Below are 230,686 nucleotides of genomic sequence, written 5' to 3'. Positions count from 1 at the left end.
GCGAAGTCGACCAGGTGACCGCCACGGGCACCACCGTCCAGGGCCACCTCGACCAGGCGTACGGAGTTGGACGAGTTGCGTGAGCCGACGACGATCACCACGTCGCATTCCGGCGCGATCTCCTTGATCACGTGCTGCCGGTTGCTGGTGGCGTAGCAGATGTCGTCGCTGGGTGGCGACTGGAGCATCGGCAGCCGCTTCTTGAGCCGGGCCACGGTTTCCATCGTCTCGTCCACCGACAGCGTGGTCTGCGACAGCCAGACGACCTTGTTCGGGTCCCGCACGGTGATCCGGTCGGCGTCGTCCGGGCCGTCCACCAGCTGGATGTGCTCCGGTGCCTCGCCGGAGGTGCCGATGACCTCCTCGTGCCCCTCGTGGCCGATGAGCAGGATGTCGTAGTCCTCGGCGGCGAACCGCTTCGCCTCGTGGTGCACCTTCGTCACCAGCGGGCAGGTGGCGTCGATCGCCTTGAGGGACCGCTGCTTCGCCTGCTCGTAGACCTCGGGTGCCACGCCGTGCGCGGAGAAGATCACAGTGGCGCCCTCGGGCACCTCCTCGTTCTCCTCCACGAAGATCGCGCCCTGGGCCTCAAGCGTCCGCACCACGTGCTTGTTGTGCACGATCTGCTTGCGGACGTAGATGGGGGCACCGTAGAGCTTGAGCGCCTCCTCGACGGTCTGCACCGCCCGGTCCACGCCCGCGCAGTAGCCGCGGGGCTTGGCCAGGAGCACGCGCTTGCCGGTCCGGGAAGTCGCCTCAACCTCAGTCACCCCCTCATCGTACGTGCCGCCGCCGGACCCGGCAGCGGCCGAGGCGACGCCCACCGCCCGTCGATCATGAAGTTGTCACCCGCGACACGCCGCACCACGAACAACAACCTCATGATCAACGCTGGCGGGGCGGAGGACCGTAGGGTGGTCGGGTGAGTGCGGGTGAGGGTGCTGGTGCGGGTGGGAAGAGCAGCTCGGATGAGCCATGGCCGGTGCGGGTGGTCAGTCAGAAGATCGGCGCCTGGGTGGCCCGACTCGGGTGGGTGTGGGTCGACGGACAGGTGGCGCAGATCAGCCGGCGGCCCGGTGCCAGCACCGTGTTCCTGACGCTGCGTGACCCGTCCGCAGACCTGAGTCTCACCGTCACCACCAACCGTGACGTGCTCGACTCCGGTGCGCCGGAGCTGCGCGAAGGTGCCCGCGTGGTGCTGCACGCCAAGCCCGAGTTCTACGCCGCCCGGGGCACGCTCAGCCTGCGCGCGGACGAGATCCGCCAGGTCGGCCTCGGTGAACTGCTCGCCCGGCTGGAGAAGCTCAAGAAGCTGCTGGCCGCCGAGGGACTGTTCGACCGGGCGCGTAAGCGTCGGCCACCGTTTCTGCCGCAGCGCATCGGGCTCATCACCGGTCGGGCCAGCGCTGCCGAGCGGGACGTGCTGACAAACGCCCGCCGACGCTGGCCGGCGGTGGAGTTCCGGACGGTGAACGTGGCGGTGCAGGGCCCGAGCGCCGTACCCCAGATCGTGGACGCACTGAAGGTGCTGGACGCGGACCCGAGCATCGACGTGATCATCCTGGCCCGGGGCGGGGGTGGCATCGAGGATCTGCTCCCCTTCTCCGACGAGGCGCTGTGCCGGGCCGTCTTCGCGTGCCGTACGCCCGTGGTCAGTGCGATCGGCCACGAGACCGACGCTCCGCTCGTCGATTACGTGGCCGATGTCCGGGCGTCGACCCCCACCGACGCGGCCAAGCGGGTGGTGCCCGACCTGGCCGAGGAGGTACGCCTGATCAAGCAGGCCCGGCACCGGCTGCATCGGGCCGTGCACAACCTCGTCGATCGGGAGTCCCACCGCATCGACGCGCTACGCTCCCGACCGGTGCTGGCCCGGCCACAGGTGATGGTCGAGCAACGCGCCGCCGATCTGGCCGCCCTACGCCAGCGCGCCGGCCGCTGCCTGGACCACCGCCTCGCCGCTGCCGACGACGACCTCCGGCACACCCTGGCCCGGCTACGCGCCCTCTCCCCGGCCGCCACCCTCGACCGCGGCTACGCGATCGTGCAACGCACCGACGGCCATGTCGTACGCGCGGCCACCGACGTGGCTCCCGGCGACCCGCTGCGGGTACGCCTCGCCGACGGCGAACTGTCCGCCACTGTCGACACCTGACCCCCTCCGGGCTCCGGGCTGGTCCTGGAACGAGTGGTCTTGCTGGGCGGGTGACGGCAGCGTGGCCGTGCCGTCCGGCGTGGTGAACGGTGGTGCGGTCATCCGGGGTGTCGGGCGGTTGTGCTGAGATGGGTGCGATGACTGACGAGAAGACCAGCGGGTCGGACGAGCGACTCAGCTACGAGCAGGCCCGCGCCGAACTCGCGTCGGTGGTGGAGCGGCTGGAGGCCGGCGGCACGTCGCTGGAGGAGTCGCTGGCGCTGTGGGAGCGCGGCGAGGCGCTGGCGGTCGTCTGCCAGCGTTGGCTCGACGGTGCCCGCGCCCGCATCGACGCCGCCCGACCCGACCCGGCCACCTGACGCAGCCCGAGCATGCGCTGCCGCCAGCCGCACCGGGTGAGCTGCGCAGCCGCCGGACCACCTGGCCGGCCCCGGTCAACGCGCCCAGCGTGCCCCGCCCACGCGTCGCGGCGGGAGCCAACCGGCTCCCGCCGCGATGCGTACGGTCCATGACGAGCGAGGCGTGCCGGCGTCCGTCGTTCGGCCGCGCGTCGCCGCACCCCGCGTTCAGTCGAACAGGTTGTACAGCTCCGGCGGAGCCTCGACGACCTGGTCAGCCGAGGGCCTGGTCGCCTCGGTCGCGTTGCCGTAGTCGGAGTACGTCACCTTGATCTCCTGCCCAGCGGCCCGGCCGGCCTGGGGCAGTTGGATGACCATCTCGGTGAGCCGCCCCTGAGCGTCGGTCGTCGCGGTGAACGGCACGGAGTTCGCCTCCGCGCCGAGCGCGGTGATCAGGGTCGGGTCGAGCGATCCGGCGTCGGCTGCCTTCGACAGGTCGATGGTGCCGGCGTACGCACCGTCGCCGGTGCGGCGGACGTCGGTGACGGCCTGGGTCAACGCCTCGCTGCCGGCCGGGTCGACCTTGTCGAAGTCGAAGCCGAGGTTGCGGTCACCCTGGATGCGGTTCTGGTCGAGGTGCTGGTACTTGCCGAGGTTGAGTCGGTCCACGCCGGGCACCCGGGTGGCCGCCTGACCCTTGAGGTCCAGCTTGACCCAGCTGTCCGGCTTCGCGTGGATGAGGTCGAGGCTGATCGCCAGGTCGTCGGTCGGCTCACCGAGCCGTACCCGCATCTCGGCGCTCTGGCTCGGCTGGTGCACCTGCCCCTCCGCCACCGAGCCGGCTCCGGACATGCTGAACTTGAAGTTGCCGTTGCTGATCTCCTTGGTCGAGTCCAGCAGCGCCTGCTTCGCGTCGGTGTCGACCTCGGGTGCGGCACCGGTGGCGGTGGCAGTGGCGGACGGTGTGGCGGTCGACCCGGCGTCACCGGTGGTGGCACAGGCGGCGACTCCGGGCGTGAAGAGGGCGACGGCCACGAGGCCGGCGCTCAGTCGTCGAACGGTCATCGGTGTCTCCCAGCAGGGTCATCCGGTGCGTTCTCGCGCCGGAGGCTCCTCTCTTCTGTTCCCTGCCGCCCGCCCGCGCAATCACCCGAACCCGGCCACATCACCCGGACGGGGCGGGTACCGGTTCGCCGGAACGAGTGCGGGGGTGGGCTGAGCCCACCCCCGCAGCTTGCCGTTCGACCTACTTGAACATCTCGTAGGTCTGCTCGCTCGCCTCGATGACCTGGTCCGCCGGCGGCTTCTGCACGGCCGTCGCGGCACCGTAGTCGGCGTAGGTGACCTTGATGTCCTGCGCCTTGGTCTCGCCCGCGGCGGGGAGGGACATGACCAGCTCGCTCAGCCGGCCCTCGGCGTCCAGCTTCGCGGTGAACGGGATCGCCTTGGCCTTGTCGCCCAGTTCCTTGAGCATGTCCTCGTCGGCGGCGACCGAGTCCTTCACGGTGGTCAGGTCGAAGGTGCCGCTGTAGGTGCCCTCGCCGGTCTTCTGCACCTCGGCGAGGCCCTCGAACATGCCGGCGGCGTCGGCCGGGTCGGTGCCCTCCTTGAAGATGTCGAGGTTCTTGGCGTCCTTGGCCTTGGCGGCGTCGAGGTGCTGGTACTTGTCCTTGATCGCCTCCATCCCCGGGATGCCGGCGAAGAGGTCACCCAGGTCGACCTTCACCCAGGTGTCCGGCTGGATCTGGATGAGGTCGAAGTCCATGGTGAAGTCCTCGCCACCCATGGTCATCGTCATCTGAGCGCTGTTGCTGGGCTTGTGGAACGTGCCCTTGCCGGTCATCGAGTCAGCCGCGATGGTGAACGTGAAGTTGCCTTCGGCCAGCCCCTTGGTGGAGGCGACAAGCGCCGCCTTCGGGTCGGCCGGGATGCCCGACTCGGGCGAGGAGGCCGCAGAGGGCGATTCGCCGCTGGAGTTGTTGCAGGCGGCGAGGCCGGGAACGAGCAGCGTGGCGGCGATGAGGCCGACGCTCCACCGTCGAATGTTCACAGATCGTCTCTCTTCAAGCAGGAAAGCCCGACCGACCGGGGCCGGCCAGGCATCGAACCCGGGGAGCGTAGCGGATCGGACCGACAGTCAGGGGGCACCTGCTGCCGGCGGCTCGACTGCGCCGCCGGTTGGTTCGTCGCCGGCGTGGCCGATCCCGCCACCGAGCCGGGACGCTCAGTCCACGGCGGTGGCGAGGGCCCGCAGTTCGTTGTCCCGGGCGTCGCCGACGACGATCACCGTACGCTCCGGCTGGAGCAGCACCAGGGCCTGCTCGTTGCCCCGTGCGGTGTACCGCTGCCAGGTGCCGGACCCGAAATCGGTCTGCCCCTGCGGCCGCCCCTCGTCAGTCAGCTCGGCCGGCAGCAGCCGCTCCGGCGGCACGTTGCTCTGCACCAGTTGCAGGCCACGGCCCTCCGGGGTGACATATCCCACCCGCAGGATCGCCCCGTCCTCGGCCGTCCGGTAGGTCGCGCGTACGGCCCGCCACCCGTCGCCCAGATCGGCCGGTTCGCTCACCGGAAACGCGCCGGCCGTCTTCGCCTGTTCGAAAGCCGGCGCCGGATCGACGGTGTTCGGCTCGTCCCCACCGAGAAAGCCCCGGTAGAAGGCGAGGAGCAGGGCGATCGGGATCAGCAGCACCAGCAGCGAGATAGCCATGTCCCGCGGCGACCGGTCGGACTTCGCGGCGGCTGCGGGTGGTGGCACGGGCTCATCGGCGGGTGCGCGGTCGGCAGGCTGTGCAGGTTCCACCCCGCCATTCTCGCAGCCGCCCGACCGGCGGTATCCGTCCCATCACCGCCCCGACCCGCCCGTGCGTCCGCCATCGTGTGAGGATCAGGAACGAAGCCGGCAGCGCCGGCCCGCCCCGCACCGCCGCGAGGAGGAGCCGTTTTCATGACCACCACCAGGACGCGAATTCCACAGAACCTCGACCGTAACCTCGCCCTCGATCTGGTGAGGGTCACCGAGGCGGCAGCGATGGCCGCCGGCCGGTGGGTCGGCCGGGGTGACAAGGAGGGCGGCGACGGCGCCGCCGTCGACGCCATGCGCAAGTTGATCAACTCGATCCCGATGAAGGGCATCGTGGTGATCGGCGAGGGCGAGAAGGACAACGCCCCGATGCTCTTCAACGGTGAGGAGGTCGGCGACGGCGACGGTCCCGAGGTGGACGTCGCGGTCGACCCGATCGACGGCACCACCCTGATGAGCAAGGGGATGCCGAACGCCCTCGCGGTGCTGGCGGTGGCCGAACGGGGCGCGATGTTCGACCCCAGCGCGGTCTTCTACATGGAGAAGCTCGCCGTCGGCCCGGCGTACGCGGACGTGGTGGACATCGAGGCCGGCACCGTCGAGAACTTGCGCCGCATCGCGAAGACGAAGGGCACAAGCGTCTCCGAGGTCACCGTCTGCGTCCTCGACCGGTCCCGGCACGACGGCCTGGTCGATGAGATCCGCCGCGCCGGTGCCGGCATCCGCTTCATCTCCGACGGCGACATCGCCGGTGCGATCGCCGCCGCCCGCGGCGAGTCGGACGTCGACGTGCTGATGGGCATCGGCGGCACCCCGGAGGGAATCACCGCCGCCTGCGCCCTCAAGTGCATGGGCGGAATGATGCAGGCCAGGCTCTGGCCGCGGGACGACGCCGAGCGTGAGAAGGCGATCGCGGCGGGCCATGACCTGGACCGGGTACTCACCACCGACGACCTGGTCACCGGCGACAACTGCTTCTTCGTGGCCACCGGCATCACCTCCGGTGACCTGCTGCGCGGGGTGCGGTACCGGGCCGGCGGGGCGTACACCCAGTCGATCGTGATGCGGTCCAAGAGCGGCACGATCCGCGTGATCGACTCGTACCACCGGTTGGAGAAGCTGGCGCTCTACTCGGCTGTGGACTTCGACGGCCGGCCGCTGGACGAACAGGCTTGAGTGCCCCGACGGTGACCCGGCCGACGGTGTCGGCGGGTCGCCGGTTCGGCGCGGTGGCGCTGGCGACGGTGGCCGGAGTCGCCGTCGCGACCCAGTCGCGGATCAACGGCGAGTTGGGCGTACGCCTCGGTGACGGGGTCGCCGCCGCCGTCATCTCGTTCGGTTCGGGCCTTCTGCTGTTGTTGGTGCTGGTCCCGGCCACCGGCACCGGGCGGCGCGGGCTGGCGACGCTGCGGGCCGCCCTCACCCGGGGGACGCTTCGCCCCTGGCAGTGTCTCGGCGGCGCCTGCGGCGCGTTCCTGGTGTTCACCCAGGGCGCCACCGTCGGCACCCTGGGCGTCGCGGTGTTCACGGTGGCGATCGTGGCCGGCCAGTCCGCCAGCAGCCTGCTCGTCGACCGGGCGGGGATCGGCCCGAGTGGCCGACGGCCGGTGACCGGTCCCCGGCTGGCGGGTGCGGTGCTGACGGTGGTCGCGGTGCTGCTGGCGGTCAGCGACCGGTTCGGTGAGCCGGCGACCCTCGGTCTGGCCGTGCTGCCGCTGCTGGCCGGGGTGGCGGTGGCCTGGCAGCAGGCGGTGAACGGCTGGGTCCGGGTGGTCACCGAGAGCACGTTGACCGCCACGCTTGTCAACTTCGCCGCCGGTACGGCGGTGCTCCTCGTCGCGTTCGCCGTCAGCCTCACGCTGCGGGGTCTGCCGCCCGGCGGGCTGCCCACCGACCTCTGGCTCTACCTCGGCGGGCCGATCGGCGTCACGTTCATCGCGGTGGCCGCCGCTGTCGTCCGCCTCACCGGCGTGCTGCTTCTCGGCCTGGCCACCGTCGCCGGGCAGGTGGTCGGTGCGGTGCTGCTGGACGTGCTGCTGCCCTCGGCGGCCTCGCATCCCGACGCGACCACGCTGCTCGGTGCCGTCCTGACCCTGGTCGCCGTGGCGGTCGCCGCGCTCGGCGGACGCTTCAGGGCATGGTCATCGGGGACTCGGAGCGGTACGGCCCGTCGAGGTCGGACCGGCGACGACGGAAGATGATCGCGGCCACGATGCCGCCGAGCAGCCCGAACAGGTGCCCCTGCCAGGAGATCCGTTCGTCGGTGGGCAGCACGCCCACCAGCTGGCCGCCGTAGAGGAGCCCGACCAGCAGGAACACGGCGAAGTTCCACCAGCTCCGCTCGAAGATGCCCCGGGTGAGCAGGATGCCGAGGTACCCGAAGATCACGCCGCTGGCACCGACCACGATCGTGTTCGGTGAGCCGGTGAACCACACGCCGAGCCCACTGACCAGGACGATCACCAGGGTGGACCAGAGAAAGCGTCGGGCACCCGCCGCCAGCACGAAGGTGCCGAGGAGGATCAGCGGGATGCTGTTGCTGTAGAGGTGGTCGAAGCCGTGGTGCAGGAACGGTGAGAAGAAGACACCGTCGAGTCCGTCGATGCGCTGCGGGATGATCCCGGCGGCGGAGTCGAACCCGGCGCCGAGCCAGACGTCGAGGCCCTCGATCAGGAAGAGCACCGGCACCACCGCGCACATGGCGACGAACGCCCGGCCGATGGACGCGTAGAAGGCCATGGTGCCGAACCGGTTGGGGTCGCCAGTTCCGGGGAGCAGGGTCACCCGTCAACAGCTATCAGTAAACGCCGGCAGCCGCCACTTTTCCGGGCACGAGACACACAGCGGCGGGGTGCGGTCCGTTGTCCGCGCCCCGCCGCCGGTCGGTCAGCTCAGTAGTAGCCCTTGGCCTGCGAGTGGTTCCACGCCGCGCAGGGCGTGCTGTAGCGGCCCTTGATGTAGCCGAGCCCCCACTTGATCTGGGTGACCGGGTTGGTCTCCCAGTCGGCACCGACCGAGGACATCTTGTTCCCGGGGTACGCCTGCGGGATGCCGTACGCCCCGGAGGACGGGTTACGGGCCTTGTGGTTCCAGCCGCTCTCCTTGTTCCAGAGCCGGTCCAGGCAGGGGAACTGGTCGATCTTGAAGCCCGCGTCGATCATGAGCGCGCAGCCGACCTTCCGGTTACCGCTGTACTCCTCGCAGGACTCGGGGATCGGGCCGTCGTACGGCTTCGCGGCCCGGGCCGCGGCCTCCTTGGCGGCCTTCTCCTCGGCCTTCCTGCGTGCCGCTTCCTCGGCCTTGCGGGCCTTCTCGGCGGCGGCCTTGGCCTGCTTCCGGACCTCGGTGGCCTGCTGCCGAGCGGTGCGGACCTGCCGGGAGACCGCCTCTTCCTGCCGGTATTCGACGTTGACGTCGATATCGCTGACGCTGCCGGCCACCTGCGCGCCAGGGCCTGAGCGCTGGGACTGGCGGTCCTCACTCAGGTAGAAACCGCCGGCTACGCCCACCGAGAGCAGCGCGACGGCTGCGGTGCGGGCGGCGAACCGGCTCCACGGCCGACTCACGAAGTGATCCCTTCGTCGGGGTCAGGGACGCGGCGTGCTGCGACCGCACTGGGTCGTAGCGCGCCACGGGCGCCCGTGGCCGGCGTGCCGGCCACCGTGGACGCACCGCGTCGCCTCCCGGCGTCGTCCGCTCCCCTACTGGAGTGACGAACGATCACCAACGATGCGTCGGGTGCGTGGGCGCCCGTGGGACACCATCGCGCACAGTGAGGCTGATGGGAAACCACGAACCTCAATTGTGACGTGGGTCACGCCACAAATCAACCTCAAACGCCCGAAACAGCCGTCAGGTCGGGACATCCTCCAACAGGTCCGTCACCATCGCGGCGATCGGCGAACGCTCCGAACGGCTGAGCGTCACGTGCGCGAAAAGCTGATGACCCTTCAACGCCTCGATCACCGCCGTGACACCGTCGTGCCGTCCGACCCGCAGATTGTCCCGCTGCGCCACGTCATGGGTGAGTACCACCCGGGAACCCTGGCCGATCCGGGAGAGCACGGTCAGCAGTACGCCGCGCTCCAGCGACTGCGCCTCGTCGACGATGACGAAGGCGTCGTGCAGGCTCCGGCCCCGGATGTGGGTCAGCGGCAGTACCTCCAGCAGACCACGCGAGGTGACCTCCTCCAGCACGTTCTCGTGCACCACCGCGCCGAGGGTGTCGAAGACCGCCTGCGCCCAGGGCGACATCTTCTCCGACTCCGAGCCGGGCAGGTAACCCAGCTCCTGCCCGCCGACGGCGTACAGCGGGCGGAAGACGATCACCTTCTTGTGCCGGCGACGTTCCATCACCGCCTCCAGCCCCGCGCACAACGCCAGGGCGGACTTGCCGGTACCGGCCCGGCCGCCGAGCGACACGATGCCTATCGACTCGTCGAGCAGCAGGTCGAGCGCGACCCGCTGCTCGGCCGAACGCCCGTGCACGCCGAACGCCTCCCGGTCACCACGGACCAGCCGCACGGTCTTGTCCGGCAGCACCCGGCCGAGCGCCGAGCCCCGGGACGAGTGCAGCACCAGGCCGGTGTGGCAGGGCAGACCCGCCGCGGCGTCGACGTCGATGACCTCTCCCGCGTAGAGCCGCGCGATGTCGTCCTCGGCCAGCTCCAGCTCGGCCATCCCGGTCCAGGTCGGGTCGCTGGCCTGGCCGTGCCGGTACTCGTCCGCGCGCAGCCCCACGGAGGCGGCCTTGACCCGCAACGGCATGTCCTTGCTGACCAGCGTCACCTCCCGCCCTTCGGCGGCGAGGTTCAGCGCGACGGAGAGGATCCGGGCGTCATTGGACTCGTTGCGGAAGCCTGGCGGCAGCACCCCGTCGTCGGTGTGGTTCAGCTCCACCCGCAGCGTGCCGCCGACGTCGTTGGCCGGCACCGGCCGGTCCAACCGACCGTGGCGCACCCGCAGCTCGTCAAGCATGCGCAGCGACTGTCGGGCGAACCAGCCCAGCTCCGGGTGATGCCGCTTGCCCTCCAGCTCGGAGATCACCACCAGCGGGAGCACCACCTCGTGCTCGGCGAAGCGGTGGAACGCCGCCGGGTCGCTGAGCAGCACGGAGGTGTCCAGAACGAAGGACTGGCCCGCTGGTCGGGGCTCCCTGGGGTCGGCCGAACCGGCGGCCGCCGTCCGGCGGCTCCGGGTGCTGCGGCGGGTCGTGGTAGTCGCGGCCGGGCCCTGGTCGGCACCGGCGGTCGTACGGCGAGTCGTCACAGGCCTGCTCCGGCGGATGGGCACCCGGCCACCCGCGGTCCGCCTCCTCCGGATGCCCGGCTGACACGGGGTCGGATGCGGGCCCCGTGCGCGAGGTCGCAGGCCGGGCGGGCCGGCTGGCTCGGGACAACCCCGCGCCATGCCTAGACGCTAGCTCCCCGCACCCGTCCCGGCTAGGCCGCTTTCAAAGATCGTGCCCCGCTGCGCCGGACCTGCGCGGCGGCCGGCGGCGTTGACGGTGCCGCGGCGGCGGCCGGCGGCGATCCGGCCCGGGCGGGTGGCGAGGCCGGACGGGGCGAAAACCGGCCGGGATGCATGCCCCCTGCGCGCATCCCGGCCGGTGGGACCACCGCCACCGGTCTGACGTGGCCCCTGCGGCGCCACCCGGAAGGGCGTACGCGCCGCGCCTGTGGACGGGCCTGAGCCCGTCGACCGGTTCAGCCGGTCCGTCGCACGAGGGTGCCGGTCGGGTGCCGCCCGGTGACCGAGGCGGCCGGCTCCGCGAAGGACGACCCGGTGTACGTGGTGCCCGGACGGACCACTGAACCCTGCTCAATCTCGCCCTGTGGCCCGTCGGAGCGCAGGGCGGGAGTTGGCGCGCTCGCGCCACGTGGCTGGAGCGGGTTCACGGTGGCCGAGACCCGGGCAGGAGGTGCCGACGGTGCCGCGACGGCGAGGGCGGAGGCGATGGCCGCCTGGGCATCCCGGCGCCGCCGGTTCCACGCGCCACGGTCCCCGTCGAAGTAGCCCTGCCGGTAGCCGAAGCGGTAACCGATCCGGTAACTGAGCTGCCCGTGCAGCCGCCCCGCGGCGTAGCTCGTCGCCGCGAGCACGAGCACGAGGAAGATCGCCAGGAACGGACTCATCCGGCGGCTCCGGTTCCCCGCGCGGCCGTCATCGTTCCTCCGGTTCGACAGTTGTGGGGTCGGCCACCAGCAGCCTGTCGAGGTCGTCGGTGCCGATCTCCTCCACCAGTTCGACGCTGATCCGGCAGCCGTCCATCACCACCTCGGCCATTGAGGAGCGGCGGATCTCGCCACCGGCGTCGTAGACCCGGACGCTCAGTTCCGGGCAGCCGAGGTGGGTACGCCAGGCGTTCCACTCGGCTCGATCGCCGACGCTCAGTGACAGGTAGCGGCAGCCGCGGGCGAGGTAGAGGCGCCACGGCGCACTCAGCCCGGCGGCGACCCCCTCGGCCACCAGACTGAACGCCTGAGCACGGGTTGCGAGTTCGGTCACCGCGTCCCCCTCGCACCGGGCGCGTGACGCAGGTGAGCACTTGTCGTCTCATGCACGTGACACACCGTAGGTTGTCCCATGAACGTGACAGTATCAGCTTTTCGTTCGTTTGCCTCCGCACCTACGTACATCTATCCTGCCCAGGTGACACCCCTCAGGAAGAGCGCCGGACCCCCCTCCAGCCACACCACAATGACGTCACGCAGGCGTGACAGACGCGTGGCAGGAGCCGCCACCCAGGCTCAACGGTCGTACGGTCACGAGGTGACCGAGACGACAAACGCGCGGAAGATCGCCTTCGCCACCTTCGTCCGGCGCGCCCTTGACGAGGCCCGCGCGACCCGGGCGTGGAGCGGCACCGAGGTCTCCCGGCGCACCGGCGTCTCGCGCCAGACCATCAACCGATGGGTACGCGGCGACTGGGCCAGCGACCCGGAGGCGGAGCGGGTGGTGGCCTTCTGCGAGGGCCTCGGGCTCGACCCGGCCGTGGCCTTCGCGGCACTGGGCTGGGACCGGACGGCCTCCCGCCGAACCTCACCGTCACCGCCACCGATGGACCCCGACGTCGAGGCACTGCTCCGCCGGCTGGTCGACCCCGACGTCTCGGACGCGGAGAAGTTCCACATCCGGGAAACCATTCGTTACCTCGCATATCGCCCGACGCTGCCGCTCGGTGTCCGAAAACGAGGTGACGCAGCCAGCTAGTTCCTCAGATGGCGAAAGAACGGCAGGTCAGGCTGATTCGTTTCGCTACGGGGCGGGATCGGGCGCGCTAGCGTCCGTATTCGTACTGCTTGGGCTCGTCGTCGGCGGGGGGACGGGACAAGGCCGAACCCAGCCCTGCGGGACAGAAAGGGGTCTCTCCATGACCCTGAAATGGTTGGCTGTCGTGGTCGCGACGGTCTCGGTGACGCTGTGCATCACCGGCAACGCGGTGACCCTGACCCTGAACGGCGGGCAGCTTCCGCTGCTCGTCAACCTCTTCGCGCTCGCCACTGCGGGCACCGCGATCGTCCTGGCCGTCGTCGCCGAACTGCACGACCGGCTCAACGATCGGCTCACCGCGCTCACCGAGTTCCTGGTGGAGCGGCTGCGGGAGATCGAGGCACACACCGGCGACCGGAACTCCGGCTTCGTCGAGGGATACCTGCTGAGCCATGGCCAGGAGGCAGCGGTGGTGCCGTTCGGACGCCGGGGACGTGGAGCCGCCGAACGCTGAATCAGACCTGTCGCCCACACCGGATTCACGTCAGGATTGACCGGCCGAACCCGGGGTACGCTGTCGCGCGTGCCGCCGTTGAATCTGGGCAACCAGCAGCCGAAGACCCCGCTGAACGCCGACCAGGCCTGGCGGGCAACCGCCGACCGGGCGGCCGAGACCGTCCTCTTCTTCGACTTCGACGGCACCCTCGCGCCGGTCGCCGACGATCCGACACAGGTACAGCCCGCGCCAAAGGTGCTGGCCGCCATCGAGGCACTCGCCCCGATCGTGCGGCGCATCGCGATCGTCTCGGCCCGACCGGTGGAGTTCCTGCGCGAACACTTCGACGGGCTCACCGGCGTCGACCTGTACGGCCTCTACGGTCTTGAGCACAGCCATTCCGGCGGCGATACGGTCACCGAGCCGGCCGCACTGCCGTGGGTGCCCACAATGGCCGAACTCGCCGAGCTGGCCCGCTCCGAACTGCCACCCGGCACCCTCGTGGAGTACAAGCGGCTGTCGGTCGCCCTGCACTGGCGTACCGCGCCGCAACTCGCCGCCACCGTCGAGCAGTGGGGTCGCGATCAGGCCGAGCGCCTCGGCCTGCGGGTACAGGTCGGACGGATGGTCCTGGAAATCAAGCCGCCGGTCGACCGGGACAAGGGCATGGTCATCGACGAGCTGGTGCAGGGAGTACGCGCGGCCTGGTACTTCGGCGACGACGTCTCCGACATCAAGGCCTTCGCCGCGCTGCGGGCCCGGGCCGCCGCCGACCCGGACTTCCTCGGTGTCTGCGTGGCCGTCGCCAACCCGGAGACCGGCGACGAGGTCGCGGAGGCCGCCGACCTCACCATCGACTCCCCGGCCGACCTGGGCGACTTCCTCACCGAGGCCACCCACCACCTCACCTGAGCGGCTGGCCCGCCCCGGCTTTCACACCCCGTAGCGGCGCTGGCGGGTGGCGTAGGAACGCAGTGCGCGAAGAAAGTCGACGCGCCGGAAATCGGGCCAGTTCAGCTCGCAGAAGTAGAACTCCGAGTGTGCCGACTGCCAGAGCATGAAGCCGGAGAGTCGCTGTTCACCACTGGTCCGGATGATCAGATCCGGATCCGGCAGGCCACGGGTGTACAGGTGCTCGGAGATGTCGTCGACGTCGAGCGACCCGGCCAGGTCCTCCAGCGTGCCGCCGTTCGCCGCGTGCTCCAGCAGCAACGACCGCACCGCGTCGGCGATCTCCCGCCGGCCGCCGTACCCCACCGCGATGTTGACCTGGGCACTGCCGGTGCGTTCCCGGGTCCGTTCCTCGGCGGCCTTGAGCGCCGTGGCGAGGCGCGTCGGCAGCACGTCGAGCGCGCCGACCATCCGCAACCGCCAGGGATTGGCCTCCGCGGCCAGCTCGGTGGTGAGATCCTCGATGATCTGGAGCAGCGGATCCAGCTCCGCCGCCGGACGCGAGAGGTTGTCGGTGGAGAGCAGCCACAGGGTCACGTGCCCCACGCCGGCGGCGTCGCACCAACGCAGCAGTTCCTTGATCCGCTCGGCACCCATCCGATGCCCGTCATTCGGATCGACAAAGCCCATCTCCCGGGCCCATCTGCGGTTGCCGTCACACATCACACCCACGTGGCGGGGCACCGGACGGCCCGCGAGCTTGGCCGTGAGCCGCCGCTCGTAGACGGAGTAGAGAAGTTTCCGCAGAGTCATCACCTAGCAGGGTAGCGAGCCGCCCTACGGATCAGTGTGCCGGTGGCCGATGCCGCACCGACAGGCCGAGGGCGATCAGGCCGAGCGTCCGTCCGTCCAGCAGACCATCGCCCAGTCCCAGCTCGACCACCCTGCCGAAGACCCGTCCGTCCCGGCCGGCCGCCCGCACCGCCGCGTCCACCACCAGGCGACGCCGGGCCAGCCAGGCCGCCGCTGAGCTGTGCCGCAGGTGGGTGCCGAGCCGGCGGCGCAACTCGTCCGCGTACCGCCGCGCGGCGTGCTCGGGGGCACCGATCGCGGCGTGCCCGGCCAGCGCCCCGGACCGCAACGCGTAGAAGATTCCCTCGCCGGTCAGCGGATTTATCAGCGAGAGTGCGTCACCGGCGAGCACCACCCGACCCCGCCCCGCCGCCGGCCGGAAGGTGGACAGCGGCAGGTGATGGGCGCGCAGCGAGCTGACCGCCGCCGGATCCGTGCCCGGCAGCAGCGCGGCCAACCGGTCGAGCAGGTGCGCGCGGCTCAGCGACTCGCCCCGCAGCACCTCCCCGTACCCGACGTTCGCGCGGCCGTCACCGATCGGGAACGACCAGGCGTACGCCGGCCAGCGGGCGGCCGAGGTGACGATGAGCTGGGCGGGCGGTCCGGGCGGCGCAGGCGCGTACCCCCGGATGGCCAGGGCCAGGTGACGGTCGGGATTGTTCGGCTCGCCCAGCGCCCGACGCACGACGGATCCGGCGCCGTCGGCACCCACCACCACCCCGGCGGAGATCTCCCCGTCCAGCACGACCCGGTCGGCGCGCACCTCGACCCGGCGCACCGCCCGCCGGCCCAACGGCACGCCGTCCCGCACCGCCGCCGCCACCAGCCGTGCGTCGAACACCTGCCGCGGCACGGTGTACGCGGGCCGCGGCAACTCCCGCGCCACGGCACCACCGTCCGGCGCCACCAGCCGCAGCGCCGGCACCGGGGCGAATCCGGCCACCGCGTCGCGCACACCCAGTTCGGCGAGCACGTCCAACGCGTGCGCGGCGATACCGTCACCGCAGGCCTTGTCCCGGGGAAACTCGGCCCGGTCCAACAGCAACACCTCGGCACCCGCGCGGCGGGCCGCCAGGGCGGCAGCCACCCCCGCCGGCCCGGCCCCGACCACCACCACGTCGAACTCGTCGCGCACCGCCCCTCCTCCCGCTCCGCCGTCCGCCCGCTGCTCCACCGCTCGACTGCTCCGCCTCGGCTGCCCGGCACTCTCTCTGCTCTGCCGCCTTTGCTCTGCTTCACCCCACGCACTGCGATCGTCCCGGATCCAGCGCGCCCGTTGAAGCAGAGCAAAGGGACCGGCCCCGAAACGTCAACCCGCTCCCGGCCCCCAAGATCCAGACAACTTCCCTGATGTTGCTGTCTCCAGCTCGGCTGAGGCAGCAACATCCCTGAAGTTGTCCGGATCTTGGGGTGGGGCGGGGATGGGGGTCAGGGTGGGGTGGGGGTGGTCCGGGCGGCGCGGCGGATGCCGTAGACGGTGAGTACGGCGGCGACGACAAGCGGCGCGCCGTCGCGTACCAGGCCGTCGACGCCGAGCAGCCACCAGCACAACGGCAGGTCGACGGCGAGCACGGCGACCGTCACCACGATCAGCAGTGTGCCCGCCCAGCCTCGACCACGCATGAGGAACGCCGTGCAGAACAGCACCAGGTAGCTGGTCGCGATACCGGCACCCAGCCAGAGCAGCACGGCAGGCACGGCGAGCAACTGTCCGTCCAGGATCGCGGCGGTGGCGACAAGCGCCGGCACCAGCATCAGCGGGCTGTACGTGAACGCCGCGACCCGGCTGGTCAACAGCCAGGCGCTCGCCTCCGGCCGGCTCGGCGGCGTTTCCCGCCAGGAGATGCCGGAGCGGTCGATCACCAGCCGGGATCGGTGCCGCACCAGGTGCCCGGCCAGCGCCGACGACCGGTACAACAGCCAGACCACTGCCGCGCAGAGCGCGGTGAGCAGGGCGAAGCCGAGCAGGCCGGGCAGTGGCGGCACGCCCTGGCGGGGCACGATCAGCCGACCGACCGCGAAGACCGTGGTGACGGCGAGGATCAGGCCGAACGGGCGGGACACCGTCCGGCCGCGACGCACATGACCGATGAGCAGCAGGAAACCGAACGAGCGCAGCATCGCCCAGCCGGTGCGCACGGCGAGCCCGAAGCCCTGCTCCGGCGCGTACCACCAGTTGAGCACCTCGACCACGACGGTGGCTGCCGCCGTCACGGCCAACAGTGCGGTGAGCACCCGGACGGCGGACGGCCGCCGGACCTCGGTCTCGGCGGCCGTCCTCATGAAATCCGATGATGCCCGGATCTGTCGTCGATCACACCCCCTGCCGAGGCTGCTCCGCGTCGAGTCGGGCCCGCAGGGCGTCCAGCTCGGCCCAGAGGACACCGGGCAGCTTGTCGCCGAACTTCTCGAACCACTCGGTGACCAGCGGCAGCTCGTCGCGCCACTCGTCCGGGTCCACCTTGAGCGCGATGCGGACGTCCTCCGGCGTCATGTCCAGACCCTCGACGTCCAGAGAGTCCAGGGTCGGGACCATGCCGATCGGGGTCTCGACGGCATCCGCCCGGCCCTCGATCCGCTCGATGATCCACTTGAGCACCCGCGAGTTCTCGCCGAAGCCCGGCCAGAGGAACCCGCCCTCCGGGTCCTTACGGAACCAGTTGACGTAGTAGACCTTGGGCAGCTTCGACTCGTCGCCGTCGGCACCCTTGCCCATCTCGATCCAGTGCCGGAAGTAGTCGCCACCGTGGTAACCGATGAACGGCAGCATCGCCATCGGGTCGCGGCGGACCACGCCTACCGCACCGGAGGCGGCGGCCGTGGTCTCCGAGGAGAGCGTGGCACCCATGTAGACGCCGTGCACCCAGTCCCGGGCCTCGGTGACAAGCGGCACGGTGTCGCGACGCCGGCCACCGAACAGGATCGCGTCGATCGGTACGCCGTTCGGGTTGTAGTAGTCCTCCGCCAGGATCGGGCACTGGGTGATCGGGGTGCAGAACCGGCTGTTGGCGTGCGAGGAGAGGCTCTCGCTCTCCGGCGTCCAGTCGTTGCCCTTCCAGTCGATCAGGTGGGCCGGCGGTTCACCCATGCCCTCCCACCAGATGTCACCGTCGTCGGTGAGGGCGACGTTCGTGAAGATGGAGTTGCCCCGCTCCAGCGTCCGCATGGCATTGGCGTTGGTTTTCCAGTCGGTGCCCGGGGCGACGCCGAACAGGCCGTACTCCGGGTTGATCGCGTAGAGCCGTCCGTCCGGGCCGAACCGCATCCAGGCGATGTCGTCACCGATCGTCTCGACCTTCCAACCCGGGATGGTCGGCTCCAGCATGGCCAGGTTGGTCTTGCCGCAGGCCGACGGGAAGGCGCCGGCGATGTGGTAGACCTGCCCCTCCGGCGAGGTGATCTTCAGGATCAGCATGTGTTCGGCGAGCCAGCCCTCGTCGCGCCCCATCACGCTGGCGATACGCAGGGAGTAGCACTTCTTGCCGAGCAGCGAGTTGCCGCCGTACCCGGAGCCGAAGGACCAGATCTCCCGGGTCTCCGGGAAGTGGGAGATGTACTTGGTTTCGTTGCACGGCCAGGCCACGTCCTGCTGACCGGGGGCCAGCGGCGCGCCGATCGAGTGCAGGGCGTGCACGAAGTCGGCGTCGTCGCCCATGGCCTGCAGGACCGAGGCACCCATCCGGGTCATGATCCGCATCGAGGCGACCACGTACGGGCTGTCGGTGATCTCGACGCCGAACATCGGGCTCTCGGCCTCGACCGGGCCCATGCAGAACGGGATGACGTACATCGTCCGCCCGCGCATCGAGCCGCGGTAGAGATCCGTCATGGTCCGCTTCATCTCGGCCGGCGCCATCCAGTTGTTGGTGGGCCCGGCGTCCGCTTCGTCCACGGAACAGATGAAGGTGCGTTCCTCGACCCGGGCGACGTCCGTCGGGTCGGTGCGCGCGTAGAAGGAGTTGGGCTTCTTCTCGGGGTTCAGCCGGACGAGCGTCCCGGCTTCGACCAGCTCGTCGGTGAGGCGACGCCATTCCTGGTCGGACCCGTCCACCCAGACGACCTGCTCAGGGGTGGTCAGTTCAGCGACCTCACGGACCCAGGCGAGGAGTTTCGGGTGGGACGTAGGGGCCTGATCGATACCCCGAACGGTGGCCGGAGCAACCATGACACATCTCCTTGTGGTCGACGCTGACCGGTCTATGGAGTGCACGAGTCTTGGCGCCGCGATGCGCGTCGCCTTCGTGGAAACCTGGGATTGGCCTCAGCGTAAACCGAGGGACCTCTCCAGTCAGTGGGACTGGTTGTGAAGAACTGCACAAGGTGCGGTCACGCTGCGGCATCACGAGCCTTTACCCGCTTTCACGCGCAGTTTCACGCAAATCCTTCGGCGGACCTCCTGCTGGCGACACCCGCCCCGAGTCGGCGACGGCGTTTTTCGACCCGGAGCACCGAAGCGGAAAACAACACCCGATCGCACGGATCCGGTTACGCTCCGTTCGTGCCCGTCCGTGCCACCGCACCGGTGCACCCCGGTGCCCGTTGCTACCCGCTCCCGGGGCCGTCAACCGGTACGCTCGCACGGTGGCCGCCACAATGACCGGGGAGCCAGGCTCCCGGCAGACCCGCCCGGGTCTGGTTCACTCCCTGATCGACCGCTTCGGTCACCTCGTCCGGGAAATGAGCAAGTTCGCGACCGTCGGCGGGGTCGCCTTCCTCATCGACTTCGTCCTGTTCAACTACCTGATCGGCCCGCAGGGCGTCGAGCAGATCACGGCCAAGACGATCGCCACGGTCATCGCCGCGACCTTCGCCTTCCTGGGCAACCGGTTCTGGACCTGGCGCCACCGCAAGCGCTCCCACCCGGCGCGTGAGTACGCGCTGTTCTTCTTCTTCAACGCCGTGGGCCTGGGCATCGCGGTGGCCTGCCTCGCCATCAGCCACTACGGCCTCGGCAGCATCTGGCCGGCCGTCTTCCAGACCCGGCTGGCCGACAACGTCGCCAGCTTCATCGTGGGCACCGGGTTCGGCACGCTGTTCCGATTCTGGTCGTACCGACGGTTCGTCTTCGTCGAAGCGGGAACGCCACCCGTCGCGGAAGCGAACCAGGACCGCCGGGCGTGACCTGCCGCCCACTCGTTCGGTCGGAGCCAGCCGCCCCCGACCCACTGCCCTAAGGTGTTGCGCATGCCTCTCGTCCGTCTGCTGCCTGAGCGCTGGCAGAAGTTCATCCACGAGGCACTCAAATTCGGCCTGGTCGGTGGCATCAACACGGTCATCAATTACGCCGTGTTCAACGCGCTCGCACTCACGGTTTTCGTCGACGGCCAGTTGAAGGCGACAGTCGTCGCCACCATCGTCGCCACGATCACGTCGTATCTGATGAATCGGCACTGGACGTACCGTGATCGTCCAAAATCTGCGATGCAGCGGGAATACGCCCTGTTTTTCCTTTTCAACGGGGCTGGGCTGCTCATTGAACTCGGCGTGCTCGCCGCCGCCAAGTACGGGCTGGGCGTGACCGGCCTGCTGGCGTTGAACGTCGCGAAGACCGGTGGCGTGGTGCTGGCGACCCTGTTCCGCTTCTGGTCGTACCGGACCTTCGTCTTCCAGCCCGCCGCGCCCGCCGAGGCCACGCAGCGTTGGCACGGCCTGCCCCGCGACGAGTGGGACACGATGGCCGGGATGGACCCGGTGGCCGAGCTGGCCGAATCCGTGACGGAGCTGGAAGAGGAGCAACCACCAGCCGCCCGACCCGGCGTGACTCCCCGGCCGCTCCAGCCGAGGTCCGCGTCGTTGTCCGACGAAGCCGAGCTGACGGCGGCGTTGGACGCCGAGCTGGAGGCCGAGTTGGAGGCCCAGTTGCAGCCTGCCCCGGCCCCCCGCCGCCTCCGCCGCCGCTGACCTGTCGCCCCAGCGGTGCCGGAGCGGCCCCGGCGGCTACGCCCCGGCGCTCTTGTCGCGCTCGCTGAGGATCTCGCGTAGTTCACCGTCACCGAGCGAGTGCCGGTCGTGGAACGCCTCCACGAGTTCGTAGAGCTTCGTCTGGACCCGGTCGACCTTGGGCACGTCGTGCAGGACGGACTGCCCACGCTCGCCGGCCGACTCGATGGTGAGAGTCCCGTAGCCGAGCACGCGCCCGACGAACTGCTGGCTCATCGAGTGGTCGTTGACCCGGCTCAACGGGATGTCCCGGCGCTCCCGGGCGAACACGCCGTGCTGGAGCAGGACCCGCTCGTTCGTGAAGAGGTAGTGCGTGGTGCGCCAGGAGACGTACGGCCAGACGGCGAGGATCATCACGGCCAGCAGGGCCAGCCCGCCGATCACCGCCAGCGTCACGGAACCGGTCCCGCCCGAGGGCAGGAACAACACGCCGGCCACCACCGCGGCGATGGCGAGCACCAGCACCGCCACCGGCCGGATCAACGCCTTCCAGTGCGGGTGCAGGTGCAACACGACGTGCTCATCCTCGGTGAGCACGTCTTCGGGGAACGCCACGGAAACCTCCTCGCAGGAACGGACGCGCAGACCGTAACCCCCCACCGCCACCGCCCCACATCCGCCACGCGGCTCGTCCACCCCGGCCCCAGCGCCGGCGCCCGCCCCAGCCCCCGCGATCTTGCACTTACGGTCGCCGCAGTGCCCCTCATACACCTATTTGACCCGAACAAAAGTGCAAGATCGCGGGGCGCGAGTGGGCGGGGCGAGAGTGGGGTGGGGGGAGGGAGAGTCAGCGGAGGTGGCGGATGTCGGCGGCGGCGAGGCTGTGCTCGGCGGTGGGGGTGGTGAGGAGGAGGCGGCCGTCGGGGTCGATGCCGGTGGCGGTGCCGGTGAGGGTGGTGCCGTCGGGGAGCAGGGCGCTGACCTCACGGCCGATGGTGCCGCACGCCGCCAGGTACGCCTCGCGCAGACCGCTTGCCGTCGCGTCCCCACCGGCGTCACGCCACCGGGCGTACCAGTCGGCAACCGAGCGGAGCAAAGCCCGCAACAGCGGATCCCGGTCGGTGGCCGTCGCGCCGGCCAGTTGCAGCGAGGTGGCCGGCAGGCCGGTCGGATGCTCCGGTAGCTCGTCGGCGCGCAGCGTCACGTTCAGCCCGATACCGAGAACGACCGCCGGTGGATCACTCAGCCCGGGCCCGGGCACCCCCTCGGCGAGAATCCCGGCACACTTGGCACCCCCGATGAGCAGGTCGTTCGGCCACTTCAGGGTGGCGTCCAGCTCGGCCAGCAGCGTCACCGCCTCGACCAGCGCCACACCGGCCAGCAACGGCAGCCAGCCGTACCCCGCCGGTGGTGCCGGCGGCCAGCCGCGGGTCGGCGCGGTCTCGCCCGGCCGCAGCAGCACGCTTGTGGCGATGCCGGCGCGCGGCGGCGACTGCCAGACCCGCCCACGCCGTCCCCGGCCGGCGGTCTGCCGTTCGGCCACCACCACCAGGCCCTCCGGTTCCCCGGACCGGGCCGCCTCGGCGACGTCTGCGTTCGTGGACCCGGTCTCCGTCCGCAGCTCCAGCCGGGCCCATGGACCGTACGGCTCGACCAGCGCCCGACGCAGCCGGGCCGCCGACAGCGGCGGACGATCCAGATCGGTGTACGGAGAACCCGGCACGTCACCAGCCTACGGGTAGGCCGGTGAGGCGAAGTGCACAGCGGCACCGACCTGAACCATCGTTATATTCCCAGGGTGACTACCGAGACCGGGACCAACATCCACAGCACCGCGGGCAAGCTGGCGGACCTGGCACGACGGGTCGACGAGGCGGTGCACGCCGGGTCGGCCCGCGCCGTGGAGAAGCAGCACGCACGCGGCAAGAAGACCGCCCGGGAGCGCATCGAGATGCTGCTCGACGAGGGGTCGTTCGTCGAACTGGACGAGTTCGCCCGGCACCGGTCCACAAACTTCGGGCTGGACCGGACCCGCCCCTACGGCGACGGTGTGATCACCGGCTACGGCACCATCGACGGCCGCCAGGTCTGCGTGTTCGCCCAGGACTTCACGGTCTTCGGCGGCTCCCTCGGCGAGGTCTTCGGCGAGAAGATGGTCAAGGTGATGGACCTGGCCATGAAGATCGGCTGTCCGGTCATCGGCATCAACGACTCCGGTGGTGCCCGGATCCAGGAGGGCGTGGCGTCACTCGGTCTGTACGGCGAGATCTTCTTCCGCAACGTCCGCGCCAGCGGCGTCATCCCGCAGATCTCGCTCATCATGGGCCCGTGCGCCGGTGGCGCGGTCTACTCCCCCGCGGTCACCGACTTCACCGTGATGGTCGACCAGACCTCGCACATGTTCATCACCGGACCGGACGTCATCAAGACCGTCACCGGCGAGGACGTCGGCATGGAGGAGCTGGGCGGCGCCCGCACCCACAACAGCCGCAGCGGCAACGCGCACTACCTGGCCACCGACGAGGACGACGCGATCGACTACGTCAAGGCGCTCCTCTCCCACCTGCCCTCGAACAACCTGGACGAGCCGCCGGTCTTCGACGCGCCGGCCGACCTGGAGATCAGCGACGAGGACCGGGAACTGGACACGCTGATCCCCGACTCGGCCAACCAGCCGTACGACATGCACCGGGTGATCGAGCACGTGCTCGACGACGGGGAGTTCCTGGAGGTCCAGCCGCTCTACGCGCAGAACATGGTGGTCGGCTTCGGTCGGGTCGAGGGCCGCCCGGTCGGCGTGGTGGCCAACCAGCCGATGCACTTCGCCGGCACCCTGGACATCGCGGCGAGCGAGAAGGCGGCCCGCTTCGTACGCACCTGCGACGCCTTCAACATCCCGGTACTGACCTTCGTGGACGTGCCCGGCTTCCTGCCCGGCACCGGCCAGGAGTGGGACGGCATCATCCGCCGCGGCGCCAAGCTCATCTACGCGTACGCCGAGGCCACCGTCCCGAAGGTCACCGTCATCACCCGAAAGGCCTACGGCGGGGCGTACGACGTGATGGGCTCCAAGCACCTGGGGGCCGACCTCAACTTCGCCTGGCCGACCGCCCAGATCGCGGTGATGGGCGCGCAGGGCGCGGTGAACATCCTCTACCGACAGGAACTGGCCACCGCCGAGGATCCGGCCGCCGTCCGTGCCGAGCGGATCGCCGAGTACGAGGACACCCTCGCCAACCCGTACGTGGCCGCCGAGCGCGGGTACGTCGACGCGGTGATCCCGCCACGCGAGACCCGTACCCAGATCGTCCGGGCGCTGCGGGTGCTGCGTACCAAGCGGGAGACCCTCCCGCCCAAGAAGCACGGCAACATCCCGCTGTAGTCGCCATGAACGGGCCCCTCCCGCACCCAGGGGCGTCGGGAGGGGCCGGTCAGCAGGCTGGATTGGCCGCCACACACAGTCGCCCGGCGGCGATGGTCGCCAGCCGTCTCAGCTCCGACTCGCTCGTGCCGGACTCGACCCCGACGACCGTGACCAGGTCACCGACCCGCACCACGGCGATGACGTTCGGCGGCATCGGCGCGGCGAGCACCTCACCGTTGGCGTCGCCTCGACGCGTCTCACCGACCGTGTGGCGGATCAGTACCGACTCGTCTCCGGCGAACTGCCTGTCGACCACCGCCCAGCTCTGCATCGCGTGGAAGTCGGCCCACTCCGTCATGTCGTCGTTGATCGAGCCGATCTCGATGCTCTCCCAGGCCAGACAATGTTCGACCCGCCGATCGATGCCGGCGAAGAGGGTCCGCTCCATCTCAGGCGTGATGCGATAGACGTCCTGTATGAGCACGATCGACAGGTCGTCTTTCAGGGCCATCCCGTCCTCGCCCCGCACCTCGTCCGGACGCGTCATGAACTGGGAGCGGGAGTAACGGGACGTATCCCAGTCGGGGGACATTCCCTTCGCCTCTAGGCACCTCGCCAACTCGGGATTGATCACGATCGGCTCGGCCAGGCCCGCGTTGACGGTCGGGGCGTCGACCTCCATCGGCAGATCCTCGGGCTGTAACAGCGCCTCGAACGGAATCTCCGCCCGCGTGATCGCACCGCCCTCCGCCGGCGTCGTCGCCTGCCGAGACGGCAGTGCGACGACTGCCATCAGCGGGATGGACAGCACGGCAACGCCGACGGCGACGGCCGCCGCCCGGAGCCGGCTGCGTCGCCGCGCCACCGCACGCACCTCGGCGGTGTCGAGCCAGCGGGCGGCCCGCAACTCCTGTTGCACCCGTTCCACCAGGCTGATGTCGTCGTCAGGCCGCACCGGTAACCTCCTCCAGATCAGACACGGCCAGTAGTCCGGCCAACGCGGCGCGTCCCCGGGCGAGTCGGGCCTTGACGGTGCCGACCGGCGCGCCGGTCTCCCGGGCTACATCGGCGACGGGCATACCCACCAGGTAGTACAGCGCGATCGCAACCCGTTGTTCCTCGGGAAGCCGGCGCAGGGCGGCAACCACTTCGACGGTGTCGGTGGTGGGCTCCGGCACGTTGTCGACCGCGCCGTGCCGCAGGTAGGCCCGGGCCCGGCTGCGCAGGCTGCGCCAGCGGCTCACCGCGATCCGGGCCGCCACCACGCGTACCCACGCCTCCGGGTCGTCGTAGCCGCCCACGGTGGACCAGCGCTGCCAGGCCCGGATGAACGCCTCCTGCACCGCGTCCTGAGCCTCGGTGAGGTCACCGGTCAGCACGTAGACGTAACCGAGCAGCCGTTGCCGGCTGCCCCGGTAGAACTCGTCGAACCCCTCGACGTCGGCCACCTGCACCTCCCCGTACCTGACAGAGCACACGCACCGGGGGGTGGGGCAGGTTGCCGAACGGGCGACGGAATCAGGTGAGGCCGGCCTCGGCCAGTAGCGGTCCGGCCAGCATCAGGCCGCCGGCCACCAGCACGACGAGGTTGACCAGGCCGAAGAGGACCACCCAGAAGAACGCCGGCAGCGGGGTGATCCCGGCCAACTGGTCGGCGTCGGAGGCCGGCATCCCGCGCCGCGCGCGCAGTCGCTGCAACTCCACCACCGGGCGTACGCCGCCGAGCAGCAGGAACCACACTCCGGTCCAGGCGAAGGCGGCCTGGACCTGCGGGCTGGCGTACCAGGAGACGGCGAGCACCGCACCGCCGGTGATCACCAACGTCAACGCACCGTAGAGGTTGCGGATCATGACCAGCATGGCGAGCAGCAGGATCACCGCGATCCACAGCAGCAGGGTGATCCGGTTGCCGGCGAGCAGCCACGCCCCACCCAGGCCCACCAGGGGCGGGGCCAGGTATCCGGCGAGCAGGGTGAGCACCATGCCCGGGCCGGTGGGGCGGCCGGCGGACAGGGTCAGTCCGGAGGTGTCCGAGTGCAGCCGGATGCCGTGCAGCTTGCGTCCGGTCAGCACGGCGACAAGCGCGTGACCGCCCTCGTGGGCGATGGTGATCGCGTTGCGGGCGATCCGCCAGGGCAGCCGGGTGACCACGACCAGCAGCGCGACCAGGCCGGTGAGCACCACAAGCAGCGGGGGCGGGTCGGGCTGCGCGCCGAGCAGGCGGTTCCAGAACTCGGTCATGCCCTCGATCGACACCATGGCGCGCGAGCCTACCGCCCCGCCCGACATGCACCTAGGGTCGGGCGGCCGTTCCAGCGTCGGTCCCGGGTCAACCGGTCGTATCGAGGGAGAGTGACCAGGTGGCCACGCTGCGTTGATCACCAGGTGGGCCGCCGCCACAACCGGGACATTGAAAGTTTTCTTAATCCCTCTTGCCCTGGCGGACAGTTGCCTTCAAAGATGTCTGTCTATCGACAGTCGTCTCAGGAGGACGCCATGGGTCGGACCAGATCATCGTTGCGTCGGCTGACCGCCGCCGCACTCACCGTACTCGCCACCGCTGCCGCCGGTCTCGTCGCCACCGCGACCCCGGCTGCCGCCGCCACCGTGCCGGGCATCGACGTCTCGCGCTACCAGGGCACCATCAACTGGACGAGCGTCCGCAACTCAGGCATCCAGTTCGCCTTCATCAAGGCCACCGAGGGTACGAGCTACAAGGACCCGAACTTCAACGCCAACTACGTGAACGCGTACAACGCGGGTGTGATCCGCGGCGCGTACCACTTCGCCCGGCCCAACATCTCCTCCGGCGCGGTCCAGGCGAACTTCCTGGCCTCCAACGGCGGCGCCTGGTCGGCGGACAGCCGCACCCTGCCGGCGGCGCTGGACCTGGAGGCGAACCCGTACAGCGGCGGATACTGCTACGGCCTGAGCACCACCGGCATGCGCAACTGGGTGCAGGACTTCCTCAACACCTACCGGTCCCGCACCGGCCGCTACGCGGTCATCTACACCACCACCAGCTTCTGGAACCAGTGCACCGGTTCCTGGAGCGGGCCGTGGAACAACCACCCGCTGTGGGTGGCCCGCTGGTCGTCCTCCGTCGGCGCCCTGCCGGCCGGCGCACCGTTCTGGAGCTTCTGGCAGTACACCGACTCGGGCAGCGTCTCCGGCATCAGCGGCGGCGTCGACCGCAACTACTGGAACGGTGACCGCAGCCGGCTGATCGCGCTGGCCAACAACACCTGACGTACGCCGCGACGGCGGGCCGGCGTCCTTCACTCGGAGACGGACGTCAGCCTGCCGCCGCGCCGTTCACGACCCCTGGCGTCGTCGCGCCGGGCCTCGCCGGCAATCTCAGGCCCGCCGCCGCGCGGCCATCGCGACCGGCACGGTCATGCCACCTCGACGGGACACACTGCCCCGGCGGGTGAGGTGCCAGCCGGCGAACGCGGCACCGGCGAGCGTCACCAGGCTCAGCATCGTCGCCAGCACCGCGACTCCGACGGTGGCGACAAGCAGTACGACGTTGCCCAGCACCACTGCCGTCCAGAGTGCCAGCCGGGGCCGGGCATCCCTTCCTCGGTAACCCATCTCGGGCCTCCCTTCCGTCGTCGGAGATCAGATACCCCGGACGGCGGAGGGCCATGCCTGTCGATCAGTCCTGACGGTCCGGCACGAACTCGCGGAAGATCATCTCGAAGTTCTCCAGCTGCGCGTCCCACTCCCGGTCCGCGACCTCCCAGCGCAGCGCGAAGCCCCGGTTGCTGGCGGTGACGAAGCCCCGGTTACGGGTCCGGATGCGGGTGTTGTCGCGATCTTCCCGCCAGTCCCAGTCCGCGCAGGTACGCCACTTGCAGTCGAAGGACGAGATGTTGATGTACTGGTAGTTGCGGACGACATTCTTCCGGCCGGACTCGATGGCTCGCCACGCGGCGGCCGCGTCGCGCTGCGGCCGGTCGGTGCGGTCGATAAGCAGCTCGCGGACGCCGTTCGGCTCCTTGTACAGCACCCACGTGCCACCGGCGCTACGCCGCCAGCCGTCAGGTACCGGCACCTTGAAACCGACCGGGTCGGTACGCAGCGTCCACCCCTCCGGCAGGCCACCTGCCGTTTCCGAGGGACTGGGCGAGGCCGACGGGCTGGGCGAGGCGGATGGGCTGGTAGCCGGGTCGCTCGGCGGCGGTGCGGCCGGTTCAGAACTGGCCGAAGGCGGCGCGCTGCTGGTGCGGCCCGCGTCCGTCGGTGTCCCGCCGTCCTCGTCGCCGCTGGTGAGCAGCGGCACCGCCACCACCAGGCCGAGCAGCAGCAGCGCGACCAGCGCGCCGACGAGCACCGCGCGTCGGGTCCGTTCCGAGCGGAACTGCCCGGCCTTGAAGACCGAGCCACGTGCCGGTGCCGGGCTCACCGGCGCCGCCGGCATGACCGAGGTCGGCTGCGGCGTACTCCGCGTGCTGTCGCCCGTCGATCGCCCGGCGCTACCGGCGCGTTCGGCTGCACCCGACGTCGACGCGGGCCGGTCGACCCGCGCCGCAGCCGACGTGCCGCTGCCCCCGGTCGCCGCGTCGGGCGCAGCGCTGCTCAGACCCCGATCGGCGACGCCGCCCGATCCGGCCAGGTCCGTCGCGGCCCCGCCGCCGGTCGTGCCGGCCTCCGTCGCGGTCGGCGTGCCGGAGGCGGCCTCGTCCGCAGTGGCGGTGCTCTCCGTGGCGTCGGTGTTCGTCGCGGCCGGGCCTGACAGCGCGGCGTCCCCAGGGGGTGCCTCGCCAGCCGTTGCGCCGGTCTCCGTCGCGTCGGCACCCGGGGCCGAGCCGGTCCGGTCGCCTGCGGCGTCCGAGCCGGCCTTGTCGTTCGAGGACGTGGCCGGCCCGTCACCGGTGCCGTCCCCCGGCGCTGCGGCCGCCGCAGCGGCGGTCGAGGCGGTGCCAGCAGCGGCGGCCGGCGCGGTGTCCCCGTCGCCCGTCGGCAAGTCGGTCCGCGACCGTCCGCTCTCCGGGTCATCCGCCCGACCGGCCTGCGGTGGGTCGGGCGGTGAGACCTTCGCCGTCGGGTCGACATCGGCGCTGCCGCTCGCGTCGGCGACCTTGGCCGTCGGCGCGGCGTCGGCACCGGCGACCTTCGCGGTCGGGTCGACGTCCGAGCCGGGCTGGGCAGCGGTAGCGGGATCCGATGTGGAACCGGCTGCCGCAACACCGCCGGCCAGTGACCCGGAGGTGGGTGGCGTGCGGGGCGCGGGCGGGGTCACAGGCGTCGCTGGCCGCTCGCCGGAGGGGCGAGGTGCCGGCACCAACGGTGGGCGCGGCTCGCGCGGTCCGTTCGGCCCGGGCCGGCGTACGCCGTCGAGCAGTGAGATGCCCCGGGCCCGGCGGCCGCTGGCCCGGCGGAGCATGCGCTCAGCGGACTCGGCGGTGATCCGCTCCTGCGGATCCTTGCGGAGCAGCCCGGCGAGCACCTGCTTGAGCGGTCCGGCGTTGCGGGCCGGCGGCACCGGCTCGGTGGCCAGCGCGGCCAGCGTGCTGATCGCGGAGGGCCGCGCGTAGGGGGACTTGCCCTCCACGGCGGCGTACAGGGTGGCACCGAGCGACCACAGGTCGGCCTCGGGACCGAAGGTGCCGTCGCGGGCGCGCTCCGGCGCGATGTACGCGGGCGAGCCGAGCACCATGCCGGTACGGGTGACGTTCGGGTCACCGGGGATCGTGGCCAGCCCGAAGTCGGTGAGCACGACCCGACCGTCGGTGCCGAGCAACACGTTGCCGGGCTTGACGTCGCGGTGCATGATGCCGGCCTTGTGCGCGGCCTTCAGCGCGTTCAGCACGCCCAGACCGATCTCCACCGCTCGCGCGGGTGACACCGGACCGTCCTCGGCGATGGTGTCCTGCAGCGACCTGGACGCCACGTACTCCATGACGATCCACGGGTCACCGTCGGTGCGGAGCACGTCGAAGATGCGTACCACGTTTATGTTGTTGAGGCGGGCGATGGCGCGTGCCTCACGCAGCGAACGCTCGCGCATCTCACGACGCTCGTCGCTGGTCAGGCCCGGCGGCGGAACCAACTCCTTGATCGCGACATCGCGGTGCAGCACCTCGTCGCGCGCCCTCCAGACCCGACCCATGCCGCCCTGACCGAGCGGCGAGAGGAGCCGGTACCGGTCGGCGACGAGTTGGGGGGACGCTTCTGACATCGCTGAGACGGTACCCGGCAGCGCAGACGGTCACACCGCCGGCACGCCACTGTGCGATGAAGATCAAGGTCACGGCGCGTACCCTGAGGTCATGTCTGTCGAAGAGCCGCTGTTCCGGATCGTGCGCGGCGTACCGACCGTCGAGGAACTGGCCGCGTTGGTGGGCGCGATCGCCGTACGATCCCGCCCGGCGGTCCGGCCCACGCCGGCACCGGCGTCGGTCTGGGCGCGCAGTGGCCGTCCGGTGGGCGCGGCGCTGACGCCCGGTGTCGCCGCGTGGCGCAGCTCCGGCCTCCCCCGCTGACAAATCTGGTACGCCGCATCCCTGCCGGCGCAGCCTGAGTGACGAACCGTCGGGGCTGCCGGAGGCGGCGTCGACCGTCTAACCTCACTCAGGGGAGCGAGCCCGTGACAGATTGGGAGGGCCGATGATCCCTGAGGAGGATCGACAAGCAGCCTGGCTACGCGGTGCCGGGGGCGTCGAGGCCGACATCCGCCAGCTACGAGACTTCGCCGAGCAGCTCCGCGCCGAGGTGGAGAGCAGTTACGCGCCACACCTGCGGTACATCGCCGACGACATGCTCACCGCCGTGCCCAACCCGGCCGACGCGTTCATCGAGCTGGTGCAGTTCATGCGTACCCACTGGGAGACCCAACAGGCGACGACAAACGCGGTCTGGGGCGTCGGTGACACCACCGGCCACCTCGCCGAGGCCGCCAAGCTCGTGGCCGAGCAGTACGCCGACACCGACGCCTTCGCCGCGGCCCGCGTGACCGACGTCCACCAGGCACTCGGACGGCCCGGCACGCCACCACCGCCGGCCGTGTCGTCGCCATCGCTGACCGACCCGACCGGCACCGACAGCACCGACCCGGTGGTGATGCCGTGAGGGAACCGGGCATCGGCCGCAGCGGCGGGCTGACCGACTGGCACCTGATGAACGTCGCCGACATGTGGGCCTGCCTCCAGAGCCACCGGACCGAAAACCACTGGCGTCACGTCGCCGGCTGGCGCAAAGTCGCCGAGCTGTCCGGCCAGCACCTCGGCCGGTTGCGCAGCTACCGCGAACGCCTCGCCCAGGCCTGGCCACCCGAGACGAACGCGGCCTCCCACGCCTACCTCGTCAAACTTGACGAGCTGATCGAGCAGGTGCACCGTACGCACGACGCCGCCGCCACCAACCAGACCGCGCTGTCCGCCGCGACCCAGGCCCTGAGCAGCAGCCGCGCCGAAATAGAAAAAATCTACGACGAGTACGCCGGCAAACTGCAACAGAAACGATCCTGGGAACAAAGCCCCGCCGACCCGAAAGCCGCAGCCGCCAGCCGAGCCATCCAGCCACCGGTGACGGACGCCGACCTGGAACGGCTGAACATTCAAGCCCGCAACATAATGTACGGCCTCAGTACCGAACTCCAACAAGCCCAAACCCTACTCCGCCACCCACCCCCCACCCCTCGGGTGAAGCCCGGAAGTGACCAGCCTGTTGCCGAAAACTCTGTCGCTACTCCGACAATTCCTCCGATCGTGCCGGTACCAGTTCAGTCGATGGCACCGCCGGCAACCAGACACGCAACGAGTCTGACGCAGCCAGCAAGAATGCGAAGCGCACCTAAAATCGGTACGGTGCTGGGTGGAGTTCCTGCTGCAGCCAACCCTCCCTCCGGGCCCCCTCAGGCGATAACACCGCCACCCACTTCAGGCCCCGGGAACGGCCCTCTAGCGTCCGTCCCGCCAGCCGCCCTACCGGCAGCCACCTCCCAGCCAAGCAAAGTCCAAGATGCGCATCCTGCACGCCCTACCGTCGACGGTTCATCCAACGGCTCGCATAAGAGCAGATCGAGTGCAAGCGCGATGCCACCAGGAGGCGTGATCGGAGGCGGTCGACCTCCCACCGCTGGCCAGCCATCCAGTAACCTTGAGCCCCGTCGCACTAATCCAGTTACAGGGATAATTGGCGGCGGCGCCGCCGGAACAGCCCCTGCGGGCGCAGCCGGATCTCGACCTGGCATCGGAAGAGGAATCGGTGCAATTTATGGGACCGCACCCATCGGCGGTTCGCCCTACCAAAATACCCTAAACATCGGTCAGAGTCCGCGAGTATCCCGCCATGAGGAAACACGCCAGTGGGATCCAGATAGGCCTTGGATTACAGCGAAGGGGGTAGAGCCAATTGTGCTACCGCCTGACGAAGACGGGCCGATAGATCCTGGTCCAGCCATCGGCCTGACACGGTGAAAGTCTATGACATCAGCCCGGCTGCTGCACTTCTTGTCATCCCATTCATCATTTCTTCCGCGATTCCATCAGCCTTGACGCTTACGGCAAGTCAGCACAACAGCGAGAACCACGGGCGGCAGTGGCATCTTCAGCACCTCGCCGCTAAAGAGGCACACGAAATCAGTCAAGGTAGGGGTGTCACGGTTGCCGTACTTGACACCGGAGTGCATCCTCATGCCGACCTGCGGAACAACCTTCTTCCCGGCGCAGATTTAGTACGAAGAGGAGGAGATGGCTGGCAGGATAACGATGGACACGGCACAGCTATGGCTGGGCTGATAGCCGCTCGTAGCCGCAATCCCGAGGGGGCAACAGGAATTGCACCTCAAGCAACTATCCTTCCCGTGAAATTTAAGGATAGGAATTCAAGCGGAACAACCGAAGGGCTTGCTCTTTCAATAGATTACGCTATAAGGAGCGGCGCCGACGTCATTAGCATATCGGCCGCAGGAGAGCAAGACATAGCCGAACAAAAAGCGATTCAGGCGGCGATTGATGCCGACATTGTCGTTGTCGCTGCCGCAGGAAACAGGCCCGCCGATCAAATTGTACGCCACCCCGCAGCCTACGCCCCGGTGATAGCGGTAGGCGGCATAGATAGAACAGGTAGTCGGGCCAGCATCTCCGTTACGGGCGATCAAATTGACGTTGTCGCACCGGCTGTTGAGTTATTCAGCACCAACTTTGATGGCGGGTATCGGGTGGGCACGGGGACTTCTGGGGCGGCGGCGATTGTGGCGGGGGCGGCGGCGTTGATTCGGGCGAAGTATCCGTATCTGCCGGCTGACGAGGTGGCTCATCGGTTGACTGCGACTGCGATCGACAAGGGGCCGCCAGGGCGGGACGACCAGTACGGATACGGGGTCATTGATCTGGTGGCGGCGCTGACGGCAGACGTACCGCCTAGGGGTTTCGGGTCGGGGCCGACGGCCGGGCCGGAAGGGACCGGACCGACCACGGCGGCGGCTGACGGGCCGCGTGGCGACGGGGAGCGGGCGGCGACGGTCCGTGGCCTGGTCACGCTGGGGGTGCTGGTGGTGGCTGGCGGCGCGTGGGCGCTGTTCCTCCAGCGTCGACGGCGCTCTGATGATCCGCCGCCTCGGATCAGTCGCTGACGCATCAGCACCGCGACTCGTCCTGGGGTGTGAGGGTGCCGCAGTCGGGGCGGACAGGGCGGGCGGAGCGGACGCCGGGTGGGCGGGGGTGGTGTGCGGCGTGGCGTACGCGGGCAGGCGGTAACGTCGGCGGGGTGCCTGATGCCCTACCGCTTCGCCTCGTGCTCGCCTCGGCGAGCCCCGCCCGCCGCAAGTCTCTCCAGTCTGCCGGCATCGAACCGGACGTGCTGGTCAGTGGGGTCGACGAATCGCTCGTGGTGACCGAACGGGCTGAGGATCTCTGTCTGGAGTTGGCCCGACTCAAAGCGCAGGCCGTGCTGGGTCGGCTGCGTCCGACCGACGAAGAGCGAACCCTCGTGCTCGGCTGCGACTCGGTGCTCGCCTTCGACGGGGAGATTCTCGGCAAGCCCGACAACGAGGCCGACGCTACCCGGCGGTGGGAGCGGATGCGCGGGCGGAGCGGGGTGCTGCACAGCGGCCATTGTCTCGTGGACATCATGGCCGAGCGGCGTGCCGAGGCGGTGGCCTCCACTGTGGTGCATTTTGCCGACATCAGCGATCACGAGATTGCCACCTATGTAGCTACCGGTGAGCCGCTCGCGGTGGCTGGCGCGTTCACCATCGACGGGTTGGGCGGGCCGTTCGTGGAGCGGATCGAAGGGGACCCGGGGACCGTCGTCGGGCTCTCCCTGCCGTTGCTGCGGAGTCTGCTTTCCGAGCTGGATCTGCGGATCACCGATCTGTGGACGAAGGTCGCGCCTGGTAACCAGATAGTCGAACCGCTCGGTTAGGTTCCGAAGCATGACCCTGAAGTCGATTCCGCTCACCGACGACCTGCACCGGTACCTGGTGGCGCACGGCGCCCCGCCCGACGAGATCGTCAGTGATCTGGCGCGGGAGACGTTGGCGTTGCTGCCCGAGCACGCGTCGATGCAGGTCGCGCCGGAACAGGCCGCCTTCCTCACGTTCCTGACCCGGCTGCTCGGCGCCCGGCAGGCCGTGGAGGTGGGTACCTTCACCGGGCTGTCGTCGTTGGCGATCGCCCGGGGCCTGACCGAGGGCGGGCAGTTGACCTGCTTCGACATCTCCGAGGAGTACACGAGCATCGCCCGCCGGTACTGGGCGCGGGCCGGCGTCGACGACCGGATCGACCTGCGCATCGGGCCGGCCGGCGACACGCTGCGCGAACTGCCGCACGACCGCTACCTCGATTTTGCCTTCATCGACGCGGACAAGACCGGCTACCCGGTCTACTGGGCCGAGCTGGTGCCTCGGATGCGGCCCGGTGGGGTGATCGCGGTCGACAACGTGTTGCGTAATGGCCGGGTGGTGGCGCCGCAGAGCGCCGACGACCGGGCGATCGCGGCGTTCAACGAGGATGTGCTGGCCGACGTACGGGTGGACGCCGTGATGCTGCCGATCGCCGACGGACTGACCCTCGCCCACGTGCACTGACACCGGTCACGGGAGCGTCGATCCACTCCGGTTGCGGCATGTCGCGGTATCCAGTCGACGGGAAACCCCAACATGCCGCAACCCGTCCACGAACCAACCCGGCCCACCGGGCCGGCGTCGGGCGCGCGGGGTCAGCGGACGCTGCGGGCGAACTGGCGGGCGGCCCAGTAGACGCCGGCTGCCGCGAGGATCGCGATGATGGTCAGCCCCTGCCAGACCCGGTCGTTGCCGATGTCGCCGTTGAACAGTGCCCGGGTGCCGTCGACCGCCCAGGAGAACGGGTTCCATTTGGCGACGCCCTGCAACCAGCCCGGCGCGAAGGCGAGCGGCAGCAGGATGCCGGAGAGCAGCAGCACCGGTTGGGCCACCGTGTTCATCAGCGGAGCCAGGGCGTCCTCGCTCTTCACCTTCAGCGCGACGCCGTAGGAGACCGCCGAGGTCATCAACGCGATGAGGGCGAGCATCAGGTACGCCAGCAGCAGGTCACCGATGAACACCCGCAGGTCGAACAGGAGCGCGAGCAGCGTGATGATGACGGCCTGGGCCATCAGCGACACCACGTCGCGCAGCGACCGGCCGAGCAGCAGGGCGAGTCGGCTGACCGGGGTGACCCGGGAGCGTTCGATGACCCCGGCCCGTAGTTCCGCGATGAGGCCGAAGCCCTGGAACAGGCCACCGAAGATGGCCAGCAGGACCAGCAGACCAGGCACGAAGATCTTGTACGCCTCGGCCTGGGTGGCTGCGCCCAGCGCGGGCTTGAGCAGCGGGGCGAAGAGCAGCAGGTACATCACCGGCTGGAAGACACCGACGAAGACCCACACGGGGTTGCGCAGCAGCAGGTGCAGCTGCCGTTGGAAGATCAGCCAGGTGTCGCGAGCGAGCTTCATGAGATCTCCGGGTCGGGTCAGGACTCGCGCAGCGAGCGGCCGGTCTTGGTGAGGAAGACGTCGTCGAGGCTCGGGCGGTGCAGCTCGATCGACTTGAGATCGAGCCCTGCCGAGTCGATCCGACGGAGGATCCGCGGAATGGCGGTGGCGCCCTCGTCGACGAAGAGCCGCAGCCCGCCCTCGTCGAGCAGTTCCAGCCGGTTGACGTACTCCTCGCCGTCGAGCAGCTTCTCGGCCTCGCCGGTGGCGGTGGCGTCCAGTCCGACCTGCACCACGTCGCCGGAGATCTCCCGCTTGAGGTCGGCCGGCGTACCCTCGGCGACCACCTCGCCGTGATCCATGATCGCGATGCGGTCGCAGAGCGCGTCGGCCTCGTCGAGGTAGTGCGTGGTGATGAAGACGGTCATGCCGTCGGTGCGCAACCGGCGGATCTCGTCCCACATGTGTGCGCGGCTCTGCGGGTCGAGCCCGGTGGTGGGCTCGTCCAGGAAGACGATTTTCGGCTCGTGGATGATGCCGAGGGCGATCTCGACCCGGCGCCGCTGGCCGCCGGAGTACGTCTTGCACTTACGGTCGGCGAACTCGGTCAGCTGGAACGCCTCCAGCGCCCGGGCGGCCCGCCGCTGCGCCTCGGCCTTGCCGATTCCGTACATCCGGGCCTGGAGCACCAGCTCCTCACGGCCGGTGGATTCGTCCCAGGTGCTTCCGCCCTGGGCGACGTAGCCGATCCGGCGACGCACCTCGCCCGGGTCCTTGAGCAGGTCGGCGCCGGCGATGGTGGCCTGTCCCCCGTCCGGCTCGATGAGCGTCGCCAGCATCCGCAGCGTGGTGGTCTTGCCGGCACCGTTCGGGCCCAGGAACCCGAAGATCTCACCGGCCGGAACGTCCAGGTCGACGCCGCGTACCGCCTCGACGGTCTTCGTCTCCCGACCGGCCCGGCTGCGGAACGACTTCCGCAGCCCTCTGGTCTCGATCATGTCCTGCTCCCCGCTCGTGGCCAGTGTCGGCCATCATCGTCACCGGCACTCGACCACATCGGTACGACACCACGCCGCTCAATTAGCTGGCCCCGACAGTGCGCCATCCCACACTGAGCGATCGTTAGGGCCGTCGGGGTGACCGATAAACTCCCGGTCAGTAACCCGCCGGGAGGAGCCACCAAGGTGCGCAAGGTACTCATCGCCAACCGGGGCGAGATCGCCGTCCGGGTCATCCGCGCCTGCCGGGACGCGGGCCTGGGCAGCGTCGCGGTGTACGCCGACTCCGACCGGGACGCCCTGCACGCCACGCTCGCCGACGAGGCGTACGCCCTCGGCGGTGACACGGCTGCGGATTCCTACCTGCGCATCGACAAGCTGATCGAGATCGCCGGCCGTTCCGGCGCGGACGCGGTGCATCCCGGGTACGGCTTCCTCTCCGAGAACGCAGACTTCGCCCAGGCGGTCATCGACGCCGGCCTGACCTGGGTCGGTCCCACCCCGCAGGCGATCCGCGACCTGGGTGACAAGGTGACCGCCCGGCACATCGCCCAGCGGGCCGGCGCACCCCTGGTCCCCGGCACCGCTGACCCGGTCGGCAGCCCCGACGAGGTGATGGCCTTCGCCGTCGACCACGGCCTGCCGGTGGCGATCAAGGCAGCCTTCGGCGGCGGCGGGCGCGGGCTCAAGGTGGCCCGCACGATGGAGGAGATTCCGCAGCTGTTCGAGTCGGCCACCCGGGAGGCGGTCGCCGCGTTCGGCCGGGGTGAGTGCTTCGTCGAGCGGTACCTGGACCAGCCCCGGCACGTGGAGGCGCAGGTCCTCGCCGACCAGCACGGCAACGTGATCGTGGTGGGCACCCGGGACTGCTCGTTGCAGCGCCGCCATCAGAAGCTCGTCGAGGAGGCGCCGGCGCCGTTCCTCACCGCCGCGCAGCGGGCCCAGATCCACGACAGCGCCAAGGCGATCTGCCGGGAGGCCGGCTATCACGGCGCCGGCACTGTCGAGTACCTGGTGGGCAACGACGGCACCATCTCCTTCCTGGAGGTCAACACCCGCCTCCAGGTGGAGCACCCGGTCACCGAGGAGACCGCGGGCATCGACCTGGTCCGCGAGCAGTTCCGCATCGCCGACGGCGAGAAGCTGCGGTTCACCGAGGACCCGACCCCGCGCGGGCACTCCATCGAGTTCCGGATCAACGGCGAGGACCCGGGCCGCAACTTCCTGCCCGCCCCCGGCACGGTCACCGCGCTGCGGCTGCCCACCGGCCCGGGGGTACGGGTGGACACCGGCATCTCCGCCGGTGACGTGATCGGCGGCAACTTCGACTCCCTGCTGGCCAAGGTCATCATCACCGGGGAGACCCGGACCGAGGCGTTGGAGCGGGCCCGTCGGGCGCTTGACGAGATGGTGGTCGACGGGATGGCCACCGCGCTGCCGTTCCACCGGCTGGTGGTGCGCGATCCGGCGTTCACCGACGAGCCGTTCAGCGTGCACACCAGGTGGATCGAGACGGAGTTCGACAACACGGTGCCGCCGTTCACCGCCGCCGCCGGGGCGCTCGCCGGCCCGGCCGAACGCGAGACCGTCGTGGTCGAGGTGGGCGGCAAGCGGTTGGAGGTCAGCCTTCCCGCAGGTCTCGGCGCCGGTACCGTCGGTGCCGCGCCGGCCGCCCGGAAGCCCACCCGCCGGGGCGGCGGGACCACGGCGGGCGCGGCGGCGAGCGGCGACGCCCTCACCTCGCCCATGCAGGGCACGATCGTGAAGATCGCGGTCGCTGACGGCGACACGGTCGCCGAGGGTGATCTGGTCGTGGTGCTGGAGGCGATGAAGATGGAGCAGCCCCTGCACGCGCACAAGGCCGGTACGGTGAGCGGGCTCTCGGCCGAGGTCGGTGCGGTGATCACCGCTGGCGCGGCGATCTGCACCATCGCCTGAGGTGTGCCGCCGGGCTCAGCGGAGGGTTTCGGCGGCGACGGCGCAGACGGCGGCGGTGAGTGTGGTCAGCACCTGCGAGTCGAGTCGCCAGTGCTGCCAGTAGAGCGGGACGTCCAGCACCCGGCCAGGTGCGATGTCCACGCACCGGCCGGCGGCCACGTCGGCGTCGGCGAGCTGCTCGGCCATCAGCCCCCAGCCGAGCCCGAGCCGGATCGATTCGTTGAAGGCCGGCACCGACGGCACGTAGTGCACCGGCGGGTCGAGGGCGCGCCCGGTGACGGTCCGCAGGAAGCGGTGCTGGATGCGGTCCTTGCGGTCGAAGACCACCACCGGCGCGACGGCGGCCGAGGCCCGGGTCAGTCCGTCGGCGAACCAGCGGTCCGCCAACGCGGGCGCGGCCAGGGCGCGGTAGCGCATCGCGCCGAGCCGGCGTACGCGGCAGCCCTGCACCGCCTCCCGCTGGCCGGTCACCGCGGCGGTGACCGTGCCGGCGCGCAGCAGATCGGCGGTGTGGTCCTGGTCGTCCTGCCGGATGTCGAAGGACAACTCCGGCTGTCCGGGCAGCCGGGCCAGGGCGGCGGGGAACCAGGTGGCGAGCGAGTCGGCGTTGACCACGATGGCGACCCGGGTGCGGCCCCGGTCGCCGCCGAGCGGTCCTCGGGCGTCGGCCAGCGCCTCCTGTTCGAGTAGCGCGAGCTGGCCGGCCAGGCGCAGCAGCGGGCGGCCGGCCTCGGTGGCGTCGCAGGGCCGGTGGCGGCGGACGAGGACCTGCCCGACGGTCTCCTCCAGCGCCTTGATCCGTTGGCTCACCGCCGACGGCGTGACGTGCAGCAGTCGGGCCGCCGCCTCGAAGCTGCCCTCCGCGACGATCGCCGCGAGCGTACGGAGCTGGGTGGAGTCGAGACCGGTCACGTAGCTGAGCTTAACCAGATGAAGAATCTTTAGCTGGACTCACCAGCCGGGGCGCTTCTACGGTCGGGGGCATGCTCACCTCCGTCGTCGCCGGCTTCTCCCTGTCCATCGCCCTCATCGTCGCCATCGGCGCGCAGAACGCCTTCGTGCTGCGGCAGGGCCTGCGCCGGGAACACGTGGTGCCGGTGGTGCTGACCTGCGCGCTCTCCGACGCGCTGCTGATCGGTGTGGGCATCGCCGGGGTGGGTTCGGTGGTGGCCGGGCGCCCGGTCCTGCTCACCGCGATCCGGTGGGGTGGGGCGGCCTTCCTCCTCGGGTACGCGGCACTCGCCGCCCGGCGGGCGTTGCGTCCCGCCGCGCTCACGCCAGCCGACCGGCCACCGGCCCGACTCGGCCCGACGCTGCTGGCCTGCCTCGCCTTCACCTACCTCAACCCGCACGTCTACCTCGACACGGTGCTGCTCCTCGGTGGCATCGCCCAGCAGCATGCGCATCGTTGGCTGTTCGGCATCGGCGCGACGGTGGGCAGCGTGCTCTGGTTCACCGCGCTCGGTGCGGGCGCGTACCGGCTCGCTCCGCTGCTCGCGCGCAGGCGGGTCTGGCAGGTTCTCGACGGCGTGATCGCGGTGGTGATGGTCGCAGTGGCGGTGGCCCTGGTGCTGGGCTGAGTCATGATGGCCGGGTGCGGTTCCTCAATGGCGCGACTCCCGGATACGACCTGACCTACAACGACGTATTCATGGCCCCGGCCCGCTCGGAGGTGGGTTCGCGGCTCGACGTGGATCTCGCCACCGGCGACGGCACCGGTACCACCATCCCGCTGGTGGTGGCGAACATGACAGCGGTCGCCGGCCGACGGATGGCCGAGACGGTGGCCCGGCGCGGTGGCATCGCGGTGATCCCGCAGGACATCCCGATCGACGTGGTGGCGGAGGTGGTCGCCTGGGTCAAGCAGCGGCACCTGGTGCACGACACGGCGATCGCGCTGGGCCCCAACGACACCGTCGGTGACGCCATCCACCTGTTGCCCAAGCGGGCGTACGGTGCGGTGATCGTGGTCGACGACGACGGCCGGCCGATGGGGGTGGTGACCGAGGCCGACACCGTCAGCGTGGACCGTTTCACTCAGCTGCGGCACGTGATGTCGACCGAGTTGCACACCGTGCCCGTCGACGCGGATCCGCGTACCGGCTTCGACCGGCTCTCGGCGGGCCGGCGGCGACTCGCGCCGGTGGTCGACGACGCGGGCCGGCTGGTCGGCGTGCTCACCCGTGCCGGGGCGCTACGGGCGACGCTCTACAAGCCGGCGGTGGACGACCACGGTCGACTGCGGATCGCGGCCGCGGTGGGCATCAACGGCGATGTCGCGGGCAAGGCGAAGGCTCTGCTGGAGGCCGGAGTGGACACCCTGGTCGTGGACACCGCGCACGGCCACCAGGAGCGGATGATCTCCGCCCTGCGGACGGTACGCGGCCTCGACCCGGCCGTGCCGGTGGCGGCCGGCAACGTGGTCACCGCCGACGGGGTGCGCGATCTGGTCGACGCGGGTGCCGACATCATCAAGGTCGGGGTCGGTCCGGGCGCGATGTGCACCACCCGGATGATGACCGGCGTCGGTCGGCCGCAGTTCTCGGCGGTACTGGACTGCGCGGCGGCCGCCCGGGACCTGGGTCGCCACGTCTGGGCCGACGGTGGGGTGCGGCACCCCCGGGACGTGGCGCTGGCGCTGGCCGCCGGTGCGTCGAACGTGATGATCGGCTCCTGGTTCGCCGGCACCTACGAGTCCCCCGGTGACCTCTACACCGACGAGGACGGCCGGCGCTACAAGGAGAGCTTCGGCATGGCCTCGGCGCGGGCGGTGAGCGCGCGTACCGGCGACGACAGCCCCTACGACCGAGCCCGCAAGGCGATCTTCGAGGAGGGCATCTCGTCGGCCCGGATGTACCTGGATCCGGCCCGACCTGGCGTGGAGGACCTGATCGACGAGATCATCTCGGGAGTGCGCAGCGCGTTCACCTACGCCGGTGCCCGCACCCTTGACGAGTTCCACGAGCGGGTGCTTGTCGGGGTGCAGAGCACCGCCGGCTACACCGAGGGAATGCCCCTGCCGACCAGCTGGTGAGGTCGGGCGCGGGCATCGGCTGACGATCAGTCGGTGCCCGCATCCGGGGTCAAGAGGTGCCGGATCACCGACCGGGCGGCGTCACCCGGGTCCTCGCCCAGCCCGGCTGGGAGCGCGCCGGCCAGCCAGAGGGTGGCGAAGCCGTGCACGATCGACCAGGCGGCCAGGACGTCCCCCTGCGGCTCGGCCGGACTGCCGTCCCGGTCGCCGTCTCCGCCGGGCCGGTCGGCAGGGTCCGGGGTGCCGGCGGCTGGCGTGGGGCGGGCGGACCGGTCCGCCAGTCCGGCGCGCAGGACGGCACCGGACCGTTCCCGGGCGGCCCGCACCTCGGGGTCATCGGCCCGGTAGAGATCGGGGTGGAACATCACCTCGAAGTGCGCGCGATGCCGGACGGCGAACTCCACGTACGCCACGCCGAGATCCAGCAGCTCGCCGCCGGCCCCGGCGAGCGCTTCGGCGAGGATGTCGTAACCCTGCACCGCGATCGCGGTGAACAGGCCGGCGCGGTCGCCGAAGTGGTGTGCCGGTGCGGCATGCGAGACGCCGGCCCGGCGGGCCAGCTCGCGCAGGCTCAGCGCCGCCGGACCTGACTCCCCGATCGCCTGCACGGCCGCGTCGAGCAGCGTGCGGCGCAGGTCGCCGTGGTGGTAGCCGCGGGTGTCGCTCATCACCCCAGCCTATCTTGTCGTTGACAAGATGCAGCTCCCAGCGCCAATCTTGACAGCGACAAGACTCGCAGTTGAGGGAGGTATCGATGGCTCCGCTGATCGCCCTGGTCGCCGGCACCGCGTTCGCCCGGCTCGTCGGCCTGGCCGGATTCACCGCGCTCGACGGATGGCATCCGGCGCTGCGGGTCGGGCTGGCGCTCATGTTCGTCATGACCGGGATCGTGCACTTCGTCGGGGGTCGGCGGCGGGACCTGATCGCCATGGTGCCGCCCCGGCTGCCACGGCCGGACCTGCTGGTCACGGTGACCGGGGTGATGGAACTCGCCGGCGCGGTCGGGCTGCTCGTACCGGCCACCGCCCGCTGGGCCGCAGCTGGGCTGGCCCTGCTGCTGCTGGCCATGTTCCCCGCGAACATCTCCGCCGCCCGCCGCCGGCTCACCCTCGCCGGCCGTCCGGTCACTCCACTCGGCGTCCGTACCGTGCTGCAACTCGTCTTTCTCGCCGCCGCCGTCGCGGTCGCGGTCGGACCGTGAGCCTGATCCGCAACCAACACCGCCGTAGTCGTAGCGGTCGCGGTCGCGACGGGACGAGCGCGACCGCGACCCGTCGGCCTCAGCGGGCCGGCAGCAGGTCGCCGGAGCGGGCGGCCACCGCCGCGACGATCAGCCCGATCGCCGCCGCCGCCGACTGCGGCTCCAGCGAGCGTCCGTCACGCAGCCGCAACGCCACCCGACCGTCGGCCGCCTCCCGGGCGCCCACCACCGCGGCGTACGGAATCCGGCGGCGAGCCGCGTCGCGGACCCGGGCAGCGAGCGAGCCGCCGTGGTCGACCTCGACCCGCAGGCCCGCCTCGGTGGCCCGTCGGGCCAGATCGAGCGCGGTCTCCGCCTGGTCGTCACCGACCGGCAGGACGACCAGCTGCACCGGGGCGTACCAGGGCGGGAAGGCGCCCCCGTGCACCTCGATCAGGTACGCGAAGAGGCGTTCCATGCTGCCGGCCAGGCTGCGGTGCACCATCACCGGACGCCGTCGTTCACCGTCCGCGTCGGTGTACGACAGATCGAACCGCTCCGGCTTGTCGAAGTCGAGCTGGACGGTGGAGAGGGTGTACTCGCGCTCAGCCGCGTCCCGCACCTGAATGTCGATCTTCGGGCCGTAGAAGGCAGCCTCACCGGACGCCTCGGTGTACGACACCCCGTCGAGGGCGGCGCGGAGCAGGTCCTCGGCCCGCGCCCACTGCGCGTCGTCGCCGACGTACTTCTCCCCCGGCCCGCGCAGCGACAGCCGTACGCCCGCCGGCCGCACGCCCAGCGCCGCGTGCGCGGCCCGGATCAGCCGCAGGATCTCCGACACCTCCTGGCCGACCTGCTCCAGGGCGCAGAAGTTGTGCGCGTCGTTGAGGGTGATGGCGCGGACCCGGGAAAGTCCGCCGACCACCCCCGAGCGTTCCGCCCGGTACATGCCCCCGATCTCCGAGATCCGCAGCGGCAGCTCCCGGTAGGAGCGCCCCCGGGCCCGGTAGACCAGGGCGTGGTGTGGGCAGAGCGCCGGGCGGAGCAGCAACTCGTCGTCGCCCTCTCCCAGCCGCATCGGCGGGAACATCTCGGCGGCGAAGTAGCCGAGATGCCCGGAGACCTCGAACAGCTCCCGCCGGCCCAACGGTGGGGTGTACACCTGCTGATAGCCGGCCCGGCGCTCCAGGTCAAGCAGGTACTCCTCGACTGCGTGCCGGGCGGCGGCACCGGCCGGCAGCCAGATCGGCAGGCCGGCGCCGGAGAGCGGATCGGTGGCGAACAGGTCCAGGTCCCGGCCCAGCCGGCGGTGGTCGGTCATGTCAGGCTCCTTGACGGTACGCCCCGACGCGACCTTCACCCACGACGCACGAGTGCCCCGGGCGGATCGCCCGGGGCACTTGCGTAGACGAAGACGTCAGTGCGGCGCGCCAGGCTTCCCCGGCGTCGTCGTCAGCACCGCACTGCTCATGCGCGGAGCGTACGCCCGTCCCGCGCACCGCCGCACCTCGTTAAAACCGGGCCGCTGGCACGGGACCTGCCAGCGGCCCGGCGGCGGCCCGGGCGTCAGGAACGGGGGACCCGACGCTCGCCGGGCCGCGCGCCGACAACGGTACGCCGCCGGAGGACATTTCGGCGACCGTGCCCCGCCGTCAACCTTCATCGATATGCTGCGGTGGACCGGGCGGCTCCGGCGTGGCTCCGCCGCACGCCTTGGGTGTCACTGGTCACGGCCGGCCAGGGCCGGTTGCGGGTGACGCCGGACACCGCGTCAGGCTCGGTACGTTCCGTTCGGAAATTTCCGCGAGGTGGCCCGGTGCCTGAACTGCTCACCCAGGTGGCGTCGCCCGACCTGGCGTACCTCGCACTCTTCACCCTGCTGGCGGTGGACGCCTTCGTGCCGGTGGTGCCCACCCAACTGCTGATGCTCACCGGCGGCGCACTCACCGTGTACGGCGGGCTGAACCTGCCGACGACCGTCGCCGTCGGCGCGCTCGGCGTACTCGCCGGGGATCTGGCCTGTTACCTGCTCGGCCGGTACACCTCGGGTCGCCGGCCACCGCAGCCGCCGGGCACGGGTCGCGCCCGGCGGATGGCCGGCCGCCTCACCCGAGGGCTGCGCCGTCCCGGGCCGATGATGATCCTGCTCTGCCGCTTCGTGCCCGGTGGCCGGATGGCGGCCTGCTTCGCCGCCGGCCGCAGCCGGTACCCGGTCCGGCTCTTCCTGCCCTGTGCCGGCATCGCGGCCGCGGGCTGGGCGTCGTACGGCGGGTTGGTGGGGCACCTGGGCGGCGCGGCGTTGACCGGGTCCGCCTGGCGGATGCTGATCGTCGCGGCGGTGGCCGCCGCCGGTTTCGGGCTGACCGGCTGGGCCCTGGCGTCCGTCGCCGCACGGCTGAACCCGCCCCCCGCCGGGCCCACCGTCGACTGATCACGGGTCAGCGGGGCGCCGATCACCCGGGGGAAAAGCCGGATGGCCTGTCGGGGTGGTCCCGGGGTCGAATTTCGGTGCTCGTCCCGGATCCGTCTGGGGTGCCCGCGACGACAGGCTGAGACATGCCTGGAATCCGGAACAGCGGTGCACTGGCCCTCGGTGGGATCCTCCTCGCGGCGGTGCTCACCGTCATCGGTCATGCCGGCGTCAGCGACCTGGACCCGGTCAGTCTGACCGTCAGCGACTACGCCGTCTCCGACTCCGGCGAGGTCATCCACCTGGCGATGCTGCTGCTCGCCGCCGCCTCCGCCGTGCTCATCCCGGCGCTGAGTCGGCTGGACCAGCCGGAGTCGGATCGGCCCGCAGGTACCCCCGCCCCGGTCGGGCGCCGGGGCCCGTACGCCGAGTGGCTGTTGGCGGTCTGGGCGGGCGGGCTGCTGGTGTCGGGCCTGGTGCCGACCAACCCGCCCGGCACCGACATGGGTACGGCGGCCTACGTGCACCGGTACGCCTCGGTGGTCGCCTTCCTGGCGCTGCCGATCGCCGGCTGGTTGCTCGCCGCCCGGCTTCCCGCCGGTGCCCGTACCGGTATCTGGCTGCGCACCCTGACCGTGACCAGCCTGCTGCTGGCCGTCGCGATGGCCTGGTCCGCCTACCCCGGTGACCGCGCCTACTACGGCCTGATCGAACGGGCCCTCATCCTCGCCGAGGTGGCCCTGCTCACCGTCGTCGCCGCCACCCTCGCGGCCACGGCCAACGGCCGTGCGGTGGTGGCACCTCACAAAAGCCGGGAACCGGCCCTTGCCGACGACCACAACCGCATGATCGGCGAAGGGCCCGGGGTCATTCGAGTTCGTGAAGCATCAGCTGGCGGGCGGCTTCGGTGACCGAACCGGAGAGGCTGGGGTAAATGGTGATGGTCTGAGCCAGTTCGTTGACTGTGAGGTTGTTCTCCACCGCCAGCGTGATCGGCATGATCAGTTCGCTGGCCTGGGGTGCGACGACCACTCCGCCGATCACCTGGCCGCTGGCCGGGCGGCAGAACAGCTTGACGAAGCCGTCCGGGATCTCGTCCATCTTCGCCCGGGCGTTGCCGCCCAGCGGCAGCATCACCTGCCGCGCCGGCACCTTGCCGGCGTCCACCTCGTCCTGCGAGACCCCGACCGTGGCCAGCTCCGGGTCGGTGAAGACGTTCGCGGAGACGGTACGCAGCCGCAGCGGCCGGACCGCCTCACCGAGCGCGTGCCACATGGCGATCCGGCCCTGCATCGCGGCGACGCTGGCCAGTGGCAGCACCCCGGTGCAGTCGCCGGCCGCGTAGATGCCTGGCACGTTGGTCCGGGATACCCGGTCCACCGTCACGTAGCCGCCCCGGGCCAGTTCGACGCCGTACTCGGCCAGGCCCAGCTCGGCGGTGTTGGGGATCGAACCGACCGCGATCAGGGCGTGCGACCCGGACACCGTGCGGCCGTCGGAGAGCTCGACCTCGACGCCGTCGCCGGTGCGCCGGACGCTCTCGGCGCGGGAATTGTTCAGGATGCTCATGCCCCGGGTCCGGAAGACCCGCTCGATCGCCTGTGCGGCGTCGGCGTCCTCGTGCGGCATCACCCGGTCGCGGCTGGAGACCAGGGTCACCTCGACACCCATCGCGAGGTACGCGCTGGCGAACTCGGCACCGGTCACGCCGGAACCGACCACGATCAGGTGTTCCGGCAGCTCGGGCAGGTCGTAGACCTGTCGCCAGGTCAGGATGCGTTCGCCGTCGGGCAGCGCGGTGGGCAGCTGGCGGGGCGTGGCGCCGGTGGCGATCAACACGGTCGAGGCGTCGATGGCGTACGCGGCCTCCTCACCGTCCGGCGTGACGATCACCCGGTGGGTGTGGCCGAGCGTGTCCTCGCCGAGCCGGGCCCGCCCGGACACGAAGGTGACCCCGGCCTTGACCAGCTTCGCGTGGATGTCGCCGGACTGCGCCAGGGCGAGCCGCTTGACCCGGTCGTTGACCGCCCGGGCGTCGACGGTGACCGCCTCCAGCCCGTCGGAGTGCACCCCGAAAACCTCGGTGTCCCGATAGCCGGTCACCACCTCCGAGCTGGCGATGAACGTCTTCGACGGCACGCAGTCGGACAGCACGCAGGCACCCCCCGCGCCCTCGGCCTCCACGACTGTGACGTCGGCGTCCAACTGCGCCGCCACAAGTGCCGCCTCGTAGCCCGCCGGCCCCCCGCCGATGATCACGATCCGGCTCACCACGACCGCCCTTCCTCCATGCTCACAGTGACTTTCTTCTCCCCGACGCGTCCGACACGCACCGTCGTATTCTCCCCCACGCGCCAGCCGGGCTATCGTCATCGCCGTGCGTCATTACGCCGCCTACGGCTCGAACCTGGACCCCGCTCGGATGCGTGCCTACTGCCCGCATTCCCCGATGGTGGGCATCGGCTGGCTGGAAGGCTGGCGGCTCACCTTCGCCGGTGAGGACGTCATCGGCTGGGAGGGCGCGGTCAGCACAGTGGTCGAGTCGCCCGGCGACCGGGTGTTCGTGGCGCTCTACGACATCCACCCGTACGACGCGGCCCAGCTGGACGAGATCGAGGGCGTCACCTCCGGCACCTACCGGAAGCTGACCGTCCGCGTCTCGACGCTTGACGGCGACGTGACGGCCTGGGTCTACGTCTTCGACGGCTACGAGGGTGGCCTGCCCACGTCCTGGTACCTCTCGGAGATCGCGAACGCCGCCGAGAAGGCCGGCGCGCCGGACGACTACGTCATCGAGCTGCGGTCCCGACCCACCGGCACCGCTTCGGCGTAGCGCGTCTCCCACCTCTCCAGTCTGCTACCGGTCGTGGTGGCGCCGGGCGCCGACCCCGGGTCCCGGGGAGATCGTCCCAGGATGGGCTGGTTCTCAGCCCTGTGCGTGGGTCCGTGCCACGGTCAGCAGCTCGACCAGCTCCGCGCCGTCGGCCGGACCCAACGCGGTGAAGGCCGGCGCGACGAGCCGGTCAGTCATCGCCTCGGCCCACAACCGCCGCCGCACCAGCGGTCCGACCGGCGGGTACGGCGGCGGCCAGCCGCAGGCCATCGCGCCGGTGGCTCCCTCGGGGCCGGCCAGCACCGCCTCCAGTGGCGTCATCCCGCTGGCGCGTACGGCCACCAGGTGCGCACCGGTGAAGTGTTCGCGCAGCAGGCGTAGGCCGGCGGCGGCCCGGGCACCGGGGGTCGCCGCGTCCGACGGCATGGCCCGCCAGGCGGCGAACAGTGGCATGGCGCTGGCGTCGGCCGCCGCGACGGCGCGTTCCACGAGCACCGCGAGTCGGTCGACGCGGGGCAGGCCACCCAGCACCTCCTCGCCCCATCGGCAACACTCGGCGAGGCTGGCGGCGGCCACCTCGGCCGGCCGGACCGCACGGGCGGCGGCGTCCCAGCCGTCGGCCACGGCGTCGGGGGCGATGAAGCCGAGCGCCGCCGCCACGGTTTCGGCCCGTACGTCACCCAGCGCGCCGGCCCGACCGGTGACGTAGAAGGCCCACCCGGAGATGCCGAGCAGCCGCGCCCGGCGCAGCGTGGTGGGGCACCGGGTGTACGCCTCCCCGAGAGCGAGCACCGCCGGTTTGCTCGCCGTCGCGACCTGCTCCGGCGTCATCCCGCCCCGCCCCGAGGGCCGCCACTGCGGGTTCGCCCCGATGGTCCGTACGTGAAGGATCCGCCCGAAGGTCCGTCCATGGGGGATCAGTCTGCCGGTCAACCGTCGGAGTCGGCATCCCCCTCCTCGGCGTCCAACGCCTCCATTGCGGCCTCGACCTCGCCGGCACGTCGCCGGGCGGTGGTGAGCGCCCGTTCGGCGGCCCGTCGGGCCAGCCGGGAGCGGCTGAGTTCCTGCTCGGCGACGGCCCGGCGGCGTTCCAGTTCGGCCAGTTCCGCCTCGACGGCGTCCAGCGCGGCCGTACCGTCGCGTTCGGCCGTCACCGCTCCGGCCAGGTCCGTCTCGGCCCGTTCCCGGTCGGTACGCGCCCGGTCCAGTTCCTTCTCCAACGCCCTGCGGCGACGGGTCCGTTCGGCGCGGGCGGCCCGCTGCGCCTGTTCGGCCCGCAGCGCGCCCCGGTCCGCTGGACGCTGCCGGACCGGCGCGGCGGGCGGCGGTTCCTCCCCGCCGGTCACCAGGCGCAGCTGCGGCCGGGGCACCTCGCCGAACCCCGCGTAGTGTGCCGGCCGCAACAGCCGCCCGGAACGCACCTGCTCGGCCACCGCGACGTCGGAGAGCGCGGCGTTGAGGGTCGCCTCGACCTCGGCCAGCGGCAACTTCCCGCCGGACGGGGCTCCCTCGACGCCGGCGGCGAGCCGGCGTACCTCGGCGACAAGTGCGCCGACCACCGCCCGCCGCTGCGCGGACAGTTCCCGCAGGCGCGGGCCGCGCAGCTCGCGCTGGGCCTCCCGGAGCGCCTCGGCCAGTTGCGCCAGCTCGGACACCAGCTCCGGTCGCTCCAGCGCGAGCAGGTTGACCAGCCAGGCGGCCACGGTGGGTCGGCGCAGCCTGGCGATCTCCCGGGCGGTACGCGGATCACCGGCCCGGCGGGCCTGCGCGGCGGCGTCGTCCCGGGCGGCGACGAACCGGTCCGGCGGCGTGCGGTACAGCTGCTCGACGAGGTCGGGTGGGGGGTCGGGCATCGGCTCAGCCGTCGATCCGGCTGCCCGGCTCCAGCCGCTGGTACTCGCTGCCGGACAGTGCCGTGTACTGCCGGTCGAGCACCGCGTAGCCGTTGTCGTTGAGCAGGGCGTCGTGCAGCGCGAAGACCCGACGTGGGGCCACCGCCCGGATGAAGTCGACCACCTCGGAGAACTTCGACCAGGGCGCGTGGATCGGGGCGAAGAGGGTGTCGACCTGGACGTCGTCCGGGACGAACAGGGCGTCGCCCAGGTGGTAGACGACGTCGTTGAGCAGGTAGCCGAGGTTGTCGATCACCGGGATGTCGGGATGGATCACCGCGTGCCGGCCACCGTGGGCGCGTACCGGAATTCCGGCGGCGGTGAACGCCTCTCCGGGGGCCACCGGTCGCAGCACGTCGGCTGCATCGCCGAGGGTGCCGGCCAGCGACGCCGGTCCGTGGATGACGAAGGGACGCCGGGCCAACTGCCGGTTCACCGCGGCCACGTCGAGGTGATCCGGGTGCTCGTGGGTGACCAGCACGGCGTCGGCCCCGTCCAACGCCACCGCCGGCTCACTGAACATCCCTGGGTCGATGACCAGCACTCCCCCGTCGTGCTCGACCCGCAGGCACGAGTGGGCGTACTTGGTGAGCCGCATCGTGATGCCTCCCATATCGATTCGTGACGTCCTGAGCGCAGTCTGCCGGAACCTGTGCGGTGGCGTGTGGCGTCCGAGCCATTGCCCGCTCGGGCAGTCGAAAGGGGAACGGGGATGAGGATGGGAATGGGTGGAGCCCGCCGTCACGGGACCACGGCGGTGGCGACACTGGCCGCGCTGCTGATGCTCGCCGGCTGCGGAAGTGGTGGCGGCGGAGACGACTCAGGAGCGGCCGGCACCGCGGCCGACGCCGTCGCGCCGGCCCAGGAGGGTGCCGCCGGTGTGCCCGGCGAGGCCGCCGCGCCCGGCAATGCCCAGGGCGGTGCCGGTGCGGCGACGGACACCCGGGTGGACCAACGGTCCATCATCTACACCGGATCGATCCGGGTGCAGGTGGACGATGTGGACGCCGCCGCACGCGACGCCGCCGCCGCGGCGACCCGGGCCGGTGGGTTCGTCGGCGGGGACCAACGCCGCAGTTCCGACGCCGACGCGGTGGCCGACCTCGAACTACGGGTGCCGGCGGACCGGTTCTACGCGGTCGTGGAGGAACTGGCCGGCCTCGGCGTGCAGGAGCGCCGGGAGATCGGCACGCAGGACGTCACCGAGGAGACCATCGACCTCGACGCCCGGATCGCCAGCCAGCGGGCCCGGGTGGAGAGCGCGCGGCGGCTGCTCGCCCAGGCCGACTCGATAACTGATCTGGTCAACATCGAGAACGAGCTGGCCCGGCGGGAGGCCGACCTCGCCTCACTGGAGGCGAAGAAGCGGCGACTGAGCGACCTCACCGCGCTGTCCACCATCACGGTCACCCTGGTGGGTCCGGGCGTCACGATCCCCGAGGAGGAGAATCAGATCGGCTTCCTGGTGGGGCTCAAGGGCGGCTGGAAGGTCTTCCTGGCCTCGATGACCGTCCTGCTCACCGTGCTCGGTGCGGTCCTGCCGTGGTTGCTCGTCTTCGGCGTACCGGTGGGTGCGCTGTGGTGGCTGGCGCGCCGTCGCCGCCGGAACCGCCCGGCGGTGCCGGCCCTGGTCGCACCGGTCGGCGCGCCGCCACCGCCGGGGGTCAGCGTGCCGCCGCCAGTGCCTGGAGCGCGGTCTGCACCATGAGTCGTACGCCCGCCGGGATTGCTCGTTCGTCCACATCGAACGAGGCCCGGTGCAGGTCGACGTTCGGCCCGGAGCGGCCGACCCCGAGCCGAGCGAGGGCACCGGGGACGTACTCCAGATACCAGGAGAAGTCCTCGCCACCCATGCTCTGCGGGGTCTCCGCGACGCCCTCCGGGCCGAGCGCGGCGGCGGTGGCCGCGTTCAGCACCCCGATGGCCCGCGCGTCGTTGCAGACCGGCGGGCGACCGCGCAGGTACTCCAGGTCGACTGTGGCGCCGGTCGGTGCGATGACGTCCCGGACCACCTGCGAGACGATCTTCGGGGCCAGTTCCCAGGCGTCCCGGTCCATCACCCGCAGGGTGCCGGAGGCGGACGCCTCGGACGGGATGACGTTGTACCGGGTGCCCGCGGAGGCGTGCCCGAAGACCAGCAGCAGGCCGCTGTTGGCCGGTACCCGGCGGCTGACCAGGGCCGGGACCTCGGTGATCAGCCGGCCGAGCGCGTCGACCAGGTCCACGGTCAGGTGCGGGCGGGCGGTGTGGCCGCCCGGGCCGGTGAGCCGGACGGTGACGTTGTCGGCGGCGGCGGTGATCGGGCCGACCCGCAGGCCCACCTGACCGACGGGCAGGTTCGGGTCGCAGTGCAGCGCGAAGATCTGCACCACGTCGTCGAGGCCGCCGGCCTCGATCACCTCCAGCGAACCGCAGGGCAGGATCTCCTCGGCGGGCTGGAAGATCAACCGGACCCGGCCGGGCAGCTCGCCCTGGTCGGCCAGCTGCGCGAGCAGCATGCCGACGCCCAACATGATCGTGGTGTGCACGTCGTGCCCGCAGGCGTGGCAGACCCCGTCGACCGTGGAGCGGTACGGCACGTCCTTGACGTCGGTAAGCGGCAGCGCGTCGATGTCGGCACGCAGCGCGATCACGGGACCGTCCGGGCGGCCGTTGATGTCGCAGATCACTCCGTTGCCCTTGGGCAGCAGTCGCGGCTGCAACCCGGCCAGGGAGAGTTCCCGCGCGACCAGGGCGGCGGTCTCGAACTCCGCGCCGGACAGCTCCGGGTGCGAGTGAATGTGACGGCGCGTGGCGATCAGGCCCGGTACCCGGAGGGCGAGCAGGTGGTCCAACTCGAAGGGCAGGGGCTGGGTACCGGCCGGCGCCTCCGGCCAGGACGGCGCCAGCTGGTGACCGGTCGGCATCGTCAACGCACTCGTCACGTCGAATTCTCTTCGATCACTAGAAATGGATGGATCATCGGGAACAGCAGACAGCGTAGACCCCCGACGGTAACTCTGCGCAACCTCGTTCCGGTGATGATCGGACCGCGCAGCGTCACGTATGCCCTGATGAGAGCGCCCGCAGGTGAGCGGGACAGCAGGTAGATCGCGGTCGAACGCCGTCATCCACCCCTCACCTCCTACAACGCGTAATCGCGCCCAGGATGCCGAGAATCTTCTCGGAACCATCGTCGTCGTTCCGAATTGTCGCATTAGTCGCGCCAATGAACTGACGGTACGACAATTACCCGACCACTCCCGGCAACGGGCGCCAGTGGACGTTCACACGCACGGAGGCCGTCCGACCGCACACCGTGTGCGTCCGCGTGATCACCAGAAGCGGATTACCCGGGGACGGGCCGTTCGACACGCTGCGCGACGGGCAGTGCCCGACCGGCGACAGCTGGTCCGGTTTCAGAACCGGTCAGTGGGCTGGTACCGACCCCAGACCTCGCGGAGCGCCCCGCACACCTCACCGACGGTGGCCCGCTCGCGCAGCGCCGCCTTCATCGGGTGGAGCACGTTCCCGGTGCCCGAGGCGGTCTCCCGCAACTCGGCCAGGGCCCGCTGCACAGCCGCCGAGTCCCGCTCGGCCCGCAGCTTCGCCAGCCGCTCCGCCTGTGCCGCCTCGATCGACGGATCGACCCGCAGCGGCTCGTACGGCTCCTCGGCGTCGATGGCGAACCGGTTGAGCCCGACCACCACCCGCTCACCCGAGTCGATCTCCTGCGCGATCCGGTACGCGGACTGCTCGATCTCCCGCTTCTGAAAGCCGACCTCGATCGCGTCCACCGCCGACCCGTGCTCGAAGACCCGAGCCATCAGCGCGTCCGCCGCCGTCTCGATCTCCGCGGTCATCGCCTCCACCACGTACGAGCCGGCGAACGGATCGACCGTGGCGGTGAGATCCGTCTCGTACGCCAGCACCTGCTGGGTACGCAGCGCCAGCCGGGCCGCCTTCTCGGTGGGCAGCGCGATCGCCTCGTCGAAGCTGTTGGTGTGCAGCGACTGGGTGCCGCCGAGCACCGCGCCGAGCCCCTGCACCGCCACCCGGACCAGGTTCACCTCGGGCTGCTGGGCGGTCAACTGCACACCCGCGGTCTGGGTGTGGAAGCGCAGCATCATCGATTTCGGGTTCTTCGCGCCGAACTCGTCGCGCATCAGGCGGGCCCAGATCCGTCGGGCCGCCCGGAACTTCGCCACCTCCTCCAGCAGGGTGGTGCGGGCGACGAAGAAGAACGACAGCCGAGGGGCGAAGTCGTCCACGGCCAGCCCGGCGGCGATCGCCGCCCGGACGTACTCCACGCCGTTGGCAAGCGTGAACGCGATCTCCTGCACCGGCGAGGCGCCGGCCTCGGCCATGTGGTAGCCGGAGATCGAAATGGTGTTCCACTTCGGCACCTCGGTACGGCAGTAGCCGAAGGTGTCGGCGACCAGCCGCAGCGAGGGCTTCGGCGGGAAGATGTACGTGCCCCGGGCGATGTACTCCTTGAGGATGTCGTTCTGGATGGTGCCGTTGAGCGCGGAACCCGGCACCCCGTTCTCCTCGGCGACGAGCTGGTAGAGCAGCAGCAGCACCGAACCGGGCGCGTTGATGGTCATCGAGGTGGAGACCTTGTCCAGCGGGATGCCGTCGAAGAGCAGCCGCATGTCCTCGATGGAGTCGATGGCCACGCCGACCTTGCCCACCTCGCCGTGCGCGATCGGGTCGTCGGAGTCGTACCCCATCTGCGTGGGCAGGTCGAAGGCGACCGACAGGCCCATCGTGCCGGCCCGCAACAGCTGGTGGTAGCGCGCGTTGGACTCGGTGGCGGTACCGAAGCCGGCGTACTGTCGCATGGTCCACGGACGGGAGGTGTACATGGTGGGATAGACCCCACGGGTGTACGGGAACTCGCCCGGCGCGCCGAGCCGGGAGTCCAGGTCGCCGGGAAGATCGGCAGGCGTGTAGACGCCCTTGATCGGGAAACCGGACTCGCTTGACCGCCGTTCGCTCATCACCGGATGGTAGGACGCGCGGGACGACTGTCGGGTGAGGGATACCGCACACCGGGTCGCCTGCGGCGACAAGAGGTGAGTGCCTGCACACGTACCGTCGAGTACTGGAAACGTCCGCCGCGCCGGCTTTCGCATCGGGCGTCTGAACCAGCAAGATAGGGGGGTTGTGTCCCAGCCCTCTCGACTTCCCCCGGTGGCTTTTCTGTGACTCAGATCCCGACGTGGAGCGGCGGACCAGTCAGCACTCCCACCAACGGACGCGCGACACCCGGCACCGTCATCGGTGACCGGTACTCGCTGCGCTCCGCGGTGGGCAACGGTGGCATGGGTACGGTCTGGCGGGCCACAGACACACTTCTGCGCCGCGACGTGGCGGTCAAGGAGGTCATCCTCCCGCCCGGCCTGGCACCGAGCGACCGCGACGCGATGTACGAACGCACCCTGCGCGAGGCCCGCGCCGCTGCCGCCATCGCCCACCCGGCCGTCGTCCAGGTGTACGACGTGGTCACCGAGGCCGGCCGCCCGTGGATCGTGATGGAGCTGCTGGACGCCCGCAGCCTCGCCGACATGGTGATCGAGGACGGGCCGATCGCCCAGCGCGTGGTTGCCAAGATCGGCATCGCGCTGCTCGGCGCGCTCGAGGTGGCACACGCGATAGGCGTGCTGCACCGCGACGTCAAGCCGGCCAACGTGCTGATCTGCTCGGACGGCCGCTGCGTGCTCACCGACTTCGGCGTGGCCCGGATGCCCACCGACGTGCAGCTCACCACTCCGGGCATGGTGCTGGGCTCACCGCACTTCATCTCCCCCGAGCGGGCCATGGGGCAGGAGTTCGGCCCGCCCAGCGACCTGTTCTCCCTCGGCGTCACGCTGTACACCGCCGTGGAGGGCCGGCCGCCCTTCGACCGGGGCGACCCGATCGAGACCATGCATGCCGTGGTCGAGGACCCGCCCGCCCCACCGCAGCGCAGCGGTCCGTTGACCCGGGTGCTGATGGGTCTGCTGGAGAAGGACCCGGCCCGCCGGCTCGACGTGCACACCGCCCGCGCCATGCTGCGCGAATTGCTGGCCGGCCCGCTGAGCAGCAGCGCCGCCGGGGTCAACTCGATGACCGACCAGTACTCCGTGATGCCGGTGCCGCAGCCCGCACCGATCACCGCGCCGGCAGCCCCGGCGAAACCGGCCCCGTCCGGGCAGATCGGCGGTCGGGCGATGCTCGGTCCCGGTGAGTCGCTCACCGACCGGCTGGCCGCGCTACGCCGGGGCGAGCGCCCCGGCCAGGCCGCGGCGGCCAGCGCCGCCGCGATGGAGGACACCAGCGCCGACGCGCTGGCCCGACCGGGGCAGCGGGGCGCTGCGGCGTCCCCGCCCGCCGGCCGCACCTACGGTGGCGCCGAGGCGACGCAGCGGATCGGAGCGGACACCACCCAGCGTGTCGGACCGGAGGTGTTCGGCTACGGCGCGCCGTCCGACGCGACCCAGCGGGTCGGCGGCTACGGTGCCGCACCCGACGCGACCCAGCAGCTCGGCGGCTACGGCACCCAGCCCGAGGCGACGCAGCGGATCGGCGGCTACGGCGGTGCCCAGTGGCCGGCCGCCCCCAACCAGCCGTACGGCACCCCGGCGGCCGCTCCCGCCGGCGGCGGCAGCCCGGTCGACCGGGCCAAGGCCGCCGGCACCCGGGTGGTCGACACCGTGAAGGGCTGGCCGCGCAAGATGCAGCTGGCGGCGGCCGGCGGCCTCGCGGTGCTCCTGCTGATCGGCATCGTGGCCTTCGCCAGCGGTGGCGACGAGCCACCCGCCACCCCGGTCGCCGAGCCGTCCAACTCGGCCGAGGAAGGCCCCGGCGTCGAGATGCAGGAGCACTCGGCACGCGGGGTGCGGATGCTGGTGCCGAAGGGCTGGAAGCGGGCCGCGCCGGCCGGTGGCGTCTACATCGACTACACCGACCCGGAGGACAGCGGCCGTCGGGTGCGCATCCTCAACGAGGCGTGGAGCGGCACCTCGGCGCGCTGGGCGCAGGTCGCCGAGAACGGCCTGAAGACCCGGTCGAAGTCCTGCGCCAAGCCGTACACCCAGGTCGCCATGGCCGAGAAGGAGCTGGCCGGCAAGCCCTCGGCCGAGTTCGAGTACACCTGCGGTGACGGCGACGCCATGCGGCACGGCATCTGGCACGGAGTCGCGCACGACGGGCGGCTCTACTCGTTCTACCTGACCTCGAACGACGCCCGCTTCGAGGAGAGCAAGCCGATCTACGCGGAGATGCTCAAGTCGTTCCAGCTCACCGCGGCCGGCTGAGCCGGGGCGCACGCCCGGGGAGATCCGCCGCCGTGCTATCAAGAGGCCATGGCGGCGGAGAACACTGACCTCGACACCATCCGCGAGCGGGCCGAACGCTGGCTCGCCGACGACCCCGACCCGGCCGGCCGGGCGGAGCTGCGGGCGGTGCTCGACCGGCTGCCGGCGAGCGCACCGGAGCTGGCCGACAGGTTCGCCGGGCCGCTGACCTTCGGCACCGCCGGCCTACGCGGGCCGCTGCGCGCCGGCCCCAACGGCATGAACCTCGCGGTGGTCACCCAGGCCGCCGCCGGGCTGGTCGCCTGGCTCGCCGCCCAGGGCGGCACCGGTCCGCTGGTGATCGGGTACGACGCCCGCCGTGGTTCCCGCGAGTTCGCCGAGCGCACCGCGCAGGTGGCCACCGGGGCGGGACGCCCGGCGCTGCTGCTGCCCCGCCCGCTGCCCACCCCGGTGCTCGCGTACGCGGTGCGACACCTGTCGGCGGTAGCCGGGGTGATGGTGACCGCCAGCCACAACCCGCCACAGGACAACGGCTACAAGGTGTACCTCGGTGCCGAACTGGGCGGAGAGTCGGGCGCCGGGGCGCAGATCGTGCCGCCGGCCGACGCCGGCATCGAGGCCGCCATCCGCGCGGTCGGGCCGCTGGCGCAGGTGCCGCTCGGCCCCGCCGGTCATGTGCTCGGCGACGAGCTGGTCGCCGCGTACGTGGCGCGGGCGGTCGAGGTCGTCACGCCGGGTGGCCCCCGGGACCTGACCGTGGCGTACACCCCGTTGCACGGTGTCGGGGCGACGGTGCTCACCGCCGCGTTCACCGCCGCCGGGTTCCCGGTGCCCGGCGTGGTACCCGACCAGGCCGAGCCGGACCCGGACTTTCCGACGGTCAGCTTCCCCAACCCGGAGGAGCCGGGCGCGGTGGATCGGCTGATCGCGCTCGCCGAACGCACCGAAGCCGACCTGGCCATCGCCAACGACCCCGACGCCGACCGCTGCGCCGTAGCGGTTCGCGAGAGTTCAGGCTGGCGGATGCTGCGCGGGGACGAGGTGGGTGTGCTGCTCGCCGACCACCTGATGCGACGCGGCGTACGCGGTCGCTACGCCACCACGATCGTCTCGTCGTCGTTGCTGCGGGCGATGTGCGCCGCGCGTGGGCTGCCGTACGGGGAGACGCTCACCGGGTTCAAGTGGATCGTCCGGGCCGGTGACGGTGGCGAGCCGCTGGTGTTCGGTTACGAGGAGGCGCTCGGTTACTGCGTCGCTCCGGACCACGTACGCGACAAGGACGGCATCACCGCCGCGCTGACCGTGGCCGAGCTGGCCGCCGGCCTCAAGGCGCAGGGCCGCACGCTCTCCGACCGGCTGGACGAGCTGGCCGCCGAGTTCGGCGTGCACCACACCGACCAGCTCTCGGTACGCGTGGACGACCTGCGCCTGATCGCCGACGCGATGGCTCGGATCCGCGCGGCCATCCCGACCAGCCTGCTCGGCCAGCCGGTCACCGAGACGCAGGATCTGCTCCCCGACGCCGACGTGGTGATCCTGCGTACCGCAACGGCCCGGGTGGTGATCCGCCCCTCCGGCACCGAACCGAAGCTCAAGGCGTACCTCGAAGTGGTGGAACCCGTCACCGACGGCGACACCTCCGCAGCCCGCACCCGCGCCGCGAGCGCCGTTACGGCCCTACGCACCGAGATCGCGAACGCCCTCGGCATCTAGCAACCCCCTCGTTGATCATGAGGTTAGCGGCGGTTTGGAGATCAACTTCGCCGCCAACCTCATGATCAACGGAGGGAAAGGGGGGTCGGTCAGCGGCGGGGGCCCAGGGCGTGCTCTACGGCGCGGCCCAGGGCGGCCACCACGAGGGCGACCGAGGGGCGGATCACCGAGTCCTCCAGGCTGACCTCGCCGGAGAAGCCGGCGCCGCTGGCGATCTCCTCCAGCCGCTGGCGGGCGGCGTCGGCGTCCTCGCCGGTGACCCCGAGGGCGGACTCCATCCGGAGCACGGCGACCAGGGTCGCCAGTGCGGCGGTCCGCTCGTCCGGGGCGGCACCGGTGAGCACCACGGCGAGCCGCTGCCGGGTCTCCTCCTCCACCGACGGATCCACCACCGGGTACCGGTGCACGTGGATGAAGCCCAGCTCCGTCTCGTCGACGTCCCGGACGACGCCCTGGTCGCAGAGGTCGCCGAGGATCCGGTCGCGCAGGCCGTGCCGCAGCCGCTGGACCCAGGACGACGGGCTGTGCGGCGTGTCCGCCACGATCTTCGCCAGCACCGCGTCGGTGACCGGTTCGCCGGTCGGCGTCGGGTCCACCGCCGTCAGGGCCCCGTCGGCGTACGCGATCCGCCCGGCCAGGGCCAACTCGATGAGAACGGCGGCGGCCATGCCCAGGTCGAGGCTGATCCGCGGCAGGGTCGCCTTACCGGTTTCGTCGTCGTACGCGAGCAGGAGCAGTTCCTCGGCGAGCGGAACACCAGTCATGGCCCGAGACGCTAGCCGCTGGACGCCACCGCCCGCAGCACAAACCGCCGCCGGGTGAGCGGCCGTCGCCCACCGTCCGGCGGCGGTGGCCCGCTGTCCGGCGGTTGTCGGCCGCGTCGGCTGCTGGCCGCCGCTCAGAAGCGCGGCATGCCGCCGAACTGCCGGTCACCGGCGTCGCCGAGGCCCGGCACGATGAACATGCTGTCGTTGAGTCCCTCGTCGATGGCGGCGGTGACCAGGCGCAGCGGCAGCCCGGAACGCTCCAACCGCTGGATGCCGGCCGGCGCGGCGAGCACGCAGAGCACTGTGATGTCGGTGCAGCCGCGCTCGGCCAGCAGCCGGCAGCAGTGCTCCAGGGAGCCGCCGGTGGCCAGCATCGGGTCGAGAACCAGCACGGGCAGCCCGGCGAGGTCCCGGGGCAGGGACTCCATGTAGGCGCGCGGCTCGTACGTCTCCTCGTCACGGGCCAGCCCGACGAAGCCCATCGAGGACTCGGGCAGCAACCCCAGCGCGGCGTCGGCCATGCCGAGACCCGCCCGCAGCACCGGCACCAGCAGCGGTGGGTTGGCCAGCCGGGTGCCCTCGGTGCCGGTCACCGGCGTCTGCACCGGGTACGTCTCCACCGGGAAGGAGCGCGCGGCCTCGTACACCAGCATGGTGGTGAGTTCGTGCAGCGCGGCCCGGAACGAGGAGGAGTCGGTGCGTTCGTCCCGCATGGCGGTCAGCCGGGACTGGGCGAGCGGGTGGTCAATGACGAGTACGTCCACGATCGCTCAACCTACCCGCCCCGGACACCGGCGCGTGGGCCACGGGCGCGACCAGCGACGTCGCTCACCCGGGAGCGCTCCGGCGACCACGGTGAGCAAGATCACGCGGCGTCAACCTGCGTAGACTTCGAGGCATGACGGCGACAGCGACGTCGGCCCGCTCGGACCTCTCCGAGCTGGGACGATCCGAGACCGCTCTGCGGACCTTCCTGCACGGCCTACCGGGCGTGGACCAGGTCGGCGCGGAGCAGCGGGCAGCCCAACTCGGCACCCGATCCATCAAGACCACCGCCAAGGCCCAGGCGATCGACCTCGCCATCCGCATGGTCGACCTGACGACGCTTGAGGGCGCGGACACGCCGGGCAAGGTGCGGGCGCTCGCCGCCAAGGCGCTGCGACCCGATCCGGCCGACCCGTCCTGCCCACACGTCGGCGCGGTCTGCGTCTACCCCGCGATGGTCCCGTACGTGGCCGAGGTGTTGCGCGGCAGCGCTGTTCATCTGGCCAGCGTGGCGACGTCGTTTCCGTCGGGTCAGGCGCCGCTGGAGATCAAGCTCGCCGACACCCGCGCCGCCGTCGAGGCGGGCGCCGACGAGATCGACATGGTCATCAACCGGGGTGCTTTCCTGGCCGGCCGCTACTCCGAGGTGTACGACGAGATCGTCGCCACCAAGCAGGCCTGCGGGGACGCGCACCTCAAGGTGATCCTGGAGACCGGCGAGCTGGCCACCTACGACAACGTGCGCCGCGCCTCCTGGCTGGCGATGCTCGCGGGCGGTGACTTCATCAAGACCTCCACCGGCAAGGTCCCGGTCGCCGCCACGCTGCCGGTGACCCTGGTGATGCTGGAGGCGGTACGCGACTTCCGGGCCGCCACCGGGCGGCAGGTCGGCGTGAAGCCGGCCGGCGGCATCAAGACCACCAAGGACGCGATCAAGTACCTGGTCATGGTCAACGAGACCGTCGGCCCGGACTGGCTGCACCCGGACTGGTTCCGCTTCGGCGCCTCCAGCCTCCTCAACGATCTGCTGATGCAGCGCACCAAGCTGACGACCGGCGTCTACGCCGGCCCCGACTACTTCACCCTGGACTGACCGCGATGTTCGAATACGCACCCGCCCCCGAGTCACGCTCGGTGGTAGACCTCAAGCCCTCGTACGGGCTCTTCATCGACGGAAAGTTCGTCGACCCGACCGACGGGGCCAGCTTCAAGTCGATCAACCCGGCCTCCGAGGAGGTGCTGGCCGAGGTCGCCGAGGGCGGCGCGCAGGACGTGGACCGCGCGGTCCGGGCAGCCCGCAAGGCGTACGAGAAGGTCTGGGGTCCGATGCCGGGCCGGGACCGGGCCAAGTACCTGTTCCGGATCGCCCGGATCATTCAGGAACGCTCCCGCGAACTCGCCGTACTGGAGTCGCTGGACAACGGCAAGCCGATCAGGGAGTCCCGCGACGTCGACCTGCCGTTGGTCGCCGCGCACTTCTTCTACTACGCCGGCTGGGCGGACAAGCTTCCGCACGCGGGCTTCGGCACCAACCCGCAGCCGCTCGGCGTGGCGGCGCAGGTCATCCCGTGGAACTTCCCGCTGCTGATGCTGGCCTGGAAGATCGCCCCGGCACTGGCCGCCGGCAACACCGTGGTGTTGAAGCCGGCCGAGACCACCCCGCTGACCGCGCTGCTCTTCGCCGAGATCTGCCAGCAGGCCGACCTGCCGGCCGGTGTGGTCAACATCGTCACCGGTGCCGGCGAGACCGGCCGGGCGCTTGTCGAGCATGACGGCGTGGACAAGGTGGCCTTCACCGGCTCCACCGACGTCGGCCGGGCCATCGCCCGCGCGGTGGCCGGCAGCCGCAAGAAGCTCACCCTGGAACTCGGCGGCAAGGCCGCAAACATCGTCTTCGACGACGCCCCGGTCGACCAGGCCGTCGAAGGCATCGTCAACGGCATCTTCTTCAACCAGGGGCACGTCTGCTGCGCCGGTTCCCGGCTGCTGATCCAGGAGTCCGTCGCCGAGCAGGTACTCGAGTCGCTCAAGCGGCGGATGGCCCAGCTGCGCCTCGGTGACCCGCTCGACAAGAACACCGACATCGGTGCGATCAACTCCGCCGCGCAGCTGTCCCGCATCCGGGAACTGACCGAGGCCGGTGCCGCCGAGGGTGCGCAGCAGTGGTCGCCACCCTGCGAGCTGCCGGACCGGGGCTTCTGGTTCGCGCCGACCATCTTCACCGGCGTCACCCAGGCGCACCGGATCGCCCGCGAGGAGATCTTCGGCCCGGTGCTGTCCGTGCTCACCTTCCGCACTCCGGCTGAGGCCGTCGAGAAGGCCAACAACACGCCGTACGGATTGTCGGCCGGGATCTGGACCGAGAAGGGCTCCCGGATCCTGTGGATGGCCGACCGGCTGCGTGCCGGCGTGGTCTGGGCCAACACGTTCAACAAGTTCGACCCGACCTCGCCGTTCGGCGGCTACAAGGAGTCGGGTTACGGTCGCGAGGGCGGCCGGCACGGGCTGGAGGCGTACCTCAATGTCTGAGCGGGTCGCGGTACGCAAGACGTACAAGCTCTTCATCGGCGGGAAGTTCCCGCGTAGCGAGTCGGGACGGTCGTATCTCGTGCAGGACTCCAACGTGTCACTGGCCTCGCGCAAGGACGCGCGGGACGCCGTGGTGGCCGCCCGCGCAGCCGTGAAGGGCTGGGCCGGGGCGACCGCGTACAACCGGGGTCAGATCCTCTACCGGGTCGCCGAGATGCTGGAAGGCCGCCGCGAGCAGTTCGTCGCGCTCGGCGTGCCGGCCGACGAGGTGGACGCGGCGACCGACCGCTGGGTCTGGTACGCCGGGTGGTCGGACAAGCTCCCACAGGTGTACGGGGGCGCGAACCCGGTCGCCGGGCCGTACTTCAACCTGTCGGCGCCCGAGCCGACAGGCGTGGTGGCGGTGGTGGCGCCCGAGGCACCGGCGCTGCTCGGACTGGTGAGCGTGATCGCCCCGGCGATCGTCACCGGCAACACGGTGGTGGTGGCCGCCTCGCCGACGGCACCGCTGGCCGCGGTGACCCTGGCCGAGGTGCTGGCCACCTCGGACCTGCCGGGCGGGGTGGTCAACATCCTCACCGGCCGCCTGCCGGAGACCGTGCCCACGCTGGCCGCCCACATGGACGTCAACGCCATCGACCTGACCGGCGTGACCGACCCGGAGCTGGCCGCCGACCTGGAGGTCAAGGCGGCGGAGAACCTCAAGCGGGTGCTCCGCCCGGTGCCGGAAACTCACGACTGGTCGGCGGATCCGGGGCTCGGTCGGATGACAGCCCTGCTGGAGACGAAGACGGTGTGGCACCCCAAGGGGGTGTGAGTCCGGTCTGTGCCCGGGCGGGTTTCCGGGGGAGCCCGCCCGCTCCGGGCGGTCAGGCTTGATCCCTGCGCGGGCGGGCTCCCCCGGAAACCCTGACGTGGGCACGGGGCGTCCGTGGGTCACGGCTTGCGGGGTGCTGCCCAGCGTCGGCTTCCTGGTCGACGGGGTAGCCCCGGTGCAACATCCCCACATCTGCTGAAGCGGCCCGGGCTGAGGCAGCACTATCCCCGAAGTTGCTGGCACGGCCCCGGGGTGAGGGCAGCACTGTTCCCGATGTTGCTGGTGCGGGCCGGGGGTGGGCGGGGGTGGGGGTGGGTCTACTACGGGGGGTAGGATTCAGGGGTGACTCGGCTGGGGGATCTTGAGCGTGCGGTGATGGACGTGCTGTGGGACGCGGTTCCCGCCACGTCGGACGGTGTCACTGTGCGCGAAGTGGCCGACGCTCTGGACGGGCGGGAGTTGGCTTACACCACGGTGATGACCGTGCTGGACCGGCTGGCCGGCAAGGGCATGGTGCAGCGCGAGCGGGAGGGTCGGGCGTGGCGTTACCGTGCTGCGGCCAGCCGTGAGGCGTACATCGCCCAGCTCATGCTCGATGCGCTCGACCTGGGCGGTAGCCGGGACGCGGCGCTTGTCCGGTTCGCCCGCTCGGTGACCGGCACCGAGGCCGACGTGCTGCGCGCCGCGCTCTCGGCGGAGGCCGGGACGGCAGCCGACACACCTGGACAGGCGGCGGACGGCCCGGGTCGCGGGCTGACCGACCGGGTCGAGTCGCCGCAGGCCGACCGGGCGTCGCGCCCTGGCCTGGCCGACGAGGCAGCGGAGCGGTAGGGGCGACGCCGTGGCGCACACCCTGCATTTCGCCGCCTCGATGGTGGCGTGCTGGCTGATCGCCCAGGTGCTGGCCCGATCCACCTGGACGTGGCGCAGCCCTCGGGTGGCGATCCTCTGTTGGCAGGCGATCGGCCTGGGGGTCGGTCTCTCCGCGATGGGCCTACCGATCGCGTTGGGTCTCGCCCCGTACCAGCGGGGCACCGGCAGCGCCCTGCTGGCGCTTGTCGACGACCTTCGGCACGGCACCCTGCCCGCCGGCCTCGGTGCCGTGCACCTGGGGCTGGTCGGCGTCGGTCTCGGCATCGGGGCGGTGCTGTTGACCACGACGGTACGCAGCGTGCACGGTGCGGTACGCGCCCAGCGTCGGCACCGGGACCTGCTCACTTTGGTCGCTCGACGGGATCCGACGGTGCCCGGCGCGCTGGTGCTCGACCACCCGGGTGCGGCCGCGTACTGCCTTCCGGGGGTGAAGCCCCGGGTGGTGGTCAGCGCCGGCACGCTCAGCCTGCTCGACCGGGCCGAGCTGGCGGCGGTGCTGACCCACGAGCGGGCGCACGCGCAGGAGCGGCACGATCTGGTGCTGCTGCCGTTCACCGCGCTCTGCCGAGCGTTGCCCTGGATCCGCTGGGTCCGCGAGGCACACGAGCGGGTTTCCCTGCTTGTCGAGATGCGCGCCGACGACAAGGCCCGCGAGTTGCACGCCGAGGCCCCGCTGGCCGGTGCGTTGCGCCGGTTCGCCGCCGCCGGTAACCGGATCACGCCAGCCGGTGCGCTCGGCATGGGCGATCGGGACCTGGACGTACGGGTGCAGCGGTTGCTGGTCACCGAGCGCCCGCCCCGGCTGCTCGGCGCCACCGCCCTGACCGTGACCGTGACCGTGGCCGCCCTGCCGATCTCGCTCTTCCTCAGCTGACGACCCTGAACTAACCCTGATCATGCCGGTCCGGCTCGCAGCACGACTCTATAGGTAGTGTCACTACGTGTAGGCTCCCTATCTGCATCGACCGCCATCCCGGGAGAGCCGCCATGGACACCCTGCTCCTCGCTCGCCTGCAGTTCGCCACCACCGCCTCGGTCCACTTTCTCTTCGTGGCCGTCACGCTCGGCCTGGTCACACTGCTCGTCGGGATGCAGACCGCGTGGGTGGTCACCGGCAACCACAGGTGGGAGCGGCTGACCCGCTTCTGGGGCCAGCTGTACGTGATCAACTACGTGCTCGGCATCGCGACGGGCATCGTGATGGAGTTCCAGTTCGGGCTGAACTGGAGCGGGCTGTCGCGCTACGTCGGCAACGTCTTCGGCGCCCCACTGGCGATGGAGACCCTTGTCGCCTTCTTCCTGGAGTCGACATTCCTCGGCATGTGGATCTTCGGTTGGCACCGGCTGCGCCGGGGTGCCCATCTCGCACTGCTCTACGGGGTCGCGATCACCGCGTACGCCTCGGCCTTCTGGATCATGGTGGCCAACTCCTGGTTGCAGAACCCGGTCGGCTACGAGGTGCGCGACGGCGTCGCCCACCTGACCGACTTCTCGGCACTGCTGACCAACCCGGCCCTGTGGATGGCGCTCGGGCACGTGGTGTCGGCCGCCCTGCTCACCGGCGGCCTGCTGATGGCGGCGGTGAGCGCCTGGCACCTCAACCGCCGCACCCCCGACCATGCGCTGTTCCGCAGCTCGCTACGGATCGGCCTGGTCACCGCCGCCCTGGCGATCACTCTCGTGCAGGGGTTCGGCTTCGCCCAGTTCGGGCCGGTGGGCGGGGTGCAACCCACCAAGTTCGGCAGCGACAGCCCGCAGGCCGAGGCGCTGATCGCCGACTGGACCAGCCGGTTCGGCCCCGGCGACTACCTGCCGCCGGCGCTGTCCAGCGTCGGCCTCGGCTTCATGATCCTCATCGGCTTCGCCCTCGGCCTGCTGTGGCTGCTCGTCCCGCTGCTCTGGCGGGACTGGATCATCCGCCTCCGGTTCCCGCTCTGGCTGCTGATGCTCGCCCTGCCCCTGCCGTTCGTGGCGGTGATCCTCGGCTGGATCGCCCGCGAGGTCGGCCGCCACCCCTGGGTGGCGTACGGACTGCTGCCGGTGGACCAGGCCGTCTCGCCGATCAGCCCCTGGTTGATGGCGACCTCGCTGGTCGGCTTCACGCTGCTGCTCGGCACGCTCGCCGTCACCAACTGGGTGCTGCTCGCCCGGTACGCCGCCCGGGGCGCCACCGACCCCGCTCTCGGCCGCCCGCCGGCGCAACCGCCGGCCGACGACCCACGCCCCGAACCCGCGTTCGCCTGAGGAGCCGGAGATGGAACTCGCCTGGTACGCCCTGCTCGGCCTCTTCTTCGCCGGCTACCTGGTGCTCGGCGGCTACGACTACGGCGTGGGCCTGTTGCTCGCCCGTGGCGCCGACGACTCGCACCGCCGCGCCGCCCTCAACGCGATCGGGCCGTTCTTCCTCGGCAACGAGGTGTGGCTGGTGGCCGCCGCCGGCATCCTGTTCGGCGCGTTCCCCGTGCTGGAGGGAGAGCTGCTCGCCGGCAGCTATCCGGCGGTGGCCGCCGCGCTCGCCGGGGTGATCCTGGTGACCGCCGGGGTGCAGTTGCGCAGCCGGCCGGCCAGCGGACGGGCCCGCGCCGCGTGGGACCGGGTGATCGTGGTCGGCAGCCTGCTCGCCGCGCTCGGCTGGGGTGTGGTGCTCGCCGGGCTGCTCCAGGGCGTACCGCTGCGGGCCGACGGACACGTGGCCGGAGTGACCCACCTGTTCACCCCGTTCGCCGCCGCCACCGGGCTCGCCGTGCTGGCGCTGATCGTGGCGCACGGTGCAACCTTCCTCACGCTCCGGCTACCTACCGTAGTGGGCGACCGGCTCCGGCCGTTGGCCCGCCGCCTGCTCACCACCGCGATCGTCGCGGTCGGCGCAGCCGCCGTCGTCGGTCTGGTCTCCGACCGGGTACGCGCCGCCGCGCAGCGCCCGGCGATCGGCGTACTGCTGGCGGTTTTGCTGGTGGCGGCCCTGCTGGCGGCGCGGGTGGCGCTGGGGCGGCGACGGCCCGGCGTGGCCTTCGCCGCCACCGGGACAGCGCTCGCGCTGCCGGTGCTGCTGGTCGGAGCGACCCTCTGGCCGTACGTGCTGGTGTCGACCGTGGAACCGAACGCGTCACTGAAAGTTGCCGACGCGGCCGCCAGCGGGCCGACCCTGCGGCTGCTGGGCTGGCTGACGGTACCGCTGCTGCCGGCCCTACTAGGCTTCCAGGCGATGTGCGTGTGGATTTTCCGGGGACGGACCGACGGCAGGGCACCGGTGTACTGGTGAGCCGCCGCCCCTTCGACCCGCGGCTGCTGCGCCGGGTTCCTGCGGCCCGACGCGACCTCACCCTGCTCGCGTTGCTCGGTGTGCTCGCCGCCGGGCTGGTCGTGGCGCAGGCCACCGCCCTGGCCGTGCTGCTGGCCACGGCCTTCACCGGGCGACTGGACCGGGCCGCACTCGTCGGTCTGCTGGCCGCCGTCGCGGCCCGCTCGGGTGTGGTCTGGGCACAGGGCGCGGTGTCCGCGCGGGTGGCCGCCACGGTCAAGGCGGCGCTGCGGGCCGACCTGCTGGGTGCGGTCGCCCGGCACGGGCCCGGCTGGGTCGCCGGCCAGCGGGCCGGGCAGCTGGCCACGCTCGCCGGCCGGGGCCTGGATGCGCTCGACGCCTACTTCACCGGTTACCTGCCGCAACTCGTGCTCAGCATCACCGTGCCGGTCGCGGTACTGGGTCGGGTCGTCTTCGCCGACTGGAGTTCGGCGGTGATCATCGCGCTGACGCTGCCGCTCATCCCGATCTTCGGGGCGCTGCTCGGCTGGCAGGCGCAGGCCGCCACCGAGCGCCAGTGGCGGCGGCTGTCCCTCCTCGGCGGTCACTTCCTGGACATGGTGGCCGGCCTGCCCACGCTGCGCGCGTTCGGCCGGGCCCGGGCGCAGACCGACGCGGTACGGCGGATGGCCGACGGTCACCGGGTGGCCACCATGAAGACGCTGCGGATCGCCTTTCTCTCCGCGTTGGTGCTGGAACTCGTCGCCACCCTGTCGGTGGCGCTGGTCGCCGTCCCGGTCGGCATCCGGCTGCTCGGCGGCGGGTTGGCGCTCCAGACCGCCCTGCTGGTGCTGCTGCTGACCCCGGAGGCGTACCTGCCGCTGCGGGCGGCCGGCAGCCGGTTCCACGCCAGCATGGAGGGTCTGACCGCGCTGGACGAGGCACTCACCCTCTCCGGTTCGGCGCCCCCGGCGCCGGCGGGCCACCCGGGCCCGCGACCGGACGGGCGCGCCGAGATCCGCTTCGAGTCGGTGACCGTCGCGTACGAGCGCACCACAGCGCTGCGGGACGTGTCGCTGACCATCCGGCCCGGCGAGCGCATCGCGATCATCGGGCCGAGCGGCGCGGGCAAGAGCACCCTGCTCAACCTCCTGCTCGGCTTCGTGAGCCCGACCGACGGCCGGGTCACCGTCGGCGGGGTCGACCTGGCCGGCGCCGACCTGGACGCCTGGCGGCGACAGGTGGCGTGGGTGCCGCAGCGGGCCCACCTGTTCGCCGCGTCGCTTGCCGACAACATCCGGCTCGGCACCCCCGACGCGACACCTGCCGCTCTCACCGCCGCGGTTCGCGCCGCCGCACTGGACGAGGTGGTCACCACCCTGCCCGACGGGCTGGACACCCTGCTCGGCGAGCGGGGCCACGGCCTGTCCAGCGGGCAGCGGCAACGGGTGGCGCTGGCCCGGGCGTTCCTGCGGGACGCGCCGGTGGTCCTGCTCGACGAGCCGACCGCGCGCCTCGACGCCGCAGCCGAGGCGGCCGTGCTGTCGGCCACCCGCCAACTGGTCGCCGGTCGTACCGCGCTGCTGGTGGCCCACCGGCCCGCGCTGCTGACCGACGTCGACCGCATCCTGCGGGTCGAGGACGGGCGGGTCACCGAACTGACTCCGGTACCCGCCGGGGAGCGCAGATGAGCGGGCACACCAGCGCGCTGGTGTCTCCTCGCCGCGCCGAGCGAAGCGAGGCGGCCCGATGAGCAGCGGACACCCGCCCGAGCTGATCGTGCTGCGCCTGGCCCGGCCGTACCTGAAGCGCCTGATCGGTGCCGGGCTGCTCGCCGCGGCCACCGAGTTCGCCGGGTTGGCTCTGATGGCGACCGCGACCTGGCTGCTGATGACCGCCGCCGGTCAGCCCCCGCTGGACCGACTCACCGTCGCGATCGTGGCGGTACGGGCGTTGGCGGTGAGCCGGGGCGTCCTGCGCTACACCGAGCGCCTGGCCGGGCACGACGCGGTGCTGCGCCTGGTCACCGATGTTCGGGCCCGGGTCTTCGACACCCTGGCGACCCGGCGCGGCGACCCGCCCCGCAGCGGGGACGCGTTGAGCCGGCTGGTCTCCGACGTGGAGGCGGTTCAGGACCTGCTGCTGCGGGTGGTCGTGCCGGCGGCCGCGGCCGGGCTGGTGAGCGTACTGGCCGTCGGGCTGACCGCGCTCGTCTCGCTGCCGGCCGCGCTCGCGCTCGCCGCCGGGCTGCTGGTGGCCGCCGTGGCCCTGCCGGCGCTGGCGACCGCGCTGACCCGACGCGCCGCTGCGGAGGTGGCGCCGCTGCGCGGCGCGCTCGCCACCGACGCGATCGATCTCACCCACGGCGCCGCCGACCTGGCCGCCTTCGGTGCCACCTCGGACGCGCTGGCGGCAGCCGGTCAGCGGGCCCGCCGACTGGCCCGGCTGGAGCGACGGCTCGCCGCGCTGGGCTTCGCCGTCGACGCGGCCGGGGTGCTGGTGGCCGGCCTCACCGCCGGCGCGGTGGTGTACGTGGCCCTGGGCGCCGGAGTGGACGGCGTACTCGTCGGCGTGCTGGCCGTCGGCACGCTGGCCGCCGTGGAGATCGCCCTCGCGCTTGTCGGCGCCGCCCGCCAATGGACCGGTCTGCGGTCCGGCCTGGCACGGGTCGTCCAGCTCCTGACACCCGACGACGTCGGCTCCGGGACCACCCGGATCTCCGTCAGCGCTCCTTCGGCCGACCCGGCGCCGACGGTCCGGTTCGAGGGGGTGACGGTCAGGTACCGGATCGGTGTTCCCGCCGCGCTCGACGGGTTCGACCTTGAGCTGCCACCCGGACGCCGGGTCGCGGTCGTCGGTCCCAGCGGCGCGGGCAAGAGCACCCTGGCCGCCGTCCTGACCGGCGCGGTGTCCCCCGCCGCCGGCCGGGTCACCCTGGACGGGCGGGACGTGTCGGCGTACCCGCCCCAGCAACTGCCCCACCTGGTCGGCGGGCTGCTCGCCGAGGCGTACGTCTTCCATGCCACCGTCCGGGACAACATGCTGCTCGGCCGTCCGGACGCGGACGAGGACGCGCTGCTCGCCGCCGCCACCGCCGCCGGGTTGTCGGACTGGGTCCAGGCCCAGCCGGACGGCTGGGACACGGTGGTCGGCGAGGAGGGTGGACAGCTCTCCGGCGGTCAACGACAGCGACTCGCGCTGGCCCGGGCCCTGCTCGCCGCGCCCGGCGTACTGGTGCTCGACGAGCCCACGGAGGGTCTCGACCCGGTCGCCGCCGACCAGGTGCTGGCCAGCGCGTTGGCCGCGACTGCCGCCGGGCACTCGGTGCTGCTGATCACCCACCGGCTCAGCGGCCTCGCCGAACTGGACGAGATCGTGGTGCTGGACGCCGGCCGAGTCGTGCAGCGGGGCCCACACACGGCGCTCGTGGCGACGCCCGGCTGGTACCGGGAGCAGTGGGTGTTGCAGCAGGCCGCCGAGCACGGCTACCTCGCGGTGTCGGGCTGATCCCTCCGGGCCGCCTCCGGGATGTCTCCGAGGCCGGGACACCCACCGGCATGGCAGGGTTGGGGACATGCCGGTCAGGGACGACGTGTTGGTCGAGGAGCACCTGCGGCAGCTCGCCGGTCGGCTCCGTGGGCCGCGCCGGCTGCGGGCCGACCTGATGACCGAGGCCCGGCACGGGCTGCTCGACGCCGTCGATGCGTACCGGGACAGCGGCGTGCCGGCGGGCGAGGCGTCCCGGCGGGCGGTCGCCGATTTCGGTACGCCGGATCAACTCGCCCCGGCCTACCAGGCCGAGCTCGCGGTGGCCGCGCTGCGCGGGCTGTCCCTGCGGGTGGTCGCCTTCGCCGCGACCGCCTCGATCGCCGGTGACCTGACCTGGCACGGATCGAGCTGGAGCAGCGGCCCACGACCGCCCTCCGGTTACCTGCTGTTGTCGCAGTCGGTGGAGTGGATCTGGGCAGCGGCGTTCCTGCTCGGCCTGGCCGGGCTCGTGCTGGTCGTGGCCACCGCCCGCTCGGCGCGCCCCGCCCTGACCGCCCTGGCGCGCAGCGTCGGTGTCGCGCTGACCGGGACCGCCCTGCTGGGCGCGGTGGCCGGGGCCGGGCTGTTCACCTGGTCGATCCTGCTGTGGGACGCGGCCCTGACCTGGCCACCGATGATCATCGGGATGCTCGTCGGTGCCGCCGCCCACGTGTGGCTGGGCGACGCCGCCCGCACCTGGCTGCTGGCCACCCGCTGACGTGTCAGCCCGCGGTGGTGGGTGTGGTGCCCGGGTCGAGGAAGCGACCGACCGTCGACCTGAACTCGTGCCATCCCGACCGCTGGTCAGCCAGCGCCCGCCGGCCGCCGTCGGTGAGCTCGTAGGTCCGCCGTTCCCGCCCGTTGACCGTGCTCCAGGTGCTGACCACGTGGCCGGCCCGCTCCAGTCGTCGCAGTGCCGGGTAGACGGTGCCGGTGGGCAGGTCGAGGCGGCCGTCGCTGCGCGCCCGCAGAGCCTCGATGATGGCGTAGCCGTGCAGGGCCCCCCGTTCCAACACGGCCAGGAGCAGGGCGTCGAGGTGTCCGTGCAGCGCCTGGGCGTTCATACGTAGACACGCTACTTGTTATCCGCGTGGTGAGCCACCGGGGTGCGGCCAGCGGTTACCGAGCGCAGCCAACTAGGGTATGTGCCCAGAGTCACTCACCGGCATCAGCGCCGGGGGTGGTAGCCCGACACACGGAGGTCACCGTGGCCCGCCAGTCGCCCCAACGGCCGGACGCCGACGAGCCCGAGCTCGATGACACGACCGGCACCAGCGAGCCGGACGTCGCCGAGCCGGCCGACGCCGCGCCCGACGTCGCCGCGGTGGAGACCGCGAACCGCGCGCTCTGGGACGAGCTGCGGATCGATCCGGTGGAGATCGCCCTACCGGCCGGCACCGGCTTCACCCTGCGGGCGTACCGGTCGGCCAGTGAGCTGACCCCGACCGACGTGGCCGAGCGCGACGCCGACGACCCCTTCCTCGCCCGCCGCCAGGTCGACACGACCGGGGACGACGATGAGGAGGAGGGTGACGTCGTCATCCTCGACGAGGACGTCGCCCGGGAGTTCGCCGAGAGCGAGGACGAGGAGAAGCGGGCGCAGCGCGGCGACGACGACGCCGACGGGAAGGCCGCCGCCGAAGACGGGAAGGAGGCCACCGACGAGGTCGCCGCCAACGAGGCGGGCGACGAGGAGGTGCCGGTCTTCCTGACCCACCGGGGCCGGCTGCTGCTGTTCAAGACGCCCGAGTCCCTTGTCAGTTTCGTCCGTTCCGGCGCACCCAACGATCTGTCTCAGCTGGACAGTTGGGATGAACTGTCCGAACGGGTGGAACCGGCCGACATCGCACCGCTGGACGATGACGTCTACGAACTCGATCTCGTCGTGGAGAACCTCCGCGGCGGGCACGACACCTGGGATCCGACGCTGCTCATCGAGGCCGGCGAGGTCGCCCGCGACCTGGCGTACGCCCTGCGGCTGCCCGCGGTGCTGGACATGCTCTCCACCGGCTCCAGTCTCGACGACCTGGACGAGGCGCTACGGGCATCGGTCGGCGGCGGCATCGGCGGCTTCATGGGACGGCGTAGGCTGAAGAAAATCGGGGCACAAACCGCAAGTCTGGGTTGGCGGACCATTGTCGGGAAGATCTCTGCGGTCGTGGACTGGCGCGACTGACCCGCACCAGGGAGCATCAGTCTCTGGCAGAGAAAGCCCTGTGTCCCGGGAGGAGGACGACGCCGTGGCGCTCGTGCGCGTGTACTGCGGTCTGACCTCGGCGGACCCGGCCGACCGACCGGTCTCGACCGGATCGGCGCTGACGTCCGCTGTGGTCGACGACGCAGGCCGTCTGCTGCATGTCTGCGAGATCGGCGACGACCCGGCGGGCTACGCCCGGCTGGTCACGCTGCTCGTGGAACGCTCAGGCGGGCCGAGCGGTGCGGCGATAGCCGCCGACAGCGACGACCACACGATCACTTCTCTGCTCAGCGCCGCCGGTCGCCCGCTGGCGATCGCCGACGACGACTCGGTCGACGACTTCGCCGAACGGTTCGCCGACGACGACTCACTTGAGGAGATGCAGTCGCCGCCGGCCGTCCGGCGCGCCATCGGTCTCGCCCGTTCGCTGCAGGCCGGGGCCCTGTCGGCGGTGACCCTGCCGGCCCCCCGTGACCTCGCCGGATACAAGCAGGTCCTCGCCGCGCACGCCGCGCTGACAAGCGGCCGGCACTCCGCCGCGGTCGCACTGCGCGAGGTGCTGCGCGAGCTCTACCCGGCCGCGTTGCGCGCCTACCCCGACCCTGCCGAGTCGATTCCACTGGCCGTGCTGGACGCGCTTCCCGAGCCGGGCATGCTTACCGACGCGGCCGGCCGGGGCCGCGACGCGGCGGTCACCGCGGACGCCGTCACCGCCCAACTCGCCGCCGAAGGGGCAGGTGACGCGGAGGCGATCGACGAGGCGGTCACCGCGCTGCGCGTCGCCATCGCCGAGACCCCCCGGCGGGCCACTGTCAACCGGGCCCTCACCTCCGCCGCCGCGGAGACCATCCGGCAGGCGGTCGCCTCGGTGCGGGCCTGTGACGCCGGCTGCGAGGCGCTCGTCGGTGCCCTGCGGGCCCGCACCGCCGGGCCGGTGCAGGGGTCCGGTCGGCGGGCTGCCGCCCGACGTGGCGAACAGGTCGGCGAACTGTCGGCGAGCACCCCCGGCACCGCGACCGCCCTGCGGTCGGTGCGCCCCAGCGGACCCGAGCCGGCCGGTGGTCGCCGCAGCCGGCCGGAGCCGGTGCCGGGCGCGGCTCCACCGCCCTCCCCGCGCCCCCTCGGGCCACCACCGGTGGCGCCCGCACCTGTCGCTCCGCCGCCGGTCGCACCCGCCCCGGTGACCCCGGCCGCCGTTGCCGGCCCACCCGCCTCGCCGTCCCGGGCCGAGTCGCTTCCCTCCCGTGGGGACGGCCCGATCAACCGGCCGATCTCCGCGCCGCCCCCGCCGCCGCCCGGGATCACCCCGATCGCGCCGACGCAGCGCGGGACGATCCCGCCCGCCGATGCGGGCGAGCCGTTCCGGCCGACCCTCACCACCGCGGCGATCAACAACGCGCGGGCCGAGCGTCAACGCACAGTCATCCCGCCCCGACCCAAGACCAAGAGCGAACCACCGGCACCGACCGGTGGCTTCAGCGCCACCGACCTCAGCGTCCCGGTGCCGGCACCCCGCCCCGAGCAGGAGAAGGCCGCTCCACCGGGATCCCGCTCGAACTGGCCGCTGGTCAACAACCCGGAGAACCCGGCGGACACCTCGCCCCGCAATCCCGTCGTCGGCTCGTACGACGACCGGGGTCGGCGCAGCGCCCCCGAAACTCCCACCGACCACAGTGCCGACCGTCGGGTCACCCCGCCGTGGCTCGCCGACGACCTGCCGCCGGAGCCGCCCGTGCTCCGACTGGTCGAGCCGCCACCGCTGGCCGACCGGGCGCTGCGCAACGGAACCCCGCCGCCACCGGAGACGCCGCCGCTACGCCTCGTCGACCGGGGCGGCCCGGAACGCGGCAACCGGGGGACCGAGCGGTTGGACCTCCCACCGGCGCGCCGCGCGGCCGAGCCGCCGATCGAGCACCGGCCGCCGCCGGTCTCCGACGAGGGCGACGGTGACCTGCTGATCTTCGCGCAGGCCCGCTCCGCCTGGTTCGTGGGACACGGCGAGGAGGCCGACCTGGACTGGTCGACCACGGCCGACAGCGGATGGCAGGCCGCCGAGCAGGCGGCCCGTCCCGCAGTGGGTGACGAGACGAACGCCGGGCTGCCCAAGCGCGTACCGCAGGCCAACCTGGTGCCCGGCTCGCCGCTGCGCGAGGAGCGTCCGCTGCGGATCGTGCGGGACGCGGCCAGCCTGGCCGAGAACACCACAGGCTACTTCCGCGGCTGGCGCCGGGGGCAGGAGATCGGTGGGTTCGCGGTCGGTGGGCGCCCCGGGCGGGAGTCCGCCGGCGGCTGGGACTTCACCCGCGACACCGGCGACCGCGACGACGATCGGGAGTACGAGTACCGCTCCGCCGGCTACCGTTCCTGACCTGAGAGACAACGCCGGCAGGGCGGTGGGACACCGCAGTCCCGCCACTCCTGCCGGCGGTCTCGCAACGCCTTTCACCTGCGTGTTTCTGCCCACACCCGGATAATTTGACGCCGAGTCGGCGCGGCCGGGAGCATACCCGCGGAACAGCCGGCGGCAGGTCGCCGGGCGGGAAGGCGACTCATGGCGACACCGGTGACCGGCCCATCCGTGATCAACCGACGCGGCGTACTGGCCGCAGCGGCGGGCGCGCTTCTGCTGAGCGCCTGCGGGCGCGACGGTGGGCGGGAGAATGCCGTCGCCCGCCCCACCCCCGGTCAGGAACTGGTCGTCGGCGCCACGCTGGAGCTGAGCGGCCCCGGCGCGGCGCTGGGAGTGCTCCAGGAGCGGGCGCTGGCGATCAGCGCGGCAGCCCTCAACGAGAAGGGCGTGGCGGTCGGCAACCTCCGCCGGACGGTACGCCTGGAGGTGCTGGACAACCGCAGCGATCCCCGACTGGCCGCCCGGCAGGCGACCGAGCTCGGCCACCGCGACGACGTGCACGCCCTGCTCGGGGCCACCCTGGCGGAGACCTCCATGTCGGTCATCGGGGTGGCGCAGAAGCTCCGGCTGCCGTTCGTGTCGCTGGCGTTCGGCGACTCGATCGCCGTGCCGCTGGCCCAGCGGGCCTTCATCTACAAGGTCACCCCGGACGCCGGAGACGTGGCCCGGCGGCTCGCCCAGCTGATCAGCACCGAAGGTCTGCGCCGGGTGGTGCTGCTGGCGGAGGACGGGCTGCACGGCGACTCGGGCGTGCGGGCCATGCGGGGCGCGCTGCGCACCGCCGAGGTCGGTCTGGCCCGCACCGTACGGCTGCCCGCCGGCAAGGCCGGCCTCTCCCGCGCCGCTGAACAGGCCGTCGCGGCCCGGGCGGACGGTGTGGTGGTCTGGGCCACCGCGCCCAGCTCCGGTGCCGCTGCGCGGGCGCTACGCGCCGCCGGCCATGACGGCGAGCTGTTCTTCGACGCCGGGGCGGTGGCCGAGGAGACCCTGGACGGCGCGAACCTGCCCGCCGTCGAGGGTGCCTTCGCGGTCCACCCGTCCTCGCTGGGCGGCTCCACGATCGCCAACAGCAGCGCCGCCGGGCGCGCCTACCGCGACCTCGTCTCGGCGTACATCCGCGCCCACGGCGCCTACCGTGGCTTCGCCCCGTACGCCTCGGACGCGCTGCTGCTGATCAGCACGGCGGCCCGGTTGGCCGACAGTGTGGACCGGGGGCGGCTGCGGGCGTACCTGCAGAACCAGGTCACCGATGGGCTGGCCGGGATGTACTCGTTCACGCCCATCCGGCACAGCGGCATGGACCGCCACTCCCTCGGGGTGTACCGCGTCGACGGCGGTGCCTGGAACCGGCTCAACTGACGACGGTGGGCGCCCCGGGGGCGCCCACCCACGTCATCTGGTCGCCAACCTACGTCCGGTGACGGCGGTGGCCGTCACCGGACGTAGGTGCCGATCGTCAGGCGGGCGCGACGGCCCGGGAGCGACGCATCGTCAGCACGTACTCGACAAGCGAGATCAGCACGTGCTTCGTCGACTCCCGGTTCCGAGCGTCGCAGGCCACCACCGGCACGTCGCTGGAGATGGCGAGCGCCTCCCGGACGTCCTGCGGGTCGTGGTACTGCATCCCGTCGAAGCAGTTGATGGCCACCAGGTACGGCAGCCGCCGGTGCTCGAAGAAGTCGATCGCCGCGAAGCAGTCGGCCAGCCGGCGGGTGTCCACCAGCACGACCGCGCCGATCGCACCCCGCACCAGCTCATCCCACATGAACCAGAAACGGGTCTGACCCGGCGTACCGAACAGGTACAGGATCAGGTCACGATCGATCGAGATGCGGCCGAAGTCCATGGCCACCGTGGTCGTCGTCTTACCCGGCACCTGCCGGGTGTCGTCGACGCCGACTCCGGCGGAGGTCATGATGGCCTCGGTGGTCAGCGGCGTGATCTCCGAGACCGAGCCGACCAGCGTCGTCTTGCCGACGCCGAATCCACCGGCGATAACAATCTTCGCCGACGTCACGCGCCCGCTCGGGGCCGGCGGCCGGTGCGACATGTCAGAGCCTGCGAAGTCCACTCAGCACCCTCTCCAGCAATTCAGTGCCCACCGCGTCGTCCGAGTCGTCCAGGATGGTCGGCTCGTGGACCGCGACCAGGCCGTCCGTCGCCATGTCGGCGATGAGCACCCGGGCCACGCCGAGCGGAAGCTGCATCCGCGCCGCGATCTCCGCGAGCGACTGCACGCGTCCGTCACACAGCGCGGCGATGTACTGGTGCTCACGGCCTTGGCCACCATTGCCAGTGGCAGCGGCCCGACCGCGCACCGTCGTCTCGACAAGCGCCTCCAGGGCGATGTCGAGGCGGGGACGGGTACGACCGCGGGTAACGGCGTATGGACGGACCAGTGCACCGGTCGGCTCGTCACGATCAGCCATGTTGCCGCTCACCTCCTTCGTACCCGGCACCGGTTCGCACCGGTGCTACCCGTCGTATGCAATGTTGTCGCCCCGCCTGCCCCACCGGCTGGCGCGACGATCAGCCCATCATCCCGACAGCCGTACGCGGCTGCGGGGTCAGGGCGTCGCCCACCCGGTCAACGAGCAGGGCCATTTCGTAACCGACCTGTCCCACGTCGCAACTACGCGCGGCGAGTACCGCGAACGACGAGCCGTCGGAAATCGACATCAGGAACAGGAAGCCATTGTCCATCTCGACCACGGTCTGCAGCACGGCGCCTCCCTCGAAGCAACGGGCTGCGCCCTGGGTCAGGCTGACCAGGCCGGAGGCGATCGCCGCCAGCTGGTCCGCCCGGTCCCGCGGAAGGTCTCGTGACGACGCCAGGAGCAGGCCGTCCGCGGAGACGGCGACCGCGTGCGCGACACCGGGTACCCGATCGGCGAAGTTGGCCAGCAGCCAACCGAGATCCTGCGTACTAGTCATCCTTCTTGCTCCTTCTGCCCGCTCCCGGCCACCGGGCCAGAGCCAGACTGCGAGGATTGCTGCCCGCCCGGAGTTCCCTCCGGGCCGGTCGGGTTGCTGTCCGAGGGGTGACTACGTCCCCGCTGGACACCCCGGTGGTAGGCGGAGAGCAGACCGCGTACCGATTCCGGGTTTCGGCGCTGCACGGAGGTGGTGGGCTTCTCCACCGCCCCCGGTACCAGCTGTGCCATCGGCGTACGCTTCGGCAGCCCGGTCTCGGTGGTGCCAGCCGGCGGTGCCTGGCTGGCGGCGGTGGCCGCCCGCCAACCGTCGTCGGCCGCGGTCCGCCAGATGTTCTCCTGCGGTGCCGGGCGGTGCGAGGGCGCCTTGTCGGCAGCGCCGGGACGGGGCCCGCCGCTCGCTGTCGCGCCGTTCCCGCCGGGCGCGCCCGCCCCCGTCGGAGTCTGTGCCATCGGTGCGTTACCTGTCGTCCCGGTCTGGGTCTGCTGCTGGGCCGGCCGCTTGGCGACGTCGACCGTGGAGAGCTGCTGGGTCGTCGCACCGGCCGTGGCCGGCTGACGGGCACCGGCTGACTCCTCCGGACCCGGGCGACGGGTCCGGAACCACGCCGACTCCAGCTCCCGGAAGATCGGCAGCTCCATCGTCTCATCGGCGTACCGCTGCCGGTTCTGGGCCTGCGGCGGCGTCGGAGCGGTCGGCTGGTTCTGCGCCGGTGCCGGCCGCGGGGCCGGGGTCTGACGCTGCACCCGAGGCAGTTCGGTGGTCATGTCCAGGGCGGCGGCCAGCCGCTCGGGCACGGCCGGGGCGGCCGGTTCCCCGGCCACCGGCGGCCAGGCCGGAGGCGCCGAGGCAGCACCGGCGCTGGGTGCCGCCGAGACGGGCCGCTGCGGCAGCGGACCGCCGGGCGGCGTCGAGACGGGCGACCCGGAGACGGGCGAGGCCGACACGGGGTGACCGGAGACCGGGGCCGCCGAGACCGGCGGGGCGGAGTACGGCGTACCGGACACCGGAGGCGACGACACCGGCGGCACCGGCGGAGCCGACACCGCAGGCGGGGCGTACGGCCCTGCCTCGGGGCTGCTCGGCAGCTGACGCGGGATCGCCGGCGGCTGGCCACTCGGCTCGTCGGTGGACCGGCGCTGCGGCAGCGGGTCGATCGGGTGACCGTTCGAGCTGAGCGGCGCGAAACCGTTGCCGTTGCCGTTGCCACCGGTGGTGCCGCTGGCACCGGTCAGGTCCGACCAGGCGGGCAGGTTGCCTCCGCCGCCCACGGTGGTCGGCGTGCCCGAACCGTTACGGCTGGCCGGGTCGAAGGGCCGACCGCCGAGGGTCACCTGGTTGCCCGAACCGCCCGGGGTGCGCGTGGAGGGCTGGACCGGCGGGTGCGCGCCGTTGCCGAGGGCGGCCAGCGCGCCGAACGCCGGGCTCGGCCCGGACGAGGGGCCGGCTGAGGCCGGTAGCGCGGGTGGCTGCTGCCCACGGCCGGACAGTGCCCGGGGCACCAGCACGGTGGGCGGCAGGGTGACCTCGGCGACGGTGCCCCGGTCGCTGCCGGGTCGCAGCTCGACCTTGACGCCGTGCCGGGAGGCCAGGCGGGCGACCACGACCAGGCCCATCATCCGGGAGACGGCGACGTCCACCTGCGGCGGCGTGGCCAGCCGCTCGTTCAGGTCGGCCAGCTGCTCGCCGCTGATGCCGATGCCCCGGTCCTCCACGTACAGCGAGGCACGGTCGCCGACCCGGCGGGCCTCGACCAGCACCTGCGAGTCCGGCGGCGAGAAGGCAGTCGCGTTGTCGAACAGCTCGGCGACGAGGTGGACGAGGTCGTTCACCGCGTGCGCGGCGACCTCGATGTCCCGGTCGATCACCCCGAACTCGATCCGGGTGTAGTGCTCGACCTCGGACTGGGCGGCCCGCAGCACGTCGATGAGTGCGGCCGGCTCGCGCTGTACACGGGTGGAGTCGGCACCGGCGAGCACCAGCAGGTTCTCGTCGTTGCGGCGCATCCGGGTGGCCAGGTGGTCCAGCTGGAACAGCTCCGCCAGCCGGTCCGGGTCCTCCTCGCCGCGCTCCAGCCGGTCGAGGTGGCCGATCAGCCGGTCGACCAGGATCTGGGACCGACGGGCCAGGTTGACGAACATCGTCGCGACCGACGACCGCAGAGCGGCCTGCTCGGCAGCGGTGCGGACCGCCTCCAGGTGGACCGCGTTGAACGCCTCGGTCACCTGACCGAACTCGTCCTTGCTGCGTACCGGAAGTGGTTCGGCGATCTGGTTGGCCAGCTGCACCGGCGAGAGCTGCCCGGTGACCTGCGGGTCGCGCAGCCGGGCCACCGCCTGGGGCAGCCCGTACTGGGCGATGGAGAGCGCACCCTGGCGCAGCTCACGCAGCGAGCGGGCCATCGAACGGGCCACCAGGAACGCCAGGAAGATGGCCAGCAGCAGCATGGTGAGCAGCAGGCCGGTCTCCAGGAACACCGTGCGCTGCACGTCGGAGCGGAGTTCGCCGGCCTGGTCCGCCACGTCGGAGTCGAACTTCGTCTCGACCGAGCGGATCAGCTTGCCGTTGGCGACCAGCGCGGCGTCCCACTGCTCGGCGTTGAACGAGATGCCGGCGAGGTTCTGGGAGTTGTCGGCGTTGACCTGGCTGATGTAGATCGTCGCCTGCCGACGGTCACCACCGCCGATGGTCTGGGCGTGGAACTCCGCCTCCGCCTCGGTGGCCACCGCGTCGAAGCTCTGCTGCGCCTGTTGCTGACCGGTCTCGCTGGAGATGTAGTCGGTCCGCAGGGTCGAGCTCATGCCGTTCGAGATCAGCGCCCGGTGCACGACCACCCGGCGGACGGAGAGCCACTCCTTCTCCCGGGCCACCGCGGCGGCGGCCCGCATCCGGTCGCTCAGGTCGTTGTCACCGGCAAGCTGGCTGGCCGAGTCCCGGACGGCGAGCAGCTGGTTGATCAGCTCGTCGTAGGACTGGAGCGCGTCGGTGATCCGGAACTTCCCGTTCAGCACCTGACTGCGGGCGCCGGGCAGGTCACCGAGACCCTGATCGATCTGGCCGAGCAGCCCGTTCAGGCTGACGGGCAGGTCGGTGAGGTCCGACCGCTGCCGCGAGTAGGGAGCCTTGTCCTGGTCGACCCGCGCCGCGACCTCGTTGTAGCGGGTGGAGGCGGTCTCCTTCTGCGCCGCGGTGCTGCGCTGCGGGTCCAAGCCCAGCAGCAGCACGGCCGCGGTCCGCTCGTCCTGAAGGCCGTCCACCAGCGCACCCGAATGGCCGATGAGTTCGGCCAGGTCGCCGGCCCGGTTGGCGTCGTTGAGCGCGTCCAGGTGGTCGACCAGACCGCTGGTACCCACGACGACCGTGGCGATGGTCGGCACGATCATGATGAGACCGAGCTTGGACCAGATCGGCATGTCGCGGAGCCGACCTGCCGGCCGGCGTAGACGCGACAGGAGAGAACCTGCCGTCTTCGGCCGTTTGCTCACGTCACCGCCCTCGTGATTGCAGCGTCCGCGTTGCCCCCGGACAACGCCCAGCAGCCGACCCGGCGGGTCGGACCATCCGAGATTCCATCACGCCGCCACGGAAAGAGAAAGCCCAGGTTGGCCCCAGCCGGAGGTGTGATGAGATGTTGATGCAATTTGATCGCGGTCCGTCTGTTCGGAGTTACTCGAAGTAATGAGCCACCAGCACCGAGTCGTTCTCCTGGCCGGCCCTTCCGGCTCCGGAAAGTCGTATATAGCGCAGCAAACCGGGCTGCCAGTGCTCTGTTTGGACGATTTCTACAAGGACGGCGATGACCCAACGTTACCGAGACGGAACGGTCAGATCGATTGGGAGTCGCCCGATTCGTGGGACGCCGAGGCAGCGGTGGAGGTTATTGACCAATTAGTCCGGCACGGCCGGGCGGAGGTGCCGGTGTACGCCATCAATGAGGATCGGCGGGTGGCCACTCGGCGCTTCGAGCTGGCCAGTTCGCCACTTTTCGTGGCCGAAGGGATTTTCGCCGCCGAGATCGTCGGAGAGTGCCGGCGACGCGGGCTCCTCGCCGGGGCGTACGCCCTGCGGCGGCCGCGGAGCGCGACCTTCCTCCGTCGGCTGGCCCGGGATCTGACCGAGCAGCGCAAGGGTCCACGGGTTCTGCTGCTGCGGGGGATGGCACTGCTGCGCGCCGAGCCGGCCGTGCTGCGTCGGCAGACCGGGCTCGGTGCGGAGGCCGCCCGTGGTCGGGACGTGCTGCGCCGGGTGGCCGGTCTGCTCGCCGCCGGCCATCCGCCACGGACCGGCTGACCACCGGCCGCGCGTGGCTCAGGCCAGCAGCTTCGCGTACGCGGGCTTGATCACCTCGTCGATGATCCGCAGCCGCTCGTCGAACGGGATGAAGGCGGACTTCATCGCGTTGATCGTGAACCACTGAAGTTCCCGCCAGCCGTAGCCGAACGCGTCGACCAGCAGGGCCATCTCCCGGGACATCGAGGTGCCGCTCATCAACCGGTTGTCGGTGTTTACGGTCACCCGGAAGCGCAGGTCCCGCAGCAGCCCGATCGGGTGCTCCGCGATGGACGGGGCGGCGCCGGTCTGGACGTTCGACGACGGGCACAGCTCCAGCGGGATCCGCTTGTCCCGCACGTACGCGGCCAGCCGGCCGAGCTGCGGCGGCGAGCCGGGGGTGATGTCGTCGACGATGCGGACCCCGTGGCCGAGACGGTCCGCCCCGCACCACTGGATCGCCTGCCAGATGGAGGGCAGCCCGAACGCCTCACCGGCATGGATGGTGAAGTGGAAGTTCTCCCGCTGGAGGTACTCGAAGGCGTCCAGGTGGCGGGTGGGCGGGAAACCCGCCTCCGCACCGGCGATGTCGAAGCCCACCACACCGTGGTCGCGGTGCCGTACGGCCAGCTCGGCGATCTCCTGCGAACGGGCCGCGTGCCGCATCGCGGTGAGCAGTGTGCCGACCCGGATCGGCGTGCCGCCCTCGGCCGCGAGCGTGCTGCCCTCGGCGAAGCCGGCAAGCACCGCCTCGACCACCTCGTCGAGGGTGAGGTCCTTCTCCAGATGCTGTTCCGGGGCGAACCGCACCTCGGCGTATACCACTCCGTCGGCGGCCAGGTCGAGGGCGCACTCCCGGGCGACCCGACGCAGCGCGGAGGCGGTCTGCATCACGGCGACGGTGTGCGCGAAGGTCTCCAGATAACGCTCCAGGGAACCCGAGTCGGCCGCCGCCACGAACCACCGTCCCAACTCCGCCGGGTCGGTGGTGGGCAGTTCGTGACCGACCTCCGCGGCCAGGTCGACGATCGTCGCGGGGCGCAGGCCGCCGTCCAGGTGATCGTGCAGCAGCGCCTTCGGTGCCCTGACGATGTCCTCGTACCGCAGACTCGTGGTCATGGGTCGACCCTAGTCCCCGCCGCTGCGCCGCCACCGGACCGGTAGGGACAATGGCCAGGTGAACGCAGCAGGACCGGACCCGCGGGTGGTCGACCGACTGCGGTGCCCGGTCTGCGGCGAACGGCTTTCGATCGCCCCGGTCGGCACCAGCCACGCGTTGCGCTGTCCGCGCCGGCACAGCTTCGACATCGCCCGGCAGGGTTATGTCAACCTGCTCACCGGTCGCGCCCCGCACAGCGGCGACACCGCCGAGATGGTCGCCGCGCGGGCGGACTTCCTGGCTGCCGGTCACTACGACGTCATCTCCGCCGCCCTCGCCGCCGCCGCCCAGCCGGCCGACGACGCGGATCCGCTGGTGGTGGATGCGGGCGCGGGCACCGGGCGGCATCTCGCGGCGGTGCTGGCGGCCGTGCCCACGGCCGTCGGTCTCGCGCTGGACATCGCCAAACCCGCGTTACGTCGGGCCGCCCGCGCCCACCCACGGGTCACCGCCGCGCTGGCCGACACCTGGCAGCGCCTACCGCTGGCGGACGCCTCGGCGGCGCTGTTGCTGAACGTCTTCGCGCCCCGCAACGGCGCCGAGTTCCGTCGGGTTCTCGCCCCGGGCGGGCGGCTGCTGGTGGTCACCCCGGCCGCCGACCACCTCACCGAACTGGTCGCCGCACTCGGCCTGCTCCGGGTCGACCCGGCCAAGGCGGACCGGGTGGCGGCCAGTCTGGCCGGACACTTCACCGAGGAGTCGACGACCGTGCACCGGCAGGAGCTGACGCTCTCCGGCGCGGAGGTGAGCACCCTGGTCGGCATGGGTCCGAGCGCCTGGCACACCGACCCGGCCGGGCTGGCCGCCCGGATCGAGGCCCTCGGCGAGCCGGTCCGGGTGACCGTGGCGGTCCGGCTCGGCACCTACCGCCCGGTCTAGGCCCTGCCTAGGTGGAGAGGTCGACCTCTTCCCAGCCGGGGGGCTCGTCGTGGTACGGCCCGCGCAGGATCACCGCCCACTCCAGCGCCCACCGCCGCTGACCGATCGCGTTGGCGTCCACCAGGCCCGGCAGGGTCCGGCCGGCGCGGCTCACCTCCAGGTACGACCAGTCCAGGCAGTAGTGCAGGTCGAGCAGGGCCGCCGCGTCCGCCGGATGCTGCGGCGCGGCCAGGATCCGGGACCGCCACTGCCGGAAGGTCTCCCCATCGGCGATGTGCGGCAGCCGCTCCACCAGCCGGTCGTCGGCCGGCATGGTGGGGTCCAGCTGCTTGGTCAGGCCGAGCACCCAGGCCAACGAGAACAACGCGTCATGGTGCAGCACGAAGGAGCGGTGGTCGCCCTTGGCGCCGGTGACGAACTGGAACTCCGGCGGCGTGACCATCTCCACCAGATGCGAGGCGAGCAGCCAGCTCATCGCGGCCTGGGGCGGCATGCCGAAGCACCGGGCCAGGATCAGGTGCAGCACCGCGATCCGCGCCTCGATCTCCGCCGTCGGCCGCAGCTCGATGTCGTCGCCCGGCTCCCAGACCAGCGGAAACTGCGGCGGTGGCAACGGCAGCCGCAACCGGGACAGTTCGTCCAGGCTCGCCTCACGCACCTCGCGGGGGTCAGGGGCAGGCACGATCACGGCAACATCCTGTCTGATCACGATGTCTCGGCGCCGACGGTCCCCCCTGGCCTGCGAGAATAGCGGCCCTCACGCTCCGACACCATGGCCCGGGGCAGGGTTTCGTCACTCGACGCGTTCGATCACCAGCGGCACCGGGGCCGGTGGTCGGGCGGCGACGGTCACCGCGCGGGCCGCCTCCGCCAGCGCCCCCGGGATCAGCTCCGCCCGCTCGGCCCGCAGCTCGTAGAGGGGATCCCCGACGCGCACCGGGTCGCCCGGACGCTTGTGCAGCAGCACGCCGGCCGGCACGCTGACCCGGTCCTCCTTGCGCGCCCGACCCGCGCCGAGCCGCCACGCGGCCACCCCCATGGCGTACGCGTCGACGGCAGCGACGTGACCGTCCGTGTCGGCGCGGACCACCTCGACCTCGGTCGCCTCGGGCATCGGCGCGTCCGGGTCCCCGCCCTGTGCCCGGATCATCGACCGCCAGACGTCCATGGCGCGTCCGTCCCGAAGCGCGGCGGCGGGGTCGGCGTCGGGCAGTCCGGCCGCGTCGAGCATCTCCCGGGCCAGTGCCAGGGTCAGTTCCACCACGTCGGCCGGCCCGCCACCGGCGAGCACCTCCACCGACTCGGTCACCTCGATGCCGTTGCCGATGGCCCGTCCGAGTGGGGTGGACATGTCGGTGAGCAGGGCGACGGTCTTCACCCCGTGTGCGCCGCCCAGCTCCACCATGGTCCGGGCCAGTTCCCGGGCGTCGTCGACCGATTTCATGAACGCGCCGGAACCCACCTTCACGTCCAGCACCAGCGCGCCGGTTCCCTCGGCGATCTTCTTGCTCATGATCGAGCTGGCGATCAGCGGGATGGCCTCGACGGTGCCGGTGACGTCCCGCAGCGCGTACAGCTTGCGGTCGGCCGGGGCGAGCCCCGTACCGGCGGCACAGATCACCGCGCCGACGTCACGCAGTTGGGCGGTGAACTCCTCGTTGCTCAGCGCCGCCCGCCAGCCCGGGATCGACTCCAGCTTGTCCAGCGTGCCTCCGGTGTGCCCGAGCCCGCGCCCGGACAGCTGGGGGACCGCGGCCCCGCAGGCCGCGACCAGTGGGGTGAGCGGCAGGGTGATCTTGTCGCCGACCCCGCCGGTCGAGTGCTTGTCGACGGTCGGCCGGGTCACCGGGGACAGGTCGAGCCGTTCGCCGCTGGCGATCATCGCAGCCGTCCAGCGGGCGATCTCCGGCCCGGTCATCCCGTTCAGCAGGATCGCCATGGCCAGCGCCGACATCTGCTCGTCGGCCACCACCCCCCGGGTGTACGCGTCCACCACCCAGTCGATCTGCGCGTCGGAGAGCACTCCCCCGTCCCGCTTGACCCGAATGACATCAACCGCCGCAAACCCACTCATCAGAAGATCTTCCCTAGTCGTCTGCAATGCAAGGTCGTACGTCGCGCCCATCCCACCGTGACCGTCGCGCGGCCGGTGACCACGACGGGCCGGGGCCGACCGTGCCCGGCGGAGGGATCAAGCCTGACCGCCCGGAGCCGGGTACGGTCGGCCCCGGCCCCAACCGCAAGCCAGTCCAGACCGCGACCGGCAACAAGATCAACCCCAGCGAACCGGGATCTCCGCCGGAGGCTCCCCCTCACCGGCCCAGAAGATCGTGCCGGACGCGTCGACCACCACCACCCGGGGCGTACGCGCCAACCCCCAGCCGATCGCCTCCGCCGGATCGTCCCAGCTCGGACCCTCCTCCAGCACCCCGGTCTCGGCACCCGCGTCGTCACCGGCCGAGCGCTCCCAGTAGGCCGTCCAGACCTGCTGCCCGGCGGAGAGGTCGGGGTGCACGAAGACGGTCCCCCGCCCGCGCCAGGCGGCCAGCCGGTCGGGTACCACAGGCACCGGTCGCTCCCCGGTGACCGCCTCGATGTCGGCCACGTCGAAGGCGTGCGGCAGCAGCTCGGCCATCCGCAACGGGCCGCCCTTGGCCTCGATGAGGCACTCCGGCCCGCCCTGCTCCCACAGCAACTGCCGGCAGCGCCCGCACGGCATCAACGGCTCACCGGTGGCGTCGACGCAGGACAGTGCCACGATCCGACCACCACCGGTGGCGTGCAGCGAGGAGACCACCCCGCACTCGGCGCAGAGCACCACGCCGTACGCGGCGTTCTCGACGTTGCAGCCGACCACGACCCGGCCGTCGTCGACGAGCGCCGCCGCCCCGACCGGAAACTTCGAGTACGGCACGTACGCGTGCCGCATCACCTCGGTGGCGGCGGTCCGCAGCCGCTCCCAGTCGATCTCCATGGTCCGCTCTCCCTGGATCAGCCCTTGATGTACGGCTTACCGTCGGCGGCCGGTGCCCGCACCCGACCGACCAGCCCGGCCACGGCCAGAATCGTCGCCAGGTAGGGCAGCATGGCCAGGAACTGGCCGGGGATCACACTGTTGATCGCGCCCAGGTAGGTGGCCAGCTGGTCGGCGAAGCCGAAGAAGAGCGCGGCGAGCAGCGCGCCGGTCGGGCTCCACCGGCCGAAGATCAGTGCGGCCAGCGCGATGAAGCCCTTACCGCCGATCATGTTCTTGGTGAACGAGAAGAGCGCAAGCGTGTAGGAGGCCCCGCCGATGCCGGCGACCGCCCCGGCCATGATCACGTTGCGGTAGCGCAGGCCGAGTACCCGCACACCCAGGGTGTCCGCCGCCGTCGGGTGCTCACCTACCGACCGGGTCCGCAGACCCCACCGGGTACGGAACAGCGCGATGTGGATCACGAGCACCAGCAGCAGGGCCAGGTAGAGGAAGATGTTGCCCCGGAACAGCGCCGGCCCGAGCACCGGGATGTCCGACAGCAGCGGAATCTCCCAGTTGCTGAAGCGCGGCGCGCTGTTGTAGCGGGCGGCGTCGGTCTGCATCAGCCGCTCGTACAGGAAGCCGGTGATGCCGACCGCCAGCAGGTTCAGCACGATGCCCATGACCACCTGGTCGACCAGGTAGCGGATGCTGAACACGGCCAGCAGCAGCGAGATGAACGATCCGCCGATGGCGGCGGCGAGGAGTCCCACCCAGACGCTGCCGGAGATGCTGCCGAACAGCGCGCCACTGAAGGCGCCCATCAGCAGTTGCCCCTCGATGGCGACGTTGACCACGCCGGAGCGCTCGCAGAGCACGCCGGCCAGCGAGCCGAAGATCAGTGGCAGGGCGAGCAGGAAGGTGCCCCGCACGATGTTGACAAGCGGCATGAAATTCTGCCCGGTCGGTGCGGCGGAGACCTGCCAGCACAGGAACGACAGCACGAAGGCGACCAGGCCGACGGCGAGCACCGGGATGAACAAGCGTTTCGGCAGGCCGGCGAGCATCGCCGCACCGGCGGCCAGGGTGAACAGGCCGAAGAGGACCGCGCCGACCGTACCGTTGATCTCCAGCGCGGCGCCGGCGGCGTCCTCGCTGAGCGTGAAGCGGGCCTGCTCGCCGGTGGCGAGTGCGCCGAACAACACGGTGGCCAGCAGGCCGAGGGCCACCAGGACCAGGCCGACCTTACGGGTACGGGTCCAGAAGCCCTCGTCGACCGCCGCGACCGCGACGTCGGGAACAGCCGTGGTGGACATGCCTCACCAGCCCTTCGCGAGGCTCGTCTGCAACCGGGCGGCCCGCGCGGCCCGGAGCTGGAAGATCGCCTTCACCAGTGCCGGCGCGGCGATGAAGATGACGATCAGGGCCTGGAGCACGGTGACCAGCTCCAGCGAGATCCCCGAGTACGACTGCATCCGGTTGCCGCCGGCCTGCAACGCGCCGAACAGCAGCGCGGCCAGCGCCACGCCCCAGGGTTTCACCCGACCGAGCAGGGCGACCAGGATGCCGTCGAAGCCGATCTGGGCGACCACCAGCGGGGTCAACGCGGCGGCGGTGGTGCCGAGCACCATCTGCGAGCCACCGAGGCCGGCCAGCGCCCCGGCGAAGACCATGATCAGCACGTACGTCCGGGTGACGCTCATGCCGGCGGTGCGGGCGGCGTCCGGGTTGGCGCCCACCGCCCGCAGCTCGAAGCCGAGCGTGGAGCGGTTGAGCAGCCAGGCGACCGCCCAGGTGGCCAGCACGGCCAGGATGATGCCGGCGTGGGCGCGCAACCCGTCACCGAAGAGTCGCGGCAGTTGGGCGGAGGCCTCCACCGGCCGGCTGATCGCGTCGGTGCGGTTCGGGTCCTGCACCCCGTTCTGCACGATCAGCCAGGTGAGGAAGTAGACCGCGATGTAGTTGAGCATGATCGTGTTGATCACCTCGTGGGCGCCGGTCCGCGCCTTGAGGATGCCCGGGATGAAACCCCAGATCGCCCCGCCGAGCGCGCCGGCCAGGACGGCGACCAGCAGGTGCAGCCCGGGCGGCAGCGGCAGCAGGAAGCCGGCCAGCGCGGCCAGGATGACGCCCATCGTCGCCTGTCCCTGCGCGCCGATGTTGAACAGGCCGCCGCGGAAGGCCAGCGCCACCGACAGACCGGTGAAGACCAGCGGTGCGGTGTAGGTGAGGGTCTCCGAGATCGGGCTCAACGCCGAGTTGAAGCTGTTCGCGGCCGGATCGAAGACCGAACCCTTGAACAGGTTCGCGTACGCCTCGCTGACAAGCGTCCAACTGGCACTTATCGCGTCCGACGGGCGGGCGGTGATGTAGCTGTAGGTGGCCAGCACCTCCGGGTCGGAGATGATCATCAGAATGGCGCCGACGATCATCGCCAGGACCAGCGAGAGCAGGGTCACCGTGAAGGTGTTGGCGGCCCACAGGTTCTCCAGGAAGAGCCGCCCCAGCGTGGGGCGCGGCCCGGACCCGCCGGGTGTGGTGGCCGCCTCGGCGCGTTCGGTGTTGCCGAGCGCGGTCCGGGCGGCCTGGTCCTCACTCGCCGGTTCCTTGTCCGGGGAACCCGGCTGGGCGTTGGGGTCACTCATGCCGGCAACTCCGCTCCGCTCCGTGCCGCCGCAGGGCCGCCGTGCCTGATGGTTCGCTCGCTCATCGGTCCTTCTCGTCTTCGCTGCCTGGCCCCTCGGCCGACACCACGCCGTCGGTGGTGGCCGGGATGTCCCGGTCGGTGGTCGCCGGGGTGCCCGCGCCGGACACGACGTCCGCGTCGGTGGTGGCCGCCACGTCCGGGTCGGTGGTCGCCGTCGGCCCGGTCGCGTCGTCCGGGGAACCGCCCGTCGCGTCCGGGGTGATGCCGGCCATCAGCAGGCCGATCTCCTCGCGGGGCGTGTCCGGGCCGACCACGCCGATGACCCGCCCGCGGTACATCACCGCGATCCGGTCGGCCAGCCCGATCACCTCGTCGAGTTCGCTGGAGACCACGAGTACGGCGGTGCCGATGTCACGCTCGTGGATGACCCGGCTGTGGATGAACTCGATCGAGCCGACGTCCACTCCCCGCGTCGGCTGGGCGGCGATGAACAGCTTCAGCGGCCGGGACAGTTCCCGGGCCACGATCACCTTCTGCTGGTTGCCGCCGGACAGGGTGCCGACCGGCGCATCGGCAGACGAGGTACGTACGTCGAACTGCTCGATCCGTTCCCGCGCCGACCTGGTGATCTCGTCCGGCCGCAGCGACAGGCCGCGGCCGAAGGGCGGCCGGTCGTACATGTCCAGCACCAGGTTCTCCGCGACGGTGAACTCCTTGACCAGACCGTCGACGCTGCGGTCCTCCGGCACGTAGCCGACGCCCGCCCGCAGCACCTTCTTGGTCGACCAGCCGTCGACCCGCTGCCCGTCGAGGGTGACCGTGCCGGCGAGCACCGGACGCAGACCCATGATCGCTTCGATCAGTTCGGTCTGACCGTTGCCCTGCACGCCAGCGACGCCGAGCACCTCACCCGCGCGTACGGTCAGGTCGACGCCGTCCACCGCACGGACCTGACGGTCGTCGTCGACGACCAGGCCGGACAGCTCCAGGACAGGCTCGCCGGGGGTGGCCGGGGCCTTGTCCACGGTGAGCCGGACGGTGCGGCCGACCATCAGCGCCGCCAACTCGTCCCGGCTGGCCTCGGGCGAGGCCGTACCCACCGTCTTACCGCGCCGGATCACCGTGATCCGGTCGGCGATCGCCTTGACCTCGCCGAGCTTGTGGGTGATGAAGACGATCGACTTACCGGCGGCCTTGAGCGACCGCATCACGGTGAGCAGTTCCTCGGTCTCCTGCGGAGTGAGCACAGCGGTCGGCTCGTCCAGGATGAGCAGGTCGACGTCCCGGGTGAGCGCCTTGACGATCTCCACCCGCTGCTGGACGCCGACCGGCAGGTCCTCGATCACCGCGTCCGGGTCGACCCGCAGGTTGTACCGCTGGGACACCTCGGCGACCTCGCGCCGGGCGCGGCGTCGGTCCAGGAACCCGGCGATGCCGCCGCGCACCTGCTCGGCGCCGAGCATGATGTTCTCGGTGACGGTGAAGACGGGTACCAGCATGAAGTGCTGGTGCACCATGCCGATGCCGGCCGCGATCGCGTCGGAGGGGCCGCGCAGCTTCAGCGGCTCGCCGTCGACCAGGATCTCGCCCTCGTCGGGCTGGTAGAGCCCGTACAGCACGTTCATCAGGGTCGACTTGCCCGCGCCGTTCTCGCCGAGCAGGGCGTGGATCTCTCCAGGCTCCACCGTCAGGTCGATGTGATCGTTGGCGACCAGATCACCGAACCGCTTGGTGATGCCGCGCAGTTCGAGTCTCAGCGCAACCTCCTGGAGTGCGAAGCGATGGTGCAGCGTAGCTGCTGGCGAGCGGGCCCGGCGTCGGCCGGACCGGTGGCGCGGACCGGCCGCTGCGGCACGGCGGGTCTCCCCCGCGCCGCAACGGCCGGATCATGTGTGGTTCTGCTCGCCGGCCGCCCTCGGTGATCGTCTCACCGGGGCGGCCGGCGACGGGTCACTTCGGCTGGGCGGCCGACTCGACCTTGACGGTGCCGGCGGCGATGTCCGCCTTCAGCTTGTCGACCTCGGCCTTCAGCTCGGCCGGAACCTTGCTGTCGAAGTCGTGGTACGGGGCGATCGAGACACCCTCGTTGGCCAGCGTGCCGATGAAGCCCGGGTCCGCCTGGAGCTGCTCGCCGCCGGCGGCCTTGAGCACGGCCTCCTTGACCGCACCCGGGATGTTCTTCACCACGGTGGTGATGATCGCCGGGCAGTTCGGGGTGCTCTCGCAGCCGTCGACGTCCACCCAGATGGTGTTGTACTTGCCGCCGGAGGCCTGGGCAGCACCGGTGGTGCCGAGGCCAGCGCCGCCGGCCACCGGCATGATGATGTCCGCACCCTGGGCGACGAGCGCGTCGCTCACCTTCTTGCCCTCGTCCTGCTTGACGAAGTCGTTGGTGAAGGAGCCGTTCTGGGTCTCCTTGTTCCAACCGAGAACCTGGACGTCCTTGTCCTTGGCCTCGTTGTAGTAGGCGACCCCGTCGGCGTAACCGTCCATGAAGATGGTCACCGGCGGGATCTTCAGGCCGCCGTAGGTGCCCACCTTGCCGCTCTCGGTCATGCCGGCGGCGACGTAGCCGGCGAGGAAGCCGGCCTGGGCGGTGTCGAACTGCATCGGGTAGACGTTGGAAACGCCCGGGTCGGCGTCGACGATGCCGAACTGCTGGTCCGGGTTCGCCTCAGCGATCTTCTTGGTCGCGTCACCCATCAGCCCGCCGACCGCCAGGATGAAGTTGCAGTCCTGGTTGACGTACTGGGTGAGGTTCGGCTCGTAGTCCGCCTCGGCCTTGGACGCGACGTACTTGATGTCGATGTTGCTGTTCTCCGCCTTGGCGTCCTCCAGGCCCTTCCAGGCGGAGGCGTTGAACGACTTGTCGTCGATGCCGCCGACGTCGGTGACCATACAGGCGGTGTACTTCTCGCCGCCGGAGCCGGCGTTGTTGTCCTCATCCGGGGCCTCGCCACAGGCGGCGGCGCTCAGTACGAGCCCACCCGCCGCGATCATCGAGGCGATCCGCATCCCACGCACCGAGCGCAAGACGTCTCCTTCCCATTGCACACCGCGGGGTACGCGGTGGCAGCCCTTGAGCCGGCCTGCGCCTTGCCGCCGGCGTCCCACGTTACGGGAGCAGAGCGTACGCCCGCGCCCACCTGCCGACCGACAATCGTGCAGGACTGTTGGAGGCCTGTTACCCCTACGTAATGCTTGGGTGGGCCACATCACTCAGGGTGCCGGCAGGTGGGCGTACGCGTGCCAGAAAAGCCCTTTTTCTCCGTCGGTCAGGGTGACCGCCGGCTACCGCCAGAAGACCGCCACGGCCGCGTTGACCAGGGTCAATCCCACGATGGCGAGGAAGTGCCCCCGGTTGACCTCCGCGCGCTTGCGGGAGAAGAAGACCATGACGAAGATCAGCAGAGCGAGCACCAGCTTTGTCACAAGCTTCGCGGGGGCCGGCTCGTCGCCGTCGCGCAGCGGGGCGCTCAGGCCGATGCCGGTCAGCAGACCGATCACCGACCCCCACAGCATGGCCGCGTTGATCCGGATCTTGCCGCTGAGGTACTGGGTAAGCGCGCCACCCAGCAGCAGCGCGAACCCGATCAGATGGACGTAGAGGAGGATGAGTCGAAGTGCTTCCACCCGACCCATCCTGCCCTATCAACGACGGTTCGTAGTAGAGGCGGTTCCGGTCAGCCCTTGGTGCCACCGGCGGTCAACCCGGAGACCAGGTGCCGCTGAGCGATCATGAACACCACGCCGGCCGGCACGGTCACCAGGACCGCCGCCGCCGTCAGGTACTCCCACTGCGGGTTGAACTGCGGCACGAACTGCTGGAGCCCGTAGGCCAGGGTGAACTTGTTGTCGGTCTGGATGAACGCCGACGCGTACATCACCTCGCCCCAGGCGGTGAGGAAGGTGTAGAAGGCGGTGACCGCGATGGCCGGCCGGGCCAGCGGCAGCACCACCCGCCAGAAGATCGCGAACGGGCCGCAACCGTCGAGCGCCGCCGCCTCGTCCAGCGAGGTGGGGATGGAGTCGAAGTAGCCCTTGAGCATCCAGGCGCAGAACGGCACCGCGATGGTCAGGTACGCGATGATCAGTGCCGGCAACGTGTTGATCAGACCGAACCGCGCCATGATCGTGTAGATCGGTACGATCAGGATGGCCGCCGGGAACATCTGGGTGATCAGGAAGGTCATCATCAACGGCCGACGCCCGGGGAAGTTGAACCGGGAGACCGCGTAACCGGTGGTGGCCGAGAAGAAGATGCCGATGAGCATCGTGAACGCCGCGACGATCACCGAGTTCAGCAGCCACTTCGGGAAGTTCGTGTCGAACAGCACGTAGCTGTAGTTGGCCAGGGTCGGGTCCTTGATCAGCGTCAGGTCGCTGCTCTGCACCGCGTACCCGGGCTTGAACGAGGACAGCAGCACCCAGACGATCGGGCCGAGCGCGATAAGCGAGGCGACGATCAGCGTGCCGTGCAGCAGCAGGGACTTCGCCGGGCTGCGCCGGCTGCGGCCGGGCCGCTTCGCGACCTTCGCCGGGACGACCGGAACGGCCGCCGCCGGCGTCGCGGCCGCGGGGGTGGTCAGTTGGCTCATGTCACCACACCTCGCCTTGCTTGCGCAGCGCCCGCCGGTAGAACATCGAGAACACCAGCAGGATCGACAGGATCAGCACGCCGTACGTGGACGCGAGCGAGTAGTTGCGGATGCCCTCGAACGCCGCCCGGAAGGCACCGGTCACCAGGATCTCGGTCTCGCCCGCCGGCTGGCCCTCGGTCACCAGGAAGATGATCGGGAACATGTTGAACGTCCAGATCGTGCCGAGCAGGATCACCGTCATGCTGACCGGGCGCAGGCCCGGCAGGGTGATGTTGCGGAACCGCTGCCAGGCGGACGCGCCGTCGATCTCGGCGGCCTCGTACAGCTCACCGGGAATCGTCTGCATCCCGCCCAGCAGGGCGACCATCATGAACGGCACGCCGAGCCAGATGTTCGTGATGATCGCGGTGAACAGCGACGTCCACTGGTTGGCGAACCAGTCGACCGGGTCGATGCCGAATGAGGTGAGCAGCGAGTTGGCCAGGCCGAAGCGCTCGTTGAAGATGAACTTCCAGGCGAAGGCGCTGACGAAGGCCGGCACTGCCCAGGGCAGCACCAGCAGCACCCGGTAGAGGCCACGGCCCCACATCGGGCGGTTGAGCATCACGGCCAGGCCGAGGCCCAGGCCGTAGTGGAACACCACGCATCCGAGGGTCCAGATCAGCGTGATGCCGGTCCACTGCCAGAAGTCGCCGACGTTGCCGCTGAGCACGTTCAGGTAGTTGTCGAGGCCGACGAACTCCCACCTGTTGGGGTTCTCGGCACAGACCTCACCACCGGTGATCGACCTGGTGCAGATCTCCGCGGCCTGGTTGGCCTCGGTGAGGTTGGTGAGGGAGAGCCAGATCCCGCGCAACAGCGGGTAGAAGATCAGAACTGCCAGGACGATGACGACGGGCAGGACCATCGCCCAGGCGTACCAGTGCTTCTCCCAGCTGCGGCGCAGCCGGGAGGGACGAGCGGATCGGCCGGACGGCGGCGAGGGCGGCGCCGGATCGGCTGTCACGGTGGTCATCAGCTGCGCTCCATGAGGGGAGGTCCGGCAGGGCCCCGCGACCGGAGACGGTCACGCGACCCTGCCGGGTGCCGAGAGGTCACCGGCCGGAGCCGGCGGTGAGGTCAGTTCTCGTAGGAGGGAACGACCTCGGCCTTGTACTTCTTCGCGACGGTGTCCAGCGCGGCCTTCGGTTCCTTGTTCTGGATCAGGACCTCGGTGGCCATCTGGTCGAGCGGGCCGAAGAACTGACCGGCCTCGGGGATCCACGGGCGGCCCACACCGGCCTCCACGACCGGCTGGAACGCGGCGACGGTGGCGTTGTTCTTGACCGCGTCAAGGCCGTACGCGGAGGTGCGGGTCGGCAGCAGGCCGAGCTTCTCCGACAGGAAGGCCTGCGACTCGGCGGAGCTCATGAACTTGACGAACGCGACGGCGGCGTCGACCTTCTCCTGCGGCATGCCGGACCAGATCACGTAGTTGTGGCCGCCGACCGGGGCGCCGGCCTTGGCCGAGCCACCCGGCACCGGTGCGATGCCCAGGTTCTCCAGACCGCCGAAGTCGGGTGCCGACTTGACGTTGTTGACCTCCCACGGGCCGTTGATGATCATGGCGACCTTCTTCTCCTTGAAGAGGGTCATCATGGTGCCGTAGGAGTCGTTGGCGGACGGCTTGGCGGCCGCACCGCTGTCGATCAGGTCCTTGGCGATCGCCAGTCCGGCCGCGTTCTGCTCCGAGTTGATGACGATCTTCTTGCTCGCGGTGTCGACCAGGTCGCCGCCCTCGCCGTACATGAAGGGCAGCAGGAAGTAACCGGCCGGGTTGATGTAGACACCCTCGGCGTCGGTCTTCTCCTTGATGGTCTGCGCCGCGGTCTTCAGCTCGGCCCAGGTCTTCGGGGGCTCGCTGATGCCGGCCTTGCTGAGCAGGTCCTTGTTGTACATGAGCGCGAGGCTGTCGGTGACCTGGGGCACGCCGTAGGTCTTACCGTCGAACTTGTTGGAGGCGAGCGGAGTCTCCAGGAAGTCGGACTCGTCGGCGAGCAGCTCGGAGCCGTCCAGCGCGTACAGGTGACCCAGCGAGGCGAACTCGGGCACCCAGGCGACCTCGGCCCGCAGGATGTCCGGGGCACCGGTCTTGGCCTGCGCGGCGGTCTTGAACTTGTTCTGCGCCTCACCGAACGGGACCGACTGGTAGTTGATCTTGACGTTCGGGTAGGTCTGGTTGAACTTGGCGATCAGCTCCTGGAACGCCGGGCCCTCGTTCTTCGGGTCCGAGGTGTCCCACCAGGTCAGTTCTGCGGTGAGGGAGGCGGGGTCGACCGCCGGCTGCTGCTCGGCCGCCTTGTCCTCCCCGCCGCACGCGGCGACGGAAAGGGCGAGGGTGGCAGAGGCGAGTACGGCGATCCCCCTGGCTGTGCGGCGCATGTTCGCTCCTAAGTTGCCTGCCGGGTAACGGCGGGACAGTAGCAAGAAGTTTCGTAACTCGAAACCCCTTGCGAACACCCCTGCAACAACCGTGCCCCATCCGCAACTTGAGTGGCCGACAAGTGTCGCTGTCTGGGCATTTCGTCCCCGACTGCGGTGACCGAGCTCCCACTGGAGGTCACTCTTCGCGCCCTTGGCGTGCACTCATCGTTCCCGCACAGCTCTGATTCGGCAAGCTTCATGGGCACGCTCCCGACGCCCGCTGCTCGATCCTGCAAGTTCTTGCTGGCTACTGCGCAAGAACTTCCCGGTGAGCTACAGTGCCGCCATGCGCGCTCGCCTGTCCGACATCGCCCAGCAGGCCGACGTCAGCGAGGCCACGGTGTCGCGGGTGCTCAACGACCGCCCCGGCGTGGCACCCGAGACTCGGCAGGCCGTACTGACCGCCCTCGACGTGCTCGGTTACGAGCGCCCCGCCCGGCTGCGCAAGCGCAGCGCCGGACTGGTCGGCCTGGTGGTCCCCGAGCTGGACAACCCGATCTTCCCGGCGTTCGCCCAGATCATCGAGTCGGCGCTGGCCCCCACCGGCTACACCCCGGTGCTCTGCACCCAGACCCCCGGCGGCGTACGCGAGGACGAGTACGTCGAGATGCTGCTGGACCGGCAGGTCTCCGGGATCGTCTTCGTCTCCGGCCTGCACGCCGACACCGCCGCCGACCACGACCGGTACCGCACCCTGCTCGCCCGCCCGCTGCCGATCGTGATGATCAACGGGTACGCGCCGGGCATTCCGGCGCCCTTCGTCTCCTGCGACGACCGGGAGGCCGCCGAGCTGGCCGTGGCCCACCTGGTGGCCCTGGGTCACCGGCGGATCGGCCTGATCACCGGGCCTGACCGCTTTGTGCCGGTGCAGCGCAAGGTCAGCGGCTACAAGGCGGCGATGGAGCGCCTCGCCGGTGTCGACGAGGACGAGCTGGCCGAGCTGACCGAGCTGTCGCTGTTCGGCGTCGAGGGTGGCGAGGCGGCCGCCGGTCGGTTGATCGAGCGCGGTGCCACCGGCATCGTCTGCGGCTCCGACCTGATGGCGCTCGGCGCCATCCGGGCCGCCCGGCAGCGGGGCATGTCGGTACCGGAGGACCTCTCGGTGGTCGGCTACGACGACTCGCCGCTGATGGCCTTCACCGATCCGCCGCTGACCACGATGCGTCAGCCGGTGGCCGCCATGGCGGTCGCCGCGGTGCGGGCCCTGGTCGACGAGATCAACGGACACGGCGCCCCGCACTCGGAGTACCTGTTCCGGCCGGAGCTGGTGGTGCGTGGGTCCACGGCGGTGGCACGGCAGGACGCCGCGTCCGCTCCGAGCGGTGGCCCGGGCCGGCAGCGGCCGGCACCGCCCGCGCTCGCGGTCCCGGCGTGACGTAGCCCGCACCTGGAGCCTTGGCAACCCTTCTTGCGCAAGAAATGCTTGACTCTTGCAGAGCTGGCGCGGCATTCTTCTCAGACACCCGTGCGTCCCCACCTCGCCAACGCCGGGTTGCCGCCGTCCCGCGCCACAGAACGGGGAACACCCGATGACCGTCAGCACCCCCTCGCCGCTGACCTCCGACGCCGACTGGTGGCGCTCCGCCGTCGTCTACCAGGTCTACGTCCGCAGCTTCGCCGACTCCGACGGCGACGGCATCGGTGACCTCCAGGGCATCCGGGAACGCCTTCCCTACCTGCGCGAACTGGGTGTCGACGCCCTCTGGCTGACCCCCTTCTACACCTCGCCCATGGTCGACGGCGGCTACGACGTCGCCGACTACCGCGACGTGGACCCGATGTTCGGCAACCTCGCCGACTTCGAGGCGATGATCACCGACGCGCACGCGCTCGGCCTGCGGATCATCGTCGACATCGTGCCGAACCACACCTCCGACAAGCACCCCTGGTTCACCGCGGCGCTGGCCGCCGCCCCCGGCTCACCCGAACGGGCGCGCTACCTCTTCGCCGACGGCAAGGGCGACAACGGCGAGCAGCCCCCGAACGACTGGGAGAGCATCTTCGGCGGCCCGGCCTGGACCCGGGTTCCGGACGGCCAGTGGTACCTGCACCTGTTCGACCCCGCCCAACCCGACCTGAACTGGCGGCACCCCGAGGTACGCACCGAGTTCGAGGACATCCTCCGTTTCTGGCTGGACCGTGGCGTCGACGGATTCCGGATCGACGTGGCCCACGGCATGATCAAGGCCGAAGGACTGCCGGACGTCGGTTTCAACTCGATGACCACCGGCCGGCGCCAGTCCGAGCTGCTCGGCAAGGGCCGGCTGCCCTACTTCGACCAGGACGAGGTGCACGACATCTACCGCGCCTGGCGGCCCATCCTGGACAGCTACCCGGGCGGTCGGATGGCCGTGGCCGAGGCCTGGGCCGAGACCCCGCAGCGGCTGGCCCGCTACATCGGCCCGGACGAACTGCACCAGGCGTTCAGCTTCGACTTCCTCGACGCCACCTGGTCGGCCGACTCGTTCCGAAAGGTGATCGACACGGCGCTCGCCGAGTCGACGATCGTCGGCGCCCCGACCACCTGGGTGCTGTCCAACCACGACCGGCAGCGGCACGTCACCCGGTACGGCGATGGCGAGATCGGGCTGCGCCGGGCCCGGGCCGCCGCGCTGCTGATGCTCGCCCTGCCCGGCTGCGCCTACCTCTACCAGGGTGAGGAACTGGGCCTGCCCGAGGTGCTCGACCTGCCCGACGAGCTGCGCCAGGATCCGGCCTTCCTGCGCACCGGCGAGAGCCGGGACGGCTGCCGGGTGCCGATCCCGTGGAGCGGCGAACTGGCGCCGTACGGCTTCGGGCCCGCCGGCAGCGAGCTGAGCTGGCTGCCGGCCCCGACGACCTGGCAGGCCCTCTCGGTGGCCGCACAGACCGGCACGCCCGGTTCCACGCTGGAGCTGTACCGCGCGGCGCTGCGAATCCGCCACACCCACCCGGCGCTGGCCGGCGTCGGCGGCATCACCTGGCTGGAGACCGGCCCCGGAGTGCTCGCCTTCCAGCGTCAGGCCGGTGACACCGTGCTGAGCTGCGTGGTGAACATCAGCGACGCACCTGTGGTGATCGACGGGTACGGCACACCGCTCGTCGCCAGCGCGACGCTCACCGAACGCGACGGCGGGCACCTGCTGCCGGTCGACGCGGCGGTGTGGTTCGAGCGGTCCTGAGCGGGTACGCCCGTCATCGACTCGGCCGTCCGGCGTGCTGCGCGCCGCCGGGCGGCTGGGCACGACCCCTTGTGGTGGGGGGTGCGACGGTGCCGGTGTCCGGGGTGATCCCCCGGGCACCGGCACCGGGTGGTCGTCGGTGTCGACGATCACCCCGCCGGGTACCGGCAGGCCATGGGCCTTCATGTCGCGCAGTACACCCTGGACGTCACCGATCTTGAGCTGATGGCCGGTTTCTGGTCGGCGGCGCTCGGCTACCGGGTCGACAGCGGCGGCGACGGCAGCGCCAAGCTCTACCCGCCGCCGGACAGCCCGCCGGAGTCCCCGACCGTCTGGTTGCAGGGCTCGGGCACCCCCAAACACGGAAAGAACCGGCTACATCTGGACCTGGTCGCCGACGGTGACCCGGCAGCGGAGATCCGCCGACTCATCGGTCTCGGTGCCCGCCACGCCGACGTGGGGCAGCGGGGCGACGAGGGCTTCGTGGTGCTTGTCGACCCGGAGGACAACGAGTTCTGCGTACTGGACCGTTCGCCCCACCGCCGCCCACCGGCGGGCCGGGTCAGCCCTGGGTGAGCTGGGCCGCGATCCGGGCGAACCCGGCGCGCAGTTCGGCCACGTCCGGTGCCGGCAGCGGGCCGGTCGCCCGGTCGTGCTCGGCCGCCTCCAGCTCCTCCTCGTCGATGGTGTCCTCGTAGTCGCCGTAGAGGTCGGCCTGGTCCACCCGCGCCACCTCGTCCTGGGCGGCAAGTTGCGCCGCGGCGATCTCACCGCGGATCTGCTCCACCGACACCGCCGGCACCAGCGGCTCCACCACCGCCATCAGCTGCTCGTCAGCGACAAGCGCCTCGGCCAACGCCAACGCGTGCGCTCGCTCGTACGGGCCGCACACCACCGGCTCCCACTCGTCGGCGTCACTGAGCGGACCGAACGTGATGATCCACGGCAGCTCCAGCATCGGCGAGTCGGCCGGCAGGTCCAACGTCACGAGTGCCCCCACGGGCCCATCATCGTCGGTGTTCAGCCAGGTGGGGGTGAGTTCGGCACAACGCGTGACCGGCGGTGATGGTGCCTCAACCGGCCCCGCCCGGGGTGCCCGGACCGGTGTCCACGTCGACGTCGACAGGTGGGCGCCGCCCAGCCAGATCCACGGTCTGTCCGCGTCGGCTCGTCGCCGCCAGCGCCGCACCGAAGAGCACCAGTTGATTGAGCAGGTACAGATAGACAAGCAGCCCGACGGCGGTGGCCACCACCGTGTACGCCGGGTTGTGTTCGACCCGGCCCACCCAGAACCGGCCGACGGTGTTGAGCAGGGTGATGCCGACCGCGACGATAAGCACCACCGGCCGCAGCCGGGACCGGCTCATCCGCACCCGGGGCACCGCGACCAGCAGCAAGGTGGCCAGTACCGCGTTGACGAGCACGCTGAGCAGCGCGCTGACCGTGGTCAGCGCGAACGAGCCGGTGCTGCGCAGCAGGAACCGCAGCAGCGACTCCAGCGCGTCCACGGCCGCCACCGAGAGGCCGAGCAGCACGAAGACGACCACCAGCACACCCAGATCGACAAGGCGACGCACGACCAGGTTGCCTGGGTGCTGGTTGAGCCCGTGGATCAGCCGCTGCGAGGAACGGATCGCCTCCACCCACCCGATCCCGGTCAACACCAGGATCAGCAGACCGACCAACCCGGCGGTGCCGCTGCTGTCGGCGACCTGGGTCGGATCGAGGAACGGCAGGTTCTCCCCGAGAAACTCCTCCGCCGCCGCGCTCACCTCGTCGTTGTCCTCCAGGATCGCGCCGAAGATCGCGTACGCGACCAGAGCCAGCGCGAAGACCGCGAAGAAGCCGTAGTAGGCGATCGCGGCGGCCAACCGGCCGCCCTGAAGGTCGGTGTAGAGCACCCCGGCCCGCCACAGGTGGCCGAAGGCCGGGGAGCGGCGGCGCGCGGCGGACAGCCGGCGGTCGACGGCCGCCTCGACCCGACCCAGAACGTTCACGTCGTCATCCTCACCGATCCGTCGTCGCCGTGTCAGAGGTACCCGACGTGCCGGCCGGGACGGTCAGCCGCCCAGCCGGAAGTCCCGGCGCGGCTGCCACCGCGCCTGTCCGCTGTGCGAGAAGAGCGTGAAGTGGTCCACCTCGAACATCGCGGAGAAGTCCGCCAGGTCCTCGTACGCCTTGTCCAGCGCCTCCGGCGCGACGTCCTGGGCGACCGTCACGTGCGGATGGTAGGGAAACCGAAGCTCCCGACGTAGCTGCGGGGCGGCATTGATCGCGGCGGCGAGCAGTTCGCACTCGCTGATACCGGCGGCGACCGCGACGAAGACCACCTGGGTCACCGGCCGGAAGGTGCCGGTGCCCCGCAGATGCAGGGTGAACGGCAGGTGCGCGGCGGCGACCCGGGCGAGGTGCCGTTCCACCTCCGGCAACGCGGTCACCGGAATCTCGGTCGGCCCGAGCAGGGTGACGTGGGCCGGCACGGTGTTGGGGTCACCGGCCTCCAGCCGGCGCCGGGTCAGCAGGCTGCCCCACGGCTCCGGAATGTCCACCGCGATGCCGACCTGGACACTGTCGCCGGCCGCCGGCGCTCCGGTCCCCTGATCCACGCTCCGCGCCACCCCTCCGGCCATCGACCCCTGCCCGCACCGCCGCCCTCGATCGGGCGGTCACTCGCCGCGAACCGGCGGGAAGAAGCCCACCCGCTCGTACGCGGTACGCAGCGTCGGCGCCGCCACCGCTCGCGCCTTCTCCGCGCCCGCGGCGAGGAGCTTGTCCAACTGGGCGGGGTCGTCGAGATACGAGCGGGTGCGCTGCTGGATGGGGCTGACGAACTCCCGGACCACCTCGGCGAGGTCCTTCTTCAGGTCGCCGTAGCCCTTACCGTCGTACGCCGCGACCAGGTCGTCGATGCCCCGCCCGCTCAGCGCCGAGAAGATGGTGAGCAGGTTGGAGATCCCGGGTTTGGTCGTCTCGTCGAAAACGATCTCCCGGCCGGTGTCGGTCACCGCCGACCGGATCTTCTTCGCCGAACGCGCCGGGTCCTCGAGCAGATCGACGATGCCCCCCGGCGACGAGGACGACTTCGACATCTTCGCGGTCGGATCCTGGAGATCGGTGATCTTCGCGGTGGCCTTGACGATGTGCGGCGCCGGGACCGTGAAGGTCCGGCCGAACAGCGAGTTGAACCGCTGCGCCAGGTCGCGGGAAAGCTCCAGGTGCTGACGCTGGTCCTCACCGACCGGCACGGCGTTGGCCTGGTAGAGCAGGATGTCGGCGGCCTGCAGGATCGGGTAGGTGAACAGGCCGACGCTGGCCCGCTCGTTGCCCTGCTTCTGCGACTTGTCCTTGAACTGGGTCATCCGGCTGGCCTCACCGAATCCGGTGATGCAGCCGAGCACCCACGCCAACTGGGCGTGCTCGGGCACCTGGGACTGCACGAACAGGGTGCAGCGTTCAGGGTCCAGCCCGACCGCGAGCAGCTGCGCGGCGGCCACCCGGGAACGCTGGTGCAGCACCTTCGGGTCGTGCCCGGCGGTGATGGCGTGCAGGTCGACCACGCAGTAGAACGCGTCGTGCGACTCCTGCAACGCCACCCAGTGCCGCACCGCGCCGAGGTAGTTGCCGAGATGGAACGACTCGGCCGTCGGCTGGATGCCGGAGAAGACGCGGGGACGGGCGGCAACGTCGGACATGCCGGCAATTCTGTCAGTTACGCCCGGGGTACGTCATGACGGGCCGGCGGGTCGCATCCGGTCGGCGGCCGGGGCCACCTCACGTCGCGGCTCGGGCAGCCGCGCGACGGTGACCGCGAGACGGGCCACCCGCCGACCTTCCAGGGTCAACACCCGCAGCAGCCAGCCGCCAGCCGGCGTCACCGCCGATTCGGCGGAGACCGGTATCTCGTCACCCGGTGCCGGCAGCCGGCCCAGCGCGGCCATCACGAACCCACCCACCGTCTCGTACGGTCCCGTCGGCAGGGGAACGCCTGTACGTTCGGCGAAGTCGGCCAGGTTGAGCCGTCCGTCCACCACCGCCGGAAGCCCGGTGTACGCGGGCTCGGGGGCGTCGGCGTACTCGTCATGGATCTCACCGACCAGTTCCTCGATCAGGTCCTCACAGGTGACGATGCCGGCGGTGCCGCCGTACTCGTCGACCACCACCGCCAGGTGGTGCCCCTCCCGGCGCATCTCGGTCAACGCGGCGAGCACCCGTTTACTCGCCGGCAGCCGCTTGACCTCGCGGGCCAACTGCCCGACCGTGGTGCCCGGCGCCCGGTCCGGACCGAGCAGCAGGTCCCGCAGGTGCACGAAGCCGACCACGTCGTCGTGGGTGCCGTCGACCACCGGATAGCGGGTGTGCGGGCCAGCCCGCACCAGCGGTTCCGCCTCGGCGATGGTCAGCGCCGCGGAGAGGAAGACCACCTCGGTGCGGGGCATCATCACCTCGCGCACCAGGCTCGCACCGGCCACCAGCACCTCGTCGATGATCCGCTGCCCCACCGGGTCGAGGACGGTGTTGGCGGCGACCAGGTCCCGCAGCTCCGCCTCGCTGATCCGTTCCCGACCGGCGGCCGGGCCGGCACCGAGCAGGTCGGTGACGAGCCGCAGGGTGCCGTCGGCGGCCCGGACCACGACCCGGGCCACCGCTCGGGCCAACGGCCCTGGCTGACGGCGGTGCCGGTCGTGGCCACGCCGTCGGGGTACGCGCCGACGCGAGGCCCGCATGGAGTGATGGTAGCCAGCCACGCCCCGTAGGGTGACCACCACGAGGCGGCGACCGCGCCGGCCAGGCAGGAGGAAGCGACGTGAAACTGCTCGTCACCGGCGGGGCCGGCTTCATCGGCAGCGTGGTGACCCGGATGCTGCTCGACGCCGGGCACGAGGTGGTCGTACTGGACGACCTGCGCACCGGCCACCGGGCCGCACTCGCCCCCGACGCCACCCACGTCGAGGCCGGCATCCACGACGCGGCCGAGGTGCTCACCCCGCAGGCCGGCTTCGACGGCGTACTGCACTTCGCCGCACTGATCGCCGCCGGCGAGTCGATGGTCGCCCCCGAGCGGTACTGGCACAACAACACCGTCGGCACCCTGGCCCTGATCGACGCGGTTCGTGCCGCCGGCGTACCGCGGTTGGTGTTCTCCTCCACCGCCGCCGTCTACGGCAACCCCACCGAGTTGCCCATCCCGGAGACCGCGGTCAAGGCACCCACGAACACGTACGGAGCGACCAAGCTCGCCGTCGACATGGCGCTCACCTCGGAATCGATAGGTCACGGCCTGGCCGCCGTCTCGCTGCGCTACTTCAACGTCGCCGGTGCCCACCTCGACGGCGAGGTCGCCCTCGGCGAGCGGCACGACCCCGAGACCCACCTCATCCCGATCGCGCTGGAGGTGGCCGCCGACCGGCGCGACAAGCTGCAACTCTTCGGCGACGACTACCCCACCGTCGACGGCACCTGCGTCCGCGACTACATCCACGTCTCCGACCTGGCCCGGGCCCACCTGCTCGCCCTCGACGCGGCCACCGGCGGACAGCACCGCATCTACAACCTCGGCAACGGCAACGGTTTCACCAACCGGCAGGTGGTCGAGGTCGTCCGTGAAGTCACCGGGCACCCGGTGCCGGTCGAGGTGGCCCCCCGCCGCGAGGGCGATCCGGCCGAACTGGTCGCCTCATCCGCCCTGGCCCGCGCCGAACTGGGCTGGGAACCCCGCAAGCCCACCCTGCACGACATGGTCACCGACGCCTGGGCCTTCTACCGCGCGCAGGTCCTGGACCGCCGGTGACCGCCCACTCCGACGGCGTGGCCGACCGCGCCACCACCTGCTTCCAACACGCGTACGGTCAGGCACCCGCCGGCCGCTGGGCGGCTCCCGGCCGGGTCAACCTGATCGGCGAGCACACCGACTACAACGACGGGTTCGTGCTGCCGTTCGCACTCCCGCTGCGTACCGTCGTCGCGGCCAGCCCGCAGCCGACCGCAAGCTGGACGGTCTGCTCCGAGTTGACAGGCGAAACTGTCAGCTTCGGTGCCGACGAGGTGACCCGACCCGGCCGGGTCACCGGCTGGGCGGCGTACGTGGCCGGGGTGGTGTGGGCGCTGCGCGAGGCCGGCCACCAGGTGCCCGGCCTCCGGCTGGCCGTCGCCTCCGACGTGCCGCTCGGCGCCGGGCTCTCCTCCTCCGCCGCGCTGGAGGCCGCGGTGCTCGCCGCCCTGGTCGACCTGGGCGGGCTGGCACTGCCCGCCGAACAGCAGCCCCGGCTGGCCCAGCGCGCCGAGAACCACTACGTCGGCGCACCCACCGGCATCATGGACCAGTCGGCGGTGATCCGCTGCCGCAGCGGACACGCCCTCTTCCTCGACTGCCGCACCGAGCAGGTCGAACACATCCCCTTCGAGCTCGCCCGTGCCGGCCTCGCGATCCTGGTGATCGACAGCCGAGCCCCGCACCGGCACGCCGACGGCGAGTACGCGGCCCGCCGCGCCAGCTGCGAGAAGGCAGCCGCCCTGCTCGACGTAGCCGCCCTGCGTGACGTGCCGGCCGCCGGCCTCGACGAGACGCTTACCCGGCTGCCCGACGACGAGACCCGCCGCCGGGTACGCCACGTGGTCACCGAGAACCAGCGGGTGCTCGACACCGTCGCGCTGCTCCGCGACGGGCAGGTCCGGCAGATCGGGCCGCTGCTCACCGCCTCGCACGCCTCGATGCGGGACGACTTCGCCATCACCGTCCCCGAGGTGGACACCGCTGTCGAGGCCGCGCTGGCCGCCGGGGCACTCGGTGCCCGGATGACAGGTGGTGGCTTCGGCGGCTGCGTGCTGGCCCTGGTCGAGGCGGACCGGTCCGACCGGGTGGGCGCGGCCGTAGCCGCCGCCTACACCGCCCGGTCCTTCACCGCCCCCACCGTCACCCCCGCCACCCCCGCCCCCGGCGCCACCCGCCTGGACTGACCCCGTGCCCGTTGATCAAGAGGTTCTGGTCGGGACCGCGCTGGATCCCGACCAGAACCTCTTGATCAACCAGGGTCTCAGGGGGTTTCGACGATCATGCCGGCGCCGACGGTGCGGTTGGTGGCCTCGTCGATGATGATGAAGCCACCGGTGGTGCGGTTGCGGCGGTACTCGTCGGCCAACAGGGGAATCGTGGTCCGCAGACGGACCCGACCGATCTCGTTGAGCCCCAGCTCGTTCGCCGACTCGTCGCGGTGCAACGAGTTGATGTCGAGACGGTAGTGCAGCCCACGGACGATCGCCCGCGCCGCACGGGTCGTGTGCTTGATGGAGTACTTGCCGCCGACCTGCAACGGGCGGGTCTCGTCCATCCAGCAGACCATCGCTTCGATGTCCTGTGCCACCGCCGGCGCGTTGTTCGGCCGGCAGATCATGTCACCACGCGAGATGTCGATCTCGTTCTCCAGGCGTACCGTCACCGACATCGGCGGGAACGCCTCCGCGACCGGCCCGTCGGCGGTCTCCACCGCGGCGATCCGGCTGGTGAAACCCGAAGGCAGCACCATCACCTCGTCACCCGGCTTGAGCACCCCCGAGGCCACCTGACCGGCGTAGCCCCGATAGTCGGTCACCGTGGTCGACTGAGGTCGGATCACGTACTGCACCGGGAAGCGGACATCGACCAGGTTGCGGTCGCTGGCGATGTGCACCCGCTCCAGGTGGTGCAGCAGCGCCGGACCCTCATACCAGGGCATGTTCTCCGAACGGCTGACGATGTTGTCGCCCCGCAACGCGGAGATCGGCACGACCGTCAGATCCGGCACGTCCAGCTTCGCGGCGAACGCGGTGAACTCGTCGGCGATCCGCTCGAAGACCTCCTGCGAGAAGTCCACCAGATCCATCTTGTTGACGCAGAGCACCAGGTGCGGCACCCGCAACAGCGAGCAGAGGAAGGCATGCCGGCGGGACTGCTCGACCAGGCCCTTACGCGCGTCCACCAGGATCAGCGCCAGGTCGGCGGTGGAGGCCCCGGTGACCATGTTCCGGGTGTACTGGATGTGCCCGGGAGTGTCGGCGATGATGAACTTGCGCCGGGGCGTGGCGAAGTAGCGGTACGCCACATCGATGGTGATGCCCTGCTCCCGCTCCGCCCGCAGCCCGTCGGTGAGCAGCGCCAGGTTTGTGTACTCGTCACCCCGGGCCGCGCTCACCGCCTCGACCGCCGCCAACTGGTCGGTGAACAGCGACTTCGTGTCATAGAGCAGCCGACCGATAAGCGTCGACTTGCCGTCGTCCACGCTCCCGGCCGTGGCGAAGCGCAACAGATCCATCCGTCGGGCCTCCGGCCCGGCGTGGGAGGCGACGGGCGCCGCGTCCGACGCGAGCGTCTCGCTGGTCATCAGAAGTAGCCCTCCCGCTTGCGGTCCTCCATCGCGGCCTCGCTGACCCGGTCGTCACCCCGGGTCGCGCCGCGCTCGGTGATCCGGGTCGCGGCGACCTCCTCGATGACCTTCTCGACCGTGTCCGCGTCGGAACGCACCGCCGCCGTGCAGGAGGCGTCGCCCACCGTGCGGTACCGCACCCGGGCCTTGAACCGATCCTCACCCGCCCGCGCCGGCAGGAACTCGTTCACCGCGTAGAGCATCCCGTCGCGCTCGACCACCTCACGCTCGTGCGCGTAGTAAATCGACGGCAGCTCGATCCGCTCCCGGGCGATGTAGTGCCACACGTCCAGCTCGGTCCAGTTGGACAGCGGGAAGACCCGGATCGACTCGCCCGGATGATGCCGGCCGTTGTAGAGCGACCACAGCTCGGGCCGCTGGTTCTTCGGATCCCACTGGCCGAACTCGTCACGGAAGCTGAACATCCGCTCCTTCGCCCGGGCCTTCTCCTCGTCCCGCCGGGCCCCACCGAAGAGGGCGTTGAAGCGGTGCTTCTCCACCGCCTCCAGCAGCACCGGCGTCTGGATCCGGTTACGCGTGCCGTCAGCGGCCTCCCGGACCAGGCCGCTGGCCAGAGCCTCCGGCACGCTCGCCACCACCAGTTGCAGGCTCAGCTCGGCCACCCGCCGGTCCCGGTAGTCCAGCACCTCGGGGAAGTTGTGCCCGGTGTCGACGTGCATCACCGGAAACGGAATGTGGCCGGGCGCGAAGGCCTTCTGCGCCAACCGGAGCATGACGATCGAGTCCTTGCCACCGGAGAAGAGCAGCACCGGCCGCTCCATCTCGGCGACCACCTCGCGCATCACGAAGATGCTCTCCGCCTCCAGCGCGTCGAGATGGGTGACCTGATACGCAGCACTGGTCATGACACCGGCTCGATTTGCTCGGTCATCCGCTTTCCAGACCTTTCCGGTCGGGGATGTCAGGAAGTAGCGACAGGCTACCCGCAATGCCGCTGCAGCGCCGCAAGTAACCGGCTGGCGAGATCCTTGCGGCACACCAGCAGGTCAGGCAGGCGCGGATCCGCCTCGTTGTATTTCAGCGCAGAACCATCGATCCGGGAAGCGTGCAGTCCGGTGGCCGTCGCCACAGCGACAGGCGCGGCCGAGTCCCACTCGTACTGCCCGCCGGCGTGGATGTACGCATCCACCTCACCGGTGACCACAGCGGCGATCTTCGCGCCGGCCGAACCCATCGGCACCAACTGCGCCCCGACCTCCGCAGCGAGATCGGTCAGAAAGACCGGCGGCCGGCTGCGACTCGCCGCCAACCGCAACCGCCCCGCACCACCCGCCGCCTCCGGCGTCATCGGCGGATACGCCGGCGGAAGATCCGTACCCAGCACCCGATGCTGCGCCGGCAGCCCAACCGCACCGGCGACCAGACCGTGCGAGGCGGTCGCGTTACGAGCCCAGAGCGCCACATGCACCGCCCAGTCCGCGCGCCCCTCCTCGCTGAACTCCCGCGTGCCGTCCAACGGGTCGATGATCCACACCCGGTCGGCGGTCAACCGCGAGACCGCACCGGCGTTCACCTCGGCCGCCCACGCCAGCCGGGAGCCCTCGTCCTCCTCGGAGAGCACCGCGTCACCCGGGCGCCACCTCGCCAACTCGGTGCGGATCAGGTCGTGCGAGACCTTGTCCCCCGCCGACTTCAACGCTCCGGCATCGGCGAAACCCATCTCCGACCGCAGGCCCAGCAACGCCTGCCCGGCTCGATCCGCCAACCACCGCGCGAACGCCCCGTCGATCATCGGTGGACCGCTCATGCTCCCGCTCCCGTCGCCACGATCCGCGTACGCCGAGCGGCCGGTCCCGCCCCGACCGCCGACCCCGCACACTACCGGGCCACCACCGCACCCGACCGCCGCAGGCCGCCCCACAGCGCAGGTGTCGACGGCCTCGGTCGAGCGGATACGCAGCCGCGCTACCCCCCGTGGTAGAGGTTCTGGGTCGGCTCCACGCCCCGGTTGACCACGGATTCCACCACGTCCGCAGCCCGGTCCACCAGAAAGTCCAACTCCTTGCGCTCCACCGTGCCGAAATCCGACAGCACATAGTCCGCCGGATCCTGCCGCCCCGGCGGCCGACCGATCCCGAACCGCACCCGCACGTAATCCTTGGTGCCCAACGACTTCGACATCGACCGCAGACCGTTGTGCCCGCCCTCGCCACCGCCGCACTTCACCCGAACCTGACCGTAAGCGATGTCCAGCTCGTCGTGCACCGCGATCACCCGGCCCGGCGGCACCTTGTAGAACTGCGCCAGGCTGGCCACCGGCCCACCTGACAGATTCATGTAGGTAAGCGGCTTGGCCAGCACCAGCTTCGGCCCGCCCAACCCCAGCCGCCCCTCCGCGACCTCCGCCACCGCCCGCCGGTGCCTACCGAACTTCCCACCCAGCCGGCCCGCCAGCAGCTCCGCGACCATGAACCCGACGTTGTGCCGGTTGCCCGCGTACTCCCGGCCCGGGTTACCCAGGCCGACCACCAGCCACGGCCCGGTCTCGTCCGTCACCGCCCGCCCCTCCCGCTCACAGCGGCGGTCAACCACCGACCGCGCCGCCGATCATCCGATACGCCGACAGGCGCCCCCGGGGAACCGGGGACGCCTGTCGCAAACTGAACCGCGAGGCGATCAGGCCTCGGTACGAGCCTCGGTGCCCGCTTCGCCCTCGGCGGCCGGCTCCTCGGCAGCACCCTCGGTGACCTCGCCGACCTCGGCCTCGGCCTCCTCGGTGGCCTCCTCGACCTCGGGCAGCGTCGCCTCCAGCTGCTCGGCGGTCGGCGCGGCGGTGATCGAGGCGACAAGCATCTCCGGGTCGCCGGCCAGCTCCACACCCGCCGGCAGCGTCACGTCAGCGGCGGTGATCTGGGAACCCGCCTCAACACCCTCGATCGAGGCCTCCAGGTGATCCGGCACCTTCGTCGCGTCGGCGGTCACCGAGAGGGTGTCGTGGTCGTGCACGATCAGGGTGTCGCGCGCCGCCTCACCCGTCAGCTGAATCGGCACGTCCACGGTGACCTTCTCACCGCGACGCACCAGCAGCAGGTCGACGTGCTCGAACGTGTCCCTGATCGGGTCACGCTGAATCGCCTTCGGCAGCGCCAGCGCCTGGGTGCCGTCGCTGACGTCGATGGCGAAGAGCTGGTTGGCGCCACCCTTACGGATCGCCGCCGCGAACTCACGGGCCGGCAACGCGATGTGCTTGGGCTTCTCGCCATGGCCGTACAGCACGGCGGGCACCTTGCCGGCCCGGCGGGTACGACGGGCACCACCCTTGCCGAACTCGGTGCGGGGCTCGGCGCTGATCTTTACCTCGGACACGGGGAAACTCCTGATGCTTCGCTGCGGCAGCTTGTCGTCTGGCGGTGCTGGGCGGGGGGCTCGCAGGGGCTCATGCGTCAGAAGACTGCCCGGAGCACCGCGTCGATCACGGTGCCTCCGTGCGGCGCTTCTCAGCGGCCCGCAGGGCACCCTCGCCGTGGCAACCGCACCAGTCTACCCGAGCGGTTTCCAAGGTTTCCGGCAGTCCCCGTACCCGCCCGCACTCCCCCGCCCGACACCGGCCCGACGGTCAGCCGTGAGCCGTGGTCAGCTCAGCCCGCCGAAGAGCGTGGTCACCGAACCGTCGTCGAAGACCTCGCGGATCGCCCGGGCCAGCAGCGGCGCGATCGACAGCACGGTGAGCTTGTCGAGCTGCTTCTCCGGCGGCAACGGCAGCGTGTTGGTCACCACGACCTCGCTGATCGGGCTGTTCTTCAACCGCTCCGTCGCCGGATCGGACAGCAACGCGTGGGTCGACGCCACGATCACGTCCGCCGCGCCCGACTCCTTCAGGATGTCCGCCGCCCGGCAGATCGTGCCGCCCGTGTCGATCATGTCGTCGACGATCAGGCAGACCCGACCCTCGACCTCACCGACCACCCGGTTCGCCACCACCTGGTTCGGCTTCATCGGGTCCCGGGTCTTGTGGATGAACGCCAGCGGGCAACCACCCAACCGGTCCGTCCACCGCTCGGCCACCCGCACCCGGCCCGAATCCGGCGCCACCACGGTCATCGGCCGGCCCGCGTACTTGCGCTCCACGTACTCGGCCAGGATGTCCATCGCGAAGAGGTGGTCCACCGGACCGTCGAAGAAGCCCTGGATCTGCGCGGTGTGCAGGTCCACGGTGAGGATCCGGTTCGCCCCGGCGGTCTTCAGCAGGTCGGCGACCAGCCGCGCCGAGATCGGCTCCCGGCCACGGTGCTTCTTGTCCTGCCGGGAGTACGGATAGAACGGCAGGACGACCGTGATCCGCTTGGCCGAACCACGCTTCAGCGCGTCAACCATGATCAGGGTCTCCATGACCCACGTGTTCACCCCGTGCGTGACCGACTGCACCACGAAGGCGTCCGAACCGCGTACCGAATCCTTGAACCGTACGAAGATCTCGCCGTTGGCGAACTCGTACGCGTCGGCCGGCGTCGGCGCTACGCCGAGCACCTCACCGATCTCCCTGGCCAGCTCCGGAAAGCCACGTCCGGAAAAGAGCATCAGGCTCTTGCGGTTTTCGGCGACGATGCTGCCCATGGGCCCGTCTGCTCCCGTATTTGGTCGGCGGTACCCGGCCTGCGGTGGTGGTCGGCCGGGGACTATTCGGTTGCAGTATCTCCCGCCCCCGGCGTACCGCCCACCGACTCGGCGGTGCCGTGGATTGCCTCACCTTCACTTGCGGACGACGTCGCGGCCGGAGCACCCTGCGCACCCCGGAGAGCGCGCTCGGCCGCCTCGGCGGAAACCGTGCCCGCACGCTTACGCGCCACCCACCCGTCCACGTTGCGCTGCGGCGCCCGGGTAACCCCCAACGCACCCGGCGGCACGTCGTTGCTTATCGCGCTGCCCGCCGCCACGTACGCCCCGGCACCCACCTCGACCGGCGCGATGAGGCTCGTGTCGCAGCCCACGAAAGCCGCCTCGCCGACCACGGTGCGGTGCTTGTTCACCCCGTCGTAGTTCACGAAGATCGTCGCCGCGCCGATGTTCGCCCTCGCCCCGATCGTCGCGTCACCCACGTACGACAGGTGCGGCACCTTGGCACCGGCACCCACCTCGGAATTCTTCACCTCGACGAACGTGCCGACCTTCGACCGCTCCGCCAGTCGCGCAGCCGGTCGCAGGTACGCGTACGGACCGACGCTGGCGCCCGGACCCACCTCGGCGCCGACCGCGTGGCTGCGCAGCACCGTAGCGCCGGGGCCAACCACCGTGTCGATCAACGTCACGTCCGGCCCCACCACCGCGCCGCTGCCGACCACCGAACCGCCACGCAGCTGGGTGTTCTGATCCACCACCGCGTCGCGGTCCAAGGCGACGGTCACGTCGATCCAGGTGGTCTCGGGGTCGAGCAGGCTGACGCCGGCACGCATCCAACGCTCGTTTACCCGGTCGCGCAGCAGTCGGCGCAACGCCGCCAGCTCCACCCGGTCGTTGCAGCCGAGCGTCTCGGTGTGGTCGGCCGCCAGGTGCACTCCCACCGGTTCACCTGCCGAGACCAGCATCTTGAAGACGTCGGTGAGGTACTCCTCACCCTGGTCGTTGTCGGTGGACAGCTTGCCGAGCACATCCCGCAGCCGCGCCGCGTCGAACGCGTAGATGCCGGCGTTGATCTCCCGGACCGCCAGCTGGGTGGGGGTCGCGTCACGCTGCTCGACGATCTGTTCCAGCCGGCCCGCCCCGTCCCGCACGATGCGTCCGAGGCCGGTCGGATCCGGAACCTCCGCGGCGAGCACCGTCGCTGCGGCACCCTCGCTCTCGTGCGCCGTCACCAGCTCGACGACGGTCTCGGGCCGCAGCAACGGCACATCGCCGTTGAGCACCACCACGGTCCCGGTGACCTCCGGAGAGGCCTCCAGCGCGATCCGCACCGCGTGGCCGGTGCCGAGCTGCTCCGCCTGGTGAACAGCGGTGGCCTCCGGGGCGATCCCGGCGAGGTGGGCGCGAACCTGGTCCGCGCCGTGCCCGACCACCACCAGGGTGCGCGCGGCACCCAGCGGGTCGGCCGCGTTGAGCACGTGACCCACCAGGGTCCGGCCGAGCAGCGGGTGCAGCACCTTCGGCAACGAGGACTTCATCCGCTTGCCCTCACCGGCGGCGAGTACGACGACGGTGCGGGGGTGGGGCTCGGACACGACGTGGCTCCCGTCGGAACGCGGACAGTCTCGCGGCCATGCTAACCGGACAATCCGGCCTGGTCGGCAGGGGTACGAGGATCGGCAGTTGGGGGCGATGGCTGGGGTGCCTGGATTCGAACCAGGAGCTCAAGGCTCCAAAGGCCTGCGGGTTGCCGTTACCCCACACCCCATTGACATGTCAAGCCGACAGGCCGCATCAACCCACGAAAGTGCGTTCAGCCGCGGACCGGAACAGCTCGGCGATCATACCTTCTATTCGCCAGTAGAGCTCGCGGCTACGCGGCACGTTGATCACGAGACAGCCTCGGTACTCGTCGCCGGTGTTCCGACGGACGGTGGTGGGGTTGTGCTTCTTCAGCGTCGCCCGCCGGAACCGTTCGCGCGGCAATCCGAGCTCGGCCGCCCACCACTCGGCCGCCGCGTCCGGATCGGCGGTCTCATGGATGCTCACCCGGTAGGTCGGCACGGCACGGTCGACCCCGCAGACTTCGAGGAAGCGGAGAAAGAGGGAGTGCAGGCCCGGATCACTGTTCACGAACTGAACGTGGTCATCGCGACGCCACGGCTTCGATTTGGTGCCCTCACACCAGTAGACAGCCGCTCCGATCAGGAGCAGATCACGCTCGTCGAGCTGGCCGACCAACTGCGCGGCTACGGCATGCACCTCCCCCTGCGCCTCGTCCCGCGCCCGGCGGTGGGCCGCCCACCGCGCCTCGGCCATCGTCCTGGCGTGTTGACGCCGAGACTCCGGTCCCTCCTCGGGGTCGCGCTCGAGTGGGATGTGCCGGACCCAGAGGTAGGCCGTCGACCGGCTCACCCCGAGCCGTCGCGCGATCTCCGGGACCGGATGACCCGTCGAGCGCAGCGCCACCGCCTCCGCCCGCAGGTCGTCCTTCGCCCTGGGGCGGCGGGTACGTTCCGGTGCGGGTACGCCCCGCAGCAGCTCCTGGACGCGGTGCCGACCGAGGCCCGTACGGGCACGAATCTCCCGGACCGACAGCTGCTCCTCGGTGCGCAGCCGGCGCACTTCGTGGGCGTCGAAACCAGCCATGTGGCGCAGGTTAGGACGAACGTACGACACCTCTGGCATCCATTCGTGTCGCTGTCTGATGTGATCTACCAGGGCCGTAAGTTACGGTGACGTAGGCGTAGATTCGCGATCCGATCGTCCCCTGCGAGGTGCCATGTCCGCCGCCGTTCTCGACCCTCATCCGACCGGCCCCAAGCCCCTCACCCAGGGCACCCAGTCACGCGGCATCCTGATCGCGCTGTGGTCCTTCGTGGTGATCCCGTTCGCGGCGCTGATCGCCGCCGTGCCGGTGGCCTGGGGTGGCTGGCTCAGCTGGGTCGACGTGGGAATCGCGGCCTTCTGGTACGTGGTGTCGGGCCTGGGCATCACTGTCGGCTACCACCGATACTTCACCCACGGCTCGTTCAAGGCGAAGCGGTGGCTGCGCATCGCGATGGCCGCCTCGGGCTCACTCGCCGTGCAGGGCGAGATCATCCAGTGGGTGGCCGACCACCGGCGGCACCACGCCTTCTCCGACCTGGAGGGGGACCCGCACTCACCGTGGCGGTTCGGCACCACGGTGCGGGGTCTGATCAAGGGACTGTTCCACGCCCACATGGGCTGGCTGTTCGGCCGGGAGTTGTCCAACCGGGAGCGCTTCGCGCCGGATCTGGTGGCCGACCGGGACATCCGGCGGATGGACCGGTTCTTCCCGGTGCTGGTGGTCGTCTCGGTGCTCGGGCCGGCGGCGATGGGCTGGCTGTTGACGTGGTCCTGGCAGGGGGCGTTGACCGCGCTGTTCTGGGCCGGCCTGGTCCGCATCTCGCTGCTGCACCACGTCACCTGGTCGATCAACTCGGTGTGCCATGTGTACGGGGAGCGGCCGTTCATGATGCGCCACGGCGACCGGGCGGCGAACTTCTGGCCCCTGGCGCTGGTGTCGTTCGGGGAGAGCTGGCACAACCTGCACCATGCCGACCCGACGAGCGCCCGGCACGGTGTCCTACGGGGGCAGATCGACATCTCGGCCCGGGTGATCTGGCTGTTCGAGAAGGTGGGCGCGGCGTGGGACGTGCGCTGGCCGAAGCCGGAACGGATCGCGGCGAAGCTGGCGAAGCCGACGGCCTCCGGGTAACCGGGCGGCCAACCCGCAAGTTACCTGGCAGTATGTTCGGGTGACCGGGCGGAAAGCAGGCAGCATCCCACGACAGGGCGTCACCGAGCGCCAGCGAGGTGATGAGATGGCCGAGGCTCCCAACGAGGAGGGCGGCAAGCGGCGGCGGGCGGTGCCCGCGTCGGCGAAGCCGACATCCCGGGTCCGCATGTCCGCCGCCCAGCGTCGTGAGCAGTTGATCTCGATCGGTCGGCAGATCTTCGCCGAGCGCGGCTTCGACGCCACCTCCATCGAGGAGGTGGCGTCGCGCGCGAAGGTTTCCAAGCCGGTGATCTACGAACACTTCGGCGGCAAGGAAGGGCTCTACGCGGTCGTGGTGGACCGGGAGGTCCGAGCCCTGCTGGACCGGATCACCACGGCGCTGACCGCAGGTCATCCACGGGAGCTGCTGGAGCAGGCCGCGTTGGCTCTGCTCGGCTACATCGAGGAGGAGACCAGCGGGTTCCGGGTGTTGGTGCGGGAGTCGCCGGTGCTGTCGGCGACCGGCAACTTCAGCAGCGTGATGAACGACGTCGCGCACCAGGTGGAGCACATCCTCGGCGCGGAGTTCTCCAGTCGCGGCTACGACCCGAAGTTGGCCGAGTTGTACGCGCAGGCGCTGGTGGGCATGGTCGCGTTGACCGGTCGCTGGTGGCTGGAGGTGCGTAAGCCGCGGAAGGAGACGGTTGCCGCGCACCTGGTGAACCTTTCCTGGAACGGGTTGTCCCATCTGGAGGCGAAGCCGGGCCTGATCACCGCAGGCGGACGCTGACCGTCCGCCGTACCTGGTCAGCTACGGCGGTGGATCTCGGCGACCGGGTGGTTTCGGCGGCTCCGTTCGGCCTCGGCGTCCTCGTGCGGGCCCACCTTGTCGTAGAGGCCGGTGCCGAGCAGGAGCAGCCCGAAGAGCATCGAGACGACCACCGTCGACATGGAGAAGTTCAGGAAGTTGGCGTCGGTCTGGAGCACCGACATCATCAGGATGCTGGTGACCAGGAAGACGGCTCCGGCGGTGAGGTTCATGTAGTGGCCGAGGTTGCCGCGCCGGGACGCGCCGATGATGAGCACGACTCCGAAGACGATGGAGACCAGCGAGAAGGCCAGGTTGGTGCGGAGGCCGAGGGCCCAGTTGCCGTTCCGGCCGAAGAGCGGGTCGCCCCAGGTGAGGGCGGTGCCCCAGACACCGAAGATCAGGATGTAGAGCCCGACCAGACCGGACAGCGCCCGGTAGAACGGCCGCGCCGGATGGTTGACCGGAAAGTGCGGCATCGACCCCTCCACGCAAAGCGGGACAACAACGACATTGTCCCGCACCCGCGCAGCCCACGTCCCCCGAACGCCAACACAGCAGCAGCAATCCGGCGAAGGCACGCCAGGAATCGGCCGCGAGGCCGCCCGAGGCGCAACCAGGCACCTCAAGATCCCCGCCCTCCGGCCGGGCGCTCCGGACGGATGCGCAACCCCGACAGGTCTTCGCCGGAGCCCGACCCGCGCAGGGATCAAGCCTGACCGCCCGGAGCGGGTCGGGCTCCGGCGAGGACCACAACCGAAACCAAGCCGGGTCGGGCTCCGGCGAGAACCACAACCGGAACCAGAAAAGCAGAACCTCAGAGCACGAGCCGAGCCTTCTGCCACGCCTCGTGCTCGTCGTCGGTGCCGACCTTGCCGTACATGCCGGCCATCAGCAGCACCAGGCTGAGCACCATGTGGACGATCACCGTGGCGACGCTCAGGTTGAAGATGTTGGCCTCGGTCCGGATGAAGGCGAGGCCGGCCAGGCTGACCACCATGAGCAGGTACGCCGACCACTGGTTGACCAGCACGTCGAGGTTGCGCCCGATGGCGGTGCCGGCCAGCACGATCGCGCCGACCACGATGTTGAACAGGGAGAAACCGAGGTTCGTGCCCTGTCCCAGGGCCTGGGTGTCGCCCTGACCGAAGAAGGGCTCACCGGTGCTGGTCAGGAGGCCGATCACACCGAAAGCCACCAGGTACAGACCGATCAGCCCGCCGATCGCCCGGTAGATCGGCCGCGCGGGGTGGTTGACGGGGGTGTGGGCCATGTCTGTGTCTCCAACGCCGTTGGTTGAGGGTCGACGGCGATTCTCCCGCATCCGGCTGTGTGACGCCGCACACGGGGTCCCGGCACGCCACGTCGGGTGGTGTGGCCGGTCGGGGTGGGCGGTCAGCTCGCGGGGATCTCGTCGGCCAGGGTGAGCCAGGCCTGCTCGGCCTCCTCCCGCTCGCCGCGTACCTGGGTGAGCTGGGCGTCCAGCTCGGCCACCCTGGAGTAGTCGGTGGCGTTCGCGGCGAGCTGGTCCAGCAGCGCGGCTTCCTTCTGTTCCAGCTTGCCGACCTGCCGTTCGAGCCGGGACAGCTCCTTGCGGACCTGCCGGGCCTCGGCGGCGCTCATCCCACCGGCGGCCGGGGCGGTGGTCGGTGCCGCGGATGCCGGGGTACGGCCGGGCCCCGGTCGGTCGTTGACCCGGGCGAGGTATTCGTCGACACCGCCGGGCAGGTGCACCAGCCGGCCGTCGCCGAACATCCCGTAGGCCGTGTCGGCCACCCGCTCGATGAGGTAGCGGTCGTGGCTGGCCACCACGATCGTGCCGGGCCAGGAGTCGAGCAGGTCCTCCAACGCGGCAAGGGTGTCGGTGTCGAGGTCGTTTGTGGGCTCGTCGAGCAGCAGCACGTTCGGTTCACTGGCGAGCAGCCGCAGCATCTGGAGTCGACGCCGCTCGCCGCCGGAGAGGTCACCGACCGGGGTCCAGAGACGCCTGTCGTCGAAGCCGAACACCTCGGCGAGCTGGGCGGCGGAGATCTCCCGGTCGCCGAGGCGGACCCGCCGGGCGACCTCCTCGACGGCTTCGAGGACGCGCAGTTCGCTCGGCAGTTCGGCGAGTTCCTGGGAGAGGAAGGCGGGTCGTACGGTGCTGCCGGTGATCAGCCGCCCACTGTCGGGGCGGGTGACGCCGGCCAGCATCCGCAGCAGGGTGGTCTTGCCCGCGCCGTTGGCACCGAGGATGGCGACCCGGTCGCCGGGGCCGACCTGCCAGGTGGCGTCTTCGAGGATGGTCTTGGGGCCGGCGTGCAACCTGACGTGTTCCAGGTCGTACACCTGCTTGCCGAGCCGGGCGGTGGCGAGCCGTTGCAGCGACATGGTGTCGCGCGGCGGCGGCACATCGGCGATCAGCGCGTTCGCGGCGTCGATGCGGAACTTCGGCTTCGAGGTGCGGGCCGGGGGGCCACGGCGCAGCCAGGCGATCTCCTTGCGGAGCAGGTTCTGCCGGCGGGCCTCGGTGGCGGCGGCGATGCGTTCCCGCTCGGCGCGGGCGAGGATCCAGGCCGCGTAGCCGCCCTCGTAGGCCCGCACGGTCTGGTCGGCGACCTCCCAGGTGGTGGTGCAGACGGCGTCGAGGAACCAGCGGTCGTGGGTGACCACGACCACGGCGCCCTTGCGGCCGAGCAGGTGCCGGGCCAGCCAGTCGACGCCGCTGACGTCGAGGTGGTTGGTGGGCTCGTCGAGGATGAGCAGGTCGGCGTCGCGGACCAGCAGGGCGGCCAGGGCCACCCGGCGGCGCTCGCCGCCGGACATCGGCCCGACCGGAGCGTCGAGACCCAGGTGGGGCATGCCGAGCCCGTCGAGGATGGCGCGTACGCCGGCGTCGCCGGCCCATTCGTGCTCCGCGCCCATGCTCTCGGCGAGCCACTCGGTGCCGAGGACGACGTCGCGGACGGTGGCCTCGGGGCTGAGGGTGAGGTTCTGTGGCAGCCAGGCGACTCGCAGGTCGCGGCGGTGGGTGACCCGGCCGTCGTCGGGTTCCTCGGTACGGGTCAGCATTCGTAGCAGCGTGGACTTGCCGGCGCCGTTGAGCCCGACGACGCCGATCCGGTCGGCGTCGTCCAGGCCGAGCGAGACGTCGGTGAGCAGTGGCCCGGCCGCGCCGTAGCCCTTGGACACCCGGTCCAGGTTGACGATGTTGGCCACGTACCCACCTTTCATGATCAAGGCGTCCCGGTGCCGGCTGGCACCTGGGGACGCCTGTCGTTCCAGGGTACGCGGAGCTTCCCTCACGTCGGCGGACCGTCCCGCATCGGCGGCTCGGCGCCACCCCTGGTCGGCCGCCTGTCGACCTGAGCCGTCTGTGCTCTCGCCACCCGGCCCGCCTGGGGAGAACGAGGGGGTTTCCGGCCAGTTCCGACCGGGTGTGGCGCTTGCCGAGGCCGGGCCGTGGGCGTCAGGTGATCCGGGCCCCGTGTACCGGGCCGTGGGCGACGCGGGCCTGCCGGCACACCCCGGCGGCCTCCAGTTCGGCGGCGACGCGTTCGGCGTCGGCGGCGTCGGCGGTGAGGAACACGCAGGTGGGCCCGGAGCCGGAGACGATGCCGGCCAGTGCACCGGCCGCCTCACCGGCCTTCAGAGTGTTCGCCAGCGACGGCCGCATGGCCAGGGCGGCGTCCTGGAGGTCGTTGCCGAGGGTGGGGGCGAGCACCCGGGGGTCGCGCTGCCGCAGCGCGGCGAGCAGGCCGTCGGTGCTGCCCAGGGGCGGCCCGGCAGCGCCGGTCTCGCGGAGCCTGTCGAGTTCCCGGTACGCCTGCGGGGTGGACAGACCGCCGTCGGCGATGGCGACCACCCAGTGCCAGGAGGTGGGTCGGGCCAGCACCGGGCTGACCGCCTCACCTCGGCCGGTGCCCAGCGCGGTACCGCCGTGGATCAGGAAGGGCACATCCGAGCCGAGGTCGGCGGCGATGCTCGCCAACTCGTCACGGGACAGACCGGTGCCCCACAGTGCGTCGCAGGCGACCAGGGCGGCCGCGGCGTCCGCGCTGCCGCCCGCCAGCCCGCCGGCCAGCGGGATCTGCTTGCGCAGGTGCAGCCGGGCGTGCGGCATCACGCCGGCGTACCCGGCGAGGGCGTGCGCCGCCCGGATGATCAGGTTGGAGTCGTCGAGGGCGAGTTCCCCGGTGCCCTCGCCCTCCATGGTGAGGGTGAGTGTGTCGCCGCGCCGCGCGGTCAGCTCGTCGTAGATCGAGATCGCGTGGTAGACGGTGTTCAGCTCGTGGTAGCCGTCCCGGCGCAGCGGACCGACCCCCAGGTGCAGGTTCACCTTGGCGGGCACCCGTACCCGGACCGGACCGCTGGCCCCACGCGGCTCGTCGTCCTCCGGACGCCAGGCCTCGGTCACGGGGTGATGTCCCGGATGGGCAACCGCACGTCGAACGGCTTGGTCACGATCAGCTCCTCGGCGGAGTCGGCGACCAGCTCGTAGCGGCCGTCGACAAGGTCGTACGCGTACACGTGCACGGGATTCTGCTCGATCCGCCAGTAGTGCGGGATCCCGGCGTCGGCGTAGTGGTTGTCGGCGACCACCGGGCTTCTGGACAGCACCACGTCCGGCTCGAAGGTGTTGCGACGGTTGATCACCACCCCGACCGCGGTGGCAGGCGCGACAATGGTGTGGTTGGCCGGGCGTTGCCGGACCGGGTCCGGGCCCCACATGCCGGACCCGTCGGGGCCGATCGGCTGCGCGGTCACGGGTACACCTCCTCGGCGGGCACGGGCTCAGCCTACTGGGCTGCCGGCGTACGGCTCGGAGCCGACGCGGCCACGGCGGCGAACTGCTCGACGGTGAGTGACTCGCCGCGTGCTCCGGGGTCGACGCCGGCCGCGATGAGGGCGGCGGCGGCCCGGTCGGCGCCGCCGGCCCAGCCGGCCAGGGCGGCGCGCAGGGTCTTGCGTCGCTGCGCGAAGGCGGCATCCACCACCGCGAAGACCTGCTCCCGGGGAACGTCGGCGCGGGGCGGCTCGCGGCGGGTGAAGGCGACCAGACCGGAGTCGACGTTGGGCACCGGCCAGAACACGTTCGGCGGAACCTTCCCGGCGGCGCGGGCGCGGGCGTACCAGGCGAGTTTGACCGACGGGATGCCGTACACCTTGGAGCCGGGACCGGCCACGAGCCGGTCGGCGACCTCCTTCTGCACCATGACCAGCCCGTGCCGGAGGCTTGGCAACTCGGCGAGCAGGTGCAGCACCACGGGCACGGCGACGTTGTAGGGCAGGTTCGCCACCAACGCGGTGGGTGCCGGGTCGGTCAGGTCGGCGGCGGTGATCCGCAGGGCGTCGGCGTGGTGCACGCTGAGCCGTTCGGCTGCCGGTCCGGCGTGCCGGGCGGCGGTGCCGGCGAGTGCACCGGCCAGCGTGGAATCGATCTCGACGGCGTGCACGTGGGCGGCGGCGGGCAGCAGGGCGAGGGTGAGCGAGCCCAACCCGGGACCGACCTCCAGCGCCACGTCGTCTCCGGTGAGTCCGGCGGTGGCGACGATCCGGCGAACGGTGTTGGGGTCGTGCACGAAGTTCTGGCCGAGCTTCTTGGTGGGCGCGACGCCGAGCCGGGCGGCGAGGTCCCGGATCTCCGCCGGGCCGAGCAGGTCTGCGGCCATAACCCGACAGCGTACGGGTCAGCCGCCGGCGCCGGCCGCGTGCCAGGGACCGAAGGCCCGGTCACCGGTGGCCGAGATGGCGGCGCAGAGTTCGTCGAGGTCGGCGCCGGTGGTGGCGGCCAGTGCCCGGACGGTAAGCGGGATCAGGTACGAGGCGTTGGGGCGGCCGCGGTGCGGTACGGGGGTGAGGTACGGCGCGTCGGTCTCCACCAGGATCTGGTCGAGCGGGGTCAGCGCGGCCGCCTCGCGTAGCGCCCCGGCACTGGCGAAGGTGACGGTGCCGGCGTAGCTGAGCAGGTAGCCCCGGCGGACGCACTCGGCGGCGAACTCGGCGTCGCCGGAGAAGCAGTGCATCACCACCGTGTCCGGTGCGCCCTCGTCGTCGAGGATGCGCAGCACGTCGGCGTGCGCGTCCCGGTCGTGGATCACGAGCGTCCGGCCGTACCGCTTGGCGATGGCGATGTGGGCCCGGAAGCTCTCCTCCTGCGCGGCGCGGCCCTCGTCGCCGGTGCGGTAGCGGTCCATTCCGGTTTCGCCGACACCGCGGACCCGGTCCTGACCGGCCAGTGCCTCGATCTCGCGCAGGGCCTCGTCGAGGTCGGCCAGTCGGGGTGCCTCGTTGGGGTGCAGGGCGACCGTGGCCACCACCGCCGGGTAGCTGCCGGCCACCTCGGCACCCCAGCGGGACGAGGCGACGTCCACCCCGACCTGCACCAGCCGGTCCACCCCCACCTTCGCGGCGACGTCGATGGCCGCCGCGACCGGATCGGTGGCGTCGCCGCCACCGGGCACCCCGGCCTCGCTGACGGTGATGTCGAGGTGGGTGTGGCTGTCCAGTACCGGTCGGGGCAGCGGCTCGGGTGCGGGTGGGAACTCTCCGGCACGACGGGCGGCGCGCTGGCTACGGGACTCGTTCGGCTCGCTCATCTCCTCGACAGCATCACACACGGGACGAGTCCACCCGGACGCCACCCGGAGTTCACCTCGGCTACGCCCCGCGCACCTACCGTCGCGGGGTGGACGCGCGAAGCGAGCTTTCCCGGGCCGGCGGTACGGTGCCGGAGCGGACCGGTCTGCGGGTGGCGTTCGGTGGCGCGGTCTATCCCGCGGAGGAGATCGCCCGGGGCGCGGCGTACGAGTTGTTCAGCGCCGACGAGGTGTCCGGTTTCGAGTGGGCGCCCCGGTCGAGCTCGGCGCTGCCGTGGCGACGGTTCGTGCATGTCACCGAGGTGACCGCCGTGCACGGGGCGACCGAGCAGGCCGAGGATCCGGAGTCTCCCCTGCTGGTGCCGCTGCACCGGGAGCGGGGCTGGTCGGAGGTGCACCGGCTGGCCCAGCAGCCGGCCGCCGCGGACGACCCGTTGATCACCGCGGTCCGCGCCTCGGCCGGCGTACGGCGTGGCACCCGGATGATGAAGATCCTCTCGGCCCGGCAGCTCGCCGGATACGTGCGGGGCTGGCTGCCGCACGGTTTCTGCTACCGGGAACACGACGTGGCGCACCTGCGCACCCCGGCGACGACAAGCGTGCTGCGTACCGACGGCGGCGATGGCCGGGACGGTGCGGACGTGACGTACGCGCTGCGGTGGCGTGCCGCCGACCCGGGTGACTACGACGTGCCGGCCGGTGCGGCGTACCGCGGTCTGGCGGCGCTGGGTGCCCGGGACCGGTTGGGTCCGGCGGTGCTCGGTACCGGTTTCACGCCGAGCAACCACCACCTGATTCCCGAGTTCGTCACCCGGGACTTCGCCGACCTGCCGATGCCGGCGAACGCCACCCTGCTGGCCTACCCGGCGGAGGGCCTGGAGGTGGTGCTCTACGCCTACCAGGCCGAGCAGCGGGGCTGGCTGCGGATGGTCGGGCCGCAGTGGCGACACCTGCTCGCCGCGGTGCCGGGCCTGTCACCGGATCAGGAGTACGTGCCGACCGGGGAGGCACCGCGTTCCACCCGGCTGGTGGGTACCTACGCGGGCGGGGAGTACGAGGCGGTGGCCGACCTGCCCGGCGACTTCCGGGTACTGGCGCTGACCCGGGCCGCCCGGTACCCGGTCGACGGGGTGAGCCGACGGGTGCGGCTGGCCGCCTGGCGGGGGGTGCCGTGTCTGGTGCTGCGCGAGGAGGCGGGCTGGTTGCGGTTGCGGCTGCGCCGCCCGGATCCGGACGCGGTCGCCGCCACCGGGGCACAGTGTCACGAACGGGGCGTCTACGAGACATGGGCGCCGGGCGGTGAGGTCACCGACGATCAGGTGGTGGACCACCCGTACCTCCTCTGAGCTGGCCCGTCGGGTCGGCGGGGCAGGAATATCGGATGCCCGCCGGGGAAGGCTCGATCTCCCACCTTGACAGGAGGACGAGATGCCCTTCATCACCGTCGGCACGGAGAACTCCGCGCCCATCGACCTGTACTACGAGGACCATGGGTCGGGTCAGCCGATCGTGCTGATCCACGGGTTCCCCTTCAACGGGGCGACATGGGAGAAGGTCTCCGGGCCGCTGCTCGACGCCGGTTACCGGGTGATCACGTATGACCGACGCGGTTACGGCAACTCGGCGCAGCCGACGTTCGGGTACGACTACGACACCTTCGCCGCCGACCTCGACGTGCTGATGACCGAGCTGGATCTGCGCAACACGATCCTGGTCGGCCACTCGATGGGCACCGGCGAGGTGACCCGCTACCTGGGCGCGTACGGCTCGGAGCGGGTGGACCGGGCGGTGCTGCTGGCGCCGCTGGCACCGTACCTGCGGCACGCGCCGGACAACCCGGAGGGCGTCGAGGCGAGCATCTTCGAGGGGTTCAAGCAGGCGATCGTGCAGGACCGGTTCGCCTACCTCACCCAGTTCTGCAACAACTTCTTCAACTACGACGAGAACAAGGGCAAGCTGGTCAGCGAGGAGGCGTACCGGGCGCACTGGAACATCGGGGCGATGGCCTCCGCCAAGGCCACGCACGACAGCGTGGACGCCTGGGGCACCGACTTCCGGGCCGACGTGTCCCGGATCGACGTGCCGGTGCTGATCGTGCAGGGCGACAAGGACAACGTGCTGCCGTACCCGAAGACCGGTCAGCGGTTGCAGCCGATGCTCGCCGACAGCCGGTTGGTCACCCTCAAGGGCGCACCGCACGGCACCCCGTGGACCAACGCCACCGAGGTGAACCAGGCGATCATGGAGTTCATCGGCTCGCCGGCCATGGCCCGCGCCTGAGCCGGCCGCCGTCCGGTGCGGTCCGCACCGGTCCCAGGCGGGCAACACGACGGGCGCGACCCGGTACCGGGTCGCGCCCGTCGTGACGGCGGTCAGCTCTCGAGCCGGGCCAGTTCCTCGTCCACGATCGAGGGGTCGAGCTTGCGGAAGACCGGCTTGGGCGCGGCGAGCGGCCGGCCCACCACGAGCGGTACCGACTCCCATCGCGCGCCCTGGGTGTAGTCACCGGTCAGCACCGGGTACGCGGGGCCGACGTCGAGGTCGGCGACCTCCTCGATCACCGGCATCGGGGCGTGCACCCCGGTGCCGCCGAGCAGCTCGTGGATCTTCTGTGCGGAGTGCGGCAGGAACGGGGTGAGCAGCGTGTTGGCGTCGCTGACCACCTGGAGGGCGACGTGCAGGATGGTGCCCATCCGGGGCTTGTCCGCCGCGTCCTTGAGCTTCCACGGCGCCTGCTCGGAGAGGTACTTGTTCGCCTCGGCGACCACCTTCATCGCCTCGCCGATGGCCTGCTTCTGCCGGTGCCTGGCGATCAGGTCGCCGACCGTGCCGAAGCCGGAGCGCGCCACGGCCAGCAGTGCCTCGTCGGCCTCGGTGAGCCCGGCCGGGTCGATCGCCGGGATCTCGCCGAAGTTCTTCGCCGCCATCGAGACGGACCGGTTGACCAGGTTGCCCCAGCCGGCGACCAGCTCGTCGTTGTTGCGGCGCAGGAACTCGGCCCAGGTGAAGTCGGTGTCGTTGTTCTCCGGCCCGGCCACCGCGATGAAGTAGCGCAACGCGTCGGCGTCGTACCGCTGGAGGAAGTCCCGGACGTAGATGACCACCCGGCGCGAGGAGGAGAACTTGCGTCCCTCCATGGTCAGGAATTCGCTGGAGACCACCTCGGTGGGCAGGTTGAGCCGGCCGAGCTGGCCCGGTTCGCCGCCCCGGCTGCCCTCACCGGAGTAGCCGGCGAGCAGCGCGGGCCAGATCACCGAGTGGAAGACGATGTTGTCCTTGCCCATGAAGTAGTAGGCCTGGGCGTCCTTGCCCGCGCCGTCGGTGGACCACCATTTCCGCCATGCTTCCGGGTCGCCGGTGCGGCGGGCCCACTCGATGGAGGCGGACAGGTAGCCGATGACGGCGTCGAACCAGACGTAGATCCGCTTGTCGGTGCGCTCGCGCCAGCCGTCCAGCGGGATCGGCACGCCCCACTCCAGGTCCCGGGTGATGGCCCGGGGGTGCAGGTCGTCCAGCAGGTTCTTCGAGAAGCGCAGTACGTTCGGGCGCCAGCCCTCCCGGGTGTCCAGCCACTGCCGCAGCACGTCGGCCAGGGCGGGCAGGTCGAGGAAGAAGTGCTCGGTCTCGACGAACTCCGGCGCCTCACCGTTGATCTTCGACCGCGGGTTGATCAGGTCGATCGGGTCGAGCTGGTTGCCGCAGTTGTCGCACTGGTCGCCGCGGGCGCTGTCGTAGCCGCAGATCGGGCAGGTGCCCTCGATGTACCTGTCGGGCAGGGTCCGGCCGGTGGACGGCGAGATCGCCCCCATTGTGGTTTTCGGCACGATGTAGCCGTTGCGGTACATCCCCTCGAACAGCTCCTGCACCACGGCGTAGTGGTTGCCGGTGGTGGTGCGGGTGAACAGGTCGTAGGAGAGACCGAGACCGTGCAGGTCCTCGACGATCACCCGGTTGTACCGGTCGGCCAGTTCCCGCGGTGTCAGCCCCTCGGCGTCGGCCTGCACCTGGATCGGCGTGCCGTGTTCGTCGGTGCCGGAGACCATGAGCACGTCGTGGCCGGCCATCCGCATGTACCGGGCGAAGACGTCGGAGGGAACGCCGAAACCGGAGACGTGGCCGATGTGGCGCGGGCCGTTGGCGTACGGCCAGGCCACCGCCGCGAGAACGTGACTCATGGACAGAAAGCCTAGTGACCCTCGCGCGGTGACCGCGAACCAATAGGCCCCCCGGGTCGGCGTGGAGGTTCGGCCGCCGTCGGCGCGTCGTCCGATTTGTCGCCGACACGCTGCTTGAGCTGCCCGATCAGCCACCTTCCCCGGTGTCCAATGAAACGTGTGACTGGCAGCCGAGCCGCCCGAGACCACTCCGACGGCCCCTCCCCCGACGCCGGGCCGGAATCCACCGCGCCGCCGCGTGCCCAGGTGGTGGCGCCGCAGCCGCGCGCGGTGCCCCCGGCGGCACCCGACGGCGAGGCCGGGCCGGACCGGGCCGATCCCGCCACCGTCGAGTTGCGGCGCGGAGTCGAGGTGGAGCCGACGACCGGCGCGCCCGTGGACACGCTGCCGCGCCGGGTCCCGGTCCGCTCGGCCGGGCGCCGGGGCCGCCGGCAACGGGCCCGCGACGACGGTACGGCCGACGAGGACACCTTCTGGGCACCGATCGAGGAGGTGCACTGGGACGGCACGCCGGTGCGGCAGGAGCTACCCGGCGACGGAACTCCGTGGTGGCGGCGGTTCTGGCCGGTACGCCGGCACCGGGAACGGAGCAGTCACCCCCCGGATCCCCTGGCGGGACTGTCCGCGATGATCGGGTTGAGCCTCGCGGCGGCCTTCTTCGCCTGGGTCAGCGCCGGCCCGCTCTGGCTCGCCGTCGGGCACGCCACCTCCGGCACGGTGACGGTCACCAGGTGCACCGGCGACGGCCTGACCCAGCGGTGCCGGGGCATTTTCACAGCGGTGGACGAGGAGTTCCGGACCCACGGCGTACGGGTCAGCGGGGTGCCCCGGGACCGGGCGGTGCCCGGTTCGGCCCTGCCCGCCCGGGTGACCGGCCCGGACGGTCACGTCGCCTACGCCGACCGTGGGGTGGGCGCCCAGCTGCGCTGGCTGCTCGGGGTGCTCGGGGTGCTCGGCTGTGCGGTCGGCATCGCCCGCTGGACCGGTGCGACCCGGCTGCCCGACCAGACCGAGCGGCGTTGGGCGATCACCGCCTCGCTGGCCGGTCCGCTGCTGACCGCCCTGGGCTTCCTGATCGCCGCCTGGTAGCGCCCAGGTTCACTGGTGCACCAGGGCGTAGACGTCGCGGCGGCGCAAGCCGTGCGCGGTCGCGACGTCCGTGATCGCGTCCCGCCGGCTTCGGCCGGCCGCCTCCCGCTCGGCGACCGCGGCGCGTAGCGCGTCGTCGTCGGGGCGGACTGCGGGTGTGGCCGGAGCGCCGGCCACGACGAGGGTGATCTCGCCGCGCGGGTCGCCGTCGGCGGCCCACCGGGCCAGTTCACCGAGCGGGCGCCGCAGCACCTCCTCGTAGGTCTTGGTCAGCTCGCGGCAGAGAGCGGCGGGGCGGTCGGCGCCGAACGCGTCGGCCAGGTCGGTGAGCGCGGCGGCGATCCGGTGCGGCGCTTCGAAGAGCACAAGCGTCCGTTCCTCGTCGGCAAGTGCCCGCAGCCGGGCGCGACGGGCACCGGGGGCACGGGGCAGGAACCCCTCGAAGCAGAACCGGTCGCAGGGCAGCCCGGACAGGGCGAGAGCGGTGGTGACGGCGCTGGGACCGGGCGCTGCGGTGACCGGCACCCCGGCGTCCAGGGCGGCGCGGACCAACCGGTAGCCGGGGTCGGAGACGCTGGGCATGCCACCGTCGGTGACCAACGCGACCACGTATCCCTCGGTGAGCACGTCGACCAGTTCCGGGGTGCGCCGTTCCTCGTTGCCCTCGAAGTACGAGACGATCCGGCCGGGGATGGTCACGCCGAGATCGCGGGCGAGTCTGTTCAGTCGGCGGGTGTCCTCTGCGGCGACCACGTCGGCGGCGGCGAGCACGTCCCGCAGTCGGGTGGAGGCGTCGGCGGGGTTGCCGAGCGGCGCGCCGAGCAGAATCAGGCGTCCCGTTTCGGACAATTCACCCACAGCTGCGCACTCCTTCATCGATGGTCGTACCGGATATGGGGACGACAGGCACCACCGACCCCCTTCGCAGCCTACGATCGCCGGGTGACGAGTGCGTCGACAGCACAGAGCGCGAGCCCCGACCAGCCCTCGGAGCCGACAGCCACCACAAACACCGCCACCGATCCGGCGGAGGGTGGCGTACCGGCGACGATCCGCCGCCGGCTGGCCACCGTCGAGGCCGGGCTGGACGCCCGTTCGTGGTTGGCCACGGCGGTGGTGGTGGTCATCGCGGCGGTTCTCCGGTTCGCGAACCTCAGCCATCCACCAGGCAAGATCTTCGACGAGGTCTACTACGCCCGGGACGCCTGGGGGCTCATCGACAAGGGCGTGGAGTGGAACTACACGAACGGCGGTCCGTCGTACGTGGTCCACCCGCCGCTGGGCAAGTGGTTGATCGGCCTCGGCGAGTGGGCCTTCGGTTACCGCGACGCCGAGCACGGCATCTCGGTGCCCGGCCACCTGTTCACCACCGCACCGGAGTTCGGTTGGCGCTTCTCGGCGGCACTGCTCGGCACCCTGTCGGTGCTGCTGCTGGTCCGCATCGGCCGCCGGATGTTCCGCTCCACGGTGCTCGGCTGCGCCGCCGGCCTGCTGCTCGCGGTCGACGGGTTCCACCTGGTGCTCTCCCGCACCGCGCTGCTCGACATCTTCCTGCTCTTCTTCGTCCTGGCCGCCTTCGGCGCGCTGGTGCTGGACCGGGACGCGACCCGCCGCCGTTGGGCCCGGGCACTGGAGTCCGGGCTGGATCCGACCGCCCGGGGGCGGGCCGGCCGTCCGCCCGGTGGCTGGCGGAACTGGCCCTGGTGGCGGCTGGCGACCGGGGTGCTGCTCGGCTGCGCCTTCGCGGTGAAGTGGAGCGCGCTGTTCTTCGTACCCGTCTTCGCGCTGCTGATGTTCCTCTGGGACGTCGGCGCCCGACGGTCGGCCGGGGTGCCCCGGCCGTGGCGGGACACGCTGCTCGACGGCGTGCCCTGGATGGTGCTCGCCGGCCTGCTGATGGCGGTCACCTACGTCGCGACGTGGTCCGGTTGGCTGTTCGGCCAGGAGGGCTACTACCGGCTCGCCGAGCGGTACCCGGACGCCGGGCTCAGCGACGCGCCCGTCGTCGGCCCGCTGTGGAACCTGGTGCAGTACCACCAGGCCGCGCTCGGTTTCCACAGCCAGCTCGACGATCCGCACAAGTACCAGTCGTGGCCGTGGCAGTGGTTGCTGCTGGGCCGGCCGGTGGCGTTCCACTGGACCGGCGAGGGCCCCTGCGGTGCGGCGAGCTGCGCCGAGGAGGTACTGCTGCTGGGCACCCCGCTGCTGTGGTGGTCGTTCCTGCCCGCGCTGGTGGCGCTGGTCTGGCTCGGGCTGGCGCGGCGGGACTGGCGGGCCGGCGCGATCCTGCTCGCCGTGGCATCCGGGCTGCTGCCCTGGTTCTGGTTCGCCCTCGACGGCCGGACGATGTTCTCCTTCTACGCCGCACCGGCGCTGCCGTTCCTGGTGCTCGCCGTGATCTACGTGCTGGGTGCCATCGCCTCGCCAGCGGGGCCGAGCGGCACCCGAGCCGTGACCGGCGCCGAGGAGGAGGCGAGCCGGGACCGCCGGCTGGTCGGTGGGGTGATCGCCGGGGCCTACGTGGCGCTTGTCGTCCTCTGCTTCGCGTACTTCTATCCGATCTTCGTGGGCTCGGTGTTGCCGTACGAGGACTGGTCGGCGCGGATGTGGTTGGACGGCCGCTGGATCTGACCCACCACGAAGGGCCCGTACGCCTCGGCGTACGGGCCCTTCGTCGGGAAATAGGACGCGCCCCGATCGCCTGCCACGGGGGAAGCGGGCGATTGGGGCGCGCACCAGCAGCTTAACCACCCGCGACCGGGGGCACAACGGGGCGGCGCGGGTCAGATTTCCGACGAATGCTCAATGCGACAAGAAGTCAGGGCCGTCGTTGTCGCTGCGTGACTCCTCGCGGACGCTGCGCCGTCGAGGAGGCACCGTCCGGCGGACAGCTGAACCGTTCCGTCCAGCCCTTCAGCTTCCGGTGACATCGCCACGCATCGAATTCCCGTCCGGACTGGACGATCGTCCGGCCGGCAACTCAGTGCCGTTTCGGCCGGCGCGGCAACCAGCCGAAGAACCGCTCCTGCAATGACGTCGGACCGGCGACGTGCAGGTCTTCGGCGGCGGCGGCGAGACAGGCGCCCAGGTAGACACTGAGCATCGCCCGATCCACGCCGTACTCGGTGAGCAACTGCTCCCGTTTGGGCTCGCACGGCCACTGGGCCCCACAGGTGCCGCACGTCCATTCGGGGGTCACCGGGGCGTGCTCGCCCGCCCGCCCGGGAGGCGCGATTCCGTCCGCCTCCGCCACCGTGACACCCGAGCGATCCGTAACACCCGTCATCGCGCTCCCTTCCGCCTCCACCGGGGACGGCGGGCGTGCCGCCCACCGCCGGGTCGAACATGCCCGTGCGCACGTACAGCGTCCGCGAACGCTCAGGCGTTACAACGTTGCGGTACGTTGACCAACCATGGCCGCCGCGACCCGCCGTAGGCATTGCATCAACCAGGAGCCCCCATCGTCGCCGGTCACTTGGACCGGCACCACCGGCCGAAAGCACCACCCCGGAGCCGCAGGTGCGTGACCTGCTCCCGCCCACCGTCGCGGTGGCCGTGGCAGGTCCGGACGACTGGTCCGGGTGGCTGCACGCGGCCGAGGTGGCCTGTCTCGGGGAACGCGCGGTGGACAGCCGCCGCCGGGACTTCACCGCCGGCCGGGTGTGCGCCCGGCGCGCCATGGCCGCGCTCGGCCTGCCGCCGGTCGCCGTGCCGGCCGCCGCCGACCGTTCCCCGGTCTGGCCGGCGGGCATGGTCGGCACCATCACCCACACCCGTGGCTACTGCGCCGCAGCCGTCGCCCGCAGCGACGAGATCCGGGCGGTCGGCATGGACGCCGAGCAGCACCGCGAACTGGGTGCGGGGGTACGCCGACTGATCTGCCTGCCCGAGGAGGACGAGCAGATCGTCCGGCTGCCACCGGGCATCTCCTGGCCGGCGGTGATCTTCAGTGCGAAGGAGACCGTCTACAAGGTGTGGCATCCGGTCGTCGGCAGCTGGCTCGACTTCCACGACGCGCTGGTGCACCTCGACCCCGACGCCGGGACGTTCACCGCGCGGATCTCGAACGCCCGGGTCGCCGAGGCGCCAGTCGACGACCCGCCCCCGCTGATCACCGGCCGCTTCGCGGTCGAGGCCGACCTGGTGCGCACCGCCGCCACGCTCACCGCGCGGTAGCGGCCCTCGCCCGTCGGCAGCGCTCGCACCGCAGCAGCGGCGAACGAGCGCAGCACGGACCGCACCGCGCGACCCGGCGACCCGGCGACCCGGCGACCCGGCGACCCGGCGACCCGGCGACCCGGCGACCCGGCGACCCGGCGACCCGGCGACCCGGCGACCGGATGATCTGTCCTGAATGGACTTGTCTACACTCCGCCCGGTGATCAACAAGAGATGGTCGTCAGCCGCCCTGCTCGGGCTGCTGGCGGCGACCACGCTTGCCGGCCCGGTGCCGGCACTCGCCGACGACCGGGCGGAACCTCCCGCCGAGCCACCACGGGTCCAGCTCGTACTGGATGTGAGCGGCTCGATGCGGGCCGCCGACATCGACGGGCGTAGCCGGATCTCGGTGGCCCAGCAGGCGTTCGGCGAGGTGGTGGACGCCCTGCCCGACGAGACCCAGCTGGGCATCCGGGTGCTGGGCGCCACCTACCAGGGCAAGGACAAGCAGCAGGGCTGCCGGGACACCCAGCAGATCGTGCCGGTCGGCCCGGTCGACCGGACGCAGGCGAAGGCGGCGGTGGCGACCCTGCGCCCGACCGGTTTCACCCCGGTCGGACTCGCCCTGCGCGAAGCCGCCAAGGACCTCGGTACCGGCACCACCGCCCGGCGGATCGTGCTGATCACCGACGGTGAGGACACCTGCGCCCCACCGGACCCCTGCCAGGTGGCCCGCGAGTTGGCGGCCAAGGGCACCACGCTCGTGGTGGACACCCTCGGTCTCGCACCGGACGAGAAGGTACGCCGGCAGTTGCTGTGCATCGCCGCCGCCACCGGCGGAACGTACACCGCGGCACAGAGCGCCGAGGAGCTGACCGACCGGCTGAAGCAACTTGTCGACCGGGCCCGCGACACCTACGCCACCACCCCGGCGAAGGTCGACGGAACCAAGGCCTGCCAGGGCGCGCCCCTGCTCTCCCCCGGCGTCTACACCGACCGGGAGACCTTCTCCGAGCATCGCTGGTACCGGGTGCCGGTGCGGCCGGGCCAGGAACTGCGGGCCTCGGTCAGCGTGGCGCTCGACCGCCCGGTCAACCCCGACTACGGCGTACTGCTGCGGGCCACCGCGGCGGACGGCCGGGAACTTGTCCGCGGGGTGGACGCCGGCAGCGGACGTACCGACGTGATCTCCACCGGCCTGCGCTGGTCGGCAGGCGACGACGCCGAGCGTGACGAGGAGGCCGACCCGACGCCGGCGGCCAGCGCGTCCCCGGCCGTCACAAGCGTCTGCCTGGTGGTCAGCAACATGTTCTCGCCCCGAGCGGGCACCGCCGGAGACCCGGGCATGCCCGTCGAGCTGACCGTCGACGTGGTCGCCGCGTCGTCCGCCCCGGACGGGCCGGACCTGGGTCGCGGCTGGGTCCTGCTGCTCCTGCTGACCCTGGCCGGCCTGCTCACCGGGCTCGTCACCGGCCTGCTCACCCGCTGGTGGGTAGCCACCTGGAGGAACTGAGAGATGCTCACCCGCTCAGCAACCGCCGCCGCGTTGATCGCCGCCGGCCTCGCCCTGACCCCCGGCGTGGCGCTCGCCGCGCCCACCCCCACCCCGTCCCCCGGTGCCGTCACCGTCACCAAGGCCGGCACCTCGTACCTGAGTGCCACCCCGGTCGCCGCCGGACAGCCCGTCCGGGTCGCCGCCTCGACTGGTGAGTACCTCTACTGGTCGTTCCCGGCCGCCGCAGGCGAGATCCACGAGATCACCGCGACGGTCACCCTCGCGCCGAACCGCAGCGGCCGATCCACCTGGACCGTGGAGGTCTTCGACGGGCTACGACGCCGGCAGGCGTGCACCGCCGGCGCGCAGACGCCCACCGCTGACGCCTCGGCCCGTACCGTCGGCATCGGCTGCACCATGCGGCGGGTGCGCCCATGGGCCGAGCCGTGGTCCGGCGACCCGCTACCCGGCACCTACTACGTGCGGCTGGCCGTGGTGGACGTGCCCGAGCCCGACCTCGGCCTACCGATCGACGTGGATCTGCTGGTCTCGACCACCGACGACGCCGGCACCTCCGCTGACGACGGCAGGCTGGAGGCGGCGTTGGTGCCACCGACGAATGCCGGCGCCGTCCTGGACGCCGAACCGACTGTCGCACCGGAGGACGACGGGGACGACGGCTGGAACCTGAGCCTTTCCGGCTGGCTGCCCGAGGCCGGTTCCCGCTGGATCTGGACCACCGCCGGCGGGATGCTGGCCGCTGTCGCTGGCGTGGTCGGATTCGCCCTCACCCGGCGCCCCTCCACCAGGTGAGCCCCGCCGGCAGGTCGTGCTGAGGTGCCCACCCGACCTGCCGGCGGCCCTGGCAAGCCGCTACCCGCGGCGGAGCGCCCTGAAGCGGCCGGCGGTGGTATCGGTGCGGCCCGGTGCCCGGGCGGTGGAAGCGCCCGGGCACCGGCCGGCGTCAGAGCCGGGCGAGGATCTTCCTCATGGTGACGATCTCGGCCTGCTGCGTGGTGACGATCCGCTGCGCCAACGCTCTGGCGTCCGGGTTGGCGCCCTGAGCGGCCTCCTCCTCGGCCATCGTGACGGCCCCCTCGTGATGAGCGATCATCATGGTGAGGAACTTCCTGTCGAACTCGGTGCCGGAGGCGGCCGCGAGTTCGGCCATGTCGGCCTCGGACATCATGCCCGGCATCTCGTGGTCCATCTCCGGCATGCCGTGGTCGTCGCCGCCGGCCATCGGCATCGGTGCGCCCCACAGCGTCAGCCAGCCCCGCAGCTGGGCTATCTCGGGCGCCTGGGCGTCCTTGATCTGCGTGGCGAGCTGCTTCACCTCCGGGTCGGACGCACGGGTGGTGGCCAGGTCGGACATCTCGACCGCCTGCTCGTGGTGCGGGATCATCATCTGCGCGAACATCACGTCGGCCGCGTTGCTGGTGGCGGATTCTCCGCTTATCGCGCTGGCGGACGGGCTACCCGGCATGGTGTGGCCAGCGCCGACCGAATGGTCGGAGCCGCAACCGCCGAGACCGATCGCAACGGTGAGGCTGACGCCGGCCAGGATGACCCGGCGTGGACAGGTGCGATTCATGGTTTGACAGGGCCTTTCAGAGTCGGTGAACAGAAGCGAGTCGGCGCGGTCACCCACCGGGGTGCGCGCGGTTCGCTGCTATATCCGCAGTACCGACACGGCGGCCGTGGTCAAGCCGATCATGGAAAAGGCGGGCGGGGCACGGCCGTTCAGGGCCCGGGTGAGCCGCCGATCCCGTGGCAGCACGCTGCGCGTACGCCGGAGGAGACGGACGGCGAGCACGACGGCGAGTGCGAATCCGGCGGCGATCGCCACACAGACCGTCCAGCCCGAGGAATGCCCGTGTCCCGGCTCCTCAGTGGTCTGGGTGGCCTGTGCCACACACCGCTCGTCGTGGCAGTCGTCTATGTGAGCTGACGAGGACGGCGCGGCATGGCCGCCGTGGCCGGCCGGGCCGAGGACCGGATCATGGCCCAGGCTGTGCATCGCGGCCAGCCCGAACAGGGTGCACGCGAGCAGCACGAACCGGAACCATCGCCCGGGGTTGGCCGCTTCGCCTCGCACCCGATCACGGTATCGCGCGACCGGCCCCCCGCACCGCGATCCCGTCCGTCGGCTACCTCGCGGATCTGATCTGGCGGGTGATCGACGCGTCGGTGATCTCGGCGTCCTTCGCCAGCAGCATCGCCTTGCTGAGGATGACCGCGAGCATGCCGTCCCCCTCGAACGGCAGGAACTGCTGTTCGCCGGTCCGGCCGGTGCTGCGGTCCGGCACGATGCAGAGGTACTCGTCGTTCGGGCTCATCAGGATGTTGCCCGACCCCAGGTGAATCCGGTACGTGCGCAGGTCGCCGTCGACCACCAGGAAGCGGCCCTCAAGGTGGGCCCGCTGCCCCACCGCCAGCCGGGGCAGCAGCCGGGCCAGCAACTCCCGCCGGGTTTCGGCGGTCGCGGACAACTCACCGAAGCTGTACGACGACCAGTAGTCCCGGAACCGGCCCTGTGGACCGCCGTCCGACCAGGTCGGGTCGTTGCCGACACTGGCCACCCCGACGAAGAGATCAACGTCCCGCATGATCTCGCTGAACACCAGTGGCGGGATCCGGTCGAGCGGCAGCGGGTCCCCCGGCCGGGCGTCCGTCCACGGCGATGCCGAGTAACCGCCACCGGAGGCGTGCGACCAGTTCTGCGCGGCGGCGATCGGGTAGAACCGCACCTGGTCGGTGACGAGCCGCAGGTACGACCCGCTGTCGGTGGTGTCGGTGTCCCACTCGTCGCCGATCCCCTCCACCCAGTACTCGGCGCGCAGCCCCCACCCGGGCAGCTCCCGGAAGGTCGGCGGATAGGAGTCGTCGACCATCAGGCGGAGCCGGTCCGTCCAGCCCCGGACCGCGGCCAGGGCGTGGAACTGGTGCTGACGCAGGATGTGCCCGGCGAACCGGTTCGAGTACGTGCCGGTGGTCTCCTCGGCGGGCGTGAGCAGGTAGACCTCCCGATGTGCCTGCTTGAACGGCTGGACGATCCGGTGCCGCTCCAACCACTCCCGCCAACCGACCACCTCCGGCACCGACCGGCCTATCGGATGCCAGATGCGCACCTCGGCGTCGTCGCCAGCGGCCACCGGAGTGTCGTCAGCAGTGCGCAGCGCGCCGTCGGCCCAACCGCAGGGCACCCCGTCGACCAGCCAGAGCAGCCGGCGGGCCAGCGCGCCGACCAACGGATGATCCAGGTAGCGCTGCCGCCACGCGGCAAAGGTCCAGGTGCGTTGGGCCAGGAAGAGCCGGTCCAGCCGGGCCACCTGGGCGGTCAGCATGCCGGTGATCTCCTTGGCCAGGCCCTTCAGGTCGGCCAACTCCGCCGCGTGGTCCCGGCGCACCGCTGCCGGCGGGCTCTTCACCTGCCGGCCGGCCTCCGTGTACCAGGTCAAAGCGACGCTTGTGGACACGATCGCAAGCTCGGCCCGGCAGCCGCCGAGGGGCACCTCGTGCCGGCCAACCCCGGTCAGCCCGTAGTCGGGAACGGCCAGTTCCTCGATCTCGTCCCGACTGACGCCGAGGGCGACGGCGCGAGCATCGAGCGCCTTGTCGATCTCCTTGCGGGTGCCCTTGTAGGTGACCCGCGCCGACAACCGGGCGAGCTGCGCCAGCGCTGGCTCGCCGTCGAGCCGACCGAGCACCCCGACCGCCGCGTTGGCCACCTTCGGGCAGGCCGGTCCGACGCCGGGCAGGCGACGCAGCATCGCCTCGACCAGACCGCCGATGCGGCGCACCTGCTCAGGCGTCGGCCCGGTCCGCTCAATCAGCCAGAGCAGGCCACGCAGCAGGTCCGCGTTCACCGGACTCGGCTGCTGGTGCGGAGCGCGGGCGGCGGTGGCCAACCACCTGTCGAAGAGCTGCCCGGCCTCGCTCAGGTCGACCTCGGCGAGCAGCCGGGCCGCCGCGGTCGACCAGCCGGCGCTCGGTCGGGGCATGGTGGCGGTGCTGGCGTGGGCGACCAACTGCCGCCACGCCGGGTCGAGGGTGGGCAGCTCGGTGAGGATCTGCTGGGCCCAGGGGTCGTCCGGGTCGAGGCGCGGGCCGGCCAGCTCGGCGATGAACTGCCGCAGCCGCTGGCTCTCGTCGGACCTGTCGACGAGCACCTCCATGAGATCAGCGGAGATCGGGCCGGTGGCGACCAGACCCCGGGCCACGATCTCCAGCGCGGTAGGTGACAACGCGTACGGCTCCTCGACGGCGAACGCGGCGAGGTCCTGGAGCTGCTCCGGCGCCAGCTCGGTGGGGAGCCGGCGAGCCAGCTGCCCGATCAGGTCGCGCGGCGGCCAGCTGTGGCGCCGGTCCTGCCGCACGAGGGCGGCCATGGCCTGCACGAGACGCGCCACGTCCGGACGGGACAGTGCGCGCAGCGCGGCGCGTACCTCCGGGTTGTCGCGGCAGAGCCGGGCGTGCGTGTGGAGGTGACCGGCCAGGCTGTCCAGGTCGTTCGCGACGACCAGGTCGCGGGCCCGGTCGGCGTACCAGACGGTGTGGGTGGAGGTGGTCATCAGCCACCGACCAGCGGGACGAGCTTGAGGAAGGTGACCTCGGTGTCGCGGCGCAGATCGACCTCGTCGTCCAGCTCCTCGACCTGACGGTCGTCGACAAGCACCACGAAGCCGTTGCTGCCGAACGCCTTCTCGGCGAGAGCCATCTGCCGCTGCGGGTCGACCCGGCGGCGGGGCCGCTCGCCCCGGTCACCGTTGAGGGCCCGCTCGGTCGAGGTGGGCTGCACCAGCGATCGGCGCGGCTCCGGGGTGGCCGCGTTGTGCTCGGCCACCTCCTGATGGATCCGCCGCCGGATCAGCTCGCGCAGCGTCAACCGCTCCTCGAAGATCTGCAAGGCCCACGCGGGGGTCCGAGCACCAGCGGTGCTCTCGTCCACAAAGGTCACCGTCGCCATGTCGGGGAGTTTAGGTACACCCTCCGACAGTCGGCCCTGCGTGAACCGGGGCCGTTGCTCAGTCCAGGGCGAAGGTTGCCGACGCTCGTCCGGAGGTGTCCGGTACGGCCTCCAGGTAGAGCAGGCCGTCGCGGTGGCGGACGTACTGGCCGGGGAAGTTCACCGACTCCAGCGACACCTTTGTCGCGTCGGCGAGCCCGGCCCTGCGTTGGAAGGTGGCGTCCTGCCGGAACAGGTTCGAGCCGTCGTTGCGTTCCACCCAGACCTGGTGGTTGCGGTGCCGCAGGAAGTAGCCGGGATAGTTTGTCGACTCCAGCGAGATCGCCGAGGAGTTCGACAGGCCGGCGACGATCCGGAACTGCGAGTCGGCCAGGTTTGTGACGTTCGGCTCCAGCCGGACCCGGAACTCCCAGTGCCGCAGGTAGCGATCGGGCAGGTCGTGGGCGCGCAGCCGGACCGGCGTCAGGCCGTCCGGCACTGGAACGCCGAAGTTCGGAGTGCCGTCGGCGTTCCAGTAGACCCGCTGGACCCGGGTCCGCCGGTTCGGGTCGCTCAGCGGGTCGTAGCCGTTGCCGAGGTACCGCTCGTAGTTGCGGGAGTGGTAGACGATCACGTCGCTGCCGTCCTCGGCGACGGTGAACGAGTTGTGCCCGGGCCCGTACTGGCCGGTCCGGCTGTCGCTGGCCAGCACCGGCGTGGCGCGTTTGCTCCACGAGGCCGGGTTCAGCAGATCGCTGCCGGCAGCGGCGGTGAGCAGGCCGACGGCGTAACTGGCGTCGGTGGCGCTCGCCGAGTAGGTCATGAAGACCCGGCCGTTGCGGACCAGCACCGCCGGTCCCTCGTTCACCCGGTAACCCCGGGTCTCCCAGGCGTACGTCGGGGTGGCGATCAGGGTCGGCGTGCCCGCGTACGTCCAGGGGTTGACGGCCCGGGCGAGGTAGATGTTCGAGTTGCTGCCGGCGTACTCCGCCCAGGCCAGGTAGCGCTGGCCGTTGTGCACGAAGGTGGTCGCGTCGAGGGAGAAGCTGTTGCGCGCCGGCTGGAGTTGGCCGCGCTCCACCCACGGGCCGTCGAGCGGGTTCGCGGCACTGCTCTCCAGCACGTACGGCCGGATGGCCCAGATGTCGTCGGTGCGGCCGGCGGCGAAGTAGACGTACCACCGGCCGTCGATGAAGTGGATCTCCGGCGCCCAGATGTGCGCGCCCATCTCGCCACTACCGTGCCGGCGCCAGATCACCCGCTCGGTCGCGGTGGCCAGCCCCTGGAGGGTGGTGGCGCGGCGCAGCACGATCCGGTCGTACTCGGGCACGGTGGCGGTCAGGTAGTAGTAGCCGTCGGTGTGCCGATGGATGTGCGGGTCGGCGCGCTGCTCAGCCAGCGGGTTGGTGAAGGTGACGGCGGCGGCCTGCGCCGGGGCGGCGGGCCCCACCAGCGCGCCAGCCGCCGCCATCACCAGGGCGGCGCACGCCGCTGCCCAGCCGCGGTACGTGAGCTGAGGACGTGTCATCGCCTTCGCCCTTCCGCCGACTGCGAGTCGACCGTCCGGGGCGGGCACAGTCCCCGTCCGACCGTGCCCGCCGTGCCCGCCTCATTGATAGCGTTAACATTCACTCGCCGTCAAGAGACCGACATCTATCGGACGCCCGGCCGCAACACATCAACCGCCCAGCGCAGGCACCCCGGATCACCGCACTCCGGTCCGCCGATGGCACCGAATGGTGGGCGGTCAGGCGGTCGCGCCGCCGTCGATGGCGATCGACGCACCGGTGATGTGCCGTCCGCCGTCGCTGACCAGGTGGCTGACGGTGGCGGCCACGTCCGCCGGTGCCGCGTACCGGCCGAGGGCGATGTGGGACCGCTGGGCGTCGGCGCCGGCGCTGTCCGCCGGGTTCATGTCGGTGTCGGTCGAGCCGGGCAGGATCAGGTTGACGGTGATCCCGCGTGGGCCGAGTTCCCGGGCCAGCGCCCGGGTCAGCCCGTTGACCGCGCTCTTGGTCATCGCGTACGCGCTCACGCCGGGAGCCGGCACCCGGCTGGCGAAGCTGCTGCCGATGTTGACGATCCGCCCACCGTCGCCCATGTGCCGTACCGCCGCCTGGGTGGCCAGGTACACCCCGCGCACGTTCACCGCGACAGCTCGGTCGAGGTCGTCGAAGCTGACCGACTCGATCGGCCCGCCCGCGAACACCCCGGCGTTGTTGACCAGGATGTCCAGCCGCCCCAGCTCGGCGACGGCCCGTTCGACCGCACCGACCACCGCGGCCGGATCCGCACTGTCGCCCTGGATGGAAAGACCCCTGCGGCCGTACGCCTCGATGTCGGCCACCACCGCCTTGGCGCTCTCCACCCCGCACCGGTAGGTGAAGGCGACATGGATGCCGTCCTCGGCCAACCGACGTGCGACGGCTGCACCGATACCACGGCTTCCACCCGTGACCAGCGCAACTCTGCCGGCAAGTTGAACCGTCATGTCGCAATCCTGACAGTCGACTCAGGACATCTGCCGTCCGGGTCACCGGCCAGGGCCAGGCAGCCGCCACCCACGACACCGCCTCACCGATCCCGTGACGGCACCGTCGACAGAAGTCAGCCACCGCTGCACCCTGCGCGGAGGCTCCCCCGACCCACTGGACCACCGCTACGCTGTGGCCCTCGGCCGCGCCGGATCTGGCGTGGTGTCCACATCGCATGGACGATCGCGGAGTGACCGCGCCCCGCGCCCACCCCACTGACAGCAGGATCTCGAAGGGTGGCTGCCGTGGGTCAGCAAAGTGTCGGCGAACTCTGGCATCGTCGGAACCATGTGTGGTTACCCGCATGCTGAGAGTCACTTACCGATCGGCTCGGAGATGCCAGGCCTGGACCTCGCCGGGTGTGCTGCGGTCCTCGGGGTGAGCGGGCCGCAGGTGCGACGGTGGGACTCCGCCGGGCAGTTCGCCGCACCCCGCAGCGGGCAGGGCAGACACCGCCGGTGGCGGCGTACCGATCTCTACCAGTGGGCGGCGACGTCGCCGCTGCACCTGGCCGACCGGGTCCCGTTGAGCCACTGGCCGGCCGCGACGGGCCCCCGCCCCTACCTCGGAGCCAGGCTGATCGCTGACAGTGTCGCGCTCTTGTGGGCCGCACCGGTGGGCACCATGGCCGTGGTCTGGCCGATCTCGGGGCGGCGCCCCGCACCGCGGGGTCACCTGTCCCCCCTGCTGCGTGCCTGGGGCGTGGTGGGCGCGGCGACGGTAGCTACCGGCCTCGACGGCGGCGCTCCCGGCGTCGAACCGCTGCCGATGACTCCGGCACAGGATGCGGGCTCCCCGTTGAGCTGGACAGAGCTGTCGGAGCTGATCGGCCAGCCGCTACCGTACTGGCCACTGCCACTGCGTCGGGAGGTCCTGATCACCCGCTGGCGACCCGGCCAGCCCGCGGTGGAAGCGCTGGCCGGAGATCCGGAGCTGGACACCGACGCGCTCCTTCGCATGGCCAGCCTGTACGAGGCGGACCATCCGGCCGCCCGTCTCCTGGTCGAGCTTGCCCGCGCCGTTTTCCGCCACGAGGCCGAGTCCGCTGGCGGGGAGATCGACGCCGTGGCGAGAGCGGTCGGTGCCGGCACCACAGTCGTCGCCGCCCGGCCGATGCCCGTGCCGGCGGTCGACCGGGACGACGTGGACGAGGGCACCCGCCGCGCGGGTTGGTGGGAGATCCTCTGTCGGCAGGACACCCTCGCCGAGCACTGCCTGCTACAGATGCTGAAGTGGGACAACGGCGCGGACTGCCCGTTCGGCCACCGCTTCACGGTCAGAGCCGCGAGCCCGACCGTCGACGAGTGGATCGCACGGCTGGAGCCGACCCCTCGGAGCGCGGCGTTCCGGCTGCTGGGTGAGGTCGACGCCGACGACGAGACCCTGCGTGACCCGGCCACCGACGCACCGGTGGTCCGCCGCCGCGACGGCGACGAGATCGAGCTGCGGGGCGCGGCGCCGCAACGGCTACGGGCGACATCCCCGTTGGCGGAGATCATCCTGGATCATCCGATCTGGGTCCGCACCGCCGACGGCACGCTGTACCCCGCTCCGCAGGGCTCCTACTGGGGGATCGGTTGGGGCTACCCGGGCTTCGGACCGGGTTGCCTCGCTCTGCTGATTGACCGGCTGCTCGATGACATAAACGCCCGAGCCGCCGACAGCGCCAACGGAGCCCCCGTCGGCCTGCAACGCCTCACCCGGATCACCATGCCCCGCGGCACCGTGCTCACCCGTGAGCAGCTGGAGTCCGCTCGGGCGGGCACCTGGCAACCCACCCGTGACGACTTTCCGGCCGCCGACGAGGAGCACGGGGCCGCGCCACCCCGGTTTATGTGACACCTCCGCGCCCGGACCGGGCCGTACCGTCGAGGCATGGCACCTGGTCCACCTGGGACGACCACCCTGCCCCCGTGGGCCCTCCCCGGTTCCCAGCCGGGTCGGGTCCGCCTGACAGGTGAGCTGCCGCTGGGGCTGCACGACGCGCTGGCCGGCGTACGCGACGACACGGCCGCCCGCGAGCGGGTGTTGCTCACCGGCTGGCTCGCGGTGTTGTCGCGGTGTGTCGGCGAACCCGAGGTCAGCACGGCGGTGGTCGGTACCGCCGGTGGCCTCGACCGGATCAGCTGTGTGGTGGCCGACATCACCTGGGTCGGCCTGGCCGACGTCGTGAGCCGGGCACCGCTGGACAGCCGACCGCACAGCGCCGTCGACGCACGGGGAACGCTCGGCGACGACACCGCCGACCTGGTGGTACGGCTCGGGCCCGGCTGCGACGGGCTGGAGCTGGCCTACGACCTCGCGCACGTCTCCCACGATGCCGCCCAGCGGGTGCTCGGCTACCTGCTCCACGCCCTGGGACGGGCCCTGGCCGCGCCGGATACGACAGTGGACCTCGGCGACATGTTGAGCCCCGAGGAGCGACGGCGTCAGCTCGTCGACCTGTGTGGTGCCCGGGTCGACAACGGTCCCGACGGGTTCGTCGCGGCGTTCCAGTCGCGCGCTGCGGCAGTGCCCGACCGGCCGGCGGTCCGCCACCGCGAGCAGGTGTTGACCTACGGCGAACTCGACCGGGCCTCGCGGCGGCTGGCCCACCGCCTGCGCGGGCTCGGCGTCTCCAGCGGCGACACGGTCGCCGTGGTCAGCGACCGGCACCTCGACTGGGTGGTCGCGATGCTGGGCGTCCTCCGAGCGGGCGCGGTGTATCTGCCGGTCCGGCCCGACTTCCCGCCGTCGCGGGTGCACGGCCAGCTCGACCGGGCCGACTGCCGGCTGGCGCTGGCCGACGACCCCGGCAGCTCGCTCATGTCCGCCGTCGCCGGGACCGATGGCTGGTCCGGAACGGTGGTGCCGATCACCGAGCCCGGCGCCGACCCGGTCGCTGTCGACCTGCCACCGCCGGACGGTGAGCGGCCCGCGTACGTGTACTTCACCTCGGGCTCGACCGGGCAGCCCAAGGGCGCCGTCTGCGCCCACGCCGGCATGATCAATCACTTGTGGGCCAAGGTCGACGACCACGGCCTCGGGCCCGACGACGTGGTGACCCAGACCGCCTCGCAGTGCTTCGACATCTCGCTGTGGCAGGTCTGCGCACCCCTACTGGTCGGCGGCACCTGTGTGGTGGTCGACGTCGATCAGCAGCTCGACGTGGCGGCCTTCACCGCACTGCTGGTCCGGCACGAGGTGACCACGATCCAGGTCGTGCCCTCCTACCTGGAGGTGCTGCTCACCCACCTGGAAACCGGCAGCGTCCGGTTGCCCCGGCTACGGTCGGTGTCGGTGACCGGTGAGGCGCTCCGGTCCGACCTGGTTCGTCGCTGGTTCACGGTGCTACCGGGAGTACGGCTGCTCAACGCCTACGGCGCCACGGAGACCTCCGACGACGCCATGCACGAGGTGCTGGAGGGACCTCCGGAGCGGGACCTGCCCGTGGTCAGCGTCGGCCGGGCACTGCGGAACATGCGGGTCTACGTCGTCGACGAGCGGCTGCGTCTGATGCCGGAGGGTGGCCGCGGGGAGATCGTGTTCGCCGGCGTGTGCGTGGGGCAGGGCTACCTCAACGACCCGCAGCGGACCGCCGAGGTGTTCACCACCGACCCGTACCACCCGGGCGAACGCCTGTACCGCTCCGGTGATCTGGGCCGCTGGCTGCCGGAAGGGCGGCTGGAGTTCCTGGGCCGCCGCGATCACCAGGTCAAGATCCGAGGCCTGCGGGTGGAGATCGGCGAGGTCCGGGCGGCGATCGCGGCGGTACCGGGGGTCATCGACGCCGCTGTCGTCGCCGTCGGGGACGGCAACCGGGCCCGGCTGGTGGCCTTCCACGTCGCCACCGACGAGATCGCCTCGGACGACCTCGACAAGCAGCTCGCCGCACGACTGCCGGACTACATGATCCCGGCGCACCACCTCCGGCTCGACGCGCTGCCGCTCAACGACAACAGCAAGGTCGACATGGTGCGGCTGAGGCGGCTGGCGCAGGAGGCGACCTCCGGCGCGGTCGCGTTCGAGCCGCCCGGCACGGCGGCCGAGCGGTGCCTGGCCGTGGTGTGGTCCGAGGTGCTGGGGCTGCCGGCCGAGCGGGTGAGCCGGCACGACGACTTCTTCGAGTCGGGTGGCACGTCGCTGTCGGCGGTCCATCTGCTGACCCGGCTGAAGCACCGGCTGTCGCTGTCCGACCTGCTGGCTGGCCCGACGCTGCGCGAGATCGCCCTACGTGTGGACAGCGCCGACCTCGATCCCGCCGCCGGCTAGCCGCAACCACCTGGTCACCGCTTCGGGGGAACTCTCAGTCGATCGCCACCGGCAGCGCGGCGACCGCCCGGTCGGCTCGTGCGCCGGCCTCCGCCGGCGATCGACCCTGGGCGATCACGTATCCGAGCCGGTCCAGGAACGAACCGAGTCGGACGATCCGCTGGCCGGGCCGCGCGGTGACCACCGCGTCGACCACACCTGGCAGCGCCAGCGCCGATGCCGGGTCGGGCAGCGTCCCGACGACACCGTCAGCCGCCGGAAGGAGGAAACGGACGCTGGCGTACCCGGTCCGCACCGTACCTTGTGGTGGGACACGGCCCGCGCTGCGCGCCACCAGCTCCGCGATCAGATCCTGCCCGGTGGCCACCCGGATCGCCTGCGGGATCATGCCGCCGGCCAACCTGGGGTTGAGCTCCACCACGACCGCCCGGCCGTCGGTCATCCGTAGCTCGACGTGCGCCGCGCCCCAACCCAACCCGAGCGCGGCGAGCGCGGCTCGGGCGCTCTCGCCGAGCAGTGTGGCGGTGCCGGGTGCCACGGCGGCCGGAACGTCGTGCCCGACCTCCAGGAACCCTCGGGACTCGTCGACGTGCTTGGCCACCACCGCCCGTACCTCGCCAGCCAGCAGTTCGACGGAGAACTCCGGGCCGGACAGGTAGCACTCCACCAGCACGGCCGCCGGCAACGGCAGGCCGCGCTCGTCGGTCCTGGTGGCGAGCAACTCGGCGGCGTGCGTCGCCACCATGCGCGGGTCGTCACAGCGGCGTACCCCGATCGAGCCGGACCGGCTGACCGGCTTCACCACCACCGGCAGCCCCAACCGCTGCGCGGCCGCTAGCGCGGCCGGCACCGATGTCACCACCTGGTATCCGGGCGAGGCGACGCCGGCCGCCGCGAACCGCTCGCGCTGGACGCCCTTGCTCCGCGCGGCGGCCAGCCGCTCCGGTTCCTCCCCCGGCACATCGAGGGCGCGGGCCACAGCGGCCGCGGTGGCGATGAAGTACTCGGAGCTGGAGGTCACTCCCGCGACCCGGTGGGCCTGCGCCAGCCCACGGCAGCAGGCCAGCACCGCAGGCGGTGACCCGGTGTCACACCTGTGTACCGGCAGGTCCAGCTCGGCGGCGTACGGATAGCGGGTGGGATCGGCGGTGACCAGGTGCGGAACGAGACCCAGGTCGCGGGCCCGCTCCGCGAAGAGCCGGCCGCTACCGGTCGTGTTGCTCTCCACCAGGATCAGCAGCTCAGCCACGGCAGACCGCCGCGCTGGCCGCGCCGAGCGCGTCGGCCGCCCGAGCCCATCGCCGACGCAGGTCATGAAGGTCCACCCGCAGCCGGTGGCGCAGCACCCAGGCGGCGGCCAGTGCTTCCACCCGGCTGCCCGGACCGCCGCCGAAGCGGGCACGGTCGGCGGCCGTACGCGGATCGATCCGCGCGAACCCGTCGGGTGGCCAGGCCGCGCCGTCGTCGACCGCCCGCAGCACCGCCGCGCCGACCCGGCGATGCGCCTCGCGGAACGGCACCCCCTGGCGGACCAGGTCGTTGGTCACCGCCGTCGCCTCCACGAAGCCGCGAGCGGCAGCCGGCTCCATGGTGGCCGGGCATGGACGAGCCCCCGCGACCACGAGGGCGGCGAGGGCCAGCACATCCCGTGTGGTCCGCAGAGCCGGCGCGACCGGCTTCATCGCTTCGGTGCCGACCTCGATCGAGTTGGTGAAGGGTGCCGACCGGATCGCGCTCATCGCGGTCACCCAGGCGCCGAGCACCCGGGTGGGACGGGCCTTCAGATGCTCCAGGACGAATGCGTTCCGCTTCTGGGGAAGGGCCGAGGAGCCGCCCACCAGCCAGTCGGGAAACTGCACGTAGTGCAGTTCGGACGAGCTCCACAGTTGCAGGTCGGCGGCGAGCCGGGACACTGTGACGGTCAGGTTCGCGGCGACGCCGAGCGCGTCGAGGGAGGCGTCGCGGGAGGCGATCGCGTCCACGGCGTGCAAGGGGCCGGACGCGAAGCCGAGCAACGCCGCCGTGCGCTCGGTGTCGAGGTCGAGGTCGGTGCCGGCCACCGCGTGTGCGCCCAACGGACACCTGCGGATCGCGCGGAGACAGGCCACCATCCGGTCGAGTTCCCGGAGCAACGCGAGCGCGACTCCGGTGAGGTAGTACCCGTAGGTGATCGGCATCGCCGGCTGGTAGTGGGTGTGGATCGCCATCACGTCGTCGAGGTGCCGGCCCGCCGTGGCGAGCAGCGCCGTGACCAGCCTGCCGCCCTCGGCGACCACATCGGATCCGCGGTCACGCAGCCCGAGCAGCGTCGTGGTGGCGTTCAGGTCGTTGCGGGACCTGCCGGTGTGCAGCAGGCCGCCCACGTCGGGACCACAGCGCCGGGTGACGGCCTCCTCGTAGGCGAGGTAGATTCCGCGCGGCCGGGGCAGCGCCAGCACCGCGCCGAAGCCTTCGGCCTCGATGTCCCGCACGGTACGCAACAGTTGCGCCGCCTGCTCGCCGGTGATGATCCCGCGCTCGGCGAGCATCACCAGATGGGCCCGGTCGACCTGGGCGATCAGACGCAGCACCGCCCGGTCGGCGACCGGATCGGACGCCTCGTAGCAGAGCCGCTGCGCCTTGCCGGCGAGGGGACTGGCGATCCGGCCCGTGTCCGACACCGGGTGCGGTCCGTTCATCCGGCGAGAGCCTGTTCGTCACAGACCTCGGCCAGCGTGCGGCGTCCCCACCGCATCCAGGTCCAGTCGGGATCGCCGGACGGCATCGGCACCTCCCGGGGACGGACATCGGCGGGCACCCGACGCCGGGGGTCGGCGTCGAGCCAGGCCTCGTCGTAGACCGTGTCGATGTAGCGGTCCCCCTGGTCGGGCAGCATCACCACGGCGACCCTGCCTGGATGGTGAGCCGCCCACCAACGGGCCACCGCCAGGGCCGCCCCCGAGGTCGGGCCGTGGAACAGCGCGTGCCGGCGGTGCAACTGACGGGTTTCCCGGTAGGCGACTCCCGGTGGGCACCAGTGCACCTCGTCGAAGACCGTGTGGTCGAGGTTGCGCGGCAGCACGCTGTTGCCGAGCCCACGCAGCTCGCGCACCTGGTCGGGCTGGCCGAACAGCACGCTGCCGGGTGTGTCGACACCGATGGCGACCAGGTGGGGAAAGTACGCCCGCAGCGCGGTCGCCGTGCCGCACATCGAGCCGCCCGAGCCCACCGGACCGATCAGGGCGTCGATCCGGCCGAGCTGACCGGCGAGATGGTCGAGGAGCACCGCGTAGGAGGCCGGATTGCGCGGGTTGTCGTACTGCCGCGGCCAGAAGTGGTCGGGGTGACGCTCACGGACCTCAGCCAGCCGGGCCAACCGCATCGTCTGGAATTCCCCACGCGGCGACGGCGTCGCGCACATCTCGATGACGACGCCCAGGTCAGCCAGGCGACGGCAGAGTCGCCGGTCCACCACCGGGTCGGTGACCAGCGTCAACGGGCGGCGGATCAGGGCGGCCTTCACCGCAAGCGCCACGCCGAAGGTGCCACTTGTCGATTCCACGATCATCGTGCCGGGACCGATCTCACCGGAGGCGAGGGCCGTGTCGATGATGTGATGCGCGGGCAACATCTTCATCAGCTTGAACGAAGCGCCCCAGAGGGAGCCGCCGAGCGGCACCACGGCCGGCAGCAGATCCATGGCGACCGCGTCGACGCCCGCTCCGGGAGGAACACGTGTCACGGTGAGCCCGCACCTCCTCGTAATCGCGGCGCGTCGGTCTGTCGTGACGAGCACCATGACACACACCGGATGCCCGGTCTAACGTCTGGCTCAGCCAGCGGCGAGCGGAGGATTTCCGATATGGAGCTGCCACGACATCGGGTCGATCTGCGGGCGATGGTCCGGCTGACCGAGTTGGCCGACTACGTCGTGCCGTTCTGCCTCCGGGTCGCCTGCGACCTGCGTCTGGCGGACCACCTCGCCGCCGGGGCCCGAGGTGTGGAGGAACTCGCCGAGGTCACCGGCACCCGGGCCGGGCCGTTGCTGCGTCTCCTGCGTACGTTGGCGAGCCGCGAGGTGTTCGTCGAGACCACGCCGACGGTCTTCGCGCTCACCGATCTCGCCCAGCCGTTGCGCAGTGACCACCCGCTCTCCCTCGCCGACGCCTACCCGCTGTTGAGCTGCGACGTGGCCGCCTGGGGGCGTCTCGACCACAGCATCCGCACCGGGCAGGCAGCGTTCGATCTCGTGCACGGCACCGATTACTGGCGGTACATGGCGACCCATCCGGAGGAGAGCCGCCGGTTCGACGCCTCCCAGCGGGCCGCGACCCGTCTGGAGTTGCGCAGTGTCCTGGGCGCGTACCCCTGGGCCGACCTGCACTCGATTGTGGACCTGGGCGGCGGCGACGGCGGATTCCTGGCCGGCATTCTGGCCCGGTTTCGCCACCTCCGGGGCACCCTCTTCGACCTGCCGCACGTAGCGTCCGGCGCGGCGAAGGTGTTCGCCGACGCCGGTGTCTCCGACCGGGCCGAGGCGGTGGGCGGCAGCTTCCTCGACCCGGACGGCGGACCGGTGCCTGCCGGGGCCGACGCCTACCTGTGCAAGCGGGTGCTCTACCACTGGGACGACGAGAGCGCCACGGTGCTGTTGCGAAAGGTCCGCGCGGCGATGCGCCCGGACAGCCGGCTACTCGTCATCGAACCGGTGGTCGACCCCGTCGTGGACGGCGAGTCGTACGTGACCGGCCTGCGCTACGACATGCTGCTGCTGGCCATGGCCGGTGGTGGCGCCCGCGAGGTGACCGCGATCGAGAACCTGGTGCGCACCGCTGATCTGCGACTGGTGCGCACCATCGGCACCCTCACCCTTCCGATCCTGGAGATCCGCCCCGCGTGACGGGGCAGATCGGACCTCGGAGGCGCGTACTTCCACAGTCCGGCGCCGGATGGCAGGTGGCCAGATACCGACATGTCGGCGTAATGGCGGTGGCCGATGTTGCTGTCAGGTATCCGCCGTCCGGTTCCTGTCCCGCTGCCCGTTCAGCAGTTACGGTTCGTCCACCCCAGTCTCGGTTAAGTACATCGTCAGTCCAGCCGGCCACCCCGGCTGGTGGTGAGCGGGATGGATAGCAGGTCGATGTCTCAGGTCGAGGACTTGCAGGACACCGGGAACGGTGCCGACGCACCGGGGACGTCCATGGAGTTCCGCATCCTCGGCCCGCTGGAGGTGCTGGCGCCGAACGGAGGCATCGACCTGGGCGCGCCGCGCCAGCGCATCGTGCTGGCAAGCCTGGTCCTCCAGGCCAACCGGGTCGTGTCGGTCGGACACCTCGTCGAGGCGATCTACGGCGACAACGCCCCACCCACATCCCGCGTGCAGATCCAGATCTGCGTGTCCGCGCTACGCCGCCTGCTGGCCGGACACGGTCACCCGGACGCCATCCAGACCTACCCGACCGGCTACCGGCTGCACGTCGGGCCGGGCAACCTCGACCTGCACCAGTACGAAGCCCTGATCGCCGAGGCCCGCCAGGCCCGCGACGCCCGGCGGCTCGCCGACGCCGGACGCGGCTACCGCATCGCGTTGGGGAAATGGCGGGGACCGGCCCTGCGGGACGTCGAGAGCGCGGCCATCCGCGCCATCGCACACGGGCTGGACGAGCGCCGCCTGGCCGCCACCGAGGAGTGCATCGAGGTCGAGCTCGGCCTGGGCCGGCATCGGGAGGTGATCCCCGAGCTGACCGAGTTGACCATGGCGTACCCCCTGCGGGAACGCCTCCGGGGCCTGCTGATGATCGCCCTGCATCGATCGGAGCGGCAGGCCGACGCGCTGGACACCTACCGTGATGCCCGCCGCACCCTCATCGACGAGCTGGGCCTGGAGCCCGGCGACTGGCTACGCCGGCTGGAGCACGGCATTCTGACCGGAGATCCGACGCTGGCGCAACCGTCCACACCGGCTCCCGCGGTGGTGGCGGGACAGCCGGCGGAAGCAGAACCGGCGCCCCGGCTGCTGCCGACCGACATCAGCGACTTCACCGGTCGCGACGATGAGGTGCGGCTCATCGAGGAGCATCTGACCGGCGGCGGGCCGAAGCGCACGGCGGTGCCGGTGGTGGTGCTCACCGGCGGGCCCGGAACGGGCAAGAGCACCCTGGCCGTGCACGTCGCCCACCGGCTTCGCGACCGGTTCCCCGACGGCCAGCTCTTCGTGGACCTGCACGGGCGCCGACCCGAGCGGGTGTCCGCGGCTGAGGCGCTGCAACGGTTCCTGCGCGCCCTCGGGGTGCCACCCGACGCCATACCCGACGGCGTGGACGAACGCGCCGAGGTGTTCCGCGACCGGATCGCCCATCGCCGGCTGCTCATCGTGCTGGACGACGCGGCCGGGGAGTCCCAGGTGCTGTCCCTCCTGCCCGGCGACTGCCGGTCGGCGGTGATCGTCACCAGCCGCTCACCGCTCGCCGCGATCCCCGGAGCGACGAGCGCACCTGTCGGTCCGCTACCGCCCCAGCACGCGATCACACTCCTGCGGCACATCGTGGGACCGGACCGGGTCGACCGGGAGCCGGGATACGTGCTCGACCTGGCCCGGCTCTGCGGCCACCTGCCGCTCGCGCTCCGCGTCGCGGGCGCCCGCCTCGCGTCGCGACCGCACTGGTACGTCGCGGACCTGGTCGACCGCCTCGCCGACGAGCGACGCCGGCTCGATGAACTCGCGCACGCGGGCATCTGCGTCCGCAGCAGCCTGACCTTCGCGTACGAGGCGCTCTGCGCGGACGCCCGCCGGCTACTGCGGCTGCTGGTGCTGGTCAGCCGGTCGTGGGTGTCGCCCTGGGTGGGTGCCGCGCTGCTCGACGTGTCACCGGAGCATGCTCAGGACGTGCTGGACAAGCTGTCCGACGCGCAGCTTCTCGAAACGACGCAGGGGCCCGGCGGGTACGCCCGCTACCGCCTGCACGAACTGGTGCGGGTGTTCGCCCGGGAGCGGCTCGCGGCGGAGGAGAGCCCGGCGGATCGGCATGCCGCGCTGGAACGGTATCTGGACGCCGTGCTGACCTTGCTGGCGGCAGTGGAGCGGTGCAACGGACGGGCCGCACGACGCCCGCGCAGCGCGGCGCCCATCCGCCAGTTCTCCGACCAGACGGCCGATCGGATCGTGACGCCTGTCGAGCAGTGGTACGAGGTGGAGCACCACATGGTCCTCGCGGCCGTACGCCAGGCCGCGCAGGCCGGTCTTGTCGGTACGAGCATCGAGCTGGCCGCCGCTGTGGGCCGCGCGACCGAGGCGCTGCCCTACGCCGACCACGTTCGGCAGGCGCAACGGATCGCCCTCTCCGCCGCCCGCCGCGCTGGTGACCAGTGCGGCGAGGCTGCCGTACTGTACGCCTCTGCCACGCTGTCGATGGCACAGCTGCGAACCGCCGACGCGGTCCGCGAACTGCTTCGGGAGATGGAGCTGTCCGGGGAGGTGGATGACGTCCATGGGCGCGCCGAGGGGTGAGCGCGAGCCGCTGATCGCCGGTCGCGAAGCCCTCGAACCGCCTGAGCCGCCGCCTCCGGGTCGTACGGCCGGCCCGGTGTGACGCGCGATGGCGGTCTCGGCACGCGCGCTCGACGGCGTTCTCGGCCGGCCCGCCGCGGGCCTGCGTATCCGGTTCGAACGCGACGACAACGGTTGGCGCCCGATCGCATGGGACGAGACCGACAACGACGGTTTCGTGCTGGTCTGGCCGGCTTCCGGGCCGAGCGCCGGCGACTACCGGCTGGTGCTCGACTGCGACCACTACTTCGTCGGGCTCGGGCTGATCGCCAGCTATCCGGCAGTGGTGGCGGTCTTCCGGGTGGCCGACGAGGTGGAGAGCCACCACCTGGAAGTCGTCCTGGCCCCGGCGGCCTATTCCGTGTGCATCGCCGCTTACTGATCTGATAGTGATCGATAGCGCGACGATAAGTGACAGATGTCGAACGGTCGCAGGCTCGGCTGAGGGTGCCACCAGGCCAGAGCGAAAGCGAGCCAGACGTGATCACTTCTGTTGACGCATCGAGCCGCCCGACCGACCACCCGACCACCGTCCCCATCTCCGCGCTTGTTCTCGGCGACTCTCCCCGGCTCGCCGGAGAGGACCCCGGACACATCCAGACGCTCGCCGAGGCCGGCACCGACCTGCCGCCGATCCTGGTCCACCGGGAGACCATGCGGGTAGTCGACGGCCTGCACCGAGTACAGGTGGCACGGCTCAACGGGCAGCAGCACATCGCCGTCACCTTCTTCACCGGCGAGGTCCGCGAGGCCTTCGTCCGGGCGGTCGAGGCGAACACCTCGCACGGCCTACCGCTCACGCTCGAGGACCGACGCGAGGCGGCCCGGCGCATCATCGCCCTGTTTCCGGAGTGGTCCGACCGGGCGGTCGCCGAGGTGACCAAGTTGGCGCCGCGCACGGTCGGCACGATCCGCAGTTCGACTGATCCGATTACCCAGTCGAACACGCGGATCGGTCGAGACGGCCGGACCCGGCCGCTGGAGCCGGCCGAGGGTCGGCTGCGTGCCGCCGAGGTGATCGCCCGCCGGCCGGAGGCGTCGTTGCGCGACATCGCCAGTTCCGCCGGGGTCTCGGTGAGCACCGCTCGGGACGTGCGGCTACGACTCAGCTCCGGCGAGAACCCACTGCCGGCGAGTATGCGGCCGGCGACCGACGCCCCGGCGGACGACGCGGCGGACCGGTCGATGCCGCGGCGCACCTCCCGACCACGGACGACAGCGATCACCCACCCCCGACGGACGTCCGTCGTGATGGACGTGCTGCGAAAGGATCCGTCGCTGCGTTACACCGACGCCGGACGCTTCATCCTGCGCTGGCTCGACTCCCACGTGGTGGACACGCCGGACTGGAACCGGATCATCACCCACATTCCGCCACACTGCGGGTACACCATCGCCGAACTCGCGGTCGGCTGCGCCCAGGCATGGCAGCAGCTCGCCGAGGAGTTGCAGGCCGTCATCGACGACACCGTGCCGGCGTCACAGAGCGTGGCCAGTTGACCGACCGGCGAGATCGGCGACCCGCCGCGCCGGATCGTTCGCCCCTTCGCTGACGATTCGCACGTACCCCCGAAGGAAGTCGTCAGCGGTGTCGTCGGTCATCCGGTCGTCGGCCCGGAACAGCACGGCACGTGGCTCGGTGCCGATCGGCACCACCGTCTGCTCCAGCGGGAAACGACTGCCCAGCTGCACCGGAAGTTCCAGCTCGAACGTCACGTCGCGGACGGTCGCGGTACGCGCCAGGTCGGCCATCACGTTGAAGACCACGTCGTCCGGCCGCCCCGGCCCCGCCGGGGCGGCCCCGGCCGGCAGCATCTGAACCGGCAGGTCCTGGTTGACCAGCGCGCCCACGGCGGTGCGATGCGCGACGCGCACCAGGTCCAGGAAGCTCGCCGTGGGGTCCACCGGGGTGCGCAGCAGCACCATGTTGGCGATCAGTCCCACCGTCTGGCGGACCTCCGGCCGGGACCGGTTGGCGAACATCGAGGCCACGGACACGTCGGTCTGCCCGGTGTGCCGGTGCAGGTTGGCATAGAACGCCGCCAGCAGGACCACGAACGGCGTCGTGCCGACCCGTGCCGCCAACTCCCGCACCGCCGGCAGGACGCCGGCCGGAAAGCCCGCCTGCGCGACCGCCGGGCCACCGGGGCGCGCACCCGTCGGTTGGCCGAGCCGTGGCGACTGGCCACCGGCCAACTGGTCACGCCAGTAGGCCCGCTGGCGATCCAGCTCAGCCCCGCGCAGACGGTCGTACTGCCACTGGGCGAAGCGGGCGTAGGACCAACCGTCCCCGGTCGGCCCGCCCGGGTCGTCGTAGCAGGTCGCCAGATCGGCCAGCAGCACGCCTGTCGAGTAGGCGTCGGTCACCAGGTGATGCAGGTTCAGGCAGAGCGTGTGGTGGTCGGCGGCCAGCCGCCACACCGTCGCGCGGGCCGGCCACGTGTCGACGAGTACCGGCCGCGCGAGTTCCTCGACCATCTCCTGCGACAGCAGCCGATCCGGGTCGGCGGCCGTCGAGAGGTCACGCAGCTCGAAGGGCATCGGCCGGGGTGGGTGGATCACCTGCGTCAGCCGGGCGCCCCGGCCACGGAAGGTGGTCCGCAACGAGGCGTGCCGGCGGGCGACCGCGTCGAGCGCGTCCCGCAGCCGGTCGAGGTCGACCGGACCACGGATCCGGCACAGCAGCGGGCAGCTCAGCGCCCCGAAGTCGGCCCGGTAGTGCTGGATCATCCACAGCAGACGCTGGGACACCGATGCCGGTGCCTCCACGTGGCCGGGGCCGGGAGCAGGAATGGGTGCCATCCCACACGCGTACCCTGCCGGCACCGTCTCCGCTAGCGTCGCCAGGGTGTCCAGGCATTCTGTCTCGTCATCCATCGACACACACCTTGACTGGAACTACGACGACCGCGTCGGGTCGACCTTCCGCACCCTGTACGAGCGGGGCGTCCGGGCGCAGTGGAGCGCCGACGACGTCGACTGGAGCGTGCCCGTGCCGTACGGGGCGCCGCTCCCCGATGACTCGGCATTCGCGATGTCGGCGTTCCGGGCCTCGCCGCTGGCCGAGCGGGGCCGGCCGATGTGGGACGCCTTCCGTTGGGAGTTGCAGGTGTGGATGGTCAGCCAGTTCCTGCACGGCGAGCAGGCGGCGATGGTGGTCGCCGGACGGCTCGTCGGTAGCCTTCCCGACCTGGACAGCAAGCTCTGCGCGGCGAGTCAGGCGATCGACGAGGCCCGACACCTCGACGTCTTCTCCCGCTACCTACGGGAGAAGGTGGGCGATTCCTACCCGGTCTCACCGCCGCTGCGTGACCTGCTCGACGACGTGCTCCTTGAGTCGCGTTGGGACATCACGGCACTCGGTATGCAGATCATGGTCGAGGCGGTCGCGATGGCCGCGTTCCGGCTGGCCGAGTCGACGTTCCACGACGACCTCATCAAGGACCTCACCCGCCGGGTCGGCCGCGACGAGGCCCGCCACGTCTCCTTCGGCGTGCTCTCGCTGGAAGGGCTCTACCAGCAGCTCACCACCGCCGAGCGGGCTGAGCGGGAGGGGCTCGTGCTCGACGCGGCCGAACTCATCCGGCGTCGGTTCCTGCTCGTCGACATCTGGGAACGGCTGGACGTCGATCCCCGTGTCGGAGCCGAGTTCGCCGCCACCGACCCGCTGATGATCCGTTACCGGCAGGCGGTCTTCTCCCGGGTGTGCCGAGCGCTGCGGCAGGTCGATCTGCTCACCGACCGGGTCGTCCGTGGTCTGGTCGGGCTCGATCTGCTGCCGACCACGGGGCGCTGACCGGTGAGCACCGAACGGATACCCCTCGACCTGCCCGCCGTCGCGAAGCTCGCCGACCTGGCCGACTACGTGACTCCGCTGGCGCTGCGGGCGGTCGCCGAACTCGGCGTCGCCGATCTCCTGGCCGACGGGCCACTGCCCGTCGACACGCTCGCCGACCGGCTCGGCGTGCATGCGCCGACGCTGCTGCGAACCCTGCGGGCGCTTGCCGCACGAGGCGTCTTCACCGAGGTCGAGCCCGAGACGTTCGGTCTGACCCCGCTGGCCCGCCCGTTGCGCGCCGCGCACCCCCTGTCGCTCCGCGACGCCTATCCGCTGCTGCCGGCCGACCTCCAGGCATGGGCCTACTTCGCGGAGACGTTGCGGACCGGTGAGCCGGGCTTCCCGCTCGCCCACGGGGTCGACTACTGGACCTACCTCGCTGCCGAGCCCGAGCAGAGCGCCAGAGCCGACCGCTGGATGCAGAGCGTGAACCGGTTGCATCTCCGAACCGTCCTGCCGGCCTATCCCTTCGCCCGGTTCGGCAACGTCGTCGACGTCGGCGGCGGCACCGGCGCGTTTCTCGCCGGCCTGCTGGCCCGCAACCCGGGGATGCGCGGCGTCCTGGTCGACCTGCCGCACGTCGTCGACGCCGCCCCTGACGTGTTGGCCGCCGCCGGGGTGGCGGAGCGCTGCCAGGTCGTTGCCGGCAGCTTCTTCGAGGCCCTGCCGGCCGGTGCCGACGGCTACCTGCTCAAGACCGTGCTGCCCGGCTTCGACGACGACGGCGTCGTGTCGATTCTGCGTCGGGTCCGCGAGGCGATGCGCGACGACTCACTGCTGGTGCTGATCGAGGCGGTGCTGCCGCCCGGCGACGCGTTCGACGTCGCCAAGCTCTTCGACGTACACACCCTGGTACTGACCGGCGGGTCCCACCGGACGCCCGAGCACATGGAACGGCTGCTCGCCGACGCCGGACTGCACCTGGCGCGGGTGGTACCGACCGCGACCCTGTCCGTTCTGGAGGTGGCGCCGACCGGCCCGCCGGTCAGGCGGTCGTGAACCGCAACGGCAGTCGCGCGTGACCCCGGAACGGGCTGCCCGGCTCGCGCGCCGCCGCACCAGCCGGTTGCCACGCCGCGCCCCGGCGCACCAGCCAGCCGAACACCGCTGCCGCTTCCTCCCGGGCGAGGTAGGCACCGAGGCACAGGTGGGCACCGCCACCGAAGGCCACGTGCGGGTTCGGGTGACGCGTGATGTCGAGCCGCCCCGGGTCGGCGAAGACCGCCTCGTCGTGGTTGGCGCTGCCGAGCATCAGCACCAGCACCCGACCCGGCCGGATGGTGCGGCCACCGAGTTCGACAGGCTCCCGCACGAGCCGGGCGACCCCCTGGATCGGGCTGTCGTAGCGGAGGAACTCCTCGATGGCGGTCGGGATCAGTGACGGATCCTCGCGTAGCCGCCGCTGCTGCGACTCGTCGGCCGCCAGCGCGGCGAGCCCGGTCGCGATCAGGTGGACCGTCGTCTCGAAGCCGGCGAAGAACGCGAACACCGCGTTGTCGATGACCTCGTCCCTGGTCAACGCGTCACCGTGGTCCTCAGCCGCCAACAGCTGGGACAGCAGGTCACCGCCCGGGTCGGCACGCCGGCCGGCCAACTGGTCGGACACGTACTCCCGAAGCCAGGTGGCGGCGCTGTCGGCCCGCGGGCCGGCCTCCTGCGGGACGATCTGGTTGAAGGCGCGGCCCAGGTCGGTGGCCCGCTGCCGCAATTCCTCGCCCGCCGCGACCGGCAGGTCCAACAGTCGGCAGATCACCCGCACCGGTAGCGGGTACGCCACCTCGGCCACCCCGTCGAACTCGCCCCGCTCCCAGGCCGCGCTGAGCAGCTCGTCGGCGAGCGCGCCGATGTCAGCCCGCAACGCTCGGACCACGGCCGGGGTCAGCGCCTTGCCGACCAGCCGGCGCAGCCGGGTGTGCGCGGGCGGATCGCGGTAGAGCAGGATCCGCCGCAGCAACTGGGTGGCCGGTCCACCGCCGCCGGAGACCCGGTGATAGTCGGCGGGAAACTCGCTGCCCAACCGGGGATCGCGAAGCAGCGTGGTCACGTCGGCGTGGCGGGTCACCCCCCAGACGCCCGGACCGAACCGGCACAGTGGGCCGGCCACCCGCAGTTCGGCGTAGGTGGGATACGGGTCGTCCAGGATCGCCAGGGGCTCGACCCTGCGGGGCAGGCTGCTCGACATCGGCCCAGTCTCGGCGGACCGTCCATGCGGGCCAAGCGTGCTCCCCCGTGCTGGCCGGCGTGTGGTCGATCCGCTCGACGGCACCCACCCCCTTTGATTAGCTAGCGCCCGTTCCGGTCATGCTGGGAGGCGCGGTGCAGAACCCCACCGACGCGAGCGCAATGACCCTCGCGGACGTCCGGCGCGATGTCGCCGACCTGCTCGGCTGTCCGCCGACGCAGCTCCACGACGACAGCGACCTGCTGCATCTGGGTCTCGACTCGATAAGTGTGATGCGGCTGGCGGCAGGCTGGCAGGCCGCCGGGGTGCCGGTCACGTACGGCGACCTCTTCCAGTGGCGCACGGTGCGGCAGTGGTGGGACCTGATGTCGGCGTTGCCCGGGACCGCCGCACCTGCCGCACCGCCGCTTGTCGATCCCGTCGATGCCACGGTTGCGTTCCCGCTCGCCACGATGCAACACGCCTACTGGGTGGGCCGGTCCGACGGCGTGCCGCTGGGTGGCGTCGGCGCCCACTTCTGCAACGAGTTCGACGGCGAAGGCGTCGAACCCGAGCGTCTGGAGCGGGCGGTCCACGCGCTGATCCGCCGCCACCCGATGCTGCGGGCCGCATTCGCGGACGCCCAGCAGCGGGTGCTGCCCGACTCCGACTGGAAGCTGACCGTCCACGACCTGCGCGACCTCTCGCTGGCACAGCGCGACGAGGCGCTGCTGCGGGTGCGCGATCACCTGTCGCACCGTCGGATGCGGGTGGAGATGGGCGAGGTCTTCGACGTGCAGCTCTCGCTGCTGCCCGGCGGCGTCACCCGGGTACACGTGCAGATCGAGATGCTCGTCGCCGACGCCCACAGCTTCCGGGTGCTCCTCGCCGACCTGGCCGCTCTCTACTCGGGTCGCGACGACCAACTCGCCCCGCTCGGCGTGTCGTTTCCCGAGTACCTGGCGTCGACCGGCGCCGAGCAGCCGCCGGCCGACGACGTGGCCTACTGGCGCGGCCGGCAGGAGAGCCTGCCCGGCCCGCCGCAACTGCCGCTGGCGACCCCGCCCACCGCGGTCCACGGACACCGCGTCGGCCGCCGGCACCGGAGCCTGGACCCGGCCGCGGCCACGGCGGTACGGCAGACCGCACACCGGCACGGACTCACGCCGGCGGTCGCGTTCCTCAACGCCTTCGCCGACGTGCTGGCCACGTTCAGTGCGGAGGACCGGTTCGTGCTCGGCCTGCCGCGCTACGACAGACGTCCGGTGCACCCCGACATCGGCGCGGTCGTCGGTGACTTCACGAACCTCGTCCTCCTCGAAGTGGACGTGGCCGGCTGCGTGACATTCGCCGGTCGGGCGGCGGCCCTGCAGGAGCAACTGCGCCGCGATCTGTCCCATGGCGGGGTCAGCGGCGTCGAGGTGCTCAGGCAGTTGGCCCGGCTCCGGGGAACCGAGGCGGTCGGGGCGCCTGTGGTGTTCACCAGCGCCCTCAGTCTCGGGGACCTCTTCCCGCCCGAGGTCCGGCGCTGTTTCGGCACGCCCGGCTGGACGACCTCGCAGACGCCCCAGGTCTGGCTCGACTTCCAGGTCACCGAGCGCGAGGGTGGGCTGTTGCTGAACTGGGACGTGGTCGAGGAGTTGTTCCCGCCCGGGCTCATCGACGCGATGTTCCAGGCCTACAGCCGACTGGTCGATCGGCTCATCACCGAGCAGGACTGGGAACGGACGCTGCCGGTGGCGCTCGATCCGGCGGTCGCCGCCCGCCGGGCGACAGTCAACGCGACCGACACGCCGGTACGGGAGCGGCGGCTGCACGACGACTTCTTCGCGTACGCCGACCGGCATCCCGACCGGGTGGCGCTCTGCGGCACCGGCGGCCGCTGGCACTACGGGGAACTGGCGCGGCGGGCCGATGCCCTGGCCGCGACGCTCATCAGCCGCGGCCTGACCGACGGCGACTGCGTGGCCGTCACCCTCCCGAAGGGCTTCTGGCAGGTGGCAGCCGTGCTCGCCGTGCTCCGGGCCGGCGGGGTGTACGTACCGGTCGGCCCGGACCAGCCGGCCCCGCGTCGGGCCGCCATCCTGGCTCGGGCCGGCGTGCGGCTGGCGATCACCGCCGACACCGACGCCGAGCCGGTCGTCGAAGCGGTCCCGCCGGGCGGGCCGACCGCCGCCCACACCGCGGCACCACGCACCGACCCGGTGGCGTACGTGCTGTTCACCTCCGGGTCGACAGGCGAGCCCAAGGGCGTCGAGGTCGGCCACCGGGCCGCCCTGAACACGATCGACGACCTGACCCGGCGGTTCGCCGTCGGACCGGACGATCGCCTGATCTCCGTGTCCGCCCTCGACTTCGACCTGTCCGTGTTCGACATCTTCGGCGCGCTCGGCACCGGGGCGTCCCTCACCGTCGTCGGGGAGCAGGAGCGGCGCGACGTCGCGGCCTGGTGCCGGCTCGTCACCCACTGGCGGGTCACCGTCTGGCAGTCGGTGCCGTTGCTGCTCGACACGTTCATGTCCGCAGTGGCCGAAACCGGCGCGCCGGTGCCGCTGCGGCTGGCACTCGTCGGCGGGGACTGGGTGGGACCGGAACTGTCGGCGCGGCTGGCCCGGGTCGCGCCGGGGGCACGCCTCATCGCGCTGGGTGGCACCACCGAGACCGCGATCCACTCCACGATTCAGGAGGTCCCGCCCGCACCGCCGGCACACTGGTCGGCGGTGCCCTACGGACGCCCGCTGGCCAACCAACGGCTCCGGGTGGTGGACCGGCGAGGCGACGACCGCCCCGACTGGGTTCCGGGCGAGCTGTGGATCGGCGGCGCATCGGTGGCGCGCGGTTACCGTGGGGATCCCGCCCTGACCGCCGACCGTTTCGTCACAAGCGCCGGTCTGCGCTGGTACCGCACCGGCGACCTGGCCCGCTGGTGGCCGGACGGCACAGTGGAGTTCCTCGGCCGCGCCGACCACCAGATCAAGCTTCGCGGTCACCGCATCGAGCCAGGCGAGATCGAAGCCGTCCTGCGGGCCTGTCCGGCCGTCGACGACGCCGTCGTGGTGGCCGTCGGCGCGGCGGCGCACCGGCGGCTGGCGGCCGCGGTGGTGCCGGCCGCCGACGATCCGGCGGAGGTGGATCCGCAGGCGCTCCACGAGTGGGTCCGCGACCAGCTGCCGGCCGCCATGGCGCCCCAGTCGTTCGTGGTGCTCGCCAGGTTGCCCTCCTCGGCCAACGGCAAGGTCGATCGCCGCCGGATCGCCGACCTGCTCGCGGCCGCCCCGGTGCGCCCGGTCCACCGCGACCCGGTGGGCGCCCGGGAGCAGCTGTTGGCGGAGCTGTGGGCCGAGTTGATCGGGCTCGACGTCGTCGGCCGCGACGACAGCTTCTTCGCCATCGGTGGCGACAGCCTGGTCGCCACCCGGATGCTGGCCCGGCTGGCCGCCGACGGCTTCGGCGGTGCCGAGCTGAGCCGCCTGTACGCCACGCCGGTGCTCGCGGACTTCGCCGCAGGCCTGTCCGAACTGCCGGCGGGCCCGTCCGCGTCGGCGCCGATCGAGTCCGATCCGGCGCACCGCTACGACCCGTTCCCCGCCACCGACGTGCAGCGGGCCTACTGGCTGGGCCGTCGCGAAGACTTCGCGCTCGGCGGCGTCGGCTCGCACTGGTACTGGGAGTTCGACGGCAGCGACGTCGACGTCGGTCGGCTGGAAACAGCCATCAATCGGCTCGTCGAACGGCACGACATGCTGCGCGCGATCTTCGACGACGACGGGCGGCAGCGCGTACTGGCCCGGGTGCCGACCTTCCGGATCGCCGTGACCTACGCCGACGCCGACGCCGTCGCCCGGATGAGGGGCACGCTCGCCGAGCGGGTGCCCGACCCACACCGGTGGCCGCTGCTGGAGGTCCGTGCGGTGTGTTACGGCGGCGACCGGACCGCCATCGGGTTCAGCTTCGACTACATCGTGCTGGACGCGCTGAGCATCGTGCGATTCTTCGCCGAGCTGTCGGCGCTCTATCGCGACCCGGCCGCCGAACTTCCGCCGGTCGACGTGACGTTCCGCGACTACGTCATCCAGGCCGCCCCACCCCCGGCGGTACGTGCGGCCGCCGAGACCTGGTGGTACGAGCGGATGGCCGACCTGCCCCCGGCTCCGGCGCTGCCGCTGGCCCGTGATCCGAACACCGTGCGACGGCCCCGGTTCCGTCGGCGGGAGGCGCGGCTGTCCCCCGGCCAGTGGCAGGGCCTGCGGGACCGGGCCCGGCGGGCGGGGGTCACTCCGGCCGGCGTGCTGCTGGCCGCGTACGCGGACGTACTCGGACGGTGGTCGGGCAGCACCGACCTCACCCTCAACGTCACGATGTTCAACCGCCGGGACGTGCACCCGCACGTCGACCGGGTTCTCGGCGACTTCACGTCGCTGGCCCTCGTACCGGCCCGGCTCGCACCCGGCGAGGCGTGGACGGCGACCGTCCGCCGGGTGCAGCAGGCCATGTGGGAGAGCGTCGAGCACGGCGCGGTGTCAGCCCTGTGGGTGCTGCGTGAGCGCCTACGCCGGGACCGCGACGCCGGACCGACGATGCCTGTCGTGTTCACCAGCGCGCTCGGCGTCGCGGACGAGCTGACCGGTCTGCGGTTCCCGTTCGGGGAGCTGGTGCACGGCCTGTCCCAGACCCCACAGGTCTGGCTCGACAACCAGGTGATGGAGCGTGCCGGTGGACTCGTGGTGACCTGGGACGGCGTCGACGAACTGTTCCCGCCGGGCCTGCTCGACGATGCCTTCGACGCCTACCGACGGCTGCTGGAGTGGCTCGCCGACGCGTCGTGGGAGCAGCCCGCGCCCGACCTCGTACCGGCCGCGCAGCGACGGGTCCGCGACGCGGTGAACGACACCGCCGGCCCGGTGCCGGCGGGCGGTCTGCTCGACGGGTTCCTCAACCAGGCGGCCCGCCGGCCCCACGCGCCGGCCCTGGCCTGGGGCACCGGCGTCGGCGACATGAGCTACGGCGCGCTTGTCGACTCGGCGTTGCGGGCGGCGCGCCGGCTGCACGACGCCGGGGTGACCGCCGGTGACCGGGTGGCGGTCAGCCTGCCCCGTGGACCGGCGCAGGTGGTGGCGGTGCTGGGGGTGCTGGCCGCCGGGGCGAGCTACCTCCCGGTCGGGATCGACCAGCCGGCCGACCGCCGCGACCGGATCCTGCGCGCCGCCGGCGTCCGGCTGGTCGTCGGGTTGCCCGGCACTACCGATGTGGTGCCGGTGGTCACCCTCGACCCGACGGCCGACCCGCTGCCCGCACCGGTGGCTGTCGACCCGGACGCGCTGGCGTACACCATCTTCACCTCGGGCTCCACCGGTACGCCGAAGGGTGTCGACATCACCCACCGGGCCGCGTTGAACACGATCGTCGACGTCAACCGGAGGTTCGCGGTCGGTGCCGACGACCGGGTGCTCGCGGTCTCCGCTCTCGACTTCGACCTGTCGGTCTACGACCTGTTCGGCATCCTGGGCGCGGGCGGCACTGTCGTGCTGGTGGCCGACGAGGACCGGCACGAGCCCCGACGGTGGGCGGCGCTCGTCGCGGCCAGGGGCGTGACCGTCTGGAACTCCGCGCCGGCTCTGCTCGACATGCTGCTGACCGCGGCCGACCCCGATGAGTTGCGGACCCTGCGGCTGGGTCTGGCCTCCGGCGACTGGATCTCCCTGGATCTGCCGGACCGGTTCGTCGCCGCCGCCGCGCCCGCGGCCCGGTTCGTCTCGCTGGGTGGTGCCACCGAGGCCGCGATCTGGTCCAACTTCCACGAGGTCAGCACCGTCGAGGACGGCTGGCGTTCGATTCCGTACGGTCGGCCACTGCGCAACCAGCGATTCCGGGTGGTCGACCCGCGAGGTCTCGACTGCCCCGACTGGGTCGCCGGTGAGCTGCGTATCGGTGGTGCCGGCCTGGCGGTCGGCTACCACGGCGCACCCGACCTCACCGCAGCATCCTTCGTGGATGGTCCGGACGGGCGCTGGTACCGCACCGGCGACCTGGGTCGCTACTGGCCGGACGGCACGCTGGAACTGCTCGGTCGCACCGACCTGCAGGTCAAGATCGGCGGGTACCGGGTCGAGCTGGGCGAGGTCGAGGCGATGACCGTGCGGCAGCCCGCGGTCACCGGCGCGGTGGCGCTCGCCCGGCCGGCCGCACGTGGCCGCCGGCTCGTCCTGGCCGTGCAGGCGGAGCCGGGTCACGACCCACACCCCGAGGAGATCCGTCGGCAGCTCGCCGAGCGGCTGCCCGGGTACATGGTCCCGGAGCTGATCGTGGTGGTGGACCGCTTCCCGGTGACCGCGAACGGCAAGGTCGACCGGGGCCGGGTGGCGCGGCTCTTCGACGAGCAGCCGACCGACGGTGGCGAGCCGCCTGACGGACCGGCGGAGATCCTGTTGGCCGCCGCGTGGACGCGGCTGCTGGACGCGCCGCAGATCGGCCGCCGGCACAACTTCCTCGAACTCGGTGGCGACAGCCTGCTGGCCACCCGGCTGGTCGAGCTGTTGCGCCGCGAGCACGGTGTCGAGCTGGCGCTGCGCGATGTGCTGGCCGCGCCGACGCTTGCGGAGATGGCGGCCGTCCTGGACCAGCAGTTGACGCTTACCGGCGGGCCGGTGGACGAGGGGGTGCTGTGAACACGACGGCGGCGCGGCTGGTGCGATCGTTGGCCGAGCAGGGCGTGCGGCTCTGGGTCGACGGCGGACAGCTACGGTTCCGGGCACCGCAGGGCGTACTCGACGACAGCGCACGCGATGCGGTCCGGGCCGTACGCGAGGAGATCATCGCCTACCTTGAGCAGGGTACGCCCGAGGTGGTGGCCGACCCGGAAGCCCGCCACGAGGCGTTCCCGGTCACCGACGTCCAGTCGGCCTACCTGCTCGGCCGGACCGGTTCGTTCGCGTACGGCGGGGTGGCCTGCCACGGTTACGGCGAGCTGACCTATCCGCGTATCGACGAGGCACGCATGGTCCGGGCCTGGCAGGAGGTCGTCCGGCGGCACGACATGCTCCGCGCCGTCGTCGACCTGGCCGGCACCCAGCGGGTGCTGCCCGATCCGCCACCGCTGCCGGTCGCGATATCCGACCTGCGCGGCAGGCCGGACGAGGAGTACCAGGCCGCCGTACGGCGCACCCGCGCCGAACTCGACCACCGCGTGGCCGACCCGACCCGGTGGCCGCTCGTGGAGGTACGCCTCACCCTGCACGACGAGACCACTGTCGTGCACGCCTCGATCGACTTCCTGGTCGCCGACTTCGTCAGTGTGCAGGTGATCCTCGACGAGGTGCACCGGCTGTACCTGGCACCCGAAGCGGAACTGCCCGCGCTGGAGCTGACGTTCCGCGACTATCTCGCGGCCGAACGCCGCTGGCGGGAAGCGCACCACGAGACGGCCCGCCGCTACTGGCTCGACCGGTTGCCCGACCTGCCCCCGGCGCCAGCGCTGCCCGTGCTCCCGTCGCCACCCGAGCCGCGGTTCCGCCGACGGGCCGCCGTGGTGTCGCCGGAGAGCTGGCGGCGGCTCCGCGACCAGGCCCGTCGCCACGGGGTGAGCCCGTCGACGGCCGTGCTCACCGCGTACCAGGAGGTCATCGCGGCGTGGAGCCGGAGCCCCGCCTTCACGGTCAACGTCACGCTGCTCAACCGGCTGCCGCTGCATCCGCAGGTGCCGGCCCTCGTCGGCGACTTCACCTCGGTCTCGCTGCTGGCCCGGGACGGCGTCGGGGCCACCTTCGCCGACCGCGCCCGCGAGGCGCAGCTACGGCTGTGGCAGGACATCGACCACCGGGCGTTCAGCGGCGTCGAGGTGATGCGTGAGATCACCCGCCGCAGCGGCGCCGGAGCGGCCATGTTCCCGATCGTGTTCACCAGCGCGATCGGGCTGGACACACCCACCCCGCCGGACGCGCCGACCCTCGGCCACGGCATCAGCCAGACCCCGCAGGTCTGGATCGACTGCCAGAACATCGAGCGGGACGGCGGCCTCTCGACCACCTGGGACGCCCGCGAGGGGGTGCTCCCCGACGTCCTGCTCGACGATGCCTTCGCCGCCTACGAGGACCTGCTGGCCCGACTCGCCGACGGTTCGGCCTGGTCGGCTCCGTACCCGGTCGGGCTGCCGGCCGCCCAGGCCCAGCGGCGGGCCACCGTCAACGCCACGACCGGGCCCGTGCCGGCCGGCCTCCTGCACGACGGCGTCGTCGCGCAGGCGACCCGGCAACCCGACCGGCCGGCGGTGATCGACGCCGACCGCACCATGACCTACGGCGAGTTGCTGGTGCACGCCAACGGCGTCGCGAACGCGCTCCTCGATGCCGGGTGCCGCCCGGGCGAACTGGTCGGCATCACCCTCGACCGCGGCTGTCACCAGCTCGTCGCCGTGCTGGGAACGCTGCTGGCCGGCGCGGTGTACGTACCCGTGGATCCCGCCCATCCGCCCCGGCGACGGGCCGAGATCATCGCCCGCTCCGGTATCCGACTCGTCCTCACCGACACCGCGTTCGTCGCCGGTCCGACCGGGACGACCGCGATCGTCGTCGCCACCTGTGCCCCCGCCGCCCGGCCCCCGGACGTTCCGCCCACCCGCCCCGACGAACTCGCCTATGTCATCCACACCTCCGGCTCGACCGGAGTGCCCAAAGGCGTCATGATCAGCCATCGGGCCGCCCTCAACACCGTCGCCGACGTCAACGCCCGCTTCGGAGTCGGGCCGGACGACCGCATCCTCGGCCTCTCCCAGCTCGGTTTCGACCTGTCGGTCTACGACATGTTCGGTCCGCTCAGCCACGGTGGCTGCCTCATCATGCCGGCCACCGACCGGCGCAACGATCCGTCGCACCTGGCCGCGCTGGCCGCCGCCCACGGCGCGACGATCTGGAACTCGGTCCCGGCCCAGATGCAGATGTTCGTCGACTACCTGACCGCGACGCCGACCCCCGGCCTCGACAACCTCCGGCTGGTGCTGCTCTCCGGCGACTGGATCCCGGTGCCACTGCCGGACGCGGTCCGCCGGCACCTGCCGGCGGCCCGCGTGGTGAGCCTCGGCGGCGCCACCGAGGCGGCGATCTGGTCGATCTTCCACCCGGTGGACCAGGTGGACCCGGCCTGGCCGAGCATCCCCTACGGGCGCCCGCTGACCAACCAGTCCTGGCACGTGCTCGACCAGGCCCTGCGGCCCTGCCCCGACCTCGTGGTGGGCGAACTCTTCATCGGCGGCCTCGGCCTGGCCGACGGGTATCTCGCTGACGCCGACCGCACCGCCGAGCGCTTTCCGACCCACCCGGAGACCGGGCAGCGGCTCTATCGCACCGGCGACCTGGGGCGGTACCTGACGAACGGTGACATCGAGTTCCTCGGCCGCGCGGACCACCAGGTCAAGATCCGGGGCTACCGGATCGAACCGGCCGAGGTGGACACCGCTCTGGCCACTCATCCCGCCGTCGGTCGCGCCGTGACGATCGCGGTCGGCGAACCGCCCCTCGGCCGTCGGCTGGTCTCCTTCGTCGAACCCGCCCACCATCCCGAACCCACACCGGCCGAGCGTGCCGGCGCCGCCCGTCCGGTCGCCGACAGCGCCCGCGACGCCGGTACCGAAGCTCTCAGCGGCGTTGACCTCGGGGCGTACCGCCGGTTCACCTCGGCGCTCGACCGGGCGGCGCTGCCCGGCATGGTGCTGGCACTGCGCCGCCTCGGGCTGTTCGGGTCCCGGGACGCGGTGCACACGCCCGATGAGATCGCCGCGGTGACCGGCCCTCGGCGCCGCCTGGTCCGACGCTGGCTACGGGTGCTAACCGCCGAGGGTCACCTCGCGCCCACCGCCGCCGGCCTCCGGCTGGTCCGGCCCGTCGACCAGTCCGACGTGGACAGCGCCTGGCAGGAGGTCGATCGGCTCACCGATCCCGACGACGCCAGCCTGGTCGGCTACTTCCGGGCCAGCCTGGACCGGCTCGCGGACCTGCTCCTCGACCATGCCGGAGCGCGTGACCTGCTCTTCCCGGAAGGCCGGATCGACATCTCCCGCCGGCTCTACGAGGACGCGCCGTTCAACAGGTGGGCCAACGCCGCCGCAGCCGGGGCGGTACGCCGGATCGCGGCGAGCCGACCGGCCGGCACGCCGCTGCGGGTGCTGGAGGTGGGAGCCGGCGCGGGCGGCACCACGGCAGCGGTTCTCGCCGCCCTCGACGGCATCGAGGTCAACTACCTCTGCACCGACCTGTCCCCGTTCTTCCTCGCGCACAGCCGGGAACGGTTCGCCGGGCGTACCGGGATGCGTTGGGCCACCGTCGACCTCAACTCCCCCGCCCGGGACCAGGGACTGTCGCCCAACACCTTCGACCTCGTCGTCGCCGGTGACGTCCTGCACGCGTGCACCGATGTCGACCGCACCCTGCGCAACCTGGCAGAGCTGCTGGCCCCCGGCGGCTGGTTGGTGGCGCTGGAGATGACCCGCGACCACTACCAGATCATGACCTCGCTCGAACTGCTGCTCTCGCCCGACGGGGAGGCCGGGGACTTCACCGACGCCCGCGCCGACACCGGCCACACCTTCCTCGACCCGGAGTCGTGGCTACGCGCCCTGGCTGGAGCCGGCGGCACGAGCCGGGTCAGCCTGCCCGACGGCGACGAGCCCGCCGGCACGCTGGGGATGGGCCTGTTCGCCGCGAGGTTCAAGGACCACCGGGCCGCCGCCACCCCTGACGAACTGACCGCGCACCTGGCCGAGCGACTCCCCGCCTACCTGCTGCCGGCCGCGTTCCAGGTGCTCGACACGCTGCCGCTTACCGACAACGGGAAGGTCGACCGGGTGGCGCTGCGGGAGCTGGCACCGAGACCCGCCGCCCAGGGCCCGGAGACTGATGGCAGCGGGGTGACCGCGGCCACCTCCGGGAGCGACCTGGAGCGCCGGCTCGCCGCAATCTGGGCCGCCGCGCTCGGACTCTCCACGGTGGAGCCGACCGCCAACCTCTTCGCGCTCGGTGGTGACTCTCTCGTCTCGGCCCGGATCGCCAGCCAGGTCCAGGCCGAGATCCCGGAAGCCAGGGAGCTTTACTTCGACGAGCTGCTGCGCGAGTTGCTGGAACACCCGACCGTGCGGGAACTGGCCCGGTGGATCGCCGCCGGCCGGACCACACCGGCCACCCCGGCGGCCGGGTCCGAACCGGTGGCCGACCAGGGTTCCCCGGTGGTGCCGCTGCGGGGGCGGGCGGACGACGGCCCGACGCTGACCGTGGTGCACGACTGCGCCGGCTCCCTGGAGTTGTGGCGGCCCCTCGCCGCATCCGCGGACGGGGCGTACGTCCAGGGGGTGGGCGCGACGACAGTACCCGCCCTCGGCGCGGGCATCGGCCTGGACCGACTCGCCGCCGAGCAGGCCCGAGCGGTCTCCGCCGCCGGCCCGGGCCCGGTGCGGCTGGTCGGCTACGGGTACGCCGCGTTGCTTGCCCTGGAAATCGGCCGAGCACTTGCCGACGGCGGCGTCACCGTCGATCGGGTGATCATCGTCGGCGGTCGACCCGCCCGCGCAGCGGTGGGTCCGGAGGAGATGCGGGCCGCGTTCACCGAGGAGACGGGTCGAGCACCGTCCACCGACGAGTTGTCCGCCTTCACCGCGCTCCACACCGCCCTCGCCGCCCACCGACCCACCCTCTACGCCGGCGACGTCACGCTCGTCCGCGGGGTCGACGACGATGACGCCGACGAGTTCTGGGCGGACCTGTGCCTCGAACCAGCGCAGGTCGTCGAGGTGGCGCTGCCCCGCCGCGACCTTCCAGCCGCACCGGAGACCCTCGCGGCGGCCCTGCCCGACAGCGGGACGCAGGCGTGACCGGCGTCCGGCGGACGACCGCGGACGGCGGTGTCATCGCCGTCGTCGGCGCCTCGGGCGCCGTTGGCCGCGCCGCCACCCGCCACCTGGTCGCCAGCGGCGGTGCACTGCGGTTGGGGGCCCGGCGGTCGGTCGAGGCGGACACCTCGGCCACCGTGGCGCGCGTCGACGTCGAGGACCCGGTCGCCCTGCACGACTTCTGCTCCGGTGCCGCAGTGGTCGCCAACTGCGCCGGACCGTCGGCGGTGGTCGGCGACCGGGTCGCCCGGATCGCGCTCGCGGTCGGGGCGCACTACGTCGACCCGGCCGGCGACGATCGGCTGGCCGCCCTGGTCGCGCCACTGACCGCCGGCACGGACCGGTGCGCCGTGCTCTCGGCCGGCATGATGCCCGGACTCAGCGGCGTCCTGCCGCGCTACCTGATCGGCACCCTGCCGACGCCGGCCCGGTGGCTGAAAGGTCACGTCGGCGGCCGGGACCACTTCAGCCCGGCAGGTGCCGCCGACTACCTGCGGGCCGACGAGTTCGGCACGGTGCACGCGGCCTGGCACGCCGGCCGCCTGGTGCCGTCGGCACCCACCGGCCGCGCGGCCACGGTGCCGTTCTTCCCCGAACCCGTACTGTCCACGCCGTTCCTCAGCACCGAGGCCGCTCGCATCGCCGCGACCGCCGGGCTGACCGAGGTCCGATGGCACTCGGCCTACGCCGACGGCCACCTGGCGGCCCTGCTGCGCGGGGCGGCGTCACCGGACCAACCGACAGGCGAGGCGCTGCGCCGGGCCGCCCGGCTCGACCTGTTCGGCCGTACCCCGTACCAGGTGATCGTGGTCGAGGCCGGCGGGGACGACGGATCGGCACGTGCGGTGGCGCTGTGGGGCCGGGGGGCGAGCGAGCTGACCGGTGCGATGGTCGCCCACTGCGCCACCCGACTGCGCGACGAGGGCGGCCCGCCGGGCACCCACCACGCCGCCGAGCTGCTCGACCCGGTCGCCACCGTGACCGCGATGCGGCACGCCGAAGCGGTCACCCGGATCGTCGAGGTCGACAGTACGGACGGTCTCCACCTGCGGGAGGGAACGCTGTGACAGGTGACAGTCGCACCCCGGTGGTGGTGGCCGGCACCCGGTTCGGTCAGGTCTACCTGGAGGCGTTCCGGGCCACCACCGCGCCGATCCGGCTGGCCGGCGTACTGGCCCGGGGCAGTGAACGGTCCCGCGCGTGCGCGGCGCGGTACGGCGTGCCGCTCTACCGCGACCCGGACGAGCTTCCCGACGACATCCGGATCGCCTGTGTGGTGATCCGGGGCGGGCTGCTGGGCGGCCCCGGCACCGAACTCGCCGGCCGGCTCATGGCGCGCGGGGTGCACGTCCTCCAGGAGCACCCGCTGCACCACGACGAGCTGGCCGACTCTCTTCGAACCGCCCGCCGACACGGCGTCATCTACCGGCTCAACCCGTTCTACCGGCACCTGCCGCCGGTGCGGCGGTTCGTCGGCGCCGCCCGCGATCTGCTCCGGCGTCAGCGCCCCCGCTACGTCGACGCGGCCTGCGGTTTCCAGCTCGCCTACTCGTTGTTCGACATCCTCGGGCTGGCCCTCTCCGGCCTGCGTCCCTGGTCCTTCAACCCACCGGCGGTCCCCGGGGCCGGGCCGTCCGACCTGTCGCCACCGTTCCGCACGCTGGAGGGGGTACTGGCCGGCGTGCCCACGACGATCCGCATCCAGAACGAACTGGACCCGGCCGACCCGGACAACTACGCCCACCTGCTGCACCGCGTCACCATCGGTACCGACGCCGGGAACCTGACGCTCGTCGGCACCCACGGCCCCGTCGTGTGGTCGGCCCGGCCCGTCTTTCCCCGTACGGTGGCCGACCCGGCCGCTCCCGCCCACTTCGACAAGGGCGTCGACGTCCGCGCCGCGCCCAGCGCGGTCGTGCTCGGACCGACCGCGTCGGCGTCCTACGAGGAACTGTTCGCCACCATGTGGCCGGCCGGCGTCGCCACCGCTGTCGACGAGCTGCGGCGCGACATACCCGGTGGTCCGGCGCGGGCCGACGGCCAGTACCAGCTCACCCTGTGCCAACTCTGGCAGGACGTCAGCGCGCTGCTGGGGCCACCGGACCTGATCGCCGGTGGTGAGCTGGATCCGCTGAGCGCGGCCGACATCGAGGCGCTGGCGCGCGCCGGGGAGGCTGCGGCCGGCGATGGATGACCACCCCGACCGCTGGCTGCGGTGCTTCCACACCCGGCCTGCCGCCCGCGTACGCCTGGTCTGCTTTCCGCACGCCAGTGGGAACGCGTTGTTCTACCGCGACTGGGGAGCCCTGCTGCCGGAAGGCGTCGAAACGTGGGCGGTGCAGTACCCGGGCCGGCTGGACCGCCTCTCCGAGCCGTGCGTCACGGACATGGCCGAGCTGGCCGACCGGGTGACCGAGGCACTGCTGCCGTTCACCCGGACCGGAGGCTTGGCCCTGTTCGGGCACAGCATGGGTGCCGCGATCGCCTACGAGGTGACCCGTCGCCTGGAGCACCGGCGCGGCGTCGCCGTCCGACACCTGTTCGTCTCCGCTCATCCGTCTCCCGCCCTGCACCGGATCGGAAGCCTGCACCTCGACTCCGACGACGCGCTCTGGGACGAGTTGCGCCGGCAGGACGCGACAAGCACGGAAACCCTTGCCCATCCCCAGTTACGGGCCCTGATCATGCCGGCGCTACGCAGCGACTACCGGCTGATCGAGACCTGGCAGCCGGCACCCGCTCCCCCGCTGTCCTGCCCGGTCACCGCCCTCGGCGGGTGGGACGACCCCGACGTCGCTCCGGCCGAGCTGACGGACTGGGCGCGATTCACCACCGGCCCGTACCGGCGACTGGTGCGCCCCGGTGGTCACTTCTATCTCGTCGAGGAACTCGACGCCGTCGTCGCGGCGCTCGCACACGGACTCGGCGACAACGGCTGAGCCGGACCCAACCGGCCGTCGAGGAACGCGTCCCACATCACCCGGCGGCGCGGCTTGCCGCTGGTCGTGCGGGCGATGCCACCGGCGGTGGCGGTCACGGCCAGCAGGTCGGCGCCGACGAACCGGCCGGCCAGCGCCTCGGCGGAGAGCCGCCACCAGTCGGGCTGCGGGCGTTCCAGCACGACGACCACCGTCGGCCGGCCGGCGCGGCTGCCGGCCAGCACGGCCACCCGACCCAGCGGGATCCCGCCGTCGGCGGCGATCGCGGTCTCCACGTCGGCCGCGAAGACGAAGCGGCCGTGGACCTTCACCCCGTCGCCGAGCCGGCCGACGACGAACAACTCCCCGTCGTGGAGGAAGCCCGCGTCGCCGGTGTGCACCGGGGCCGACCCGACGCCGGCACCGCCGACCACTATCTCGCCGAGCTGTCCCGGTGCCGCCGGACGCCCGTCACCGTCCCGGACCGAAACGGTGACCCCGGACAGCGGCGTGCCGCACCCCACCACCGCGCCCTCGGTGGGGGTGCTGACCACGCGCCAGGGTTCGCCGGACGCCACCCCGGTGACCGCCAGGGTCGCCTCCGCCAGGCCGTACGCCGGACGCAACGCCGACGGACGCAGGCCGAACGGCCCGAGCAGCTCCGCGAACCGGTGCAGGGTGGCCGGCGGGATCCGCTCCGCGCCCACGATCACCGACCGCCAGGCGCTGAAGTCGAGGCCGGCGAGGCTCTCCGGGCGTACCCGTCGGGTCAGGTAGTCGAGGCCGAAGGCCGGCATCGCGGTCAGCCGGGCGCCGTGCCGCCCGAAGCACTCCAGGTAGCGCATCGGGCGGCGCAGGAACTCGACCGTCGGCATGGACCACAGGTCACCACCCACCGTCACCGGCAGCAGCAGACACCCGATCAGTCCCATGTCGTGGTGCACGGGCAGCCAGGACGCGGTCGGATCAGCGGGCGTCATCCGCAGCCAGCGGGCGATCGCGCCGAGGTTGGCGGTGAGCGCTCCGGTGCCTACCCGTACGCCCCGGGCGGGGCCGGTGGTGCCCGAGGTGAACTGGACCACCGCCACGGCTGGCACCGGCCGGCCGGGCTCGCGATCGGCGTCGGGGGCCGCGGCGAGGAGTTCGTCCAGCGGGGCCGCGTCGACGCCCCGGACGGCCGCCAGCTCGCCCGTCCGGGCGAAGGCCGGTTCGTGCACCACCAGGGTCGGTGTCGACCAGCCGAGCAACCTGTCGGCATGCGCTTCGTAGCGGTCGGCGCGGGCGAAGGCCGCAGGTGGCGGTAGTGGGGCCGGTGTCGCACCGGCGAGCAGCGCCCCGAAGAACATCGCGACGAAGCGCGGACCGCCCGCCAGCCCGAGAGCCACGACGTCGCCGGGACGCACACCGGCGGCGACGAGCGCGCCCGCCGACCGGCGGGTAAGCGCGGCGAGGGAGTCGTAGGACCACTCGTCCCAGCCCTCGGTGCTCGCGAATCGCACCCACCCGCCGCGCCGGGGCCGCCGTGTCCAGGCAAGCAGATCGATGTCCATAGCCCGCTCCACCTCGGTGTACGCCTCCACTGTCGAGCACACTAGGCCGGGTCACCGGGCGCGGGTAGCGTGCGGAGAATGCGGGTTCGGGTGGACACCGACCAGTGCGACAGCACCGGGTTGTGCGCGGCGGTCGCACCGGAGATCTTCGCTCTCGGCGCCGACGACGTTCTGGTCGTACGGTCGCCGACGGTTGACCCACTGCAGGTGCCGGCCGCGGAGGCCGCCGCGCGGGCATGCCCGAAAATGGCGATCGAACTGGTGGAGCGGTGAGGCGGGTCGGCGGCCGTGAACCAGTGATCGTCGCCGCTGCCCGGACTCCGATCGGCCGCCGGGACGGCTGGCTGTCCGGCCTCAAGGCAGTCGAGCTGCTGCGGATCGTGCAGCGAGAGGTCCTCGACCGGGCCGGTGTACCGCCGGACGAGGTTGATCAGATCATCGGCGGCTGCGTGACCCAGATCGGCGAACAGAGCCTCAATGTCACCCGCAACGCCTGGCTCAGCACCGGTCTCAGCCCGGCCGTGGGCTGCACCACAGTGGACGCGTCGTGTGGGTCGGCTCAGCAGGCCAACCACCTGGTCGCGGCACTGATCGCGGCGGGCGCCATCGACGTCGGCATCGCCTGCGGGGTGGAGTCGATGAGCCGGGTGCCGATCGGCGCCAACCTGCGCCTCGGGCCCGGGCACTACAAGACCCGCGACTATCCCTGGGACGACCCACCGCACGCGCAGTTCGGCGGGGCCGAACGTATCGCGCGGCGTCAGCGGCTGACCCGCGCCGACCTCGACGCGTACGGAGTGCGATCCCAGGCCCGGGCCGCCGTAGCGCAGGCTGCCGGGCGATTCGACGCCGAACTGGTGGCCGTCGAGGCGCCGACCGCCGACGGCACCCGTCGCGTCGACCGCGACGAGGGACTGCGGGCGACCACCCGGGCCGGGCTGGCCGCGCTGCGGCCGGTCATCGACGACGGGCTGCACACCGCCGGCACCACCTCCCAGGTCTCCGACGGCGCGGCCGCGATCCTGTGGATGTCGGCGGAGCGGGCCCGTGCGCTCGGCGTCACCCCCCGGGCCCGGCTGGCACAGCAGGTCGTGACCGGTGCCGACCCCTACTTCCTTCTCGACGGGCCGGTGGCGGCCACCACCAGACTGCTCGACCGGGCCGGCATCCGGCCTGACGACATCGACCTGTTCGAGGTGAACGAGGCGTTCGCCGCTGTCGTGCTCAACTGGCTGTCCGCCTTCCCCGTCGACGCGGACCGGGTGAACGTCAACGGCGGTGCCATCGCGCTCGGTCACCCACTCGGTGCCAGCGGCACCCGCCTGCTGGTCACCGCGCTGCACGAACTGGAGCGGCGCGACGCGGCCACCGCCCTGGTGACCATGTGCTGCGGCGGTTCCCTCGGCACCGCGAGCCTGCTCGAACGGGTCTGACCATGGACCACCGGCAGTTTTTCCGCGACGCCCGCGACGACCTCGACGGGCCACTGCACGGCGTCCGGGTGCTCGACGTGACGAAGGTGTGGTCCGGGCCGCTGGCGACCTGCGTACTTGCCGATCTCGGTGCCGACGTCGTGCGGGTCGAGCTGCCCGACGGCCGCGACGGTGAGGTGCCGCCCGCGATTCCGGGCACCGGCCTGTCCTGGTTCCGGCAGAGCGTCAACCGGAACAAGCGCAGCGTCGGCGCCGACCTGCGTACCGACGAGGGCCGGCGCACCCTGCTGTCCCTGGTCCGCGCGGCCGACGTGCTCGTCGAGAACTACCGCCCCGGTGTGCTGGAGCGGTGGGGCGTCGGCTACCCGCAGTGCCGGGCCGTCCGCCCGGAGCTGGTCTACGTCTCGGTGTCCGGCTGGGGCCAGTACGGGCCGGGCGTGGACAGGTCGGCCTACGACCCGGTGGTGCAGGCCGCCGGCGGGTGGATGGCGCTCAACGGACCGCCCGACGGACAGCCGGTACGCGCACCGACGTTCCTCGCCGACGAACTGGCCGGGCTGCACGCCGCCATCGCGGCGCTGGGTGCGCTGGCGCACCGGTCCCGTACCGGCGAGGGGCAGCACGTCGACGTCGCGATGCTCGACTCGTTGCTGTTCAGCAGCAGCGGCCTGCTGTCGCTGGCCGCAGCCGGCGCCCCTCCCCAACGGATGGGTAACCAGACCGATTTCGTGGTGCCCGCGAACGTCTACCACTGCCGCGACGGGGACATCTATCTGGCCGTCTCGCTGGACCGGCACTGGCGGCGGCTGACCGCGCTGATGGGCCGCCCCGAGCTGGCCCGCGATCCGGCCTTCGCCACGAACCGGGACCGGCTCGCCAACCGGAGCCTGGTCGACGCGGTCGTGGCCGGCTGGTGCGCGACGGTGACCGTGGCCGCGGCGGTGGCCGCGCTCGCCGAGGCGGGCCTGGCGGTGTCGGCCGTGCGGGATCTGCGCCAGGTCGCCGACGACCCCCAGGTGCGGGTCCGGCAGATGCTGCAACGGACCCGGCTGCACAACGGCACGGAGGCCGAGCTGACCGGTCCCGCCGCCAAGTTCTCCCGCACTCCCACCCGGATCCGCCGGCCCGCCCCGGCGTCGGGCGCGGACACCGCCGAGGTCCTCCGGGAGTGGGTCGCCGACGCCTGAGTGCGTGTGGTCGCCGGTGCCCGAACGCGTTGCCACCGGCCGATTTCCTGGGCGATGGTGCACCCAGCCCGAGCTGTCGGGCAGCACCTCTACAGTCGGCCCGGTCGGGAGGCGAGATGACTCGGCGCGTCGCGCTGGTAACCGGCGCCTCACGAGGGATCGGCCGGGCCGTCGCGCTCGATCTGGCCCGCCGCGGCTACGCGGTCGCCGGTTGCTACGCCCGGGACACCGACGGAGCGGACCGGACCGCAGCCGACCTGGCGGCGCTCGGCGTACCGGCGATGATGCGGGCCTGCGACGTGGGCGATCCCGGCGCGGTCGATGATCTGCTCGCCGCGGTGGAGGCGGAACTCGGCGGCCTCGACGCGGTCGTCAACAACGCCGGCATCGCCCGCGACGCCCCGCTGGTCCTCTCGTCCTCGGCGGACTGGGACACGACGATCGCGACGAACCTCACGGGTACCCGAAACGTGTGTCGGGGGGCCGCGTTCCGCTTCATGAAGCGACGGTCCGGCGCGATCGTGAACATGTCGTCGGTCGCCGGCGTCACCGGCAACACCGGCCAGACCGCCTACGCCGCCACCAAGGCCGGCGTCATCGGACTCAGTCAGTCGCTGGCCAAGGAGGTCGGCGCCTACGGGGTACGGGTGAACGTGGTCGCTCCCGGCTTCATCGAGACCGACATGACGGCCGGGCTGAGCGGGCGGCTGCGCGACGACGCCCTGCGCCGGGTGCCGCTACGCCGATTCGGTGCCACCGGGGACGTCGCTCCGCTCGTCTCGTTCCTGCTCTCCGACGACGCCAGCTACATCACCGGCCAGGTCTTCCGGGTGGACGGAGGTATCGCGCTGTGACGATCCAGATTCCGACGGCCGCACCACTGGCGGCGTACGACAGGTGGTGGCCGGGTGCCACCACGGAACCGCTGGTCCTGCACGCCCGCAAGGTGGTCGAAGCCACCGAGCCGTCGCTGCGCGGCCATTTTCCCCGCTTCCCGATCTATCCGGGCGTCTTCGTGCTGGAGACGCTCGGCCAGCTGATCCGCGCCGGCCTGCCCGGCGGGACGGCGCGCTTGTGCCGGGTCTCGTCACTTCGGCTGGTCGCCCCGCTGCTGGTGGGCGACGAACTGTCGATCGAGGCGACCGCCCGGCCGAAGGACGGGTCCACCTGGGAGGTGTCGGCGACCGGTACCCGACGCGACGGAAGTGTCTGCGCGACGATGCGGGTCACCTGCACCACCGGTGGCCGTTCGGCACCGGCCGGTGCCGGCGTACTGGAGCACCCCCAGGTCCGCGCCCTGCTGCCCCAGCGTTTCCCGATGCTGCTCGTCGACCGGGTGCTGGAGCTACGGGCGGGTGAGTCCATCACCACGATCAAGGCGATCACCGCGAACGAGCCGTGCTACGCCGACCTGCCGGACGACGCCGGTCCCTCGTGCTTCGCATACCCCGTGTCGCTGCTTGTCGAGTCGCTCGGGCAGAGCGCCGCACTGCTGTGGCAGCACAGCGAGCCACCGGCCGAGAAGCGGGCCCCGCACCGTCACCTGCTGTTCCTGACCGCCCGGGGCTACGAGGTGTCGGGCGAGGCCTACCCCGGCGATGTCGTCCGACATGTCGTGCGGCTGGACCAGGTGGTCGCCGACACCGGCTTCTGTCACGGCGAGAGCTGGGTCGGCGACCGTCGGATCGCCCGGGTGGAAACCCTGATGGCGGCGCAGCGGCCGGACGAGCAGCTGCGCTGAGCAACCCCCTGCACATCCAACGAGCCGAGAGGACCCCCATGAGCAACACGGACGAGGCCGGCGACCCGCGCGAGCGGCTGGAGGAGCTGCGCGGCATCATCGCCGAGGTCCTGGAGATCGAGCCCGAGGAGCTGACCGACGACAGCGACTTCATGGCGGACCACGAGGCCGACTCGCTGCGCGCCATCGAGATCCTCGCCCGGCTGGACAAGCGGTACCACGTGGAGATCCCCCAGTCAGAGCTTCCCGAGCTGACGAATCTCAAGGCCGTCCACGAGAGCCTCAGCCGGCACGCGGGCTGGCGGGACTGACCCGTGCGCGTCGCGGTCACCGGGCTCGGCCCGGTCTCCAGCATCGGGATCGGTCCGGCCCCGTTCGCCGCCGGCCTGCGTGCCGGCCGGTCCGGGATCTCGGAGATCACCAGCTTCGACGCGAGCGGATTCCCGCGCCGTCGGGCCGGCGAGGTCCGCGAATTCGACCCGCACCGGTCACTGCGGCGGCTGAAGCCGGAGCACTGGGGGCGGTCGAGCCAGTTCGCGGCGGCCGCCGCCCGGCTCGCGGCCCAGGACGCCGGGCTCGACGTGGAGCGGCTGCCCGGTGGTCCGGAACGGGCGCACGCGGTGATCGGTACGACGAGCGGTGAGTCGGTGGCGGTCGAGGCGTTCACCGCGGCTCGCGTCGCCGACGGCTTCGCCGGCATCGACCCGGGCCTGGTGGCCCAGCTCCCGGCCGGCCGGCTGGCGCACGGGGTGAGCGAGGAGCTGGGCCTGGCCGGGGAGTCGGTGACGCTCGCGACCGCCTGCTCGGCCAGCAACTACGCCATCGGGTACGGCTTCGATCTGCTGGTCAGCGGCGAGGCGGACGTGGTGTTCGCCGGCGGCGCCGACTCGGTCTGCCGCTGGGCGCACGCCGGATTCTTCCGGCTCGGCGCGCTGGCCGCGCAGGACTGCGCGCCGTTCGACCGCGACCGCGACGGGATCCTCACCGCCGAGGGCGGGGCCGTGCTGGTGCTGGAGACCTTCGACCATGCTCGGGCCCGGGGCGCGCGCATCTACGCCGAGCTGCTCGGGCACGGACTCAACTGCGACGCCAAGCACCCGGTGGCCCCCGAGTGGACGAGCATCGCCCGCTGTATCCGCATCGCCCATGGCAACGCGGGCGTGGCTCCGGCCGACATCGACTACATCTGCGCGCACGGCACCGGCACACCGGCAAACGACGCGGTCGAGGCGCGCGCCATCGTCGAGGTGTTCGGCGAACGCCCGCCGCCGGTCAGCTCGATCAAATCGCTGATCGGGCACACGATGGGTGCCGCGTCGGGTTTCGGGGCGATAGCCAGCGTGCTCGCCATCGACAAGGGTTTCCTGCCACCGACGGTGAACTGGTCCACTCCCGACCCCGACCTCGCCGGAATCGACCCGGTGCCGAACGTGGCCCGGCCGGCGACGGTCCGGGTGGTGCAGAACAACGGTTTCGCCTTCGGTGGCAACAACTCGATAGTCATCTTCGGAGCGGTCCGGTGACCGCGCTGCGGGTACGAGGGCTGGGCGTGCTGCTGCCGTCGGCGGCCACACCAGGTGACACGTCGTTCCCGGACCGGCCGGTGCACGCGGTCGACGGGTTCGACGTGCGGGACCGCCTCGGCCGCAGAGGCACCAGCTTCTTCGACCGGACCACCGCCCTCGCCGTCGCCGCCTGTGCCGACGCCCTGCGCGATGCCGGCGTCGAGGCCGGTCCCCAGCAGCCGCAGGATCGCATCGGGGTGGTGCTCGCGACCACGCTCGGCAGCTTCCGTTCCACGAGCGACTTCACCCGGGAGACCCTGGTGCAGGAGCGGCCCTACCTCGTCAACCCGGTGCTGTTCCCCAACACGGTGATGAACTGCGCCGCCGGGCAGTCCGCGATCCGGCTCGGCCTGCGCGGTGTGAACGCCACGGTGGCGGGCGGACCTGTGGCGTTCCTGCACGCGCTGCGCTACGCCGCCGACGTCCTCGCCCGGGGCTACGCCGATCTGATGGTGGTCGGCGCGGCCGAGGAACTGTCGCCGCACCGGGTGTGGTCACAGGCGTTGACCCGGGGCGGCACCGGCGCGGCCTGCGGCGAGTCGGCCGCCGCGTTCGCGGTGATCCGGGACGACGGCACCGGCCCCAGCGACGGGACCGGCCTACGGATCCTGGCCACCGCGGCCGGGTACGGTCCGGACGGTCGCCGGGCCGAGGCGCTGTCCGGCTGCGTACGCCGGGCACTCGACCGGGCCGGCGTCGCGGCGGCCGAGGTCGATCTGGTCGTCACCGCCGAGACCGCGACCGACGACCACGGGCAGTTCGGGGCCGCCGCGCGCGTGCTCGGTCACCGGCCCGAGCACCGACAGGTCACCGCGCGGTTCGGCGACTGCGACGCCGCGACCTGTGCGACCGGCCTGGCCCAGTTGATGCTGGACCGTCGCGCCCACCCGGAAGAGCCCGGCATCACCGCCCTCCTGGTCGCCGAGGGCGTCGACGGCGCCGCAGCGGCCGCGCTGGTGCGGAGCCCGCAGTGTCGGTGATCGCGGCGACCACCCAGCTGACCTGCTTCGGCGATGGTCCGCGAACCTGGGACGCGCTGACCCGTGGCCGCTGTGGCGCCCGCCCGCTCGACCCGACGACGGCCGCCCGACTGAACGTCGGGGCCGGCTATCCGATCACCGGCGGCAGCGACCCGGGGCGAGCGGCCGGCTGGCTCGTCGCGGTGTTGCGGGCGGCCGCCGCCCAGGCGGGCGTCGACGCTCACCGGGAGCGTGTGGTGGTGGTGGTCGGTACCGGCCTGCGGCAGTTGACGGACGTCGAGCGCTGGGCGCTGACGGCCAGCCCGTGCCCGGTCGACCAGCTCCATTTCGGATCGGCGGTCCGGGCCGCCCTGCCCGGCGTACGGGACGTGGTGACCCTCGCCAACGCGTGCAGCGCGGGCGGGCACGCGCTGGCCATGGCCCAGGACCTGGTCGAGACCGGGGAGGCCGACGTGGCGATCGCTGCCGCTGCGGACACCACCACGCTCTCGATGCAGGCGATGATCGGCCGGGTGGCCGACCGGCCCACCGAGCGGGTGCGCCCCTTCGACCGCGACCGCACCGGCGTACTGCTCGGCGACGGTGCCGCCGCCGTGGTGGTCGCGCCGGCCGAGCGCGCGGGTCCGCGGCTGGCCCGCCTGCTGGCCACCGGGCTGTCCTGCGACGCGGTGCACGAGACCGCGCCCGACATCGGCGGGATGACCCGAGCGATGCGCGACGCGCTGCACCGGGCCGACCGGGAGGCCCGCGACGTCCGGGTCGTGGTGGCGCACGGCACCGGCACCGCGCTCAACGACCCGGCCGAGTGCCGGGCGATCCACGAGGTGATCCTCGCTGACCGGGGTGACCCGTGGGTGACCGCGCTCAAGGGCGCGATCGGGCACACCTCCGGGGCGGCCGCGCTGTGCGGGGTCGACGTCGCCCTGCGCGGCCTGCGCGTCGGTGCCGTACCGCCGGTCGTCGGGCTGGGCGTCCCGCTCGCCGAGGCCGACGGCGTACGGCTGGTCCGGGACCGCCCGGTCGCGGTGCCCGGCTCACTCACCCAGATCAACTCCTTCGGCTTCGGCGGGGTCAACGCCGTCACGCTGCTGGAGCCGGCGTGCTGACCGCGACGCTGACGCTGCGGGCGTGGGGTGCCCACCTGCCGGAGAGCGACCAGGCGGCCTGCCGACCGGACGCCGCCGCTGGTCTGCTGGGCCGCAAGGGCCTGCTCAGCCGGGACGACGCGACCCGGCTGGCGCTGTGCGCGGTGCACCGCACGCTCGGCCTGGACGCCGGTGAACGGCCCCGGGGCGACGCGCTTGCCGAGGTCGCAGTTGTCGCCTGCGGAAATCTCGGCAACGTCGACACCGTCGCCGACCTGGCCCGCATCGCGACCAACGACGGGGTTCGGGCGGTCAGCCCGCTCGCGGCCCCGAACGCGTCGAGCAACGTGATCGCCAGCGTGATCGCGATCTGGTTCCGGTTCGCCGGCCCCAATCTCATGATCTGCTCCGGCGCCACCGCGAGCTACGACGCGCTGGCCGCCGCCGCTCTGCTGTTGCGCGCCGGTCGCGCCCGGCGCGTGGTCGTGGTGGGCGCCGAGGCCGCGACCGGCACGGCGACGGCGCTCTACGGGCGGCGACTCACCAGCGGGGCGGCGTGCGTGATCGTCGAGTCCGGCCCGGGCGGGGTGCAGGTCCGGCTCAACGGCAGGGTTCCCGCGCCGGCCGCTACCGCGCCGTGGGGCGACTGTTACGGCGCGCAGGGGCTCGTCGGTGTCGCCCTCGCGGCCGACCGGGTAATCGAGAGCAGGTTGCCGGTCGAGGTGTCCTGCGGCGACGAGGTCGACGGCTACCGGTCGCTGACCGTGCACCCCGCACCGGCGGGAACCCGATGAGCCCGGCAGCGGAAGGCACCCGCTGGTTGGCCGAAGGCCCGCCGGAGGCACCCCTGGCCGTGCTCGCCCACGGGCTGGAGGATTCCTGGCGGACCTGGTTACCGCTGGCCGCGGTCCTCGGTCAGCGGTGGCGGGTGGCCGCGCTCGACCTGCCGTGGCAACCGGGCACCGATTACCGGTGGCGGCAGCGGCCGGCCGCCGACGCGCTGGCCGACGCGATCGCCGGGCTCGACGCGCACATCGACCTGCTGGTCGCCCACTCCTACGGAGCGAACGCCACGTTGCACCTGTTGTGCCGGGACGCACTGCCGGCCCGACGGGTGGCCCTGATCTGCCCGCTCTACCGGCCACCCGGCCGGGCCGTGACGTGGACGCTCTTCGACCGGGCCCGGGCCGCCTTCGAGCGGCACATCCACGAGTCGCTGCGCAGCCGCCAGGGCGACCGGCTGGCCCGTACGCCTGACGACGTGCTGGCGACGATGACCCGCAAGGCGCTCGACCGGGCCGGACCGGCCGGTTTCCTCGCGGTTTTCGAGCAGTACGTCACAAGCGCGGCGCTGCCACTGGACCGGGTCCGCCCACCGGTGCTGGTGCTCGGTGGCGGTGACGATCCGACCCTCACCCCGGCGGCCGCCGGTGCCCTCGCCGGGGCGCTGCCCGATGCCCGGCTGATCGTCGATGACCGCTACGACCACTTCTGCCACCTGCGGCACCCGGCCGAGGTCGCGGCCCGGCTGTGCGCCTTCGCCGCCCACCAGAAACTCGAGGAGGTCCCGTGACCCCGACCGTTGTGGCGGGCCGCCCCCGCTTCGAAGGCGCGAACATCCGTACCTGGATCGGGTTCAAGCACTTCATGTACCTGGTCGAGGAGGCCGTGCTGCAGTGGCTGCGCGACCAGGGCCACCCACCTGGGCAGCTGTTCCACAGGCACGGACTGGGCGTGGAGATCGTCGACTGCTCGGTGCAGCTCCCCGCCGTACTCGACCTCGACGACGAGGTGGTCGCGCACGTGGACCGGGGGCGCGGCGACCGGCTCGACGTCACGCTCCGGGTCCGCCGTGACGACCGGGACGTGACGGTGGCCCGTGGCTCGGTGCGGCTGGCCCTGGTCCGCGAGCGGGCGGCTGAGGAAGCCGCGCCGGTTCCCCCAGACCTCGCCCCGTGGGTGGTAGACGACCTCGGTGGCCCGGCCGGCGGGCCCGGATCGCGCCCCTACGACCCGCGACGACAAGTGCGTGACCAGCTCGTCGATCCCGGATCGCCGGCCCTGTACTGGCCCTGGCGGGCCCGCTACTACTACTGCCACTACTCCGACCGGGTGCAGCATTCGGCCTACGTCCGCTGCGTCGAGTCGGCCGTGGACAGGCTGCTGGAGGCCCGCGGCATCTCGGTCGGCCGGCTGCTGGCCGAACGCGCCTGGATTCCGGTGGTGTCGCGGGCCCGCGTGCGGATTCATCAGGCCGCGCACATGGAGGAGACGGTGCACACGGTGGTCGACGTGGACTCGGTGCTGCGCGCGCAGCTGTTCGAGGTCGCGCTCTCCTGCCACGTGGTGCGCGACGATCGGCTGGTGACCGTGGCCGAGGGCCGTGTCCTGCACGGTTACGCGCTCGGCCGGGGCGATCGGGCGGGAGAGGTCGCCCAGCTCGACCCGGACATCGTCGCCACTCTCACCGGGGGTGCCCGGTGACCCGGCGGGCCAGGCTGTACTTCTCGTTCCGCAGCCCCTACAGCTGGCTGACCGTACGACGGCTGCGGGCCGCCGTGCCGGATGCGTTCGACGCGCTCGACTGGTTGCCCTACTGGGACCCCGACGACGCGACGACCCGGTTGCTCGACGAGCGCGGCGTCGACCTGCACTACGGCCAGATGAGCCGGTCCAAACACCGTTACATCCTGATGGACACCAAACGTCTGGCCACCGCCGACGGTGCCGCCATGGCCTGGCCGGTCGACGTCGAGCCGTGGTGGGAACCCGCGCACCTGGCCTGGTTGTGGGCCCGCCGGTCCGGGCACGCCGAGCCGTTCTACGACGCCGTCACGGCCGCCCGCTGGGAGCGCGGCGAGAACATCTCCGATCCGGCGGTGGTGGCCGCCTGCGCCGCCCGGGCCGGGCTCGACCCGCAGGTCGCCGCCGCCTGCGCCGACGACCCCGGACTGCGCGCGGAGGGCGTGGACTGCCTGTACCGGGCCTACCACGACGACGTGTTCGGGGTGCCCTACCTGAAGCTGGGGCACCACCGGTTCTGGGGCTACGACCGGCTCGACGCGTTCCTCGCGGCCTGGCCGCGACCGACAGGCGATCCGGCCCGGCCGCCGGTGACCGAGGCCTACGACACCGACACGGCAGGCGGCTGTGGCTAGCGGCGGCCGGCGGCGCACCGTCGAGGAGGAACGGAAGCACCGGCGCGAGCGCCTCGCCGCGGCGCTCCGGCTTTTCGCCAGGCTCGGGTTCGACGAGGGGGTCGGCGGGCACATGACCGCCCGGGACCCGGAGCATCCCGATCATTTCTGGATCAACCCGTTCGGCGTCCACTTCGGGCACGTCCGGGCGAGCGACCTGCTCCTGGTCGACCAGACCGGTTCGGTGGTCTCCGGTACCGGCCGGGTCAACCCGGCCGGCCTCGTCATCCACACCGCCGTGCACCATCAGCGCCCGGACGCCGTGGCAGCGGTGCACCTGCACTCCACCCACGGTCGGGCGTGGTCGACGCTGGGCCGCCCGCTCGACCCGATCACCCAGGACGCCTGCGCGTTCTTCGAGGAGCACACCGTCTACGCCCGGTACGGGGGCGTCGTCCTCGCCGCCGAGGAGGCCGGGCAGATCGCCGACTGTCTGGGCGGCGGCAAGGCAGTCATCATGCGCAATCACGGCCTGCTCACGGTCGGCGGTTCGGTGGAGGAGGCGGCCTGGTGGTTCATCTCGATGGACCGCTCGTGCCAGGTGCAGTTGCTGGCCGAGGCAGCCGGCACACCGGTACCGCTCGACCCCGAGACCGCACGGTCCACCCGCGACACGATCGGCAGCCCCGCGATCGCCCGACTCAACTTCAAGCCGTTGTACGCCGACATCGTGCGTGCGCAGCCCGACCTTCTTCAGTGATGGGGATGACATGGCGGAGTTGCTGATCGACCTCGCGTCCCGTTCGCCAGCCGCGACGGCGCTTGTCGACGAGCGTGGCTCGACCACCTGGCGGGAGCTGAACGACCGGGTCAACGGGTGGATCGAGGTGCTACGCGGGCACGGGGTGGCAGCCGGCGACGCGGTGGCCGTGATGGCCGGCAACCGCCGGGAGACCTTCGAGGTGGTGCTGGCCGGCCTGCACGCCGGGGTGACAGTGGTGCCGGTCAACTGGCACCTCACCGCAGCCGAGGTGGCGCACATCCTGACCGATGCCGGATGTCGCCTGCTCGTCGTCGACGCGCAGCGAGCCGCAGTGGCCGCCGACGCGGTGGCCCGGTGCGACGACCCGCCCCTTCTTCTGACGATCGACGACCGGGCGCCGATGCCGGGCGCCGCTGAACCGGCCGACCAACGGTGCGGTGCCCTGCTGCTCTACACGTCGGGCAGCACCGGCCGACCCCGCGGGGTGGCCAACCGACTGTTCGTCGCCGACGCGCCGTTCTCCCGCGTCGGCCGCCTGGGCGACTACGCCGCACGGACGTTGCGCCTGCCGGCGGGGGGACGGACCCTCGTCGTCGCCCCCTGGTACCACTCCGCGCAGCTCTTCTTCGCGCTGCTCCCCCTGCTGCGTGGCAGCACCCTGGTGATCGAGGAGAGGTTCGACCCGGTCGGCACCCTGTCCACAATGGCCCGGCACCGGGTCACCACGGCCCATCTGGTGCCCACCCACTTCGTCCGGCTGCTGGCGCTCGACCCGGCGGTACGCGACGAACTCACCCCTCGTGACCTGCGGCTGGTCTGGCACGGCGGCGGACCCTGCCCGGTCGACGTGAAGGACCGGATGATCGCCTGGTGGGGTCCGGTACTGCTGGAGTACTACGGCGCCACCGAGTCGGGGGCGCTCACCGTCATCGACTCGATCGAGGCCGGGCAACGGCCGGGCAGCGTCGGTCGGGCGGTGCCCCCGCACGAGATCGTCATCCTCGATCCCGCCGGCCGGCCGCTGCCGGCCGGGCGGACCGGCACCGTCTACGTGCGGCGGGTCGGGGGAAGCGGCTTCCACTACCACAACGCCCCGGCCGAGACGGCCGCCGTGCACCGCGCGCCCGACCTGTTCACCGTCGGGGAGGTCGGTCACCTCGATGACGCCGGGTACCTGTTCCTCACCGGACGTGCCCGCGACGTCGTGGTCACCGGCGGGGTCAACGTACACGCGGCCGAGGTCGAGGCGGTGCTGCTGCGTCACCCGGAGGTTCGGGACGCCGCAGTCGTCGGGATGCCCGACGAGGAGTACGGCGAGCGGGTGGTCGCGGTGGTGGTGGCCGCCGAGCCGGACCGCGCCGACGAACTGCCGGGCCGGCTCGACCGGCACACCCGGGAGACGCTTGCCGGCTTCAAGGCACCCCGCGCCTACCGGCTGGTGGACACGCTGCCCCGCGACGAGACCGGCAAGCTCCGCAAACAGCTCGTCCGGCGGATGCTCGCCGAGCTGCCCGGCGGTGGCGCGTGAACGCCGGCCCGCCGATCGCCGACATCGCGCATCCCGCCACCTACGCTCGGGGGGTTCCGCACGACGAATTCGCCCGACGTCGCCGGGAGGAGCCTGTCGGCTGGGTCACCGAGCCGGAACTGGTCCGCCGCTCCGCCGCCGGGTCGACAGTGCAACGGGGGGCCGGCTTCTGGGCGGTGACGACCCACGCGGAAATTGTCGACGTGTCCAGACGTCGGGACGAGTTCTCGTCCAGCCGCCGGGGCGCATTCCTGGTCGACCCGCGCACCCGCGCCGACCTGGAACGGGCCCGGCAACTCCTGGTCAACATGGACGCCCCGCAGCACACCTGGATCCGGCGGGCGGTCTCCCCCGCGTTCACCCCACGGGCGGTCCAGCGGCTGGCCGCCGATGTGGGTGAGCACGCCCGTTCCACAGTGGCCCGGGCGATGGCCGGTGACGACATCGACCTGGTCCGCGACCTCGCCGCCGAGCTGCCACTGCTGGTGCTGGCCGACCTGCTGGGCCTGCCACCTGCCGACCGGGGTCTGCTGCTGCGCTGGAGCAACCACCTCGTCGGTTTCGACGACCCCGAGTTCGGCGGCGGTGACATCGAGGCCTACCGGCGGGCGCTGGGCGAGGCGATGGCCTACGCCGGGGCGTTGGTCCGCGACCGTCGGCGACGACCCCGGGAGGACCTCGTCTCGGCGCTTGTCGCGGCCGAGGTGGAAGGGCGCCGACTGACCGACGCCCAACTCTGCCAGATCTGGCTGCTACTGATCGTCGCCGGTAACGAAACGACCCGGCACCTGATCTCCGGCTCGCTGGCCATCCTGATCGGCGGGACCGTCGACGCCCACGGTCCGGGTGCCGTCGAGGAGCTGCTGCGCCTGGTCAGCCCGATCCTCCAGTTCCGCCGGACCGCGACCCGCGACACCACGCTGGCCGGCACCCGGATCGCCGAGGGCGACAAGGTGGTCCTCTACTTCACCTCGGCGAACCGGGACGAGCGGGTGTTCACCGACCCGCACCGGTTCCGGCCGGACCGGCCCGACAACCCGCACCTGGCGTTCGGCATCGGGCCGCACTTCTGCCTCGGTGCCCATCTGGCCCGACTGGAACTGGCCGAGCTGCTGACCGCCATCCGCCCGTACCTGCCCCGGCTGCGCCTCGCCGGGCCGGTGGTCCGGCTCCAGTCCAACTTCGTCAACGGGATCAAGACGATGCCGGCCGCACTGGCGCCCCCGCGCCCGGGCCGACCGGCAGGTGAGAGGAGTGTCCGTCATGGATGAGAGCAGCGAGCGGTACCGGTTCGCCGTCGTGCACAACGACGAGGACCAGTACTCGATCTGGCCCGACGACCAGGAGCCGCCGCCTGGCTGGCGGCGGGAGGGCACGGCCGGCTCCCGGCAACAGTGCCTGGACCACATCGCCGGGATCTGGACGGACATCACGCCGCGCAGCCTCCGCGCGGCGCTGGACCGCGATGCCGCGGGACGCTGAGACGGTGTACGGCCACGCGAGCGGTGCGGATCCGACCGGCGCCAACCTACGCTCCGGCCATGCGTGAATCGCCGGCCTCGGTGGGCCAACGACTCCTCTGGTTGATGGACCACTACCAGGGCGGCCGCCGGAGCCTCACCCAGCAGGTGCTGCTGCAACGCGACACGGTGGACGCCGGTCGGCTCCGGGACGCGCTGAACCTGCTCGGCGAGCGCCACGAGTCGCTGCGTACCCGGTTGGTCGAGCGCCGCCGCCAGCTGATCCAACAGGTCTGCCCGAGCCGCGAGCCGCAGCTCGACGTCGTCGACCTGACCGGTGCCCGGCAACCGGTTGACGCCCTGCGCGACGCTCTCGCCGCCGACCTTCGCCAACGGGTGCCCGTCGAACAGTGGCCGGTCCGCACGACGCTGTACCGCCTGCCCGGCCGCGCGGTCTGCTGCCTGAGCATGCACCACCTGATCACCGATCACTCGTCCAACGGCCTGGTCCTGCGCGACCTGCGCACGATCTACGAGGCTCTCGCGGACGACTCGCCACCCGAGCTGCCCGAGGTCACCTGGCAGTACGCCACCTGGGCGCAGTGGCAGCGGGAACGGCTCTCCGGCGAGAGTCGCCGCCGGCTCGACGCGTTCTGGCGGGACACCCTCGACGGTGCCAGCCTGCCGATGCTGCCGGTCCGGAACCCGGAGCCGGTCGGTTCCGGATCGGCCCGGGTACACCTCTCCGAGCCGGTCGTCCGGTCGCTGCGCGCCCTCGCCCGGACGCACCGGACGAGCCTGTTCGCCGTCCTGCTGGCGGTCTTCTACGCCCTGCTGCACCAGCGGACCGGCCAGGTGGACCTCACCGTGACCTCGCTGTTCGCGAACCGCGCGCGGTCCGAGGTGGCACACACCCTCGGTTTCTTCGTCAACCAGGTGGCGCTGCGTAGCCAGGTCGACGGCGACGAGCCCTTCACCGCGCTGGTACGGCGGGTCCGGGGCACCACGATCCGGGCCCTCCCGCACCAGGACCTGCCGTTCCACATGCTGCCGCCCGGCATCGTGCGGTCACCCGGTGGCCGCGCCGATCAGGTCGTCTTCCAGATGCTCGACCCCGGCACGACCCGCGGCGACATGCACGGCGCCCACCTGGCCGACCTGGAACCGCAGACCCGCAACGCCCGCTTCGACCTCGAACTGCTCGTGGTGCCGATCGGCGACGCGCTTGTCACCCAGCTCCGCTACACCGACCGGCTCTTCGACGACTCGACAGCGCGGGCCTTCGTCCGCGACTTCGGGTACCTCGCGGACCGGCTCGGACGGCAGCCCGACGACCCGGTCCGCGACGCGATCAGCCAGCTCGCCCGAACGGGAGCACCCCCACCATCCCCCACCCAGACCGAGGAGCAGTGATGAGCCAACCGACAGTGACGGCCGACCAGATCACGGCGATCGTGCGCGATCTGGCCCCCGCGCCCAATGACGACCTCGGACCCGACACCCGGTTGGTCGAGGACCTGGGATACCACTCGCTGGCGCTGCTCGAACTGGCCTTCGCCCTGGAGGACGAGTTCGACCTGGAGCCGATCGACGAACAGACCGCCAGGCGGATCACCACTGTCGGCCTGGTCGTCGAGACCGTGCTGGAGCGGGTCGCGGAGCGGGACGGCGCATCCTCGACCCCGGTGACGGACCGGGCCTGATCCGGCGTGCGGACCGATGCCCTCGACCGCGTCGACACGGTGGTCGACGCGCTCGCCGCCGGTGCCGACGAGGCCGAACAGACCGCCCAACTGCCGGCCGACACCGTGAACGCCCTCCGCACGGCGGGGCTGTTCCGGATGGTCGTGCCGGCCCGGTACGGAGGCGACGAGCTGCCCATGAGCACCGTACTGCCGGTGCTCGCCGCCCTGGCCCGTACCGATCCGGCGGCCGGCTGGGTGGTCGGTCAGGTGGCGTTGTCGCAGCTCATCATCGGTTGTGGCGGCGAAGGGACGGCTGCGGAGGTCTACGCGGGCGGGCCCGACGTTGTCGCGGCCGGCGCGGTGGCGATCAAGGGACGCGCCGCGCGGACGGCGGACGGATGGCGGGTCAGTGGTCGTTGGCCGTTCGTCTCCGGCTGCCGGCACGCGTCCTGGTTCTATCTCAACTGCGCCGTGCAGGACGGCAGGGGCCTGACCCGGGGACCGGACGGCGATGTGCTGAGCCGGATGGTCGTGCTCCCCGCGACCGACGTCACGATCGAGTCCTCCTGGCAGGCACTCGGTCTGCGCGGCACCGGCAGCCACGACGTCACCGTCGCGCGGGCGATCTGCCCGGAGCACCGTGGCTTCACCGGGTCGCGGGTCGAGCCGACGGCCGAGATGATCGCCGATCGGGTCGCCGCTTCCAGTCTCATCATCGCCGCCGTCGCGCTGGGCATCGCCGAGGGCGCCAGCACCGAGCTGATCGAGTTGGTCGTCGGTGGCAAACGGCCGGCGCTGAGTCGACTCCCGCTGTCGCGGTCACCGCACCTGCAGGATCAACTGGGCGAGGCGGACGTTCGCTGCCGGGCGGCCCGGACGGTCCTCCTCGACACCGCACGGGCCGCCGAGGATCGGACCGACGCCGCGACCCCGCAGGGCCGGGCCCGGACCCGGGCCACCGCCGCCCACCTCATCGCCGAGGCGACGGCCGTCGTCGACACGGCCTACCGGCTCGCCGGCGGCACCGCCGTCTACGACACCTGCCCGCTACAGCGCCGGCTCCGCGACATGCGGACCGCCGCCCAGCACTTCGTGGCCGGACGTCAGTCGTTCGCCGCGCTCGGGGCGTCGCTTGTCGGCGAGACGCCGGACGACGGCGGGTTGTGAGGCGGTCCGGCCCTCCCCGCACGGGCCGGCCGCGATCAACGAACTCACGTGGAGGCCATGGTGCCCGTTCCCCCAGCCAGGTTCGACCCGCTGGATCCGGCGCTGCTCGTCGATCCGTATCCGACCTACGCCCGCCTGCGCGAACAGGCCGCCGTGTGCCGTGGCGGTCCGGGCACCTGGGTGGTGCCACGGTGGACGGAGGTGGCCGGTCTGCTACGCGACCCACGGCTCGGCCACGGCTTCGCCGCCACCGGCGAGTCCAACCTGCTGCGACTGGCCTACTCGGTCGCCGGCGGCCGGGCGGACACCGCGCTCACCCGGATCGTGCCCCGGCTGCCCGGGGAGGACCACGGGCGGGTCCGACGATTGATGGCCCAGGCTCTCAACCCGGCCGCCGTGCGGGCCATCGCCGCCGACGCCAGCGGGTGGCTGGACCGGTTCCTCGACGACGCCGTGGAACGCGGCGAATTCGACGCGATGACCGACCTGGCCCTCCCGTTGCAGACCGCTGTCGCCTGCGAGCTGATCAGCGCACCGGTCGCCGACCGACCCGACATCGTGAGTCGGGCTGTCGACATCGGCCGCGCGTTCATCCTCATCCCGTACGTCGCCGAAGGCGGACTCGCCGCGCAGCGCGAGGCGATCGGTTGGCTGCGCGACTACGTGGCCGACCTGGTGGCCGCCCGGCGTCGCGCCCCCGGTGACGACCTGCTCTCCCGGCTCACCCGGGTACGTCACCAGGGCACCGTGCTCTCCGACGACGAGATCGTCGACAACGCGGTGTTCCTGCTCTTCGCCGGCTTCGAGACCACGATCCATCTGGTCGCCGGCGGCTGCGCGGCGCTGGCCGGGCACCCCGACGCCTGGCAGCAGCTCGGTGGCCGACCGGGCCTCGCCGCCAACGCGGTCGAGGAGGTGCTGCGCTACGACGCGCCGATCCAGTGGGTCGCCCGCCTCACGTCGGCACCGGTGCGGATCGCCGACCGGACGATCCGCAAGGACCGCGCGGTACTGCTGCTGCTCGCATCGGCCAACCGTGACCCACGGCGCTTCGCCGACCCGGACCGCCTCGACCTGACCCGCCGGCCCAACCCGCACCTCAGCTTCGGCGGGGGCCCGCACACCTGTCTGGGTACCGTGCTGGCCCGGGCCCTGGGCACCGTGGTGTTCGATCGGCTGGCCACCCGCGTCGACTCGCTCGAACCGGCCGGCGAACCGGTGCTCCGCCCGCATTTCAACCTGCGCGGGCACCACCAGGTTCCGCTCGCGGTCTCGCCTCGTTAGCGGCCGAACCAGACGGTCTTCGGGCGTCGGAACTCCTCGACGCCGGCCCGGCCGCCGAGCCGGCCGTACCCGCTGTGGCCGGTCCCCCCGAACGGCGTCGCCGGGGAGAGCCCCGGGAAGCCGTTGACCCATACCGCCCCGGCGTCCAGCGCCCGGACCAGGCGGTGCGCCCGGCGCAGGTCGGTGGTGTGCAGGTAGGCCGCCAGCCCGTAGCGGGTGCCGTTGGCCAGGGTGACCGCCTCGTCCTCAGTGGAGAACCGGGAGAACGCCAGTACCGGACCCAGGACTTCCTCCTGGGCCAGCTCGGCTGTCGGTTCGACGCCGGAGAAGACGGTGGGGGTGACGAAGAAGCCGTCGGCCAGCTCACCGCCCGGCCGCTCACCGCCGGTGACCAGGGTGCCCGCCGCCGGGTCACGGCGCGCCCGGTCGACGACCGCGGTGACCCGGTCGGCGGCCTCCCGGGACACCAGCGGGCCGAGCACCGTGCCCGGGCGTTGCGGGTCGCCGACGACCAGCTGCGGCAGCCGGGCCAGGACCAGATCGAGCACCCGGTCGTAGACGGCGTCCTCGACCAGGATCCGGCTGCCTCGCGCACAGGCCTGCCCGTTGAGGATGACCGCGCCGGCCAGGGCCTGCCGGGCGGCCGCACGCAGATCGGCGTCGGCGAAGATCAGGTGGGCTGAGTTGCCGCCGAGTTCGAGGCTGGCCGGGGTCAGCCGGTCGGCGGTGGCGGTCAGGATCCGACGGGCGGTCGAGACGCCGCCGGTCAGGTGGACCTTGTCGACACCGGGAGTACGCACCAGCGCCTCGCCCCCGGTGGCGTCGGAGGTGACCACGTTCACCAGGCCGGTCGGCAGGCCGGCCTGCTGGCACAGCTCGCCGATCCGCACCGCGGTGAACGGGGCAAGCTCGGACGGCTTCACCACCACCGCGTTGCCGGCCGCCAGCACCGGCCCGAGCACCTGCCCGAGCATGGCGACCGCGCCGTTGTAGGGCAGCAGAGCGGCCACCACGCCGTACGGCTCGTCGAGCGTGTGGCTCCAGCCGTGGCTGGCCGCGCCGGCCGCCACCTCGCCGCCGAGCTTGTCGACCCAGCCGGCGTTGTAGCGCAGGAAATCGGCCGCCACCTGGGGCGTGGCGGCGGCGAACTGGCGAGGCAGGCCGATTTCGGTCACCTGTAACCCGGTGAGCGTCCCGGCGTCCTCGGTGATCAGGTCGGCCAGCCGCAGCAGCGCGTCACGTCGACCGGCGGGCGGCGTGGCCCACCAGCGCGGCAGGGCCGAGCGGGCGGCGGCGACCGCCGCCGACATCTCGGCCGCACCGCCGAGGACCACGTCCACTGTGGGCCGACCGGTGGCAGCGTAGTGATGACGATGGATGTTGCCGGCTGTCGGTGGGGCGTGTTCCCCGCCGATCAGGACGGCGCTCGTGGGGATTCGATCGAGTGGTGGATCGAGGACGGCCACAGCCCGGATGCTAACCGTCGCGCCTGCCCGGTGCGGTCGGTCGCACCTCGCACACCGGTGTCCTATCCGGGTCCCGACCGTAGACTTCGCTCGATCTTCGGCCCGACGAGGGGACAACACGCATGCATCTCGCCGTGTTCACCCAGTGCTCGCCCTCACCGCAGTTCAAGGGCATGTGGCGGGATCCGCAGGACCGCAGCGCGGAGGGTTACAAGCGCCTCGCCCACTGGACCGCGCTCGCCCAGCGGCTGGAAGCCGCGTGCGTCGACACGCTGTTCTTCGCCGACGTCTTCGGCCTCTACGACGTCTACCAGGGCTCCTGGGCGCCAGCCGTGCGGCACGGCGTGCAGGTGCCGATGATCGACCCGACGCTGCTGCTGCCGGCGATGGCCGCGGTGACCGAGCACCTCGGTTACGCGGTCACCTACTCCACCACGTATCACCAGCCCTACCAGGCGGCCCGGCTGTTCTCCTCGCTCGACCACCTGACCGGTGGGCGGGTCGGTTGGAACATGGTCACCTCCTATCTGCGCTCGGCGGCCGAGAACGGGATGGGTGAGTTCCTCGACCACGATGTGCGTTACGACCGGGCCGACGAGTACGTCGAGGTCGTGCGGGCACTGTGGGAGGACAGCTGGGAGGACGACGCGGTCGTCCGGGACGCGGCCAGCGACACGTTCACCGACCCGGACCGGGTGCACGAGATCGGCCACGCCGGGAAGTGGTTCGCCGTCCGGGGCCCGCACCAGTGCGAACCGTCCCCGCAACGGACACCGCTGCTGTTCCAGGCCGGCGCGTCACCCCGTGGCATCGACTTCGCGGCCCGCCACGCGGAGGTCGTCTTCCTCACCCTGGCCGACCCGGAGACCGGGGCGAGGAAGGTCGCCGAGCTGCGCGAGGCGGCGGCCCGCGCCGGCCGCGACCCTCGGTCGGTCAAGGCGTTGCAGGGCTCGATGACGATGGTCGGCGCCGACCGCGACCAGGCTCGCGCACGGGCCAGGCTCTACTCCCAGCTGTGGAGCGGCGAGGGACAGCTGGCCAAGTGGTGTGGCTGGATGGACTTCGACATCGCCGCCTATCCCGACGACGCCCCGGTCAGCGACATCCGGGGGCAGGCCAGCCACTCGTTCCTCGACTTCCTGCGCCGGTTGAGCCCCGACCGGGAGTGGACCGTCGGGGATGTCCGCTACATCGCCTCCCGACCCCGCCGGGCCCGCCGCGACGCCCCGATGATGCTGTTCGGCACGGCCGAGGAGGTGGCCGACCGGATGGAGCAGTGGCTCGAAATCGCCGACGTCGACGGCTTCAACCTGGTGCCCTGTCCCCCCTCGGTCGCCATCGACGACATCTGCGATCTGCTGGTGCCGGAGCTGCAACGGCGAGGGATGTTCCGTACCGCCTACGACCCGGCCGAAGGTACCCAGCGGGAGCGCTACTTCGGCGCCGGGGTCCGCCACTATCCGAAGGGTGTGCGATGACGCGGAAACCGCCGCTGCTACCAGCCGATCCGGCGACGGAGAGCGTCCCGTTGGCGTACTCGCAGGAGGGACTCTGGTTCCTCCAGCAGCTCGACGCGGCCAACACCGCCTACACCGTCCCGCTGTCGCTGCGACTGGCTCCGCAGGTCAGCAGGACGAGCTTCGAGGCGGCTCTCACCGCGCTGGTGGGCCGGCACGACGCGCTGCGGCTGCGGTTCGAGTCCGAAGGCAACGGCGCGCCGACCCTGCGCACCGGCCCCGGCTACACCCCGGAGTTGCGCTGGCACGAGACGGCCGACGACGACAGGTGGCACGAGCTGGTCGCCGAGATCATGCGCGAGCCCTTCGACCTGGCCAGCGGTCGCCTCGTACGCGGGGTCGGCGCGCTCGCGCCCGGCGGTGGACATCGCGTGTGTCTGGCCATTCCGCACATCGTCGCCGACGGCTGGTCGGTGCGGCTGATCTCGCGCGACCTCGCCGCGCTGCACGCCGGAGCTGAGCTGCCCCCGCTACCGGTGACGTTCGCGGACTTCGCCGCCTGGCAGCGCGGCTGGCTGCGGGGCGAGACGCTCGACGCCGAACTGGCCTACTGGCGGGACGAACTCGCGACCTCGACCCCGTTGGTCCTGCCGACCGACTTCGCGGCCGGCCCGATGACGACCGCGACCGCGGCCGTGGCCACCATGACGCTACCCGCGGACGTCACCGCCGACCTGCTCGCCGTGGCCCGGTCGGCCCGTGCGACAGGTTTCGTCGCGACGACCGCACTGGTCGCCGCGCTGCTGGCCCGCTGGACGTCCGAACGCGACCTGCTGCTGGGCACCGCGATGGCCGGGCGCACCATGGCCGCGCTCACCGACGTGGTGGGCAACTTCGTCAACACCGTCGCCCTGCGGGTCGACCTGACCGACGACCCGTCGTTCCGGGACCTGCTGGGACGGGTACGCGGCAAGGTGCTTCAGGCGATGCGGCACTCGGACGCCCCGTTCCACCATGTCGTCGCCGACCTCGCGCCCCGGCGCGACCTGCATCGGCAGCCGGTGTTCAACGTGGTGATCGCGCACCAGGAGTTCACCGGTGCCGCCGCTGACGACGACGCGGCGATCCGGCTCGAACCGCAGGAGACGGCCGCCGTCGTGGCCAGTCATTTCGACCTCGACGCGGAGACCGCAGTGGTCGACGGCCGACTCTCCTGCCTTCTGATCTACCGGGCTGACCTGTTCGCCGCGCCGACGATCGAACGGCTGCGTGACCACCTTGTGGTGTTGGCCCGCCAGGTGGCCCGGGACCCGGACACTCCGCTGTTCGACCTGCCGCTGACCGGTGAGCCCACCGCCACCCCGCCCGCCGGACCGCCGCCCGCCGCTCCGCTGTCCGCCGGACCGCCGCCCGACCAGGAGGTCGCGCTGCTCGCGGCCATCGCCGAGCACGCCCGGCAACGCCCCGACACCGATGCGGTAGCCACCGGCTCCGAGTCGCTCACCTACGCCGAACTCCTGCACGCGGCGGACCGGAAGGCCGCCGGACTGCGGCGGGCCGGCGTCGGCCGAGGCGACATCGTCGCGGTGTCCGGACCGGTTCGCCCTGAGACGATCGTCGACGCGCTCGCCGTCCTGCGCTGCGGTGCGGCCTACACGCTCGCCGAGCCGGGTGACCCGCCGATGCCCGGCGTCACGTACCAGGCCGCAGAGGTGGCTCCGGCCGACGCCGACTTCGACGGCGACTGGCCGACGCCCCAGGACGTCGCGGTCCTCCAGCACACCCCGGACGGTCCGGTGCTGGTCAGTTACCGCAACCTCGCGGGCGTGTCGGCCGGCCTCGATCCGGTCCCGGATGAGCCGGTGCTGCTGCTCGACGGGTTTCCGCTGGCCCTCTGGGCCGTGCTGCGGGCCGGCGGGACCTGCGTCCTGCCCGATGGCGGCGACGTGGTGGGTGAGGTGTCCCGACACGCCCCGTCGACAGTGCTGCTGACCGCCGAGCAGTTGGCCGACGTCCTGGACGCCGACCCCGCCGCGTTGGATCCGGTGGACGCCGTCGTGGTCGCCGGTGACCCGGTGGCACTCGCCGAACTACCGGTGCCCCGGCCGGTCCGGCGCACGCACGGCCGCGCCGAGACGACAGGGGTCGCCACCGCGTACACCGGCCCGGCCGGCGAGCCACGCACCATCGGCGCCCCGGTCGACGGGGCGACCGCCTACGTGCTCGACGACCGGATGCGCCCGGTGCCGCCGGGCATGGTGGGTCGACTCCACATCGGAGGGACCGGCGTCACGGCCGGGTACCACGGGCGGGCGGCCCTGACGGCCGAGCGGTACCGGCCCGACCCGTTCGGACCGCCGGGCGCACGCCTGTTCGACACCGGCGACCGGGCCTTCGTCGACACCGACGGCAACCTGCGCTGGTTCGACCGCCGTGATCGCCGGGTGACAGTCGGCGGCACCCCCGTCGACCCCGCCGCGGTGGAAGGTGTACTGGCCGCCGACCCTCGGGTACGCCGAGCGGCGGTGGTGAGCCACCGCTCCGGCGGCCGCACCCGGCTCGCCGCCTTCATCGACACCGCACCCGAGCAGCTCACCGGCGTGCTGGCCGGGGCGGCCCGGGAACTGGGCGGGGCCGCGCTGCCCGAGCACGCCGAGGTCACGCCGGACCTGCCGGCCCAACCGGATCACGCCGCACTGCTGGCCCGCCTGCGCCGGGCCGACGCATCGCCCGATCCGGAACGGGTCGCCGGCTACGAGCGCCTGGTCAGCAGCGTGTGGCGGCAGGTGCTCGACACCGACACCTTCACCACCACGGACAGCTTCTTCGACGTCGGCGGCCACTCCCTGCTGGCCCTGCCGGTGCTGCGCGGTGTCCGGGACGCCACCGGGATCACCCTGCCGCTGGCGTCGCTCTTCGACTTCCCGACCGTGCGGGACCTGGCCCGCCACCTGGCCGACACCGACGACGGACCACCGCCGCTGCGCCGGCCGGACGTCGACCGGGACGCTCCGGCACCGCTGACGCACGGGCAGGAGGCGCTCTGGATCCTCGACCGGATGGGTGAGGCGAGGCACGCGTTCAACGTGCCGATGAGCGTACGGCTGGCCGCCGACGCCGACCGCGACCGGGTGGAGAACGCCGTGGCGACGCTGATCCGCCGCCACGAGTCGTTGCGCACCCGGTACGAGGCGGGACCGGACGGCCATCCGTACCAGGTCGTCATCGCTCCGTACCCACCCGGTCTGGTCTGGCACGACCTGCGCGATCTGACCGACGACGCGGCACGGCGACGGACGGCCGAGCTGTTCGCCGCCGTCTACACCGAATCCTTCGACCTGGCCCGGGGCGAGGTGCTGCGCGGCATCGTGGTGGTCGACCGGGCCGCCTGCACCGTGCTGCTGGTCTGCCACCACATCGCTGTCGACGCGTGGTCGCGGGCCGTGCTGACCCGCGAGCTGCGGGCCGCGTACGAGGGCGAGGTCCTGCCCGAACCGGCGGCGCAGATGGCCGACGTCGCGCACTGGCAGCGACGTCAGCTGACCGGGGAGGTGCTCGACCAGAAGCTGCGGTACTGGCGGGAACGGCTGGCCGGTGCCCCGCCGCTGGAGCTGCCGACCGGTGGCCGGCGGGCGTCCGGACGCCCCTCGGCACCAGCGGAGATGGTGACGGCACGGTGGGAGCCCGAGGTCACCGCCGGCCTGCTCCGGTTGGCCGCCGCCGAACAGGTCAGCCCGTACGCGACGGTCGCCAGCCTTCTCGCAGCCTGCCTGGTGCCCTACACCACCGGCGGTGACGTGGTCTTCGGATCGAGTCTGACCGGCCGGCTGCTGGCCGAGATGACCGACCTGGTCGGCCTGCTCACCAACACCGTGATGCTGCGCGCCGACGCGACCGACGACCCGTCGTTCCGCACGCTGCTGCGCCGGATGCGCACCGAGACGATGACCGCCCAGCAGCACCAGGACACCCCCTACGAGCTGGTCGTCCCGGCGATGGGCGGGCAGTCCGACGGGGGCCGCAACCCGCTCTCCGACGTCCTGCTGGTCTACACCGCGCACTCCGGCGACGAGTTGGCCGCGGCTCTCGACCGACCCGGCGACGAGCCGCCGATGGCGGTGGGGCCCCGCTTCGGGGTGGAGGTGCACACCACCCTGCTCGACGACACCCTCGCGCTCGTCGTCATCTTCCGGTCGGCCAGCTACGACACCGCCGACATGCGGGCGCTGCTCGATCGGATGGGCGCGCTCGCCGCCGCGGTCGTCCACCAGCCCGACAAGCCCCTGTCCGACGTTCGTCCAGCGGACCGGCCGGAGCCACGGCTGTCCGCCGGGCCGACCGAGCACGTGCCGTTCCACTCGCCGGTTGCCATGATCGATGAGCAGGCGGCCCGGCGGCCCGACGCGGTGGCCGTCGTCGACGAGTCCGGTCACCTCTCGTACGCCGAACTGGTCACCCGGGCCAACCGCTACGCCCGGCACCTGCGGGCGACGGGCATCCGCCGGGGCGACGTGGTGGCCGTGTGCCGGCGCCGCGACGTCGACCGGGTCGTCGTGCTGCTGGGCATCCTCAAGGCCGGTGCCGCCTACCTTCCGCTGGACCCCACTCATCCGCCGCGCCGGATCCAGCACGCGCTCGACCAGGCCCGCCCGGTGCTGCTGGTCGCCGACGATCTCGGCGCCCACCTCGGCACCGAGCGGGTGCCGGTCCGCGACTACGACCCCGACGACCCCGCCGTGGCCGGTCAGCCGGCCACGCCACCCGAGGTCGAGCTGGGCCCGGACGACCTGGCAAACGTGCTGTTCACGTCCGGTTCGACAGGTACGCCGAAGGGGGTGGCCGTGCCGCACGGTGCCCTCGCCAACTTCTTCCACGGTTCCCGGCACTGGCTCGCTCTGGAACCGGGCGACCGGATGCTCCAGCTCGCGCCGCACACCTTCGACGTCGCGACGCTGGAACTGCTGGCACCGCTGTGCGCTGGCGCGGCCACCGTCAGCGCGCCTGTCGACGTGCTCGCCGACGATCTCGGCACGCTGGTCCGTCGGTACCAGGCGACAGTGGTCTTCCTCGTCCCGCCCCTGCTGGATCTGGCGATCGACCGGGGCGTGGCGGAGCTGGCCCCGCTGCGCCGGATCGTCTCCGGCGGCGACGTCATCGCCACGTCGAGCTTCAACACCCTGCACTGCGGCCAGCCACCACGGCGTCTCATGCCCGTCTACGGCCCGACCGAGACCTCGGTGATCGCCTCCGTCCTCACCGGGGACGACCTCGACGACCGGGAGCTGACCGGGCCGGTGCCGATCGGCCGGCCGGTCGCCAACGTGCACTGGTACGTCCTGGACTCCCGGTTCCGCCCGGTTCCCAGAGGCACCCGGGGCGAGATCTTCATCGGCGGTGCGGGCGTCGCGCGCGGCTACCTGGGCCGGCCAGACCTGACCGCCGACCGTTTCCTGCCCGACCCGTTCGGCCCGCCCGGGTCCCGCATGTACCGCACCGGCGACCTCGGCCGGCAACGCCCGGACGGGGTGATGGAGTTCGGCGGCCGCGCGGACACCCAGGTGAAGATCCGGGGATACCGGATCGAGTTGGAGGAGATCGAGCACGCGATGCGGGCGCACCCGAGCGTGCGGTTCGCCGCCGCGAAGGTGCACCGCGCGGAGACCGGCCCGGTCCTTGTCGGCTACTACGTGCCGGAGGAGGGGACCGCCGCCACGGAATCGGAGGAGATCCGCCGACATCTCGCCGACCTGCTGCCGCCGTACGCGGTGCCGGCGGTGGTGGAGACGGTGCCTGCCCTGCCGCTGTCGATCCACGGCAAGCTCGACCGGGACGCCCTGCCCGATCCACGGATCGAGGCGGCGCCGGACTCCGGCCCGCCCCGTACCTCGTTGGAAGGTGAGGTGGCGCAGGTGTGGTCGGCGGTCCTCGGCCGGCGGATCGGGGTACACGACGACTTCTTCGCCGCCGGCGGACATTCGCTGCTCGTCGTGCACGCGACCGACCGGCTCCGCGCCGACCTGGGGTGGGAGGTGCCGCTACGGCTGCTCTTCGACCACCCGTCGGTGGCCCGGTACGCCGCCGCGCTGGACCGCCTGCGACACGCCGGCGACCGGCCCACCGGAGTCGTCCACCGACGACAGTGGCGCAGCGAGCTGCTGGGCACCAACCGGCGGGTCGACCTGTACGTGCCGGCCGGCTTCACGCCGTCGGACACCGACACCCTGCTGGTCGCCCCGGACGGGTCGGACTTCGTCGACGTGATGCGGGCACCTGGCGTCCTCGACGACCTCGTGCACACCGGCCGGATACCGCCGACTCCGGCGCTGTTCGTCGCCCACCCCGACTGGTCGACCCGCCAGGCCGAGCTGTCGGAGGGGGTCGCCTTCGTCGACGCGCTGATGGCCGAGGCGGTGCCGCTGGCCTGCGAATGGCTCGGGCTCGACCCGGATCGGATACGGGTCGTCGCGGCGGGTGCCAGCCTCGGTGCCGTCGCCGCCGTCACCGCGGCCGTGCGGCACCCACTGACTGTCGACGGGGTGGTGGCCCTGTCCGGTCCGCTGTGGTGGTCGCCGGCCGGCGAGGAGCCCGGCTGGCTGCTGCGCCAGGCCGACGCCGCCCACGGCACCCGGTTCCACGTGTACGCGGCCGAGGGTGACGATCCGCGCATCCGCGCCTGGAGCGTGCGGCTGGCCGACGAGCTGACCGCCGCCGGCAACCCGGTCCGCTACGTCGCCGGGCCCGGTGGCCACACCTTCGCCACCTGGCAGGACCACCTGCCCGACGCCCTCACCTGGGTCCTGTCGGCGGACGCCCGGCAACCGGCGGAGGGGGTGCAGGGTGCTGGAAGGCTGTGAGCCGTGGCCGCCGGAGGCGGCCGAGCGCTACCGACGATCGGGCTACTGGGGTGCGGAGACGCTGGCCAGCCTGCTCCGCGAGGTCGCTGCCACCGACGGGGACCGGGTGGCGCTGGTCTGTGGCTCGCGGACGGTCAGCTACGCCCACCTGGACGCCTGGGCCGACCGCCTGGCGGGTGGCCTGCACCGGCTGGGCGTCCGGCGCGACGACCGGATCGTGGTGCAGCTGCCGAACGTCCCGGAGTTCGCGGCGGTCGCCGTCGCCGCGTTCCGGCTCGGTGCCCTTCCGGTGTTCGCGCTGCCGGCCCACCGTCGCAGCGAGATCACCTACCTCTGCGCGCACACCGACGCCGTCGCTTACCTGACCACGGGCACGGTGGCCGGCTTCGACCATCGACGGCTCGCCGCCGAGGTACGACGGGAGGTGCCGGGCCTGCGTCACATCCTCATCGCCGACGACGACGCCGGTGAGTTCACCCCGTTGTCGGCTGTGCACGGCCCGCCGGTAGCTGTCGACGTCGACCCGGCCGAGGTGGCCTTCTTCCTGCTTTCCGGAGGTACCACGGGGACACCGAAGCTGATCCCGCGCACCCACCGCGACTACGACTTCCAGATCCGGGCGACGGCGGCGGAGATGGGCTTCGACGCCGACGGCGTCTACCTGGCCGCCCTGCCGGTGAGCCACAACGCCGCCCTCGGCTGCCCGGGCCTGCTCGGTGCGCTGCGCGCCGGTGGCCGGGTCGTGCTGGCGTCGAGCCCCAGCCCCGACGAGGTCTTCCCGCTTGTCACCCGGGAGAAGGTCACCCTGACCACGCTCATGCCCGCGTACCTCCCGCTCTGGGCCGACCTGGCCGGTGTCTTCCGCGCCGACCTGTCGGCGGTGACCATCGAGGTGGGTGGCGCGCCACTGGCCCCGGCCGTCGCCCAGCGGGCCGAGGCGGCGCTCGGCTGCACCATCACCCGGTGGTTCGGCATGGCCGAGGGGCTGCTGGTCTTCACCCGGCGGGACGATCCGCTCGAGGTGCGGACCGGCACCGAGGGCCTGCCGCTGTCCGCTGCCGACGAGATCCTCGTGGTCGACGACGAGGACCACCCGGTACCGCCGGGGGCGAGCGGCGAGTTGCTCACCCGGGGGCCCACCGTGCTGCGCGGCTACTACCGGGCAGCCGACTACAACGCCCGCGCGTTCACCTCCGACGGGTTCCTGCGCACCGGTGACCGGGTCCGCCTGGACGAAAATGGCCGGCTGGTGGTGCTGGGACGCATCAAGGACGTGGTCAATCGGGGTGGCGAGAAGGTGCCGCCCGAGGAGGTCGAGGAGCACCTGCTGACCCACGGGCAGGTGCGGGAGGCGGCGGTCATCGGGATCGCCGACGCCGTCCTGGGCGAGAAGACCTGCGCTGTCGTGGTGGCCGCCGGTGAGCCGCCGACGCTCGCGGGCCTACGTGACTGGCTCACCGGTCGCGGGGTCGCCGACTACAAGCTGCCGGACCGCTTGGTCGTCGTCACCGGGCTGCCCCGCACCGGGGTGGGCAAGGTCGACAAGACCGCCCTGGTCGCCACGGTCATCGACCGGGACGCCTGACGGACTCCGGTGCTCGCCGGGCGCCGATGCTGCGTCAGCGCGGCCCGGTGAGCACGGCCGACAACGTCGGCAGGTTCTCGGTCAGCCACCGGTCCAGGTGGGTGTCGAGCCGCTCGAAGTCACGCTCCAGCACGGACAGGCCCCGGGTCGGCACCTGGGCACCCAGTTCGACGAGCAGGGCCCGCAGATGCAGGTCGACGGCGAAGCGGTGCTCGGCGCTGGCGGCCGTCATCATCGGGACCGCGACCGTGCCGGCGAGCCCGGCCCGGGGCAGCAGGTCGAGGAAGTGCTTGAGGACACCTGAGTAGCTGCCCTTCAACGTGGGACTGGCCACGACCAGCAGCTCCGGGGCCTGGGTGCGGGCGAGCGCCCGGGTGACCGGGTCGGCGGCGGCCGGGTCGACCCCCGGGACGTGGACACCGAGCACGGGCAGCAGGTCGGACAGGTCGATGACATCGCACTGGGCGGGCACAGCGCCGCTCGCCGGCTCCAGTCCGGCGCGGATCGCGGCGGCGAGCGAGAGGGCCACGGCCCGGGTACGTGATCCGGGCCGGGCGCTGCCCACCACCACCGCCACCCGGGGTGGTGACGCCACCGTGGCGGATTCGGCGGCTGTCACCTCGGCGCGGACGGCGGTCATCGGGCCGGCTCCAGCTCGGTGAGCAGGCCACGGTTCCGCAGGCGGGGCAGGACTCCCTCACCGAACCGGTAGACCTCTTCCAGATGCGGCTGACCGGACAGGATCAGATGGTCGATGCCCATCGCGTGCAGTTCGGCGATGCGGTCGGCCACCTCGTCGTGGCTGCCGACAAGTGCCGCGCCCGCCCCCGGCCGGACCAGGCCGTAGCCGGCCCAGATGTTGGGGTACGCCGCCAGCCCCGCAGCGTCCTGCGTCAACGCGGTCATCCGGCGTTGGCCCACCGACTCCGAGCGCCGGAACCGGGCCTGTGCCTCCCTGATCCGGCTCGGCTCCATCCCGTCGAGCAGTTCCTGCGCGACCTGCCACGCCTGGTCGGCGGTGTCCCGGGCGATGACGTGGTAGCGGGTGCCGAAGGCCAGCACGCGGCCGTGTCCGTCGGCGAGCCGACGGGCCGCGCCGATCAGCTCCGCCAGGCCGGCTGGTGACTCTCCCCAGGCCAGGTAGACGTCGGCGTGGCGGGCGGCCACCGCCTGCGCGGCCGGCGAGGATCCGCCGACGAAGATGGGGGTACGCAGCGGGTACGGACGCACCACCCGCCCCCGGTCGACCTGGTAGTGCTCGCCCCGGAAGTCGAACTCCTGCCCGGCCCACGCCCGTTCGAGCACCTCAAGCAGCTCCGCCGTCCGCGCGTAGCGCTCGTCGTGCGGCAACGCGTCACCGTAGCGCCGCTGCTCGTCGTGGTCGCCGCCGGTCACCACGTTGAACAGCAGCCGGCCACCGCTGATCCGTTGCAGGGTCGCGGCCATCTGGGCGACAAGCGGCGGCGAGATCAGCCCGGTCCGCAGCGCCAGCATGAACCGCAACCGGGTCGTCTGCGCGGCCAGCGCGGCGCTGACCAGCCACGGGTCCTCGCAGAACATGCCGAAAGGCACCAACGCCCCGGTGAACCCCAGCCCGTCGGCCGCCCGAGCCACCTGGGCCAGGTAGGCCACGTCCGGGTCCCGTCGCGGCGGGCGGGTCAGCGTCTCGCCGGTGGCTGACTTGGCCACGTCCCGGCCATCGCCGTGGGCGGGGATGAACCAGTAGAGAGCGAGGCTCATCACGACGTCCCGGCAGCCGCTCCGAGCTCTTCGCGGATCAGCCGGCACAGGCCGCGCGCGGTCGGCTCGTCGAACAGCTCGGGCAGCGGCAGCTCCACGCCGTAGCGCTGGTACGCGTCGGCCGCCATCCGCACCAGATGCAGGCTTGTGGCGTCGTGGTCGAAGAAGTCCTCGTCCGGCGCGACGCTCGGCACGCCCAACACGGGGGACACGATCTCGGCGGCGACCTGGTCGACGGTCACCGACTCCGGCTCGGACGGCGATTCGCTCACGTCAACTCCGATGCGATAGCGGCGTGCACCGCCGCGGCGGATTCGTTCAGGAAGAAGTGGCCTCCGGGAAAGAGCCGCACCTGCGAGGGTGCGCTCGTGTAGTCGTCCCAGCCTGCCAGGTCGGCCGGGTCGACGTGCGGGTCCGACTCGCCACCGAACACGGTGACCGGCCACGGCAGCAACGCCCCGGCCCGGAACCGGTACGACTCGGCCATCGCCGCGTCGGCGCGCAGTGCCGGCACCACGAGAGCGAGCAGCTGCGGGTTGTCGACGACCTCGACGGCGGTGCCGTTGAGCGCGGCGATCTCCGCCACCAGCTCGTCCTCGGGCAGGTCGGCCACCGGACGGCCGATCGACCGACGTCGCGGGTGCGGACAGCCGGAGACGATGAGGCGCAGGTCCGGACCGTCGGCCGGCAACCGACCGGCCAACACCCGCATCACCTCGTACGCGAGCAGCCCGCCGCTGCTGTGTCCGAAGAACACCGCCGGCAGGTCGAGGTAGGGGCGCACGACCTGGGCGACCGCCCGCGCCAACGGCTCGATCCGGGTGAACGGCCGGTCCCGGATCCGGTCCTCGCGCCCCGGCAGTTGGATCGCCACGACCTCGATGTGGGCGGGCAGGGCGTCCGGCCAGTCCCGGTAGGCCGACGCGCCAGCACCGGCGAACGGCAGGCAGAACAGCCGGTGGCTGGGTGCGGCCCGCCGGGCCCGGCGCAGGTAGGGCGATTCGGCGGTGAACTGGACGACCGACATGCCGGCTCCGTCACCGGCTCGGCGCGTCATCGACCCGCCTGGCCAGGCTCTTCGGGGCGACCAGGGTGTAGGAGATCCGCACCCACTCGGTGAGTTCCTGCCAGCGCTTCTCGTCGTCCTCGTCGGCGCGCACGCTGGCCTGGATCCAGCCGTGCCTGCCGAGGCCGAAGCGCATCGGCACCACGGAGTCGTCGCTCGCGACCACCGCCGCCGCCTCGTCGCGCGGAAGCTTGACGCAGATCGTGGTGCCCGGCGGCGACACGAAGACGAACACTTTGCCCCGCACCCGGAAGGTGGGCTCGCCGCCCCAGCCCTCGACGACGACGCATTCGGACTCCGGCAGCTCGGCCGCGATCTCGGCGAACCGCCGCAGGTTCTGGGAGGGATTGGGCACGGGGAGGGTCACGTCTGCACCTCGAGTCGTCTCGCCGCCCTGGTCACTCGGTATCGAAGCAGACCATCGCCGATGACACCACTGTGGTGGGCCGGCAGTCGGCGACGTCCACCGGTTCACCCCAGGCACACACCACGTCCCGCGGTCCCCGGTAGGCGCGTCGGCCGTGCGCGGTCAGGATGTTGTCGAGCACGAGTACGTCACCGGCGGCCAACGGCACGTCCACGGAGACCTCGGCGTAGGCGGCTTCGATGCCGGCGACGTCGGCGGCGGTGAGCGGCGACCCGTCACCGGCCCGCGTGTTGAAGGCCAGGTCCTCCCCGAACGCCTGGCGCATCACCTGCCGCTCGACCGGGTCGAGTCCCCACTCGTTGAGGAACCCCGCGTGGTTGAACCAGCACTGCTCACCGGTGTCCGGGTGATGCACGACGGCGGTCCGTCGCCGTACGGTCCGCAGGGTCGCGTCGTCGAGCCAGCGGTGGGCGATGAGTTCCCGGCGTAGCGCGGCGGCCAGTTCCGCTGGCGTGTCGACGTCGAACGCCTCCCGCCAGCTGAGGCCGATCCGTTCCCGGAAGGTACGCGCCAGCAACCAGCCGTGCGTACGCAGCCGGTCCCGGACATCGGCCGGGATCCGGGCGAGCACCAGGCGGGCGTCGGCCAGCACGGTCTGCCCGCCGGAGTCGGCCGGGCGCAGGCAGGCCAGCAGCACCACCCGGGGAACGGTGAGCCGGTAGCTCTGCTCGTGCTGCGGGCACAGCTCCCGGTCGGGCGGCCACTGGAAATCGCCGTGGACGCCGTCGCCACGGGTGGGGCGCGGCGCGAACGGCTCGTGCGATCCGGCGGCGACGTCGACGAGCGCGGCACGGACCGCGGCTACGTCGGCGGAGTCACGCACCGACAGTCCGCGCAGCAGCACCGCTCCGCTGGTGTGCAGGAGCGCCCGCAGTTCGGAGCGCCGGTGTCGCACCCAGTCGACACCGCCGGAACCCTGCGGGACGTCGACAGTGACAGGCCGGTTGGTCATCGTCCACCTCGCTACCCTGGTCGTGCCGACGGCGCTGGTGCACGGTGGACACCCTAATCCGGGATTCCGTGAGGCCGTGATGACGCAACCCGATCCCCGCACCCTGGCGTTCTCGCTGCGGCTGTTCCGCACGATGCTCGCCACCCAGGAAATGTTCACCGTCTATCTCGGCGTCCGGCTCGGGCTGTACGACGCCCTGCGCGACGGCGAGCCCCGCACCCCGGGGCAGGTGGCCGCAGCCGCACGGGTCGACAGGCGCTACGTCCGGGAGTGGCTGGAGCAGCAGGCCACAGCGGGCATCCTGGTCGCCTCCGCAGCGCCCGGCGACGAGGGCCCCGACCAACGGCGCTACGCGCTACCGGCCGCCCACGCCACGGTGCTCACCGAGTCGGACGACCCGGCGTCCATGGCGGCGCTGGCGGTGCTGCCGGTGGGCGGTATCGGCACGGCGCTGCCCCACCTGCTCGACGCCTACCGCACCGGTGCCGGGGTCGCCGACGAGGTCTTCGGTGACGATTGGCTGCACGGCCACTCCGGCGCCAACCGGGCGCTCTACCGGCACCAGCTGGCCGGCTGGATCGAGACGTACCTCCCCGACCTGCACGCACGGCTCGCCGAGCCGGGCCGGCGGGTGGCCGACGTGGCCTGCGGGGTCGGCTGGTCGAGCATCGCCCTCGCCCGGGCCTACCCCGGGGTGCGCGTGACGGGGATCGACATCAGCGCCGGTGCGATCGCCCTGGCCAACGAGAACACCGCCCGAGCCGGCGTCGCCGACCGGGTGCGCTTCACCGTCGGCGACGCCGCCGACCGGGCCGGCACCAAGGAGGGGTACGACCTGGTCTGCCTCTTCGACGCGCTGCACGAGCTGACCGACCCGGTCGGGGTGCTGGCCGCCTGCCGCGAGCTGTGCGCTGCCGGCGGCACGGTACTGTTGATGGACGCCAAGGTGGCGGCGACCTTCACCGCGCCGGGCGACGACGTGGAGCAGTTCCAGTACGCGACGAGTGTGCTGCACTGCCTGCCGGCGGCCAGGTCGGCGCAGGGCGGTGGACACGGCACCGTGCTGCGTCCCGACCACGTGCGCGCCATGGCGGCCCGGGCCGGCTACGCCGCAACAGTGGTCGTGCCGGTCCCGGACCGCTTCCACCGCCTCTACCGGCTGATGGCCTGAGCCGTCAGATCTTCCAGGGGTCGTAGGAACCGAACCCCCACACGTATCCCTCGATGTCGGCGCACGAGTAGGCGCGGCCACCGTGCGGCTGATCGGCCGGCTCGTCGACGATGCGGGCGCCGGCTGCGGAAGCCCGCGCCGCGTGCGCGTCGACGTCGTCGACGATCACGTAGACCCCGCCCGGCCTGTTCTGGTCGGCGTCGAGTGGTGCGGCGTCGTCGGTGGTGGAGTCGATCATCAACATGCCGGGGCCGTAGGTCAGCTCGGCGTGCGCCACCTTGCCCGGACCGGCGTCGATCACCAGGCGCCGTTCGAAGCCGAACGCCTCCACCAGCCAGTCGATCGCCTTCGGCGCGTCGTGATAGGCCAGCACGTGGATGACTGTCGAGGACATGCTTCTCTCCTTACCGCGGTTGACTTCGCCGCGGCTCAGCGCCGGAGCAACTGAGCCGTCCGGCGACCGGCTACGCCGACCGCCACCAGCGCGAGCACGAGCAGATAGAGCACGCTGAGCGCCGTCGGCCAACCCACGGTGCCGACGGTGACGCCACGCAGAAGTTCGATGCCATGGTAGAGCGGGGTGAACGCGACAATGACCTCGAACACCTTCGGATAGGTGCTCACCGGCACGTACGCGCCGGAGAAGAGCAACAGGGCGATCTGCGCCAGCGTCACGTAGTCGAAGTGCTGCCAGCTCTTCATGTAGGTGGCCAGGGCGAGCCCGACGGCACCGAAGGTCACGCCGACGAGCAGCGCGGCCGGCAGCGCCACCAGGGCCCGCAGTGGTGTGGTCACCCCGAGGGCGGTCATCACGACCAGGAACGCCACGCTGTAGAGACTGCCCCGGATGGTCGCCCAGCCCAGCTCACCCCAGGCGACCTCCACCGGACGTAGCGGCGTGTTGAGGGCCGCTTCGTAGAGCCGCGCGTACTTGGCCTTGGTGAAGAAGTTCGTGGTCGCCTCGGCGACCGCGCCGTTCATCGCCGAGGCGGCGAGCATCGCCGGAGCGATGAACGTGAGGTAGGAGACCGAGCGGTCACCGAGCGGAACGGTCGCCACGAGGGAACCGACGCCCCAGCCGAGCGCGACGAAGTAGAGCAGCGGCTCGACGAACGCCGAGGCCACCAGGAGCCAGTAGCCCTTCTTCGTACGCAGCACCCGGACGTTGCGTCCGGTCACCGCGGCGGACCGGGCCAGGATCGCTGTCGACAGCATCACGCCCCCAAGCGTTCGGCGAACCGGCGCCGGGCCAGCAGGAATCCGCCTACCGCCCAGAGCAGCAGATAGCCCACGTGCACCGGCACCGGCCAGGCGGTACCGGTGGCCGCTGTCGCGGCCCGGGCCAGCTCGACCCCGTGCCACAGCGGCGTCGCGAAGATCAGCGGCTGCAACACCCCGGGTATCTCGGCGACCGGGAAGAAGATCCCCGCGAACAGCATCATGGGCAGTAGCACGAACCGGTTGACCATGGCCATCACCCCCGGGTCCTCGGCGGTGGCGGAGAACGCGCACATCGGTGCGGCTGTCGCCAGACCGACCAGGAGCCCGACCAGCGGGGCCAGCAGCGCGCCCCACGACGAGACGGTGCCGAACACCACCATCACCACGAGGAACGCCACAGTCGCCGCGAGCACCCGCAGCGCCGCGTACGCCAGGTGACCCAGCACCAGGTCGGACGGTCCGGGCGGGGCGGCCGCGATGACGTGGTACATCCGCTGCCACCGGAAGTTGTTCATGACCGGGGTGGCCGAGTCCATCATGGCCACCTGCATCGCGGTGTGCGCCAGCAGACCGGGCGCGACGAACTCGGCGTACGGCAGTCCGAGCACCGGCGTGCGGTCGACGTACCCGCCGAGGACGACACCGAGCCCCAGCAGGAAGAGCACCGGAGTGAGGAACGAGCTGGCAAGCGTGCCGCGCCAGGTCTGCCGGTAGCACGCGACGTGGTACTCGAACACCGCCCGACTGCGGATCACGGCGCTTGTCGCCATCTAGGCCTCCACCAGAGTGCGGCCGGTCAGCTTGAGGAAGACGTCCTCAAGGCTGGCCCGACGGACCAGCACCCCGGTCGGGGACACACCACGGGCGTAGACCGCCGGCACGGCGGCGTCACCGTCGTCGACGTAGAGCAGAATGCGGTCGGGTAGCACCTCGATCCGGTGGCCGACCTGGTCGAGCTTGTCGGCGTGGGCGTCGAGGTCGTCGCTGTCGAAGCGCAGCTCGACCACCTCCCGTGGGGCGTGCTCCGCGACCAGGGCCGCTGGTGCGCCTTCGGCCACGATGCGTCCCTCGTCGATGACGACCACCCGGTCGCACAACTGCTCCGCCTCGTCGAGGTAGTGGGTCGTCAGCAGCAGCGTCACCCCGCGTCGCTTCAGCCTGAACAGCCGCTCCCACAGCAGGTGACGGGCCTGCGGGTCCAGACCGCTCGTCGGCTCGTCGAGCATCAGCAGCTCGGGGTCGTTGACCAACGCGCGCGCGATCGCCAGTCGGCGACGCATACCGCCGGAGAGCTGGTCCATCCGGCTGTCGGCCCGGTCGGCGAGCTGCATGAATTCGAGCTGCGCGTCCGCCCGTTCGCGGGCCGCCGATCGTGAGTAGCCGAAGTAACGCGCGTACGTGACCAGGTTGTCCCGAACGGACAGGTCCATGTCGAGGCTGTCCTCCTGTGGACAGACCCCCAGACGTTCCCGGATCGCCGGCCCGTCGCGGCGCGGATCGAGCCCGAGGACGCTCAGCTCGCCGTCGGTGACGTCGGTGACGCAGCCGATCATCCGCATGGTGGACGACTTGCCGGCACCGTTGGGTCCGAGGATGCCCACCGCCTCGCCCCGGGCGACATCGAGGTCGATACCGGCCACGGCTACCCGGTCGCCGTACCGCTTCACGAGTCCGCGGGATCTGACCAGAGGTGACTCGATGCTCATGGCACCCATGCTCAACCGGAACCGGTACCGGTGGTCAAGGTGAACGTTCGACTGCGCAGCCGACGCAGTCGAACACCCGGTCCCGGCCGCCCGCGCGTTCGCCCACCGACGCTTGCGAGCCGCCCGGTGGGCGGCCGTACCGTGGCGGCCTGTCACCGCCCCGACTGGGAAGGATCGACCATGCCGGACACGATCGTACGCGGCCGGATCATGCTGATGATGTACGCCGACATCGCGGCCGCCCATGACTACCTGGTCGAGGTCTTCGGACTCCAGGCCGGCGTGGTGATCCGTGACGACCAGGACCGGGTCGACCACGGCGAGGTGACCGCCGGCGACGGCGTCATCTGGCTGCACCCGGTGCAGGAAGACATGAAGCTGGCCCCGCCCAACGAGGTCGGCGCGGCCACCGCGAGCATGGCCATCCTCGTCGACGACGTCGACGCCCACTTCCGGCACGCCCGCGAGAAGGGCGCCATGATCGAACACGAGCCGGTCGACCAGGAGTACGGCTACCGCGAGTACAGCGCGCGGGACCCGGAGGGCCACCTCTGGTCGTTCATGAAGGCCCTCTCGTGACATCTCGAACCGGCTAGCCGGGCGGGGCCGCCGGCGGCGACGAGGCGTTCAAAGACCTCGTCCGCCGGCCGGCCCCGCCCACGGCCTGCGCGCCAGACCAGCGCGAAGAGGCCAGACCGACAACGGGCACGCGCTGGGCGGCCGGCGGGGCCGGTCCTGCTCTGCCTCCCCGTTCAGCACTCCCCCGCCGCGAACACGACGTCGGCGATCGCGGCCAACGCCTCGGTGGATCCGTCCAGCCACAGGGCGCGGCGATACCAGCGGTGCACGGGGAAGTCCCAGGTCACTCCCATGCCGCCGCACACCTGGACGGCCGTCTCGCAGGTCTGCACCGCCGCCCGACGGCCAGCGAAGACCGCGCTGGCGGTGGCGTCCGCCGGCCCACCCGCTGGTCCGTCGTGGGCTGCGGCCGCTCGCCAGACAAGTGACCGCGCGAGTTCGACGTCGGCGTAGCACTCCGCCAACCGGTGGCTCACCGCCTGGTAGGAGCCGATCGGCCGGCCGAACTGGGTGCGGACCGTGGCGTGCTCGACGGCGAACGCGAGCGCCCGCTCAGCCACCCCTACCGCCTCCGCCGCGAGCAGCACGGCCGCCCGGTCCCGGATCCGCGCCAGCAGCTCGGCGGCACCGGGCGGACCGACCAGCAGCCGCGCCGGTGCACAGTCGAAGGTGAGGTCGCTGACCACCCGCAGCGGGTCGACGCCCTCGGTCGGCGCGTGGACCGGTCCGGCCGGGCCGGCCGGCACCGCGAAGAGCCCCACCTGCCCGTCGGTGCTGGCGGCGACGACGAACTCGGCCGCCGGACCGGCGTCGACGGCGGACGCCACCCCGTCGATCCGCCAGCCGCCGGAGTCCCGGCTCGCGGTCAGCACTTTGGCCTCCCCGCCGCCCGGCCCGTCCACCAGGGTCGCCGGGCCGGGCAGTGGCTCCCCGGCCGCCCGGTAGGCCGGCAGTGCCAGCCCGACAGTCGTCCACCACGGCACCGGCAGCAGTGCGTAGCCGAGTTCACCGGCGAGCAGGGTCAACTCCACAGCCGGAAGTTCCGGATCCGCCCAGCCCTGCCGGATCAGCTCCGGCCAGGTGCCACCGGCCCACTCCCGGCCGTCGGCAAGGTCGGCGACGGTAGCGGGCGGGCAGTCCGCACCGAGGAACCGGCGCGCCGCCTCCCGCAGGTCGAGCTGGTCGCGGGTGAGAGTCAGGTCCATGGGTCCACCTCCGGCTGCTCATTGCCGTGTCCAGGGATGTCGGACGATGCTTGCGCCCCGGCGATGACCAGAAACGGGCCGCGCCGGCAACGTTGCTGGACACCGCACTAGCGCGAGCGAGGCAGGCCGAGCACCCGCTCGGCCACGATGCCGCGCAGGATCTCGGATGTTCCTCCCTCGATCGTCGACGTTCGGCTGCGCAGTCGCTCGCGCTCCCAGTGGGCCCGCCACGGCGACTGCGGAGTGGCCACGTCGAAGCCGAGGGCACACACCCGCTGGTCCACCTCGGACCAGCGGAGCTTGAGCACCGTCGCTTCGGGGGCCGGATCGCCGCCCTGCGCGGTGACCACCGCCCGGTGCGCCGTGCACCGCAGCGCCTCCAGCTCGACGTGCAGGGTCGCCACCTGGTCGCGGACCGATCGGTCCCGGTGGGCGCCAGCCGCGACGACGGTCCGCCGCAAGCGGTCGAACTGGACGGCCAACCGCGCGACGAGGGTGACGGCGAGGGTGCCGCGCTCATGGGCGAGGGTGGTCATCGCCACCCGCCAGCCGCTGCCCACCGGGCCGACCACTGCCGACCCGGGTACCGCCACGTCGGTCAGGATGATCTGGCTGAAGTCGGCGTCACCGGACATCTGGCGCAACGGCCGGACCGTCACCCCCGGCGTCGACATGTCGACGAGGAAGCAGGTGAGCCCGTCGTGCCGGCCCGCCGGCCCATCGGTGCGGGCCAGCAGCAGGCAGGCGTCGGCGGTGTCGGCGTACGAGGACCAGATCTTCTCGCCGGTGATGCGGTAGCCGCCGTCGGAAGCCGGCACCGCCCGGGTGCGGATGGCGGCGAGGTCGGAGCCAGCTTCCGGCTCCGAGAAGCCCTGGCAGAAAGTGGTGTCGCCACGCAGGATGCCCGGCAGGTGGGTGGCGCGCTGGGCCGCCGTGCCGTGGCGGATCACGGTCGGTCCCACCATGTTCAGCCCGATGAGGTTCGCGTGGTCAGGCGCACCGGCCCGGGCCGACTCCGCGACGAAGATCTCCTGAACGGCCGGCGGGGCACCACGGCCGCCGTACGAGACCGGCCAGGACATTCCGGCGTACCCGCCCTGCCAGAGCGTCCGGTTCCACCCACGCAGTTCCGCCGGAGACCATCGACGGACCCCCACCTCCGGCACCGGCGGCAGCTGCTCGCGCAGCCAGGCTCGCAGGGTCGCCCGGAACTCCGCCTCCTGCTCGTCGTCGTGCAGCCGCATGGCGGCCGATGCTAGGCGAGCCCCCAGGTGTACGGGAATCCGTTCGGGACGCACGGTCACCGACCGCGTCGACCCGGTCAGCCGCTGCGGTAGCCGGCCGCCTGGATGGCGTACAGCTCGGCGTAACGACCGCCGACGGCCATCAACTCCTCGTGGCTGCCGACCTCCACCACCCGGGCGCCGTTCAGGACCACGATCAGGTCGGCCATCCGCGCCGTGGAGAACCGGTGCGAGACGAGGACGGTGACCCGGCCGGACGTGGTGTCGCGGCGCGCACCTGCCGCGTACCGTTCGAAGAGGGCGTGCTCGGTCTCCGCGTCGAGCGCTGCGGTCGGCTCGTCGAGCACCAGCAGCAACGGATGGTCCCGCATGAACCCACGCGCCAGGGCGACCTTCTGCCACTGTCCGAACGAGACCTCGACGCCCTCCGGCCACGACTTGCCCAACTGGGTGTCCAGGCCACTGGGCAGCGCGGAGATCACCGCGTCGGCACCGGCCCGCGCGACTGCGCCGACGATGGCCGGCTCCTGCTCGACCCGGGGCAGGTCACCCACGCCGATCGACTGCCCGGCCCGCAGCTCGAACCGGAAGAAGTCCTGGTACGCGCCGGCCAGGCGGGTACGCCAGGACTCCGCCGACACGGTCGTCAGGTCACGGTCGTCGACCAGGATGCGACCGCTTGTCGGCGGGTAGAACTTCGACAGCAACTTGACAAGCGTGCTCTTGCCGGCGCCGTTCTCGCCCACCAACGCCACCACCGACCCGGCGGGCAGCCGCAGCGTCACGTCGTCGAGCGCCAGTCGGTCGCTGTTGGGGTAGGCGAACGAGACATGCTCCAGTCGGATCCCGTCGACAAGTCGATCGGGAGCGGGCGCGTCGGCGGACCTGTCGAAGGACGCCACGTACTCCTCCAGCCAGGTGAACCGGCGAGCCCCGTCGATCCACATACCACGCAGAAAGCCGATCTCCCCCACGGTGGCGCTGACGTACGCCGACAGCCGGGCACCGGCCGCCAGCACCAGCAGCACGTCACCCGCCGGTGCCCGCAGCACCTCCGCGACGTAGGCGATGGCGCCCACGTAGCCCAGCCCGAACACGATCCAGGCGAGCGAATGCCACCCCGCCGACCTGTTACGGGGGCGGGCGACGATCGCGTACCACTCGTCCCAGGCCGCGCGGCGCTCCCGGCTCAGTCGCGGGCCGATGCCGCTGACCCGTACCTCCTTGGCCGGCTCGGCGGTGGTCGCGGTGACGTAGAGGTGCCGGGCCAGCCGGCCGGTGGCGGCCGCCTGCTCGTGGGCGGCCTGCTCGACCGCCGGACGCCAACCCGCCATGGCAAGTGTCGGAACGGCGAACAGCGCCAGCAGCACCAGCACCGGGCTGATGGTGGCGAGCAGCACCAGCGTGATCGCCAACCGCAGGATCCAGCCCAGCGTGGTGAACACCGACAGGTACATGTGATCGAGAACGAAGACCTGGTCGCGCAGCACCGCCAGGCGGTCGAGGTAGTCCGGTCGCTCGTGATGGGCGATGGTGGCCACCCGGGCCTGCAACCGGGCGACGTGCGACTCCAGCGCGATCGTCACCCGGTCCCGGAACCGCCGCTGCACCCGAGCCGAGATCACCGACAGGAACCAGGTGAGCGCCGCCGACACACCGAGCCCGGCCAGCGCGGCGTAGATCCGCCGGTCGTCATCCGTCTGCACACCGTCGCTCAGCAGCTTCAACCAGAGCGCGAACAGCGCGTCCGGCACCGCCGCCAGCAGCGCGATCGCCAGCGCGGCGAGCATCAGCCGGGGCTCGTGACGCAGGCCGAACCGGCACAGTCGCCACATCGACCGCATCGGTGGCGGCAGCGGGATCTCCTGCTCAGGCGAGGACATCGCCACCGACCTCCTGCGGCTCGTCGAAGCGCTGGGCCTGGAGGTCGAACATCGTGCGGTACCGCCCGTTCGCACGCATCAGCTCGTCATGGCTGCCCGCCTCGACCACCGCGCCGTCCTCGACCACGCAGATCAGGTCGGCCATCCGGACTGTGGAGAACCGGTGGGAGATCAGCACTGTCGTACGGCCGCGGGTCTCGGCCAGCACCCGCGAGAAGATCTCCAACTCGCCGCGCGCGTCGAGCTGCGCGGTCGGCTCGTCGAGCAGCACCACGCCGGCGCCACCCCGAACCGCGACCAACGTACGGGCCAGCGCGACGCGCTGCCACTGGCCACCGGAGAGGTCGATGCCGCCTGGATAGCCCTTGGCCAGCACGGTGTCGAGGTCGGCCAGCCCGTGTGCGCCGGCCGCCTCCAGCGCCGCCAGCACCACCTCGTCGGGGGCGCCGGTGGGCGCGACGTTGTCGCGCAGCGGCCACTCGTACCGGATGTAGTCCTGGAAGACGGCGGAGATGTGCTCGCGCCATGCCCCGACGTCGAACCGTCGGATGTCGACGCCGTCGAACTCGATGCTGCCCTCGTCGGGGTCGTAGAGGCGGCAGATCAGCTTCGCCAGCGTCGTCTTTCCGGCGCCGTTGCGCCCGACGATCGCCACCGACGAGCCGGCCGGCACGGTCAGGTCCAACGACCGCAGCACCGTCGTGCCGGTGCCCGGGTAGCCGAAGGTGACGCCGCGCAGCCGCAACTCCCCGGTGCCCGAGCCGGTCTGCGGAGCCAGCGAACCAGGCGGGCCGGGCAGCGCACCGGCGGCGGCCATCGGCTCGCGCAGCCGCAGCACGGCGGCCACCGGCGCGGCAGCCGAGTCGAGCGACCAGTTGAGCCCACCGAACGCGATGGCGACAGCGCCGATCGCCGCCTGGGTGAACGTCACCGCCGCGCCGAGCGCCAGCCCACCGCCGACCAGGTCCAGACCGATCGCCCCGAAGACGGCCAGGTTGCCGGCCAGCACGACGGCCAGGCTCAGCAAGACCGACCGCTCGCGCAACCGGGTCGCTTCGAACTGGAGTTCATGCAACCGGCGCCGACGCAGTACGAAACGGTTCAGCACCCAGTCGGCCAGGCCGAAGAGCCGGACCTCCTTGGCCGGTGCCGGATCAACTGCCAACCGGTAGTGGTACTCGGCGTCCTGCTGCGCTCGCCGCACCTCGTCGGTGTTGCGGTCCCGCCAGATCCCGCTCTCCCGCAGCAGCCAGTGCGTGGCCAACCAGCAACCGGCCAGGATCGGCGGTGCCCACCAGGCGTAGCCGAAGAGCACGAGCGCACACGCGACGCCGCTGACGAACGAGACGATGCCGTCCGCGATGAACCCCATCGACAGCCGCAGCGGCGGCGCGCTCTGGCCGAGGTCGAAGTCCCGGGCGGCCGCCTGGTCGGCGGCCAGACCAGGACTCTCCAGGTGCCCGAGGCCCGCCGGCTCCAGGCAGTAACCGGTGAGTCGGTCGTACAGCCAGGCGGCGGTCTGGTCACCCAGGTTGCGGCTCAGTGCCATGTGGATCGGACCGAGCACCTGCATGCCCAGGAAGATCACACCGGTGAGGACCAACGGCGCGGCGAGCGGCGCTCCGTCGTCGATCGCCCCGATCAGCACGCCCATCACCACGGCGAAGCCCGCCGGGAGCGCACCGCGCAGTACGACGATCCCCCACCACAGCCCGGCGAGTCCCGGCCGCGCCCGGAACGTCGTGGCGAAGAACTGCCACTCCTGCCGCTGGCGCAGCCGGCCCGCATTCTGCCGTGCAGAGAGGGTCACGATGGGGATGATGCCATCGATCACCCGGACCGTCAGTCCACGCCGGGCGTATGACCGCGACCGCGACAACTCGAACGGCTTGCCCACGACCGCCCGACACCTGTATCCCAGATAAGCCGGAGCAGGCATCGAGGCAGGTGATACGTGATCCGAACCGATCTGCTCGTCCGCTCGCCCATCTACACAGTCGGTCTCGTCCACACGCTTGCCGCCGCCGGAGTCGAGGTCGTGGGCGTACGCCGGTCACCCGACGAGGCACCGGCCGGCACGGCCGAGGCCGCAATCGTCGACGTCGACGGGCTCCCGGCCCCGGACGGCCTCGACGCGATCACCGACGCCGCCCGACGGATGCTCGTCCTCGTACTCGACGACGGCGCAGCCGACGGCGGCGCAGCCTACCTGCGCGCCGGCGCCCGAAAGGTGATCGACAGGCACGCGCCGACCAACCACATAGTCGACGCGGTACGCACGCTCGGCCCGGAAACCTCGGCTGTCGACGTACCGCCCGGCCCCGGTCTCACCCTCTCCGAACGGGAAACTCAGGTGCTGACGCAGATCTCCCAGGGCCTGACCCACTGGCAGATCGCCACCCGGCTCGGCCTCAGCCCGAACACTGTCGACACCTACGTCAAACGCATCCGCGCCAAACTCGGCGTGGGCAACAAGGCCGAACTGACCCGTGCCGCCCTGCTCGGCCGACCACTGCCCAATCTCGCCCCACCAGCCGGACCGGCCGGACACCCTGACCGGAGGGCATCGCTCTAACTTTCGGTGTCTCCACGCTGTCTCTTCGCCGAGGAGACTCAGTCGGCTCGCGCACCTCGCCCAGAAACCCGGAAAGCTACAAGCGTGAACCGCAGGATGATCAAACCGGTGGCGATCAACCACGCAGCCGCATGTGGCGGTTCCTTCACGGCAAAGGCTACGAACAGCACGAGCCCGACGGCCAACGGAATGACCAGAGCGGCATCGCGTACCGCAGCGCCGAGCCTCATAATCAACGCCCGTTCCCCTGTCTCATCGGACATTCATCCGGTAAACCAGCGACCAAAACGTCTGAGCCTACTTGTTGCCTGGACCTCGGAGTGTGACAAGATCACGAAAGGCCGTTTCCGACTTGTGGAAACGGCCTTTGAACTGGGTGGAGCTGAGGGGATTTGAACCCCTGACCCCCTCGATGCGAACGAGGTGCGCTACCGGTCTGCGCCACAGCCCCTCCACCGGTGAACCGGCGTCGGTCCCACCCGGCTGTCACCGGGCGGGCCGGCGACAAGGCTAACAGGTCGAGCGCTCCCGCCGCGAACCACCCCGCCACCCCGGCCCCGCAAGATCCGCGCAACTTCGCCACACCTCACCCGAGGGGCCCCACCCGGGGTCAGGCGGTGTGGGAGCCGGGGCCGGTCTCGTAGGGGCGGCCGCGTAGGCCGCCGGCTCGGCGGTAGGAGACCGAGCCGCCGTTGGCAGCCTGCGGCAGGTCGGCGGGGCGGTCCAGGCCCATCGCGCTGCGCCGGACGGATTCCCGCTGGGCCGCCAGGCGGCGCTGTGCCTCTCGGCGGGCCGCTGCCCGGCGGGCCTGCTCCCGGCGTACCTCGGCCTGGCGGGCGGCCAGCCACGCGGCCTCACGAGCCAGCGCCCGGCGTCGTCGACGCTCGGCCAACGCGCGGGCGCGCAGGTGTACGACGTACACGACCAGCAGGGTGGCGGTGACGCCGAAGCTGATCCAGAATCCGGGGCCCACGACCAGCACGCCGATCAGCTCGACGGCGTTGAGCAGCACCAGCGCGGCGAGTACCCGGCGGCGGCGGTAGATGGCGGGGGTGTGGTGGTGCCGCCGCTCGGGGCGGCGGCGGGGCCGGCTGCCACCCGCCGGTACGGCGCGCAGCCGGCTCGGCCGACCGGAGCGGCGCGGCGGCGGGCGTTCGCCCGTCACACCGGCGGAGTCCGATCCTGCGGCACCCGGCCGCGGCGACCCGACGGCGTCGGCTGAGCGGCGCGGCGCGGGAGGCACCGAGCGACGTAGGGCCGGCGGACCGGAGACCGGGGTGGCGAGTTCCCCGGAGTCGGGGTCCTCGCTGAGGGTGATCACCAGAGCGCGGGAGGGGTTCACCGGTCGCCGCCCCGGGACAGTGCGACGGCGTCGGCGGCGCTGGAGCACCCGCGCCGTCGACTGCGCCCGCTCCGCCACCAGCCGCTCGGCGGCGTCGTACCGGCGAACCAGCGCCGGAGCGAGGGCGAGCAGACCGGCGGCGGCGAGGACGGCGAGGAGCACCGAGGTCGGCACCCTCACCCCTCCCGTCACCAGATTCGGAGCAAGCGCCGACCGGCCGCAGGATCTTTCGCCGATCGGCGTCGGCGACGTGAATCATGCGGGGCGGGCAGCGCCTGCCGCAGCTTGCAGTTACCTGAGGTTACGGGTCACCGTCGCCGGAACCACCGCGCCGCGCCGATCCCGCACGTGGGACGGCTCACGGGGTACGGGCGCGCAGCCGGTGCCAGCGGGCCAGCAGGCCACCCTCGGCGGCGATCTCCTCGCTGGTCATCGCGTAGCCGATGTGATCGCGCCAGGCACCGTCGATGTGCATGTAGCGCGCATGGTACGCCTCCTCGCGGAAGCCCAGCTTCTCCACCACCCGACGGGACGGCCGGTTCTCGGGCCGGATGTTGACCTCGATCCGGTGCAACCCGCCGGAGCCGAAGGCGTGGTCGACGGCGAGCGCCAGCGCGGTGGGGATGACACCTCGGCCGGCGACCCGCCGGTCCACCCAGTAGCCGACGTACCCGGAGCAGAAGGCCCGCCGCACGATGTTGCCCACGTTTATGTGGCCGACCAGCCGCTCCACTCCGCCCTCGTGCAGGCAGACCGCGAACGGCATCCCCTCGCCGGTGCGTGCCGAACGTCGCTGGTCGCGATAGACCCAGCGGAAGGTCGCCGGGGAGTTCAGGTCGTCCCAGTCGCCGGGTACCGACGACTCCCAGGGTGCCAGCCACTCCCGGTTGGCCCGACGCACCTGCGACCAGGCCGCCGCGTCCGACCGTCGGTACGGCCGCAGCAGCACCGGACCGTCGGAGAGCACCGCCGGCCAGCCGGGCGCCCGTCGGAACACCGAACCTCCACTCCCGAGCGTCACCGGTGGGTCACCGGCGGCGGTCCAGCAGCAACACGTCGACGGTGGAGCCGGCGGCGGCGGCGGTCACCCGCTCACCGAGAACGAGAAGTCCGTTCGCCTCTGCCAGGCCGGAGAGCGTGAACGGGCCGCCGTTGAGCGGCTGGACAGTGTAACCCCCGCCACGCCGCTCGGCGACGTGTGCGGGTCGGAACTCGCGCAGCCCGGCCGGCGAGGAGACGGTCTCCAGCAGATGCGCCCGGACGCTGGGACGGAACACCGGCTCCGCGCCGGCCAGCAGGTTGATCGCGGGTCGGGCCAGCACCTCGAAGCCGATCATCGCGGCACCCGGGTCGCCGGGCAGGCAGACCACCGGCACCTCCTCGGCGCCGACGGTGCCGAAGCCGAGGGCGGTACCCGGATAGAGCGCCACGTCGGTGAAGGTGACCGGGCCGGCGCGGCTGCCCTCGCGGCGCGACAGGATCCGGCGGACCATGTCGCCCGGCCCGGTGCCGGTGCCGCCGGTCGTGATGATCAGATCGGCGCGCAGGGTCTGGTCCTCCAGCAGCCCGCGCAGCCCCTCCGGATCGTCGTCACAGATGCCCACCCGGTAGGCGAGCGCCCCCGCCTCCGCCGCCGCGGCCGTCAGGGCGTGCGAGTTGGCGTCCACGACCTGACCGGGCTGGCTGCCCCGGCCCACGTCGACAAGTTCGTCGCCGGTGGCCACGATCACCACCCGAGGACTGGGGCGTACCACCACGTGGCCGATGCCGGTCGCGGCGAGCACCGCCACCAGCGCTGGCGAGACGTAGGTGCCGGAGCGGGCGAGCAGTGCACCCGCGGTCACCTCCTCGCCCGTCCGACGAACCCCGTACCCCCGTTTCGGAACCCGGAAGATCTCCACCGCCGCCATGCCCTGGTCGGTCCATTCCACCGGGACGACCACGTCGGCGCCGATCGGCAGCGGTGCGCCGGCCGCCACCGAGAAACACGAACCCGGGGTGAGTCGGACCGGCCGCCAGCTCGCCGCACCGAGATCACCGACGACGTTGAGCCGTACGGTGCGACCGCCCGGCCGACTGGACTGGGCCGGGACGTACCCCACGCCCCGGCCCCCGCCCGAGATGTCCTCCCAGCGCGCGGCGTACCCGTCCACGGCCGCCTGCTCGAAGGCCGGGAACGAGTGCGGCGCGACGACGTCCTCGGCGAGGACGTTGCCGTACGCCTGGGTGAGGTCGAGGTCGAGCGGAGGCAGCGCGCGCAACCTGCGCAGCACGCTGCCCAGGTAGTCGGCGAGCGGCGTCAACCCGTTTTCGGCCGCCTCGGCGTCGGCCGTCGTGGTCATGTATTCGGACCGCCCGACGCGTCGGAGTTGACGAACTCGGCAAGCCACTTGCGGAACTCGCCACCCAGGTCCTCGCGGTCGGCGGCGATCTGGACCACGGTCTGCAGGTAGCCCAGGGGCATGCCGGTGTCGTAGCGGATGCCGCGGTAGACGATCGCGTGCACAGGTGTGCCCTCGGTGCGCAGGATCTCCATCGCGTCGGTCAGCTGGATCTCCCCGCCGCTGCCGGGCTTCGTCCGGCGGATGGCGTCGAAGATCTTGCCGGGCAGCACGTACCGGCCGAGCACGGCGAGGTTGCTCGGCGCCTCCTCCGGCTTCGGCTTCTCCACCATGCCTGTCACCTTCACGACCTCGCCGATGTCGGTCAGCTCGGCCTCGGCCGGCTCGACGGAGGCGATCCCGTACCGCTTCGTCTCCGCCGGGTCGACCTCGAAGAAGGCGAGCACCACCCCACCCGTACGCGCCTGAAGCTCCAGCATGGCCGGCAGCAGCGGCTCGCTGAGGTTCACGAACTCGTCGCCGAGCAGCACCGCGAAGGGCTCGTCGCCGACGTGGGACTCCGCGTACCCGACGGCGTGCCCGAGGCCCAACTGCTCCGGCTGGCGGCAGGTGTAGATGGACGCCAGTTCCTCGGTCCGCTTCACGGCGGCGAGCAGGTCGGGCTTCTCCGCGAGCCGTTCCTCCAGGTCGGGGCGACGGTCGAAATGGTCCACCATCGACGTCTTGCCCCGGCCGGTGATCAGCAGAACGTCGCCGATGCCGGCCTGGGCGGCTTCCTCGACGATGTACTGCAACACCGGCCGGTCGACGACCGGCAGCAGTTCCTTGGGGACCGCCTTGGTGGCCGGCAGGAACCGGGTGGCCAGGCCGGCGGCCGGGATGACGGCCTTGACGGCACGGGGACGACCGGTGGCGGCGGCCGTTGAGGGGTTCGCTGAGTGCTCCGACATGTCGCGAGACTATCGGCCATGGCCGTACCTCGGCGGGTGAGGACCAGAAGACGCGCCGCCCGCCGGGCCGGTTCTGCCGGTGCCGGTGGTGCCGGCTCCGGCCGGCGACTCGCCGGTGACCGGCACGCCCGACCCGGCGTCCTCGCCAGCCGCCGGGCCGCCGGATGTCGGCACGTCGAGGGCAAGCACCGGGCCGCCGGGTGACGGCACGGCGGGTCCGGCCCGGGGCAGTCCGTCGGCGGGGGTTCGGGCCACCGCCGGCACCGGTACCTCCCGGGTCGGCGACGCCTCCCGGGTCGGTGCCAGCCGCCAGGTGTCCCGGCTGGCGGTCTTCGCGGCATAGAGCGCCTCGTCCGCCGTCGCCAGCACCTGCGGCCCGGTGTCGGCATGGTCGGGAAAGACGGCGATGCCGATGGATACGGTCACCGGGATCAGCTCGCGGACACCGGCGTGCCCCACCACAGTCACCGGGGTGTCGCGGACGGCCGCGCCGAGCCGCTCGGCGACGATCGCCGCGCCTCGGGCGTCGGTCTCCGGCAGCAGCACCACGAACTCCTCGCCGCCCCGGCGGAAGGCCAGGTCGACCTCCCGGATCTCGCCACGTACCCGCCTGGCGAACTCGGCCAGCACGGTGTCCCCGGCCGCGTGCCCGTACGTGTCGTTGACCCGCTTGAAGCGGTCCAGGTCGAGGGCGAGGACGCTCACCATCCGGCCGAACCGGCTGGCCCGTTCCACCTCCCGGCGCAGCGACTCGCGCAGGTACCGGTAGTTCCACAGCCCGGTCAGCGGGTCGGTGAGCGACAGCCGTTGCGCCTCCTCGTGCACCCGCACGTTGTCCACGGCGACCGCCGCGTGCCGGGCGAAGGTGCGCAGGGTTGCCAGGTCGTCGTCGTCGAACTCCTCCCCGCCGAGGCGGTCGTAGAGTGCCAGCACGCCCAGCACCACCTCCGCCGGGCGGCCCGGGGGGACGGCCGCCGAGGCCGCGCCCGGCGCGTCGCCACCTGTCCCGTCGGGGGCTGCGAACGGCACCGCGATGTACGTCCGGCAGCGCGGCTCGTCCGAGGCGACGCTTGTCGGTTCCATCCGACCCCGCCGCGGCTGACCGGTCACCGCGACCGCGCCGACCACCCCGCTGCCCAGCGGCACCCGCAGCGGCTCGGTGCCGGGCCAGCGGTCGTCGAGCCCCACGCTGCACCTGGCGACGAGCCGCTCGCCCTGCTCGGTGAGCAGCACGGCTCCCGCCCGGGCCCCGGTCGCGGCGAGCGCGCTGTGCAGGATCACCCGCAGGATCCGGGGCAGGTCATGGGTGCTGGCCAGGGTGTCGCCGAGCACGGCAAGGTGCCCGCGCAGCTGGTCCCGGCTGCTGGCCAGCGCCGCCAGGTAGCCGCCCGTCTCGCGGGTCATCCGGTTGAAGGCGACGGCCAGCCGACCGATCTCGTCGCTGCTGCGGACCGGCACCCGGGCAGTGAGATCGCCGGTGGCGACCCGGTCCGCCGCACCGGCCAGTTCCACCAGCGGCCGGGTGGTCACCCGGGCCAGCCGCCACGCGACGGCCACGCCCAGCAGGGCGGCCAGCAGCACCACGGCGACCAGCACCGCGTGCAGGCCGGGCGGCTGGTCACTGGGTACCGAGAGCACCAGGGGCAGCGGCTGCCCGACGGTCGGGCCGGCGCGACGCACGTACCGACCGTCGGTGGTGCCGGTGACGCGCTCGTCGCGCAGGGAGGCGGCGGCGGCCAACACCGCGTCCCGACCGTTGCCGGACTCGGTGGTGTGGGCCACCTGGACGGGTGCGGCCCCGTCGAGCAGGGTCACCGCGACCCCGGTCACCGCGGCGAGCCGCGCGACGAAGGCAGGGTCGACCGGCTGGGCGGCGGCGACCGTACCCAGTGCCGAGCCGGCGGCGTCGCGCAACTGCACCCGCACCACC

At 71.8% G+C, this 230,686-nt stretch carries 199 protein-coding genes, 2 tRNA genes and 1 pseudogene (2 of these 202 running past the window's edge); 95 read left to right on the top strand and 107 right to left on the bottom strand.

All coding sequences use genetic code 11. The features are described 5' to 3' along the window. Positions 1-770: the 5' portion of a 4-hydroxy-3-methylbut-2-enyl diphosphate reductase gene (locus AB0I71_RS03010; RefSeq protein ID WP_357581542.1), read on the bottom strand. 223 nt of this gene lie to the left of the window's left edge; the window shows 770 of its 993 coding nt (coding positions 1-770); the start codon lies at positions 768-770; the stop codon falls past the left edge of the window. Positions 771-922: 152 nt separating this feature from the next. Between AB0I71_RS03010 and xseA the strand changes: the two genes are divergently transcribed. Further along, positions 923-2,155, top strand: coding sequence for an exodeoxyribonuclease VII large subunit (xseA, locus tag AB0I71_RS03005; RefSeq protein WP_357581541.1), 1,233 nt, complete (start codon positions 923-925; stop codon positions 2,153-2,155). A 137-nt stretch (positions 2,156-2,292) separates the two neighbouring features. Continuing rightward, a complete protein-coding gene (locus tag AB0I71_RS03000) occupies positions 2,293-2,514 on the top strand; it encodes an exodeoxyribonuclease VII small subunit (RefSeq protein ID WP_155215128.1) in 222 nt (73 codons plus the stop codon). A 207-nt stretch (positions 2,515-2,721) separates the two neighbouring features. Here AB0I71_RS03000 and AB0I71_RS02995 read toward each other — a convergent pair whose 3' ends face one another. From AB0I71_RS02995 to AB0I71_RS02985, 3 genes are all read right to left on the bottom strand, one after another. Further along, complete coding sequence (locus AB0I71_RS02995) at positions 2,722-3,558, bottom strand: hypothetical protein (protein WP_357581540.1); 837 nt, start codon at positions 3,556-3,558, stop codon at positions 2,722-2,724. A 181-nt stretch (positions 3,559-3,739) separates the two neighbouring features. After that, positions 3,740-4,543: a hypothetical protein gene (locus AB0I71_RS02990; protein WP_357581539.1), complete on the bottom strand. Its 804-nt coding sequence runs from the start codon at positions 4,541-4,543 to the stop codon at positions 3,740-3,742. 174 nt (positions 4,544-4,717) lie between these two features. Next, positions 4,718-5,293 carry a DUF4245 domain-containing protein gene (locus AB0I71_RS02985; RefSeq protein WP_357581538.1) on the bottom strand — a complete coding sequence of 192 codons (576 nt, stop codon included), beginning with the start codon at positions 5,291-5,293 and terminating at the stop codon, positions 4,718-4,720. A gap of 144 nt (positions 5,294-5,437) precedes the next feature. On the opposite strand from AB0I71_RS02985, the gene glpX reads away from it, so the two are divergent. Next, a complete protein-coding gene (gene glpX / locus AB0I71_RS02980; RefSeq protein WP_357581537.1) occupies positions 5,438-6,469 on the top strand; it encodes a class II fructose-bisphosphatase in 1,032 nt (343 codons plus the stop codon). A gap of 11 nt (positions 6,470-6,480) precedes the next feature. Next, positions 6,481-7,494 carry a DMT family transporter gene (locus tag AB0I71_RS02975; protein ID WP_357581622.1) on the top strand — a complete coding sequence of 338 codons (1,014 nt, stop codon included), beginning with the start codon at positions 6,481-6,483 and terminating at the stop codon, positions 7,492-7,494. Here the strand turns inward: AB0I71_RS02975 and AB0I71_RS02970 are convergent. From AB0I71_RS02970 to AB0I71_RS02950, 5 genes are all read right to left on the bottom strand, one after another. Next, complete coding sequence (locus tag AB0I71_RS02970; RefSeq protein WP_357581536.1) at positions 7,424-8,077, bottom strand: rhomboid family intramembrane serine protease; 654 nt, start codon at positions 8,075-8,077, stop codon at positions 7,424-7,426. The genes AB0I71_RS02975 and AB0I71_RS02970 overlap by 71 nt on opposite strands. 107 nt (positions 8,078-8,184) lie before the next feature. Next, entirely contained in the window at positions 8,185-8,859 is a 675-nt protein-coding gene (locus AB0I71_RS02965) for a lytic transglycosylase domain-containing protein (RefSeq protein WP_357581535.1), read from the bottom strand. A 286-nt stretch (positions 8,860-9,145) separates the two neighbouring features. Further along, positions 9,146-10,561 (bottom strand): PhoH family protein, encoded by a 1,416-nt coding sequence (locus AB0I71_RS02960; protein ID WP_357581534.1) that lies wholly within the window; start codon positions 10,559-10,561, stop codon positions 9,146-9,148. Between the two features lie 437 nt (positions 10,562-10,998). Beyond that, a complete protein-coding gene (locus AB0I71_RS02955) occupies positions 10,999-11,427 on the bottom strand; it encodes a hypothetical protein (RefSeq protein WP_357581533.1) in 429 nt (142 codons plus the stop codon). 28 nt (positions 11,428-11,455) lie between these two features. Continuing rightward, positions 11,456-11,800, bottom strand: a complete 345-nt coding sequence (locus tag AB0I71_RS02950) for a hypothetical protein (RefSeq protein WP_093406661.1) — start codon at positions 11,798-11,800, stop codon at positions 11,456-11,458. Positions 11,801-12,064: 264 nt separating this feature from the next. Between AB0I71_RS02950 and AB0I71_RS02945 the strand changes: the two genes are divergently transcribed. From AB0I71_RS02945 to otsB, 3 genes are all read left to right on the top strand, one after another. Beyond that, positions 12,065-12,505: a helix-turn-helix transcriptional regulator gene (locus tag AB0I71_RS02945; protein WP_357581532.1), complete on the top strand. Its 441-nt coding sequence runs from the start codon at positions 12,065-12,067 to the stop codon at positions 12,503-12,505. Between the two features lie 160 nt (positions 12,506-12,665). Beyond that, positions 12,666-13,019, top strand: a complete 354-nt coding sequence (locus tag AB0I71_RS02940) for a hypothetical protein (protein WP_164446118.1) — start codon at positions 12,666-12,668, stop codon at positions 13,017-13,019. Positions 13,020-13,088: 69 nt separating this feature from the next. Beyond that, a complete protein-coding gene (gene otsB, locus AB0I71_RS02935; RefSeq protein WP_357581531.1) occupies positions 13,089-13,913 on the top strand; it encodes a trehalose-phosphatase in 825 nt (274 codons plus the stop codon). A gap of 21 nt (positions 13,914-13,934) precedes the next feature. On the opposite strand, the gene AB0I71_RS02930 is transcribed toward otsB, so the two are convergent. From AB0I71_RS02930 to AB0I71_RS02915, 4 genes are all read right to left on the bottom strand, one after another. Next, on the bottom strand, positions 13,935-14,705 hold the full coding sequence (locus AB0I71_RS02930) for an isoprenyl transferase (protein ID WP_357581530.1): 771 nt from the start codon (positions 14,703-14,705) through the stop codon (positions 13,935-13,937). 31 nt (positions 14,706-14,736) lie between these two features. Next, entirely contained in the window at positions 14,737-15,879 is a 1,143-nt protein-coding gene (locus tag AB0I71_RS02925; protein ID WP_357581529.1) for a geranylgeranyl reductase family protein, read from the bottom strand. A 293-nt stretch (positions 15,880-16,172) separates the two neighbouring features. After that, positions 16,173-17,027 carry a hypothetical protein gene (locus AB0I71_RS02920; RefSeq protein ID WP_357581528.1) on the bottom strand — a complete coding sequence of 285 codons (855 nt, stop codon included), beginning with the start codon at positions 17,025-17,027 and terminating at the stop codon, positions 16,173-16,175. A 31-nt stretch (positions 17,028-17,058) separates the two neighbouring features. Then, positions 17,059-18,909 carry a phosphoenolpyruvate carboxykinase (GTP) gene (locus tag AB0I71_RS02915; RefSeq protein WP_357581527.1) on the bottom strand — a complete coding sequence of 617 codons (1,851 nt, stop codon included), beginning with the start codon at positions 18,907-18,909 and terminating at the stop codon, positions 17,059-17,061. A 428-nt stretch (positions 18,910-19,337) separates the two neighbouring features. On the opposite strand from AB0I71_RS02915, the gene AB0I71_RS02910 reads away from it, so the two are divergent. Next, positions 19,338-19,865, top strand: a complete 528-nt coding sequence (locus AB0I71_RS02910) for a GtrA family protein (protein WP_357581621.1) — start codon at positions 19,338-19,340, stop codon at positions 19,863-19,865. Positions 19,866-19,928: 63 nt separating this feature from the next. After that, the gene (locus tag AB0I71_RS02905; protein ID WP_357581526.1) at positions 19,929-20,645 is read left to right on the top strand and encodes a GtrA family protein; all 717 of its coding nucleotides are present in this window, start codon (positions 19,929-19,931) and stop codon (positions 20,643-20,645) included. 36 nt (positions 20,646-20,681) lie between these two features. Here AB0I71_RS02905 and AB0I71_RS02900 read toward each other — a convergent pair whose 3' ends face one another. Then, complete coding sequence (locus AB0I71_RS02900; protein WP_357581525.1) at positions 20,682-21,239, bottom strand: PH domain-containing protein; 558 nt, start codon at positions 21,237-21,239, stop codon at positions 20,682-20,684. 232 nt (positions 21,240-21,471) lie between these two features. Then, positions 21,472-22,347, bottom strand: coding sequence for a biotin--[acetyl-CoA-carboxylase] ligase (locus AB0I71_RS02895; protein ID WP_357581524.1), 876 nt, complete (start codon positions 22,345-22,347; stop codon positions 21,472-21,474). Positions 22,348-22,422: 75 nt separating this feature from the next. Here AB0I71_RS02895 and AB0I71_RS02890 point away from each other — a divergent pair, with 75 nt between their 5' ends. Then, a complete protein-coding gene (locus AB0I71_RS02890) occupies positions 22,423-24,006 on the top strand; it encodes an acyl-CoA carboxylase subunit beta (protein ID WP_357581523.1) in 1,584 nt (527 codons plus the stop codon). A gap of 49 nt (positions 24,007-24,055) precedes the next feature. Here the strand turns inward: AB0I71_RS02890 and AB0I71_RS02885 are convergent, their stop codons facing one another. The 3 genes from AB0I71_RS02885 to AB0I71_RS02875 all read right to left on the bottom strand — a co-directional run bounded on the left by AB0I71_RS02885 (position 24,056) and on the right by AB0I71_RS02875 (position 26,247). After that, entirely contained in the window at positions 24,056-24,943 is an 888-nt protein-coding gene (locus AB0I71_RS02885) for a hypothetical protein (RefSeq protein ID WP_357581522.1), read from the bottom strand. Beyond that, positions 24,933-25,436 (bottom strand): SigE family RNA polymerase sigma factor, encoded by a 504-nt coding sequence (locus AB0I71_RS02880; protein WP_357581521.1) that lies wholly within the window; start codon positions 25,434-25,436, stop codon positions 24,933-24,935. The genes AB0I71_RS02885 and AB0I71_RS02880 overlap by 11 nt, the downstream gene beginning before the upstream one ends. Positions 25,437-25,506: 70 nt before the next feature. Continuing rightward, entirely contained in the window at positions 25,507-26,247 is a 741-nt protein-coding gene (locus AB0I71_RS02875; RefSeq protein ID WP_357581520.1) for a M50 family metallopeptidase, read from the bottom strand. A gap of 237 nt (positions 26,248-26,484) precedes the next feature. Between AB0I71_RS02875 and AB0I71_RS02870 the strand changes: the two genes are divergently transcribed. Beyond that, the gene (locus AB0I71_RS02870; RefSeq protein WP_357581519.1) at positions 26,485-27,237 is read left to right on the top strand and encodes a GH25 family lysozyme; all 753 of its coding nucleotides are present in this window, start codon (positions 26,485-26,487) and stop codon (positions 27,235-27,237) included. Between the two features lie 108 nt (positions 27,238-27,345). Here AB0I71_RS02870 and AB0I71_RS02865 read toward each other — a convergent pair whose 3' ends face one another. Both AB0I71_RS02865 and AB0I71_RS02860 read right to left on the bottom strand, forming a co-directional pair. Then, positions 27,346-27,582, bottom strand: coding sequence for a hypothetical protein (locus AB0I71_RS02865; protein WP_357581518.1), 237 nt, complete (start codon positions 27,580-27,582; stop codon positions 27,346-27,348). Between the two features lie 1,195 nt (positions 27,583-28,777). Next, positions 28,778-30,172, bottom strand: a pseudogene (locus AB0I71_RS02860) (protein kinase); the annotation flags it as partial. 91 nt (positions 30,173-30,263) lie between these two features. Between AB0I71_RS02860 and AB0I71_RS02855 the strand changes: the two are divergent. From AB0I71_RS02855 to AB0I71_RS02835, 5 genes are all read left to right on the top strand, one after another. After that, the gene (locus tag AB0I71_RS02855) at positions 30,264-30,476 is read left to right on the top strand and encodes an acyl-CoA carboxylase subunit epsilon (RefSeq protein WP_357581517.1); all 213 of its coding nucleotides are present in this window, start codon (positions 30,264-30,266) and stop codon (positions 30,474-30,476) included. A 124-nt stretch (positions 30,477-30,600) separates the two neighbouring features. Then, the gene (locus AB0I71_RS02850) at positions 30,601-31,062 is read left to right on the top strand and encodes a hypothetical protein (RefSeq protein WP_357581516.1); all 462 of its coding nucleotides are present in this window, start codon (positions 30,601-30,603) and stop codon (positions 31,060-31,062) included. Between the two features lie 1,345 nt (positions 31,063-32,407). Beyond that, entirely contained in the window at positions 32,408-33,568 is a 1,161-nt protein-coding gene (mycP, locus tag AB0I71_RS02845) for a type VII secretion-associated serine protease mycosin (RefSeq protein WP_357581515.1), read from the top strand. A 134-nt stretch (positions 33,569-33,702) separates the two neighbouring features. Further along, entirely contained in the window at positions 33,703-34,359 is a 657-nt protein-coding gene (locus AB0I71_RS02840) for a nucleoside triphosphate pyrophosphatase (protein ID WP_357581514.1), read from the top strand. Between the two features lie 10 nt (positions 34,360-34,369). Beyond that, positions 34,370-35,023, top strand: coding sequence for an O-methyltransferase (locus tag AB0I71_RS02835; protein WP_357581513.1), 654 nt, complete (start codon positions 34,370-34,372; stop codon positions 35,021-35,023). Between the two features lie 131 nt (positions 35,024-35,154). On the opposite strand, the gene AB0I71_RS02830 is transcribed toward AB0I71_RS02835, so the two are convergent. Continuing rightward, positions 35,155-35,910: an ABC transporter permease gene (locus tag AB0I71_RS02830; RefSeq protein WP_357581512.1), complete on the bottom strand. Its 756-nt coding sequence runs from the start codon at positions 35,908-35,910 to the stop codon at positions 35,155-35,157. A gap of 17 nt (positions 35,911-35,927) precedes the next feature. Then, complete coding sequence (locus AB0I71_RS02825; protein ID WP_357581511.1) at positions 35,928-36,887, bottom strand: ATP-binding cassette domain-containing protein; 960 nt, start codon at positions 36,885-36,887, stop codon at positions 35,928-35,930. Positions 36,888-37,073: 186 nt separating this feature from the next. Here AB0I71_RS02825 and AB0I71_RS02820 point away from each other — a divergent pair, with 186 nt between their 5' ends. Continuing rightward, on the top strand, positions 37,074-38,825 hold the full coding sequence (locus tag AB0I71_RS02820) for a biotin carboxylase N-terminal domain-containing protein (protein WP_357581510.1): 1,752 nt from the start codon (positions 37,074-37,076) through the stop codon (positions 38,823-38,825). 15 nt (positions 38,826-38,840) lie between these two features. Here AB0I71_RS02820 and AB0I71_RS02815 read toward each other — a convergent pair whose 3' ends face one another. Beyond that, on the bottom strand, positions 38,841-39,737 hold the full coding sequence (locus AB0I71_RS02815) for a LysR family transcriptional regulator ArgP (RefSeq protein ID WP_357581509.1): 897 nt from the start codon (positions 39,735-39,737) through the stop codon (positions 38,841-38,843). A 71-nt stretch (positions 39,738-39,808) separates the two neighbouring features. Between AB0I71_RS02815 and AB0I71_RS02810 the strand changes: the two genes are divergently transcribed. Then, positions 39,809-40,405 (top strand): LysE/ArgO family amino acid transporter, encoded by a 597-nt coding sequence (locus AB0I71_RS02810; RefSeq protein WP_357581508.1) that lies wholly within the window; start codon positions 39,809-39,811, stop codon positions 40,403-40,405. Between the two features lie 14 nt (positions 40,406-40,419). After that, positions 40,420-41,859, top strand: coding sequence for a GuaB1 family IMP dehydrogenase-related protein (locus AB0I71_RS02805; RefSeq protein ID WP_357581507.1), 1,440 nt, complete (start codon positions 40,420-40,422; stop codon positions 41,857-41,859). A 26-nt stretch (positions 41,860-41,885) separates the two neighbouring features. On the opposite strand, the gene AB0I71_RS02800 is transcribed toward AB0I71_RS02805, so the two are convergent. Next, entirely contained in the window at positions 41,886-42,527 is a 642-nt protein-coding gene (locus AB0I71_RS02800; RefSeq protein ID WP_357581506.1) for a TetR/AcrR family transcriptional regulator, read from the bottom strand. Between the two features lie 86 nt (positions 42,528-42,613). Between AB0I71_RS02800 and AB0I71_RS02795 the strand changes: the two genes are divergently transcribed. Continuing rightward, entirely contained in the window at positions 42,614-43,060 is a 447-nt protein-coding gene (locus AB0I71_RS02795) for a DoxX family membrane protein (RefSeq protein WP_357581505.1), read from the top strand. Positions 43,061-43,139: 79 nt separating this feature from the next. On the opposite strand, the gene thrS is transcribed toward AB0I71_RS02795, so the two are convergent. Continuing rightward, positions 43,140-44,360 carry a threonine--tRNA ligase gene (thrS, locus tag AB0I71_RS02790; RefSeq protein ID WP_357581504.1) on the bottom strand — a complete coding sequence of 407 codons (1,221 nt, stop codon included), beginning with the start codon at positions 44,358-44,360 and terminating at the stop codon, positions 43,140-43,142. Between the two features lie 495 nt (positions 44,361-44,855). On the opposite strand from thrS, the gene AB0I71_RS02785 reads away from it, so the two are divergent. Continuing rightward, a complete protein-coding gene (locus tag AB0I71_RS02785) occupies positions 44,856-45,470 on the top strand; it encodes a DedA family protein (protein ID WP_357581503.1) in 615 nt (204 codons plus the stop codon). 125 nt (positions 45,471-45,595) lie between these two features. Then, entirely contained in the window at positions 45,596-46,360 is a 765-nt protein-coding gene (locus tag AB0I71_RS02780; protein WP_357581502.1) for a DUF998 domain-containing protein, read from the top strand. On the opposite strand, the gene AB0I71_RS02775 is transcribed toward AB0I71_RS02780, so the two are convergent. Continuing rightward, positions 46,317-47,720 carry an NAD(P)H-quinone dehydrogenase gene (locus AB0I71_RS02775; protein WP_357581620.1) on the bottom strand — a complete coding sequence of 468 codons (1,404 nt, stop codon included), beginning with the start codon at positions 47,718-47,720 and terminating at the stop codon, positions 46,317-46,319. The genes AB0I71_RS02780 and AB0I71_RS02775 overlap by 44 nt on opposite strands. 106 nt (positions 47,721-47,826) lie before the next feature. On the opposite strand from AB0I71_RS02775, the gene AB0I71_RS02770 reads away from it, so the two are divergent. Further along, positions 47,827-48,282: a gamma-glutamylcyclotransferase gene (locus AB0I71_RS02770; RefSeq protein WP_093406228.1), complete on the top strand. Its 456-nt coding sequence runs from the start codon at positions 47,827-47,829 to the stop codon at positions 48,280-48,282. Positions 48,283-48,375: 93 nt separating this feature from the next. On the opposite strand, the gene AB0I71_RS02765 is transcribed toward AB0I71_RS02770, so the two are convergent. From AB0I71_RS02765 to AB0I71_RS02755, 3 genes are all read right to left on the bottom strand, one after another. Further along, positions 48,376-49,113 carry a hypothetical protein gene (locus tag AB0I71_RS02765; protein WP_357581501.1) on the bottom strand — a complete coding sequence of 246 codons (738 nt, stop codon included), beginning with the start codon at positions 49,111-49,113 and terminating at the stop codon, positions 48,376-48,378. A 98-nt stretch (positions 49,114-49,211) separates the two neighbouring features. Beyond that, complete coding sequence (locus AB0I71_RS02760) at positions 49,212-50,135, bottom strand: hypothetical protein (RefSeq protein WP_357581500.1); 924 nt, start codon at positions 50,133-50,135, stop codon at positions 49,212-49,214. 4 nt (positions 50,136-50,139) lie between these two features. Beyond that, a complete protein-coding gene (locus AB0I71_RS02755) occupies positions 50,140-50,772 on the bottom strand; it encodes an MBL fold metallo-hydrolase (protein ID WP_357581499.1) in 633 nt (210 codons plus the stop codon). A gap of 114 nt (positions 50,773-50,886) precedes the next feature. Here AB0I71_RS02755 and AB0I71_RS02750 point away from each other — a divergent pair, with 114 nt between their 5' ends. Beyond that, complete coding sequence (locus AB0I71_RS02750) at positions 50,887-51,882, top strand: DUF4349 domain-containing protein (RefSeq protein ID WP_357581498.1); 996 nt, start codon at positions 50,887-50,889, stop codon at positions 51,880-51,882. On the opposite strand, the gene AB0I71_RS02745 is transcribed toward AB0I71_RS02750, so the two are convergent. Beyond that, positions 51,839-53,098, bottom strand: a complete 1,260-nt coding sequence (locus tag AB0I71_RS02745; protein ID WP_357581497.1) for an amidohydrolase — start codon at positions 53,096-53,098, stop codon at positions 51,839-51,841. The two genes, AB0I71_RS02750 and AB0I71_RS02745, sit on opposite strands and share 44 nt — an antisense overlap. Positions 53,099-53,572: 474 nt before the next feature. Continuing rightward, the gene (locus AB0I71_RS02740) at positions 53,573-55,156 is read right to left on the bottom strand and encodes a methylmalonyl-CoA mutase family protein (protein WP_357581496.1); all 1,584 of its coding nucleotides are present in this window, start codon (positions 55,154-55,156) and stop codon (positions 53,573-53,575) included. 204 nt (positions 55,157-55,360) lie between these two features. Between AB0I71_RS02740 and AB0I71_RS02735 the strand changes: the two genes are divergently transcribed. Both AB0I71_RS02735 and AB0I71_RS02730 read left to right on the top strand, forming a co-directional pair. Further along, the gene (locus AB0I71_RS02735; RefSeq protein ID WP_357581495.1) at positions 55,361-57,454 is read left to right on the top strand and encodes a protein kinase; all 2,094 of its coding nucleotides are present in this window, start codon (positions 55,361-55,363) and stop codon (positions 57,452-57,454) included. A gap of 48 nt (positions 57,455-57,502) precedes the next feature. Continuing rightward, positions 57,503-59,167: a phospho-sugar mutase gene (locus AB0I71_RS02730; RefSeq protein ID WP_357581494.1), complete on the top strand. Its 1,665-nt coding sequence runs from the start codon at positions 57,503-57,505 to the stop codon at positions 59,165-59,167. 89 nt (positions 59,168-59,256) lie between these two features. On the opposite strand, the gene AB0I71_RS02725 is transcribed toward AB0I71_RS02730, so the two are convergent. After that, on the bottom strand, positions 59,257-59,931 hold the full coding sequence (locus AB0I71_RS02725; protein ID WP_357581493.1) for a GPP34 family phosphoprotein: 675 nt from the start codon (positions 59,929-59,931) through the stop codon (positions 59,257-59,259). A 134-nt stretch (positions 59,932-60,065) separates the two neighbouring features. Beyond that, positions 60,066-60,698 carry a uracil phosphoribosyltransferase gene (gene upp, locus AB0I71_RS02720; RefSeq protein ID WP_357581492.1) on the bottom strand — a complete coding sequence of 211 codons (633 nt, stop codon included), beginning with the start codon at positions 60,696-60,698 and terminating at the stop codon, positions 60,066-60,068. 134 nt (positions 60,699-60,832) lie between these two features. Here upp and deoC point away from each other — a divergent pair, with 134 nt between their 5' ends. From deoC to AB0I71_RS02670, 10 genes are all read left to right on the top strand, one after another. Further along, a complete protein-coding gene (deoC, locus tag AB0I71_RS02715) occupies positions 60,833-61,792 on the top strand; it encodes a deoxyribose-phosphate aldolase (RefSeq protein WP_357581491.1) in 960 nt (319 codons plus the stop codon). Between the two features lie 5 nt (positions 61,793-61,797). Next, positions 61,798-63,228 carry an aldehyde dehydrogenase family protein gene (locus AB0I71_RS02710; RefSeq protein ID WP_357581490.1) on the top strand — a complete coding sequence of 477 codons (1,431 nt, stop codon included), beginning with the start codon at positions 61,798-61,800 and terminating at the stop codon, positions 63,226-63,228. Then, positions 63,221-64,045, top strand: a complete 825-nt coding sequence (locus AB0I71_RS02705) for an aldehyde dehydrogenase family protein (RefSeq protein ID WP_357581489.1) — start codon at positions 63,221-63,223, stop codon at positions 64,043-64,045. Before AB0I71_RS02710 ends, AB0I71_RS02705 begins: the two co-directional genes overlap by 8 nt. 342 nt (positions 64,046-64,387) lie before the next feature. Next, positions 64,388-64,876 carry a BlaI/MecI/CopY family transcriptional regulator gene (locus AB0I71_RS02700; protein ID WP_357581488.1) on the top strand — a complete coding sequence of 163 codons (489 nt, stop codon included), beginning with the start codon at positions 64,388-64,390 and terminating at the stop codon, positions 64,874-64,876. A 10-nt stretch (positions 64,877-64,886) separates the two neighbouring features. Continuing rightward, a complete protein-coding gene (locus AB0I71_RS02695; RefSeq protein ID WP_357581487.1) occupies positions 64,887-65,792 on the top strand; it encodes a M56 family metallopeptidase in 906 nt (301 codons plus the stop codon). 113 nt (positions 65,793-65,905) lie between these two features. Then, positions 65,906-67,162, top strand: coding sequence for a cytochrome ubiquinol oxidase subunit I (locus tag AB0I71_RS02690; RefSeq protein ID WP_357581486.1), 1,257 nt, complete (start codon positions 65,906-65,908; stop codon positions 67,160-67,162). Between the two features lie 10 nt (positions 67,163-67,172). Then, positions 67,173-68,180, top strand: coding sequence for a cytochrome d ubiquinol oxidase subunit II (cydB, locus tag AB0I71_RS02685; RefSeq protein ID WP_357581485.1), 1,008 nt, complete (start codon positions 67,173-67,175; stop codon positions 68,178-68,180). Then, positions 68,177-69,850, top strand: a complete 1,674-nt coding sequence (gene cydD / locus AB0I71_RS02680; RefSeq protein ID WP_357581484.1) for a thiol reductant ABC exporter subunit CydD — start codon at positions 68,177-68,179, stop codon at positions 69,848-69,850. The genes cydB and cydD overlap by 4 nt, the downstream gene beginning before the upstream one ends. 58 nt (positions 69,851-69,908) lie before the next feature. Beyond that, complete coding sequence (gene cydC / locus AB0I71_RS02675) at positions 69,909-71,666, top strand: thiol reductant ABC exporter subunit CydC (protein WP_357581483.1); 1,758 nt, start codon at positions 69,909-69,911, stop codon at positions 71,664-71,666. A gap of 67 nt (positions 71,667-71,733) precedes the next feature. Further along, entirely contained in the window at positions 71,734-72,405 is a 672-nt protein-coding gene (locus AB0I71_RS02670) for a permease prefix domain 1-containing protein (RefSeq protein ID WP_357581482.1), read from the top strand. 4 nt (positions 72,406-72,409) lie between these two features. Here the strand turns inward: AB0I71_RS02670 and AB0I71_RS02665 are convergent, their stop codons facing one another. Next, complete coding sequence (locus AB0I71_RS02665; protein WP_357581481.1) at positions 72,410-72,751, bottom strand: helix-turn-helix transcriptional regulator; 342 nt, start codon at positions 72,749-72,751, stop codon at positions 72,410-72,412. 116 nt (positions 72,752-72,867) lie between these two features. Between AB0I71_RS02665 and AB0I71_RS02660 the strand changes: the two genes are divergently transcribed. The 3 genes from AB0I71_RS02660 to AB0I71_RS02650 all read left to right on the top strand — a co-directional run bounded on the left by AB0I71_RS02660 (position 72,868) and on the right by AB0I71_RS02650 (position 77,653). Then, positions 72,868-73,863, top strand: a complete 996-nt coding sequence (locus tag AB0I71_RS02660) for a DNA primase (protein WP_357581480.1) — start codon at positions 72,868-72,870, stop codon at positions 73,861-73,863. Between the two features lie 40 nt (positions 73,864-73,903). After that, positions 73,904-76,252 (top strand): transposase, encoded by a 2,349-nt coding sequence (locus AB0I71_RS02655; protein WP_357581479.1) that lies wholly within the window; start codon positions 73,904-73,906, stop codon positions 76,250-76,252. 195 nt (positions 76,253-76,447) lie between these two features. Beyond that, positions 76,448-77,653, top strand: a complete 1,206-nt coding sequence (locus AB0I71_RS02650; RefSeq protein ID WP_357581478.1) for an ABC transporter substrate-binding protein — start codon at positions 76,448-76,450, stop codon at positions 77,651-77,653. A gap of 97 nt (positions 77,654-77,750) precedes the next feature. On the opposite strand, the gene AB0I71_RS02645 is transcribed toward AB0I71_RS02650, so the two are convergent. From AB0I71_RS02645 to AB0I71_RS02630, 4 genes are all read right to left on the bottom strand, one after another. Then, complete coding sequence (locus AB0I71_RS02645) at positions 77,751-78,344, bottom strand: ATP/GTP-binding protein (protein WP_155215169.1); 594 nt, start codon at positions 78,342-78,344, stop codon at positions 77,751-77,753. 1 nt (position 78,345) lies between these two features. Continuing rightward, complete coding sequence (locus AB0I71_RS02640; protein WP_091634396.1) at positions 78,346-78,723, bottom strand: DUF742 domain-containing protein; 378 nt, start codon at positions 78,721-78,723, stop codon at positions 78,346-78,348. Between the two features lie 100 nt (positions 78,724-78,823). Then, positions 78,824-79,228 (bottom strand): roadblock/LC7 domain-containing protein, encoded by a 405-nt coding sequence (locus AB0I71_RS02635; protein WP_013731521.1) that lies wholly within the window; start codon positions 79,226-79,228, stop codon positions 78,824-78,826. Continuing rightward, complete coding sequence (locus tag AB0I71_RS02630) at positions 79,225-82,713, bottom strand: nitrate- and nitrite sensing domain-containing protein (RefSeq protein ID WP_357581477.1); 3,489 nt, start codon at positions 82,711-82,713, stop codon at positions 79,225-79,227. The genes AB0I71_RS02635 and AB0I71_RS02630 overlap by 4 nt, the downstream gene beginning before the upstream one ends. Before the next feature lie 433 nt (positions 82,714-83,146). Between AB0I71_RS02630 and AB0I71_RS02625 the strand changes: the two genes are divergently transcribed. Beyond that, positions 83,147-83,518: a hypothetical protein gene (locus tag AB0I71_RS02625; RefSeq protein ID WP_357581476.1), complete on the top strand. Its 372-nt coding sequence runs from the start codon at positions 83,147-83,149 to the stop codon at positions 83,516-83,518. An 18-nt stretch (positions 83,519-83,536) separates the two neighbouring features. Here the strand turns inward: AB0I71_RS02625 and AB0I71_RS02620 are convergent, their stop codons facing one another. Further along, positions 83,537-84,616, bottom strand: a complete 1,080-nt coding sequence (locus AB0I71_RS02620) for an adenosine deaminase (protein WP_357581475.1) — start codon at positions 84,614-84,616, stop codon at positions 83,537-83,539. 58 nt (positions 84,617-84,674) lie between these two features. Here AB0I71_RS02620 and AB0I71_RS02615 point away from each other — a divergent pair, with 58 nt between their 5' ends. Next, positions 84,675-85,535 carry a putative RNA methyltransferase gene (locus AB0I71_RS02615; RefSeq protein ID WP_357581474.1) on the top strand — a complete coding sequence of 287 codons (861 nt, stop codon included), beginning with the start codon at positions 84,675-84,677 and terminating at the stop codon, positions 85,533-85,535. A gap of 7 nt (positions 85,536-85,542) precedes the next feature. Here the strand turns inward: AB0I71_RS02615 and AB0I71_RS02610 are convergent, their stop codons facing one another. The 11 genes from AB0I71_RS02610 to AB0I71_RS02560 form a co-directional block, all read right to left on the bottom strand. Next, positions 85,543-86,223, bottom strand: a complete 681-nt coding sequence (locus AB0I71_RS02610) for a DUF4272 domain-containing protein (RefSeq protein ID WP_357581473.1) — start codon at positions 86,221-86,223, stop codon at positions 85,543-85,545. 105 nt (positions 86,224-86,328) lie between these two features. Further along, positions 86,329-87,609, bottom strand: coding sequence for a thymidine phosphorylase (locus tag AB0I71_RS02605; protein ID WP_357581472.1), 1,281 nt, complete (start codon positions 87,607-87,609; stop codon positions 86,329-86,331). 198 nt (positions 87,610-87,807) lie between these two features. Beyond that, the gene (locus tag AB0I71_RS02600) at positions 87,808-88,509 is read right to left on the bottom strand and encodes a cytidine deaminase (protein ID WP_357581471.1); all 702 of its coding nucleotides are present in this window, start codon (positions 88,507-88,509) and stop codon (positions 87,808-87,810) included. Between the two features lie 17 nt (positions 88,510-88,526). Further along, a complete protein-coding gene (locus AB0I71_RS02595) occupies positions 88,527-89,807 on the bottom strand; it encodes an ABC transporter permease (protein WP_357581470.1) in 1,281 nt (426 codons plus the stop codon). A gap of 3 nt (positions 89,808-89,810) precedes the next feature. Beyond that, the gene (locus AB0I71_RS02590; RefSeq protein ID WP_357581469.1) at positions 89,811-91,136 is read right to left on the bottom strand and encodes an ABC transporter permease; all 1,326 of its coding nucleotides are present in this window, start codon (positions 91,134-91,136) and stop codon (positions 89,811-89,813) included. Between the two features lie 61 nt (positions 91,137-91,197). Then, positions 91,198-92,835 carry an ABC transporter ATP-binding protein gene (locus AB0I71_RS02585; protein WP_357581619.1) on the bottom strand — a complete coding sequence of 546 codons (1,638 nt, stop codon included), beginning with the start codon at positions 92,833-92,835 and terminating at the stop codon, positions 91,198-91,200. A 253-nt stretch (positions 92,836-93,088) separates the two neighbouring features. Next, positions 93,089-94,153, bottom strand: coding sequence for a BMP family ABC transporter substrate-binding protein (locus AB0I71_RS02580; RefSeq protein WP_357581618.1), 1,065 nt, complete (start codon positions 94,151-94,153; stop codon positions 93,089-93,091). A gap of 276 nt (positions 94,154-94,429) precedes the next feature. After that, positions 94,430-94,771 carry a hypothetical protein gene (locus tag AB0I71_RS02575; protein WP_357581468.1) on the bottom strand — a complete coding sequence of 114 codons (342 nt, stop codon included), beginning with the start codon at positions 94,769-94,771 and terminating at the stop codon, positions 94,430-94,432. A 50-nt stretch (positions 94,772-94,821) separates the two neighbouring features. Further along, complete coding sequence (locus AB0I71_RS02570) at positions 94,822-95,736, bottom strand: sugar ABC transporter permease (protein WP_357581467.1); 915 nt, start codon at positions 95,734-95,736, stop codon at positions 94,822-94,824. A 1-nt stretch (position 95,737) separates the two neighbouring features. Then, the gene (locus AB0I71_RS02565) at positions 95,738-96,754 is read right to left on the bottom strand and encodes a sugar ABC transporter permease (protein ID WP_357581466.1); all 1,017 of its coding nucleotides are present in this window, start codon (positions 96,752-96,754) and stop codon (positions 95,738-95,740) included. Positions 96,755-96,858: 104 nt separating this feature from the next. Continuing rightward, a complete protein-coding gene (locus AB0I71_RS02560; RefSeq protein ID WP_357581465.1) occupies positions 96,859-98,160 on the bottom strand; it encodes an extracellular solute-binding protein in 1,302 nt (433 codons plus the stop codon). A gap of 328 nt (positions 98,161-98,488) precedes the next feature. Between AB0I71_RS02560 and AB0I71_RS02555 the strand changes: the two genes are divergently transcribed. The 3 genes from AB0I71_RS02555 to AB0I71_RS02545 all read left to right on the top strand — a co-directional run bounded on the left by AB0I71_RS02555 (position 98,489) and on the right by AB0I71_RS02545 (position 101,939). Continuing rightward, a complete protein-coding gene (locus AB0I71_RS02555) occupies positions 98,489-99,577 on the top strand; it encodes a LacI family DNA-binding transcriptional regulator (protein ID WP_357581464.1) in 1,089 nt (362 codons plus the stop codon). Between the two features lie 154 nt (positions 99,578-99,731). Beyond that, positions 99,732-101,363, top strand: coding sequence for a glycoside hydrolase family 13 protein (locus tag AB0I71_RS02550; protein ID WP_357581463.1), 1,632 nt, complete (start codon positions 99,732-99,734; stop codon positions 101,361-101,363). Between the two features lie 174 nt (positions 101,364-101,537). Further along, a complete protein-coding gene (locus AB0I71_RS02545; RefSeq protein ID WP_357581462.1) occupies positions 101,538-101,939 on the top strand; it encodes a VOC family protein in 402 nt (133 codons plus the stop codon). On the opposite strand, the gene AB0I71_RS02540 is transcribed toward AB0I71_RS02545, so the two are convergent. The 5 genes from AB0I71_RS02540 to AB0I71_RS02520 all read right to left on the bottom strand — a co-directional run bounded on the left by AB0I71_RS02540 (position 101,926) and on the right by AB0I71_RS02520 (position 106,087). Then, entirely contained in the window at positions 101,926-102,363 is a 438-nt protein-coding gene (locus tag AB0I71_RS02540; RefSeq protein WP_357581461.1) for a hypothetical protein, read from the bottom strand. The two genes, AB0I71_RS02545 and AB0I71_RS02540, sit on opposite strands and share 14 nt — an antisense overlap. A 73-nt stretch (positions 102,364-102,436) precedes the next feature. Further along, entirely contained in the window at positions 102,437-103,360 is a 924-nt protein-coding gene (locus AB0I71_RS02535; RefSeq protein ID WP_357581460.1) for a YhjD/YihY/BrkB family envelope integrity protein, read from the bottom strand. A gap of 63 nt (positions 103,361-103,423) precedes the next feature. Beyond that, positions 103,424-103,993 carry a 2'-5' RNA ligase family protein gene (locus AB0I71_RS02530; RefSeq protein ID WP_357581459.1) on the bottom strand — a complete coding sequence of 190 codons (570 nt, stop codon included), beginning with the start codon at positions 103,991-103,993 and terminating at the stop codon, positions 103,424-103,426. Between the two features lie 36 nt (positions 103,994-104,029). Further along, positions 104,030-105,055 (bottom strand): tryptophan--tRNA ligase, encoded by a 1,026-nt coding sequence (gene trpS, locus AB0I71_RS02525; RefSeq protein WP_357581458.1) that lies wholly within the window; start codon positions 105,053-105,055, stop codon positions 104,030-104,032. A 33-nt stretch (positions 105,056-105,088) separates the two neighbouring features. Next, complete coding sequence (locus AB0I71_RS02520; protein ID WP_357581457.1) at positions 105,089-106,087, bottom strand: hemolysin family protein; 999 nt, start codon at positions 106,085-106,087, stop codon at positions 105,089-105,091. 80 nt (positions 106,088-106,167) lie between these two features. Here AB0I71_RS02520 and galE point away from each other — a divergent pair, with 80 nt between their 5' ends. Together galE and galK are read left to right on the top strand one after the other, a co-directional pair. Further along, a complete protein-coding gene (gene galE / locus AB0I71_RS02515; protein WP_357581456.1) occupies positions 106,168-107,151 on the top strand; it encodes a UDP-glucose 4-epimerase GalE in 984 nt (327 codons plus the stop codon). Further along, complete coding sequence (gene galK / locus AB0I71_RS02510; protein ID WP_357581455.1) at positions 107,148-108,317, top strand: galactokinase; 1,170 nt, start codon at positions 107,148-107,150, stop codon at positions 108,315-108,317. Before galE ends, galK begins: the two co-directional genes overlap by 4 nt. A gap of 77 nt (positions 108,318-108,394) precedes the next feature. On the opposite strand, the gene cysN is transcribed toward galK, so the two are convergent. The 9 genes from cysN to AB0I71_RS02465 form a co-directional block, all read right to left on the bottom strand. Continuing rightward, positions 108,395-109,717 (bottom strand): sulfate adenylyltransferase subunit CysN, encoded by a 1,323-nt coding sequence (gene cysN / locus AB0I71_RS02505; RefSeq protein WP_357581454.1) that lies wholly within the window; start codon positions 109,715-109,717, stop codon positions 108,395-108,397. Continuing rightward, positions 109,717-110,625 carry a sulfate adenylyltransferase subunit CysD gene (gene cysD, locus AB0I71_RS02500; RefSeq protein WP_099847629.1) on the bottom strand — a complete coding sequence of 303 codons (909 nt, stop codon included), beginning with the start codon at positions 110,623-110,625 and terminating at the stop codon, positions 109,717-109,719. The genes cysN and cysD overlap by 1 nt, the downstream gene beginning before the upstream one ends. 74 nt (positions 110,626-110,699) lie before the next feature. Continuing rightward, a complete protein-coding gene (locus tag AB0I71_RS02495) occupies positions 110,700-111,527 on the bottom strand; it encodes an inositol monophosphatase family protein (RefSeq protein WP_357581453.1) in 828 nt (275 codons plus the stop codon). A 158-nt stretch (positions 111,528-111,685) separates the two neighbouring features. Then, positions 111,686-112,276, bottom strand: a complete 591-nt coding sequence (gene pth / locus AB0I71_RS02490; protein ID WP_357581452.1) for an aminoacyl-tRNA hydrolase — start codon at positions 112,274-112,276, stop codon at positions 111,686-111,688. A 120-nt stretch (positions 112,277-112,396) separates the two neighbouring features. Further along, the gene (locus tag AB0I71_RS02485; RefSeq protein WP_357581451.1) at positions 112,397-113,086 is read right to left on the bottom strand and encodes a 50S ribosomal protein L25/general stress protein Ctc; all 690 of its coding nucleotides are present in this window, start codon (positions 113,084-113,086) and stop codon (positions 112,397-112,399) included. A 267-nt stretch (positions 113,087-113,353) separates the two neighbouring features. After that, a complete protein-coding gene (locus tag AB0I71_RS02480) occupies positions 113,354-114,334 on the bottom strand; it encodes a ribose-phosphate diphosphokinase (protein WP_099847631.1) in 981 nt (326 codons plus the stop codon). A 62-nt stretch (positions 114,335-114,396) separates the two neighbouring features. Continuing rightward, complete coding sequence (gene glmU / locus AB0I71_RS02475; protein ID WP_357581450.1) at positions 114,397-115,932, bottom strand: bifunctional UDP-N-acetylglucosamine diphosphorylase/glucosamine-1-phosphate N-acetyltransferase GlmU; 1,536 nt, start codon at positions 115,930-115,932, stop codon at positions 114,397-114,399. Positions 115,933-116,030: 98 nt separating this feature from the next. Continuing rightward, positions 116,031-116,105: transfer RNA gene (locus tag AB0I71_RS02470), tRNA-Gln, on the bottom strand. 26 nt (positions 116,106-116,131) lie between these two features. Beyond that, on the bottom strand, positions 116,132-116,986 hold the full coding sequence (locus AB0I71_RS02465; protein WP_357581449.1) for a helix-turn-helix domain-containing protein: 855 nt from the start codon (positions 116,984-116,986) through the stop codon (positions 116,132-116,134). A gap of 133 nt (positions 116,987-117,119) precedes the next feature. Between AB0I71_RS02465 and AB0I71_RS02460 the strand changes: the two genes are divergently transcribed. Next, a complete protein-coding gene (locus tag AB0I71_RS02460; RefSeq protein WP_357581448.1) occupies positions 117,120-118,079 on the top strand; it encodes an acyl-CoA desaturase in 960 nt (319 codons plus the stop codon). A 106-nt stretch (positions 118,080-118,185) separates the two neighbouring features. Beyond that, positions 118,186-118,869, top strand: coding sequence for a TetR/AcrR family transcriptional regulator (locus AB0I71_RS02455; protein ID WP_357581447.1), 684 nt, complete (start codon positions 118,186-118,188; stop codon positions 118,867-118,869). 17 nt (positions 118,870-118,886) lie between these two features. Here the strand turns inward: AB0I71_RS02455 and AB0I71_RS02450 are convergent, their stop codons facing one another. The 7 genes from AB0I71_RS02450 to AB0I71_RS02420 all read right to left on the bottom strand — a co-directional run bounded on the left by AB0I71_RS02450 (position 118,887) and on the right by AB0I71_RS02420 (position 125,465). After that, positions 118,887-119,366, bottom strand: a complete 480-nt coding sequence (locus AB0I71_RS02450; protein ID WP_357581446.1) for a DUF4383 domain-containing protein — start codon at positions 119,364-119,366, stop codon at positions 118,887-118,889. A gap of 338 nt (positions 119,367-119,704) precedes the next feature. Continuing rightward, positions 119,705-120,160, bottom strand: a complete 456-nt coding sequence (locus AB0I71_RS02445; protein WP_357581445.1) for a DUF4383 domain-containing protein — start codon at positions 120,158-120,160, stop codon at positions 119,705-119,707. Between the two features lie 122 nt (positions 120,161-120,282). Further along, positions 120,283-122,085 (bottom strand): ABC-F family ATP-binding cassette domain-containing protein, encoded by a 1,803-nt coding sequence (locus AB0I71_RS02440; RefSeq protein WP_357581444.1) that lies wholly within the window; start codon positions 122,083-122,085, stop codon positions 120,283-120,285. Between the two features lie 250 nt (positions 122,086-122,335). Next, positions 122,336-123,283 (bottom strand): 4-(cytidine 5'-diphospho)-2-C-methyl-D-erythritol kinase, encoded by a 948-nt coding sequence (locus tag AB0I71_RS02435; protein WP_357581443.1) that lies wholly within the window; start codon positions 123,281-123,283, stop codon positions 122,336-122,338. Continuing rightward, positions 123,280-123,633 (bottom strand): hypothetical protein, encoded by a 354-nt coding sequence (locus tag AB0I71_RS02430; protein ID WP_357581442.1) that lies wholly within the window; start codon positions 123,631-123,633, stop codon positions 123,280-123,282. The genes AB0I71_RS02435 and AB0I71_RS02430 overlap by 4 nt, the downstream gene beginning before the upstream one ends. Positions 123,634-123,665: 32 nt before the next feature. Continuing rightward, on the bottom strand, positions 123,666-124,538 hold the full coding sequence (gene rsmA / locus AB0I71_RS02425; RefSeq protein WP_357581441.1) for a 16S rRNA (adenine(1518)-N(6)/adenine(1519)-N(6))-dimethyltransferase RsmA: 873 nt from the start codon (positions 124,536-124,538) through the stop codon (positions 123,666-123,668). Between the two features lie 18 nt (positions 124,539-124,556). Beyond that, complete coding sequence (locus tag AB0I71_RS02420) at positions 124,557-125,465, bottom strand: TatD family hydrolase (RefSeq protein ID WP_357581440.1); 909 nt, start codon at positions 125,463-125,465, stop codon at positions 124,557-124,559. A gap of 89 nt (positions 125,466-125,554) precedes the next feature. Here AB0I71_RS02420 and AB0I71_RS02415 point away from each other — a divergent pair, with 89 nt between their 5' ends. Together AB0I71_RS02415 and AB0I71_RS02410 are read left to right on the top strand one after the other, a co-directional pair. After that, positions 125,555-126,811, top strand: coding sequence for a hypothetical protein (locus AB0I71_RS02415; RefSeq protein WP_357581439.1), 1,257 nt, complete (start codon positions 125,555-125,557; stop codon positions 126,809-126,811). Between the two features lie 82 nt (positions 126,812-126,893). After that, a complete protein-coding gene (locus tag AB0I71_RS02410) occupies positions 126,894-127,745 on the top strand; it encodes an alpha/beta hydrolase (protein WP_357581438.1) in 852 nt (283 codons plus the stop codon). Positions 127,746-127,837: 92 nt separating this feature from the next. On the opposite strand, the gene metG is transcribed toward AB0I71_RS02410, so the two are convergent. Continuing rightward, positions 127,838-129,640: a methionine--tRNA ligase gene (gene metG, locus AB0I71_RS02405; RefSeq protein ID WP_357581437.1), complete on the bottom strand. Its 1,803-nt coding sequence runs from the start codon at positions 129,638-129,640 to the stop codon at positions 127,838-127,840. 150 nt (positions 129,641-129,790) lie between these two features. Between metG and AB0I71_RS02400 the strand changes: the two genes are divergently transcribed. Next, positions 129,791-130,729: a hypothetical protein gene (locus AB0I71_RS02400; RefSeq protein ID WP_357581436.1), complete on the top strand. Its 939-nt coding sequence runs from the start codon at positions 129,791-129,793 to the stop codon at positions 130,727-130,729. Between the two features lie 9 nt (positions 130,730-130,738). Here the strand turns inward: AB0I71_RS02400 and rsmI are convergent, their stop codons facing one another. Beyond that, complete coding sequence (gene rsmI / locus AB0I71_RS02395; RefSeq protein ID WP_357581435.1) at positions 130,739-131,587, bottom strand: 16S rRNA (cytidine(1402)-2'-O)-methyltransferase; 849 nt, start codon at positions 131,585-131,587, stop codon at positions 130,739-130,741. An 84-nt stretch (positions 131,588-131,671) separates the two neighbouring features. Here rsmI and AB0I71_RS02390 point away from each other — a divergent pair, with 84 nt between their 5' ends. Beyond that, complete coding sequence (locus AB0I71_RS02390) at positions 131,672-133,360, top strand: phospholipid carrier-dependent glycosyltransferase (RefSeq protein WP_357581434.1); 1,689 nt, start codon at positions 131,672-131,674, stop codon at positions 133,358-133,360. Between the two features lie 349 nt (positions 133,361-133,709). Here the strand turns inward: AB0I71_RS02390 and AB0I71_RS02385 are convergent, their stop codons facing one another. Continuing rightward, entirely contained in the window at positions 133,710-134,015 is a 306-nt protein-coding gene (locus AB0I71_RS02385) for a hypothetical protein (RefSeq protein ID WP_357581433.1), read from the bottom strand. A 233-nt stretch (positions 134,016-134,248) separates the two neighbouring features. Here AB0I71_RS02385 and AB0I71_RS02380 point away from each other — a divergent pair, with 233 nt between their 5' ends. The 3 genes from AB0I71_RS02380 (at position 134,249) to AB0I71_RS02370 (ending at position 137,195) form a co-directional block, all read left to right on the top strand. After that, positions 134,249-134,905, top strand: coding sequence for a 4'-phosphopantetheinyl transferase superfamily protein (locus AB0I71_RS02380; protein ID WP_357581432.1), 657 nt, complete (start codon positions 134,249-134,251; stop codon positions 134,903-134,905). A 202-nt stretch (positions 134,906-135,107) separates the two neighbouring features. Continuing rightward, entirely contained in the window at positions 135,108-136,400 is a 1,293-nt protein-coding gene (locus tag AB0I71_RS02375; RefSeq protein WP_357581431.1) for a VWA domain-containing protein, read from the top strand. A 3-nt stretch (positions 136,401-136,403) separates the two neighbouring features. Next, positions 136,404-137,195 carry a peptidase gene (locus AB0I71_RS02370; protein ID WP_357581430.1) on the top strand — a complete coding sequence of 264 codons (792 nt, stop codon included), beginning with the start codon at positions 136,404-136,406 and terminating at the stop codon, positions 137,193-137,195. Between the two features lie 151 nt (positions 137,196-137,346). Here AB0I71_RS02370 and AB0I71_RS02365 read toward each other — a convergent pair whose 3' ends face one another. From AB0I71_RS02365 to AB0I71_RS02340, 6 genes are all read right to left on the bottom strand, one after another. Beyond that, on the bottom strand, positions 137,347-137,976 hold the full coding sequence (locus AB0I71_RS02365) for a DUF305 domain-containing protein (protein WP_357581429.1): 630 nt from the start codon (positions 137,974-137,976) through the stop codon (positions 137,347-137,349). Positions 137,977-138,054: 78 nt separating this feature from the next. Further along, positions 138,055-138,480, bottom strand: a complete 426-nt coding sequence (locus tag AB0I71_RS02360; RefSeq protein ID WP_357581428.1) for a DUF6153 family protein — start codon at positions 138,478-138,480, stop codon at positions 138,055-138,057. A gap of 52 nt (positions 138,481-138,532) precedes the next feature. Beyond that, positions 138,533-140,956, bottom strand: a complete 2,424-nt coding sequence (locus AB0I71_RS02355; RefSeq protein WP_357581427.1) for a DUF4132 domain-containing protein — start codon at positions 140,954-140,956, stop codon at positions 138,533-138,535. Next, positions 140,956-141,351 carry a hypothetical protein gene (locus tag AB0I71_RS02350; protein WP_357581426.1) on the bottom strand — a complete coding sequence of 132 codons (396 nt, stop codon included), beginning with the start codon at positions 141,349-141,351 and terminating at the stop codon, positions 140,956-140,958. Before AB0I71_RS02350 ends, AB0I71_RS02355 begins: the two co-directional genes overlap by 1 nt. A gap of 58 nt (positions 141,352-141,409) precedes the next feature. Next, positions 141,410-142,858, bottom strand: coding sequence for a family 43 glycosylhydrolase (locus tag AB0I71_RS02345; protein WP_357581425.1), 1,449 nt, complete (start codon positions 142,856-142,858; stop codon positions 141,410-141,412). A gap of 219 nt (positions 142,859-143,077) precedes the next feature. Continuing rightward, positions 143,078-143,821, bottom strand: coding sequence for a 3-oxoacyl-ACP reductase family protein (locus AB0I71_RS02340; protein WP_357581424.1), 744 nt, complete (start codon positions 143,819-143,821; stop codon positions 143,078-143,080). Between the two features lie 421 nt (positions 143,822-144,242). Here AB0I71_RS02340 and AB0I71_RS02335 point away from each other — a divergent pair, with 421 nt between their 5' ends. Both AB0I71_RS02335 and AB0I71_RS02330 read left to right on the top strand, forming a co-directional pair. Beyond that, positions 144,243-145,703 carry a hypothetical protein gene (locus AB0I71_RS02335; protein ID WP_357581423.1) on the top strand — a complete coding sequence of 487 codons (1,461 nt, stop codon included), beginning with the start codon at positions 144,243-144,245 and terminating at the stop codon, positions 145,701-145,703. A gap of 36 nt (positions 145,704-145,739) precedes the next feature. Beyond that, positions 145,740-148,115, top strand: a complete 2,376-nt coding sequence (locus AB0I71_RS02330) for a non-ribosomal peptide synthetase (RefSeq protein WP_357581422.1) — start codon at positions 145,740-145,742, stop codon at positions 148,113-148,115. Between the two features lie 34 nt (positions 148,116-148,149). On the opposite strand, the gene AB0I71_RS02325 is transcribed toward AB0I71_RS02330, so the two are convergent. Genes AB0I71_RS02325 through AB0I71_RS02315 form a run of 3 tightly spaced genes read right to left on the bottom strand, consistent with a single transcriptional unit; the run spans position 148,150 to position 151,836 of the window. Then, positions 148,150-149,364 carry an ATP-grasp domain-containing protein gene (locus AB0I71_RS02325; protein WP_357581421.1) on the bottom strand — a complete coding sequence of 405 codons (1,215 nt, stop codon included), beginning with the start codon at positions 149,362-149,364 and terminating at the stop codon, positions 148,150-148,152. Continuing rightward, positions 149,357-150,793, bottom strand: coding sequence for an argininosuccinate lyase (locus tag AB0I71_RS02320; protein ID WP_357581420.1), 1,437 nt, complete (start codon positions 150,791-150,793; stop codon positions 149,357-149,359). The genes AB0I71_RS02325 and AB0I71_RS02320 overlap by 8 nt, the downstream gene beginning before the upstream one ends. Beyond that, positions 150,790-151,836, bottom strand: coding sequence for a pyridoxal-phosphate dependent enzyme (locus AB0I71_RS02315; protein ID WP_357581419.1), 1,047 nt, complete (start codon positions 151,834-151,836; stop codon positions 150,790-150,792). Before AB0I71_RS02315 ends, AB0I71_RS02320 begins: the two co-directional genes overlap by 4 nt. A gap of 120 nt (positions 151,837-151,956) precedes the next feature. Between AB0I71_RS02315 and AB0I71_RS02310 the strand changes: the two genes are divergently transcribed. From AB0I71_RS02310 to AB0I71_RS02295, 4 genes are all read left to right on the top strand, one after another. Continuing rightward, entirely contained in the window at positions 151,957-152,994 is a 1,038-nt protein-coding gene (locus tag AB0I71_RS02310; RefSeq protein WP_357581418.1) for a methyltransferase, read from the top strand. Between the two features lie 240 nt (positions 152,995-153,234). Beyond that, the gene (locus AB0I71_RS02305) at positions 153,235-155,601 is read left to right on the top strand and encodes a BTAD domain-containing putative transcriptional regulator (protein ID WP_357581417.1); all 2,367 of its coding nucleotides are present in this window, start codon (positions 153,235-153,237) and stop codon (positions 155,599-155,601) included. Positions 155,602-155,689: 88 nt separating this feature from the next. Then, positions 155,690-156,022, top strand: coding sequence for a hydroxyisourate hydrolase (locus tag AB0I71_RS02300; protein WP_357581416.1), 333 nt, complete (start codon positions 155,690-155,692; stop codon positions 156,020-156,022). A 98-nt stretch (positions 156,023-156,120) separates the two neighbouring features. Then, positions 156,121-157,140: a ParB/RepB/Spo0J family partition protein gene (locus tag AB0I71_RS02295; RefSeq protein ID WP_357581415.1), complete on the top strand. Its 1,020-nt coding sequence runs from the start codon at positions 156,121-156,123 to the stop codon at positions 157,138-157,140. On the opposite strand, the gene AB0I71_RS02290 is transcribed toward AB0I71_RS02295, so the two are convergent. After that, positions 157,120-158,517: a condensation domain-containing protein gene (locus tag AB0I71_RS02290; RefSeq protein WP_357581414.1), complete on the bottom strand. Its 1,398-nt coding sequence runs from the start codon at positions 158,515-158,517 to the stop codon at positions 157,120-157,122. The two genes, AB0I71_RS02295 and AB0I71_RS02290, sit on opposite strands and share 21 nt — an antisense overlap. On the opposite strand from AB0I71_RS02290, the gene AB0I71_RS02285 reads away from it, so the two are divergent. Further along, positions 158,489-159,436, top strand: a complete 948-nt coding sequence (locus AB0I71_RS02285) for a ferritin-like domain-containing protein (RefSeq protein WP_357581413.1) — start codon at positions 158,489-158,491, stop codon at positions 159,434-159,436. The genes AB0I71_RS02290 and AB0I71_RS02285 overlap by 29 nt on opposite strands. A 3-nt stretch (positions 159,437-159,439) precedes the next feature. Next, on the top strand, positions 159,440-160,477 hold the full coding sequence (locus AB0I71_RS02280; protein ID WP_357581412.1) for a methyltransferase: 1,038 nt from the start codon (positions 159,440-159,442) through the stop codon (positions 160,475-160,477). On the opposite strand, the gene AB0I71_RS02275 is transcribed toward AB0I71_RS02280, so the two are convergent. Beyond that, positions 160,464-161,660, bottom strand: a complete 1,197-nt coding sequence (locus AB0I71_RS02275; protein WP_357581411.1) for a cytochrome P450 — start codon at positions 161,658-161,660, stop codon at positions 160,464-160,466. The two genes, AB0I71_RS02280 and AB0I71_RS02275, sit on opposite strands and share 14 nt — an antisense overlap. Before the next feature lie 134 nt (positions 161,661-161,794). Between AB0I71_RS02275 and AB0I71_RS02270 the strand changes: the two genes are divergently transcribed. Genes AB0I71_RS02270 through AB0I71_RS02250 form a run of 5 tightly spaced genes read left to right on the top strand, consistent with a single transcriptional unit; the run spans position 161,795 to position 176,447 of the window. Beyond that, the gene (locus tag AB0I71_RS02270) at positions 161,795-168,304 is read left to right on the top strand and encodes an amino acid adenylation domain-containing protein (RefSeq protein WP_357581410.1); all 6,510 of its coding nucleotides are present in this window, start codon (positions 161,795-161,797) and stop codon (positions 168,302-168,304) included. After that, entirely contained in the window at positions 168,301-173,490 is a 5,190-nt protein-coding gene (locus AB0I71_RS02265) for an amino acid adenylation domain-containing protein (protein WP_357581409.1), read from the top strand. The genes AB0I71_RS02270 and AB0I71_RS02265 overlap by 4 nt, the downstream gene beginning before the upstream one ends. After that, complete coding sequence (locus tag AB0I71_RS02260) at positions 173,487-174,575, top strand: NAD-dependent epimerase/dehydratase family protein (RefSeq protein WP_357581408.1); 1,089 nt, start codon at positions 173,487-173,489, stop codon at positions 174,573-174,575. Before AB0I71_RS02265 ends, AB0I71_RS02260 begins: the two co-directional genes overlap by 4 nt. After that, a complete protein-coding gene (locus tag AB0I71_RS02255) occupies positions 174,572-175,702 on the top strand; it encodes a Gfo/Idh/MocA family oxidoreductase (RefSeq protein ID WP_357581407.1) in 1,131 nt (376 codons plus the stop codon). Before AB0I71_RS02260 ends, AB0I71_RS02255 begins: the two co-directional genes overlap by 4 nt. Continuing rightward, positions 175,695-176,447: an alpha/beta fold hydrolase gene (locus AB0I71_RS02250; protein WP_357581406.1), complete on the top strand. Its 753-nt coding sequence runs from the start codon at positions 175,695-175,697 to the stop codon at positions 176,445-176,447. The genes AB0I71_RS02255 and AB0I71_RS02250 overlap by 8 nt, the downstream gene beginning before the upstream one ends. Here the strand turns inward: AB0I71_RS02250 and AB0I71_RS02245 are convergent. Further along, the gene (locus tag AB0I71_RS02245; protein ID WP_357581405.1) at positions 176,381-178,006 is read right to left on the bottom strand and encodes an AMP-binding protein; all 1,626 of its coding nucleotides are present in this window, start codon (positions 178,004-178,006) and stop codon (positions 176,381-176,383) included. The genes AB0I71_RS02250 and AB0I71_RS02245 overlap by 67 nt on opposite strands. A 48-nt stretch (positions 178,007-178,054) precedes the next feature. Here AB0I71_RS02245 and AB0I71_RS02240 point away from each other — a divergent pair, with 48 nt between their 5' ends. The 21 genes from AB0I71_RS02240 to AB0I71_RS02140 all read left to right on the top strand — a co-directional run bounded on the left by AB0I71_RS02240 (position 178,055) and on the right by AB0I71_RS02140 (position 196,991). Further along, positions 178,055-178,249, top strand: coding sequence for a ferredoxin (locus AB0I71_RS02240; RefSeq protein WP_357581404.1), 195 nt, complete (start codon positions 178,055-178,057; stop codon positions 178,247-178,249). Then, positions 178,213-179,409, top strand: a complete 1,197-nt coding sequence (locus AB0I71_RS02235) for a steroid 3-ketoacyl-CoA thiolase (protein WP_357581403.1) — start codon at positions 178,213-178,215, stop codon at positions 179,407-179,409. Before AB0I71_RS02240 ends, AB0I71_RS02235 begins: the two co-directional genes overlap by 37 nt. 2 nt (positions 179,410-179,411) lie before the next feature. Further along, a complete protein-coding gene (locus tag AB0I71_RS02230; RefSeq protein ID WP_357581402.1) occupies positions 179,412-180,596 on the top strand; it encodes a CoA transferase in 1,185 nt (394 codons plus the stop codon). A 116-nt stretch (positions 180,597-180,712) separates the two neighbouring features. Continuing rightward, positions 180,713-181,450: a 3-oxoacyl-ACP reductase FabG gene (gene fabG, locus AB0I71_RS02225; RefSeq protein ID WP_357581401.1), complete on the top strand. Its 738-nt coding sequence runs from the start codon at positions 180,713-180,715 to the stop codon at positions 181,448-181,450. Further along, positions 181,447-182,337, top strand: coding sequence for a hypothetical protein (locus AB0I71_RS02220; RefSeq protein WP_357581400.1), 891 nt, complete (start codon positions 181,447-181,449; stop codon positions 182,335-182,337). The genes fabG and AB0I71_RS02220 overlap by 4 nt, the downstream gene beginning before the upstream one ends. 38 nt (positions 182,338-182,375) lie before the next feature. Beyond that, complete coding sequence (locus AB0I71_RS02215) at positions 182,376-182,648, top strand: acyl carrier protein (protein ID WP_357581399.1); 273 nt, start codon at positions 182,376-182,378, stop codon at positions 182,646-182,648. 3 nt (positions 182,649-182,651) lie between these two features. Continuing rightward, the gene (locus AB0I71_RS02210) at positions 182,652-183,860 is read left to right on the top strand and encodes a beta-ketoacyl-[acyl-carrier-protein] synthase family protein (protein WP_357581398.1); all 1,209 of its coding nucleotides are present in this window, start codon (positions 182,652-182,654) and stop codon (positions 183,858-183,860) included. Further along, entirely contained in the window at positions 183,857-184,882 is a 1,026-nt protein-coding gene (locus tag AB0I71_RS02205; RefSeq protein ID WP_357581397.1) for a beta-ketoacyl synthase N-terminal-like domain-containing protein, read from the top strand. Before AB0I71_RS02210 ends, AB0I71_RS02205 begins: the two co-directional genes overlap by 4 nt. After that, on the top strand, positions 184,873-185,988 hold the full coding sequence (locus tag AB0I71_RS02200; RefSeq protein WP_357581396.1) for a beta-ketoacyl synthase N-terminal-like domain-containing protein: 1,116 nt from the start codon (positions 184,873-184,875) through the stop codon (positions 185,986-185,988). The genes AB0I71_RS02205 and AB0I71_RS02200 overlap by 10 nt, the downstream gene beginning before the upstream one ends. After that, on the top strand, positions 185,982-186,761 hold the full coding sequence (locus tag AB0I71_RS02195; protein ID WP_357581395.1) for a beta-ketoacyl synthase N-terminal-like domain-containing protein: 780 nt from the start codon (positions 185,982-185,984) through the stop codon (positions 186,759-186,761). The genes AB0I71_RS02200 and AB0I71_RS02195 overlap by 7 nt, the downstream gene beginning before the upstream one ends. Then, on the top strand, positions 186,758-187,540 hold the full coding sequence (locus AB0I71_RS02190) for an alpha/beta hydrolase (RefSeq protein WP_357581394.1): 783 nt from the start codon (positions 186,758-186,760) through the stop codon (positions 187,538-187,540). Before AB0I71_RS02195 ends, AB0I71_RS02190 begins: the two co-directional genes overlap by 4 nt. Beyond that, the gene (locus AB0I71_RS02185; protein WP_357581393.1) at positions 187,537-188,451 is read left to right on the top strand and encodes a thioesterase family protein; all 915 of its coding nucleotides are present in this window, start codon (positions 187,537-187,539) and stop codon (positions 188,449-188,451) included. Before AB0I71_RS02190 ends, AB0I71_RS02185 begins: the two co-directional genes overlap by 4 nt. Then, positions 188,448-189,125 carry a DsbA family protein gene (locus tag AB0I71_RS02180; protein WP_357581392.1) on the top strand — a complete coding sequence of 226 codons (678 nt, stop codon included), beginning with the start codon at positions 188,448-188,450 and terminating at the stop codon, positions 189,123-189,125. The genes AB0I71_RS02185 and AB0I71_RS02180 overlap by 4 nt, the downstream gene beginning before the upstream one ends. Beyond that, on the top strand, positions 189,118-189,864 hold the full coding sequence (locus AB0I71_RS02175; RefSeq protein WP_357581391.1) for a class II aldolase/adducin family protein: 747 nt from the start codon (positions 189,118-189,120) through the stop codon (positions 189,862-189,864). The genes AB0I71_RS02180 and AB0I71_RS02175 overlap by 8 nt, the downstream gene beginning before the upstream one ends. A gap of 10 nt (positions 189,865-189,874) precedes the next feature. Continuing rightward, on the top strand, positions 189,875-191,395 hold the full coding sequence (locus AB0I71_RS02170; RefSeq protein WP_357581390.1) for an AMP-binding protein: 1,521 nt from the start codon (positions 189,875-189,877) through the stop codon (positions 191,393-191,395). After that, entirely contained in the window at positions 191,392-192,666 is a 1,275-nt protein-coding gene (locus AB0I71_RS02165; RefSeq protein ID WP_357581389.1) for a cytochrome P450, read from the top strand. Before AB0I71_RS02170 ends, AB0I71_RS02165 begins: the two co-directional genes overlap by 4 nt. Next, positions 192,659-192,877 carry an MbtH family protein gene (locus AB0I71_RS02160; protein ID WP_357581388.1) on the top strand — a complete coding sequence of 73 codons (219 nt, stop codon included), beginning with the start codon at positions 192,659-192,661 and terminating at the stop codon, positions 192,875-192,877. Before AB0I71_RS02165 ends, AB0I71_RS02160 begins: the two co-directional genes overlap by 8 nt. A gap of 59 nt (positions 192,878-192,936) precedes the next feature. After that, the gene (locus tag AB0I71_RS02155; protein ID WP_357581387.1) at positions 192,937-194,268 is read left to right on the top strand and encodes a condensation domain-containing protein; all 1,332 of its coding nucleotides are present in this window, start codon (positions 192,937-192,939) and stop codon (positions 194,266-194,268) included. Next, on the top strand, positions 194,268-194,558 hold the full coding sequence (locus AB0I71_RS02150) for a phosphopantetheine-binding protein (RefSeq protein WP_357581386.1): 291 nt from the start codon (positions 194,268-194,270) through the stop codon (positions 194,556-194,558). Before AB0I71_RS02155 ends, AB0I71_RS02150 begins: the two co-directional genes overlap by 1 nt. Positions 194,559-194,564: 6 nt before the next feature. Next, positions 194,565-195,707, top strand: a complete 1,143-nt coding sequence (locus tag AB0I71_RS02145) for an acyl-CoA dehydrogenase family protein (RefSeq protein ID WP_357581385.1) — start codon at positions 194,565-194,567, stop codon at positions 195,705-195,707. Between the two features lie 60 nt (positions 195,708-195,767). Continuing rightward, complete coding sequence (locus AB0I71_RS02140) at positions 195,768-196,991, top strand: cytochrome P450 (protein WP_357581384.1); 1,224 nt, start codon at positions 195,768-195,770, stop codon at positions 196,989-196,991. Here AB0I71_RS02140 and AB0I71_RS02135 read toward each other — a convergent pair. Next, positions 196,988-198,457 carry an aldehyde dehydrogenase family protein gene (locus AB0I71_RS02135; protein WP_357581383.1) on the bottom strand — a complete coding sequence of 490 codons (1,470 nt, stop codon included), beginning with the start codon at positions 198,455-198,457 and terminating at the stop codon, positions 196,988-196,990. The two genes, AB0I71_RS02140 and AB0I71_RS02135, sit on opposite strands and share 4 nt — an antisense overlap. 122 nt (positions 198,458-198,579) lie before the next feature. Here AB0I71_RS02135 and AB0I71_RS02130 point away from each other — a divergent pair, with 122 nt between their 5' ends. From AB0I71_RS02130 to AB0I71_RS02120, 3 genes are read left to right on the top strand one after another with little or no spacing between them, the layout of a single operon-like run. Continuing rightward, positions 198,580-199,935, top strand: a complete 1,356-nt coding sequence (locus AB0I71_RS02130; RefSeq protein WP_357581382.1) for an LLM class flavin-dependent oxidoreductase — start codon at positions 198,580-198,582, stop codon at positions 199,933-199,935. Beyond that, a complete protein-coding gene (locus tag AB0I71_RS02125) occupies positions 199,932-206,768 on the top strand; it encodes an amino acid adenylation domain-containing protein (protein WP_357581381.1) in 6,837 nt (2,278 codons plus the stop codon). Before AB0I71_RS02130 ends, AB0I71_RS02125 begins: the two co-directional genes overlap by 4 nt. Then, positions 206,752-208,353, top strand: a complete 1,602-nt coding sequence (locus AB0I71_RS02120; protein WP_357581380.1) for an AMP-binding protein — start codon at positions 206,752-206,754, stop codon at positions 208,351-208,353. Before AB0I71_RS02125 ends, AB0I71_RS02120 begins: the two co-directional genes overlap by 17 nt. A 34-nt stretch (positions 208,354-208,387) precedes the next feature. Here AB0I71_RS02120 and AB0I71_RS02115 read toward each other — a convergent pair whose 3' ends face one another. The 6 genes from AB0I71_RS02115 to AB0I71_RS02090 are packed head-to-tail and all read right to left on the bottom strand — an operon-like array spanning position 208,388 to position 212,538. Further along, positions 208,388-208,993, bottom strand: a complete 606-nt coding sequence (locus AB0I71_RS02115; protein ID WP_357581379.1) for an NAD(P)H-dependent oxidoreductase — start codon at positions 208,991-208,993, stop codon at positions 208,388-208,390. Next, the gene (locus AB0I71_RS02110) at positions 208,990-210,093 is read right to left on the bottom strand and encodes an LLM class flavin-dependent oxidoreductase (RefSeq protein ID WP_357581378.1); all 1,104 of its coding nucleotides are present in this window, start codon (positions 210,091-210,093) and stop codon (positions 208,990-208,992) included. The genes AB0I71_RS02115 and AB0I71_RS02110 overlap by 4 nt, the downstream gene beginning before the upstream one ends. Then, complete coding sequence (locus AB0I71_RS02105) at positions 210,093-210,365, bottom strand: acyl carrier protein (protein WP_357581377.1); 273 nt, start codon at positions 210,363-210,365, stop codon at positions 210,093-210,095. Before AB0I71_RS02105 ends, AB0I71_RS02110 begins: the two co-directional genes overlap by 1 nt. Further along, positions 210,362-211,120: an alpha/beta fold hydrolase gene (locus AB0I71_RS02100; protein ID WP_357581376.1), complete on the bottom strand. Its 759-nt coding sequence runs from the start codon at positions 211,118-211,120 to the stop codon at positions 210,362-210,364. Before AB0I71_RS02100 ends, AB0I71_RS02105 begins: the two co-directional genes overlap by 4 nt. A 10-nt stretch (positions 211,121-211,130) precedes the next feature. Continuing rightward, entirely contained in the window at positions 211,131-211,526 is a 396-nt protein-coding gene (locus AB0I71_RS02095) for an MmcQ/YjbR family DNA-binding protein (RefSeq protein ID WP_357581375.1), read from the bottom strand. Positions 211,527-211,557: 31 nt separating this feature from the next. Beyond that, positions 211,558-212,538 (bottom strand): TauD/TfdA family dioxygenase, encoded by a 981-nt coding sequence (locus tag AB0I71_RS02090; protein ID WP_357581374.1) that lies wholly within the window; start codon positions 212,536-212,538, stop codon positions 211,558-211,560. Positions 212,539-212,617: 79 nt separating this feature from the next. On the opposite strand from AB0I71_RS02090, the gene AB0I71_RS02085 reads away from it, so the two are divergent. Further along, positions 212,618-213,709 carry a class I SAM-dependent methyltransferase gene (locus tag AB0I71_RS02085; RefSeq protein ID WP_357581373.1) on the top strand — a complete coding sequence of 364 codons (1,092 nt, stop codon included), beginning with the start codon at positions 212,618-212,620 and terminating at the stop codon, positions 213,707-213,709. 4 nt (positions 213,710-213,713) lie between these two features. On the opposite strand, the gene AB0I71_RS02080 is transcribed toward AB0I71_RS02085, so the two are convergent. Genes AB0I71_RS02080 through AB0I71_RS02065 form a run of 4 tightly spaced genes read right to left on the bottom strand, consistent with a single transcriptional unit; the run spans position 213,714 to position 216,636 of the window. Continuing rightward, positions 213,714-214,103, bottom strand: a complete 390-nt coding sequence (locus AB0I71_RS02080) for a VOC family protein (RefSeq protein WP_357581372.1) — start codon at positions 214,101-214,103, stop codon at positions 213,714-213,716. Between the two features lie 35 nt (positions 214,104-214,138). Then, the gene (locus tag AB0I71_RS02075) at positions 214,139-214,924 is read right to left on the bottom strand and encodes an ABC transporter permease (RefSeq protein ID WP_357581617.1); all 786 of its coding nucleotides are present in this window, start codon (positions 214,922-214,924) and stop codon (positions 214,139-214,141) included. After that, positions 214,924-215,700, bottom strand: coding sequence for an ABC transporter permease (locus tag AB0I71_RS02070; protein ID WP_357581371.1), 777 nt, complete (start codon positions 215,698-215,700; stop codon positions 214,924-214,926). The genes AB0I71_RS02075 and AB0I71_RS02070 overlap by 1 nt, the downstream gene beginning before the upstream one ends. Continuing rightward, positions 215,701-216,636, bottom strand: coding sequence for an ABC transporter ATP-binding protein (locus tag AB0I71_RS02065; RefSeq protein WP_357581370.1), 936 nt, complete (start codon positions 216,634-216,636; stop codon positions 215,701-215,703). It lies immediately after the preceding gene. Between the two features lie 180 nt (positions 216,637-216,816). On the opposite strand from AB0I71_RS02065, the gene AB0I71_RS02060 reads away from it, so the two are divergent. Further along, positions 216,817-217,215: a VOC family protein gene (locus tag AB0I71_RS02060; protein WP_204005292.1), complete on the top strand. Its 399-nt coding sequence runs from the start codon at positions 216,817-216,819 to the stop codon at positions 217,213-217,215. A 173-nt stretch (positions 217,216-217,388) separates the two neighbouring features. Here AB0I71_RS02060 and AB0I71_RS02055 read toward each other — a convergent pair whose 3' ends face one another. The 4 genes from AB0I71_RS02055 to AB0I71_RS02040 form a co-directional block, all read right to left on the bottom strand. After that, the gene (locus tag AB0I71_RS02055; protein WP_357581369.1) at positions 217,389-218,420 is read right to left on the bottom strand and encodes an acyl-CoA dehydrogenase family protein; all 1,032 of its coding nucleotides are present in this window, start codon (positions 218,418-218,420) and stop codon (positions 217,389-217,391) included. Between the two features lie 107 nt (positions 218,421-218,527). Beyond that, positions 218,528-219,664 carry an acyl-CoA dehydrogenase family protein gene (locus tag AB0I71_RS02050; protein WP_357581368.1) on the bottom strand — a complete coding sequence of 379 codons (1,137 nt, stop codon included), beginning with the start codon at positions 219,662-219,664 and terminating at the stop codon, positions 218,528-218,530. A 77-nt stretch (positions 219,665-219,741) separates the two neighbouring features. Beyond that, entirely contained in the window at positions 219,742-221,547 is a 1,806-nt protein-coding gene (locus AB0I71_RS02045; RefSeq protein ID WP_357581367.1) for an ABC transporter ATP-binding protein, read from the bottom strand. Further along, complete coding sequence (locus tag AB0I71_RS02040) at positions 221,534-223,357, bottom strand: ABC transporter ATP-binding protein (protein WP_357581366.1); 1,824 nt, start codon at positions 223,355-223,357, stop codon at positions 221,534-221,536. The genes AB0I71_RS02045 and AB0I71_RS02040 overlap by 14 nt, the downstream gene beginning before the upstream one ends. A gap of 144 nt (positions 223,358-223,501) precedes the next feature. Between AB0I71_RS02040 and AB0I71_RS02035 the strand changes: the two genes are divergently transcribed. Beyond that, the gene (locus AB0I71_RS02035; protein ID WP_357581365.1) at positions 223,502-224,122 is read left to right on the top strand and encodes a response regulator transcription factor; all 621 of its coding nucleotides are present in this window, start codon (positions 223,502-223,504) and stop codon (positions 224,120-224,122) included. A gap of 377 nt (positions 224,123-224,499) precedes the next feature. Here AB0I71_RS02035 and AB0I71_RS02030 read toward each other — a convergent pair. The 6 genes from AB0I71_RS02030 to AB0I71_RS02005 all read right to left on the bottom strand — a co-directional run. After that, a tRNA-Ala gene (locus tag AB0I71_RS02030) sits at positions 224,500-224,573 on the bottom strand. Between the two features lie 159 nt (positions 224,574-224,732). Beyond that, positions 224,733-225,644, bottom strand: a complete 912-nt coding sequence (locus AB0I71_RS02025) for a hypothetical protein (RefSeq protein ID WP_357581364.1) — start codon at positions 225,642-225,644, stop codon at positions 224,733-224,735. A 178-nt stretch (positions 225,645-225,822) separates the two neighbouring features. Next, entirely contained in the window at positions 225,823-226,431 is a 609-nt protein-coding gene (locus AB0I71_RS02020; protein ID WP_357581616.1) for a GNAT family protein, read from the bottom strand. Positions 226,432-226,492: 61 nt separating this feature from the next. After that, positions 226,493-227,806 carry a gephyrin-like molybdotransferase Glp gene (glp, locus tag AB0I71_RS02015; protein WP_357581363.1) on the bottom strand — a complete coding sequence of 438 codons (1,314 nt, stop codon included), beginning with the start codon at positions 227,804-227,806 and terminating at the stop codon, positions 226,493-226,495. Next, on the bottom strand, positions 227,803-228,756 hold the full coding sequence (locus AB0I71_RS02010) for a UTP--glucose-1-phosphate uridylyltransferase (RefSeq protein ID WP_357581362.1): 954 nt from the start codon (positions 228,754-228,756) through the stop codon (positions 227,803-227,805). Before AB0I71_RS02010 ends, glp begins: the two co-directional genes overlap by 4 nt. Before the next feature lie 9 nt (positions 228,757-228,765). Then, positions 228,766-230,686 carry the 3' portion of a diguanylate cyclase gene (locus AB0I71_RS02005; protein WP_357581361.1) on the bottom strand. The gene runs 377 nt beyond the window's last position, so only the last 1,921 of its 2,298 coding nucleotides appear in the window; its start codon lies off the right edge, out of view; the stop codon is at positions 228,766-228,768.

Source organism: Micromonospora sp. NPDC049891 (assembly GCF_040660295.1).
Lineage (GTDB): Bacteria > Actinomycetota > Actinomycetes > Mycobacteriales > Micromonosporaceae > Micromonospora.
The sequence above is the reverse complement of the archived record's forward strand: the minus strand, read 5'-3'. Positions and strand labels throughout refer to the sequence as shown.

What these genes read in the sequence shown, in the direction of transcription:
- AB0I71_RS02065 (WP_357581370.1), bottom strand. Translation starts at nt 216,636, where the DNA reads ATGAGCATCGAGTCACCTCTGGTCAGATCCCGCGGACTCGTGAAGCGG.
- AB0I71_RS02690 (WP_357581486.1), top strand. Translation starts at nt 65,906, where the DNA reads ATGGACACCCTGCTCCTCGCTCGCCTGCAGTTCGCCACCACCGCCTCG.
- AB0I71_RS02460 (WP_357581448.1), top strand. Translation starts at nt 117,120, where the DNA reads ATGTCCGCCGCCGTTCTCGACCCTCATCCGACCGGCCCCAAGCCCCTC.
- AB0I71_RS02850 (WP_357581516.1), top strand. Translation starts at nt 30,601, where the DNA reads ATGATCCCTGAGGAGGATCGACAAGCAGCCTGGCTACGCGGTGCCGGG.
- AB0I71_RS02100 (WP_357581376.1), bottom strand. Translation starts at nt 211,120, where the DNA reads ATGTCGGTCGTCCAGTTCACCGCCGAATCGCCCTACCTGCGCCGGGCC.
- cysN (WP_357581454.1), bottom strand. Translation starts at nt 109,717, where the DNA reads ATGACCAGCGAGACGCTCGCGTCGGACGCGGCGCCCGTCGCCTCCCAC.
- AB0I71_RS02550 (WP_357581463.1), top strand. Translation starts at nt 99,732, where the DNA reads ATGACCGTCAGCACCCCCTCGCCGCTGACCTCCGACGCCGACTGGTGG.
- AB0I71_RS02930 (WP_357581530.1), bottom strand. Translation starts at nt 14,705, where the DNA reads ATGACTCTGCGGAAACTTCTCTACTCCGTCTACGAGCGGCGGCTCACG.
- AB0I71_RS02340 (WP_357581424.1), bottom strand. Translation starts at nt 143,821, where the DNA reads ATGACGGTTCAACTTGCCGGCAGAGTTGCGCTGGTCACGGGTGGAAGC.
- AB0I71_RS02750 (WP_357581498.1), top strand. Translation starts at nt 50,887, where the DNA reads ATGAGGATGGGAATGGGTGGAGCCCGCCGTCACGGGACCACGGCGGTG.
- AB0I71_RS02620 (WP_357581475.1), bottom strand. Translation starts at nt 84,616, where the DNA reads ATGACCACGAGTCTGCGGTACGAGGACATCGTCAGGGCACCGAAGGCG.
- glp (WP_357581363.1), bottom strand. Translation starts at nt 227,806, where the DNA reads ATGACCACGACGGCCGACGCCGAGGCGGCCGAAAACGGGTTGACGCCG.
- AB0I71_RS02045 (WP_357581367.1), bottom strand. Translation starts at nt 221,547, where the DNA reads ATGTCCTCGCCTGAGCAGGAGATCCCGCTGCCGCCACCGATGCGGTCG.
- AB0I71_RS02645 (WP_155215169.1), bottom strand. Translation starts at nt 78,344, where the DNA reads ATGTCGCACCGGCCGCCGGCCCCGAGCGGGCGCGTGACGTCGGCGAAG.
- AB0I71_RS02275 (WP_357581411.1), bottom strand. Translation starts at nt 161,660, where the DNA reads ATGTCGAGCAGCCTGCCCCGCAGGGTCGAGCCCCTGGCGATCCTGGAC.
- AB0I71_RS02450 (WP_357581446.1), bottom strand. Translation starts at nt 119,366, where the DNA reads ATGCCGCACTTTCCGGTCAACCATCCGGCGCGGCCGTTCTACCGGGCG.
- AB0I71_RS02230 (WP_357581402.1), top strand. Translation starts at nt 179,412, where the DNA reads ATGGACCACCGGCAGTTTTTCCGCGACGCCCGCGACGACCTCGACGGG.
- AB0I71_RS02725 (WP_357581493.1), bottom strand. Translation starts at nt 59,931, where the DNA reads ATGACTGGTGTTCCGCTCGCCGAGGAACTGCTCCTGCTCGCGTACGAC.
- AB0I71_RS02670 (WP_357581482.1), top strand. Translation starts at nt 71,734, where the DNA reads ATGCCGGTCAGGGACGACGTGTTGGTCGAGGAGCACCTGCGGCAGCTC.
- thrS (WP_357581504.1), bottom strand. Translation starts at nt 44,360, where the DNA reads ATGACCGACCACCGCCGGCTGGGCCGGGACCTGGACCTGTTCGCCACC.
- AB0I71_RS02125 (WP_357581381.1), top strand. Translation starts at nt 199,932, where the DNA reads ATGACGCGGAAACCGCCGCTGCTACCAGCCGATCCGGCGACGGAGAGC.
- AB0I71_RS02940 (WP_164446118.1), top strand. Translation starts at nt 12,666, where the DNA reads ATGACCCTGAAATGGTTGGCTGTCGTGGTCGCGACGGTCTCGGTGACG.
- AB0I71_RS02800 (WP_357581506.1), bottom strand. Translation starts at nt 42,527, where the DNA reads ATGAGCGACACCCGCGGCTACCACCACGGCGACCTGCGCCGCACGCTG.
- AB0I71_RS02090 (WP_357581374.1), bottom strand. Translation starts at nt 212,538, where the DNA reads ATGACCAACCGGCCTGTCACTGTCGACGTCCCGCAGGGTTCCGGCGGT.
- AB0I71_RS02055 (WP_357581369.1), bottom strand. Translation starts at nt 218,420, where the DNA reads ATGGACCTGACTCTCACCCGCGACCAGCTCGACCTGCGGGAGGCGGCG.
- AB0I71_RS02215 (WP_357581399.1), top strand. Translation starts at nt 182,376, where the DNA reads ATGAGCAACACGGACGAGGCCGGCGACCCGCGCGAGCGGCTGGAGGAG.
- AB0I71_RS02640 (WP_091634396.1), bottom strand. Translation starts at nt 78,723, where the DNA reads ATGGCTGATCGTGACGAGCCGACCGGTGCACTGGTCCGTCCATACGCC.
- AB0I71_RS02875 (WP_357581520.1), bottom strand. Translation starts at nt 26,247, where the DNA reads ATGGTGTCGATCGAGGGCATGACCGAGTTCTGGAACCGCCTGCTCGGC.
- AB0I71_RS02480 (WP_099847631.1), bottom strand. Translation starts at nt 114,334, where the DNA reads ATGGGCAGCATCGTCGCCGAAAACCGCAAGAGCCTGATGCTCTTTTCC.
- AB0I71_RS02420 (WP_357581440.1), bottom strand. Translation starts at nt 125,465, where the DNA reads ATGAGCGAGCCGAACGAGTCCCGTAGCCAGCGCGCCGCCCGTCGTGCC.
- AB0I71_RS02310 (WP_357581418.1), top strand. Translation starts at nt 151,957, where the DNA reads ATGGAGCTGCCACGACATCGGGTCGATCTGCGGGCGATGGTCCGGCTG.
- AB0I71_RS02010 (WP_357581362.1), bottom strand. Translation starts at nt 228,756, where the DNA reads ATGTCGGAGCACTCAGCGAACCCCTCAACGGCCGCCGCCACCGGTCGT.
- rsmA (WP_357581441.1), bottom strand. Translation starts at nt 124,538, where the DNA reads ATGGCCGCAGACCTGCTCGGCCCGGCGGAGATCCGGGACCTCGCCGCC.
- AB0I71_RS02190 (WP_357581394.1), top strand. Translation starts at nt 186,758, where the DNA reads ATGAGCCCGGCAGCGGAAGGCACCCGCTGGTTGGCCGAAGGCCCGCCG.
- AB0I71_RS02445 (WP_357581445.1), bottom strand. Translation starts at nt 120,160, where the DNA reads ATGGCCCACACCCCCGTCAACCACCCCGCGCGGCCGATCTACCGGGCG.
- AB0I71_RS02410 (WP_357581438.1), top strand. Translation starts at nt 126,894, where the DNA reads ATGCCCTTCATCACCGTCGGCACGGAGAACTCCGCGCCCATCGACCTG.
- AB0I71_RS02455 (WP_357581447.1), top strand. Translation starts at nt 118,186, where the DNA reads ATGGCCGAGGCTCCCAACGAGGAGGGCGGCAAGCGGCGGCGGGCGGTG.
- AB0I71_RS02760 (WP_357581500.1), bottom strand. Translation starts at nt 50,135, where the DNA reads ATGCCCGACCCCCCACCCGACCTCGTCGAGCAGCTGTACCGCACGCCG.
- AB0I71_RS02555 (WP_357581464.1), top strand. Translation starts at nt 98,489, where the DNA reads ATGCGCGCTCGCCTGTCCGACATCGCCCAGCAGGCCGACGTCAGCGAG.
- AB0I71_RS02305 (WP_357581417.1), top strand. Translation starts at nt 153,235, where the DNA reads ATGTCTCAGGTCGAGGACTTGCAGGACACCGGGAACGGTGCCGACGCA.
- AB0I71_RS02075 (WP_357581617.1), bottom strand. Translation starts at nt 214,924, where the DNA reads ATGCTGTCGACAGCGATCCTGGCCCGGTCCGCCGCGGTGACCGGACGC.
- AB0I71_RS02465 (WP_357581449.1), bottom strand. Translation starts at nt 116,986, where the DNA reads ATGGCTGGTTTCGACGCCCACGAAGTGCGCCGGCTGCGCACCGAGGAG.
- AB0I71_RS02835 (WP_357581513.1), top strand. Translation starts at nt 34,370, where the DNA reads ATGACCCTGAAGTCGATTCCGCTCACCGACGACCTGCACCGGTACCTG.
- AB0I71_RS02595 (WP_357581470.1), bottom strand. Translation starts at nt 89,807, where the DNA reads ATGTCCACCACGGCTGTTCCCGACGTCGCGGTCGCGGCGGTCGACGAG.
- AB0I71_RS02905 (WP_357581526.1), top strand. Translation starts at nt 19,929, where the DNA reads ATGCCTCTCGTCCGTCTGCTGCCTGAGCGCTGGCAGAAGTTCATCCAC.
- AB0I71_RS02155 (WP_357581387.1), top strand. Translation starts at nt 192,937, where the DNA reads ATGCGTGAATCGCCGGCCTCGGTGGGCCAACGACTCCTCTGGTTGATG.
- AB0I71_RS02635 (WP_013731521.1), bottom strand. Translation starts at nt 79,228, where the DNA reads ATGACTAGTACGCAGGATCTCGGTTGGCTGCTGGCCAACTTCGCCGAT.
- AB0I71_RS02365 (WP_357581429.1), bottom strand. Translation starts at nt 137,976, where the DNA reads ATGAATCGCACCTGTCCACGCCGGGTCATCCTGGCCGGCGTCAGCCTC.
- AB0I71_RS02920 (WP_357581528.1), bottom strand. Translation starts at nt 17,027, where the DNA reads ATGAGGACGGCCGCCGAGACCGAGGTCCGGCGGCCGTCCGCCGTCCGG.
- AB0I71_RS02520 (WP_357581457.1), bottom strand. Translation starts at nt 106,087, where the DNA reads ATGCGGGCCTCGCGTCGGCGCGTACCCCGACGGCGTGGCCACGACCGG.
- AB0I71_RS02915 (WP_357581527.1), bottom strand. Translation starts at nt 18,909, where the DNA reads ATGGTTGCTCCGGCCACCGTTCGGGGTATCGATCAGGCCCCTACGTCC.
- AB0I71_RS02400 (WP_357581436.1), top strand. Translation starts at nt 129,791, where the DNA reads ATGAAACGTGTGACTGGCAGCCGAGCCGCCCGAGACCACTCCGACGGC.
- cysD (WP_099847629.1), bottom strand. Translation starts at nt 110,625, where the DNA reads ATGACCAGTGCTGCGTATCAGGTCACCCATCTCGACGCGCTGGAGGCG.
- AB0I71_RS02665 (WP_357581481.1), bottom strand. Translation starts at nt 72,751, where the DNA reads ATGAACGCCCAGGCGCTGCACGGACACCTCGACGCCCTGCTCCTGGCC.
- AB0I71_RS02755 (WP_357581499.1), bottom strand. Translation starts at nt 50,772, where the DNA reads ATGCGGCTCACCAAGTACGCCCACTCGTGCCTGCGGGTCGAGCACGAC.
- AB0I71_RS02530 (WP_357581459.1), bottom strand. Translation starts at nt 103,993, where the DNA reads ATGGCCGGAGGGGTGGCGCGGAGCGTGGATCAGGGGACCGGAGCGCCG.
- AB0I71_RS02545 (WP_357581462.1), top strand. Translation starts at nt 101,538, where the DNA reads ATGGGCCTTCATGTCGCGCAGTACACCCTGGACGTCACCGATCTTGAG.
- AB0I71_RS02370 (WP_357581430.1), top strand. Translation starts at nt 136,404, where the DNA reads ATGCTCACCCGCTCAGCAACCGCCGCCGCGTTGATCGCCGCCGGCCTC.
- AB0I71_RS02345 (WP_357581425.1), bottom strand. Translation starts at nt 142,858, where the DNA reads ATGACACGTCCTCAGCTCACGTACCGCGGCTGGGCAGCGGCGTGCGCC.
- AB0I71_RS02240 (WP_357581404.1), top strand. Translation starts at nt 178,055, where the DNA reads ATGCGGGTTCGGGTGGACACCGACCAGTGCGACAGCACCGGGTTGTGC.
- AB0I71_RS02050 (WP_357581368.1), bottom strand. Translation starts at nt 219,664, where the DNA reads ATGCGGCTGCACGACGACGAGCAGGAGGCGGAGTTCCGGGCGACCCTG.
- AB0I71_RS02320 (WP_357581420.1), bottom strand. Translation starts at nt 150,793, where the DNA reads ATGAACGGACCGCACCCGGTGTCGGACACGGGCCGGATCGCCAGTCCC.
- AB0I71_RS02560 (WP_357581465.1), bottom strand. Translation starts at nt 98,160, where the DNA reads ATGCGCCGCACAGCCAGGGGGATCGCCGTACTCGCCTCTGCCACCCTC.
- cydC (WP_357581483.1), top strand. Translation starts at nt 69,909, where the DNA reads ATGAGCAGCGGACACCCGCCCGAGCTGATCGTGCTGCGCCTGGCCCGG.
- AB0I71_RS02115 (WP_357581379.1), bottom strand. Translation starts at nt 208,993, where the DNA reads ATGACCGCCGTCCGCGCCGAGGTGACAGCCGCCGAATCCGCCACGGTG.
- AB0I71_RS02955 (WP_357581533.1), bottom strand. Translation starts at nt 11,427, where the DNA reads ATGAGTCCGTTCCTGGCGATCTTCCTCGTGCTCGTGCTCGCGGCGACG.
- deoC (WP_357581491.1), top strand. Translation starts at nt 60,833, where the DNA reads ATGACGGCGACAGCGACGTCGGCCCGCTCGGACCTCTCCGAGCTGGGA.
- glpX (WP_357581537.1), top strand. Translation starts at nt 5,438, where the DNA reads ATGACCACCACCAGGACGCGAATTCCACAGAACCTCGACCGTAACCTC.
- metG (WP_357581437.1), bottom strand. Translation starts at nt 129,640, where the DNA reads ATGAGTCACGTTCTCGCGGCGGTGGCCTGGCCGTACGCCAACGGCCCG.
- AB0I71_RS02330 (WP_357581422.1), top strand. Translation starts at nt 145,740, where the DNA reads ATGGCACCTGGTCCACCTGGGACGACCACCCTGCCCCCGTGGGCCCTC.
- AB0I71_RS02590 (WP_357581469.1), bottom strand. Translation starts at nt 91,136, where the DNA reads ATGAGTGACCCCAACGCCCAGCCGGGTTCCCCGGACAAGGAACCGGCG.
- AB0I71_RS02605 (WP_357581472.1), bottom strand. Translation starts at nt 87,609, where the DNA reads ATGAGTGGGTTTGCGGCGGTTGATGTCATTCGGGTCAAGCGGGACGGG.
- AB0I71_RS02495 (WP_357581453.1), bottom strand. Translation starts at nt 111,527, where the DNA reads ATGAGCGGTCCACCGATGATCGACGGGGCGTTCGCGCGGTGGTTGGCG.
- AB0I71_RS02085 (WP_357581373.1), top strand. Translation starts at nt 212,618, where the DNA reads ATGACGCAACCCGATCCCCGCACCCTGGCGTTCTCGCTGCGGCTGTTC.
- AB0I71_RS02385 (WP_357581433.1), bottom strand. Translation starts at nt 134,015, where the DNA reads ATGACGGGTGTTACGGATCGCTCGGGTGTCACGGTGGCGGAGGCGGAC.
- AB0I71_RS02070 (WP_357581371.1), bottom strand. Translation starts at nt 215,700, where the DNA reads ATGGCGACAAGCGCCGTGATCCGCAGTCGGGCGGTGTTCGAGTACCAC.
- fabG (WP_357581401.1), top strand. Translation starts at nt 180,713, where the DNA reads ATGACTCGGCGCGTCGCGCTGGTAACCGGCGCCTCACGAGGGATCGGC.
- AB0I71_RS02995 (WP_357581540.1), bottom strand. Translation starts at nt 3,558, where the DNA reads ATGACCGTTCGACGACTGAGCGCCGGCCTCGTGGCCGTCGCCCTCTTC.
- trpS (WP_357581458.1), bottom strand. Translation starts at nt 105,055, where the DNA reads ATGTCCGACGTTGCCGCCCGTCCCCGCGTCTTCTCCGGCATCCAGCCG.
- AB0I71_RS02250 (WP_357581406.1), top strand. Translation starts at nt 175,695, where the DNA reads ATGGATGACCACCCCGACCGCTGGCTGCGGTGCTTCCACACCCGGCCT.
- AB0I71_RS02710 (WP_357581490.1), top strand. Translation starts at nt 61,798, where the DNA reads ATGTTCGAATACGCACCCGCCCCCGAGTCACGCTCGGTGGTAGACCTC.
- AB0I71_RS02795 (WP_357581505.1), top strand. Translation starts at nt 42,614, where the DNA reads ATGGCTCCGCTGATCGCCCTGGTCGCCGGCACCGCGTTCGCCCGGCTC.
- AB0I71_RS02160 (WP_357581388.1), top strand. Translation starts at nt 192,659, where the DNA reads ATGGATGAGAGCAGCGAGCGGTACCGGTTCGCCGTCGTGCACAACGAC.
- AB0I71_RS02825 (WP_357581511.1), bottom strand. Translation starts at nt 36,887, where the DNA reads ATGATCGAGACCAGAGGGCTGCGGAAGTCGTTCCGCAGCCGGGCCGGT.
- AB0I71_RS02235 (WP_357581403.1), top strand. Translation starts at nt 178,213, where the DNA reads ATGCCCGAAAATGGCGATCGAACTGGTGGAGCGGTGAGGCGGGTCGGC.
- AB0I71_RS02130 (WP_357581382.1), top strand. Translation starts at nt 198,580, where the DNA reads ATGCATCTCGCCGTGTTCACCCAGTGCTCGCCCTCACCGCAGTTCAAG.
- AB0I71_RS02150 (WP_357581386.1), top strand. Translation starts at nt 194,268, where the DNA reads ATGAGCCAACCGACAGTGACGGCCGACCAGATCACGGCGATCGTGCGC.
- AB0I71_RS02110 (WP_357581378.1), bottom strand. Translation starts at nt 210,093, where the DNA reads ATGAGCCTCGCTCTCTACTGGTTCATCCCCGCCCACGGCGATGGCCGG.
- AB0I71_RS03000 (WP_155215128.1), top strand. Translation starts at nt 2,293, where the DNA reads ATGACTGACGAGAAGACCAGCGGGTCGGACGAGCGACTCAGCTACGAG.
- AB0I71_RS02060 (WP_204005292.1), top strand. Translation starts at nt 216,817, where the DNA reads ATGCCGGACACGATCGTACGCGGCCGGATCATGCTGATGATGTACGCC.
- AB0I71_RS02080 (WP_357581372.1), bottom strand. Translation starts at nt 214,103, where the DNA reads ATGTCCTCGACAGTCATCCACGTGCTGGCCTATCACGACGCGCCGAAG.
- AB0I71_RS02580 (WP_357581618.1), bottom strand. Translation starts at nt 94,153, where the DNA reads ATGCGGATCGCCTCGATGATCGCGGCGGGTGGGCTCGTACTGAGCGCC.
- AB0I71_RS02910 (WP_357581621.1), top strand. Translation starts at nt 19,338, where the DNA reads ATGACCGGGGAGCCAGGCTCCCGGCAGACCCGCCCGGGTCTGGTTCAC.
- AB0I71_RS02350 (WP_357581426.1), bottom strand. Translation starts at nt 141,351, where the DNA reads ATGGCGACGGTGACCTTTGTGGACGAGAGCACCGCTGGTGCTCGGACC.
- AB0I71_RS02870 (WP_357581519.1), top strand. Translation starts at nt 26,485, where the DNA reads ATGGGTCGGACCAGATCATCGTTGCGTCGGCTGACCGCCGCCGCACTC.
- AB0I71_RS02570 (WP_357581467.1), bottom strand. Translation starts at nt 95,736, where the DNA reads ATGAGCCAACTGACCACCCCCGCGGCCGCGACGCCGGCGGCGGCCGTT.
- AB0I71_RS02865 (WP_357581518.1), bottom strand. Translation starts at nt 27,582, where the DNA reads ATGGGTTACCGAGGAAGGGATGCCCGGCCCCGGCTGGCACTCTGGACG.
- AB0I71_RS02730 (WP_357581494.1), top strand. Translation starts at nt 57,503, where the DNA reads ATGGCGGCGGAGAACACTGACCTCGACACCATCCGCGAGCGGGCCGAA.
- AB0I71_RS02780 (WP_357581502.1), top strand. Translation starts at nt 45,596, where the DNA reads ATGCCTGGAATCCGGAACAGCGGTGCACTGGCCCTCGGTGGGATCCTC.
- AB0I71_RS02600 (WP_357581471.1), bottom strand. Translation starts at nt 88,509, where the DNA reads ATGGAGATCGACTGGGAGCGGCTGCGGACCGCCGCCACCGAGGTGATG.
- AB0I71_RS02170 (WP_357581390.1), top strand. Translation starts at nt 189,875, where the DNA reads ATGGCGGAGTTGCTGATCGACCTCGCGTCCCGTTCGCCAGCCGCGACG.
- AB0I71_RS02705 (WP_357581489.1), top strand. Translation starts at nt 63,221, where the DNA reads ATGTCTGAGCGGGTCGCGGTACGCAAGACGTACAAGCTCTTCATCGGC.
- AB0I71_RS02565 (WP_357581466.1), bottom strand. Translation starts at nt 96,754, where the DNA reads ATGACCACCGTGACAGCCGATCCGGCGCCGCCCTCGCCGCCGTCCGGC.
- AB0I71_RS02740 (WP_357581496.1), bottom strand. Translation starts at nt 55,156, where the DNA reads ATGAGCGAACGGCGGTCAAGCGAGTCCGGTTTCCCGATCAAGGGCGTC.
- cydB (WP_357581485.1), top strand. Translation starts at nt 67,173, where the DNA reads ATGGAACTCGCCTGGTACGCCCTGCTCGGCCTCTTCTTCGCCGGCTAC.
- AB0I71_RS02355 (WP_357581427.1), bottom strand. Translation starts at nt 140,956, where the DNA reads ATGACCACCTCCACCCACACCGTCTGGTACGCCGACCGGGCCCGCGAC.
- AB0I71_RS02290 (WP_357581414.1), bottom strand. Translation starts at nt 158,517, where the DNA reads ATGGATGACGAGACAGAATGCCTGGACACCCTGGCGACGCTAGCGGAG.
- AB0I71_RS02765 (WP_357581501.1), bottom strand. Translation starts at nt 49,113, where the DNA reads ATGACGCCGGAGCAGGTCGCGACGGCGAGCAAACCGGCGGTGCTCGCT.
- AB0I71_RS02830 (WP_357581512.1), bottom strand. Translation starts at nt 35,910, where the DNA reads ATGAAGCTCGCTCGCGACACCTGGCTGATCTTCCAACGGCAGCTGCAC.
- AB0I71_RS02300 (WP_357581416.1), top strand. Translation starts at nt 155,690, where the DNA reads ATGGCGGTCTCGGCACGCGCGCTCGACGGCGTTCTCGGCCGGCCCGCC.
- AB0I71_RS02855 (WP_357581517.1), top strand. Translation starts at nt 30,264, where the DNA reads ATGTCTGTCGAAGAGCCGCTGTTCCGGATCGTGCGCGGCGTACCGACC.
- AB0I71_RS02810 (WP_357581508.1), top strand. Translation starts at nt 39,809, where the DNA reads ATGCTCACCTCCGTCGTCGCCGGCTTCTCCCTGTCCATCGCCCTCATC.